The organism is Tsukamurella sp. NPDC003166, from assembly GCF_040611135.1.
Lineage (GTDB): Bacteria > Actinomycetota > Actinomycetes > Mycobacteriales > Mycobacteriaceae > Tsukamurella.
The window spans coordinates 226,669-417,653 of record NZ_JBEXNL010000002.1 but is presented as its reverse complement, the minus strand read 5'-3'; the positions used below and the strand labels follow the sequence as shown (position 1 = coordinate 417,653).

The 190,985-nt window shown below is 71.1% G+C and carries 184 protein-coding genes, 1 pseudogene and 1 riboswitch (1 of these 186 running past the window's edge); of the genes and pseudogenes, 56 read left to right on the top strand and 129 right to left on the bottom strand.

From position 1 onward, the window contains the following. From ABZX10_RS04225 to ABZX10_RS04215, 3 genes are all read right to left on the bottom strand, one after another. A partial coding sequence (locus tag ABZX10_RS04225; protein WP_355534824.1) for a DUF222 domain-containing protein occupies window positions 1-791 on the bottom strand: 791 nt, incomplete at its 3' end. A gap of 496 nt (window positions 792-1,287) precedes the next feature. Then, window positions 1,288-3,102 (bottom strand): protein kinase, encoded by a 1,815-nt coding sequence (locus ABZX10_RS04220; protein ID WP_355534867.1) that lies wholly within the window; start codon window positions 3,100-3,102, stop codon window positions 1,288-1,290. 111 nt (window positions 3,103-3,213) lie between these two features. Next, complete coding sequence (locus ABZX10_RS04215) at window positions 3,214-4,104, bottom strand: SDR family NAD(P)-dependent oxidoreductase (protein WP_355534821.1); 891 nt, start codon at window positions 4,102-4,104, stop codon at window positions 3,214-3,216. A 424-nt stretch (window positions 4,105-4,528) separates the two neighbouring features. On the opposite strand from ABZX10_RS04215, the gene ABZX10_RS04210 reads away from it, so the two are divergent. The 4 genes from ABZX10_RS04210 to ABZX10_RS04195 are packed head-to-tail and all read left to right on the top strand — an operon-like array spanning window position 4,529 to window position 8,465. Next, window positions 4,529-7,114, top strand: a complete 2,586-nt coding sequence (locus tag ABZX10_RS04210) for an ATP-binding protein (RefSeq protein ID WP_355534819.1) — start codon at window positions 4,529-4,531, stop codon at window positions 7,112-7,114. Continuing rightward, window positions 7,111-7,524 (top strand): roadblock/LC7 domain-containing protein, encoded by a 414-nt coding sequence (locus ABZX10_RS04205; protein WP_355534817.1) that lies wholly within the window; start codon window positions 7,111-7,113, stop codon window positions 7,522-7,524. The genes ABZX10_RS04210 and ABZX10_RS04205 overlap by 4 nt, the downstream gene beginning before the upstream one ends. Before the next feature lie 7 nt (window positions 7,525-7,531). Further along, the gene (locus tag ABZX10_RS04200) at window positions 7,532-7,894 is read left to right on the top strand and encodes a DUF742 domain-containing protein (RefSeq protein WP_355534815.1); all 363 of its coding nucleotides are present in this window, start codon (window positions 7,532-7,534) and stop codon (window positions 7,892-7,894) included. Next, the gene (locus tag ABZX10_RS04195) at window positions 7,875-8,465 is read left to right on the top strand and encodes an ATP/GTP-binding protein (RefSeq protein WP_355534813.1); all 591 of its coding nucleotides are present in this window, start codon (window positions 7,875-7,877) and stop codon (window positions 8,463-8,465) included. The genes ABZX10_RS04200 and ABZX10_RS04195 overlap by 20 nt, the downstream gene beginning before the upstream one ends. Window positions 8,466-8,491: 26 nt before the next feature. Here ABZX10_RS04195 and ABZX10_RS04190 read toward each other — a convergent pair whose 3' ends face one another. Genes ABZX10_RS04190 through dapB form a run of 3 tightly spaced genes read right to left on the bottom strand, consistent with a single transcriptional unit; the run spans window position 8,492 to window position 10,166 of the window. After that, window positions 8,492-8,947 carry a flavodoxin family protein gene (locus ABZX10_RS04190; protein ID WP_355534811.1) on the bottom strand — a complete coding sequence of 152 codons (456 nt, stop codon included), beginning with the start codon at window positions 8,945-8,947 and terminating at the stop codon, window positions 8,492-8,494. Further along, the gene (locus ABZX10_RS04185) at window positions 8,947-9,417 is read right to left on the bottom strand and encodes a hypothetical protein (protein ID WP_355534809.1); all 471 of its coding nucleotides are present in this window, start codon (window positions 9,415-9,417) and stop codon (window positions 8,947-8,949) included. Before ABZX10_RS04185 ends, ABZX10_RS04190 begins: the two co-directional genes overlap by 1 nt. Window positions 9,418-9,422: 5 nt before the next feature. Next, entirely contained in the window at window positions 9,423-10,166 is a 744-nt protein-coding gene (gene dapB, locus ABZX10_RS04180) for a 4-hydroxy-tetrahydrodipicolinate reductase (protein ID WP_355534807.1), read from the bottom strand. A gap of 23 nt (window positions 10,167-10,189) precedes the next feature. Here dapB and ABZX10_RS04175 point away from each other — a divergent pair, with 23 nt between their 5' ends. Genes ABZX10_RS04175 through ABZX10_RS04165 form a run of 3 tightly spaced genes read left to right on the top strand, consistent with a single transcriptional unit; the run spans window position 10,190 to window position 12,101 of the window. Beyond that, on the top strand, window positions 10,190-10,570 hold the full coding sequence (locus ABZX10_RS04175) for an MmcQ/YjbR family DNA-binding protein (protein ID WP_355534805.1): 381 nt from the start codon (window positions 10,190-10,192) through the stop codon (window positions 10,568-10,570). 10 nt (window positions 10,571-10,580) lie between these two features. Further along, window positions 10,581-11,558 (top strand): magnesium transporter CorA family protein, encoded by a 978-nt coding sequence (locus tag ABZX10_RS04170; RefSeq protein WP_355534803.1) that lies wholly within the window; start codon window positions 10,581-10,583, stop codon window positions 11,556-11,558. A gap of 51 nt (window positions 11,559-11,609) precedes the next feature. Next, on the top strand, window positions 11,610-12,101 hold the full coding sequence (locus ABZX10_RS04165) for a TspO/MBR family protein (protein ID WP_355534801.1): 492 nt from the start codon (window positions 11,610-11,612) through the stop codon (window positions 12,099-12,101). On the opposite strand, the gene ABZX10_RS04160 is transcribed toward ABZX10_RS04165, so the two are convergent. The 8 genes from ABZX10_RS04160 to ABZX10_RS04125 form a co-directional block, all read right to left on the bottom strand. After that, window positions 12,027-13,892, bottom strand: coding sequence for an MMPL family transporter (locus tag ABZX10_RS04160; RefSeq protein ID WP_355534798.1), 1,866 nt, complete (start codon window positions 13,890-13,892; stop codon window positions 12,027-12,029). The two genes, ABZX10_RS04165 and ABZX10_RS04160, sit on opposite strands and share 75 nt — an antisense overlap. Further along, the gene (locus ABZX10_RS04155; RefSeq protein ID WP_355534796.1) at window positions 13,862-14,209 is read right to left on the bottom strand and encodes a hypothetical protein; all 348 of its coding nucleotides are present in this window, start codon (window positions 14,207-14,209) and stop codon (window positions 13,862-13,864) included. Before ABZX10_RS04155 ends, ABZX10_RS04160 begins: the two co-directional genes overlap by 31 nt. Then, a complete protein-coding gene (locus ABZX10_RS04150) occupies window positions 14,206-15,048 on the bottom strand; it encodes a GNAT family N-acyltransferase (protein ID WP_355534794.1) in 843 nt (280 codons plus the stop codon). Before ABZX10_RS04150 ends, ABZX10_RS04155 begins: the two co-directional genes overlap by 4 nt. Then, a complete protein-coding gene (locus tag ABZX10_RS04145; protein ID WP_355534792.1) occupies window positions 15,045-16,328 on the bottom strand; it encodes a SidA/IucD/PvdA family monooxygenase in 1,284 nt (427 codons plus the stop codon). The genes ABZX10_RS04150 and ABZX10_RS04145 overlap by 4 nt, the downstream gene beginning before the upstream one ends. A gap of 118 nt (window positions 16,329-16,446) precedes the next feature. Further along, window positions 16,447-19,140, bottom strand: a complete 2,694-nt coding sequence (locus ABZX10_RS04140) for a glucosidase (protein ID WP_355534790.1) — start codon at window positions 19,138-19,140, stop codon at window positions 16,447-16,449. A 12-nt stretch (window positions 19,141-19,152) separates the two neighbouring features. Then, on the bottom strand, window positions 19,153-19,890 hold the full coding sequence (locus ABZX10_RS04135; protein ID WP_355534788.1) for a pirin family protein: 738 nt from the start codon (window positions 19,888-19,890) through the stop codon (window positions 19,153-19,155). Between the two features lie 27 nt (window positions 19,891-19,917). Next, the gene (locus ABZX10_RS04130) at window positions 19,918-21,006 is read right to left on the bottom strand and encodes a 2,3-butanediol dehydrogenase (RefSeq protein WP_355534786.1); all 1,089 of its coding nucleotides are present in this window, start codon (window positions 21,004-21,006) and stop codon (window positions 19,918-19,920) included. A gap of 108 nt (window positions 21,007-21,114) precedes the next feature. Further along, window positions 21,115-21,624 carry an Lrp/AsnC family transcriptional regulator gene (locus ABZX10_RS04125; protein ID WP_355534784.1) on the bottom strand — a complete coding sequence of 170 codons (510 nt, stop codon included), beginning with the start codon at window positions 21,622-21,624 and terminating at the stop codon, window positions 21,115-21,117. A gap of 96 nt (window positions 21,625-21,720) precedes the next feature. Here ABZX10_RS04125 and ald point away from each other — a divergent pair, with 96 nt between their 5' ends. Then, entirely contained in the window at window positions 21,721-22,836 is a 1,116-nt protein-coding gene (gene ald / locus ABZX10_RS04120) for an alanine dehydrogenase (protein ID WP_355534782.1), read from the top strand. Window positions 22,837-22,839: 3 nt separating this feature from the next. Here the strand turns inward: ald and ABZX10_RS04115 are convergent, their stop codons facing one another. Continuing rightward, window positions 22,840-24,720, bottom strand: a complete 1,881-nt coding sequence (locus ABZX10_RS04115; protein WP_355534780.1) for a putative nucleotidyltransferase substrate binding domain-containing protein — start codon at window positions 24,718-24,720, stop codon at window positions 22,840-22,842. 143 nt (window positions 24,721-24,863) lie between these two features. Between ABZX10_RS04115 and ABZX10_RS04110 the strand changes: the two genes are divergently transcribed. Further along, window positions 24,864-26,420 carry an amino acid permease gene (locus ABZX10_RS04110; protein WP_355534778.1) on the top strand — a complete coding sequence of 519 codons (1,557 nt, stop codon included), beginning with the start codon at window positions 24,864-24,866 and terminating at the stop codon, window positions 26,418-26,420. 87 nt (window positions 26,421-26,507) lie between these two features. Further along, entirely contained in the window at window positions 26,508-27,512 is a 1,005-nt protein-coding gene (locus ABZX10_RS04105; protein ID WP_355534776.1) for a glycerophosphodiester phosphodiesterase, read from the top strand. Between the two features lie 58 nt (window positions 27,513-27,570). Here the strand turns inward: ABZX10_RS04105 and ABZX10_RS04100 are convergent, their stop codons facing one another. The 3 genes from ABZX10_RS04100 to ABZX10_RS04090 all read right to left on the bottom strand — a co-directional run bounded on the left by ABZX10_RS04100 (window position 27,571) and on the right by ABZX10_RS04090 (window position 31,706). After that, the gene (locus ABZX10_RS04100; RefSeq protein WP_355534774.1) at window positions 27,571-28,032 is read right to left on the bottom strand and encodes a hypothetical protein; all 462 of its coding nucleotides are present in this window, start codon (window positions 28,030-28,032) and stop codon (window positions 27,571-27,573) included. A 98-nt stretch (window positions 28,033-28,130) separates the two neighbouring features. After that, window positions 28,131-29,462 (bottom strand): pitrilysin family protein, encoded by a 1,332-nt coding sequence (locus tag ABZX10_RS04095; protein ID WP_355534865.1) that lies wholly within the window; start codon window positions 29,460-29,462, stop codon window positions 28,131-28,133. 3 nt (window positions 29,463-29,465) lie between these two features. After that, window positions 29,466-31,706, bottom strand: a complete 2,241-nt coding sequence (locus tag ABZX10_RS04090; RefSeq protein ID WP_355534772.1) for a polyribonucleotide nucleotidyltransferase — start codon at window positions 31,704-31,706, stop codon at window positions 29,466-29,468. Window positions 31,707-31,919: 213 nt separating this feature from the next. Between ABZX10_RS04090 and lysX the strand changes: the two genes are divergently transcribed. Beyond that, entirely contained in the window at window positions 31,920-35,402 is a 3,483-nt protein-coding gene (lysX, locus tag ABZX10_RS04085) for a bifunctional lysylphosphatidylglycerol synthetase/lysine--tRNA ligase LysX (RefSeq protein ID WP_355534770.1), read from the top strand. 91 nt (window positions 35,403-35,493) lie between these two features. Here the strand turns inward: lysX and ABZX10_RS04080 are convergent, their stop codons facing one another. The 3 genes from ABZX10_RS04080 to ABZX10_RS04070 form a co-directional block, all read right to left on the bottom strand. Then, on the bottom strand, window positions 35,494-35,616 hold the full coding sequence (locus ABZX10_RS04080; RefSeq protein WP_355534768.1) for a hypothetical protein: 123 nt from the start codon (window positions 35,614-35,616) through the stop codon (window positions 35,494-35,496). 336 nt (window positions 35,617-35,952) lie between these two features. After that, window positions 35,953-36,222: a 30S ribosomal protein S15 gene (gene rpsO, locus ABZX10_RS04075; protein WP_068535417.1), complete on the bottom strand. Its 270-nt coding sequence runs from the start codon at window positions 36,220-36,222 to the stop codon at window positions 35,953-35,955. Window positions 36,223-36,310: 88 nt separating this feature from the next. Further along, window positions 36,311-37,273: a bifunctional riboflavin kinase/FAD synthetase gene (locus ABZX10_RS04070; RefSeq protein ID WP_355534765.1), complete on the bottom strand. Its 963-nt coding sequence runs from the start codon at window positions 37,271-37,273 to the stop codon at window positions 36,311-36,313. Between the two features lie 70 nt (window positions 37,274-37,343). Here ABZX10_RS04070 and ABZX10_RS04065 point away from each other — a divergent pair, with 70 nt between their 5' ends. After that, window positions 37,344-38,006, top strand: coding sequence for a metal-dependent transcriptional regulator (locus tag ABZX10_RS04065; RefSeq protein WP_355534863.1), 663 nt, complete (start codon window positions 37,344-37,346; stop codon window positions 38,004-38,006). A gap of 79 nt (window positions 38,007-38,085) precedes the next feature. On the opposite strand, the gene ABZX10_RS04060 is transcribed toward ABZX10_RS04065, so the two are convergent. Continuing rightward, complete coding sequence (locus ABZX10_RS04060) at window positions 38,086-38,757, bottom strand: DNA alkylation repair protein (RefSeq protein ID WP_355534763.1); 672 nt, start codon at window positions 38,755-38,757, stop codon at window positions 38,086-38,088. After that, window positions 38,754-39,827 (bottom strand): citrate synthase, encoded by a 1,074-nt coding sequence (locus ABZX10_RS04055; RefSeq protein WP_355534761.1) that lies wholly within the window; start codon window positions 39,825-39,827, stop codon window positions 38,754-38,756. The genes ABZX10_RS04060 and ABZX10_RS04055 overlap by 4 nt, the downstream gene beginning before the upstream one ends. Window positions 39,828-39,883: 56 nt before the next feature. Between ABZX10_RS04055 and ABZX10_RS04050 the strand changes: the two genes are divergently transcribed. Then, window positions 39,884-40,990: a citrate/2-methylcitrate synthase gene (locus ABZX10_RS04050; RefSeq protein ID WP_355534759.1), complete on the top strand. Its 1,107-nt coding sequence runs from the start codon at window positions 39,884-39,886 to the stop codon at window positions 40,988-40,990. A 9-nt stretch (window positions 40,991-40,999) separates the two neighbouring features. Then, on the top strand, window positions 41,000-42,127 hold the full coding sequence (locus tag ABZX10_RS04045) for a GNAT family N-acetyltransferase (protein ID WP_355534757.1): 1,128 nt from the start codon (window positions 41,000-41,002) through the stop codon (window positions 42,125-42,127). A 7-nt stretch (window positions 42,128-42,134) separates the two neighbouring features. On the opposite strand, the gene truB is transcribed toward ABZX10_RS04045, so the two are convergent. From truB to ABZX10_RS04025, 4 genes are read right to left on the bottom strand one after another with little or no spacing between them, the layout of a single operon-like run. Further along, window positions 42,135-43,043 (bottom strand): tRNA pseudouridine(55) synthase TruB, encoded by a 909-nt coding sequence (gene truB / locus ABZX10_RS04040; RefSeq protein WP_355534755.1) that lies wholly within the window; start codon window positions 43,041-43,043, stop codon window positions 42,135-42,137. Window position 43,044: 1 nt separating this feature from the next. Continuing rightward, window positions 43,045-43,713 (bottom strand): 4'-phosphopantetheinyl transferase superfamily protein, encoded by a 669-nt coding sequence (locus ABZX10_RS04035; protein WP_355534861.1) that lies wholly within the window; start codon window positions 43,711-43,713, stop codon window positions 43,045-43,047. Further along, entirely contained in the window at window positions 43,713-44,789 is a 1,077-nt protein-coding gene (locus ABZX10_RS04030; RefSeq protein WP_355534753.1) for a metallophosphoesterase, read from the bottom strand. The genes ABZX10_RS04035 and ABZX10_RS04030 overlap by 1 nt, the downstream gene beginning before the upstream one ends. A 24-nt stretch (window positions 44,790-44,813) precedes the next feature. Next, window positions 44,814-46,100 (bottom strand): hypothetical protein, encoded by a 1,287-nt coding sequence (locus ABZX10_RS04025; RefSeq protein WP_355534751.1) that lies wholly within the window; start codon window positions 46,098-46,100, stop codon window positions 44,814-44,816. 141 nt (window positions 46,101-46,241) lie between these two features. Here ABZX10_RS04025 and ABZX10_RS04020 point away from each other — a divergent pair, with 141 nt between their 5' ends. From ABZX10_RS04020 to ABZX10_RS04010, 3 genes are all read left to right on the top strand, one after another. After that, window positions 46,242-47,171 (top strand): iron-siderophore ABC transporter substrate-binding protein, encoded by a 930-nt coding sequence (locus ABZX10_RS04020; RefSeq protein WP_355534749.1) that lies wholly within the window; start codon window positions 46,242-46,244, stop codon window positions 47,169-47,171. 41 nt (window positions 47,172-47,212) lie between these two features. Next, window positions 47,213-48,028 carry an ion transporter gene (locus ABZX10_RS04015; protein ID WP_355534747.1) on the top strand — a complete coding sequence of 272 codons (816 nt, stop codon included), beginning with the start codon at window positions 47,213-47,215 and terminating at the stop codon, window positions 48,026-48,028. Window positions 48,029-48,132: 104 nt separating this feature from the next. Next, window positions 48,133-49,821, top strand: a complete 1,689-nt coding sequence (locus tag ABZX10_RS04010; RefSeq protein WP_355534859.1) for a hypothetical protein — start codon at window positions 48,133-48,135, stop codon at window positions 49,819-49,821. Between the two features lie 9 nt (window positions 49,822-49,830). Here the strand turns inward: ABZX10_RS04010 and ABZX10_RS04005 are convergent, their stop codons facing one another. Next, entirely contained in the window at window positions 49,831-50,253 is a 423-nt protein-coding gene (locus ABZX10_RS04005; RefSeq protein WP_355534745.1) for an HNH endonuclease signature motif containing protein, read from the bottom strand. Window positions 50,254-50,333: 80 nt separating this feature from the next. Between ABZX10_RS04005 and ABZX10_RS04000 the strand changes: the two genes are divergently transcribed. Together ABZX10_RS04000 and fmdA are read left to right on the top strand one after the other, a co-directional pair. Then, a complete protein-coding gene (locus tag ABZX10_RS04000; protein WP_355534743.1) occupies window positions 50,334-50,618 on the top strand; it encodes an FmdB family zinc ribbon protein in 285 nt (94 codons plus the stop codon). Between the two features lie 42 nt (window positions 50,619-50,660). After that, complete coding sequence (fmdA, locus tag ABZX10_RS03995) at window positions 50,661-51,917, top strand: formamidase (protein ID WP_355534740.1); 1,257 nt, start codon at window positions 50,661-50,663, stop codon at window positions 51,915-51,917. Window positions 51,918-51,929: 12 nt separating this feature from the next. Here the strand turns inward: fmdA and ABZX10_RS03990 are convergent, their stop codons facing one another. The 9 genes from ABZX10_RS03990 to rimP all read right to left on the bottom strand — a co-directional run bounded on the left by ABZX10_RS03990 (window position 51,930) and on the right by rimP (window position 60,544). Further along, a complete protein-coding gene (locus ABZX10_RS03990) occupies window positions 51,930-52,379 on the bottom strand; it encodes a hypothetical protein (protein ID WP_355534738.1) in 450 nt (149 codons plus the stop codon). Between the two features lie 70 nt (window positions 52,380-52,449). After that, window positions 52,450-53,790, bottom strand: a complete 1,341-nt coding sequence (locus tag ABZX10_RS03985) for an MATE family efflux transporter (protein WP_355534736.1) — start codon at window positions 53,788-53,790, stop codon at window positions 52,450-52,452. Then, window positions 53,787-54,728 carry a bifunctional oligoribonuclease/PAP phosphatase NrnA gene (locus tag ABZX10_RS03980; protein ID WP_355534734.1) on the bottom strand — a complete coding sequence of 314 codons (942 nt, stop codon included), beginning with the start codon at window positions 54,726-54,728 and terminating at the stop codon, window positions 53,787-53,789. Before ABZX10_RS03980 ends, ABZX10_RS03985 begins: the two co-directional genes overlap by 4 nt. Beyond that, window positions 54,725-55,177 (bottom strand): 30S ribosome-binding factor RbfA, encoded by a 453-nt coding sequence (gene rbfA / locus ABZX10_RS03975; RefSeq protein WP_355534732.1) that lies wholly within the window; start codon window positions 55,175-55,177, stop codon window positions 54,725-54,727. Before rbfA ends, ABZX10_RS03980 begins: the two co-directional genes overlap by 4 nt. Window positions 55,178-55,311: 134 nt before the next feature. After that, the gene (locus tag ABZX10_RS03970; protein WP_068746486.1) at window positions 55,312-55,602 is read right to left on the bottom strand and encodes a DUF503 domain-containing protein; all 291 of its coding nucleotides are present in this window, start codon (window positions 55,600-55,602) and stop codon (window positions 55,312-55,314) included. Between the two features lie 74 nt (window positions 55,603-55,676). After that, window positions 55,677-58,514 carry a translation initiation factor IF-2 gene (infB, locus tag ABZX10_RS03965; RefSeq protein ID WP_355534729.1) on the bottom strand — a complete coding sequence of 946 codons (2,838 nt, stop codon included), beginning with the start codon at window positions 58,512-58,514 and terminating at the stop codon, window positions 55,677-55,679. Between the two features lie 200 nt (window positions 58,515-58,714). Continuing rightward, window positions 58,715-58,960, bottom strand: a complete 246-nt coding sequence (locus tag ABZX10_RS03960; RefSeq protein WP_355534727.1) for a YlxR family protein — start codon at window positions 58,958-58,960, stop codon at window positions 58,715-58,717. Next, entirely contained in the window at window positions 58,957-59,958 is a 1,002-nt protein-coding gene (nusA, locus tag ABZX10_RS03955) for a transcription termination factor NusA (RefSeq protein WP_355534725.1), read from the bottom strand. Before nusA ends, ABZX10_RS03960 begins: the two co-directional genes overlap by 4 nt. A 7-nt stretch (window positions 59,959-59,965) precedes the next feature. Beyond that, window positions 59,966-60,544 carry a ribosome maturation factor RimP gene (gene rimP / locus ABZX10_RS03950; protein ID WP_355534723.1) on the bottom strand — a complete coding sequence of 193 codons (579 nt, stop codon included), beginning with the start codon at window positions 60,542-60,544 and terminating at the stop codon, window positions 59,966-59,968. Between the two features lie 129 nt (window positions 60,545-60,673). Here rimP and ABZX10_RS03945 point away from each other — a divergent pair, with 129 nt between their 5' ends. The 3 genes from ABZX10_RS03945 (at window position 60,674) to ABZX10_RS03935 (ending at window position 62,379) form a co-directional block, all read left to right on the top strand. Next, entirely contained in the window at window positions 60,674-61,183 is a 510-nt protein-coding gene (locus ABZX10_RS03945) for a hypothetical protein (RefSeq protein ID WP_355534721.1), read from the top strand. Continuing rightward, entirely contained in the window at window positions 61,180-61,614 is a 435-nt protein-coding gene (locus ABZX10_RS03940) for a ferritin-like domain-containing protein (protein ID WP_355534719.1), read from the top strand. The genes ABZX10_RS03945 and ABZX10_RS03940 overlap by 4 nt, the downstream gene beginning before the upstream one ends. 63 nt (window positions 61,615-61,677) lie before the next feature. Next, a complete protein-coding gene (locus tag ABZX10_RS03935) occupies window positions 61,678-62,379 on the top strand; it encodes a DUF4190 domain-containing protein (RefSeq protein WP_355534717.1) in 702 nt (233 codons plus the stop codon). Window positions 62,380-62,445: 66 nt separating this feature from the next. Here the strand turns inward: ABZX10_RS03935 and ABZX10_RS03930 are convergent, their stop codons facing one another. Continuing rightward, complete coding sequence (locus tag ABZX10_RS03930; protein WP_355534715.1) at window positions 62,446-64,203, bottom strand: proline--tRNA ligase; 1,758 nt, start codon at window positions 64,201-64,203, stop codon at window positions 62,446-62,448. A gap of 25 nt (window positions 64,204-64,228) precedes the next feature. On the opposite strand from ABZX10_RS03930, the gene yaaA reads away from it, so the two are divergent. Then, entirely contained in the window at window positions 64,229-64,975 is a 747-nt protein-coding gene (gene yaaA, locus ABZX10_RS03925) for a peroxide stress protein YaaA (RefSeq protein ID WP_355534713.1), read from the top strand. Window positions 64,976-65,064: 89 nt separating this feature from the next. Here the strand turns inward: yaaA and ABZX10_RS03920 are convergent, their stop codons facing one another. The 9 genes from ABZX10_RS03920 to mqo form a co-directional block, all read right to left on the bottom strand. Beyond that, window positions 65,065-67,341 (bottom strand): MFS transporter, encoded by a 2,277-nt coding sequence (locus ABZX10_RS03920; protein ID WP_355534711.1) that lies wholly within the window; start codon window positions 67,339-67,341, stop codon window positions 65,065-65,067. Between the two features lie 246 nt (window positions 67,342-67,587). Continuing rightward, complete coding sequence (locus ABZX10_RS03915) at window positions 67,588-69,969, bottom strand: MFS transporter (RefSeq protein WP_355534709.1); 2,382 nt, start codon at window positions 69,967-69,969, stop codon at window positions 67,588-67,590. Window positions 69,970-70,055: 86 nt separating this feature from the next. Continuing rightward, complete coding sequence (gene cobA, locus ABZX10_RS03910; RefSeq protein WP_355534707.1) at window positions 70,056-71,294, bottom strand: uroporphyrinogen-III C-methyltransferase; 1,239 nt, start codon at window positions 71,292-71,294, stop codon at window positions 70,056-70,058. 30 nt (window positions 71,295-71,324) lie between these two features. Then, window positions 71,325-71,927, bottom strand: a complete 603-nt coding sequence (locus ABZX10_RS03905) for a DUF4822 domain-containing protein (RefSeq protein WP_355534705.1) — start codon at window positions 71,925-71,927, stop codon at window positions 71,325-71,327. 63 nt (window positions 71,928-71,990) lie between these two features. Next, window positions 71,991-73,406 (bottom strand): cobyrinate a,c-diamide synthase, encoded by a 1,416-nt coding sequence (locus ABZX10_RS03900; RefSeq protein ID WP_355534703.1) that lies wholly within the window; start codon window positions 73,404-73,406, stop codon window positions 71,991-71,993. A gap of 55 nt (window positions 73,407-73,461) precedes the next feature. Next, window positions 73,462-74,079, bottom strand: a complete 618-nt coding sequence (cobO, locus tag ABZX10_RS03895; protein WP_355534701.1) for a cob(I)yrinic acid a,c-diamide adenosyltransferase — start codon at window positions 74,077-74,079, stop codon at window positions 73,462-73,464. Window positions 74,080-74,092: 13 nt separating this feature from the next. Beyond that, window positions 74,093-75,952 carry a VWA domain-containing protein gene (locus ABZX10_RS03890; protein WP_355534699.1) on the bottom strand — a complete coding sequence of 620 codons (1,860 nt, stop codon included), beginning with the start codon at window positions 75,950-75,952 and terminating at the stop codon, window positions 74,093-74,095. Further along, window positions 75,945-76,397 carry a GNAT family N-acetyltransferase gene (locus ABZX10_RS03885; RefSeq protein WP_355534697.1) on the bottom strand — a complete coding sequence of 151 codons (453 nt, stop codon included), beginning with the start codon at window positions 76,395-76,397 and terminating at the stop codon, window positions 75,945-75,947. The genes ABZX10_RS03890 and ABZX10_RS03885 overlap by 8 nt, the downstream gene beginning before the upstream one ends. Before the next feature lie 4 nt (window positions 76,398-76,401). Then, window positions 76,402-77,898 (bottom strand): malate dehydrogenase (quinone), encoded by a 1,497-nt coding sequence (mqo, locus tag ABZX10_RS03880; protein WP_355534695.1) that lies wholly within the window; start codon window positions 77,896-77,898, stop codon window positions 76,402-76,404. A gap of 324 nt (window positions 77,899-78,222) precedes the next feature. On the opposite strand from mqo, the gene ABZX10_RS03875 reads away from it, so the two are divergent. Genes ABZX10_RS03875 through ABZX10_RS03860 form a run of 4 tightly spaced genes read left to right on the top strand, consistent with a single transcriptional unit; the run spans window position 78,223 to window position 82,126 of the window. Further along, window positions 78,223-78,636 carry an ImmA/IrrE family metallo-endopeptidase gene (locus tag ABZX10_RS03875; protein WP_355534693.1) on the top strand — a complete coding sequence of 138 codons (414 nt, stop codon included), beginning with the start codon at window positions 78,223-78,225 and terminating at the stop codon, window positions 78,634-78,636. 26 nt (window positions 78,637-78,662) lie between these two features. After that, window positions 78,663-79,718, top strand: coding sequence for a hypothetical protein (locus tag ABZX10_RS03870; protein WP_355534692.1), 1,056 nt, complete (start codon window positions 78,663-78,665; stop codon window positions 79,716-79,718). Between the two features lie 4 nt (window positions 79,719-79,722). Continuing rightward, window positions 79,723-80,715 (top strand): alpha/beta hydrolase, encoded by a 993-nt coding sequence (locus tag ABZX10_RS03865; RefSeq protein WP_355534690.1) that lies wholly within the window; start codon window positions 79,723-79,725, stop codon window positions 80,713-80,715. Window positions 80,716-80,728: 13 nt separating this feature from the next. Continuing rightward, complete coding sequence (locus tag ABZX10_RS03860; protein ID WP_355534857.1) at window positions 80,729-82,126, top strand: mycothione reductase; 1,398 nt, start codon at window positions 80,729-80,731, stop codon at window positions 82,124-82,126. 5 nt (window positions 82,127-82,131) lie between these two features. On the opposite strand, the gene ABZX10_RS03855 is transcribed toward ABZX10_RS03860, so the two are convergent. The 5 genes from ABZX10_RS03855 to ABZX10_RS03835 all read right to left on the bottom strand — a co-directional run bounded on the left by ABZX10_RS03855 (window position 82,132) and on the right by ABZX10_RS03835 (window position 88,141). Further along, window positions 82,132-82,965 (bottom strand): alpha/beta hydrolase, encoded by an 834-nt coding sequence (locus ABZX10_RS03855; protein WP_355534688.1) that lies wholly within the window; start codon window positions 82,963-82,965, stop codon window positions 82,132-82,134. 11 nt (window positions 82,966-82,976) lie between these two features. After that, window positions 82,977-84,515: a cobyric acid synthase gene (locus ABZX10_RS03850; RefSeq protein ID WP_355534686.1), complete on the bottom strand. Its 1,539-nt coding sequence runs from the start codon at window positions 84,513-84,515 to the stop codon at window positions 82,977-82,979. Between the two features lie 3 nt (window positions 84,516-84,518). Beyond that, window positions 84,519-85,391: a type I methionyl aminopeptidase gene (map, locus tag ABZX10_RS03845; RefSeq protein WP_355534684.1), complete on the bottom strand. Its 873-nt coding sequence runs from the start codon at window positions 85,389-85,391 to the stop codon at window positions 84,519-84,521. 102 nt (window positions 85,392-85,493) lie between these two features. Next, window positions 85,494-87,335, bottom strand: a complete 1,842-nt coding sequence (locus tag ABZX10_RS03840) for a penicillin-binding transpeptidase domain-containing protein (protein ID WP_355534682.1) — start codon at window positions 87,333-87,335, stop codon at window positions 85,494-85,496. Window positions 87,336-87,400: 65 nt separating this feature from the next. Continuing rightward, window positions 87,401-88,141, bottom strand: coding sequence for an SDR family oxidoreductase (locus ABZX10_RS03835; RefSeq protein WP_355534680.1), 741 nt, complete (start codon window positions 88,139-88,141; stop codon window positions 87,401-87,403). Between the two features lie 76 nt (window positions 88,142-88,217). Here ABZX10_RS03835 and ABZX10_RS03830 point away from each other — a divergent pair, with 76 nt between their 5' ends. After that, entirely contained in the window at window positions 88,218-89,186 is a 969-nt protein-coding gene (locus ABZX10_RS03830; RefSeq protein ID WP_355534678.1) for a hypothetical protein, read from the top strand. Window positions 89,187-89,255: 69 nt separating this feature from the next. On the opposite strand, the gene ABZX10_RS03825 is transcribed toward ABZX10_RS03830, so the two are convergent. From ABZX10_RS03825 to ABZX10_RS03795, 7 genes are all read right to left on the bottom strand, one after another. Next, entirely contained in the window at window positions 89,256-89,732 is a 477-nt protein-coding gene (locus ABZX10_RS03825; protein ID WP_355534676.1) for a DUF456 domain-containing protein, read from the bottom strand. A gap of 6 nt (window positions 89,733-89,738) precedes the next feature. Beyond that, on the bottom strand, window positions 89,739-90,572 hold the full coding sequence (locus ABZX10_RS03820) for a GNAT family N-acetyltransferase (protein WP_355534674.1): 834 nt from the start codon (window positions 90,570-90,572) through the stop codon (window positions 89,739-89,741). A 74-nt stretch (window positions 90,573-90,646) separates the two neighbouring features. Beyond that, on the bottom strand, window positions 90,647-91,795 hold the full coding sequence (gene ispG, locus ABZX10_RS03815; RefSeq protein ID WP_355534672.1) for a flavodoxin-dependent (E)-4-hydroxy-3-methylbut-2-enyl-diphosphate synthase: 1,149 nt from the start codon (window positions 91,793-91,795) through the stop codon (window positions 90,647-90,649). A 16-nt stretch (window positions 91,796-91,811) separates the two neighbouring features. After that, window positions 91,812-93,047 carry a M50 family metallopeptidase gene (locus ABZX10_RS03810; RefSeq protein ID WP_355534670.1) on the bottom strand — a complete coding sequence of 412 codons (1,236 nt, stop codon included), beginning with the start codon at window positions 93,045-93,047 and terminating at the stop codon, window positions 91,812-91,814. A 22-nt stretch (window positions 93,048-93,069) separates the two neighbouring features. Then, window positions 93,070-94,212, bottom strand: coding sequence for a 1-deoxy-D-xylulose-5-phosphate reductoisomerase (gene dxr / locus ABZX10_RS03805; RefSeq protein WP_355534668.1), 1,143 nt, complete (start codon window positions 94,210-94,212; stop codon window positions 93,070-93,072). 19 nt (window positions 94,213-94,231) lie between these two features. Next, window positions 94,232-94,777: a Uma2 family endonuclease gene (locus ABZX10_RS03800; protein ID WP_355534666.1), complete on the bottom strand. Its 546-nt coding sequence runs from the start codon at window positions 94,775-94,777 to the stop codon at window positions 94,232-94,234. An 83-nt stretch (window positions 94,778-94,860) separates the two neighbouring features. After that, window positions 94,861-95,175 (bottom strand): DUF952 domain-containing protein, encoded by a 315-nt coding sequence (locus ABZX10_RS03795; RefSeq protein WP_355534664.1) that lies wholly within the window; start codon window positions 95,173-95,175, stop codon window positions 94,861-94,863. Window positions 95,176-95,321: 146 nt separating this feature from the next. Here ABZX10_RS03795 and ABZX10_RS03790 point away from each other — a divergent pair, with 146 nt between their 5' ends. Next, window positions 95,322-95,585, top strand: a complete 264-nt coding sequence (locus ABZX10_RS03790; RefSeq protein WP_068570674.1) for a DUF2631 domain-containing protein — start codon at window positions 95,322-95,324, stop codon at window positions 95,583-95,585. Between the two features lies 1 nt (window position 95,586). Here the strand turns inward: ABZX10_RS03790 and rlmN are convergent, their stop codons facing one another. Continuing rightward, entirely contained in the window at window positions 95,587-96,699 is a 1,113-nt protein-coding gene (rlmN, locus tag ABZX10_RS03785; RefSeq protein ID WP_355534662.1) for a 23S rRNA (adenine(2503)-C(2))-methyltransferase RlmN, read from the bottom strand. Window positions 96,700-96,814: 115 nt separating this feature from the next. On the opposite strand from rlmN, the gene ABZX10_RS03780 reads away from it, so the two are divergent. Both ABZX10_RS03780 and ABZX10_RS03775 read left to right on the top strand, forming a co-directional pair. Then, window positions 96,815-97,246, top strand: a complete 432-nt coding sequence (locus ABZX10_RS03780; protein WP_355534660.1) for a lipopolysaccharide assembly protein LapA domain-containing protein — start codon at window positions 96,815-96,817, stop codon at window positions 97,244-97,246. 69 nt (window positions 97,247-97,315) lie between these two features. Continuing rightward, a complete protein-coding gene (locus ABZX10_RS03775; protein WP_355534658.1) occupies window positions 97,316-98,575 on the top strand; it encodes an MFS transporter in 1,260 nt (419 codons plus the stop codon). 71 nt (window positions 98,576-98,646) lie between these two features. Here ABZX10_RS03775 and ABZX10_RS03770 read toward each other — a convergent pair whose 3' ends face one another. From ABZX10_RS03770 to ABZX10_RS03730, 9 genes are all read right to left on the bottom strand, one after another. Continuing rightward, complete coding sequence (locus tag ABZX10_RS03770; protein WP_355534855.1) at window positions 98,647-99,471, bottom strand: phosphatidate cytidylyltransferase; 825 nt, start codon at window positions 99,469-99,471, stop codon at window positions 98,647-98,649. An 86-nt stretch (window positions 99,472-99,557) separates the two neighbouring features. Then, entirely contained in the window at window positions 99,558-100,115 is a 558-nt protein-coding gene (gene frr / locus ABZX10_RS03765) for a ribosome recycling factor (protein WP_068570628.1), read from the bottom strand. 50 nt (window positions 100,116-100,165) lie between these two features. Then, on the bottom strand, window positions 100,166-100,939 hold the full coding sequence (pyrH, locus tag ABZX10_RS03760) for a UMP kinase (RefSeq protein ID WP_355534655.1): 774 nt from the start codon (window positions 100,937-100,939) through the stop codon (window positions 100,166-100,168). Window position 100,940: 1 nt separating this feature from the next. Next, window positions 100,941-101,864 (bottom strand): SGNH/GDSL hydrolase family protein, encoded by a 924-nt coding sequence (locus tag ABZX10_RS03755; RefSeq protein ID WP_355534653.1) that lies wholly within the window; start codon window positions 101,862-101,864, stop codon window positions 100,941-100,943. Window positions 101,865-101,874: 10 nt separating this feature from the next. After that, complete coding sequence (locus ABZX10_RS03750; RefSeq protein ID WP_355534651.1) at window positions 101,875-102,636, bottom strand: helix-turn-helix domain-containing protein; 762 nt, start codon at window positions 102,634-102,636, stop codon at window positions 101,875-101,877. After that, window positions 102,633-103,028: a VOC family protein gene (locus ABZX10_RS03745; protein WP_355534649.1), complete on the bottom strand. Its 396-nt coding sequence runs from the start codon at window positions 103,026-103,028 to the stop codon at window positions 102,633-102,635. Before ABZX10_RS03745 ends, ABZX10_RS03750 begins: the two co-directional genes overlap by 4 nt. Window positions 103,029-103,221: 193 nt before the next feature. Beyond that, window positions 103,222-104,046: a translation elongation factor Ts gene (gene tsf, locus ABZX10_RS03740; RefSeq protein ID WP_355534647.1), complete on the bottom strand. Its 825-nt coding sequence runs from the start codon at window positions 104,044-104,046 to the stop codon at window positions 103,222-103,224. A 45-nt stretch (window positions 104,047-104,091) separates the two neighbouring features. Then, complete coding sequence (gene rpsB / locus ABZX10_RS03735; protein WP_168545867.1) at window positions 104,092-104,946, bottom strand: 30S ribosomal protein S2; 855 nt, start codon at window positions 104,944-104,946, stop codon at window positions 104,092-104,094. A gap of 285 nt (window positions 104,947-105,231) precedes the next feature. Further along, entirely contained in the window at window positions 105,232-105,828 is a 597-nt protein-coding gene (locus ABZX10_RS03730; RefSeq protein WP_355534644.1) for a TetR/AcrR family transcriptional regulator, read from the bottom strand. A 93-nt stretch (window positions 105,829-105,921) separates the two neighbouring features. Between ABZX10_RS03730 and ABZX10_RS03725 the strand changes: the two genes are divergently transcribed. Then, window positions 105,922-107,406 (top strand): carboxylesterase family protein, encoded by a 1,485-nt coding sequence (locus ABZX10_RS03725; RefSeq protein ID WP_355534642.1) that lies wholly within the window; start codon window positions 105,922-105,924, stop codon window positions 107,404-107,406. Between the two features lie 20 nt (window positions 107,407-107,426). Next, window positions 107,427-108,233 (top strand): alpha/beta fold hydrolase, encoded by an 807-nt coding sequence (locus tag ABZX10_RS03720; protein WP_355534640.1) that lies wholly within the window; start codon window positions 107,427-107,429, stop codon window positions 108,231-108,233. Here the strand turns inward: ABZX10_RS03720 and ABZX10_RS03715 are convergent. Continuing rightward, window positions 108,222-108,851 carry a TetR/AcrR family transcriptional regulator C-terminal domain-containing protein gene (locus ABZX10_RS03715; protein ID WP_355534638.1) on the bottom strand — a complete coding sequence of 210 codons (630 nt, stop codon included), beginning with the start codon at window positions 108,849-108,851 and terminating at the stop codon, window positions 108,222-108,224. The two genes, ABZX10_RS03720 and ABZX10_RS03715, sit on opposite strands and share 12 nt — an antisense overlap. A 58-nt stretch (window positions 108,852-108,909) precedes the next feature. Between ABZX10_RS03715 and ABZX10_RS03710 the strand changes: the two genes are divergently transcribed. After that, the gene (locus ABZX10_RS03710; protein WP_355534636.1) at window positions 108,910-109,887 is read left to right on the top strand and encodes a zinc-binding alcohol dehydrogenase family protein; all 978 of its coding nucleotides are present in this window, start codon (window positions 108,910-108,912) and stop codon (window positions 109,885-109,887) included. On the opposite strand, the gene ABZX10_RS03705 is transcribed toward ABZX10_RS03710, so the two are convergent. Together ABZX10_RS03705 and grpE are read right to left on the bottom strand one after the other, a co-directional pair. Beyond that, window positions 109,806-111,176, bottom strand: a complete 1,371-nt coding sequence (locus tag ABZX10_RS03705; protein ID WP_355534634.1) for a dicarboxylate/amino acid:cation symporter — start codon at window positions 111,174-111,176, stop codon at window positions 109,806-109,808. The genes ABZX10_RS03710 and ABZX10_RS03705 overlap by 82 nt on opposite strands. Before the next feature lie 43 nt (window positions 111,177-111,219). Further along, on the bottom strand, window positions 111,220-111,738 hold the full coding sequence (gene grpE / locus ABZX10_RS03700; RefSeq protein ID WP_355534632.1) for a nucleotide exchange factor GrpE: 519 nt from the start codon (window positions 111,736-111,738) through the stop codon (window positions 111,220-111,222). A 43-nt stretch (window positions 111,739-111,781) separates the two neighbouring features. On the opposite strand from grpE, the gene ABZX10_RS03695 reads away from it, so the two are divergent. The 6 genes from ABZX10_RS03695 to zwf all read left to right on the top strand — a co-directional run bounded on the left by ABZX10_RS03695 (window position 111,782) and on the right by zwf (window position 120,209). Next, a complete protein-coding gene (locus ABZX10_RS03695; RefSeq protein WP_355534630.1) occupies window positions 111,782-113,461 on the top strand; it encodes an Hsp70 family protein in 1,680 nt (559 codons plus the stop codon). A gap of 12 nt (window positions 113,462-113,473) precedes the next feature. Next, window positions 113,474-115,582, top strand: coding sequence for a hypothetical protein (locus ABZX10_RS03690; protein ID WP_355534628.1), 2,109 nt, complete (start codon window positions 113,474-113,476; stop codon window positions 115,580-115,582). 3 nt (window positions 115,583-115,585) lie between these two features. Further along, complete coding sequence (locus ABZX10_RS03685) at window positions 115,586-116,785, top strand: multidrug effflux MFS transporter (RefSeq protein ID WP_355534626.1); 1,200 nt, start codon at window positions 115,586-115,588, stop codon at window positions 116,783-116,785. Between the two features lie 10 nt (window positions 116,786-116,795). Further along, complete coding sequence (locus ABZX10_RS03680) at window positions 116,796-117,869, top strand: M48 family metallopeptidase (RefSeq protein WP_355534624.1); 1,074 nt, start codon at window positions 116,796-116,798, stop codon at window positions 117,867-117,869. 176 nt (window positions 117,870-118,045) lie between these two features. After that, window positions 118,046-118,558, top strand: coding sequence for a M23 family metallopeptidase (locus ABZX10_RS03675; RefSeq protein ID WP_355534622.1), 513 nt, complete (start codon window positions 118,046-118,048; stop codon window positions 118,556-118,558). Between the two features lie 145 nt (window positions 118,559-118,703). Next, a complete protein-coding gene (gene zwf, locus ABZX10_RS03670) occupies window positions 118,704-120,209 on the top strand; it encodes a glucose-6-phosphate dehydrogenase (protein WP_355534853.1) in 1,506 nt (501 codons plus the stop codon). Between the two features lie 4 nt (window positions 120,210-120,213). Here zwf and ABZX10_RS03665 read toward each other — a convergent pair whose 3' ends face one another. From ABZX10_RS03665 to rpsP, 23 genes are all read right to left on the bottom strand, one after another. Continuing rightward, window positions 120,214-121,110, bottom strand: a complete 897-nt coding sequence (locus tag ABZX10_RS03665; RefSeq protein ID WP_355534620.1) for a tyrosine recombinase XerC — start codon at window positions 121,108-121,110, stop codon at window positions 120,214-120,216. 89 nt (window positions 121,111-121,199) lie between these two features. Further along, the gene (locus tag ABZX10_RS03660) at window positions 121,200-122,486 is read right to left on the bottom strand and encodes an MFS transporter (protein WP_355534618.1); all 1,287 of its coding nucleotides are present in this window, start codon (window positions 122,484-122,486) and stop codon (window positions 121,200-121,202) included. Between the two features lie 130 nt (window positions 122,487-122,616). Beyond that, complete coding sequence (gene dprA / locus ABZX10_RS03655) at window positions 122,617-123,765, bottom strand: DNA-processing protein DprA (RefSeq protein WP_355534616.1); 1,149 nt, start codon at window positions 123,763-123,765, stop codon at window positions 122,617-122,619. Beyond that, entirely contained in the window at window positions 123,762-125,282 is a 1,521-nt protein-coding gene (locus ABZX10_RS03650; RefSeq protein WP_355534614.1) for a YifB family Mg chelatase-like AAA ATPase, read from the bottom strand. Before ABZX10_RS03650 ends, dprA begins: the two co-directional genes overlap by 4 nt. Continuing rightward, on the bottom strand, window positions 125,282-125,650 hold the full coding sequence (locus ABZX10_RS03645; protein WP_355534612.1) for a YraN family protein: 369 nt from the start codon (window positions 125,648-125,650) through the stop codon (window positions 125,282-125,284). Before ABZX10_RS03645 ends, ABZX10_RS03650 begins: the two co-directional genes overlap by 1 nt. Before the next feature lie 105 nt (window positions 125,651-125,755). Continuing rightward, window positions 125,756-126,331: a TetR/AcrR family transcriptional regulator gene (locus tag ABZX10_RS03640; RefSeq protein WP_355534610.1), complete on the bottom strand. Its 576-nt coding sequence runs from the start codon at window positions 126,329-126,331 to the stop codon at window positions 125,756-125,758. 39 nt (window positions 126,332-126,370) lie between these two features. Further along, a complete protein-coding gene (locus tag ABZX10_RS03635) occupies window positions 126,371-127,597 on the bottom strand; it encodes an MFS transporter (RefSeq protein ID WP_355534608.1) in 1,227 nt (408 codons plus the stop codon). A gap of 144 nt (window positions 127,598-127,741) precedes the next feature. Next, window positions 127,742-128,047 carry a DUF2469 domain-containing protein gene (locus ABZX10_RS03630; RefSeq protein WP_068570439.1) on the bottom strand — a complete coding sequence of 102 codons (306 nt, stop codon included), beginning with the start codon at window positions 128,045-128,047 and terminating at the stop codon, window positions 127,742-127,744. Between the two features lie 43 nt (window positions 128,048-128,090). Then, on the bottom strand, window positions 128,091-128,774 hold the full coding sequence (locus tag ABZX10_RS03625; protein ID WP_355534605.1) for a ribonuclease HII: 684 nt from the start codon (window positions 128,772-128,774) through the stop codon (window positions 128,091-128,093). A 6-nt stretch (window positions 128,775-128,780) separates the two neighbouring features. Continuing rightward, window positions 128,781-129,626 (bottom strand): signal peptidase I, encoded by an 846-nt coding sequence (gene lepB / locus ABZX10_RS03620; protein WP_355534603.1) that lies wholly within the window; start codon window positions 129,624-129,626, stop codon window positions 128,781-128,783. 140 nt (window positions 129,627-129,766) lie between these two features. Continuing rightward, on the bottom strand, window positions 129,767-130,108 hold the full coding sequence (gene rplS / locus ABZX10_RS03615) for a 50S ribosomal protein L19 (protein WP_019203499.1): 342 nt from the start codon (window positions 130,106-130,108) through the stop codon (window positions 129,767-129,769). Window positions 130,109-130,169: 61 nt separating this feature from the next. Next, a complete protein-coding gene (locus tag ABZX10_RS03610; RefSeq protein ID WP_355534600.1) occupies window positions 130,170-131,147 on the bottom strand; it encodes a hypothetical protein in 978 nt (325 codons plus the stop codon). A 52-nt stretch (window positions 131,148-131,199) separates the two neighbouring features. Beyond that, window positions 131,200-133,635, bottom strand: coding sequence for a Tex family protein (locus ABZX10_RS03605; protein ID WP_355534598.1), 2,436 nt, complete (start codon window positions 133,633-133,635; stop codon window positions 131,200-131,202). 9 nt (window positions 133,636-133,644) lie between these two features. Then, window positions 133,645-134,064: a hypothetical protein gene (locus ABZX10_RS03600; RefSeq protein ID WP_355534596.1), complete on the bottom strand. Its 420-nt coding sequence runs from the start codon at window positions 134,062-134,064 to the stop codon at window positions 133,645-133,647. After that, the gene (locus ABZX10_RS03595) at window positions 134,048-134,932 is read right to left on the bottom strand and encodes a hypothetical protein (protein WP_355534594.1); all 885 of its coding nucleotides are present in this window, start codon (window positions 134,930-134,932) and stop codon (window positions 134,048-134,050) included. Before ABZX10_RS03595 ends, ABZX10_RS03600 begins: the two co-directional genes overlap by 17 nt. After that, a complete protein-coding gene (locus ABZX10_RS03590; protein WP_068570414.1) occupies window positions 134,929-135,207 on the bottom strand; it encodes a hypothetical protein in 279 nt (92 codons plus the stop codon). The genes ABZX10_RS03595 and ABZX10_RS03590 overlap by 4 nt, the downstream gene beginning before the upstream one ends. Then, complete coding sequence (locus ABZX10_RS03585; RefSeq protein ID WP_355534592.1) at window positions 135,204-135,515, bottom strand: YbaB/EbfC family nucleoid-associated protein; 312 nt, start codon at window positions 135,513-135,515, stop codon at window positions 135,204-135,206. The genes ABZX10_RS03590 and ABZX10_RS03585 overlap by 4 nt, the downstream gene beginning before the upstream one ends. A 76-nt stretch (window positions 135,516-135,591) precedes the next feature. Beyond that, the gene (locus ABZX10_RS03580) at window positions 135,592-136,542 is read right to left on the bottom strand and encodes a HAMP domain-containing sensor histidine kinase (RefSeq protein WP_355534590.1); all 951 of its coding nucleotides are present in this window, start codon (window positions 136,540-136,542) and stop codon (window positions 135,592-135,594) included. Then, window positions 136,539-136,682, bottom strand: coding sequence for a hypothetical protein (locus tag ABZX10_RS03575; RefSeq protein ID WP_355534588.1), 144 nt, complete (start codon window positions 136,680-136,682; stop codon window positions 136,539-136,541). The genes ABZX10_RS03580 and ABZX10_RS03575 overlap by 4 nt, the downstream gene beginning before the upstream one ends. Window positions 136,683-136,843: 161 nt before the next feature. After that, the gene (trmD, locus tag ABZX10_RS03570) at window positions 136,844-137,545 is read right to left on the bottom strand and encodes a tRNA (guanosine(37)-N1)-methyltransferase TrmD (RefSeq protein ID WP_355534851.1); all 702 of its coding nucleotides are present in this window, start codon (window positions 137,543-137,545) and stop codon (window positions 136,844-136,846) included. Continuing rightward, entirely contained in the window at window positions 137,545-138,066 is a 522-nt protein-coding gene (gene rimM / locus ABZX10_RS03565) for a ribosome maturation factor RimM (protein ID WP_355534586.1), read from the bottom strand. The genes trmD and rimM overlap by 1 nt, the downstream gene beginning before the upstream one ends. A gap of 4 nt (window positions 138,067-138,070) precedes the next feature. Next, complete coding sequence (locus ABZX10_RS03560; RefSeq protein ID WP_013126270.1) at window positions 138,071-138,319, bottom strand: RNA-binding protein; 249 nt, start codon at window positions 138,317-138,319, stop codon at window positions 138,071-138,073. Continuing rightward, the gene (gene rpsP, locus ABZX10_RS03555) at window positions 138,320-138,775 is read right to left on the bottom strand and encodes a 30S ribosomal protein S16 (protein ID WP_068570418.1); all 456 of its coding nucleotides are present in this window, start codon (window positions 138,773-138,775) and stop codon (window positions 138,320-138,322) included. It lies immediately after the preceding gene. Between the two features lie 203 nt (window positions 138,776-138,978). On the opposite strand from rpsP, the gene ABZX10_RS03550 reads away from it, so the two are divergent. Together ABZX10_RS03550 and ABZX10_RS03545 are read left to right on the top strand one after the other, a co-directional pair. Then, entirely contained in the window at window positions 138,979-140,361 is a 1,383-nt protein-coding gene (locus ABZX10_RS03550; protein ID WP_355534582.1) for a glutamate decarboxylase, read from the top strand. A 249-nt stretch (window positions 140,362-140,610) separates the two neighbouring features. Further along, entirely contained in the window at window positions 140,611-141,909 is a 1,299-nt protein-coding gene (locus ABZX10_RS03545; RefSeq protein ID WP_355534580.1) for an acyltransferase, read from the top strand. On the opposite strand, the gene ABZX10_RS03540 is transcribed toward ABZX10_RS03545, so the two are convergent. The 6 genes and pseudogenes from ABZX10_RS03540 to ABZX10_RS03515 all read right to left on the bottom strand — a co-directional run. Beyond that, a complete protein-coding gene (locus tag ABZX10_RS03540; RefSeq protein ID WP_355534578.1) occupies window positions 141,825-142,901 on the bottom strand; it encodes an amidohydrolase family protein in 1,077 nt (358 codons plus the stop codon). The genes ABZX10_RS03545 and ABZX10_RS03540 overlap by 85 nt on opposite strands. A gap of 18 nt (window positions 142,902-142,919) precedes the next feature. Then, entirely contained in the window at window positions 142,920-144,491 is a 1,572-nt protein-coding gene (gene ffh / locus ABZX10_RS03535; RefSeq protein ID WP_355534576.1) for a signal recognition particle protein, read from the bottom strand. A 9-nt stretch (window positions 144,492-144,500) separates the two neighbouring features. Continuing rightward, window positions 144,501-146,981, bottom strand: a complete 2,481-nt coding sequence (locus ABZX10_RS03530; protein WP_355534574.1) for a [protein-PII] uridylyltransferase — start codon at window positions 146,979-146,981, stop codon at window positions 144,501-144,503. An 8-nt stretch (window positions 146,982-146,989) separates the two neighbouring features. After that, window positions 146,990-147,328, bottom strand: coding sequence for a P-II family nitrogen regulator (locus tag ABZX10_RS03525; protein ID WP_068524879.1), 339 nt, complete (start codon window positions 147,326-147,328; stop codon window positions 146,990-146,992). 51 nt (window positions 147,329-147,379) lie between these two features. Beyond that, on the bottom strand, window positions 147,380-148,681 hold the full coding sequence (locus tag ABZX10_RS03520) for an ammonium transporter (protein ID WP_068570423.1): 1,302 nt from the start codon (window positions 148,679-148,681) through the stop codon (window positions 147,380-147,382). 186 nt (window positions 148,682-148,867) lie between these two features. Then, window positions 148,868-149,677 (bottom strand): annotated as a pseudogene (locus ABZX10_RS03515) (alpha/beta hydrolase); the annotation flags it as partial. Between ABZX10_RS03515 and ABZX10_RS03510 the strand changes: the two are divergent. Further along, window positions 149,655-150,011 carry a hypothetical protein gene (locus tag ABZX10_RS03510; RefSeq protein WP_355534571.1) on the top strand — a complete coding sequence of 119 codons (357 nt, stop codon included), beginning with the start codon at window positions 149,655-149,657 and terminating at the stop codon, window positions 150,009-150,011. The pseudogene ABZX10_RS03515 and the gene ABZX10_RS03510 overlap by 23 nt on opposite strands. Window positions 150,012-150,069: 58 nt before the next feature. Here ABZX10_RS03510 and ftsY read toward each other — a convergent pair whose 3' ends face one another. After that, window positions 150,070-151,563: a signal recognition particle-docking protein FtsY gene (gene ftsY, locus ABZX10_RS03505; protein ID WP_355534569.1), complete on the bottom strand. Its 1,494-nt coding sequence runs from the start codon at window positions 151,561-151,563 to the stop codon at window positions 150,070-150,072. Between the two features lie 188 nt (window positions 151,564-151,751). Between ftsY and ABZX10_RS03500 the strand changes: the two genes are divergently transcribed. From ABZX10_RS03500 to ABZX10_RS03460, 9 genes are all read left to right on the top strand, one after another. Next, window positions 151,752-152,348, top strand: coding sequence for a hypothetical protein (locus tag ABZX10_RS03500; protein ID WP_355534567.1), 597 nt, complete (start codon window positions 151,752-151,754; stop codon window positions 152,346-152,348). Continuing rightward, on the top strand, window positions 152,318-153,316 hold the full coding sequence (locus tag ABZX10_RS03495; protein ID WP_355534565.1) for a hypothetical protein: 999 nt from the start codon (window positions 152,318-152,320) through the stop codon (window positions 153,314-153,316). The genes ABZX10_RS03500 and ABZX10_RS03495 overlap by 31 nt, the downstream gene beginning before the upstream one ends. Beyond that, the gene (locus ABZX10_RS03490; RefSeq protein WP_355534563.1) at window positions 153,313-154,161 is read left to right on the top strand and encodes a hypothetical protein; all 849 of its coding nucleotides are present in this window, start codon (window positions 153,313-153,315) and stop codon (window positions 154,159-154,161) included. Before ABZX10_RS03495 ends, ABZX10_RS03490 begins: the two co-directional genes overlap by 4 nt. Beyond that, on the top strand, window positions 154,158-155,009 hold the full coding sequence (locus ABZX10_RS03485; RefSeq protein ID WP_355534561.1) for a hypothetical protein: 852 nt from the start codon (window positions 154,158-154,160) through the stop codon (window positions 155,007-155,009). Before ABZX10_RS03490 ends, ABZX10_RS03485 begins: the two co-directional genes overlap by 4 nt. Continuing rightward, window positions 155,006-156,481, top strand: coding sequence for an ATP-binding cassette domain-containing protein (locus ABZX10_RS03480; protein ID WP_355534559.1), 1,476 nt, complete (start codon window positions 155,006-155,008; stop codon window positions 156,479-156,481). Before ABZX10_RS03485 ends, ABZX10_RS03480 begins: the two co-directional genes overlap by 4 nt. 99 nt (window positions 156,482-156,580) lie before the next feature. Further along, window positions 156,581-156,859, top strand: coding sequence for a hypothetical protein (locus ABZX10_RS03475; RefSeq protein WP_355534557.1), 279 nt, complete (start codon window positions 156,581-156,583; stop codon window positions 156,857-156,859). Continuing rightward, window positions 156,857-156,991, top strand: a riboswitch (cobalamin riboswitch). (Overlaps the previous gene by 3 nt.) Window positions 156,992-157,034: 43 nt before the next feature. Next, window positions 157,035-158,015, top strand: a complete 981-nt coding sequence (locus ABZX10_RS03470; protein ID WP_355534555.1) for an ABC transporter substrate-binding protein — start codon at window positions 157,035-157,037, stop codon at window positions 158,013-158,015. Continuing rightward, the gene (locus ABZX10_RS03465) at window positions 158,012-158,740 is read left to right on the top strand and encodes an NAD(P)H-dependent oxidoreductase subunit E (RefSeq protein ID WP_355534553.1); all 729 of its coding nucleotides are present in this window, start codon (window positions 158,012-158,014) and stop codon (window positions 158,738-158,740) included. Before ABZX10_RS03470 ends, ABZX10_RS03465 begins: the two co-directional genes overlap by 4 nt. Window positions 158,741-158,745: 5 nt before the next feature. Then, window positions 158,746-159,765 carry an LLM class flavin-dependent oxidoreductase gene (locus tag ABZX10_RS03460; RefSeq protein WP_355534551.1) on the top strand — a complete coding sequence of 340 codons (1,020 nt, stop codon included), beginning with the start codon at window positions 158,746-158,748 and terminating at the stop codon, window positions 159,763-159,765. A 182-nt stretch (window positions 159,766-159,947) separates the two neighbouring features. On the opposite strand, the gene ABZX10_RS03455 is transcribed toward ABZX10_RS03460, so the two are convergent. The 16 genes from ABZX10_RS03455 to ABZX10_RS03380 form a co-directional block, all read right to left on the bottom strand. Next, window positions 159,948-160,523 (bottom strand): GNAT family N-acetyltransferase, encoded by a 576-nt coding sequence (locus ABZX10_RS03455; RefSeq protein ID WP_355534549.1) that lies wholly within the window; start codon window positions 160,521-160,523, stop codon window positions 159,948-159,950. Between the two features lie 194 nt (window positions 160,524-160,717). Next, on the bottom strand, window positions 160,718-161,821 hold the full coding sequence (locus tag ABZX10_RS03450; protein WP_355534848.1) for a HoxN/HupN/NixA family nickel/cobalt transporter: 1,104 nt from the start codon (window positions 161,819-161,821) through the stop codon (window positions 160,718-160,720). A 38-nt stretch (window positions 161,822-161,859) separates the two neighbouring features. Then, on the bottom strand, window positions 161,860-162,696 hold the full coding sequence (locus ABZX10_RS03445; protein ID WP_355534547.1) for an urease accessory protein UreD: 837 nt from the start codon (window positions 162,694-162,696) through the stop codon (window positions 161,860-161,862). Continuing rightward, window positions 162,693-163,304 (bottom strand): urease accessory protein UreG, encoded by a 612-nt coding sequence (gene ureG / locus ABZX10_RS03440; protein WP_168547755.1) that lies wholly within the window; start codon window positions 163,302-163,304, stop codon window positions 162,693-162,695. The genes ABZX10_RS03445 and ureG overlap by 4 nt, the downstream gene beginning before the upstream one ends. Before the next feature lie 13 nt (window positions 163,305-163,317). Then, window positions 163,318-164,067, bottom strand: a complete 750-nt coding sequence (locus ABZX10_RS03435; protein ID WP_355534544.1) for an urease accessory protein UreF — start codon at window positions 164,065-164,067, stop codon at window positions 163,318-163,320. Beyond that, a complete protein-coding gene (gene ureE / locus ABZX10_RS03430; RefSeq protein ID WP_355534542.1) occupies window positions 164,064-164,549 on the bottom strand; it encodes an urease accessory protein UreE in 486 nt (161 codons plus the stop codon). Before ureE ends, ABZX10_RS03435 begins: the two co-directional genes overlap by 4 nt. Before the next feature lie 10 nt (window positions 164,550-164,559). Beyond that, window positions 164,560-166,299: an urease subunit alpha gene (ureC, locus tag ABZX10_RS03425; RefSeq protein WP_355534540.1), complete on the bottom strand. Its 1,740-nt coding sequence runs from the start codon at window positions 166,297-166,299 to the stop codon at window positions 164,560-164,562. Then, the gene (locus ABZX10_RS03420; RefSeq protein ID WP_355534538.1) at window positions 166,296-166,649 is read right to left on the bottom strand and encodes an urease subunit beta; all 354 of its coding nucleotides are present in this window, start codon (window positions 166,647-166,649) and stop codon (window positions 166,296-166,298) included. Before ABZX10_RS03420 ends, ureC begins: the two co-directional genes overlap by 4 nt. 6 nt (window positions 166,650-166,655) lie before the next feature. Then, window positions 166,656-166,958 (bottom strand): urease subunit gamma, encoded by a 303-nt coding sequence (locus ABZX10_RS03415; protein ID WP_355534536.1) that lies wholly within the window; start codon window positions 166,956-166,958, stop codon window positions 166,656-166,658. A 75-nt stretch (window positions 166,959-167,033) separates the two neighbouring features. Beyond that, complete coding sequence (locus ABZX10_RS03410; RefSeq protein WP_355534534.1) at window positions 167,034-169,235, bottom strand: cation-translocating P-type ATPase; 2,202 nt, start codon at window positions 169,233-169,235, stop codon at window positions 167,034-167,036. Next, on the bottom strand, window positions 169,235-169,516 hold the full coding sequence (locus tag ABZX10_RS03405) for a DUF1490 family protein (protein WP_355534532.1): 282 nt from the start codon (window positions 169,514-169,516) through the stop codon (window positions 169,235-169,237). Before ABZX10_RS03405 ends, ABZX10_RS03410 begins: the two co-directional genes overlap by 1 nt. A gap of 82 nt (window positions 169,517-169,598) precedes the next feature. Then, window positions 169,599-171,245 carry an allophanate hydrolase gene (gene atzF, locus ABZX10_RS03400; protein WP_355534530.1) on the bottom strand — a complete coding sequence of 549 codons (1,647 nt, stop codon included), beginning with the start codon at window positions 171,243-171,245 and terminating at the stop codon, window positions 169,599-169,601. Further along, complete coding sequence (locus tag ABZX10_RS03395; protein ID WP_355534528.1) at window positions 171,242-173,236, bottom strand: 5-oxoprolinase/urea amidolyase family protein; 1,995 nt, start codon at window positions 173,234-173,236, stop codon at window positions 171,242-171,244. The genes atzF and ABZX10_RS03395 overlap by 4 nt, the downstream gene beginning before the upstream one ends. After that, window positions 173,233-173,832 (bottom strand): urea amidolyase associated protein UAAP2, encoded by a 600-nt coding sequence (locus ABZX10_RS03390; protein WP_355534526.1) that lies wholly within the window; start codon window positions 173,830-173,832, stop codon window positions 173,233-173,235. The genes ABZX10_RS03395 and ABZX10_RS03390 overlap by 4 nt, the downstream gene beginning before the upstream one ends. Window positions 173,833-173,860: 28 nt before the next feature. After that, window positions 173,861-174,703, bottom strand: coding sequence for an urea amidolyase associated protein UAAP1 (locus ABZX10_RS03385; RefSeq protein WP_355534523.1), 843 nt, complete (start codon window positions 174,701-174,703; stop codon window positions 173,861-173,863). A gap of 1 nt (window position 174,704) precedes the next feature. Continuing rightward, on the bottom strand, window positions 174,705-176,249 hold the full coding sequence (locus ABZX10_RS03380) for an amino acid permease (RefSeq protein ID WP_355534521.1): 1,545 nt from the start codon (window positions 176,247-176,249) through the stop codon (window positions 174,705-174,707). Window positions 176,250-176,383: 134 nt separating this feature from the next. Between ABZX10_RS03380 and ABZX10_RS03375 the strand changes: the two genes are divergently transcribed. Together ABZX10_RS03375 and ABZX10_RS03370 are read left to right on the top strand one after the other, a co-directional pair. Beyond that, window positions 176,384-177,013, top strand: coding sequence for a helix-turn-helix domain-containing protein (locus tag ABZX10_RS03375; RefSeq protein ID WP_355534519.1), 630 nt, complete (start codon window positions 176,384-176,386; stop codon window positions 177,011-177,013). Continuing rightward, window positions 177,010-177,678, top strand: a complete 669-nt coding sequence (locus ABZX10_RS03370) for a hypothetical protein (RefSeq protein WP_355534517.1) — start codon at window positions 177,010-177,012, stop codon at window positions 177,676-177,678. Before ABZX10_RS03375 ends, ABZX10_RS03370 begins: the two co-directional genes overlap by 4 nt. Window positions 177,679-177,685: 7 nt before the next feature. Here the strand turns inward: ABZX10_RS03370 and ABZX10_RS03365 are convergent, their stop codons facing one another. Further along, the gene (locus ABZX10_RS03365) at window positions 177,686-178,363 is read right to left on the bottom strand and encodes a class I SAM-dependent methyltransferase (protein WP_355534515.1); all 678 of its coding nucleotides are present in this window, start codon (window positions 178,361-178,363) and stop codon (window positions 177,686-177,688) included. 45 nt (window positions 178,364-178,408) lie between these two features. Continuing rightward, window positions 178,409-179,851, bottom strand: a complete 1,443-nt coding sequence (gene gndA, locus ABZX10_RS03360; protein ID WP_355534513.1) for an NADP-dependent phosphogluconate dehydrogenase — start codon at window positions 179,849-179,851, stop codon at window positions 178,409-178,411. Between the two features lie 156 nt (window positions 179,852-180,007). Here gndA and ABZX10_RS03355 point away from each other — a divergent pair, with 156 nt between their 5' ends. Then, window positions 180,008-180,925, top strand: a complete 918-nt coding sequence (locus ABZX10_RS03355) for an HNH endonuclease (protein ID WP_355534511.1) — start codon at window positions 180,008-180,010, stop codon at window positions 180,923-180,925. A 17-nt stretch (window positions 180,926-180,942) separates the two neighbouring features. Here the strand turns inward: ABZX10_RS03355 and ABZX10_RS03350 are convergent, their stop codons facing one another. Together ABZX10_RS03350 and ABZX10_RS03345 are read right to left on the bottom strand one after the other, a co-directional pair. After that, complete coding sequence (locus ABZX10_RS03350; RefSeq protein ID WP_355534509.1) at window positions 180,943-182,568, bottom strand: hypothetical protein; 1,626 nt, start codon at window positions 182,566-182,568, stop codon at window positions 180,943-180,945. Beyond that, window positions 182,565-183,071, bottom strand: coding sequence for a hypothetical protein (locus tag ABZX10_RS03345; RefSeq protein WP_355534507.1), 507 nt, complete (start codon window positions 183,069-183,071; stop codon window positions 182,565-182,567). Before ABZX10_RS03345 ends, ABZX10_RS03350 begins: the two co-directional genes overlap by 4 nt. Window positions 183,072-183,508: 437 nt before the next feature. Between ABZX10_RS03345 and ABZX10_RS03340 the strand changes: the two genes are divergently transcribed. After that, the gene (locus ABZX10_RS03340; RefSeq protein WP_355534505.1) at window positions 183,509-183,913 is read left to right on the top strand and encodes a (deoxy)nucleoside triphosphate pyrophosphohydrolase; all 405 of its coding nucleotides are present in this window, start codon (window positions 183,509-183,511) and stop codon (window positions 183,911-183,913) included. Here the strand turns inward: ABZX10_RS03340 and ABZX10_RS03335 are convergent. The 7 genes from ABZX10_RS03335 to ABZX10_RS03305 form a co-directional block, all read right to left on the bottom strand. Next, window positions 183,910-184,245, bottom strand: coding sequence for a hypothetical protein (locus ABZX10_RS03335; RefSeq protein WP_355534503.1), 336 nt, complete (start codon window positions 184,243-184,245; stop codon window positions 183,910-183,912). The two genes, ABZX10_RS03340 and ABZX10_RS03335, sit on opposite strands and share 4 nt — an antisense overlap. Window positions 184,246-184,340: 95 nt before the next feature. Continuing rightward, window positions 184,341-187,925, bottom strand: a complete 3,585-nt coding sequence (gene smc, locus ABZX10_RS03330; RefSeq protein WP_355534501.1) for a chromosome segregation protein SMC — start codon at window positions 187,923-187,925, stop codon at window positions 184,341-184,343. Window positions 187,926-187,950: 25 nt separating this feature from the next. Continuing rightward, complete coding sequence (locus ABZX10_RS03325; RefSeq protein WP_355534499.1) at window positions 187,951-188,400, bottom strand: DUF350 domain-containing protein; 450 nt, start codon at window positions 188,398-188,400, stop codon at window positions 187,951-187,953. Next, window positions 188,397-189,602 carry a glutathionylspermidine synthase family protein gene (locus ABZX10_RS03320; protein WP_355534497.1) on the bottom strand — a complete coding sequence of 402 codons (1,206 nt, stop codon included), beginning with the start codon at window positions 189,600-189,602 and terminating at the stop codon, window positions 188,397-188,399. Before ABZX10_RS03320 ends, ABZX10_RS03325 begins: the two co-directional genes overlap by 4 nt. Next, on the bottom strand, window positions 189,603-190,430 hold the full coding sequence (locus ABZX10_RS03315) for a hypothetical protein (RefSeq protein WP_355534495.1): 828 nt from the start codon (window positions 190,428-190,430) through the stop codon (window positions 189,603-189,605). Window positions 190,431-190,433: 3 nt separating this feature from the next. After that, window positions 190,434-190,715: an acylphosphatase gene (locus ABZX10_RS03310; protein WP_355534493.1), complete on the bottom strand. Its 282-nt coding sequence runs from the start codon at window positions 190,713-190,715 to the stop codon at window positions 190,434-190,436. 4 nt (window positions 190,716-190,719) lie between these two features. Then, on the bottom strand, window positions 190,720-190,985 hold the 3' portion of the coding sequence (locus ABZX10_RS03305) for an OsmC family protein (RefSeq protein ID WP_355534491.1). The gene runs 172 nt beyond the window's last position; only the last 266 of its 438 coding nucleotides appear in the window; its start codon lies beyond the right edge, outside the window — the gene reads right to left on this strand; the stop codon is at window positions 190,720-190,722.

Here is a 190,985-nt window from a genome sequence, read left to right as displayed (position 1 = left end):
ACGAACAGGCGTTTGACCCATGCCACACCGTTGGCGGTGGCCCTGCCGATGAGATTGCGGGCGATCTCCGCCGGCATGCTGCCGCCACCGTCGAGATGCACGGTGCCCGGCCGGTCGCCGAGGAGCACCTCCGCGGGAACGGTGACGTTCACGGTAACCGGCTGTCCGGCGGCGGCATCGCGGCCGGTCAACCGGGCGAACGCGGTGTCGGCCATGAGCTGCGGCCGGGTCCGCAACTCCTCATCGTGCCCGACCTGGGTGTCGGCGTGCTTACGGAGCGCGGCGTACGCGCCGACCCCTTGCGCCATCGGCAGCAGCAGCGACAACCGGGCCATCCCCTCCGGCAGGGGCCGCAAGGTGACGGTGCGGTCCTTCTCCGCCGCCGCGATCCGATCCACCGTCGCCTGCGCATCCAATCGGTAGGCGACCTGCTGCACCTTCCCCGCCAACTGCTTGAGCCCCAACCCCGCCAACACCGCCGGATCCGCACAGAGCTCCTCGTCGGCGCGTTGCCGGTCCGCGATGTCCAAGTGACTCAGGCCCGCGAGCAGAGTCGGGATCGCCTCCGGGGACAGGTCACCGTCGTAGAGCCGGGCCCGGGTGTGCGGCATGTACCGCTCCAACTCCACCGCCCGGCCCAGGAACCGGGCGGCGGTGTTCGGCGAGATGTGCAACGCGAGCGCGACCTCGGCGGCGACGCCCTGCTGCCACCGATCCTGCGGCACCCCCGCCGCCACCCGCTCACACACGCGTTGCCGCAGCAGATCCGCCGCCAGCGCGTACTGCTCCACCGCCAACCGGCACCGCCGGACTTCACTCGAACGCAACCGGTCCACAACGTCTACACCCGACGCCGCTTCGGGAGGCGGATCTTCTTCTACGACAGTGTTTTCATCCATACCAGGACGCTACCCGGACCCACCGACAAGTTTTCGAGGCAGCATATTCACATCGAACAACGAGACTGCCGGAGACGATGTCAGGCGCGCTGTGCCCGACGCAGTCGTCAGCTCGGCCAGCTGACGGCCCGGGCTTCGAGGATTCCGTACGGACGTCCTGGTACCTGTTTGCCCCAACACGTGAGTTGCTCGTCCGCTCCAGTGAGCGCGCAGCCGAAGAACTGTCCGACGGCCACCTTCGACGCCGCACTGACACCTACGACCTTTACTGTATCGAAGGTGCTCTGTGTGTTCCCGACGCCGAGTTGCCCCATCGCGTTAGCCCCTCGACACACGACCGATCCACTCGCGAGACCGCACACCAGCGGACTCGTCACCATCGGGTTCGTCATGACGTCACCGACGTTCGCCGCCGCGATGCCGAGATCCCGGACATTCCGTACACATTCTCCGCCGCCTTGTTCGATCCGGGATTCGCCAGCCGCAGCCAGTTCGCCGAGCCCCAACACGCAGGCTGTCGATCAGCGAGAGCGCAGGTCAGTTGATGACTGGTGACGATCGCGGTCACAGACGTTCCGAGGTTCTGCAGCTTGACCGGGGACTCGTTGGGAATCGAGTTCGTATTTCCCGTACCCGCCTCGCCCCCGCGGTTGTCTCCCCAACACCAGGCGGCCTTATCAGCAACTGCACACGATGTCCCCTCGGACGTCGTCACACTCGTGGCACCGGTGATTGTGCCCACCTTCTCCGGGCGGGTCACCTTTCCGCGCCCACTGTCGGATGTCCCCAACTTGCCCCAGCAGTAGACGCTCCCTGCACTGACAGCACACGCCGTGTGGTCCCCGACAGCGACATCCGTGACGTCGGATATCCCCTGAACACGTTGCGGCGTCGTCGACGAAAGCTGCGCACCGTCGATTCCTAGTTGACCGTTCGTGTTGTCACCCCAGCACCACAGGTCTCCACTCGCGACCGCGCAGGTGTTGACCCCGTCCGTCGCCACGTCGGTGACTCCGGACAGCCCCGGCACTAACTTAAGGCTCTCCCCACTCGTACCGGTCGTGCAGGCCAGAACTCCTTGTCGCGCCGCGCAATAGCCGAAATCGCTTGCCGCGAGCACTCCGGCTGAGGCGGAGTCCGCCGAATTCGTGGGGCGCATCACGTAGAACGCGGCTGCACCGGCGATCAGAACCACCACCGTGATGACCGCAGCGACGACGACCACAGTTCGATAGCGCCTTCTGCCGCGCTTCTCCGGACTCGGCGACGGTGCCGGCGGGGCAAGGTGGGCCTGCGCGAGATCGGGCCCTAAGGCTGGGACCGACGGCGTCGTGGTAGCTCCCCGAACGAGCGTGGGCGCGGAGGACGCGGCTCCGGCCTCGCCTTCCGCGAGCGCGGTCCTCAGCTCCGCGGCGAACGCCTCGCTCGACGCGAACCGATCCGCCGGCGACTTGGCCATCGCACGGGCAATGGCCGCATCCACCCGCGGGCTCAGCTCAGGGCGCGACACACGCACGCTCGGCACCGGCGCGGTCACCTGCGCCACGATCACGGCACCGGCATTCGTATTCGCGAACGGCACGGCCCCTGTCAGCAGGTGGAACGCAGTCGCCGCCAGAGAGTACTGATCCGACCGCGCATCCACCGGCAATCCCTGCAACTGCTCCGGCGAGGCGTAGCTGATCGTCCCCAGCGTCATCCCGGTGCCCGTCAGGTCCGAATTCTCCGCGCCCAGCCGCGCAATCCCGAAGTCCGTCAGCAACACCCGACCGGTCGAGCTCACCATGATGTTCGCGGGCTTCACGTCGCGATGGATCAAGCCCCGCGCACCGGCGAAATCCAACGCCGCCGCCACGTCGCCCACCACCCGCGCCACCTCGTCGACCGGAATCGGCGCGCGCCGCACCACCTCGCCGAGGTCCACGCCGTCGACGAGGTCCAGCGCGATCCACAGCCGACCGTCCGCTTCACCCCGGTCGTGTACGGCCACGATGTTCTGATGACTGAGCGACGCGGCGAGATCGGCCTCTCGCTCGAACCGGGCCCGGAACTGGGCATCGTCGGCAAGATTCGCGGCAAGTACCTTGAGCGCCTCGCGTCGCGGCAGTCGCGGATGCCGGGCCACGTAGACCTCGCCCATGCCACCCGCGCCGAGCCGACGCTCGATCACATATCCGGCGAATACTTCCCCTGGCTGCAGCATCGACACCCTCCCCGGACGAACGATAGCAGCGAGGTGTCCGCCCCCCATGAGCTGCGCGGCCACGGCGGCCCCCAGATACCCGTGGGCGGGCCCGCCGTGGCCGGCAGTGGATCACTTCCCGACGGCGCTGAGATCCTGCTGGTCGATCGTCGCGAAGGGCACGTGCGTGGACGCGTCGAGGATCTCCGCGATGTGCTCGCCCACCAGGTCGGCGGTCAGCTCCGTGTTCGCGTAGCCGCCGTTGAGTCCCAGCACGAAGCGCTTCACCGCGCCGCCCTGGGTCTCGAGTACCTCGCCGTTGATGGCACAGCCCGCGGAGGCGAGGTATGCGACGACCGGGCTGACCAGCGACGCCGGCAGGTTGTCGCGCATGAACTGCTTGAAGTCCTCGGGCAGGTCGGCCTCATCCGACATGCGCGACGCGGCGGTCGGTGCGATGGCGTTGATCTTGATCCCCAGCGGGGCGCCCTCGAAGGCCAGCGTGCGGGTGAACGCGAGGATGGCCCCCTTCGCCGAGACGTACGGGGTCTGCTCGGGGAAGCCGACGAGGGTCGGCGAGGTCGTGTTCACCACGCGGCCCTCGCCGCTGGCGATCAGGTGCGGCCACGCCGCGGCGGTGACTCCCGCGGTGCCGTAGAAGTGCACCTCCATGTGCTTGCGGATGGACGCCATAATGTCGCCCTCAAACGCGTGGGCCTGGTTGATGCCCGCGTTGTTGACGACGACGTCGAGCTTGCCGAACGCGTCGATCGCCGACGCGACGATGCCCTCCGGATTCTCGGACACGGAGTCGAAGTTCGCGACTGCCCTGCCACCGGCGGCGATGATCTCCGCCACCACTTCCTCCGCGGGAGCGGTGCTGGCGCCGGTTCCGGTCGCCGAGCCGCCGAGGTCGTTGACGACCACCGACGCGCCGAGCGAGGCGAGCAGCTTCGCGTGCGACGCGCCCAGCCCACGGCCCGCCCCGGTGACGATCGCGACCTTGCCCTCGAATGACACCATGTCCACTCCTTCATGCGAACGCGTCCACCGAAGGTGGAAGCAGCCTAGAATACTTTCTATATTCGTCACGAGCCTACGCGTCGAGTGCGCGCCTCGGACGGAAACGAGTCCACCCCGGCCGGTCCCGCTCCACGACCCGCGAACGCGCATAGACACCGCTCCATTATCGCCAACCGACGGAACTGATATCAATGTTGATAAACAATCGTCATACAGGACTGAATGGTATTTTTCGTCTGGGTTCGGCTGGGTTGCCGACGTTCGACCTGGAAGATTGCGTTAATCTCGGCCATCGTGGCCGGTCGATCGGCGACCAGCGACACGTGATAGTGAATCAGCGACTGCCGTGGCGGGCCCTGCGGGACCCGGCCGCGGCGGTCGAGTCGGACCAGGCGCATGGCGCCGCGGCGATGGGGTCAACCAGATGACTGGCAAGGCAGAACCTCGACGACGGAGCTGGAGTCTCAGCGGCTGGCCGATCGCGTGGCGCGTCGCCGCGGTCCTCGCGGTGCCCCTCCTACTCGCGACCATCCTGGGTGGATCGCGGATCTGGAGCGCGGTCGACGAGTCCGGCGCTGCCCGCGCGGAGGTGACCCGGGCGTCTGGGCTGCCCGACATCCTCGAGGCGTACGGCGCCACGGCGGTGCTCGGTGCCGCCCAGATCCCGCGCGCCGTGACACCCGACATCCTCGCGCGCACGGACCGCGCCGTCACGACCGTCCAGGGGCTGGTCGACGGCGGTTCGCTCCCGGAGGACGTGCAGCGTTCGGCGTCGGAGGTGCTCACCACGGTCAAGGAGATCCGGTCGGGCGGCACGTCGCCCACCCAATCGCCGCAGCACGTGGTGACCCTCCTGCATCAGCTGGAGGAGGCCGTCGTCGGCGTTCTCGGCGCGGCGATCGGACCGATCGACGACGCGGCGGTGCGGACCGAGAACGACCGCCTCGCGGCCATCCTCGCCGCCCGCACCCTCCTGCTCGACGAGTCCGTCTCGTTCCTCCAGACCCAGGCGTCCCCCACCTACCCGCGCACCGAGTACCTCGGATACCAGGGGGCGGAGCGCTCGGCCCTACAGCGGCTCGCGGGCCGCTACCCGGCGAACGACGCGCGCATCGCCGAGCTGAACTCCCTTGAGCAGCAGCGCGCGCAGTGGAACCCGGCCACCACCAAAGCCACCACCGTGCGAGAGCAGGGCGTTCGCTCCTCCGAACTGTTCCAGACTCTGTCGACCGACGCCGCGAACGCCATCCGGACCGCCGTCGACGAACGGGCATCCGCGGCCCGCACCAGCGCGATCCGCGACACCGCGATCGTGCTGCTGGCCCTCGCGCTGGCCCTCGCGGTCGCGGTCGTCGTGGCGCGCTCGATCACGCGGCCGCTGCGCACCCTCGAGGATGCGGCCCGCCGCATCGCTCACGAGGACCTGCCGGCCGAGATCGACCGGATCAAGCACGGGGAGGCCGTCGACGGTGCCCTGGCCGGCGTGCCGATCGACACGCAGGACGAGATCGGCGAGGTCGCGCGCGCCGTAGACGCCCTGCACGGCGAGGCGGTCCGGCTCGCGGGCGAGCAGGTCGCGCTGCGGACGCAGGTCGATGACATGCTGGAGACGCTCGCGCGGCGCAGCCGCGGGTTGGTGGACCGGCAGCTCGAGGTGATCGAGTCGATGGAGTACGACGAGAAGGACCCCCGGGTCCTGGACCGCCTGTTCGCCCTCGACCACCTCGCCGCCCGCATGCGCCGGTCCAGCGACAATCTCCTCATCATCGCCGACAAGCGCACCCGCGGCGGTGCCGCGCCCGCCGTGCCGATCTGCGAGGTCCTGCACGCCGCCACGTCCGAGGTCGAGGAGTACCGCCGCGTGCGGCTCGCGATCAGTCCGCCGGGCTCGCTCGCCGAGCCGGCCGCGACCGACGTCGCCCACCTCGTCGCCGAGCTGCTCGACAACGCACTTCGCGCCTCGCCCCCGGACTCGGACGTCCAGTTCGTCGTCGCCGAGGCGGAGGACCGCGGCATGCTCGTCGAGATCGTGGACCGCGGCATCGGCATCCCGCGGGAGCGGCTCGCCGCTATCAACGAGGGCCTCGAGCAGGGGCGCGAGCTCACGCCGGAGGCGACCCGCCAGATGGGACTGCTGGTGGTCTCGCGGCTCGCGAAGCGCCACGGCGTCCGCGTCCGGCTGCACCCCACGATCGACGCCGCCCGCAATCCCGGGATCACGGCCACCGTGCACATCCCGGCGCACTTGATCGTGCCCGCATCGTTCGACCCGCAGAAGCCCTCGGACGCCGACGACGCGAAGTTCGCGAGCAGCGATGACGCGCCCCTTCCGGTCCGGGTGCCGCAGGGCGAGCTCGCCGCCCAGGAGGAGCCGGTCACGGAGCCGGCGGCGAAGCCGGTCACGGAACCGGCTGTCACCAAGGCGATCCGAACGCCGTACGTCACGCCCGGTCCCAACGGCTCGTCGTTCGTCACGCTCGACTTCGAAACGCGGCCCGTCCGCACCGCGGGTCCCGGGTTGCCGCAGCGCACGCCCGGCGGCTCGCTCCCGGCCGCGCAGCCGCAACCCGAACGGGCCCGGCCCGCGCAGGCCCAGCCCGTGGAGCCGCAGGCCCTGCATCCCGCGCACGCCGCGGCTCCGGTTCCGGCTCCGCCCCAGGAACCGGCGCCGGAGCCGGCGGCCGTCGGCACTCCGATCTTCGACGGCATGGTGTCGGCGTGGCTGACGGATCCGAACGAGGCGGTGTGGGGCCCGCCCCCGGCATTCGATTCGATAGCCGACATGGGCTGGACCGCCGCACGCGACGCATCGCAGTCGGCGGCGGATCGCACCGCGAACGGCCTTCCGCATCGCCGTCCCGGGCACCGGTTGGTCCCGGGCGCGGTCACGACCGCGGCCGCCCGGACTGGCACTCGCGACCCCGAGTCGATCCGCGCCTCGCTCAACCTGCACCAGCAGGGCGTGCGCCGGGGCCGGGCGCACGCCGGCAACGACGGGACGCAGCGATGACGGCCGCGACGCCGCCCGGCGAGCGCCGCCTCGACTGGCTGGTGTCCAAGTTCGCCGACGAGGTCTCCGGGGTGGCGCACGCGGTCCTGGTCTCGGCCGACGGCCTGTTGATGGCGGCCAGCCGGCAGCTGCCGCTGGACCGCGCCGAGCAGCTGTCCGCCGTTTCCTCGGGCCTGGCGAGTCTCTCGGTCGGGGTGTCGACGCTGTTCGACGGTGGCGTCGTCCACCAGTCGGTCGTCGAGATGGAGAAGGGCTTCCTGCTACTGATGGCGGTCGGCCAGGGCTCCTACCTGTCGGTGCTGACTACCGCGACCTGCGACATCGGCCAGGTGGGCTACGAGATGGCGCTGCTCGTCGATCGAGTCGGCGAGGTCGTCGCGGCCACGCCGCGGTCGGCGACCGGGCGCTGACGCCGTCATGACCGATCCAGACCGACGGATCCCGCGCCTGGTCCGGCCCTACGCCCTGACCACCGGCCGCACTCAGCCGAATCTGAGGTTCGGGTGGGAGGCGACCGTCAAGCGCCTGCCGCGGGCCGACGACCTGCCCCGACCGACGAGCGCGGTCGGCAACGTGATCGTGGAGATGACCCGTGAGCTGATCTCCATCGCGGAGATCTCCGCCCGAGTGGGCACTCCGCTCGGCGTGATCCACGTCCTGGTCGCGGATCTCGTCGCGACCGGCCACGTCCGTGTGATGGCAACCCTCGAGGCGGATTCCAGCGACGCAGTCCGCCGCGACCTGATCGAAAGGGTCCTCAGTGGACTACAGCGAGCCTGATTCGACTGCTGTCACCTCGGCGAAGATCGTCATCGCCGGCGGGTTCGGTGTCGGCAAGACCACGCTGGTCGGATCGGTCTCCGACATCGAGCCGCTACGCACGGAGGCGTTGGTCACCGACGAGAGCTCGTTGGTCGACGACCTGAGCGCCCTCCCGCGCAAGGACACCACCACGGTGGCCATGGATTTCGGCCGGATCAACCTGGCCGAGGACCTGGTGCTGTACGTGTTCGGCACGCCGGGCCAGAACCGGTTCTGGTTCATGTGGGACGACCTGGTGCGCGGCGCGATCGGCGCGATCATCCTGATCGACACCCGCCGGCTCGACGACAGCTTCGCGGCCGTGGACTACTTCGAGTCGAAGGGGCTGCCGTTCGTGGTCGCGATCAACGAGTTCGACGGTGCCGCCCGCTACCCGGTGACCGACATCCGGCAGGCGATGGCGCTGCCCCCGGAGGTGCCGATCATCGCGATCGACGCCCGGGACCGCGACTCGGCAAGGGGGGCGCTGATCACGCTCTCGCAGTACGCGCTCGCCTCGCTGCCCCCGCTCCAGCCCGCCACGGGCTGACACCCGCCATGCCCCTGGGACTGCGATCAGCACACCATCAGCTGCGCGGCGACAGTGGCGCCGAGGTTCCAGCACGCCTCCAGGTCGGCCTTCGTGGGCTTGCCCGAGACGACGACGTGAGGCGTGACCCGCTCCCAGCCGAGCCCGGCCGTGATCGAGTCCACCGCCCGCTCGGCCCCCTCGGTGCCCTCGTTGCCGTGGACGTAGAAGCCCCACGGCCTCCCCCGCGTCGAGTCCAGGCAGGGGTAGTACACGGTGTCGAGCCCGTGCTTGAGGGCACCGCTGATATAGCCGAGGTTCGCCGGAGTCCCCAGCACGTAGCCGTCGGCCGCCAGCACGTCGGCCGGTGACAGAGTGAGCGCCGCCCGGCGCACGACCTCCACGCCCTCGATCTCAGGATCGGTGGCCCCGGCGATCACCGCCTCGAACATCTCCTGGCAGTGCGGAGACGGGGTGTGGTGAATCACCAGGAGCACGGCCATCAGCGGGACTTCTTCTCCAGCGCGACGGCTTTGGTCATCCAGTTCCGCGCCCGAGAGCGGTCGCCGGCGTAGTCGTAGGCGCGGGCGAGCCGGTAGGTGGTCACCCAGGAATCGGGATCGGCCTCGTACTCCGCTTTGACCTCGGCGAACAGCGCGTCCGCGGCGTCCCGTTGGACGCGCCCGGACGGCATCGTCGGCAGGTCCGAGACGTCCAGGTCGCGCCCCAAAGCCTTCGCAGACGCGGCCAGCCTCTGGTGCGCGTAGCCGTTGCGCAGCACCGACCACAGGATCCACAGCCCCATCACGCCGACGAGGACCATGCCCACCGCGAGGCCGATGTTCGCCGCCCCACCACGGCCGGCGATCATCGACGCCCACACGCCGATCAGGCCGATGTACAGGAGCATCGCGACGGCGAGGAACCCGATGACCAGGAGCTGCCCCAGGTTGCCGCGTTCGCGCTGCGTCATGCCACTCACAGATCCATGAACGGCTCGATGCCCACCGTCAGGCCGGGCCGCGACGAGATGCCGCGCACCCCCAGCAGCACACCGGGGACGAACGAGCTGCGGTCGAGCGAGTCGTGCCGGATGGTCAGCGTCTCGCCCTGGGTGCCCAGCAGGACCTCCTGGTGGGCGACGAGGCCGGCGACGCGGACGGAGTGCACCCGGACACCGTCGACCCGGGCGCCGCGCGCGCGGTCGAACTCGGCGGAGGTGGCGTCGGGCATGGGGCCGCGACCGGCCTCCTCGCGGGCCTCCGCGATCAGCTCAGCGGTGCGGCTGGCGGTGCCGGACGGCGCATCGGCCTTGTGCGGGTGGTGCAGCTCGATGATCTCGACGGAGTCGAAGTACTTGGCGGCCTGCGCGGCGAAGCGCATGCACAGGACGGCGCCGATGGCGAAGTTCGGCGCGATCAGCACGCCGACCTCGGGCTTCTCGGCGAGCCACTCGCGCACGGTGTCGAGACGGTCGTCCGTGAAACCGGTGGTGCCGACCACGGCGTGGATCCCGTTGTCGATGAGGAACTTCAAGTTGTCCATCACCGCGTCGGGGTGGGTGAAATCGATCACGACCTGCGTGTTCGAGTCGAGGAGGCCGGTGAGCATGTCACCCGCGTCCACCGCCGCACTCAGCGACAGATCGTCGGCCGCCTCCACTGCGTCGACCATCGCGCGGCCGACCTTGCCACCGGACCCCAACACACCCACGTTCAGCATGCGCCCGACGATACCCTGGCCGAGTGACCGCCCGACCAGACGTTCCCGACGCGTGGCTCGACCGCCTCGCCGGCATCCTCGAGGCCTTCCCCGAGTGCGTCGCCGACCGTGCCTGGGTGGGCACGCGCTGGCGCGTCCGCGGTTCGACGGTGGCCCACGTCTTCGGCGGGGAGGACCAGCGGTTCCGGCTGATCTTCCGCGCGGAACCGGGCGAGGTCCCGGCGTTCGAGAATCTCGGGGATCCGTACTTCCGGGTGAACTGGGGCGAGAGCACCGTCGGGATCCTCGTCGACGAGGCCACCGACTGGGACGAGGTCGCCGAGCTCCTCACCGACTCCTACTGCGTGCAGGCGCCCGCGGCCCTCGCGGAACTCGTCGAGCGCCCGCCGGTGGCCGGGCCCTAGGGTTGCCCGCATGGACGTGACCATCCGCACGTGGAACGAGGGCGCCAGCGGTGCGCCGTGCTTCGATCGCTCCGACCACGCGGAGGTCGTCACCGCGGAGAACGCGCTGGCGCGAACGTCCGGCCTGACCTGGGTGGACGTGCTGGACCCGACGGAGGCGCAGTTCGCGCCGCTGGCCTCGGCGCTGCACCTGGACAAGCTGGCGGTGGAGGACGCGCTCACCGTGCACGAGCGCCCGAAGTCGCTGCGCTACGGCGAGATCCTGTTCGTGACCGCCTACACGGTCACGGAGGACGGCTCGACGAGCCGCATCTCGATGTTCCTGTTCGCGCACGGCGTGCTCACCGTCCGACTGGGGCTCGGCTTCGACGTCGAGGGCGTCGCCGACGCCATCGCGGAGAACGCCGACCTGCTGCGCTTCGGCCCGCACGCCCTCGAGCTCATGCTGCTCGACGCCGTGGTCGACGGGTACACCGCGCGCATCACGGCGGTCGACGAGAAGCTCGACGACGTGGAGTCGATCCTCTTCGACAACCGCTCCAGTGACCGCGTCTCGCAGATCGCCTTCGAGTTGCACAAGAACGTGGGTGAGCTGCGCCGGATCGTTCTCCCCATGCGGGACGTGGTGGGCTCGCTGCTGCGCCGCGTCTCCGCGGCGACGGAGAAGCACGACCTGCTCCCCTACGCCGAGGACGTCTACGACCACACGATGCGCGCCGCCGACTGGACCGAGGGCCTGCGCGACGCGGTGGAATCGGTCCGCTCGACCAATCTCGCGCTCGTCGACAACCAGCTCAACACGGTGATGAAGAAGCTCACCAGCTGGGCGGCGATCATCGCCGTGCCCACGGCGATCACCGGCTACTTCGGCCAGAACGTCCCGTACCCGGGGTTCGGCAAGGAGTGGGGCTACTGGCTGAGCCTGGTCATGATGCTGGCGATCGCAGGCGCCTTGTACACCGCGTTCAAGCGCCGTGGCTGGCTCTGAGCACTGCTCGCTCGCCGAGCGCGACGGCGGTGACGCGCCTACTCTCGGAGGATGACCGGATCGTCCGATTCGCACCCGCGATGGCACCCGCTCGCTCTGCTGATCTCACTCGCCGCGGTCGCGGTGGTCGCACTGCTGGGCGGCCTGGCGTCCGCGGACGCTGCCGGCGAGTACGCCCGACTGGCCCAGCCGCCGTGGGCCCCGCCCAGCAAGCTCTTCGGTCCCGCGTGGGGCCTGCTGTACCTGCTGATGGCGATCGCCGCGTGGCTGGTCTGGCGACGGACCCCGTCCTGGCGCAGCCGGGCGATCCGGCTCTACGCCGTGCAGTTGCTGGTGAATCTCGCGTGGACGCCGCTGTTCTTCGCGCTGGAGCTGCGCGCCGTCGCGCTCGGGGTGATCGTCCTGCTCGACCTGCTGGTGATCGCGACCATCGCCGCGTTCAGCGCGGTCACGCGCACCGCCGCGGCGCTACTGGTCCCCTACCTGGGCTGGATCCTGTTCGCCACGGCGCTCAACTACTCGATCGTCATGCTCAACTCCTGACCCGCCGCGGGGCCACCAGTTCGCGGTGCCCGCGATCCGCATGAAGGCCGGCAGCAGCACGAGCCGCACGAGCGTCGCGTCCAGCAGCACCGCGATCGCCAGCCCCACGCCGAGCATCCGCATGAACGAGACCTCCGACAGGCCGATCGCCGCGAACACCACGGCCATCAGCAGCGCCGCCGCGGTCACCACCCGGGCGGTGCTCGCGATGCCGCGGGCCACGGCCTCGTCGTTCGCCTCGCGGTCCCGGCCGGGCGCCGCCCGCCACTGTTCGCGGATCCGCGAGAGCAGGAAGACCTCGTAGTCCATCGACAGCCCGAAGGCGATGCAGAACATCAGCACCGGCATGTCCGCGACGAGGTGCCCGGTCACCGTCGTACCGAGCCCGCCCAGATGACCCTCCTGGAAGATCCACACCATCGCCCCGAAGGTCGCCGACAGCGACAACACGTTGAGTACCAACGCCTTCAACGGCAGCAGCACGCTCCCGGTGAGCAGGAACAGCAGGATGAGGGTGGTGACCGCGATCGCCCCCAGCACCCGCGGCGCCGCGCCGAGGATCGAGTCCACGGCGTCCCGGTCCGCCTGCGCCGCACCGGCGAACAGCGTCGCCCCCGGCGCGGGCACGGCGCGCAGCGCGTCGAGCTGCGCGCTCCCCTCCCCCGACCGCGGGTCGTGCTCCCCCGCCACCGTCAGCAGCGCCCGCCCGCCGGATCGGGAGGTCGGGTCACCGTCGGCGATGCGTTCGCCGCGCAGCCACGTCCCGTCCGGACCGACGACGGGGCCGGTGATCCGGGACAGTTCCCGGGCGTAGTCCTCGAGGCCCGACGGTGCGCCCTCCACCACCACGAGCACATCGGCGGTCGGGTTGGGGCGGAAAGCCGTTCGCAGGTCGTCACCCACCCGGTGCGACGATGCCGCGGTCGGCAACGCGCGGTCGTCCGGGTAGCCGAGCTTCGCGCCGAGGAAGGGCGCGCCGAGCGCGAGCAGCGCCACCATGACGGCGATCGCGAGCGGGACGGCGCGGCGCTGCACGGCGCGAACCATGCCGTACCAGCGGGATTCGTCGGCGCGCCGCGGTCCGCCACCCACCCGGAGGCGGTCGATCCGGTCCCCCAGCAGAGTCAGGATCGCCGGTGTCACCAGCACGGTGGCGCCGGCGGTGAACGCGACGACGACGATGCCGGCGTACGCGAAGGACCGCAGGAAGTACATGGGGAAGAGCACCATCGCGGCCAGGCTCAGCCCGACCGTCACGGCGGAGAAGACGACGGTGCGCCCCGCCGTCGCCATCGCGGCGACGACCGCCTCCTCGCGGCCCCGCTCGGGCACCTCCTCGCGGTAGCGGCTCACCACGAGCAGCGTGTAGTCGATGGCCAGCGCGAGGCTCATAGCGGTGATGAGGTTGAGCGCGAACACGGAGACGTCGGTGGCCTCGGCCACGAGCCGCAGGAGCCCGGAGGTGGCGATGATCGCCGCGATCCCGATCACCACCGGCACGGCCGCGGCGACGAGACCGCCGAAGGCCCAGACCAGGACGAGGAAGGTGAGCGGGAGCGCGATGAGCTCGGCGCGCACCAGATCCCGCCCCGACCGGTCGTTGATCTGCAGGTAGGTCATCGCCTCGCCGCCGGCGTCGACCCGCACCCCGTCGGGTGGGCGCGGCAGGGAGTCGACGATCGCCCGCGCATGGTTCGGCGCCTCACCGGTGCCGCCGGCGATGCTCGCCACGACCAGGCCGGTGCGCCGGTCGCCGGAGGTCACCGCGCCGCCGCGGCGGGGTCGGACCACGCGGAAACGGCGGACTGGACCGCGGGTGTCCGCCGTAGCCGTTCGGTCACGGCGCGCCCGTACTCGGCGGCCGCGGCATCGGAGGCCTCCGCGTCGCTGCGTACGGAGAGGACCAGTGCGGACCCGCCGCGGTGGAAGTCGTCCGACAGGATCTGCTGCGCGCGAGCGGATTCGGCGCGCGGGTCGGTGCTGCCACCGCTCTTGAGCGCCCCGCCGACGCCGGCCCCGAGAACGCCCAGGACGACGAGCAGCAGCACCGCCGCGCCGAGCACGGTGCGGGGCCGCGCGATGACCCACCGACTCAGGCGCGCGATCACAGCGCCGCGAGGAACGAGCGGACCTCGTCGAGGCACCCCGCCCGCCGCATCCGTTCGTCCTCGAAGAGCACGAGGAAGTCGGCCATCTCGAAGTCCGGATCGTACGAGGGCATCCCGCACACGACGCCGCCGTAGCGGACGGCGATCCGGATGGTGGGCGGCACGAGGTCCTCGTCGGCGCCCTCGGGCCGCGGCAGTGCGGCGAGCGGTACCCCGTCGACGGCGACCGGACGGATCGGAGTGGCGCGGACGTCGCCGTCGGCGAGTGCGTGGTTGTCGGCGAGGAAGCCGAGCGCAGCGCGGACGAGCGCGGCGCGGGGGTGCACCCCGTCCTCCATCCGGACGGACATGCAGCCCATGGCGAACCGGAACCCTGCGCGCTCGTAGAACGCCAGCAGTGCGATCCGCAGCAGCACGGAGACCACGCCGCCGCGGTGGTCCGCGGCGATGGTCGCCCGGCCCCACTCGGCCACGTCGTCGGCCATCGCCGCGAACGCCGGGCTCAGGTCGAACATGCTGGTGGTGAAGACCTCCCGCTCACCGCGCGGCGCCGGCAGGATGATCCGGTAGCAACCGACGATCTCGTCCGTTGCGTCGTGCCGTACGAGCAGATGTGCGCTGTAGTCGTCGAAGCGGTCCACGTCGATCAGCCGGCCGAGGCGCTCGCTGAACACCGCGCCGGGCAGCGGCGCGCCCAGCTCGGTGGAGAAGGCGTCGTACCGCAGGGCCTGCGCGCGTTCGACGTCGCGCGGATCCTGCGCCACGAACACGGTGAAGGGGGTCCGTTCGGTGGCGCGGAACAACACGGTGCCCGCGAGCGAGGTCTTCCGAGACGTCATGGCGCTTCTTCCTGATCCAGCACGCGGGCGATCTCGCCCGCGCGGACGGCGACAGTGGACAGCAGCGTGGTTCCCAGGCCGTGGCCCGGGAGGTCGGCGCCCTGCACGTAGAGCCCGGGGACCTCGCGGCCGTCGATCACCGCGCGGTGCGAGCGCGCCACGCGGACCTCGGCGCCGGGCGGTGCGATCCCGCCCAACCCGCTGAGGCCGCCTGGCTCGAACCCGGTGGCGCACACCACGGCGTCGAACACCGTGGTGCAGGTCTCCCCGGTGGTGAGGCGCCGCAGCGTGACCTCGACGCCTCCCGGGCCGGACCGGACGGCGCTCACCTCAGTGGTCCGGTGTACGCGCAGGCGCCGGGGCCCGGTGACCGCCTCGCGGTACCAGCGGTCGTACAGCTCGTGCGTCAGCGCGTGCTCGACGGCCGCGTAGTTGGTATTGCCGTGCCGGCGCAGCAGCTCGGTGCGGACCTCGGGCGCCGCGGCGTCGAACTCGTCGACCACGTCGGGATCGAAGACCTGGTTCACGAACGGGCTCTCGTCCACGGCGGCCAGCCCGAAGCCGTGGAAGGCGAGGTCGACCGCCGCGCCGGCGTCGTGCAGGTGGATCGCCACCTCGGCCGCGGACTGGCCGCCTCCGACCACGAGGATCCGCGCGGCGGGCAGCCCGCCGGGGAGTTCACGGGCGAGGTCGTCGAGCCGCGGCACCAGCTCGATGTTGTGCAGGATCCGGTCCGTGTCCGCCTGCGCCCGAGCCCATTCGGGCAACACCGGGCGCAAGCCGCGCGCGACGACCACTGACCGGGCACGCGTGGTGCGCTCCACGCCGTCGGGGCCGCGGTGCCGGACGGCGAACCGCGCACCGTCGGCGCTCTCGGACAGGTCGGTCACCTCCTGCCCGTAGGCCACCACGTCGGTGAACGACGATGCCGCCCAGGCGAGGTAGTCGGCGAACTCGGCCCGCTCGGGGGTCAGGACGGCGCGGTTGACGAAGTCCACGAGCCGGCCACGGGCGCCGAGGTAGGCGACGAAGGAGAACGGGCTCGTCTGGTTCCGCAGCGTCACGAGGTCCTTGAGGAACGCGATCTGCATCGAGGTGCCGGGCAGCAGCATGCCCGGGTGCCACGCGAACTCGGGCCGTCGCTCGAGGAACCGGACCGTGCGCCCGGGGACCGCGATCTCGCCGAGCGCTATCGCCAGGGCGAGGTTCGCCGGGCCGAACCCGACGCCGAGCACGTCGACGCGATCCCCATCGACATCCGCCCCTGGACTGGAACGCATCGTGATCTCTCATCGCCGGTGCGGACGCGTGAGTCGCCGACCGCCTGGACGGATAGTACTCCCGGAAAGATCACGTACACCGCTTTAAATAACCCCTGTTACAACAGGTGTTGCCGATTCACCCCGGCGGTTCCAGCGGCAGGCGCGGGTTGTGCAGGTGCGCCACGAGGCCGGTCCACCCGGTCTGGTGGGTCGCACCCAGGCCCTCGCCGGTGTCACCGTCGAAGTACTCGTAGAAGGTCGGGTGCTGCGACCACAGCGGGTTGTCGCTGCCCTCGATCCGTGCGGCGTCGGCCGGGCGGCGCGCCCCGGCACCGTCGGGCCGGGCGACCGGGCGGAACAGCCCGACGAGGCCCTCGTCGATGACGTCCGCGGCCTCCGCCAGCGTGCACAGGTTCTCGGAGCCGGTGGGAATGGCGATGGTGAAATCGTCGCCGAAGTGGCGGCCGTAGGTGCGGAGTTTGTCGGCGAGCAGCACGTTCACCGGGAACCACACGGGGCCACGCCAATTGGAGTTCCCGCCGAACATGCCCGTCGTGGACTCGCCGGGCTCGTACTGGATCGAGACGGTGTTGCCCTCGACGTCCTCCGTCACCTGCTGCTCCGCCTTCGACAGCGACCGGATGCCGTAGGGCGCCAGGAACTCCGCGGGGTCGAACATCCGCTCCAGGACGCGGCGCAGCCGCTCGGGGCCGACCAGGGAGAGCAGCATGCGACCCCCGCCGTCGGCGTCGCTGCCGGAGAGCACGGGCTCGACCAACTCGGGGCGACGCGAGCGCAGCCAGTTCAGTCGGGCGGTCACATCGGGGCACTTCTCGGCGACCCATGCGGGCACGTCGGTGGCGCCGAGCAGCGGCAGCAGACCCACCATCGACCGCACCCGCATCGGCTGGGCGCTGCCGTCGGGCCGCACCAGGACGTCGTAGAAGAAGCCGTCCCGCTCGTCCCACAGCGACAGGCTGTGCGAGCCGAAGTTGTAGGTGGCCTTGGAGATCTGGAGGAAGTGCTCGAGGAACTTGGTCGCGCAGTCCTGCCACACCGGGTCGTGCCGGCTCAGCTCGATGGCGATCTTGAACATCTGCTGGCAGTAGAAGGCCATCCAGCTGGTGGCGTCGGACTGCTCGAGCCGGTAGCCGGGCGGCAGCGGCGCCGAGCGGTTGAAGAAGCCGATGTTGTCCATCCCGAGGAAGCCGCCCTCGAAGACCCCGGCGTCGTCGGAGCCCTTGCGGTTGACCCACCATGAGAAGTTGAGCAGCAGCTTGGTGAACACACGGATCAGGAAGTCCTGGTCCCGCCACCCGTCCAGCCGGTAGACGTGCCACGCCGCCCATGCGTGCACCGGCGGGTTGACATCGCCGAACTCCCACTCGTAGGCGGGGAGCTGCCCGTTCGGGTGCATCGCCCACTCGCGGCACATGAGCACGAGCTGCTCCTTGGCGAACTCCGGGTCCACCCGGGCCAGGGGGATGCAGTGGAAGGCCAGGTCCCACGCCGCGAACCAGGGGTACTCCCACTCGTCGGGCATGGAGATCACGTCGGCCAGGGAGAAGTGCTTCCACGTGGTGTTCCGGCGGCCCGGATCCGCGCGCTCGCGAGGAGCGGGGTCCACGTCGGGGTCGCCCTCGAGCCAGGACTCCACGTCGTAGCGGTAGAGCTGCTTGTTCCACAGCATCCCCGCGTAGGCGCGCCGCGCCACCGTCCGGTCCGCGTCCGGCACGTCCTCGTGGATGACGGCGCCGTAGAACTCGTCCGCCTCCTCGCGGCGGTCGCGGAGCACCGCGTCGAAGCCCGGTCCGAAGGTGTCGAGCGACGGGGCGGGGCGCGAGAGCCGTAGCCGGACGGTGACGCTCTCGCCCGCCGGCACCGACGCGAACCGGTACCAGAACGCGGCCTTGGTGCCGCGTCCCTCGGGATTGACCGCCGACTCGTCGCCGTTCACCACGCGCCGGCCGATCCCGTCCTTCGGGTAGGGCGAGGCGTTCGCGGCGCTGCCGAACAGCGCGACCGCATCGGTCTCGTTGTCGCAGAACAGGACTTCGGGAGCTCCCTCCGCGGCCAGGTGGTACTCGCCGAGCCACTCGTGGCAGACCCGCACGGCCTGCAGGCCGCCCGCGCCGAGCTCGGGCCCGTCGAGCCGGGTGATCGCGCCGCGGCGGCCGTCGTGGCCCCACGTCCAGGTGTTCCGGAGCCACACCTGCGGCAGCAGGTCCAGCGGCGCGGGCGAGGGCCCGTTGTTCACCGCCTCGATCTCCACACAGACATCGTCCGGCGCGGCCTTGGCGTAGCGCACGTGCACGTCGAAGAACCGGTTGTCGGCGAGCACGCCGGTGTCGGCCAGCTCGAACTCGCGCTCGGTACGGCCGCGGGCGGCGTTCGCGTCGCGCAGCTGCTGGTAGGGGTACTCCGCCTGCGGATACCGGTACATCCAGTGCATCCAGCTGTGGGTCGGCGTCCCGTCCACGGGCCACCAGTACTCCTTGACGTCCTCGCCGTGGTTGCCCTGCTCGTTGGTCAGCCCGAACAGGCGCTCCTTGAGGATCGGGTCGTTGTGGTTCCACAGCGCCACCGAGAGATTGAGGAATCCGTAGCGGTCGCAGATGCCGCCGAGGCCGTCCTCGCCCCAACGGTAGGCCCGACGGTGCGCCTGCTCGAACCCGAAGCTCCCCCAGGCGTCCCCGTTCCCGCTGTAATCCTCGCGGACGGTGCCCCACTGCCGGCCGGACAGGTACGGGCCCCACAGGCGCCACGCGCCGTCGGGCCCGGGGCTCTCGGCGAGGCGGCGGTGTTCGGCGGTCGTCTCGGTGTGCTGCACCCGAGAATCTTCCTACACGGGCCGCCGGAGCGCGGAGACCGCCTGCGCCCGCATCTCCCAGTAGAGGATCTCCGTGGCGTCCTCCTCAGCCCGCACCTGCAGTTCCCCGTGCCCGACGGTGCGCAGCGCGTCCCCCTCGGCCAGCCGATCGCCGTCGACGCCGACCGCTCCGGTGACGACGAACAGGTGTCCGTAGGGCGCCGCCGGGAGGGTGACGGCTTCGCCCGCGCCGAGGCGGGCGGCGTAGAGGGCCGCGGCGTCGTTGCGGATCGCCACCGCCGGTTCGTCGCCCGGAACGCCGGAGGCCACGAGCACGGCCCCGCGGCCCTCGAGGGGCACGTCGGCGGTGCGGTACTCGGGCTCGCCGCCGAGCTCGTCCGGCGGGAGCCACATCTGGATCACCCGCGCGACCGTGCGGGTGGCACGCGGGTTCTGCTCCCGGTGGTTCACCCCGGTCCCGGCGCTCATGGCCTGCACCTGGCCCGCGCGCACCAGGCCGGTCGATCCGGACGAGTCGTCGTGGTGCACCTCGCCCGCGATCACCCAGGTCACGATCTCGGCGTCGCGGTGGAAATGCCGGTCGACGCCCGACCCGGGGTCGATGAGGTCGTCGTTGTGCACCAGCAGCTGGCCGTGCGCGTTCTCGCCCAGGTCGAAGTTCCCGGTGAAGGGCATCGACTGGCGCGTGTACAGCCCCTCGCCCTGCCAGTGGGTCCGATCCGCGGCCCGGATGATCCTGCTCTCGCTCACGGGCTCAGCGTAGGCGGGGGCGCACCGTCAGACTCCCGTGGGCAGCCCCGCCCCGGACGGCGAGACGAGGATCTTCACCGCGGTCTCGTTGTGGTGCAGCAGTGTGTCGTAGCCGACCGGGACCAGCTCGTCCAGGCCGATCCTCCCGGTGATGAACGGCGCCAGGTCGACGGTGCCGCTCTCGACCAGGGCGATCGTCTCGGCGTGGTTGTTGACGTACGCGATGGTGCCGCGCATGTCGATCTCCTTGAGCACCAGCTTCTGCATGTCGACGGTGCCCGGGTGCCCCCAGATCGAGACGACGACCAACACGGCTTGCGGGCGCAACGCGTCGAACAGGGTGTCCAGCGCGGGCTGCACCGAGGTGCACTCGAATCCCACGTCCGCGCCGCGACCGCCGGTCAGCTCCCGGACCTGCTCCACCACGTCGACCTGCGTCGGATCGAAGACGTGGTCCGCCACCCCGGTCTCCGCAGCGCGCTCGCGGCGCAGGGAGCTGGGCTCGCTGATCGCGACCGTGAGGCCACGGGCCTTGCACACCGCGGCGGTGAGGAGCCCGATGGGACCCGCGCCGGTGATGAGCGCGAAGGCCCCCGCGTCGGCGCCGGAGCGCTGCAGCGCGTGATAGCCGACGGCCAGGGGCTCGATGAGCGCCGCCTGGTCGAGGGGTACGTCGCTCGAGATCCGGTGCACCCACCGCCGCTGCACGACGATCTTCTCCGAGAGTCCGCCGCCGCGGCCGCCGAGGCCGATGAAGTTCATTTTCGGCGAGAGGTGGTAGTCGCGGCTCTCCGGGCCGGTGTCGACGCCGTCGGCGATGATGTACGGCTCGACCACGACGTGATCGCCCACGGCCAGGTCGTCGACGCCCGCACCGACCGCGGCGACGACGCCGGACATCTCGTGCCCGATCGTCAGCGGCGCGGCCTCCCCGCTCACCGGGTTCGGATGGCCGTGCGGCGGCACGAAGATCGGCCCGTCGACGTACTCGTGCAGGTCGGTGCCGCAGATGCCGCACCAGGCGACGTCGATCGCGACGGTGCCGGGCGTGAGTTCGGGTTCGGGCACGTCCTCGATCCGAACGTCGTTGCGGTCGTAGTAGCGCGCTGCTCGCATGGGACACCTCCGGGTCGGGATCTGTGATCCGCCCCACAGTCGCCCGCACGGGTCCACCCCGTCGATCGTTGCAGCGGGTTGCACCGCTCCGGCGATGGAGGACCCCGGTTACAGCGGCGCCGAGCCGCGGACGTGCTCGAACACGAGCGAGGTGTTGGTACCCGCGACCTCCTCGCGGGCGCTGAGGTACTCGACGAGGCGCCGCAGGTCCTCGGTGTCGATCGCCGCGATGTGCAGCAGGTAGTCGTCACCACCGGCCAGGAAGTACGCGTCGATCACGGGCGGCAGGTCGATCACCGACTCGACGAACTGGCGGATCCGGTGCCGCGCGGTGGACCGCAGGGTGACCGCGATCATCGCGCGCAGGGGCCGGCCGACCGCTGCGGGATCCACGTCGGCGAAGAACCCGCGGATGACGCCGGCGTCCGTCAGGCGCCGCACGCGGGTGTGCACGGTCGACGGCGCGAGCCCCACCTCCTCCGCGAGCGCGGCGTTCGAGACGCGGCCGTCGCGCTGAAGCACCAGGAGGATGCGCCGGTCGGCGTCGTCGAGCAGCGGGCGATGATCGTTCGTCGGAGCGGGGCGATACGCCGACTTCGCAGAACCTCCAGCAGTCATGTCTGGATTCTACAGAATCTTCTTCCGACGCCTTGATCGATTATCGCCGTTTCTTCACACTATGTGACACAAGCCACCGCCGAACAGGAGCACACGATGCGCGTCGGAATCCCCACCGAGATCAAGAACAACGAGTACCGCGTCGCGATGACGCCCGGCGGCGTCGCCGAGCTCACCCGCCGCGGCCACGACGTCCTCATCGAGGACGGTGCCGGTGTCGGTTCCGCGATCAGCAACGACGACTTCGTCGCCGCCGGCGCCCGCATCGTCCCCACGGCCGACGCGGTGTGGGCCGAGGCCGACCTGCTGCTCAAGGTGAAGGAGCCGATCGAGGCCGAATACTCCCGCATGCGCGCCGACCAGACGATCTTCACCTACCTCCACCTCGCCGCCTCGCGGCCGTGCACCGACGCCCTGCTCGCGTCGAAGACCACGTCGATCGCCTACGAGACGGTCCAGCTCGAGGACGGCTCGCTCCCCCTCCTCGCCCCGATGTCCGAGGTCGCGGGCCGCCTCGCCCCGCAGGTCGGCAGCTACCACCTCATGCGTTCCAAGGGCGGCCGCGGCGTGCTCATGGGCGGCGTCCCCGGAACCGCACCCGCGAAGGTCACGGTGATCGGCGGCGGCGTGTCCGGCATCAACGCCGCGCAGATCGCCGCGGGCATGGGCGCGGACGTCACCGTCTTCGACCTCGACGTGCGCAAGATGCGGGCCGTCAACGCGCAGTTCGGCGGCCGCGTGCACACCAGCTACTCGACCTCCCTCGCGCTGGAGGAGGCGATCGTCGAGTCCGACCTGGTGATCGGCGCCGTCCTCATCCCCGGCGCCGCCGCGCCGAAGCTCGTCTCGACCGAGCTCGTGCACCGCATGCGCCCCGGCGCCGTGCTGGTGGACATCGCCATCGACCAGGGCGGCTGCTTCGCCGACTCGCGCCCCACCACGCACGACGATCCGACCTTCGCCGTGGGCGAGACCGTCTTCTACTGCGTGGCGAACATGCCCGGCGCCGTGCCCCGCACGTCGACCTTCGCGCTCACCGGCGCGACCCTGCCGTACGTCCTGCGCATCGCCGACCTCGGCTGGCAGGGCGCCTGCGCCGCCGATCCCGCGCTCGCCGCGGGCCTGTCCACGCACGACGGCGTGCTGCTCAACGCCAGCGTCGGTGCCGCCCTCGACATCCCGTCGAAGACGCCGGAGTCCGTCCTGGCCTGACCGTCACCACTCGCCCGCGTCGAGGTACTGGGCGAGGTTGGCCATGCGCCGCTGCACCGCGGCCACCTCGCGCACGCACTGCTCGAGGAGGCCGCGGTCCAGCGACGACAGCCGCCGGATGGACACGACATCGCTCGGCGGGCGGTCCGCAGCCATCTGCCCGACCTGATGCTCCATCCGGATCCGCTCCAGGACGGAGAAGGCCTCCCGCAGCACCTCGGCCGAATCATCCGGCAGGACGGGCGAATCCGCGCCCGCGGCGAGCCGGTTGCGGGTCTGCAGCTTCGTCGACCCCCGGCTCAGCGCCGCCCACCGGGCGATATTGACCACCGGGACCAACGCGTGCGCCTTGATGTCGAAGGTGCCGCCCCGCAGGGAGATCACGTCACGCACCGAGCGCAGCCGCGCCTTCGCCGTGAGCGCCTCCCGCAGCATCAGGATGAAGGCCCGAGGATGCTCCGAGAGATGCTGGTACACACCGGCCACCGGCTGCAGCGTCAGGTCGCCCCAGACGGGGCGGCCGTCGACCAGCAGCGACGCCATCATCATGGCGTTGTTCGACAGCGGGGCGTCGATCCACTCGCTCGCCGCGTACAGCCACTCGGACTCGGTCCGGCAGAACCGCGGCTTGGCGGCCGTCGCTCCGTTGGTGTCCGACGGTATGCCGCACTCCTCCAGGCGCGCATGGACCGCGGCCGCGAGGGCGAGGGCGGCGGACCGTCGGACCTCGATCTCCTCCGCCGAGGCACCGGGCAGATCCTTGAGGATGATCGCGCTGTCGACGTCCGAGCTGGGCACCACCTCGCGGCGCGAGACGCTGCCCAGCGACAGCCACGTGAAATCGCCCTCCTGCAGTGCCGGATGGACGGGCAGCTCGAGCTCGATGCAGCGGCGCACCATGCCCTCGATCGCGACGGCGGCGACGCCCGAGATGTGCCGCACCGGCGCCTGCTGTCCCCACAGCACGGGGAAGATCGAGCGGATCGTCGCGCCGATCTCCGGCAGCTCGGACGCCGCCGCGCGCTCGATCCGGCGCTGGAGCGCGAAGGTGGACGTGGTGGGCACGGTGAGGAAGTCGACGTCCTGCACCACGCCCATGACGGCGGCCTGCTCGTCGAGCACGGCCATGTAGTGCATCTTGCGGTCGAGCATCTCGATGAGCACGTCGGACGACAACGCGGCCTCCGGCACGGCCGCCAACGGGGCGGTCATCACGGCCGAGACGGGGTCCGTCACCGGCCGCCCCATCGAGATCACCCGGGCCCGCAGGTCGTGGTCGGTGAGGATGCCCAGCGGCTCCCGCGCGGCGTTCTCGACCACGATGTAGCCGGACCGCGCCTCCGTCATCGTGGTGGCGGCCTCCTGGATCGTGACCGTGGGCGGACACGTGATCGGCGCGCGCCGCACGATCTGCCCCGCCGTGCGCTCGCGGACCTCGTCGGCCGCGAGCGGCATGACCGGTCTCGCCAGCTCCGTCGCGAGGAACGCGGCGCCCGCGGGCGTGGAGAACATGTCGGCCACCGCCCACGCCGGGAGGCGCAACAGCGTCACGTCGGTCAGCGCCACCGCGCGCGGCCCGCCCTTCGCGCCCACCAGGATCACCACGTACCCGAACACGCCTCCGGGACCGACCACCTCGTCGACGTCACCGGGTTCGGTCGCGGCCTTGGCCGGGAAGTTCCACACGCCGACCCGGCCGGCCAGGACGACGAAGGCGTGCTCGGGCGAGGCGGAGAGACCGTCCAGGATCGTGGTGCCCTCGCCGAACTCCCGAACCGACGATTCCGCAGCCAGACGGGCGCGGACATCGTCGGGCAGGCCGTCGAAGGGCGGGTGGCCGGACAGGAAGGTGAACAGCTCCCCCAGGTCCGAGAAGTCGGTCATGGACCTATGTTTACACGCCCGCACCGATCGACATCCGCAAGTCATCTCTCAGTAACGCGTCCACGGAAGCGTTGCGAGGTCTACATTCCCATCCAGCGCACAACCCACACGCGCCCCAGCACGTTGAGGAGAACGATTCACCCATGACTCAACCCGCCAGTAAGTTCGCGGCCGAGCAGGAGGGCTACAAGCAGACCCTCGGCAGGCGACACGTGCAGATGATCGCCATCGGTGGCGCCATCGGCACGGGCCTGTTCCTCGGCTCGGCCAGCCGCCTGCACAGCACCGGCCCCGCCCTGCTGTTCAGCTACGCCTTCGTCGGCGTCATCGCCTTCTTCCTCATGCGCGCCCTGGGCGAACTGGTGCTGTACCGCCAGAGCTCGGGCGCCTTCGTCTCCTACGCCCGCGAGTTCTTCGGCGAGGCCGCCGCGTTCGCCGCCGGATGGCTGTACTGGGTGTTCTGGGCGCTCACCGGCGTCGCCGAGCTCTCGGCCGTGGCCGTGTACGTCAAGAAGTGGTGGGAGCTGCCCAACTGGGTGTCGGTGATCATCGCGCTGGCGGTGGTCCTGGTGATCAATCTGCTCTCGGCGCGCGCCTTCGGCGAGTTCGAGTTCTGGGCGTCCGTGCTCAAGGTCGGTGCCATCGTGATCTTCCTGGTCGTGGGACTCGTCCTGGTGATCGGCCAGGTGACCATCAAGGGCAAGGCCGCGGATCCGTCGAAGGGCCTCGACGCGGTGGCCGACCACAAGGCCGGCATCTCCACGCTGTGGGACCAGCCCGGTGGATTCTGGCCGCACAGCGACACCTTCGGGTGGATCGCCCCGATCGTCGTGATGTCGGGCGTCGTGTTCGCGTACGCCGCCATCGAGATGGTCGGCATCGCCGCCGGCGAGATGCAGAACCCGCAGCGCGAGGTCCCCAAGGCCGTCAACTCGGTCATCCTGCGGATCGCGGTGTTCTACTGCGGCTCGATCTTCCTGCTCGTCTGCATCCTGCCCACCAGCCAGTACGGCGTGGCCGACAAGGACGGCAACATCGAGTCGCCGTTCGTCACCGTCTTCGAGCGCATGGGCATCGGCTGGATGGCCACTCTGATCAACGGTGTGCTTATCGTCGCCGCCATGAGCTCGCTCAACGCCGGCCTGTACACGACCGGTCGCATGCTGCGCAGCCTCTCGGCCAGCCGCGAGGCGCCGAAGATGTTCATGCAGATGAGCAAGTCGGGCGTGCCCGCCAACGGCATCCTCGTGACGTCCGTCTTCTACGTCTTCGGCGCCGTGCTCAACGCCCTCGTCCCGGGCAAGGCCTTCGACATCGCGCTGGAGGCGTCCGCCATCGCCGTGGTCGGCGTGTGGTCGCTGATCTTCCTGTGCCACGTTCGCTACCGCAGGCTCTCCGACGCGGGCATCGTCACCAAGAGCCCGTTCCGCGCGCCGCTCGCCCCGCTCATGAGCTACGTCGGCCTCGCGTTCCTGCTGCTCGTCCTGATCGGCATGGCGTACTCGGGTTGGAAGGGTGCGGACGCCTTCTGGGACAAGACCAACTTCATCGTGGTCGTCGTCGGCATCCCGGTCTTCATCGTCGTCCTCGTGGCCGGCTGGTTCGCGGTCAAACCGGCGGTCAGCGCGCACACCGGCGGCGACCTCGCCGCATCATGGTCGCTCGACGACGCGCCGAACGTGGACCTCGACAAGAAGTAACCACCCACCATCCGCAGATGCCCGCCGGTCCCCCGGCGGGCATCTCGCATTCACCGACGGTTCACGGGCCAGCGCTACGGTGCCGCCATGACCATCGGCTCCCGTCTCCTCCCCCGGCTCTGCGCGCTCGCGGCGGCCACCGTCGTCGCCCTGGGCGGGGGCGCCCTCGCCGCTCCCGTCCAGGCGGCACCGTCGACCTCCTTCGACCTGCAGGCGCACCGGGGCGGGCGGGGCGAGCACACCGAGGAGTCCCTCTACGGCTTCGCACGGTCCATCGAGCTGGGCGTCACCACGCTGGAGCTGGACATCGTGCTCACCAAGGACGAGGTGCCGCTGATTCAGCACGACCCCACGCTGCAGGCCGACAAGTGCGTCGACACCCGGCCCGCCACGCCGGGCGACAAGCAATTCCCCTACGTCGGCAAGACGATCCACGACCTGACCTACGCCCAGGTGCAGACGGTGGTGTGCAACACGAAGCTGGCGACCTTCCCCGACGCGAAGGTGGTGCCCGACAACCGGATCGCGACCCTGCCGCAGCTCTTCGACCTCGCCGCCCGATACCGGGGCAATGCGGTGCGGTTCAACATCGAGACCAAGATCGAGGCCGAGGACCGGTCGAAGTCCGCCGAGCCCGCCGCGTTCGTCACGCAGATCCTCGGCGCCGCGCGCCGCGCCGGTGTTCTCGACCGCATCGAGGTCCAGAGCTTCGACTGGCGCTCCCTGCCGCTGGTCCGGGCACAAGCACCGTCGGTTCCGCTGGTGGCGCTCTACGACGCCACGACGTGGAAGCCCCGCTCGGCCTGGCTGGGCCCGGTCACCTTCGAGCGGTTCGACGGTGACGTGGTCCGGGCCGCGACGTCGGCCGGGTTCGACATCCTCTCGCCCGACGCCGCCCTGTCCGACGCGAAGACGGTGACCGCGGCCCACGCCGCGGGCCTGAAGGTGATCCCCTGGACGGTCAACGAGCCCACCGCGATGCGGACACAGCTCGCTCTCGGCGTGGACGGCATCATCACCGACTACCCGACGCGCCTGCGGGGCGTCCTGGCCGCGGAGGGCAAGCCGCTGCCCCGCGCGTACACGCGGTAGTCACGACGAACGGCGGCCCACCGGGGGATCCGGTGGGCCGCCGTTCTCGTGGGACGCGTCAGGCGACGTAGGTCGCGACCGCGGTGCCGACGATGCCGGTGATCGCGACGTTGACGCTGCCCTTGCCGGGCTTGACGATGAAGGTGCCGTCGTACTCCGAGCGGGCGGTGCCGCTGGCGCCGGTGGTGGCGTTCTCCCACACCAGGAGGCGGTCGGACAGGTCGATGCCCTTGATCGACTCGCACCGCTCCTTGGGCAGCGGCGACGGCGGGATGCCGATCACCCCGAGCTCGTGGCGCGCGATGACGCAGTTGGTGCGGATCACCAGGTTGCCGGCATCGTCGTAGTCGCCGACCCACGTGACCGTGGCGTTCGGGGCGTCGGTCCGGATGGACGTGCCACCGGTCACGGTGCCGCGGAAGACGACCGAACCGGAGGCGTTGGCCGCCGCCGGGACAAGGGTGATCGCGGCGCCGGCAACGGCGGCAGCGGCGATCGCGCGACGGGCGAACGAGTTCATGGGGCAGTCCTCTGGTCGTGACGAGTCGATTTTGACTTCGCAAAGTCTATAACGATGTCAAAACGAGGCAAAACCGCGTCCGCATCCGCGCGTCCGGCTCAGCCCAGCCAGTTCCGCACCGAGGCCGGGACGCCCCGCTTGCCGCGGTGCGGGCCGAGGACGGCACCGCCGAAGGGCTGCGACAGCAGATCCCGCGCGACCCGGTTCACGTCGGCCGCCGAGACCCGGTCGATCGCCGCGAGCGTGCGCGTGATCGTCCGCTGGTTCTGGTAATTGACCTCGCTCCGCCCGATCCGGTGCATGCGGGACTGCGCGTCCTCGAGTCCGAGCACCAGCCCGCCCCGGAGGGAGCCCTTCGCCCGCGCCAGTTCCTCGGCCGTGAGACCGTCGTCCCGAACGCCCTCGAGAACCTTCCGCGCCACCGTCGCGACCTCGCCCAGCCGCTCCGGCGAGCACCCCGCGTAGACGGAGAACAGCCCCGTATCGGCGTAGGTGTCCACCGCGGAGTACACGGTGTAGGCCAGTCCGCGCTGCTCCCGGATCTCCTGGAACAGCCGCGAACTCAGGCCGCCGCCGATCGCGGTGTTGAGCACCGACAGCGCCCAGCGATCCGGGTGGAACCGGCCGTACGCCCGGGTACCCGCAACGAGGTGCGACTGCTCACCGTCGCGGTTCACGACCTCGAGCGCCGGCGCACCGGGCCGGCGCCGGATCCCCGTCCGGATCGGAGCCGACTCGGCGGCACCGTCGAGCCTGCCGGCGAAGGCCCTGCGGGCCAGCTTGACCACCTGTGCGTGCGTGACGTTCCCGGCGACGGCGAGGACCATCCGCTCCGGCGTGTACCGCCGGCGGTGGAAGCCCCGCAGCCGCGCCGCCGTCATGGCGGAGACGGACTCCTCGGTACCGAGCACGGGCCGCGCGAGTGGATGATCGCCGAGCAGGGCCGTGGTGGCCGCCTCGTTGACGAGGTCCTCGGGATCGTCGTCGCGCATGGCGAGCTCCTCGAGCACCACCTCGCGCTCGACGTCGACGTCCTCGGGCCGGCACAGGCCGCCCAGGACCACGTCCGTCACCACGTCGACGGCGAGCTCCAGATCGACGTCGAGCACGTGCGCGTAGTAGCACGTGTGCTCCTTGCTGGTGAACGCGTTGATCTCACCGCCCACGGCGTCCACCTCGGCGGCCAGCGAGGCCGCGTCGCGGTGGGGTGTCGCCTTGAACAGCAGGTGCTCGAGGAAGTGCGCGGATCCCGCCGAGGCGGGGTGCTCGTCGCGCGAGCCGACCGCGACCCAGAGGCCGACGGCGGCGGACCGGGAACCGGGCACCGTCTCCGTGACGACCCGCAGGCCGCTGGGGAGCACGCTACGACGAACGGGGGCACCCGATCCGGATGCCCCCGCCCGCGCAGCCCGGGATGTCAGGCTGCTCAGTTCCTACTCCTCGCCAGCGGGAGCGGCCTCGGCGGCCTGCTCCTCGACGACGGGGATCAGGCTGATCTTGCCGCGCTCGTCGATGTCGGCGATCTCGACCTGCAGCTTGCTGCCGACGTTCACCACGTCCTCGACCTTGTTCACGCGCTTGCCGTTGCCCAGCTTGCTGATGTGGACCAGGCCGTCGCGGCCGGGCACCAGCGAGACGAAGGCGCCGAACGCCGTGGTCTTGACCACGGTGCCCAGGAAGCGCTCGCCCACCTTGGGCAGCTGCGGGTTCGCGATCGCGTTGATGCGATCGATCGCCGCCTGCGCCGACGGGCCGTCGGCGGCACCGACGAACACCGTGCCGTCATCCTCGATCGAGATGTTGGCGCCGGTCTCCTCGGTGATGGAGTTGATCGTCTTGCCCTTGGGTCCGATGACCTCGCCGATCTTGTCCACCGGCACCTTGATGGTGGTGATCCGCGGGGCGTACGGGCTCATCTCATCGGGGGCGTCGATCGCCTCGGCCATGACCTCGAGGATCGTGGTGCGGGCGTCCTTCGCCTGGCCCAGCGCGCCGGCCAGGACCTGCGACGGGATGCCGTCGAGCTTCGTGTCCAGCTGCAGGGCGGTGACGAAGTCGGACGTGCCGGCGACCTTGAAGTCCATATCGCCGAAGGCGTCCTCGGCACCGAGGATGTCGGTCAGGGCCACGTAGCGGGCCTGACCGTCGACCTCGTCGGACACCAGGCCCATGGCGATGCCCGCGACGGGCGCCTTGAGCGGCACGCCGGCGTTGAGCAGCGACATCGTCGAGGCGCAGACCGAGCCCATCGACGTGGAGCCGTTCGAGCTCAGCGCCTCCGAGACCTGGCGGATGGCGTAGGGGAACTCCTCCACCGAGGGCAGCACCGGCACGAGGGCACGCTCGGCGAGCGCGCCGTGGCCGATCTCGCGGCGCTTCGGCGAGCCGACGCGGCCGGTCTCACCGGTCGAGTACGGCGGGAAGTTGTAGTGGTGCATGTAGCGCTTGCTGGTCTCGGGGCCCAGCGAGTCGATCTGCTGCGCCATCTTGACCATGTCCAGCGTGGTGACGCCCAGGATCTGGGTCTCGCCGCGCTCGAACAGCGCGCTGCCGTGGGCGCGCGGGATCACGGCGATCTCGGCGCTCAGCGAGCGGATGTCGGTGATGCCGCGGCCGTCGATGCGGAAGTGGTCGGTGAGGATGCGCTGGCGCACGAGCTTCTTGGTCAGCGAGCGGAACGCCGCGCCGATCTCACCCTCGCGGCCCTCGAACTGCGGGCCCACGGCCTCGAGCACCTGCGCCTTGACGACGTCGGTGGCGGAGTCGCGCTCCTGCTTGCCGGCGATCGACAGCGCATCGTTCAGGCCCGCGGCACCCGCGGCCTCGACGGCGGCGAAGACGTCGTCCTGGTAGGCGGGGAACAGCGGGAACTCGCCGGTCGGCTTGGCGGCGCCGGCGGCCAGCTGCTTCTGCGCCTCGCAGAGCACGGCGATGAAGGGCTTGGCGGCCTCGAGGCCCTCGGCCACGACGGCCTCGGTGGGCGCGGTGGCGCCGCCCGCGATGAGCTCGATGACGTTCTCGGTGGCCTCGGCCTCGACCATCATGATCGCGACATCGGCGTCCTTGCCGGAGCCCGAGACGATGCGGCCGGCGACGACCATGTCGAAGACGGCACGCTCGAGCTGCTCGACGGTCGGGAAGGCGACCCACTGGCCGTCGATCAGCGCGACGCGCACGCCGCCCACCGGGCCCGAGAAGGGCAGGCCGGCGATCTGCGTCGACGCCGAGGCGGCGTTGATCGCGACCACGTCGTACAGATCCTTGGGATCGAGCGACATGACGGTCACGACGACCTGGATCTCGTTGCGGAGGCCGTCGACGAACGACGGGCGCAGCGGCCGGTCGATGAGGCGGCAGGTGAGGATCGCGTCGGTCGACGGGCGACCCTCGCGGCGGAAGAACGAGCCGGGGATGCGACCCGCGGCGTACATGCGCTCCTCGACGTCCACCGTGAGGGGGAAGAAGTCGAAGTGCTCCTTGGGGTGCTTGCTGTGCGACGTGGCCGACAGCAGCATGGTCTCGTCGTCGAGGTACGCGGCGACGGAGCCCGCGGCCTGCTGCGCGAACCGGCCGGTCTCGAACCGGATGGTGCGCGTGCCGAAGGAACCGTTGTCGATGACGGCGACGGCTTCGGTGATGTCGTCGTCGAACTCGACCTGGTTGGTATCAGTCATGAAGTGTGCAGTGACCTTCTCTTGTCGTGCGGCTCGTCCACGCCGGGCGGCGCGCATGCTGCGCGTGGCCCCGTCGTTCGACGGTGGCGGCGGGCGCTCTGGCGCGGTCATCGATCGAAGCCGCCGGACTCGCGCCTGCCTGATGCAGGCCGTTCCGGCGACCACTACCGAGGACCACCCCGCGGGGAGTGACACCGAGAAGGCGCACCGCAGATGCCGGCGACCGGATCATCCGGCGCCGACGTCGGACGGACCGCCATCAAGGCTATCATCGGGAGTCTTTTCCAGGTGATTGGCACACGCCGTACGCAAGCGGAGAGGAATCGGATGTCGCAGACCGCTCGGGCGCGGACGCAGGAGTACACCGCGGTCTGGATCGCGCGGATGATGCTGGTCGCGGCCGTCGTGTCGCTGCTGATGGCCGTGATCCGCGGTGACCGCGTGCTACCGCTCGTCTCCGACGCGCTCGGCATCCTCGGCATCCCGTCGCACCCCAGCCTGCTGCTGGTCGCGGCGCTGACGGTGCTCAGCGGCGCCCTGCGCCGCCGGCTGCGCGCCGCCCACACCGTGGCGGTGATCGTGATGTCGCTGCAGGTGCTGGTGAACGCCGCCACGCTGGTGATCGTCGCCACCGACCAACTCGATCCCGACGAGGCGCGGCACCTCCCGTCGTTCCTCGAGGCGTACGTCTCGATCCGCTACTCGCTGCCCGGCGCGGCACTCGCGACCGCCATCAGCCTCGTGGTGCTCGCGCTCGTCGTCACCGCCCGTCCGCGGTTCCCGGCGCGGCTCGCCCACGGTTCGCGCCGGGCCGCGATCGGTGTCCTCGTCGGCGGCTTCCTCGCCGTCTACGTGATCGTGGTGGGCCTCGCGTCGACCTTCCCGGGGCGGGGCGCCTCGCGGCTGAACGGCACCGTCGAGATCCTGCTGTGGTCGTTGCGCTCGACCTTCGGCGTCGCGGTGCCGCGCCAGATCGACGTGGCGCTCGGCGGCCACTCCGGGCCGATGTGGGTCTACTCGCTCGCCGGCGTGATGTCCGCGTCGGTGCTGATCCTGGCGCTCATGGCGTTCTGGCGGGCCGGCCGCGGCGACGAGCTGATGACCGAGCCGGAGGAGCTCGAGGTTCGCCGCCTGCTGCTGGAGTACGGCGAGGACGACTCGCTCGGCTACTTCGCCACCCGCCGCGACAAGGCGGTGATCTCCGCGCCCGACCGCAAGGCGGTGGTGACCTGCCGCGCCGTCGGCCCGGTGTCGATGGCCAGCGCCGATCCCATCGGCCACCGCGACTCCTGGCCCGCCGCGGTCGGCGCGTGGATCGAGGACTGTCGCCGGCACAGCCTCTACCCCGCCGTGCTGGCCGCGAGCGCCGACGGAGCGCAGGTCTACGAGGCCGCGGGCCTGCGCACGCTGACGATCGGCGACGAGGCGATCATCCACGTCGACCGGTTCACCCTCAAGGGCCGCGACATGCGCGCGGTCCGGCAGGCGGTCACCCGCGTCAGCGGGGCCGGGTACACGCTGCGGGTGCGGCGCCACGGCGATCTCAGCGCCGAGGAGCTGAAGCAGGTCGAGGAGCTCGCCGAGAAGTGGCGCGGCGAGGAGACCGAACGCGGCTTCTCGATGGCGCTCAACCGCATCGGCGATCCCGTGGACGGCCGCTGCGTGCTCGTCTCGGCGCACGACGCGGAGGGCGCGGTGCGCGGCCTGCTCAGCTTCGTGCCGTGGGGCACGCGCGGCCTCTCGCTCGATCTCATGCGGCGCGACCGCGACGCCGAGAACGGCCTCAACGAGTTCATGGTCGCCAAGCTCATCGAGCAGTGCGGCGAGGTCGGGATCCGTCGGATCTCGTTGAACTTCGCGGTCTTCCGCTCGGTGTTCTCCGAGGCCGACCGCGTGGGCGCCGGCCCGATCACCCGGCTCGTCGACTCCGTGCTCAGCTTCGCGTCGAGGTTCTACCAGCTCGAGACGCTGTACCGGTCCAACGACAAGTACCGCCCCGAGTGGGTGCCGCGGATCCTCTGCTACGACCCCGTGCTCACCGCGGTGCGGGCCGGCATCGCGGTCGGCACCGCCGAGGGCTTCCTGCCGCAGATCGGGCCGAAGTTCCTGGCGGGACCGTCGATCCCCGAACAGACGCCCCGCGACCCCGAGTTCGTCGACCGCCTCCTGGCGGACGAGGAACGGCTGCTCCGGCGCGAGGCGCCGCGCGTGCGCCTGTCGGAGCAGCAGCGCGTCCGCCGCCGCAAGCTCGAGGCGCTCGAGGCCTCGGGCATGCCGGGCTATCCCCCGTCGGTGCCGCGCACCTGCAGCCTGGCCGCCGCCCGGGAGCAGTGCTCCGTTCTCCCGCCCGACGGTGCGTCGGGCACCGTCGTCTCCGTGACCGGCCGGGTGCGCGCGATGCGCGACTACGGCGGCGTCACCTTCGTCGAACTGCACGAGGACGGGACCACGCTGCAGGTGGTCGCGGAGCGCTCGCGCACACCCGACGACGCCCGGGCCCTGTGGCGTACGTCGATCGACATGGGCGATCTGGTGTCGGTCACGGGCGAGCCGATCCGGTCGCGCACGGGCGAGCCCTCGGTGCTCCTCGCGTCCTGGGCGATGGCCGGCAAGTGCCTGTCCCCCGTCCCGAAGCCCGGGGTGCGCCTCGGCGACGAGACGCGGGCCCGCAACCGCGTCCTCGAGCTCATCACCGACGACGGGGCCGTCGACCTGCTGTACCGGCGCTCCCGCGCGGTCGCGGCGATGCGCGAGGCGTTCGTGGGCCGCGGCTACACCGAGGTCGAGACACCGATGCTGCAGTCGGTGCACGGCGGCGCCGCCGCGCGGCCCTTCACCACGCACATCAACGCCTACGACATGGGCCTCTACCTGCGCATCGCGCCCGAGCTGTACCTCAAGCGGCTGGCCGTGGGGGGTATGGGACGCGTCTTCGAGATCAACCGGAACTTCCGCAACGAGGGCGCCGACGCCACGCACAACCCCGAGTTCACCGCGCTCGAGGCCTACGAGGCCTACGGCGACTACACCACCATGCGGACCCTCACACGGGAGGTGATCCTCGCCGCCGCGGTCGCCGTGAACGGTCGGCCGGTGGCCGTCCGGCCCGACGGTGCCGGCGGCACCCGGGAGGTCGACCTCACGGCCGAGTGGCCGGTGGTCACCGTGCACTCCGCGGTGTCTCGCGCGGCGGGGACGACGCTGAGCTCGGCGTCGACGCTCGAGGAGGTCGCGAAGGTCTGCGAACGGTGGCACGTCGCGATCCCGCGCGGTGCGACGGCGGGCAAGCTGGTGATGGAGCTGTACGAGGCGCTCGTCGAGAAGCAGACCGAGTTCCCCACGTTCTACTGCGATTTCCCGGTCGAGGTCTCGCCGCTGGCCCGCCGGCACCGGTCGGATCCGCGGCTGACGGAGCAATGGGATCTGGTCGGCTTCGGCGCCGAGCTGGGGACCGCGTACACCGAGCTGACCGACCCGATCGATCAGCGCGAGCGGCTCACGAAGCAGTCCATGGCCGCTGCCGCGGGCGATCCGGAGGCGATGGAGCTCGACGAATCCTTCCTCGACGCGCTGTCCTACGCCATGCCGCCCACCGGCGGCCTGGGAATCGGCGTGGACCGGATCATCATGCTGCTCGCGGGCGTGAACATCCGCGCCACCCTCGCCTTCCCCTTCGTCAAGCCCCAGGACCGCTGACGCCCGTCGGCGAGCTCAGGGCTGCCTGTGAATCCACGCCTCAGCGTCGACGGGAGGCCGAATCCGGCCTCCTGTTCATCTCAGCCGCGGATCACAGACGGCCGCGCGTGCGCGCGAGTGTCTCGCGCAGGACGAGTAGCGCGCCGATGACCGCCAGTCGCGCGGCGAGCACGATCAGCATCAGCCCGACGTCGAGTGCCCACCGCCGGATCACCTGGTGTCCTCCGGATCTGCGGAACGCGCTTCCCGCTATCGGTCCTGGTTCTGCATAACGTTGCAACGCTATGCAGAGTCAGACATGGTCGCTGGACCGCGGTCCGATTGAGGAGGCCCGCTCGCCCCGTCTGTCGAACCGTCTGGGTGTGCACGGGATGCAGAACCCACCATCATCGTCGCAGGTCACAGGGGATGCGGCGCACGCATCACCTGTAGATCCGACTCACCCGCGCGCCCCAGCCACCGCCCCCGGGCGGGCGGCGCACCGTCGAACCCGGGAAACGCGAGCGGCCCGCCCCCGGAAATCCGGGAACGGGCCGCTGGCGGAAGGCTCTCAGCGACGCAGGCCGAGGCGCTCGATGAGCGAACGGTAGCGGTTGATGTCGACCGACGCGACGTACTTCAGCAGACGGCGACGACGGCCGACCAGCAGCAGCAGGCCGCGGCGGCTGTGGTGATCGTGCTTGTGCTGCTTGAGGTGCTCGGTGAGATCGGTGATGCGCTTGGTCAGCATCGCGACCTGCGCCTCGGGCGAACCCGTGTCGGTCTCGTGGAGGCCGTACTCGGCGAGGATGGACTTCTTCTGCTCGGTGGTGAGCGACATGGATGAGCTCCTTCTCAGTATCGCGTCGTCATGGATCCGTGCCGCCGCCGCGAACCGCAGCAGGCACGAGAGGCCACGCTACCAGGAGTCAGGCGATTCCCAGAATCGCGCGGGTCTTGTCGACGTCGCCGCCCATGGCCTTGAGCAGGTCCTCGATCGACTCGAACCGCTCCATCCCGCGCACCCGGTCGACGAAGTCCACGGCCACGTGCTGGCCGTACAGATCGGCGGAGGTGTCGAGCACGAAGGCCTCGACGGTGCGCGTGCGTCCCGAGAAGGTCGGGTTGCTGCCGACCGAGACCGCGGCCGGGTACCGCTCCCCCGGCGTGACCTGCCCGACCACCGGGCCGGGACCGAGGACGGTGAACCACGCGGCGTACACGCCGTCGGCGGGAATGGCCGCGAACATCGGCGGCGCGACGTTCGCCGTCGGGAAACCCAGCTCGCGACCGCGGCCGTCGCCGCGGACGACGACGCCCTCGACCCGGTGGGGCCGGCCGAGCGCCTCGGCGGCCGCGCTCACGTCGCCCGCGTCCACGCAGGAGCGGATGTACGTCGACGAGTAGGTGACCGAGTGCTCCGTGAGCAGCGGGACCGCGTCGACGGAGAAGCCGAACTTCTGGCCGAGCTGCGCCAGCATCTCGACATTGCCGAGGGCGCGGTAGCCGAAGGTGAAGTTGTCGCCGACGACGACGGCGGCGGCGTGCAGGCGTTCCACCAGCACGGAGTGCACGAAGTCCTCGGCCGGCTGCGCCATCACGGTCGCGGTGAAGGGCATCACGCAGAAGACGTCGATGCCCAGCTCCTCGGCGAGCTCGGCGCGCCGGGTCAGCGTCGTGAGCTGCGGCGGATGCGAACCCGGGCGCACCACCTCGGCGGGATGCGGATCGAACGTCATCAGGACCGCGGGGAGCCCACGTTCATGGGCCTCCGCGGTCGCGCGTGCGATCAATTGGGCGTGTCCACGGTGTACACCGTCGAACACGCCGATCGTCACCACACAGCGTCCCCAGTCCGCGGGAACGTCATCGAGCCCTCGCCAGCGAAGCACGCACTCACCCTATCGGACGGCCTATGGTGGGTGCGTGAGTAAGCCTCCCCTGCCCGATTCGCCGCGCCCCGTGAGCGAGCTGTCCGCGGTCACGCAGGACTACCTCAAGCAGATCTGGACCGCGCAGGAGTGGTCCGATGTGAAGGTCACCACGAAGTCGCTCGCCGATGCGCTCGGCGTCTCCGCGTCCACCGCGTCCGAGGCCATCCGCAAGCTCGCCGACCAGGGACTTGTCGACCACGAGAAGTACGGCGCGGTCACACTCACCGACGACGGCCGCTCCGCCGCCACGGCGATGGTCCGCCGGCACCGGCTCCTCGAGACCTTCCTCGTCTCCGAGCTCGGCTACGGCTGGGACGAGGTGCACGACGAGGCCGAGGTCCTCGAGCACGCCGTCTCCGAACGCTTCCTCGCGCGCCTCGACGAACGGCTCGGCTACCCCGACCGCGATCCGCACGGCGACCCGATCCCCCAGCCCGACGGCACCGTCCCCACCCCGGACGCGTGCCTGCTGTCCGAGCTCGAGGCCGGGCAGTCCGGCACCGTCGCCCGGATCTCCGACTCCGACCCCGAGATGCTGCGCTACTTCCAGGAGGTCGGCATCGCCCCCGACGCCCGGATCGAGGTCGTGGAGCTGCGCAAGTTCCTGGGAACCGTCGCCGTCACGGTGGACGACGGTGCGCCGCTCGACCTGGGGGACATCGCCGCACAGGCGATCTGGGTCAGGAGCTGACGGGCCAGCGTTCAGCGCGACGCGACCCACCGTTCGCCGGAGGCGGATCCTTCCGGGCCGATGGTCGAGCGGGCGTGCGTCACAGGTGCTTGAGGGCCTCGCGCCGCGAGAGGCCGCTCAATCGATCCTCGTGCGCCGTGACGTAGGCGCGCACCCACTCCGGATCGGTCTTCGCGTGCTCACGCAGGGCCCAACCGATCGCCTTGCGCAGGAAGAACTCCGACTCCGGAAGGGCCGGCTCGATCACGTCCGTCAGGAGGTCCGTGTCGAGCCGGTCCTTGCGGCCGAGCTGGGAGATGATCGCGAGCCGGCGCAGCCACAGGTTCCCGCCCCGGCTCCACGCCCGCACCACCGCGGCGGTGTCCGCGGGGTGCGCGTCGTGCAGGTCGGCGATGCGGTGCGCGGTCTCGTCGACGTGGTCCCACCAGGCGCCGGTCACGGCGATGTGCTCGTGCAGCGGCAGGAGGGCGGGATCCCCCGTGCCGAGCCGATACCGCAGCAGGTTCTGCGCCGCGTACCGCTCCTCGCGGTACGTGGCGGCGTCCCACAGGTCCAGCACGGCCGCCCGGAGCTCATCGAGGTCGGCGGGCGGGTGCTCGCGCCGGACGGCGCCGGTGATGCTGCGCACGGCGGGCGAGGGCACACCGAGGAAGGGCATCGCGGATTTCATGTACGCCTGCATCCTCGGAGCCCGCTCGGGATCGGCGGCGGCGCGCAGGCCGGCCCGGATCCCGTCGACCAGTTCCGTCATCGCACCCCTCCGCTGTTCGCGCCGCGCCAGCGCAGCGGCGCCTCGTCGTACTCCTCGGCGATGTGCGCCGCCATCCCGACGGTACGCCCGTACTGGAACAGCACCTCCGTCGCGCGCGCCGGCAGGCCCAGCTCGTGCGCGACCGCGGCGCCGGCGAGGTCGATGTTCACCGCACGCCCGACCCGATCCGCGAGTTCCGAGACCGCGTGCAGGGCGGGTGCGTCCGGCCGGTCGGCGCGCAGGAGGTCGAGCACGACGGTGGCCCGCGGGTCCTCGCCGGTGTAGACGATGTGCCCGAAGCCCGCGAGGTACCCGCCCGACGACGCGTCGGCGATCGCTCGATCGAGGTCGACGCCGTCGAGTACGCGACCCAGCAGCTCGTAGGCGCCCGCGGGCGCGCCACCGTGCAGCGGCCCGGCGAGGGCGCCGTACCCGGCGAGCAGCGCGTCGTACAGACCCGCCCGCGCCGACGCCGCGACGCGCGCCGCCGTGGTCGAGGCGGCGAGCCCGTTGTCGATGAGACACGTCGCCTGGGCCTGCATCCACGGGTGCTCCAGCCGCACCTCCGGCACCAACTCGGCGAGGACGGGCAGCAGCCCCAACGTTCGCTCGCCGATATGGGATCGGTCCGCGCGCAGCGGATCCTGCGCCGCGAGCAGCGCCACGGCGAGCGGGATCCGGCGCTCCAGCGCCACGCCGCGCACCGCGCCGAGATCGGCCCGCGGCGGCGGCACGGCACCGTCGACCTCGAGGGCGAAGCGTGCCGCCGCGGCGAAGTCCAGCTCCGCGCACAGGTCGGCGATCGGCCGGCCGCGCAGGAAGAGCGAGTCGCCGCGGAGCACCGAAACCCGGGTGGTGACGGCCCGGAACCGCAGGAGGCGGTCGGCCTCGCGCCGGCCGTCGTGCTTGGCGGCGGCCAGCGAGTCCACCTGGGTGCGGTCGAAGAGCGACTCGGCCTGCCCCGGCATGCGCCGCGAGTGCAGCACGCCGCGGCTCACGTAGGAGTACAGCGTCCCGCGCTTGACGCCGAGGCGCTCGGCCGCCTCCGACGTGGTGATCCATCTGTCCACGGCTCTTGATTCAATCAACATTGCGAGGGTTGATCAACATCGCCCACACTCGGCTCATGACCACACCGATCGTCGCCCCCGCGGGGCTCAAGAACGTCATCGTGACCGACACCGAACTCGGCGATGTCCGAGGCGAGGAGGGCTACTACCACTACCGGGGCCACGACGCCGCGCGCCTGGCGGCCACCGTCGACTTCGAGGACGCGTGGCACCTCATGCTCTTCGGATCCCTCCCCGGGCCCGACGGTGCCTTCCGCGCGCGGGTGGGCGCGCTCCGCGCGCTCGACGGGCGCACCGTCGACCTGCTGCGCGCGACCGTTCGGCCCGGGACCGAGCCCATGCACGCGCTGCGCGTGGCCCTCGCCGCACTGGGCCTCGGCGACCGGCCCCTCATGGACCTGCCGGAGGAGGAGCGGACCGCTGCGGCGCTGCGATCCGCGACGGTGACGCCGACCATCCTCGCGGCGGCGCACCGTCTGGCCCTGGGCGAGGAGCCCGTCGAGGCCGACCCGGACGCCGGCCACGCCGCCGACTACCTCCGGATGGCCACGGGGAACACCGATCCCGGCGACGCGGCGGCGCTGCAGACCTACCTCGTGGCCACCATCGATCACGGCTTCAACGCCTCGACCTTCGCGGGCCGGGTGATCGCGTCCACCGGATCGGACATGGCCTCGTGCCTACTCGGCGCCCTGGGCGCCTTCCTCGGGCCACTGCACGGTGGCGCGCCCAGCCGGGCGCTGGCCGCCCTCGACGAGATCGGCGACCCGTCGAACACCCGGGAGTGGGTGCGCGGCAAGATCTCCCGCGACGAGAAGATCATGGGCTTCGGACACGCCGTCTACCGCACCCACGACCCCCGGTCGGAGCTGCTCAAGGGCGTCGCGCGGCGGTACGACTCGCCGCTGGTCCGGCAGGCGCTCGCGGTGGAGTCGGAGATCGAGGCCGCGATCAACGAGCTCAAGCCGGGCCGCCGGCTGTACGCGAACGTCGAGTACTACGCGGGCGTGGTGATGAGCGAGGTGGGACTGCCGCCGTCGATGTTCACGCCGACCTTCGGGGTCGCCCGCGTCGTCGGGTGGACGGCGAACGTCCTCGAGCAGGTCCGGCAGGGCAAGATCATCCGGCCGTCGGCCCGCTACGTCGGAGATCTTTTGCAGTAGCATCACATGGTGACCACCCAGTCGAACGCCGGCCGCTACCGCATCGGCGAGCACGTCGTCGAGCTGCGCGCCCCGCGCCTCTCGGACGGACGATCGTGGCGCCGCACGAACCTCGAGCACGAGAAGCGCCTGCGGCCGGCGTTCGGCAGCCCGGACACCGATTGGGATGCGGCGCACTCCCCCGCCTCCTGGGCGGAGAGCTGGTGGACGGCGACCCACGACCCCGACGTACGCATCGCGCGCGTGCTCACCGTCGAGGACGGCGCCGAGGACCGGGTGGTCGGCTACCAGGTGTGGGCGGGCCGGGATCCGCGCACAGGACACGCCGAGGCGTCCACATGGATCGCCGGCCTCCCCCGCTCGGCGGAGGTCGCCGTCTTCGTCACCGCCGCCTGCCTCCTCGATGCGTTCACCGCGCACCCCGACCTGCCCTTCATCGTGGGGCCGATGGCCGTGCACAACCGGCCGGCGATCGCCCTCGCCGAATCGGTCGGCTTCACCTACCTGCAGACACTCCGCGGGCTCCGCGAGTACGACGGCCGACCGACCGATCACGTGATCCACGTCCACCGCAATGTCGCGGCGGCGCGGGCGGAACTGGCTGCGGTCATCGCCTCGATCGGCGCCGAGCCGCTGCCGCCTCGCCCCGCGGGCCGGCCGTCACCCGGCGCGGCCCTCGGGGTGGCCCGGTACGGGGTCCGCCGGCTGCGCGCCCGGGCACGCGCCGCCCGCGCCACCCCGACGGCCGACGCCGCGTTCGCCGCCACCAGCGCCGTCGAAGGCCACGACATCGGCTTCCTCCCCACCCGCGCCGGCGAGCACACCGCGACCGTCGACGGTCGACCCATCGGGGCGATCAGCACCCACGTCGACGGCGGTACCTCGACGACCGAGATCATCGATCGCCTGAACCGTGATGCGGAACGCGACGGCGCGACTGCGGCCGTCGTCGCCGCCTGCCGGGTCGCCGCGGAGGATCAGCGGACCCGGCGACTGACGATCGCGCTGGCGGACCGCCATGCGGGCGCCACCGCGGACCTGGCCGCGCTGGGCTTCGTCTCCGAGGGCACGACCCTGCCGACGCTCGGTGACGAATCCACGCCCCGCGAGAGCTGGACCCGCTTCCTCGAGTGGTGACCGCCGCTCAGGCCGACGGACGCACCACGAAGACCGAGCTCGCGCGCTTGCCGTTCTCCTGCAGGAGGGCGACGACGCGGCCGTCCGGGGTGGCCGCGGCGTAGACGCCCGGGATCCCCACCGGATCCAGCCAGCGACCGAGCGACAGGTCGACTGCCTGCTCCGCGGTCACCTCGCGGCTGGTGAACCCCGCGGCGATCGCCTCGTCGATGCCGTACGACAGGCGCGGAGTCGAGGCGAGGTCGTCGAGCGTGATCGCGTGGTCGAGGCCGTAGGGTCCGACCCGCGTGCGACGCAGGGCGGTGAGGTGCCCGCCCACGCCGAGCGCCGCGCCGAGGTCGCGGGCGAGCGCCCGGACGTACGTTCCCGACGAGCACTCCACGGTCACGTCGAGGTCGAGGTACTCGCCCTCGCGCCGGAAGGCGTGCGCCGCGAACTCGTCGACGGTGACCGGTCGCGGCTTGAGCTGGACCTCGGCACCCTCACGGACCAACTGGTGGGCGCGCTTACCGTCGACCTTGATCGCGCTCACCGTCGACGGGACCTGCTCGATCTCACCCGTCAACGGGAGCATGGCGGCGCGGACGGCATCCTCGGAAAGCCCTGCGGCGCAGGCGCCGCCGGTGATCCCGCCCTCGGCGTCGTCGGTCGTCGTCGAGGCGCCGAGCCGGACGGTGGCCGCGTAGGCCTTCGTCGTCAGGGCGAGGTGGCCGAGCAGCTTCGTGGCGCGCTCGATGCCGATGACGAGGACGCCGGTGGCCATCGGGTCGAGGGTGCCGGCGTGGCCGACCTTGCGGGTACTCATGGCGCGGCGGCAGCGAGCGACTACGTCGTGGCTGGTCAGTCCGGCGGGCTTGTCCACGATGACGAGCCCGGCGCCGTCGGGCTCGAGGAAGCCCCGGTGGGGAGTGGTCATCTCACACCTCCGCGATCGAGGTCACGATGAGGCCGTCGGTGATCCGCCACCGGCCCTCGAAGGACGCGACCGGCGGGCCGCCGTCGGTGGCCCTACCGTCGATGAGGATCCGGGACCGGAACGTGCCCTCGGCCGAATCGTCCCTGCGCGAGTCGAGGCCGAAGGTGATCTCCGCGTCCTCGAAGCCGAGCCAGCGGCCCGTGATCGGGTTCCACGCCTTGTACGTGGCCTCCTTGGCACAGAACAGGAGCCGGTCCCAGTGCAGGCCGTCCTGGTCGCGGGCGGCGAGCACCTCCCGCTCGGAGTCGAGGGAGACGGTGGGCAGCACCTTGTCCGGCAGCGGCAGGTGCGGCTCGGCGTCGATCCCGACGGTGCGCACCCCCATCCGGTAGCCCACCACCGCGCCGCGGTAGCCGTCGCAGTGCGTGAGCGCGCCCACCACGTTGCGCGGCCAGTCCACCCCGCCGCCCTCGCCCTTGACGAGCACGGCGTCGTCGATGCCCAACTCCCCCAGCGCCTCCCGCGCCAACTGGCGCACCGTCGCGTACTCCGCCTGCCGCTTGGGCACGGCCCGCGCGATCTGCGCCGCCTCGCGCGGGTGCAATGGCGCGTCCACATCGCCGTGGGCCTCCCGCGCGACGAGCCCGCGCGGGAGCATGGACTGCAGGATCATTTCTCCGACTCCTTCGCCCGCGCCGAGCGGCCGGAATCCCCGGGGCCACCGCCCCGTCCGGCGCCGGACTCCCGTGCCGCGCGACGCTCCGCGATCCGCTCCCGTGCCGCCACCCGGCGGTCACTGAGGCGCTCCTGCGCGGCAGCGCGTTCCGCGGCGAACCGCTCCGGATCGTCCCGGTACTTCGGGTCCACCTCGAAATGGACGCCGTAGTGCCCCAGTGATTCCTCCGTGTACGCCGGCGCCGGGAGGATCCGCCGCAGCAGCGGCTCGGGCAGGCCCCGCTCCTGCCACTCCCGCGGGTAACCCACCGACACCTCCTCGAACCGAACGCCGTCGTACCAGGTGGTGCGGGGAATGTGCAGGTGCCCGTAGACGGCCGCCTCGGCGTTGTAGGTGCGGTGCCAGTCCGCGGTTTCGACGGTGCCGCACCACAGCGCGAAGTCCGGGTAGAACAGCACCTCGGTGGGCTCGCGGCGCAGCGGCCAGTGGTTCACCAGCACGGTCCGGGTGCCGGCCGGCAGCGCGGCGAGCCGGCGGCGCGTGTACTCCAGGCGCGCCCGGCACCACGCGTCCCGGGTCGCGTAGGGCTCGGGCGAGAGCAGGAACTCGTCGGTCGCGACGACGCTCTTCTCCTTCGCGCGCGCCAGTGCCTGCAGCGTCGTGAGGCCCTCGTCGCGGAAGCTGTAGTCGTAGAGCAGGAACATGGGGACGATCGCGACCGGCGCTGTTTCGGGGTCGTCCGGGTCGTCGAACACCGGGAACGGGTCCTCGGGCGTGAGCACGCCGTGGTGCCGGCAGATCTCCACCAGGTGGTCGTAGCGGGCCTCGCCGAAGACCTGCATCGGGTCCTTGGACGTGGTGTACAGCTCGTGGTTGCCCGGGACCCAGATGACCTTCTCGAACCGGGGCGCCAGGGCGGTGAGCACCTCATCGAGCTGGTCGGTGCGCTCACAGACATCGCCGGCCAGGATCAGCCAGTCGTCCGGGGACGTGGGCCACACCTCGTCGACGATGCCCTCGTTCCCCCGGTGCCCCACGTGCAGGTCACTGATCGCCCAGAGGTTCGCCACCCCTCCACGCTACCGGGCGCGCGCTCAGTACCAGGGTCCCGGATACCTGCCGTCCACGTTCCGCACCAGCACAGCCGCACAGCCCTTGCCCGACGTGCTGCCCACCGTCTCGCACATCGACGTCCCCTTCGACTCCGACACCCAGGTCCAGCCGAGCTGTGTCGCCGCGGGCCGCCGTAGCCAGCTGGTGGCGATCTCCTTCCGGTCGGCGATGGTGGTAACGGAGTACGCGCCACTGCCGTCGTTTCGATTGATCAGGTAGAGGTGACCGTCGAAGTACCACGACTCGTAGATCCGCGCGGCGGACACCTCGGCCGCCGTCATCGAGAACACCGTCCGTCCCGAGTCCACGTCGACGACCGCGATCGCCGGCCCGTTGAGGAAGATCTGCCTTCCAACCACCGCTGAGACGGTTGCGCCGTCCGAGATCAGCCGCTTGTCGAAGGGCCGGTACACCCCCGCCTTGACATCGAAGAACCCGTCGGGCGTCGTGAACACGTCGCCCGTGACACCGTCGGACCAGCCCACAGGACCTTTGCCGTCCGCCGACTGGTCCGGCGACGACGCGACCTGCTGGCCCGTCGGGGAGAACAGCGTCCACACCCGGTTGGTGTTGCTCTTGTCCACCTTCGCGACCAGCCCGTTCGGGCCGATGGACCGGTACTCGGACGGTCCCGTCCAGCCCTGCTTCAGCGTCGCGAGGTCCACTCCGACGAGTTTGCTGCCGTACGTCAGCAGAATGGTGGACCGCGTCGCCGCGGGTGATCCGGTCCAACCGTCCACCGCGACCGTCGCGGTCCGGGCGACGGTGTCCGTCCCGACCTTCTGGACCGACACCCTGACGGTCTTGCGTTCGGGCGAGAGCCCCTGTGCGGGAACCGTGACCTGCTGCACCCACACGAGGTCCGGGTCGGTGGGCACGCCCGCCAGGGTGCAGTGTGTCTTGTTCTCCACCTCACCCGGTTGCACGCTCGGCTTGGTGGGGTGCCAGAACTCGCCGGACTCCGGCCGAAAGACCTGCACCGCTTCGGCGCTGTGAACAGCGGAGTAGTACGCTCCGCCACACCCGGTGTAGGGCACGCCGCCGTAGCTCGACCAGCCGTCCTTGAACGGGGTGTCCGACGGGTTGACGTCCGGCACCGGGACACGGTCCACGCGCGCCGGCGTCGCCGTGACCGACGCGGACGACGAGGCGGAAGCTGTCGTGGTCTGCGCCGTCGGCGTCCGCGTAGCGCCGTCACCGCTACTTGTGCCGCAGCCCGCCACCAGGATCGACGCCACCAACGCCGGCACCAGAACAGAGATTCGCATGCGCAGAAACTGTAGCGGCGGGCTCGTCCTGCTGACGTCGTCCGAACAGATGAATTTCTCCCCCGAACAACTCGCTGCGGCCAGCTCAGTGACGATCTACCGATTGGCAAGGCAAGGCTAAGCAACTGCTAGGGTCGCTTCATGGCCACCCCGAACCGCCGCAGATTCCTCTCCGCCATGCTCGCCGTGGCCACCGCCGCCACGGTCGCGGCGTGCGGATCCGGCGGAGGCGACGCCGACCGCGAGCACACGCGCACCGTCGTCCACGCAATGGGTGAGACGAAGGTCCCCGTCGCCCCGAAGCGGATCGTGGTGATCGACTCACCCCAGCTGGACGCTCTTGTCTCGCTCGGCATCACGCCCGTCGGGGCGACGGTGTCCGCCGCCAACGAGGGCTTCCCGGGCTATCTCCGCGACAGGCTGGGCGGTACCACCTCCGTGGGCGCCACCACCGCCCCGAACGTCGAGGAGATCGCGGCGCTCAAGCCCGACCTGATCATCGGGTCCAAGGTGCGCCACGAGAAGCTCTACGCCCAGCTCTCCCGGATCGCGCCGACCGTCTTCTCCGTGGACTCCGGCACCAACTGGAAGGAGCAGGCGCACATCACCGCGGACGCCGTCAATCGCACCGAGGCGATGAACACGAAGCTGACCGAGCTCGACGCCCGAGCCGCCGCGGTCGGAAAGCAGGTGGGCGCGCCGGGCACCACGCTGTCCATCGTGCGCTTCCGCGCCAACGGCTTCCGCCTCTACGGTCCCGACACCTTCTCCGGCACCGTGATCCGCGCGATGGGCTTCACCATCCCGCAGAAAGCGTGGAACGAGTATTCGATGGTCGAGACCTCGCTGGAGAACTTCGCCGAGATCACCGGCGAGACCGTCTTCCACACCGAGGGCGCGAACGCCACCGCCACCGCGAAGTCCGTCACCGAGCGCTGGGGTGCGCTGCCCGCCGTCGCCGCCGGGCGCGCCTTCGCCGTCGAGGACGAGACCTGGATGGTGGGCATCGGCGTGATCGGCGCGGGCCGGATCATCGACGACGTGCAGCGCCTGGTGAAGCCGAAGGGCTGAATCCGGGGCGATACCGGCGCGGCTCAGTAGTCTCAAGGGCGATGACTGAGCCCACTGCCCCCGCGGCCGCGGCCACCACCGGCCGCCGCCGCCCCGTCGACTGGATGGACTGGGCGATGATCGCGCTGGCGATCGTCTCGCTCGTCCTGATCACGGTGATGACCTTCGTGCACCTGCCGCGCGGGCTCTACATCACCGTGCTGTGGATCGACGCCGCGATCTGTCTGATCTTCTTCCTGGAGTTCCTGGCCCGCTGGCGCGCGGCGCACTGGTCGCGCAGGTTCCTGCTGCTCAACTGGTACGAGCTGCTCGGCATGGTGCCCGCGTTCGTGGTCACGATGGCGTTGCCGTCGGCCTTCAAGTTCCTCCGGCTCGTCCTGGTGATCGCACGGCTCGCCACCGCGATCGACCGCGCCTACGGCGACCGGATCACCGCCGTCGTCGTGGGTCGCGCCACCGACGCCGTGGTCGACGCGGTGAAGCGGCCGATCACGGTCGCCGTCCTCGACGAGGTGACCGAGGTGCTCAAGACCGGCCACTACACCAAGAACATCGCCCTGGCGCTCGAGGAGAACCGGCCCGAGATGAGCGGGATGATCCAGGAGATGGTGAAGAACGACCCGCAGACCAAGGCGGTCAAGTACATCCCGTTCCACGACGAGATCATCCAGCTGATCGTGGACACCTCGTTCCGGATGGTGCTCCAGGTCCTCGCCGACGAGCGGACCGACGAGTTGGTCTCCGACATGCTGCGCGAGAACATCGACCAGATACGGGATTCCGTCAAGCGCAAGGAGGACGCGGCGGCGCGGACGACACCGGGCAACGCCGCTGTCACAGTGCGCCCGGTCCCGTAACCGACCCGTTACGGCGCGGACACCGCGGCCCAACGCCTCCCCAGCACGATTCCTTCCAACCCCGCGCCGCACGGCCGGGCCGGAAGGGATCTTTCGTGACCGCACTGCAACCCCCGGAGGCGACGACCGCACCGTCGACCCCGCTCAGCGACAGCGCCTCCCGCGAGACGCTCGAGGACTACACCCTGCGCTTCGCACCGCGCAGCTACCGCAAGTGGGGCCCCGCCGTGGTCGCCACCTCGGCGCTCGGGGGCATCGCCTACCTCGCCGACTTCGCGATCGGCGCGAACATCGGCATCGCGAACGGCACCGGCAACGCGCTCTGGGGCATCGGTTTCTTCGCCCTGGTCATCGTGCTGACCGGGTACCCGCTGGCCTACTACGCCGCGCGGTACAACATCGACCTGGACCTCATCACCCGCGGCAGCGGCTTCGGCTACTACGGCTCGGTGCTGACGAACGTGATCTTCGCGTCGTTCACGTTCATCTTCTTCGCGCTCGAGGGATCGATCATGGCGCAGGGCCTCAAACTCGGCCTGGGCGTCCCGCTGTGGCTGGGATATCTGCTCTCGTCGGTGCTCATCATCCCGCTCGTGATCTACGGCATGAACACGCTCGCGAAGCTGCAGGTGTGGACCACGCCGCTGTGGCTCGTGATGATGGTGCTGCCCTTCGGCTACCTGCTGCTCAAGCACCCCGAGGCGATCGGCGACTTCTTCGCCTTCGGCGGCATCGACACCGCCACCGGTGCACCCCTGCACAAGGGCGTCAGCTTCGCCGGCACGATGCTGGCCGCGGGCGTGTGCCTGTCGCTCATCGCGCAGATCGCCGAGCAGATCGACTACCTGCGGTTCATGCCGCCCAAGACGCCCGAGAACTCGCGCCGCTGGTGGACCGCCGTGATCACCGCCGGCCCCGGCTGGGTCTTCTTCGGCGCCGTCAAGCAGATCGTCGGTCTCTTCCTGGCCGTCTACCTGATCGGGATCACGATCGACAACGCCGGCATCGCCAATCAGCCGGTGCACCAGTTCGTGGAGATCTATCAGGACTTCCTGCCGCACTGGCTCGCCCTGACCCTCGCGGTGATCCTCGTGGTGATCAGCCAGATCAAGATCAACGTGACCAATGCGTACTCGGGCTCGCTGGCGTGGACCAACAGCTTCACCCGCGTCACCAAGACCTACCCGGGCCGCCTGGTGTTCCTGGTGTTCAACGTGGTCATCGCGATCGTGCTCATGGAGGCCGACATGTTCAGCTTCCTCAACAACCTGCTGAACTTCTACGCCAACTGCGGCATCGCCTGGATCGTCGCCGTCGCCAGCGACATCGCGATCAACAAGTACCTCCTGAAGATCTCGCCGAAGGTCCCGGAGTTCCGCCGCGGCATGCTCTACGACGTCAACCCGGTCGGCTTCGTCTCGGTGATCGTGGCGGCGGGCCTGTCCATCGCCGCGTTCTTCGGGCTCCTCGGCTCGGGCCTGCAGCCCTACTCGCCGCTGGTCGCACTGGTCCTCGCGCTGGTGCTGCCGCCGGTCCTCGCCGTCGCCACGCGGGGCAAGTACTACCTGCGCCGCAGCGACGACGGCATCGACCTGCCGATGTTCGACGAGTACGGCAACCCGTCGGGCGAGAAGCTCCTGTGCTGCGTGACCGGCGTCGAGTTCGAGCGGCCCGACATGGTGGCCTCCGCGGTGCCCGGCCCCGACGGCGAGAAGCAGTACATCAGCTCGCTGGCACTGTCGACGGACAGGTCCGGTGCGCACGTCCTGCCCGCCGACCCGCCGGTGCGCTAGGCGCTCGCCTCACTCCACCTGATCCGACGGTGCGCCGGCCTCCTCCGCGGGGGCCGGCGCGCCGTCGTCCGAGGTTCGCCCCCGCAGGTGCATCAGGATCTCGGCGTGCCCCTGCAGGAAGGCCCGCTCGTCGAGCTTCTTGCGGCGCATCCACCCCGTGACCTCGGAGTTGCACTTGCTGGCGTTGCACGAGCGGCACGCGGGCACCACGTTCGTCTGCGTGTAGCGGCCACCCCTGGAGATCGGCAGGACACAGTCCTTCTGGAACGGCCCCGCCCCGCCGCAGTACGCGCACACGCCCCACAGGGCGACCAGTTCGTTCCACTCGGGCACGGTGAGGTCGTTGTCGGCGGCGGCCACCCGGCGCGCGCGGCGGCGGGCGACCCGGGCCTTGCGGGTCTGCGCGCGCGGCGCAGTCGACTTCGGGGGCACGGGCACACGTTACCCATCGAAAACGATACCGATTCGGTAGTTTCCGCCCGGGAACCCGACGAAGGGAATACGGTCCACTCATGCCCACCTACGAATTCCGCTGCAGCAGTTGCGGACCCTTCGACGCCGTCTACAGCATGCGCGAGGTCCCCGAGGCGACGGCCTGTCGCTGCGGGGCCCCGGCACGTCGCGGGATCACCGCGCCCCGGTTGGGCAGCGGGGCGTCGCGGGCGATGAAGCTGCTGGACGCCACCAAGGCCACGGCCGAGAAGCCGGCCGTCGTCTCCGCCCCGACCGGGCGGACGCGCGGAGGCGGGGGCGGCGCACCGTCGAACCCCCGGCACGCGGGACTCCCCCGCCCCTGAATCCCCCCCCCGATCGTCCACCGCAGAAGAAAGGCCAGTTCCATGCCCGAAGTCGTCTTTCCGCTCGACTCCAGCAAGAAGTTCACCGATCAGGAGAAGGTCGGCCACAATCGGTGGCACTACGCCATCCCGCCGGCCGTCACCGTCAAGCCGGGCGACACCTTCCGGGTCCACTGCCGGGAATGGTTCGACGGTGCCATCCACAACGACGACTCGGCGGAGGACATCCTCAACGCGCCGCTGACCTCCGTGCACACGCTATCGGGACCGATCGCGGTCGAGGGCGCGAAGCCCGGTGACCTGCTCATCGTCGACATCGTGGACGTGGGGCCGATCCCGCAGGAGGACAGCGGCCCGCTGGCCGGCCAGGGCTGGGGCTACACGGGCATCTTCGCCAAGGAGAACGGCGGCGGCTTCCTCACCGAGCAGTTCCCCGACGCCTACAAGGCGGTCTGGGACTTCACCGGGCACACCGCCACGTCGCGGCACGTGCCCCACGTGAGCTTCACCGGCATCATCCACCCGGGCCTGATGGGGACGGCACCGTCGAAGGACCTGCTGGCGCGGTGGAACACCCGCGAGGCAGCGCTCATCGCGACCGATCCGGACCGGGTCCCGCCGCTGGCGCTCCCGCCGGAGCCGAACGACGCGATCCTCGGCACCCTCACCGGCGACGCCTTCACCGCGGCCGCCGCGGAAGCCGCCCGCACCGCCCCGCCGCGCGAGAACGGCGGCAACCAGGACATCAAGAACCTCACCCGCGGCACCCGCGTCTTCTACCCCGTGTTCGTGGACGGGGCGAACCTGTCGGTGGGCGATCTGCACTTCAGCCAGGGCGACGGCGAGATCACCTTCTGCGGCGCCATCGAGATGGGCGGCTTCATCGACCTGCACGTCGACATCATCGCCGGCGGCATGGAGACCTACGGCGTCAGCGAGAACGCGATCTTCCTGCCCGGCGGCGACGTGGGCCCGCGGTACGAGCAGTTCCTCGCCTTCTCGGGCACGTCGGTGACCCTCGACGACGAACAGCGCTACCTGGACAGCCACCTCGCCTATCAGCGGGCGTGCCTGCACGCGATCGACTACCTCACGAAGTTCGGCTACAGCCCGGAGCAGGCGTACCTGCTCCTCGGCGCGGCGCCGATCGAGGGCCGCCTCTCGGGCGTCGTCGACATCCCGAACTCCTGTGCCACCGTGTACATCCCGACGTCGATCTTCGACTTCGACGTGACGCCGGGCAAGGACGGACCGGTGCAGATCGATCCGGGCCAGGGCGCGCCGCGCGCGTCGCGCTGACCGGGGCTCGGGTCAGCGCGGGAAGGGCAGGTTCGGCGGGATGGTGATGGTGCGCGGCACGCCCGGCGGCACGTCGATGCCCGGCGGGATCACGACGGTGGTCGGGTAGGGCTGCGTCGTCTGCTGCTGCGTCCCGGTCGGGTACGTCGTCGTGGTCGTGGTCGTCGGGTACGCGGCGGTGGTGTCCGGCGGGTACGGGGCGACGTAGGGCTGCTCGGGCGTGCCCACCTGGGCCGGCGCGGCGGACGTGGTCGCGGCGGCCGAGGACGAGGCGCTCGCGGACGCTGCGGACGAGGGCGCCGACGACGGGCCCGAGCCCGCGCTCGGGTTCACGGTGAACGAGGGCACCGACCCCGAATCGGATGGTGCACATGCCACCATCGCTCCGAGTCCGGCGACGACGGCCGTACCGGCCAGAATCCGGCGGAACGCGGGCGTGCGCGCAATCACAGTGAATGCCATATGCAACATAGGATCGCATTCACGGCCGCATTGCAAGCCGGATCGCCGAGGCTCCGCCGGACCCGCCCGATCAGCCGGGCGCGGTGCCCACCTGCTCCCACCGATGGCCCAGGAAGCGGGACACCACGGCCACGCAGCGCAGCACCATGAACGCCGCCAGACCCGACCAGATGCCCGTGAGCCCCCAGCCGAAGGCGTACGAGAGCCAGATCAGCGGCAGGAACCCGACGAGCGCCGACACCATCGTCGCCGTACGCAGGTACGCGGCGTCCGAGGCGCCGAGCAGCACACCGTCGAGCGCGAAGACCACCCCGGCGACCGGCACCATCCCCACGAGGAACCACCACGGCACCGTCAGCGCGTCGAGCACCTGGGCGTCGGCGGTGAACGCGTGCGGCAGGGTGCCGGCCAGGGCCGCCAGCGCCGCGGCGATGGCGACCGCGAAGGCCGTGGACCACGCCGTGACCCGGTGCCCCAGCGACCGCGCGGCCTCCGTGTTCCCGGCGCCGAGCGCGGCGCCCACCAGCGTCTGCGCGGCGATCGCGAGCGAATCGAGGACGAGGGCCACGAAGTTCCACAGCTGCATCGCGATCTGGTGCGCGCCCACGAACTGCGCTCCCGCGCGGGCCGCGACCGCCCCGGCGAAGATGAAGCAGATCTGGAAGGACAGGCTGCGCACGATCAGGTCGCGGCCCAACACGAGCTGGGCCCGAACCACGGCGGGCCGGAACCGGAGTCCGCCCGCCGGTGCCGCGCGGACCACCGCACCGAGGAACAGCAGACCGCTGACGACCTGCCCGGCGAGGTTCGCCCACGCCGAACCGACCAGGCCCAGCTCGGGCGCGCCGAGCCAGCCGTGGACGAGGACGGGGCACAGCACCGTCGACAGGCCCAGGCCCGCCAGCACGAACACGAGCGGGGCCCGGGGCCGCTGCACGCCGCGCAACCAGCCGTTCCCGGCCATCGTGACCAGGATGAGCGGGATGCCGAACGCCGCCACCCGCAGCCACGACTCCGCCGCGACGGCGATCTCGTCGCGACCGGCGAGCGCGCGCGTCACCGGCCCCGCGAAGATCTGCACCAGGGTCAGCAGGACACCGCCGACCGCGAGCGCGAGCCACGTGGCCTGCACGCCCTCGGTGACGGCACCGTCGGGATCCCCCGCGCCGTAGCGGCGCGCCGAGCGCGAGGTGGTGCCGTAGGAGAGGAAGGTCAGCTGCGTCGAGACCGTCGCCAGGATGAGCCCGCCCACGGCGAGGCCCGCCAGCGGCAGCGCGCCCAGCCGGCCGATGATCGCCGTGTCCCACAGCAGGTAGAGGGGTTCGGCGGCGAGCACCCCGAGCGCGGGCAGCGCCTGTCCGACGATCCGCCTGCCGAGACCGGACGGGACGGCGGCCACCGCCTCGGTCATGCGCGGGCGAGGAACGCCGTCACCACGTCCTCCGCCGTGCCGGTGGCCGAGTAGCCCGCCGCCAGCCGGTGCCCGCCGCCGCCGAAGACGCGCGCCACCGCCGAGACATCGACATCGGTGCGCGCCCGCAGCGACGCGGACCACTCGCCGTTGTCGGCCTCCTTGAACAACGCGGCGACCTCGCAGTCGTCCGCCGTCCGGAGCAGGTCGATGAGGGATTCGGCGGCGTCCCAGCCGAGCGGGCCGCGGTCGACGGCGCGACAGACGGCGTAGACCGCGCCGCGGCCGCCGAAGGCCTCCGGCACGGCCGTCGCAGAGCCGAGCACCGCCGCGACCATGGGGAACCAGGCACGCGGATGGCTGTCGAGCAGTTCCCGCGTGAGCTCGCGCCCGTGCGCGCCCGCCTCGAGCAGCCGGGCCGCCGTCCGATGCCCCGCGGGCGAGGCCCAGCGGAACGAGCCGGTGTCGGTGACCAGGCCCGCGTACAGGCAGTCCGCGGTCTCCGCGTCGAGCTCGGCGCCGAGCGCATCGACCACCGCCAGCACCAGTTCCGTGGTGCTGTTCGCCGACGGGTCGATCAGGTCGACGGTGCCGAACCCGCCGTTCGTGGCGTGATGGTCGATCACGACCCGCACCGGGTGCTCCCCGAACGAGGCCTCCAGTCCGGCGAGCCGCTCCGCGCTGGCGCAGTCGACGGCGACCGCGACCTCGGCGTCGATCGGGGCCGAGAAGCCGTCGGCGCCGGCCAGGCCGCCGATGCCCGACGGCAGGTCCGGACCGGGGTGGCTCACCGAGACCTCGGCACCGCGGGCACGGAGCACCCGCGCCAGCGCCAGCCCCGAACCCAGCGTGTCGGCGTCGGGCCGCACGTGGCAGTACACCGCCACGCGGGACGCCCCGTCGAGCGCTGCCGCGACGGCCGCGAGGGCGTCGGTCACCGCGGATCCTCGTCCGGGTCCTCGTCGTGCTTGTACGGATCCGCGTCGCCCGCCGGCTGCGCGGTGGCCGCCACAGCGGCGACCCGCTCGTCCTGCTCGCGGGCCTTGGCCAGCAGCGCCTCCATGTTCGCGACCGCGGCGGGCACCCCGTCGAGCTCGAACCGGAGCGTGGGCGTGAATCGCACGCCCGTACCCGCGCCGACCTTGCTGCGGAGCTGGCCCCGGGCTTTCTCCAAGCCCGCCGCGGCGGCCTCGTAGTCCGGCTCGACGTCGAGCGTGGGCCCCATGACGGTGTAGAACACCGTCGCGTCGTGCAGGTCGTTCGTCACCCGCGTATCGGTGACGGTCACGTGGTCCAGACGCGGATCCTTGATGTCGTGCTCGATCGCCGTCGCGACGATCGTGCCGATCCGCTTGGCGAGCCGAGCTGCCCGTGCCGGGTCAGCCATGACTACTCCCTCCCTTGAAACCTCTGACGATCGACCCACGGCGCCGAGCGCGCCGCGAACGATCGGTGGACAGCGAGCATATCCCGGTGGGCGGCGAAGGACATGTGTCCCGCACCGACCCCGATCACGTCGCGCTAATCCTCGGGGCCGAACAGCCTGCGGCGCACCGAGAGCAGCTGGGTCTCGGGATGCGCGGCGACGGTGCGCTCGCACCGATCGAGGATCTCGACGACGTGCGCGTGGTCGGGGCCGACCACGCCGACGCCGAGCGTCGCCCGGCGATGCAGGTCCTGTTCGCCCACCTCGGCCGCGCTGACGGAGAATCTCCGCAGCTCGGCGAGGACGGGCCTGATGACGGATCGCTTCTGCTTGAGCGAATGGACATCACCCAGCAGGAGATCGAACTCCAGAGCTCCTATGAACATCGTGCGGGCCACCCGGCCCAGGGGCTCGGGGAGCCACCGCCCGGGCGCATCGACACCCGGGCGGTGACCCCTGACTAATCGCGGGCCTTCTCGACCAGCTCGTAGGTCTCGATCACGTCGCCGATCTTGATGTCGGAGTACGAGAGCGTGAGACCGCATTCGTAGCCCTCGCGGACCTCGGTCGCGTCGTCCTTCTCGCGCTTGAGCGAGGTGACCGTGATGTTCTCGGCCACGACCGTCGAGTCGCGCAGCAGGCGCGCCTTCGCATTGCGGCGCATGATGCCCGACTGGACCATGCAACCCGCGATGTTGCCCACCTTGGACGACTTGAAGATCGCGCGGATCTCGGCCTGGCCGAGCTCCTTCTCCTCGTAGACCGGCTTGAGCATGCCCTTGAGCGCGGCCTCGACCTCGTCGATGGCCTGGTAGATCACCGAGTAGTACCGGATCTCCACGCCCTCGCGGTTGGCGAGCTCCGTGGCCTTGCCCTCGGCCCGCACGTTGAAGGCGATGATGATCGCATTCGATGCGGACGCCAGGTTGACGTTGGTCTCGGTGACGCCACCGACACCGCGGTCGATGACCCGCAGCTGCACCTCGTCGTCGATCTCGATCCCGAGCAGCGCCTCCTCGAGCGCCTCGACGGTGCCCGAGTTGTCGCCCTTGAGGATGAGGTTGAGCTGGCTCGTCTCCTTGAGCGCGGCGTCCAGATCCTCCAGCGAGACACGCTTGCGCGACCGCGCCGCGAGGGCGTTGCGCTTGCGCGCCGCGCGCCGGTCGGCGATCTGCCGGGCGATGCGGTCCTCGTCCACGACGAGGAGGTTGTCGCCCGCACCGGGCACCGACGTGAAGCCGATGACCTGCACCGGGCGCGACGGGAACGCCTCGGCGATGTCGTCGCCGTTCTCGTCCACCATCCGGCGGACGCGACCGTACGCATCGCCGGCCACGATCGAGTCACCGACCCGCAGGGTGCCGCGCTGGATGAGCACGGTGGCCACGGGGCCGCGACCGCGGTCGAGGTGCGCCTCGATGGCCACGCCCTGCGCGTCCATGTCGGGGTTCGCCCGCAGGTCGAGCGAGGCGTCGGCCGTCAGCAGCACCGCTTCGAGCAGCGTGTCGACGTTCGTGCCCTGCTTCGCGGAGATGTCGACGAACATCGTGTCGCCGCCGTACTCCTCGGGGACCAGGCCGTACTCGGTGAGCTGGCCGCGGATCTTCTCCGGCTGCGCGCCCTCCTTGTCGATCTTGTTCACCGCCACGACGATCGGCACGTCGGCCGCCTGCGCGTGATTGATGGCCTCCACCGTCTGCGGCATGACGCCGTCGTCGGCCGCGACCACGAGGATCGCGAGGTCGGTGGCCTTGGCACCCCGGGCACGCATGGCGGTGAACGCCTCGTGACCCGGCGTGTCGATGAACGTGATCAGGCGCTCATTGCCCTCGAGCTCCGTGAGCACCTGGTAGGCACCGATGTGCTGCGTGATGCCGCCGGCCTCGCCCTCTCGGACGTTGGCCTTGCGGATCGTGTCGAGCAGTCGGGTCTTACCGTGATCGACGTGGCCCATGACGGTGACCACCGGCGGCCGCTGCTCGAGGTCGTCCTCGTCGCCCTCGTCCTCGCCGTAGGTGAGGTCGAAGCTGTCGAGCAGCTCGCGGTCCTCGTCCTCGGGGCTGACGACCTGGACGACGTAGTTCATCTCCTCGCCCAGCAGGACGAGGGTCTCCTCGTTCACCGACTGGGTCGCGGTGACCATCTCGCCCAGGTTGAACAGCGCCTGGACCAGCGATGCCGGGTTGGCGTCGATCTTCTCGGCGAAGTCGCTCAGCGACGCGCCCCGGGCCAGACGGATCGTCTCGCCCTGGCCGCGGGGCAACCGCACGCCACCGGCGATCGGCGCCTGCATGCTCTCGTACTCGGCGCGTTTCGCCCGCTTCGACTTGCGGCCACGACGCGGAGCGCCACCGGGACGACCGAAGGCACCCGCGGTGCCGCCGGGACGACCCCGACCTCCGCCGCCGGGACGACCGCGGAAACCACCCGCTGCGGGTGCACCGGCGCCACCACCGGCACCGCCGCCGGGCCCACCGCGGTAGCCGCCACCGCCGCCGGGACGACCGCCGGGCCCGCCACGACCACCGGGGCCGGGACGGCCCTGTGCGGCCGGACGCGCGGCGCGTGCGGGCATCGCACCCGGGTTCGGGCGCGGAGGCATGCTGCCGGGAGTGGGACGCGGGCCGCCGGGACCAGCGGCCGGACGCGCACCGCCCTGCGGACGGGGACCGCCCTGGCCGGGAGCGGGACGACCACCCTGCGGGCGCGGGCCCCCCTGGCCGGGAGCCGGGCGACCGCCCTGCGGGCGCGGGCCACCGGGGCCCGGCTGCGGGCGGGGCGCACGCTCGACGGGAGCCTGCGAGGAGAACGGGTTGTTGCCGACCTTCGGGGTGCGCGGGCCGGGCTTGGGTCCGGCCGGACGCGGGCCCGGGCGGGCCGACGGTGCCGCCGGTGCGGCGGTCTCGGGGGCCGACGGTGCGGCGCTCGCCGCGGGCGCGGCCGGAGCCGGGGTCGGCTCGGGCGCCGCGGGCGCGGCCGGGCGGGGGCCCGGACGTGCGCCGGAAGCCGCCGGACGGGCCGCGGGCGCCGACGCTGCGGGGGTGCTCGCCGCGGGGGTCGCGGGGGCGGCCGGTGCGGCCGGCTTGCGCGCCGGACCGGGCTTCGCGCCGCCGGCCGGCTTCGCGCCGCCGTCGGACTTGGGTCCGTACGACTCGCGCAGGCGCCGCGCGACGGGGGCTTCCACCGTCGACGACGCGGACTTCACGAACTCGCCCTGCTCACTGAGCCGTGCGAGAACTTCCTTGCTGGTGACACCGAGTTCCTTAGCCAACTCGTGCACGCGGGCCTTGCCTGCCACTCTTCTCCTCAAATGTGAGGTCAGAGGGCGTCACTGGTCCCGCCGACCTCGGTTAGTTACTCCGATTGCCGTTCATCGCTGGTGCTTCACGGTGTGCTCATGTCTTCAGCTCGATTCCTTCGTCTCCGAGTGGGTGGGCCTTGGAAAAGACCAACCGCCTTCAGACCGCTCACAATAGTAGCGCGTCGGGGCAAGTGGTTTCACCCCAGGGACTCCTCCAGTGCACCCGAAACCCGTAGCGCCCGGCGGAACGCGTTCTTCTTCCGCGCCAGTTCGCGGCACCGCGCATCGTCGTGGAGCCACGCTCCGCGCCCCGGGAGCCGGCGCCGGTCGTCCACGACGACGCGCGGCGGACCGTCGGCCCGGGGAACCGCGACGACCCGGATCAGCTCCCCCGCGGCGGCCCGGCCCCGGCACCCGATGCAGGTGCGGACCGGTTCGCTCACTGCGGCCCACTGCCCTCCGCGTCGGAGCGGATGTCGATCCGCCAGCCGGTCAGGCGGGCGGCGAGACGGGCGTTCTGCCCCTCCTTGCCGATCGCGAGGCTCAGCTTGAAGTCGGGGACGACGACGCGGGCGGCCTTCTCCTTCGCGTCGACCACTGTGACCGATACCACGGACGACGGCGAGAGCGCGTTGCCGACGAACACGGCCGGATCGTCGTCGTAGGAGATGATGTCGATCTTCTCGCCCTCCAGATCGCTCATCACGTTGCGCACGCGCTGGCCCATCGGGCCGATGCACGCGCCCTTCGCGTTGAGGCCCTGCACCGAGGTGCGGACGGCGATCTTGGACCGGTGGCCGGCCTCCCGCGCGACCGAGGTGATCTCGACGCTGCCGTCGGCGATCTCCGGGACCTCGAGCGCGAACAGTTTCTTCACGAGGTTCGGGTGCGTGCGCGAGAGGGTGATCTGCGTGCCGCGCTGGCCGCGGCTGACGCCGACGACGTAGAACTTCATCCGGTCGCCGTGCTCGTAGCTCTCCCCCGGCACCTGCTCGGCCGGCGGCAGCAGACCCTCGCGGCCCTCGCGCTCGCTGCCGATCCGGACCACGACGAAACCGCGCGCGGCGGCGCGGGCGTCCGCCTGCACGACACCCGAGACGACCTCGCCCTCGTAGACGGCGAACTCGCCGAAGGTGCGGTCGTTCTCCGCGTCCCGCAGCCGCTGCATGATCAGCTGGCGCGCCGAGTCCGCGGCGATGCGGCCGAAGCCCTCGGGGGTGTCGTCCCACTCGGTGATGACATTGCCGTCGGCGTCGAGCTCCTGCGCCAGCACCTTGACCTGGCCGGTGCGCCGGTCGACGTCGATCCGGGCGTGCGGCTCGTGCCCCTCGCTGTGCTTGTACGCGGTGAGGAGCGCGACCTGGATGGCCTCGATCACCGTGTCGACGGAGATGTCCTTCTCCGCCTCGATGGCCCGCAGGGTCGCCATGTCGATGTTCATCTCGTCCTCATTCCTCGTCGGCGTCGTCGCCGGTCAGATCCTCGGGCTCGGCGCCCGACTCCACGCGCCCGGGCGTGATGCCCGAGAGCTCCATCTCTTGGGGGTCGGGCCTGCGGAACTCGACCCGGGCGGCGGCCGCGGCCACATCGTCCAGGGCGAGCTCGCGGGTCGTCGGGGCGGCGCCCTTCGCCCCGGGTAGCACGACGGTGACCGTGCTCCCGTCGTCCGCGAGAGCTCCGACGCGGGCCAGCAGGTTCGAGCCGTCGCGCAGCTCGATCGCGGCTCGACGGCCGCGGGCGCGGCGCCAGTGACGGGGCTCGGCGAGCGGGCGCTCCGCGCCCGGCGTGGTGACCTCGAGGGTGAACGCCTGGCCACCGAAGACCTCGTCGGCGTCGTCGACCGCCGCGGACAGCGCCCGGGCCAGGACGGCCAGGCCGTCGAGCGTGGGGCCGGCGTCGCTGTCGACCACCACCGTGATCGATGACTTCGGGCCGGCGTTGTTGATCTTCAGCTGCTCGAGATCGAGGCCCGCCGCTTCCAGGTGGGGCGTGATGACGGCTCTCACCGCCGCTTCGTCGTATGCCATACGCGCCTCCCTGTGAAATTGTCCCGGGGCACCTCGCCCACGGTGTCGAACGCTGCGACCAGTGTACTCATGGCGCGCGAGCCGACCGCCACGCCGTCGGCCGTACGCCGGACCCATAGACTCGTGCCCGTGATCGACCAACCCCCTCGCGCGCGCCGCGGCATCGACCGGCGCACCGCCCTGACATCCGCGCTGGTCACCGGTGGCGCCCTCGTGGGCGGCGCCGCCCTCGCCGGGTGCACCACCCCGGAGGACCGCGCCGACGATCCGCAGGCCGTGCGCCTGCAGGCGGCGGCCTCCCGGGCCCAGGCCGACGCCGACCTCGCGCGCGGACTCGCCGTGCTCGACGGTGCCGCCGGCCCCCAGCTGAGCCTCATCGCCGACCAGCGCGGCCAGCACGCGAACGCCCTCACCGACGAGCTCTCCCGCTACGTGCAGCGACCCACGTCGGTGACCGCCGCACCGTCGTCGACCGCGGCGGCACCCGCCCCGGCGACCCGGCAGTCGCTGCGCGCGCAGCTGGCCCGGTCGGCCCGGGAGGCGGGCGACGCCGCCGTCGCGGCGTCCGGCTATCAGGCCGCGCTGCTCGGCTCCGTCGCCGCGGCCACCCGCGTGCACGCCGAGGTGGTGCTCGGATGACGCCCGCGCAGGAGGCGGTCGCCGCGGCACTGACGTCGGAGCACGCGGCGGTGTACCTGTACGGCTTGGTCGAGGCCTTCGCCGCACCCACCCGCCGCGCCGAGATCGCCACGTACGCGGCGGAACACCGCGCCCAGCGCGACGCCCTGGCCCGGGTCCTCGCCGCCGCCGGCGTCGACGTGCCCGTCGCCGCGGCCGCCTACAACCCGCCCGAGCCCGTGACCGACCCGGTGAGCGCCGCGAAGGTGGCGGTCGCCGCCGAGGACGACAGCGCCGCCGCCCACCGCGGCGTGCTCACCCACGGCGACGGCGACGGCGTGCGCCACCTGGGCGTGACCGGTCTCGGGGGCGCCGCCGTGCGCGGCGCACGATGGCGGGCCGCGCTCGGCGTCACGCCCGTGACCGGCCCCTTCCCGGGGATCCGTACGTAACGCTCCTACCGGCGGTGTCCTCGGCCACGGCGCTGCGCGTTGCGATGCCTTTACACTCGCAGGATGACGTCCAGTGATCCGCACCAGCCCGGCGACGGGACCTACGATCCGACGGTGATCCGTCCCGCCGAGCCGGCTCCGTCCGGCCCGGACCTGACCAAGCGCGACACCGCGTCGGACGTCGGCGGCGACCCCGACGCGGCGACCACGGTGCACCCGACGGCTCAGCCGGACCCGTACGCGGCACCGTCGAACCCGTACGCCCCGCCCGCCGATCCCTACGCGGCCCCGAACCCCTACGCCGCGCCGAACGCGGACCCGTACGCCGCCCCGCCGGTGTACCCCGGCCAGCAACAGTTCGGGCAGAACGACTACGGCCAGCAGCAGTTCGGGCAGCAGCCCGGGTTCCCCGCGTACCCCGGCCAGAACCTGCCCGGCTATCCCGCGCCCGGCTACGGCCAGCAGCCCACCGGGACCAACGGCCTCGCGATCGCCGCCATGATCTGCGGCATCATCTCCATCCCCGCGAACTGCTTCTACGGGGGCATCGTCTTCGGGCTCGTCGGCGTGATCATGGGCATCATCGCCATGAAGCAGACCAAGCAGACGGGCCAGGGCGGTCACGGCATGGCGCTGGCCGGCGTGATCACCGGCGCGATCGGCCTCGTGATCTTCGTGGTGGTGGTGATCATCGTGATCGTCGCGATCGCGACCTCACCGTCGTCGTCGAGCTCCGTGCTCGACCTGGCGAGCCTGCTCGTCTGAGCTCCGCGGCCGAACGCCGCGAGGCCCGCGCCCGATGAGGGGTGCGGGCCTCGCGGCGTCTTCGGGTCAGCGGGCGGCGGCGGTGATCTCCGCGGCGGCGTCGGCGACGGGGATCTCGCGGGACTCGCCGGTGAGGCGGTCGCGGAGCTCGACGACCCCGTCGGCCCAGCCGCGTCCGACCACGACCACGGTCGGGACGCCCACCAGCTCCGAATCCTTGAACTTGATGCCGGGCGAGGCCTTGCGGTCGTCGAGGAGCACCTGCAGGCCCGCGGCGTCGAGCGCGCCGGCCAGCTCCTCCGCGCCCGACCAGGCGCCCTCGTCCTTGTTCGCGATCACGACGTGCACGTCGAACGGGGCGATGCCCTTGGGCCAGCGCAGCCCCTTGTCGTCGTGCTGCTGCTCGGCGATGACGGCGACGAGCCGCGAGACACCGACGCCGTAGGAACCCTGGGTGAGCCGCACGGGCTTGCCGTTCTCGCCGAGCACGTCCACCTCGAAGGCGTCGGTGTACTTGCGGCCCAGCTGGAAGATGTGGCCGATCTCGATGCCGCGCGCGGACCGCAGCACACCCCGGCCATCGGGCGAGGCGTCGCCGTCGCGGACCTCGGCGGCCTCGATGGTGCCGTCGGGGGTGAAGTCGCGGCCCGCGGTGAGGTTCACCACGTGCTGGCCGGGCGCGTCGGCGCCGGTGATCCAGGCGGTGCCGGTCACCACGCGCGGGTCGACCAGGTAGCGGACCTCGTTCTCCAACAGCGCCTTCGGGCCGATGTAACCCTTGACGAGGAACGGGTACTTCGCGAAGTCCTCCGCCTCGATCAGCGCGACCTCGGTGGGCTCCAGCGACGCCTCGAGCCGCTTGAAGTCCACCTCGCGGTCGCCGGGCACGCCGATGCCGAGCAGCTCCCACTCGCCGCCGGGGGCGCGGGTCTTGACCATGACGTTCTTGAGCGTGTCCCCCGCGACGACCTCGCGGCCGAGGACGGAGGCACCGTCGGCCCCCGCGTTGGCCCAGGCGACGAGCGTGTCGATGGTGGGCGTGTCCGCGGTGTCGAAGACCTGCGCGGCGGGCAGCCCGTCGAGTTCGATCGCGGGCGGCGCGGGCGTGATGACGGCCTCGACGTTCGCGGCGTAGTCCGACTCGGTCGAGTGGACGTAGGTGTCCTCGCCGACGGGGCTCACCGCGAGGAACTCCTCGGACGCGCTGCCGCCCATGGCGCCGGACGTGGCGGAGACGATGACGTGCTCCACATTCAGGCGCGCGAAGATCTTCTGGTATGCGGCGCGGTGCTTGGCGTAGGCCTCGGAGAGGCCCTCGTCGGTGGTGTCGAAGCTGTAGCTGTCCTTCATGACGAACTCGCGGCCGCGGAGGATGCCCGCGCGGGGCCGCTCCTCGTCGCGGTACTTGGTCTGGATCTGGTACAGGATGACCGGCAGATCCTTGTACGAGTTGTACTCGCCCTTCACGGTGAGGGCGAAGATCTCCTCGTGGGTGGGACCGAGCATCATGTCGGCGCCCTTGCGGTCCTGCAGGCGGAACAGGCCGTCGCCGTACTCGGTCCACCGGTTGGTGGTCTCGTAGGGCTCGCGCGGCAGCAGCGCGGGCAGCAGGATCTCCTGGCCGCCGATCGCGTTCATCTCCTCGCGGACGACCTGCTCGACGTTGCGCAGCACCCGCAGGCCCAGCGGCAGCCAGGAGTAGACGCCGGGCGCGATGCGGCGCACGTATCCGGCGCGGACGAGCAGCTTGTGGCTGGGAACCTCCGCGTCCGCGGGGTCGTCGCGGAGCGTGCGCAGGAACAGCTGGGAGAATCGGGTGATCACGACGCCACAGCTTAGTGTGTCCGGTGTGCTGATCCTGCTTCCCCCGTCCGAAACCAAGGCCGGTGGCGGTTCCGGTGCGCCCCTCGACCTCGAGACGCTCACCTTCCCGTCGCTGACGCCCACCCGCAGGCGCCTCCTCGACGCCCTCATCGCGCTCTCGGAGGACGACGGTGCCGCCCGCGCCGCGCTGGGCCTGTCGGAGGGCCAGACCGATGAGCTGGAGCGCAACCGCGCCCTGCGCACCGCGTCCACCCGGCCCGCGATCGAGCAGTACACGGGCGTGCTCTACGACGCCCTCGACGTCCGCGGGCTGACGAAGGCGCAGCGCGCGAAGGCGGACGCCCGCCTAGCCGTGGGCTCGGCGCTGTTCGGCGTGGTCGGCGCCGAGGACGCGATCCCCGCGTACCGGCTCTCGTCGGGATCGAAGCTGCCGGGGCTGGGCACGCTGGCGGCTGCCTGGAAGCCCGCGCTGGCCGATGCACTCGCTGCGGCCGACCGCGGCCTCGTCGTCGACCTGCGCTCGGGCGGCTACGCGGCGCTCGGGAAGGTGCCGGGGGCGGTCACGGCCACCGTCGTCACCGAGAAGCCCGACGGCTCACGCGCCGTGGTCTCGCACTTCAACAAGCACCACAAGGGGCTGCTGGCCCGGGCGCTGGTGGTCACCCGCGCCGAGCCCGGTGACGCACGGGCCGTGGTGCGGGTCGCGGAGAAGGCCGGCCTGCAGGCGGAGCTGTCCTCCCCCACCGAGGTCACGATCGTCACCACAGCCTGACGGGGCCTTCGGCTCCCCCACCCTCGCCGCGGCGCCACACCTCGCGTGCGGGGTGCGGCCGCGCGCACGGGGTGGGAGACGGCAGGGGATCAGGTCTCGTCGAGGCGGTGGCGGCGGGCGCGAACGCGGTCGGCCTGCGGCGAGGCCGCGTGGTGCATACCGTCCGGCTCCGGCAGCGCGTGCCGGCCACCGGTCTGCGGCGCGAACTCGCGCTGCGCCGGCGGCGGCGGGACGGGCTGCGGACCCGTGGGCCGCGGCATCGGGCGCGCGGCGTGCGGGATCGGGCGGCTCGGCGGGTAGTGCGGGTCCGCGGCGGGCCGGCGCGGCGGCTGCGGTGCCGGCCTGCGGTGCGCGGGCTCCCGCGGCGGCACCGGCGGACGCTCCAGGTCGGCGCTCTCGCGCTGGATCGGGCCCGACGGCCGGGCCAGGCCGGCGAGGTCGGCGCCGGGCTGCGAGGCCGGACGGGGCAGCGGGTCGCTCGGGTGCGAGTAGGCCTGCTGCGGCGCCGACGGTGCCGGGCGCGGCTGCGCGGGGCGCGGCCGGGCGGGGCCCTGGGCCGCCGGGCGCTGCGGACGGGCCGCGGGGAAGTTCTGGGTGGGCGGCTGCGGACCCTGCGGCGCGGCACCGTCGGCCTGCCCGCGCTTGATCGCCCGGAAACGGTCCGTGAAGTACACGGGCTCCGGGTCGCCCGGTTTCTCGTTGTAGGCGCGGTCGAAGTCCTCGCGGCGGATCGCGGCGAACGAGCCTGAGGTGACATCGCCCTCGATGGGCTCCCAGTCGTCGTCGACGTCGTCGTCCTCCTCGAAGGCCTGCGCCGGGAAGGACGTGGACGGGATCGCGCCGCCGGACTTGCTGGACTCCTGGGCCGCCTGCCCCTCGGCGACCTCCTCGGGCGTGAACCGCATGAACGGGACCACGACCAGCCCGGCGACGATGAGGATCACCGCGCACGCGATGAACGCGAGGCCGTAGCCGGAGGCCAGCGCCGTGAGCTGTTCCGCGTGCACGGCCGGATCGGTACTGAGCTCGCCGCTGGTGGGACCGCCGCCCGCCATGATCCGCGAGGTCACGGCGACCTGGACCGACGCCAGGCCGATGATGCCGCCCAGGTTCTGGCACACCTCGACCAGCGCCGACATCGGGCCGATCTCGGTGGGCCGCACGCCCGCGAGCGCGCAGAGCGGCAGCGGGATGATCGCGAAGCCCACTCCGATGCCGATGAGGAACACCGGCACGCCGATGTACGGGAAGTAGGTCACCGTCGACGGGTCGCGGGTCATCAGGGTGGGCACGTAGAGGCACGGCAGGAAGACGATGACGCCGCCCAGCAGCACGAGCCAGCGCGCCTGGTACTTGAGCACGAGCTTCGAGGCGACCAGCGTCGAGATGCCCATGCCCACCGCGAACGGAACGAGCGCGAGGCCGGACTGCAGCGGCGTGTATCCGAGCACCTGCTGGAAGGTCAGGGCGACGTAGAAGCCGAGCGTCGGGATCAGGGCGCCGCACACGAGGATCGCGACCATCGCGGCCACACGGTTGCGGTTGTGGAACAGCGAGAACGGCAGGATCGGGTTCTTCGCGGTCCGCTCGACGTAGAGGAAGGCCACTAGGCACACGGCGCTGAAGACCGCCGCGACGTAGACCGCAGGGCTCTGCCAGTGCGATTCCGGTCCCGCGGTCAGCGCGAACACACCCGTGACGCAGCCCGCGACCGCGAGGACCGCGCCCTTGACGTCCAGCGCGTGCCGGCGCTCGGACATCGACTCCTCGAGCGCGAACCACCCGCCGATCACGCACGCGATGCCGACCGGGACGTTGATCCAGAAGACGAGGCGCCAGTCCCAGGTGGCCAGCAGGCCGCCGGCGATGAGGCCCGCTACGGAGCCCAGCCCGCCCATCGCGGCGAAGATGGCGAAGGCCTGGTTGCGCGCTCTGCCCGGCGCGAAGGTGGTCGCGATGAGCGCCAGCGCCGTGGGGCAGGCGATCGCGGCGAAGAAGCCCTGCCCGGCGCGCGCCGCGAGCAGCCACACCTCGTTCGTGGCGAAGCCGGTGAGCAGGGAGGCGAAGGTGAAGCCGCCCACGCCGAGCATGAACATCCGTTTGCGGCCGAAGGTGTCGCCGAGCCGGCCGCCGAGCAGCATGAAGCCGCCGAACGTGACCGCGTAGGCGCCGAACACCCACACCTTCGCAGCGTCGGACAGGTGCATGGCCTCCTGGATGCGCGGCATCGCCACGAACACCACGGTGCCGTCGAGCACGGCGAGGAACATCATCCCGGACAGCACGACGATGGCGATGCCGAGAGCGCTGCCCTTGACGCGGTAGGTCTGCGCCGGGCCGCCGGGGGCCATCGTCGTGGAAGTCATGAGGTCCGAGGCTACCGGCTGATAGAAGCTGCCCGGAAATCGTTCATGCCGGTTTTCGTAACCCGAGTTACTGGAGTGACGAAATATCCGTGCGGTCGGAACCCATCTCCGGTGGCTGTTTCCGCAGACCACGGTGCTGATCCGGGGATCGAGCATCGGCCGGGTCACCGGAAGGTCACAATTCGGACGACACGCCCTTCGCGCCTCGGCGCTCGGCCGGGGGCGGCCGCGATCTCGACCGGAGCTTCAGTCCTCCCGACGGTGCCGACGGGCTCGGCTCACGCGGTCCGCCTGCTCCGACGATTCCGGGCGATGCATGCCGTCCGGCGCGGGCGCGGCGTGCCGGCCGCCGTCGCTCGGCGCCGGCCTGGGCAGGGGTCGCTCATCCTGCGGCTGCTGTTCCGGTCCGCGGTACTGCGGGGGCTGGTGCTGCGCGGGGCGCGGCATCGAGCCGCTCGGGCGTTCCACCGGCGCGCTCGGGCGGTTCGGCCCGCCGCTCGGGCGCTGGATCGGCTGGCTGGGACGGTGGATCGGCGCGCTCGGCCGCTGCGCGGTCCCGCCGGGCCGGTACGGCTGCTGCGGTCGCTGCTGTCGACCCGGTTGCTGCTGTCGACCCGATTGCTGCGGGGGCGCGGGTGGGCGCGGCAGGTCCGCGCTCTCGCGCTGGATCGGTCCGGATGGGCGGGCCACGCCGGCCAGGTCGTCGCCGGGGGCACCGGTACGGCGCGGCAGCGGGTCACTCGGGTGCGAATAGGCCCGGTGGGTATCCGACGGTGCCGCCCCGGACGGTACCGGACGCTGCGGCCGCGCCGCCGGGATCGCCTGCGTCGGCGGCTGCGGGGCCCGCGCGGGCGGCCGCTGCGGGGCCTGCGGGCGCTGCGCGCCGGGCGCCTCGACGGCGGAGCGCTTGATCGCGCGGAACCGGTCGGTGAAGTACACCGGCTCCGGGTCGCCCGGCTTCTCGTTGTAGGCGCGTTCCAGATCCTCGCGGCGGACCACCGGGATCGGGCCCGAGGTCACGTCGCCCTCGATCGGCTCCCAGTCGTCGGCGACATCGTCGTCGTCCGCCTCGAAGGCCTGCGCCGGGAAGGAGGTCGACGGGATCGCGCCACCGGACTCGCTGGACTCCTTGGCCGCCTGGCCCTCGGCGATCTCGTCCGGGGTGAACCGCATGAACGGGACCACCACGAGCCCGGCGATGATCAGGATCGCCGCGCACGCCAGGAACGCGAGGCCGTAGCCGGAGGCGAGCGCGTGGATCGCCTCGCCCGTGAGTTCTTTGTGCTTGAGGTGCCCGGTGGTGGGCCCCTGCTCCGCCATGATCCGGGAGGTCACCACGACCTGCACGGACGCCAGGCCGACGATGCCGCCGAGGTTCTGGGCGACCTCGATGAGCGCGGTCAGCGGGCCGATCTCCGACGGTCGCACGCCGGCGACCGCGCCCAGCGGCAGCGGCACGACCGCCAGGCCGACGCCGATGCCGATGAAGAACACGGGCAGCGCGATCTGCGGGAAGTAGCCGATGGTCGCGGGCGCCTTGCTCATCAGGGTCGGCACGTAGACGCAGGGCAGGAAGACGACGACCCCGCCCGCGGCGACCAGCCAGCGCGCCTGGAACCGCCGGACCAGCGAGGCGCTGACGGCGACCGAGATGCCGAAGCCGACCGCGAAGGGCAGCAGCGCCAGCCCCGACTGGAAGGGCGTGTACCCGAGCACCAGCTGGAAGGTCAGCGCCACGTAGAAGCCGAGCGTCGGGATCAGGGCGCCGCACACCAGGATCGCGACCATGGCCGCGACCCGGTTGCGGTTGTTGAACAGGGAGAAGGGCAGGATCGGGTTCTTCGCCGATCGCTCGACCCAGAGGAACAGAGCCAGGCACACGATGCTGACCGCCGCGGCGACGTAGACGGTGACGCTCTTCCAGTGCGCCTCGGGGCCCGCGGTCAGGGCGTAGACGCCGGTGACGCAGCCTGCGACGGCGAGCACGGCGCCCTTGACGTCGAGGGCGTGCCGCCGCTCGGACATCGCCTCGTCCAGGGTGAACCAGCCGCCGATCGCGCAGGCGAGGCCGACCGGGACGTTGATCCAGAAGATGAGGCGCCACTCGATGGTGGCGAGCAGGCCGCCGGCGATGAGGCCGGCGATGGAGCCGAGCCCGGCCATCGCGCCGAACACCGCGAACGCCTGATTGCGGGCCTTACCCGGCGCGAAGGTGGTCGCGATCAGCGCGAGCGCGGTCGGTCCGGCGATGGCGGCGAAGAAGCCCTGGCCGACGCGGGCGGCGAGCAGCCATGCCTCATTGGTCGCGAATCCCGCGAGCAGCGAGGCGATCGTGAATCCGACGACGCCGAGCAGGAACATCTTCTTCCGGCCGAAGGTGTCGCCGAGGCGGCCGCCGAGCAGGAGGAATCCGCCGAAGGTCAACGCGTACGCACCGAACACCCAGACCTTCGAGGCGTCCGAAAGCCCCAGGGCGTCCTGGATCTCGGGCATCGCGACGAAGACGACGGTGCCGTCGAGCACCGAGAGGAAGATCATCCCGCACAGCACGAGGATGGGGATGCCGACGGCGCTGCCCTTGACGCGATAGGTCTGCGCCGGGCTGCCGGGCGCGATCGTAGAGGTCATGATGCCCTGAGGCTACCGAGTGATCAGCCGGATCCGGAAGTCGATCCGGGTAACGAGTGGGGTACAAGTTACTGAAGTGACAGGAATCAAGACTGATCGGCGGCGATGGTGAACCCCGCGGTGGCCCCGACGACGAGCACCGCGGGCGGCTTCACCTCGGCGGCGGCGGCATCGGCCGCGATGGTGGCGAGCGTGCCGCGCACCGTGCGCTGTCCCCCGGTCGTGGCGTTCTCGACCACGGCCGCAGGCGTCTGCGCGGGGCGGCCGCCCGCGATCAGGGCGGCCGCGATCGCCGCGAGCCGCTCCACGGCCATGAGCACGACGACGGTGCCGCGCAGCCGCCCGAGGGCGTCCCAATCGACCAGGCTGTCGGGGTGGCCGGGGGCGACGTGCCCGGACACGACGACGAACTCGTGGGTGACGCCGCGGTGCGTCACCGGGATCCCCGCCGCGGACGGCGCCGCGATCGACGACGTGATGCCGGGGACCACCGTGACCGGGATGCCCTCGGCGGCGAGCGCCTCGAGCTCCTCGAAGCCGCGGCCGAAGACGTACGGGTCGCCGCCCTTGAGCCGGACCACGAACTTCCCCTCGCGCGCGCGGTCGATGAGCACCTGATTGATGGCCTGCTGCGCCATCGCGCGACCGTACGGCACCTTCGCCGCGTCGATCACCTCGACGTGCGGCGCGAGCTCGGCCAGCAGCCGCGGCGGCGCGAGCCGGTCGGCGACGACCACGTCCGCGAGGGCGAGCAGCGACCGTCCGCGCACCGTGATCAGGTCCGGGTCGCCCGGACCGCCGCCGACGAGCGCGACACTCCCCGCCAGCCCCGCCTTCCGGCCCTCGTTCGACGGCGCACCGTCGGACTCCCCCGTGAGGACCGCACGCAGGCCGTCCCGGACGGCGGCGGACCGGCGGTGATCCCCCGACGCCAGCACGCCCACCTGCAGCCCGTCGGCGGCGACGGTGGCGGGGGTGACCGCGGTGCCCTCGCGGGCCAGGTCGGCCCGGACGCAGAAGGTGCGCTGCACCTCGGCCTCCGCGACGACGGCCGCGTTGACCACGGGGTCGTTCGTGGCGGCCAGAACGTACCAGGCGCCCAGGAGGTCGCCGGAGGCGTACTCCCGACGGTGCCAGACGATGCCGGGCGTCGACTCGACGGCGGGCGTGGCCTCGGGGGCGATGACGTGCACGTCGGCGCCCGCGGCGAGGAGCACGGGCAGGCGGCGCTGGACGACGGTGCCGGCCCCCACGACGACGACACGGCGCCCTCGCAGGTCCAGACCGACGAGGTAGGGATCCTGCGGGGCGCCGTGGCTGTTCATTCCGCTCAGCTTAGTGAGCGGCCACTGCGACTACGCGCGCGGCTCTGCGTGCTTGGTGGCGGTGTGCACGATGTCGTAGTACACGGCCTTGTTCGAGGCCTCGGGGTACACCCGGTAGGTGAACTCCTTCTCGGTCAGCGTGACGATCTCGACGGTGCGCTTGTACTGCACGCTGCCGTCCGCATTGAGGGCCGTGATGTCGCGGGTCTTGCCATCGGCGGAGACGGTCCACAGGCCCTTGCCCTTGGCGCTGTCGTCCAGGTTGTAGAGGGTGAAGGTGCCGTCCTTCTTGAAGTACGCCCAACCCACGTAGTTCTTGACGTTCTTGTCGGTCAGCGCGACCTTGGCGCCCTTGGCGTCCTTGGCCGAGGTGGTCTCCCACGCGGTCGAGGCGAGGACCGCGCTCGGAGTGCCGGCCTTGACCGGGACGGCCTTCGGAGCGACGGCCTTGGCCGACGACGGTGCGGCCTTGGCCGAGGACGGGGCGGCGTGGCTGGGCTTGGCCGAGGCGCTGGGCTTGGCGGAGGCGGAGGGCGAGCCGGGGGCGGCGTAGGAGCCGGCGGCGCAGGCGGAGGTGGCGACCACGGCGGCGGCGGCGAAGGTGACGGAGACGAGCTTGATCGAGGTGTGCATGAGGCTTTTGTACAGGAACCTCTCAGCCCGCGCGAGGCCCCCGCTCAGGGTGAGACGAACTCCTCACGCGACCGCTCTGACCAGGCGTTCCGCCACCTCGGGGTATCCGGCAGGGTGCACGTGGAGATACGAGGAGTGCACAGCGGACGAGACGTGACCGTCGGTCGACGCGACCCCGTCGCCGTCGCGCCATCCCCACGCCGGCGAGCCCCCCGGGGCGCCGCCGCCGACGAACGTCGTGCGGTGGAACTCGTGCCCCGTGACCCGCTGCCCCGCGTCGAACAACGGGCTCGGCGCGAGCGCCACCGCGTCCCGGTAGCCGAGCCGCAGGCGCCGGGTGAAGGTCGCCGCGCCCGGCACCACCCCGCACATCGGGACACCGTCGAGCGACTCGGCGAGGTAGAGCAGTCCCGCGCATTCCGCGTGCACCACTCCCCCTCCTGCGACGAGGTCCCGGACCTGCGCGCGCAGCGCCTCGTTCGCGGACAGCTTCTCCGCATAGACCTCGGGGAACCCGCCGGGGAACACTGCGGCGGCGGCGCCCTCGGGCAGCTCGTCCGCGAGCGGGTCGAAGCGGCGCACCCGTGCCCCCGCCGCGCGCAGCAGCTCCTCGTGCTCGGCGTAACCGAAGCTGAACGCGGGGCCCCCCGCGAGGGCCACCGTCGGCGAGCCGACAGTCGACTCCTTCGTGCGGCCGACGCGCGCCACGTCCCCCGGCCGCGACGAGTGTCCGACTTCGTCGAACGGTGACCACACCGGCCCGTCCGCGACGGGGCGCGCGAGCTCGCGGATCCGCTCGACGTCCACGTGCCGCGCCACCAGCTCCGTCATCGCGGCGACGGCGTCGACCGCCTCGGCACCGCGCTCGGCGGCAGGGATCAGTCCGAGGTGCCGCGCGGGAACCTCCAGCGCGGCGGCGCCGGGCACCGCGCCGACCGCCTCGAGGCCGGCGTGCGCGCACGCATCGCGCAAGACCCGCTCGTGCCGGGCGCTCGAGACGCGGTTGAGGATCACCCCGGCCAGCGCGACGCCGGGCCGGTACGTGGTGAATCCGGCGAGCAGCGCGGCGAGGGACTGCGAGTGGCCGCGGGCGTCCACGACGAGCATGACCGGGGCTCCGAGCTTCTCCGCCACGTCGGCCGTGGAGCCGATCCCCTCGACGGCCGCGCCGCCCGGGCCGTCCACGATCCGGCCGTCGAAGAGGCCCATCACGCCCTCGACGACCGCGATGTCCGTGCCACGCGCGCCGTGCCGGTACAGCGGCGCGATGCGGTGCTCCCCGCACAGCACGGGGTCCAGGTTGCGGCCGGGCCGGCCGGTGGCGAGGGCGTGGTAGCCGGGGTCGATGTAGTCGGGGCCCACCTTGAACGGGGCGACGGTGCTCGTCCGGGCCAGGGCCCCCATCAGCCCCGTCGCGATCGTGGTCTTGCCGCTCCCCGACGACGGTGCCGCGATCACGACCGCAGGCGTGGTCACCATTCGATGCCCCTACTCTCCCCGGCCACCGCGCCTCCCGGGACCCCGGAGCCGTTCGTCACCACTCGATCCCCCTCTGCCCCTTCCTCCCCGCATCCATCGGGTGCTTGACCTTGGTCATCTCGGTGACCAGGTCGGCGGCGTCCATGAGGGCCTGCGGGGCGTCGCGGCCGGTGATGATCACGTGCTGGTTCCCGGGACGGTTCACCAGGGTCTGGACCACCTCGTCGACGTCGATCCAGCCCCACTTGAGCGGGTAGGTGAACTCGTCGAGCACGTAGAAGCGGTGCTGCTCGACGCTGAGGCGCCGCGCGATCTCCCGCCACCCGTCGCGGGCGGCCTCGGCGTGGTCCTGTTCGGCGTCGCCGGTGCGGCGAAGCCACGACCAGCCCTGCCCCATCTTGTGCCACTCGACGGGCCCGCCCGCGCCGGTGCGCTCGTGCACCTCGTTCAGGGCGAGCATCGTGGCCTCCTCACCGACCTTCCACTTCGCGCTCTTGACGAACTGGAAGACGCCGATGGGAAAGCCCTGGTTCCAGGCCCGCATGGCCATGCCGAACGCGGCCGTCGACTTCCCTTTGCCCGGACCGGTGTGCACCGCGAGCACCGGCTGGTTGCGGCGCTGCCGGGTGGTGAGCCCGTCCTGCGGTACCGTCTCGACCTTGCCCTGCGGCATGGCTTCTCCTTCGTCAGGCCGCGCGGGCCAGGTCGGTGGGGCTCAATCCGTCGAGTGGGAGCATCGTGGCCCCGAGGGCCGCCGCCACCTTCGCGGCCAGCCCCAGCCGAACCATGGACGTCTCGCAGTCCACGACCACGCACGCACGGGCGTCCGCGTGCAGGCCGGCGGCGGCGGCCAGCGCCCGCGGGAGCGGGTCACGGCCGGCGGTCGCGCGGCCGTCGGTGAGCAGCACGACGAGCGGCCGCCGGGCGTCGGGCCGCAGATCCTCACGGCGCAACAGCTTCCGCGTCTCGATCAGCCCCTCGGCGAGCGGGGTGCGGCCGCCCGTGCGGGCGCGGGACAACCGCGCGACGGCCACGTCGACCGACCGGGTCGGCGGGACCAGCAACGTCGCTTCGGCGCCGCGGAAGCCGATCACGGCCACCTTGTCGCGCCGCTGGTAGGCGTCGCGGAGCAACGAGACCGCGGCCTCGCCGACCAGCGCCAGCCGCTCGCGTGCCGCCATCGACCCGGAGAGGTCCACGACGAAGACGACGAGGTTGCCCTCGGTCGCCTCGCGCACCGGGGACCGCAGGTCGGACGGCGCGAGGCGCAGCGGCCCGGCGGCCCGGCCACGCGCGGCCTGTTCGGGCGCGGCCGCCCGCAACGTCGCGGCGAGGTGGAGGCCGGAACCGGTGCCCGCCGGCGCGGCGCGGACGACGCCACCGCGATCCGAGCGCGTCTTGGAGCGGCGTCCCGTCGCTCCGCCGGTCCCGGTGCCGGGCACCGTCAGCTTCCCGACGGTGCGGTGCCGCGCGGTCGAGAGCGGGGCGCCGCCGGCCGCCGGTTCCGGTTGCTGTTCCTGCGATCCCGCCGAGTCGGGCCCGGACAGCGGCGGCTCCGGGGCGTCGCCGCCTCCCGGGCCGTCGGGATCGGGATCCGGTTCGGGCTCCGGGTCGTCGTCGGCGCGGGCGTCGTCGAAGGCGCGGTCGAGCTCGGTGTCGTCGAGGCCGGGCTCGTCGAAGGGGTCGCGGCGCTTGCGGTGCGGCAGTGCCAGTTCCGCGGCGACGCGGACGTCGGCCTCGGTGACCTCGGCGGCGCCGCGCCACGCGGCATGCGCCAGCGCGGCACGCGCGATCACCAGGTCGGCGCGCATGCCGTCGACGTCGAAGGCGGCACACACCGCGGCGATGCGGCGCAGCTCGGCGTCGGGCAACGCGACCCGTGGAAGCCGGTCGCGGGCATCGGTGATACGGCGGGCCAGGTCGGCGTCGGCGTCGGCGTACTCGGCGGCGAACGCCGCGGGGTCGGATTCGAAGGCGAGGCGTCGGCGCATCACCTCGACGCGCACGTCCACGTCCCGGCTCGCGTGCACGTCCACGGCGAGCCCGAAGCGGTCGAGCAGCTGCGGGCGCAGCTCGCCCTCCTCCGGGTTCATGGTGCCCACCAACACGAACCGGGCGGGGTAGGCGCGGGAGATCCCGTCGCGCTCGACGGTGACGCGCCCCATCGCGGCGGCGTCGAGCAGCACGTCGACCAGGTGGTCGGAGAGCAGGTTGACCTCGTCGACGTAGAGGATGCCGCCGTCGGCGTCCGCGAGCAGGCCGGGCGTGAAGTCGACCGCGCCCTCACCTAGCGCGCGGTGCAGGTCCAGCGAGCCGACGACGCGGTCCTCGGTGGCGCCGATGGGCAGCTCCACGAGGCGGGCGCGGGCACCGTCGGGCCGGGCGGGCAGCAGCGGAGCGAGCGCTCGCGCGGCGGTGGACTTCGCGGTGCCCTTCTCGCCGCGCACGAGCACGCCGCCCACGGCGGGCGCGATGGCGCACAGTGTCAGCGCGAGCCGCAGCTCGTCATGGCCCACGACCGCGCTGAACGGGTAGCGGTCAGTCACGTGCCGGCCTCCTCATCGGGACGTGCGGGATCCCGTCCTCGACGAATTCGTCTCCCTCGCGGGCGAATCCGTACTTCGCGTACATCGGTTCCAGGTGGGACTGCGCCTCCAGCAGGCACGCCCGGTCGCCGAGCTCATCGAGCGCGGCCGCCATCAGCAGGCCGATCAGCCCCTGCCCACGGGCCGACGGTGCCGCGCACACCCGGCCGATCCGGGCCAGGCCCGGACCCTCGTCGGTGAGCCGGACCGTCGCCACGACGTCACCATCCGGGCCGGTCCGGGGGGCACCGTCGGGCAGCCAGAAGTGCACGGTCGACGGGTCGAGGTCCCGCCCGTCGACGTCCAGCCAGGGGCTCTGCTGCTCGGCGATGAACACCTCCGCGCGCAGCTTCAGCAGCGCGTACAGGGTGCTCGCGTCGAGTGCGTCGCCGGTGGCGCGGCGCACGGGCTCAGCCCTGCGCGTCGGCCCCGACGCCCGGGGCCAGCTGCAGGGTGCGGTTGGTCCAGTCCCAGACCTGGGTGAACAGCTGCTGGTTGTCGTTGAGGGTGGTGCCGTACGACGGGATCATCTCCTGCAGCAGCGGCTTCCACGCCTGCATGTGCTTGGGGAAGCACTTGCCGAGCACGTCGAGCATCGCCGGAACGGCGGTGGAAGCGCCCGGCGAGGCGCCGAGCAGACCGGCGATCGACTCGTCGTCGGCGGCGATGACCGCGGTGCCGAACTCGAGGTTGCCGCCGCCCGGGCCCTTACGAATGACCTGGACGCGCTGACCGGCGGTGATGAGCTCCCAGTCGCCGCCGGTCGCGCGGGGCACGAACTCGGACAGGGTCTTGACGCGGTCCGCCGGCGACTGCAACAGCTCGCCGATGAGGTACTTGGTCAGGCCCATCTCCTTGAGGCCCACGGCCATCATCGGCAGGAGGTTGTTGGGCTTCACCGACAGGGGCAGGTCGGTGTACTGGCCCGCCTTGAGGAACTTCGGCGAGAACCCGGCGTACGGGCCGAACAGCAGACCCTTGTTGCCCTCGATGACGCGGGTGTCCAAGTGCGGCACCGACATCGGGGGCGCGCCCACGGCCGCCTTGCCGTAGACCTTGGCGGCGTGATGGTCGATGAGCTCCGGGTTGCTGCAGCGGAAGAACTGGCCCGAGACGGGGAACCCGCCGAAGCCCTTGGCCTCCTTGATGCCCGACTTCTGCAGCAGCGGCAGCGCGCCGCCGCCGGCGCCGACGAAGACGAAGCGGGCGTCGACGTACGACACCTCGTGGGTGCGCAGGTTCTTGATCGTCAGGCGCCAGCCGTCCTTGGTGCGCCCCAGGTTCGTGACCTTGGTCCCGAAGTGGACGGCGCCGCCCTTGCCGACGTAGTTGATCAGCTTCTTGGTCAGCGAGCCGAAGTCGACGTCGGTGCCGCCCTCGTACCAGTTCACGGCTACCGGGTCACCGAAGTTGCGGCCCGCGGCCATGATCGGCAGTCGCTCGCTGAAGGTGGCCGGGTCGGTGAAGAACTCCATGCCCTCGAACAGGGTCTGCCCGGAGAGCGCGTCGTAGCGCTTGCGCAGGTATTCGACGTTGTCCGCGCCGTGCACGAAGCTGGCGTGCGGGATGGGGTTGATGAAGTCCGACGGGTCGTCGAGGACACCGGCGTCGACCGCGTACGACCAGAACTGGCGCGAGACCTGGAACTGCTCGTTGATCGTGATGGCCTTGGAGATGTCGACGGAGCCGTCGGCGGCCTGCGGGGTGTAGTTCAGCTCGCAGAGCGCGGAGTGTCCGGTACCCGCGTTGTTCCACGGATCGGACGACTCGGCGGCGGCGGCATCGAGCGCCTCGAACACGCTGACCGACCAGCTGGGCTCCAGCTTCCGGATCAGGGTGCCGAGCGTGGCGCTCATGATTCCCGCTCCGACGAGCGCGACGTCCGTGCTGATCACGTTACGGGCCATCTGGTAGTTCACTCCTCGACGTGGGGCGGGGCCCGCAGCGCGGGTCCCCCTTCTGGGCGAGAACCTTACTCCGGGGCCTTCGACCGGGACGGGTGAGGTTGCACCAGGTGCGAGGACCGCCAGACGCGGCGCACAAAACTTGTCAGTCCGACGCGACATGATCGGGCCATGACGAACAGCGCGGTGTGCATCCCCCAGTGAGCCTGCGAGCTAAGCTGGGGGACCATCGAGCAGGGAAGGAACATCATGACGACGACTGAGGCGGCACGGTTGTCGAATGCCGACATCTCGGACTACGCGGAACGCGTCGGCCGGGATAACGACGTGTACGACGACGGCAAGGTCGACCTCGACCGTCTCGTGACGATGTTCGGTGGCCGGATCGAGTACCGCGACAGCGTCGAAGCACTGCACGTTCGGGATGCCGGAGACTTCACCATCTTCGTCCCGCAGTTCACCTCGTCCGCGCGCGACCGATTCACTATCGCCCATGAGTTGGGGCACTACTTCCTGCACTATCGATTTGCCGGCCACTCTGACGAGCGGACGTTCGGAAGGGGGCAGCGAAATCGCGCGGAGACGGAGGCAAATGTCTTCGCTTCGGCTCTACTCATGCCCAAAGACGAGTTCCGTCGACAGTGGCGGGCGAGCGCGCAGGACGAGTGGAAGGTCGCGAACTACTTCGACGTCTCTCCCGCTGCGGCGAAGGTGCGTGCGCAGGTACTCGACCTGTCGTGAGTGCTCCCCCGAAGGCGCCCGGACCGGTGTCGAAACTGTTCTTGTCGTGCGACCTCACCGGCTCCACCGCGTTCAAACAGCGTCCCCGTAGCTCTGGCGACACACCGTGGCAGAAGGTCTTCCTCCAGTTCTATCGTGAGTTTCCGCAGCGCCTGTACGCGCAACAGAGACAGCTCGATGCCGACAACCTCCAGTTCGATCTGTGGAAGGCGGTCGGCGACGAGCTGATCTTCACCTGCGACGTGCAATCCGAGACCGATATCTGTGTGGCGGTCGACGTGTGGATCGCCACACTGCGCGCGTACAAGGCGAGCAACCTTCAGGCGGAGGACCGATCCGGTCTCGGCGTGAAGGGCGGGATCTTCCTCGGCACGTTTCCGGGACCTGACTCTGAATCGACAATCCCGCTCAAACCCGGCACCGAGTCGTCGGGGATGGACGTCGTCACCCTGAACTCACTGGCGTTGACGGCCGGCGATCGGGACACCTCGCTGTATTTGTTCGACTACTTCGGTCCGAGCATCGACACCGGGTTCCGTGTCACCAGCAAGTGCACCGCGCGGTACCTCACTCTGTCGGTGGAAGTCGCCTATGCACTCGCGCTGATGCACCCCGTCCCGCACTCCGACGGCAAATACTGCTACCCGGATCTCAAACTGATGGACAGCATCGAGCTGAAGGGGGTGTGGGGTGGACGTGACTATCCGGTGTTCGCGATTGATCTGGATCATGACGACGCCGTGCACCTCGCGATGTCCAAATTTCTGCCGACCACCGCATCGCCCGAGGATGTACAGAAGCTCTGCGAAGCGTGTTACACGAGCGACGGCTGGCCGTTCCTGATGTACCTACCCGACTCGGCGCTCGGAAGGTTCGCGATTCCCCCTGTTGATCCGCTCGAAGGGCTGACAGAACGCGCCCCGGACCCACTCTCGGGTGGCGAAACCGTGCCAGACGAGGCGAGTGACACCGTGAAGTACGTCCCCAGCCAGGTGCCCACGCGACCTGTTGATGGAAGCGGACGGACCGATGAGCGACGGACCGTGCGAATGCTGACGTCGCCCAGCACCGCACTACAGTGAACCCGTGGCGACCACTGAGCTGACCTACTCCCCCGACATCCTCGGCGACGACTACGCCGCCCACACCTTCGAGCTGGGCCCGGACCCGGACGGCGAGCCGGGCGGCGACATCGTGGCGACGCTGGTCAAGCACGTCTCCGGTCCGAAGGATCCGCACCACGCCGTGCTGTGGGTGCACGGCTTCTCGGACTACTTCTTCCAGACGGCGGTCGCGGAGTTCTTCGCCGACCGCGGCTACGCCTTCTACGCGCTGGACCTGCGCAAGTGCGGGCGCTCGCTACGGGAGGGCCAATCGGCGCACTACGCGACCGACTTCACGGTCTACGACCGCGAGCTGGACCTCGCGGTCGCGGCGATCGAGCAGGAACATCCGGGCCTGGGCCTCGTGGTGGCGGCGCACTCCACCGGCGGCCTGATCACCCCGTTGTGGCTGGATCGGCGCCGCAAGGCCGGCCGGACCGCCCCGATCGTGGGCCTCGTTCTCGACAGTCCCTGGTTCGATCTGCAGGGCTCGGTGGTGCTGCGCGAGGTGGCGACGCCGGTGGTCAAGCTCATCGGCAAGGCCGTCGGCACCCGCCCCGTCCCGGTCGAGGCGGTCGGCGTCTACGGCCAGACCATCCACGTGAGCGAGCACGGCGAGTTCGATTTCGACGTCCGCATCAAGCCGGTCGAGGGCTTCCCGGTCCGCTTCGGCTGGCTGCGCGCGGTCCGCGTGGCGCACAGCCTGCTGCACCGCGGCCTCGACATCGGCGTCCCGTCGTTGGTCCTGCGCTCGACGAAGAGCTTCGCCCCGAAGGAGTGGAGCGAGGAGGCGGGCCGCGCTGACGTCGTGCTCGACACCCGGCAGATCGCCAAGTGGTCGGGCGCGCTCGGCGGCCGCCTCTCCGTGGTCCCCGTCGAGGACGCCAAGCACGACGTCTTCCTCTCCGTGCAGCCGGCGCGCGAGCGCGCGTACGCCGAGCTGGGCGCCTGGCTCGCCCGGGAGATCGAGGCCTGACATGGACGAGCAGGTGTTCGACCTCGTCATCATCGGGTCGGGAGCCGGAAACACCATCCCCGACCACCGCTTCGACGACCGGACCATCGCGATCGTCGACCGGGGCATGGCGGACACCGGCGCGTTCGGCGGCACGTGTCTCAACGTGGGCTGCATCCCCACCAAGATGTTCGTGTACCCCGCAGATGTCGCCGACGAGGCCCGCACGGCCGCCCCGCTGGGCGTCGACGCCGAGGTCACCGGGACCCGCTGGTCGGACATCCGGGACCGCGTGTTCGGGCGGGTCGACAGGTACGCCGCCGGCGGCCTGCGGTACCGGGTCGACACGTGCCCCAACATCACCGTCTTCCAGCAGGAGGCGCGGTTCCTGCCGGATTCCGGTGACGGGCTGCACCGCCTGGAGCTCGGTGACGGGACGGTCGTGGCCGGACGCGATGTCGTCATCGCCGCCGGCTCGCGGCCCGTGATCCCGCCCGTGTTCACCGCCGGCTCGGCGCCGATCCACACCAACGACACGATCATGCGGCTCGACGCACTGCCGGGTCACGTCATCATCGTGGGCGGCGGCTACATCGCCGCGGAGTTCGCGCACGTCTTCGCCGGGCTCGGGGCACGGGTCACCGTCGTCGCGCGGGGCGAGCGCCTCCTGCGCTCGCAGGACGAGACGATCTCCGAGCTGTTCACCGAGCTGGTCTCCGAGAAGTGGGACGTACGGCTGGGCACCGAGGTGACGGCCACGCGCGCCGTCGGCGACGGCGTCGAGGTCGACCTCACGGACGGCTCGACGGTGGCCGGTGACGCCCTTCTCGTCGCGACGGGACGCACCCCCAACGGCGACACGCTGGCCACGTCGGCCATCGGGATCGAGCTCGACGGTGCCGGGCGCATCCCCGTCGACGCGCACCAACGCACGCCGGTGCGCGGCGTCTGGGCGCTGGGAGACGTGAGCACGCGGTTCCCGCTGCGGCACGTCGCCAACCACGAGGCCCGGGTCACCGCGGAGAACGTGCTGTCCGGCTGGGACACTCCGACCGCGACCTCGGACCACCGGTTCGTTCCCGGCGCGGTGTTCTCACACCCCCAGGTCGCGTCGGTCGGACTGAACGAGGCGGTCGCCCGCGCCGAGGGCATCGACGTGGCCGTGGCCGTGCAGAAGTACGCCGATGTCGCCTACGGGTGGGCGATGGGCGATGTCGCGGGCGTGTGCAAGCTCGTCGCGGACCGCTCGACGGGACTGCTCGTGGGCGCGCACATCGTGGGGCCGCAGGCGTCCACACTGATCCAGTCGGCGATCACGGCGATGTCCTTCTCGATCCCGGCGCTCGAGTTCGCACGGGGACAGTACTGGATCCACCCGGCGCTGCCGGAGCTCGTGGAGAACGCACTGCTGGGGCTGTCGAAGGACGGCTAGCCGGATCAGTTCCGGAGCGTGCGCAGCGCGATCTCGGAGGCCAGGGCCGCAGGGGCGCGCAGCGGGAGCCAGTGGTCACCGTCGGGCACCTCGGACAGGCGGTAGTCGGCCCGGAGGTAATGGGCGGTGCCCTTGGCCTGCGCGGCCCCGGCGATCGCGTCGCGATTGCCCCACACCAGCGTCGTCGGGACCTCGATGACGGGGCAGTCCAAGCCCTCCCCGCCGGGGATGAGGTTGGCGCGGTACCAATTCAAGGCGGCGGTGAGCGCCGGCTCGTCGGCCAGCGCCTCGATGCCGCCGCCCGGTGCGGTGGCCAACAGCGTGCGCGCGTTGTTGTCGAGCAGCGCCTTCTCCGCGACGCCGGCCTGCAGGAACAGCTCGAGGTACCGGGAGCGCTGCCGCTGATCCTGATCGGTGGCCATCGCCGCGCCGAACGCCGACGGATGACCGAAGGAGACGGCGGTCAGGCTCATCGCGCGCAGCGGGTAGGCGGCGGCGAAGTGCCACGCGACGGTCGCACCCAGACCGTGCCCGACGACGTGCGCGTACGGCACCTCCAGCGCGTCGAGGATGCGGGCGGCGTCCTCCGAGAGGTGTTTCATCGTGTACTGATCGGCGCCCAGCGGCCGGGCCCCGGCACTGTAGCCGCGCTGGCGCGGCGCGATCGTCCGCAGGCCCGCCTCGTGCAGACGTTCGCGGACCTGGTCGAAGCACTCCTCGGTCTGCGGGAACCCGTGCAGCAGCAGAACGGGTACGCCGTGCTCAGACCCCCCGAGCGACACGTCGAAGGTCCACGAGCCCGCGGGCACCTGCACCGTCTGCGCTGAATCGATCCCCATGACCGGTAACGCTAGTCACTGATGATCCGGATGGACGGCAGGATCGCCGAAAACGCACCCCCGGAACGCAGTGGATGCAGAACCGCATCGACATCGCAGTGCTCCTCGATCGCGTCCGCGATCACGTCGAGCTGGGCGAGCCGGGCACCGTCGTAGCTCGCCCCGGGCCCCGGCGGAGCGGTGTACCGGGCCCCGAAGGTCCGGGTGAGGTAGGCGCGACGGAACTCGTCGGAGCCGAACAGGCCGTGCCAGTGCGTCCCGAGGACGGCCTCGCGCAACGCCCCCTCCGGCCCCTCGGGGCCCTGCAGCGCAGGACTTTCCGTGGTCCGGACGACGGTGCCGTGATGGATCTCGTAGCCCGCTGCGGGCACACCGAGGCCGGTCCCCACGACGTTCCGAACGGTCTTCCCGGTCGCGAACTCGACATCGAGGTCGAGGATGCCCAGGCCCTGAACTCGGGTTCCCGCGGGCGCCTCGACGCCGTGCGGATCCACAATGGTGCGGCCCAACATCTGGTAACCACCGCAAACCGCGGCCAACGGGGCCCGCGTGTCCGCGCGGCGTCGCACCGCGTCGGCGAGGCCGGTGTCCCGGAGCCAGGCCAGGTCGCCGACGGTGCTCTTCGTGCCGGGGAGCACGACCAGGTCGGCGGCGAGCACGTCGGCGGGGCGGGTGGTCCAGCGGACCGTCAGGCCCGGCTCGACGGCCAGCGCCTCGACGTCGGTGGTGTTGGAGACGCGGGGCAGGGCGATCGCGGCGACGGTGATCGGGTCCGCGGCGGTCGAGCCACGGCCGACCAGGTCGGTGCCCAGGGCGGCGAGCGAGTCCTCGGCGTCGAGCCAGAGATCGGTGAGGTACGGGAGCACGCCGAACGTGGAGCGGTTCGTCAGGTTCTTCAGCTGCCTGAGGCCGGGTTCGAGGAGCGAGACATCGCCGCGGAACCGGTTGACGACGAAGCCGTACACGAGGCGCTGATCCTCGGGCGGCATCACCGCGACGGTGCCCGCGAGGTGGGCCAGCACTCCCCCGCGGTCGATGTCGCCGACGATCAGCGTCGGCAGGTCCGCGGCGCGGGCGAGGCCCATGTTCGCGATGTCGGTGGCGCGCAGGTTGATCTCGGCGGGGCTGCCGGCACCCTCGCAGAGCACGACGTCGAAGTCCTCGCGGAGTTCCTTCAGGGTGGTCGTGACCTCGTCGAGGAGCCACTGCCGGCGGGTGATGTAGTCGCGCGCGCCCACGTCGCCCGCCGGCCTGCCGTGCAGGATCAGTTGGCTGCGCCGGTCGCTGCCGGGCTTGAGCAGGACCGGATTGAACCGGGTCGACGGTGCCAGACCGCACGCGAGGGCCTGGGTCGCCTGGGCGCGGCCGATCTCGCCGCTCGTGCCGTCGGGCTCGACCGTGGCGACGGAGTTGTTGGACATGTTCTGCGCCTTGAACGGGGCGACCCGCACGCCCCGTCGGGCGAGCAGACGGCACAGTCCGGCCGTGACGGTGGACTTCCCGGCGTCGGACGTGGCGCCGGCGATGAGAAGGGCGCCGTGCAGCTCCATCGGCTAGGCAGCGACGGAATCGCTCGGCAGGGTGAGGATCTCGGCGCCGTCGTCGGTGACGACGAGGGTGTGCTCGAACTGGGCCGTCCACTTCTTGTCGGTGGTGGCCACCGTCCAGCCGTCGGACCAGATCTCGTAGTCGAGGCCGCCGAGGTTGATCATGGGCTCGATGGTGAAGACCATGCCGGGCTCGAGCACCGTCTCGACGTTGGGCTCGTCGTAGTGCAGCACGACCAGCCCGTTGTGGAAGGTCTCGCCGATGCCGTGCCCGGTGAAGTCGCGGACCACGGTGTAGCCGAAGCGGTTCGCGTAGGACTCGATGACGCGGCCCACCACGTTGAGCTCGCGGCCGGGCCTGACCGCCTTGATCGCCCGCATCGTCGCGGTGTGCGTCCGCTCGACGAGCAGGCGGTGCTCCTCGGAGACGTCACCGGCGAGGAACGTGGCGTTGGTGTCGCCGTGCACGCCGTCGATGTACGCGGTGACGTCGATGTTGACGATGTCGCCGTCCTCGATCACCGTCGAGTCCGGGATGCCGTGGCAGATCACCTCGTTGAGGCTGGTGCAGCAGCTCTTGGGGAATCCGCGGTAGCCCAGCGTCGAGGGATACGCGCCATGGTCGAGCATGTACTCGTGCGCCACCCGGTCCAGGTGATCGGTGGTGACGCCGGGCGCCACCTCGGCGCCCGCGGCCTGCAGCGCGTCGGCGGCGATCCGCGAGGCCACGCGCATCTTCTCGATCGTCTCCGGCGTCTGCACCCACGGCTCGTTGCCCTCGTCGGCGCGGGGCTTGTCGACGTACTCGGGCCGCACGATCTTCGCCGGGACGGCCAGACGGGGTGAGACGGTGCCGGGAACCAGTGCAGCGCGGGTCATCGCACCAGCGTATCGGGCGCCCGACGGTGCCCGGCGCGGGGAGCGGGCCCATGCTCGCCGCGGCGGCGCACTCCCGGGCGTCGGCGGTGTTCGCGCGGGCGCTCAGTTCGGGACGGCGGCGACCGGCGCGTCGAACCGGTCGAAGAACTCCTTCGTGACCGCGACCGCGTTGTCGGAGCTGCCGCCGAGCACGAGGAGGGTGGCGAAGGCCAGGTCGCCGCGGTAGCCGACGAACCAGGCGTGGGAGCCCCCGTCGACCTCCGCCTCGCCGGTCTTGCCGAGCACGTCGCCGGCGCCGCGGATGAGCTCGGCGGTGCCGGAGGCGACGACCTCGCGCATCATGGCCCGCACCCCGTCGACGGCCTTCGGATCCAGCGGGGGCCGCTCCCCGTCGACCTTCGTGGGCTTGCCGAGCATCAGCTGCGGGGTCACGGCGCCGCCGTGCGCGACGGACGCGGCCGCGAGGGCCATCGAGAACGGGCTGACCAGGACCTCGCCCTGACCGAAGCTGTCTTCCACCTGGTTCACCATGGCCTTCGGCAGCGGGTACTGGCCGGACGAGACAGGGAGCGCGGCGATCGTGTACTCGGGCCCGATGCCGAGCTCGGCGGCCGCGGTGTGCAGCGCGTCGGGCTTCATCTTGGCACCGAGGAACGCGAAGCTGGTGTTGCACGAGCGGGCGAAGGCGCGCTGCATCGTGACGTCACCGAGGGAGAACTCGTTGTAGTTCGGCACGGACCGCTCGCCGATCGTGATGGTGCCGGGGCACGGGACGATCGTGTCGGGGGTCGCGAGGCCCGTGGAGATCGCCGCGGTGGCCGTCACGATCTTGCCGGTGGAGCCGGGCGGATACAGACCGGAGGTGGCGAGCGAGCCCAGCTTGTCCGCTTCGGGGTTCTGCGCGACGGCCAGCACGTTGCCCGTGGACGGCTGGATCACGACCATCATCGCCTGCCGGTCGCGCCGCGTATCGACTGCGGCCTGCGCCGCCGCCTGGGCCAGCGGCGAGATGCTCACGGTGGCCGCGGACGCCGTCTGCGGCGCCGTCGAGGCGAGGGTCGTGACGCGTGCGCCGGTGTCTGCCTGCGCGATCACCTCCCAGCCGTCCTTGCCCGCGAGGTCGCCCGTGACGTTCTTCTTGATCGACGACATCAGCGCGGGCGCGAAGGTGCGGTCGGTGGGCACGAGGTCGGCCTGCTCGACCAGCGTGACGCCGGGAAGCGCGGTCACGTCTCCGGCGAGCTTGCGCAGGTCGGCCTGATTCACCGAGGCCACCACGTAGGGCGCACGCAACGAGGTGGCCTGCTCGGTGATCTGCACCGGGTCCAGACCGGGAACGATCGGCTGCAGCGCGCGCACCAGCTGCCCCGCGACGTCGAGCACGGTCGTCGGCGCGGGGACCTTCGACGCGTCGAGCCGGATGCGATTGATCACGCCCGGCACGAGCACCGCCCCGCCGGACGCGGAGTTCACCGGCGCCTTGGTCGCGGCGAGCGAACGCAGCACCATGGTCTGATTGGCGCCGAGGCGCGGGTGCAGCACCGTCGGCGCCCAGCGCACCTTCCACTGCCCGTTCTCCTGGATGCTCGTGAGCGATCCGCGGTAGTCCCAGGTGCGGCTGGACCGACCCGCGTCGGCGGGTAGGTCCCACACGTACTCGTACTCGACCTCGCTGGTGGCGCCGGTGGTGCGCACCTGACCGACCTTGATCTGCACACCCCGGGCCTGCAGGCCGTCGAACGCCGCGCGGAGCGCCGCCTTCGCGGCGTCCGGGGAGGTCGTGAGCGCCGCGGCACCGTCGAAGTCCTTGTCCGCGAGCGCGGCACCGAACCGGACCGCGACGGGGCCCGGGCCGTTCGTGTTCGCGGGGGCGCACGCCGAGGGCGCGATCATCGCCACGACGACCGCGACGATCACCACCAGACGGGCGCGTAGCTTCTCCACGCCGCAAGGCTACGACGGGGCACCGACAGTTCCGGTGCGCCGCGCGGGGCTGTGACCATTGGGGCTCAGGTGACCGAGAGGCCACCGTCGACGCAGAGGTTCTGCCCGGTCACGAACGCCGAGCCCGGGCCCGCCAGGAACACCGCCGCGGCCGCGAAGTCCGACGGTGCGCCGAGCGTCCCGGTGTGCGCGCGGCGCCGGAAGTACTCGGCACGTTCGGGATCGGCGAGCACGGCGGTGGTCATGGGCGTCGCGACGAGGCCCGGTGTGAGCGAGTTCGCCGTCACCCCGCGCGGCGCCCAGGCCTCGGACTGCGAGCGGGTCAGGCCCGCGATCCCGGCCTTGGCGACGCCGTAGGCGCCGCTGTTGCCGAAGGCGCGGTGCGCCTGCGTCGACGCGACGTTGATGATCCGGCCCCAGCCGCGCTCCGCCATCCGCGGCCCGTAGTGCTGGCCGAGTTGGAAGGGCGCGTCGAGGTTCACGGCGAGGATCTCGCGGTAGAGCGCGTCGTCGATGGCGGCGAGGGGCGGGCGGGGATTGCTGCCCGCGCAGTTGACGAGCACGTCGACGGTGCCGCCCTCCCCCAGCCGCGCGTCGACCTGCTCGATGAGTTCCGTTGCGCCACGCGTGAGATCCGCGCTGATCCCGTCCGGACCGAGCCGGGCCCGGTCCCGCCCGGCGCGCAGGACGCGGGCGCCGGCACCGTCGAGCGCGTCCGCGATCGCCGCCCCGATCCCCGAGCTGGCGCCCGTGACCAGCGCCGTACGGCCGGTGAGGGCGAACAGCGCAGCAGTCTGAGGATTCATGTCCGTCACCCTACGGAACCGATCGAGTGGCCGGTGCGTCCAATGAGTAAGGGGAAAGAGACGATCGGGGGAACCCATGATCAACGAGGCATCATTCGAGGGCGAGTTCGCAGTGGAGCCGCCCCTCACGACCGAGGAGCGAGAGGCGATCCTCACGCGGAGTCTGCCGGTGCCGGAGCGGGCGAAGATTCCGCGCGGCGCATGCCACTGGGTATCCAACCGGGACGGAACGGCGATCGTCTGGGATCGGGATCCCGACTTCGATCGCTCGGCGGAGTGGCTGCGATTCCTCGTTCGCCACTACCTCAAGCCGATGGGCCACGTCATCAAGGGCAAGGTCGTGGCGCAGGGGCCCGACGGTTCGCGGTCGGAGATCCGCGCGACGAAGGCCAGCGTGACGACGCGGTTCCTCAACGGCCCGATCGCGGAGGAGTACGCGTTCGTCATCGGGCCCCGCGGAAGGCGCGAGGGATACGGCTACGACTCCTACGAGCGCAGCTACGAATGTCACCACTGCGGGAGCCGTGATCCACTGAGCTACAACTATCACAACGGTTTCAGTCGTTCCGACGACCGCGACTACGGCCGCGAGTACGACGCCGCCTTCGATCGGGACCCGGACACCGAGTCCCTGTTCAACGGCCACGGTGACTCGGATCGCGAGGAGCAGCTCATGGCCGTCCGGAGCTTCTGCGCCGGCTATGCGGGTGGCTTGCACCTCGTCCAGAACATGGAAGTCCGCTGGGGCCGGTTGGATACCGAGATCTTCGCCGACGCCGACAGGGGCGTCGTACTGGAGGTCCGCAAGGGCGGGATCATGGTGATCTCATTCCCGATCGCACCGAACGCGCACCGCATCACCGATGCCTTCGACGAGGTACTGGCGTTCGCCAACGCGCTCGCCACCGAACTGCACTGGGTGGTCTGGGACCCCGCGCAGCACCTCGCCGCGCGTCCGGGAACCCGTTTCCGGGACCGAGCGATAGCCTTCCTCGAGCACGGTCGGCGACCTGAATACCCGTTTCGGTCCCGCCGAGCGGCGTAGGTCGTCGGGTCGGCAGTTGCGCGGCACCGCCATGTCGCACGAAGGGAACCGGCGTTGGCGCGAAGTGAGTCAGCTCATCACGGCTGCAAGCCAGATCCCCACCGCACAGAGCGCACCGGCGAGCTCGATGAGGATGAGCAGGCCGGCGGCCTTCGTGGCGGCCAGCGCCGCGGACCACCCCGCACGGGCGTCCCGCAGCCGCACGGCCTCGGCTGCGAACGTGCCGCCGACGAATCCGATCACCAGCCCCACGACGGGGATCACGAAGAACAGCACGATCCCGGCGACGCCGCCGACCACGAGCGACCACTTCCCGACGCCCGCCCTCGCCATCGTCCGACCGCCCACGAGGTACTTCACGCCCCAGGCGAGCACCATCACCGCGAGTGCGCCGGCGAAGACCCACCACGCGGACCCGCCGGTGACGATCGCCCAGATCAGTACTCCGAGTGCCACCAGCGTCGAGCCCGGCAGGACCGGAATCAGGATCCCCAGCAGGCCGATCGCCATCACGACGACGACGGCCACGTACCCCCAGGTGTTCACGAGGTACTAGGTAAGCAGAACGGTGGCGAAGGTCGCTACTTGGCGGAAGCCGACGCGCTCGTAGGCGCGCCGCGCTGCGATGTTGAAGCTGTTGACGTACAGGCTGGGGATCCGTCCGGAGCGTCGCACCGACTCCGCGACCGCGGCGGTCCCGGCGCCGCCGAGGCCCTGCCCACGCAGGTCGGGCCGCACCCACACGCCCTGGATCTGCCCGACGGTGCGCGAGACGGCCCCGACCTCGGCCTTGAAGGCGACCTCGGCACCGTCGAACAGGACGTACGCGCGCCCGCCGAGAATGGTGTTGGCGACGCGGCGCCGATAGGAGCGTCCCCCGTCGGTGCCGCGCGGATCGATGCCGACCTCGGCGGTGAACATGGCGATGGAGGCGTCGAGGTAGCGATCGATCTCCGCCATCCTGGCCGGCCGCACCCCGGGGTGCGGGAATCGCGAGGGCTCGGTCATCGTCATCAGTGGTTGCTCCGGACGGACCTCCCGGGCGGGACCCCAGGCCGGCTCGAGCTCCTCCCACAGCGGCATCGCGTACTCCGCGCGACCCACGATCGACGCAGCGGTCCGCGCGCCCCGAGCGGCCCTGGCGGCGAAGTACCGCATGTCGTCGAGGTCTCCCCGGAGCGGCATGAGGTTCGCACCCGAGAAGCACAGCGAGGTGCCCGCGTCGCGGTGCGTCCAGAGCTCACCGCCGAGACTGCCGGGATCGGTGCCGCACTCCTGGACGCGGCCGGCGACCATGCACGAGGCGACGGGATCGGCGTCGAGGACGGCCACCACCTTCGGCAGATCCCGCGCGGAGACCGGCCGCTCGTGCAGCATCCTCAGCACCGGCAGCTCCTCACACCTCGGGCGCATCCACTCGTTCGGCTGCGCGCACTCTCATGGCGACGGGCGGGACGTCCCTACGTGACCGTCACGACCGGCGCACCGGTCTCACTATCCCCCGACTCCTCGGCGATGCGCAGGGCTTCCTCGATGAGCGTCTCGACGATCTTGGACTCGGGCACGGTCTTGATGACCTCGCCCTTGACGAAGATCTGCCCCTTGCCATTGCCGGACGCGACACCCAGATCGGCCTCGCGCGCCTCGCCGGGGCCGTTGACGACGCAGCCCATGACGGCGACGCGCAGCGGGACCTCCATGCCCTCCAGTCCCGCGCTCACCTCGTTGGCGAGCTTGTAGACGTCCACCTGCGCGCGGCCGCACGACGGGCACGAGACGATCTCGAGCTTGCGCGGGCGCAGGTTCAGCGACTGCAGGATCGCGTCTCCGACCTTGATCTCCTCGGCCGGCGGCGCCGACAGGGAGACGCGGATGGTGTCGCCGATGCCCTCGGCGAGCAGCGCACCGAACGCGACGGCGCTCTTGATGGTGCCCTGGAACGCGGGGCCGGCTTCGGTCACGCCGAGGTGCAGCGGGTAGTCGCACTGCGCGGCGAGCTGGCGGTAGGCCTCGACCATGATCACCGGGTCGTTGTGCTTGACGGAGATCTTGATGTCGCCGAAGCCGTGCTCCTCGAACAGCGACGCCTCCCACAGCGCGGACTCGACCAGCGCCTCGGGGGTGGCCTTGCCGTACTTCTCCATCAACCGTTTGTCGAGCGAACCCGCGTTGACGCCGATGCGGATCGGGATGCCCGCAGCGCCGGCAGCCTTCGCGACCTCACCCACGCGGCCGTCGAACTCCTTGATGTTGCCGGGGTTCACGCGCACCGCGGCGCAGCCCGCGTCGATCGCGGCGAAGATGTACTTCGGCTGGAAGTGGATGTCGGCGATCACCGGGATGTTCGCCTTCTTGGCGATGATCGGCAGCGCGTCGGCGTCCTCCTGCCGGGGGCAGGCGACGCGCACGATGTCGCAGCCCGACGCCGTCAGCTCGGCGATCTGCTGCAGCGTGGCGTTCACGTCGTGCGTCTTGGTGGTGCACATGGACTGCACCGAGATCGGGCTGTCGCTGCCGACGCCGACGCCGCCTACGTTGAGCTGGCGGGTCTTGCGGCGCGGGGCCAGAACGGGGACCGGGGCTGCCGGCATTCCCAAACCTACGGACATTTCCTGCTACTCCAGTTCAGTTGAAGAGCTTGATCGGGTTGACGATGTCGGCTGTGAGGACGAGCAGCATGTACCCGCCTGCGAGCGCCAGGACCACGTAGGTCAGCGGCGCGAGCTTCATGTAGTCGACGGGGCCGCCCTTGCGCCCGGTGACCAGGTCGCGGAGCTTCTCGAAGATGATCACCGCCATGTGGCCCCCGTCGAACGGCGGCACCGGCAGGAGGTTGATCAGGCCGAGCATGAGGTTCAGCCCCGCCAGGAGCAGGAAGAACACGCTCCACATGTCGCGCTCGGCCACCTCGCCGCCGATCATCGACGCGCCGAGCAGCGACTGCGGCGTGTCGAGCCCGCGCTGTTCGCCCTTGATCGCGTCGACGAGGGCGGGGATCTTCTGCGGCAGTTGCCCGATCGCGACGACCGTGCGCTTGCCAAGATCCACGGTGAACGCCGCGGTGCCGCCGAACGCGGTGATCGGGTTGTAATGATCGATCACGCCGATCGTGCCGACACTGATACCGATGGTGGGCCCGGAGACCTCGGTGAGGTCCTTGCCGTCCGCCGTCGGGCGCCACTTCTTACTGGTCAGGGGGTCGACGGTGACGGCGCGCTCCTGCCCGTCCCGCTCGATCCCGAGCGCGATCGGGCCCGACGCGGCCTGGAGCGCGTCGAACACCGAGTCCGCGTCGACGGCCTTGCCGTTCACGGACGTGATGACGTCACCGCGCTGCAAACCGGCCTGTGCGGCGGGGCTCGGGCGACACTCGCCGAGGGGCTTGCTCGGCTGCTCCTTGGTGGGCTTGGTCGTCGCGTCGGCGACGCAGCCGGTGGCCGCGATCGCCGCCCGCGGGGTCGTGTTCATCGCCGGCAGGCCGGCGGTGACCGCCACGCCGTAGATGAGCAGCGCGCCCAGGATGAAGTTCATCCCCGGCCCGGCGAACATCACGAACAGGCGCTTCCACGCGGCCTGCTTGTACATCGCCCTCTCCTGCTCGACGGGCGTCTTGAGCTCGTCGAGCAGCGTCATGCCGGCGATGTCGCAGAATCCGCCCAGCGGCAGGGCCTTGACGCCGTACTCGATGCCGTCCTCGGTCTTGGGACGCCGCACCGACCACAGCGTGGGCCCGAAGCCGATGAAATAGCGCCGGACCTTCATGCCGGTGGCCTGCGCCGCCCACATGTGCCCGCACTCGTGCCAGGCGATCGACGCGAGGATGCACAGCGCGAACGCCGCGATACCCAGTGCGTACATCATGGGTTCCAGAATAGCTGGCTGATCAGACCAGCCCGACCAGCTGCGATGCCCGCGCCCGGGCCCACTCCTCGGCAGCGAGCACATCCGCGATGTCGCGCGGCTCGGCCTGCCACTGGGCACCGTCGGACACGACCCGCGCGACGGTATCGACGATGGCGAGGAACGACGATCGGCCGTCCAGGAAGGCCTGGGCGACCACCTCGTTGGCCGCGTTGAAGACGGCGGTGAGGCTGCCGCCGCGGGTGCCGGCGTCACGGGCGACGGCGATCGCGGGGAAGGTCGCCTCGTCGACCGGCTCGAAGGTCCAGGTGTGCGCCTGCGTGAAATCGCACGGCGTGCTCGCACCCGGCACCCGGTCCGGCCAGCCGAGGGCCAGCGCGATCGGCAGCTTCATCGACGGCGGCGAGGCCTTCGCGATGGTCGCCCCGTCCACGAACGTGACCATCGAATGCACCACCGACTGCCTGTGCACGCTCACGTCGATGCGGTCGTAGGGCACCCCGAACAGCAGGTGCGCCTCGATCACCTCCAGCGCCTTGTTGACCAGGGTCGCCGAGTTGAGCGTGTTCATCTGCCCCATCGACCAGGTGGGGTGCTGCGCGGCCTGCTCGGGCGTCACGTCGGCGAGCTCGCCGCGGGTGCGACCGAAGAAGGGCCCACCGGAGGCGGTGACGATCAGCCGGTCCACCTCCGACGGCGTCCCCGCGCGCAGGCACTGCGCGATCGCGGAGTGCTCCGAATCGACCGGCACGATCTGCCCCGGCGCGGCCCGGCGCATGGCGAGTGCTCCGCCCGCGACCAGGGACTCCTTGTTGGCGAGCGCGAGCCGCGCGCCGCTGTCGAGCGCCGCGAGGGTCGGGCCGAGCCCGAGACTCCCGACGACGCCGTTGAGCACCACGTCGGCCTCGACCGTCTCCACCAGCCGGGTCATCGCTTCGGGGCCGGTGAGGGCACCGTCGAAGCCCGCGGCGCGGGACGGATCGGCGATGCCGATGCGGGCACCGTCGAGGCCCGCGGCGCGCGCCTGCTGCGCGAGGAGGTCGACGTTGCCGCCGCCCGCGCCGAGCCCGACGACCTCGAACCGGTCCGGGTTCTCCGCGATCACCTCCATCGCCTGAGTGCCGATGGAGCCGGTGCTGCCGAGGATGAGGACGCGGGTGGTCACCACTTCAGACTAGGAGGCGTCAATCGACGAGCGACGCGGGATCCAGGTCCACCGGGAACGGAGCGTCGACGCGCAACCGCTCGCCGGGCCGGACGACCTGCGAGCGCGTGTACTCGAAGCCGTCCGGATCCGTGTGGATCGTGACGGTCCCGTCCTCGTCGACGCGCCAGTACGACGGGATCATCGCCTCCGCGCACTTCGCTGCCTTGAGCGTGCGATCGGTGACCCGTGTGGAGCGCGACGCCATCTCGACAACGAGCGCGACATCGCAGGATTCGCTCCACACGGCAACTCGGGGGGCTCCGGGTTTCAGGACCACGATGTCGGGGATGAAGTTACCGCCGGGCACCCGCACGCCGACCTCGTACAGCCCGCGGAAGCCCCGCGGCATGGCGAGGCGAAGAGCAATGAAGAGATTCCCACCAATACTCTGATGCCCCTGTGACGGCGGTGGCGTCATGAGCAGGCTCCCGTCCACGATCTCGTAGCGGTGCCCGTCGTCCGGCAACACGTCCAGATCGGACTCGCCCCAATAGTCGGGAAATGAGTAGGTCGGCTGAGCCATCTCGGCACCTCCTCTCGTGGCCGTGACGGTGGGTCGTCGGTATAACACGTTTCGTGCCGCGATCTCAGTGTAAGTGGAATCGACTACGGCGACACGGCCTCGACGGCCACCACCGCGGACACCGGGATCGGGCCGTAGACGTGCGGGAACAGCTCCTCCACGCCGGGCGCGGGCGGCTCGTACCGCACGTCGAGCCCCGTCGGGTCGATGGACAGCAGGACGAGGTCCGCGACCGGCACATCGGCGTAGAACCGCTCCCGTACGCCGCGCCACTGCTCCGCCGTCGAACAGTGCACGAATCCGACGTCCGCGAGCGACGCGCCGCGGGTCGAGACGGCGTACGCGCCGGCCGCGCGGGCGGCGTTCCAGTCGGCGAGGAGGGCCAGGTGGAAGATCACACCGCCACGCTACCCAGGATTTGTGCGCCCCTCGTACGACGCACGGTCGTAGCGGGATAGGATTCTCCCGTATCCCGGGCCCGCGCCCGGTGTGCGTCGCGGGTCGCCCCGATGCACAGCTGACGGAAGCGACGAAGGAGAACGCAGTGGCAACCACCGACCTGGAGCGTCAGAGCACTTCGAAGGTCGACGTCGCGGACGTCCCGTCGCGCGATTGGGGCTGGAGCGGCAACGCCCCCACCTCGGCGCGGATCGCCGGCGTGCTGTTCGCGGCCCTGCTGCTGTTCATGATGCACGGCAACCACCAGGGCAAGACCGAGGACATCTTCCTCGTCGGCTTCGCCGTGGCGATCCTCGGCACGATCCTCGTCCAGTGGCTGGTCACCCGCCGCCGCAAGTGGAAGTACTGAGCTACTTCTCCTCGGCGGCCAGCTGACCGCAGGCCGCCGCGATCTCCTGGCCCCGGGTGTCGCGCACAGTGCACGACACGCCCTGCGCGATCACCCGGCGCACGAACTCGTCCTGCCGGTCCTTCGGCGACGCGTCCCACTCGCTGCCCGGCGTCGGGTTCAGCGGGATCAGGTTGACGTGCGCGAACTGGCCCAGCTTCTTGCGCAGCTTCTCCCCCAGCATGTCCGCCCGCCACGGCTGATCGTTCACGTCCCGGATCAACGCGTACTCGATGGACACGCGCCGGCCCGTCTGATCGGCGTAGTAGCGCGCCGCGTCCAGCACCTCGGCCACGCTCCACCGGTTGTTGACGGGAACCAGCGTGTCCCGCAGCTCGTCGTCGGGCGTGTGCAGCGACACCGCCAGCGTGACGGACAGGCCCTCGTCGGCCAGCTTCCGGATGGCGGGCGCGAGTCCCACGGTGCTGACGGTGACGTGCCGCTGCGAGATTCCCAGCCCCTCGGGCGCCGGCGCGGTGATGCGCCGCACGGCCTGGACCACCCGCTTGTAGTTCGCGAGCGGCTCCCCCATGCCCATGAACACGACGTTCGACAGGCGTCCCGGGCCGCCGGCCACGTCACCGTCGGCCATGGCACGGGCGGCGCTGCGCACCTGGTCCACGATCTCCGCGGTCGAGAGGTTGCGGTCGAGCCCGCCCTGCCCGGTCGCGCAGAACGGGCAGGCCATGCCGCAGCCGGCCTGGCTCGAGATGCACAGCGTGGCTCGGTCGGTGTACCGCATGAGCACGGACTCGAGCAGCGTTCCGTCGTGCAGGCGCCACAGTGTCTTGCGGGTGGTGCCGCTGTCGGTGGCGATGTGCCGCACGGGCGTCATCAGCTCGGGTAGCAGCGCCTCCCCGACGGTGCCCCGCGCGCCGGCCGGCAGGTCGGTCATCGTCGACGCGTCGGCCTCGAGCCGGCCGTAGTAGTGCCGGGCGAGCTGGTTCGCGCGGAAGGCGGGCAGACCGAGGTCCTTGACCGCGGTCTTGAGCTCGTCGTCGGTGAGGTCGGCGAGGTGGCGCGGCGGCTTGCCGCGCTTGGGGGCGTCGAATACGAGGGGCAGAGAAGTGCTCATAACTCCCCCATCCTCCCACGTCAGCACCGAACCGCCGACCACGCCGATCCGCGGGTGATCCGCGCCACCGCACGTCCCCCGGCCGGGTACGTCCGGAGGTGGCAGGATGGCCGCCATGGCGAAGGACGAAGACGGCGTTCGGGACGGTGAAGAGTCGCTCGGACCGCCCGTTCCGGACGATGCGGCGGGCGGCGCGCGGCTCCCCGCCGCGCGCGAGGAATTCGACGGTGCGGGCCCGGACCCGGGCGTGTCGCCCGCATCGCAGCGCGGCGTCGACACCCGCAACGCCTACGAGCAGGTCAAGCACACGCGGTCGGCCGCACTCTGGTCCGGACTCCTCGGCGGCGCGGTGGTCCTCCTGCTCCTGCTGGTGTTCATCGTGCAGAACCAGCAGAACACCGAGATCAGCCTGATCTTCTGGAAGACCACGCTGCCGCTGGGTGTCTCGCTGCTCATCGCCGCGATCGGCGGAGCGCTGCTCGTGGGCCTCGCCGGGGCGCTGCGCATCATCCAGCTCCGGCGGGCGGCGAAGAAGCTGCAGGACTGACCCGGCGACGCCCGGAGCCAGCACGCACCCGCGACCGGGAGTCGGGGCCCGCGATGGAACGATGGTCCCATGCGCGCATGGATCGTCTGGTCGGTGGCGACTCTCGCCTATGTGATCGGCGTCCTGCAACGGACCTCCTTCGGCGTCTCCGGCACCGATGCCGCCGCACGGTACGGCGCGGCGCCCGCGACGCTCTCCGCGTTCGTCGTCCTGCAGCTCGTGGTGTACGCGGGCATGCAGATCCCGGCGGGCCTCCTGCTCGACCGATTCGGCTCTCGGCGCCTCGTGTTCACCGGGGCACTGATCATGGCCGCCGGGCAGATGACCCTCGCGCTCACCGAGTCGCTGCCGCTGGCCATCGCCGGCCGCGTCGCCGTGGGCATCGGCGACTCGCTCACCTTCGTGTCGGTACTGCGCCTGGTCCCGGCCTGGTTCCCGGTCCGCCGGATCCCCCTGGTGACGCAGCTGACCGGGATGACGGGCCAGCTCGGCCAGATCCTGTCGGCCGTGCCCTTCCTCGCGCTGCTGCACGCCGACGGCTGGACTCCCGCGTATCTCGGCGCCGCGAGCCTGGGCCTGATCGCCGCAGTCGCCGTGCTGGCGTTCGTGCGCGACGCTCCGCCCGAGAAGGTGGCGCCGAAGGTCACCGTCCGCGCTCGCGACATTCCGGGGATCCTCCGCTCCACGTGGATGCATCCGGGTACCCGGCTCGGCTTCTTCACCCACATGGGCGCGATGTTCTCGGTGACGGCCTTCATGCTCATGTGGGGCGTCCCGTACCTGACCACCGCGCAGGGCCTGTCGTCCGGCGAGGCGGGGGCGATCGTGACCTTCGGCGTGGTCGCGACGCTCGCGTCGGGCCCCGTCATCGGCTACCTCACCGGGCGGTTCCCGACCCGCCGTTCGTGGATGGTGATCGCCATCATCGTCGGCAGCGCCGCGGCGTGGACCGCAGTCCTGGTCCGCGACGAGCCCGCACCGGTGTGGTTGCTCACGGTGCTCGTCCTGGTGATCTCCGTCGGTGGTCCCAGCAGCGCGATCGGCTTCGACTACGCCCGATCCTTCAACACCTCACGGGTGCTGGGCACCGCACAGGGCATGGTGAACATCGGCGGCTTCCTCGCGAGCCTCGTCCTGATCCAGGCGATGGGCTCGATCATGGGCGCCGGCGGGGGCCTGACCTTCGACGGCTTCCGCACCGCCTGGCTCGCGCAGTACCCGCTCTGGACGATCGCGCTGATCGGCGTCGTCGTCACGCGCCGCAAGGCCCGGCGCCGCGAGGGCGTCGTGCCGCGACCCCTGCGCGAGTCCCTCCGCCGGGCGCGCTGACGCGGACCGTCCGGCCACGCGGTGTCGGGCCACGCGGTGTCGGGCCACGCGCCGGGCGGGACCGTGGACCGTCAGCTGCCCATGAGGGCGGTCAATGCCGCCCAGACCACGACCGCACTCGGCAGCAGCGAGTCCAGGCGGTCCATCAGGCCACCGTGGCCGGGCAGCAGGGTGCCCATGTCCTTGATGCCCAGGTCGCGCTTGACCTGGGACTCGAGCAGGTCGCCAAGCGTCGCGGTGATGACGACGACGGGCCCCAGCAGCAGGCCCCACAGCGGGTTCACGTCGAGCAGGAACTTCAGCACCAGCACCGCGCCGACCGCGCCCGCGACCATGGACCCGGCGAAGCCCTCCCAGGACTTCTTCGGGCTGATGGCCGGCACCATCGGGTGCTTGCCGAAGAGCACGCCCGCCGCGTAGCCGCCCACGTCCGAGCACACCACGAGCAGCACCAAGGCGACCACGCGCTGCGGGCCGCGGTCCTCCGGGAGCACCAGCATCGTGCCGAACGCCGCGAACAGCGGGATCCAGGCGAGCACGAACACCGTCGTCGAGATGTCGCGGGTGAAGGAGTTGGGCGCGGCCGTGCTCTGGTGCCCCAGCAGCCGCCAGATCATCGCGACGAGGACGGTCGCCACGAACGCCGCCAGTACCCCCTCGGGGCCGAGCGGCCAACTGAGCCAGATGATCGCCTGGCCGCCGATCAGCATCGGCCACAGCTCGAGATTCGTGCCCGCGGCGCGGAACCGTTTGACGACCTCCCAGGTGGCGAGCGCGACCGCGGCCGCGACGAGCGGCACCCACAGGTGCGGTGCGAAGACCAGGATCGCCACGATCATCGCACCCAGGCTCACGCCCACGCCGATCGCCGCCGGGAGGTTGCGCCCGGCGCTGATCTTGCGCTTCCCGGGGTCCGACGGTGCCTCGGGCGCGCCCGGAGCGGGGCTGTCGGCGCCGACCGAGTCGGGGGATTCCGGCACGGCTAGACCTCCATCAGATCGGCTTCCTTGCGCGCCACGAGGTCCTCGATCTGGGCGACGTACTTCGCCGTCGTCTTGTCGAGTTCCTTCTCGGCGCGGGCCACCTCGTCCTCGCCGGCGTCGCCGTCCTTGACGATCTTGGCCAGCTGGTCGTTGGCCTTGCGCCGAACGTTGCGGATGGACACCTTGGCGTCCTCGCCCTTGCCCTTGACCTGCTTGACCAGGTCCTTGCGGCGCTCCTCGGTGAGCTGCGGGATGCTCACGCGGAGCAGCTGGCCGTCGTTGGTGGGGTTGACGCCCAGGTCCGAGTTGCGGATCGCCGTCTCGATGTTGCCGAGCTGGTTCGCCTCGTAGGGCTTGATCACGACGAGCCGTGCCTCGGGCGTGGTGATCGAGCTGATCTGCGTGATGGGGGTGGGCGAGCCGTAGTAGTCCACGACCACCTTCGAGAACATCCCCGGGTTGGCGCGGCCGGTGCGGATCGACTGGAAGTCCTCCCGGGCCACCGAGACGGCCTTCTCCATCTTCTCCTCGGCGTCGAAGAGCGTTTCGTCGATCACTTGCCTCACACGTCCTTTTCGTCTGTCCAGTGGTGGTCTTCGGTCCGGCGTCAGGGCCGGACGAGGGTGCCGATCTTCTCCCCCGCGACGGCGCGGGCGATGTTGCCCTCCTCCAGGAGATTGAACACCAGCATCGGCATCTTGTTGTCCATGCAGAGGCTGAACGCGGTCGCGTCGGCCACCTTGAGGCCCTTCTCCAGCGCAGCGCGGTGGGTGATCTCGGCGAACAGCTTCGCGTCGGGATTGGTGCGGGGGTCGCTGTCGTACACGCCGTCCACCGCCTTGGCCATGAGCACGACCTCGGCGCCGATCTCGAGCGCGCGCTGCGCGGCGGTGGTATCGGTGGAGAAGTAGGGCATGCCCATGCCGGCGCCGAAGATCACGACGCGGCCCTTCTCGAGGTGGCGCTTGGCACGCAGGGGCAGGTAGGGTTCGGCGACCTGTCCCATGGTGATGGCGGTCTGCACGCGGGTGTCGACACCCTCCTTCTGCAGGAAGTCCTGCAGCGCGAGGCAGTTCATCACCGTGCCGAGCATGCCCATGTAGTCCGACCGCGCGCGGTCCATGCCGCGGTTCTGCAGCTCGGCGCCGCGGAAGAAGTTGCCACCGCCGATGACCACCGCGATCTCGTGGCCGCTGCGCGAGACCTCGGCGATCTGCTGCGCCACCGTGGTCACCACATCGGGGTCGAGGCCCACCTCGCCGCCGCCGAACATCTCCCCGCCCAGCTTGAGCAGCACCCGCTTGTAGCCGTGCCGTGCCTGATCCTGCGTCGCGTCCTGATCCGTCTGAAGTCCCTGGGCCGTGTCCGTCACGCGGACCATCCTATGCGGGCGGCGCAGTTCCTCGGAGCCGGTCCTCGATCAGGTTGCCCAGGGCTCGCTGACCGGCGGCCGTCGGGTGCAATCCATTGGCCTCGGGCTCCTGCGCCTTGAGCTTCGGGCCGCCCAGTCGGGCGTAGGGATCCGGGTCGCACGCGGTGTGGTCGAGCGGCGGCTGCACGTACATGACCCCGCGGTCCGCTGCCACCTCACGGATCAGCCGGTCGACGCTGCGGTACCAGGTGCGCCAGTGCTCCACGTTCCGCTCCGGGATGCCGGCCCGGTCGAGGCAGGCGCGGTCCGGCGGACCGTCGACCGAGAACAGCGGGAGGTACCCGACCAGGACGATCCGCACGTCGGGCGCCGCCGCCTTCTTGATCGCGTCGACGGTGGCCGCGTACTGCGCGCGGACGAAGTTCCACCCCTGCGAGCCCGGGAGGTCCTGCGTGGCGACGGCGCCGCAGCGATCGTCGGGGTCGCCGAAACAGTGCACGACGATGTTGCCGAAGCCGATCGAATTCGCGCCGATGAGGATCGTCACGAGCCGGGTGAACGGCCCCACCCCGTAGATCTGCGGCGAGGTGTTCGGCTTCGGCGAGGGCTGCGTCAGGTCGTCGAGCGTGGCGCCGGAGCAGGCGCGGTCGGTGAACGAGTAGGGCTGCAGTCGCTGCGCGAGGACGTGGCCGAGGTCGTCGCCGTTGCGGGCGCAGAGGTCCATCGGCTGCATCTTGGCCTGCGTGCCCGATGCGGCGTAGCTGTCCCCCATCGCGACGTACTGCGCGCCGCCCGGGAGGTCGGGGATGTAGCTCACGGCGTTGCTCTGGTAGTGCGTGTACCCGCTGCCGCCCCCGATCGCGGTGGACCCGGCGACGGCGAGCACGAGGCAGGCCACGAGGGGCATTGCGATCGCACGCCGGATCCAGGACACCCCGGCGAGACTACACAGGCGTGAACTCGGTCCGTCGACGCACGAGGTAGGCCGACGGTGACAGGCCCAGGAAGGAGCGCACGTCGCGACTCAGGTGCGCCTGGTCGGCGTAGCCGCGGCGCACCGCGACGTCCGCCGCGGGGATTCCCGCCTCGAGCTCGCGCCGCGCGGCGTCGAAGCGCATCAGCCGCGCCGCCTGCTTGATCCCCATGCCAAACTCGGCGGTGAACTTCATCGCCAGGTAGCGGGCGGACCAGCCGGACCGCTCGGTCAGCTCGGCGACGGTGACCGCGCCGCTGCGGGCCGCGAGGTACGACCACGCCGCGGCGGCGTCCGGCTGCACCTCGCGGTCCGAGACCGCGTGGCCGGCGAGCACCGTCGCCGCGACGGCCTCACGCTGCGCGTCCGCCGCCGCCGCGACGCGGCCGTACAGCTCCGCTGCGAGGCCCGGGCGGAGGTCGTCGAGTTCGACGGCCTCTCCCCCGAGTTCGGCCGCCGGGGCGCCGGTGAGGGCCCGGACGAGGCTGGGCCGCACGTCCACCTGCACGCCGCGCTGCAGGCCGTCGTGGTGGACCAGGTACGGCGTCGGGTGCATGCCCGAGAGGCACAGGCGGAAGGTCGTGCGCCCGGGCAGGCCCGGCCCCGTCAGGTCCAGGCCGTGCCCGAGGTCGATGATCATCGTGAGCGTCGGCGAGGGCACGGCGAGGTGGGTGCCCGGGACGACGCCGCTGATGTCGTACGCGGCGGCCCGGGCGATCCCGGGGCCGCTCACCCCGCGTAGGTACCGAAACTCCACGTGTTGCCCTCCGGGTCGGCGATGGAGAAGCCTCGCGACCCATAGTCCTCCTCGCGCATCTCCCGCACCAGGCGGGCGCCGAGCTCCTGTGCCCGAGCGAAGACGGCGTCGGGGTCGGTGACGACCACGTAGACGCTGCCGCTGCCGCGCGGAGTGGAGAAGGTGGTGTCCTGTTTGGCGGCGGAGTGGACCATGACGCGGCCGCCGTCGGGCCACAGCATCTCGGAGTGGACGACCTCACCGTCGGCGTCCCCTTCGACGAGGACCCCTTCCTCGAAGCCGAGGCGGCGCAACCACTCCCGCGCCGCGAGCGCGTCGTCGTAGGTGAGTCCGGGCCAGATGTTCGTGTCCTTGCGTGTCGTGTTCATGCCTTCAAGACTGGCAGCCGACGGCACCGTCGGGCTTGAAGATTTCCGCACACCGCCCCAATTGAACACTGTTACCAACGGCGAACGTGCAGGTCGCGGCGGGCAGTAACGGTGTTCAATCGCAAGGGCCGACAAACGGCGAGGCCCGCACCGACTGCATCGGTGCGGGCCTCGTACGCGGGGACTACCGGAGTTACTCCTGGCCGACCTCGAAGCGGGTGAAGGCGAGGACCTTCGCACCGGCCTCGTCCAGCACCTGCTGGACCGACTTCTTGCTGTCGGTCACCGACGGCTGGTCGGGAAGAACGGTGTCCTTGTAGTAGGCCACGGTCTTGCCCTCGACGATCTTCGACAGCGCCTGCTCCGGCTTGCCCTCGGCACGCGCGGTCTCCTCGGCGATGCGACGCTCGTTCTCGATGACGTCGGCGGGAACCTCGTCCCGGCTGGCGTACTTCGCCTTGAGCGCAGCGACCTGCATGCCGGCGCCGCGAGCGGCCTCAGCAGCGGTGTCACCCTCGCCCGCGAACGAGACCAGCACGCCCACGGCGGGCGGCAGGTCCGAGCTGCGCTTGTGCAGGTAGACGGCGACGGGGCCGTCGTAGCGCGCGATGCGACGCAGCACGAGCTTCTCGCCCAGCTTGGCCGACGCGGCCTCGATGCGCGACGCGACGGTCTCGCCCTCGAGCGGCAGCTCGAGAACGGCCTCGACGGTGGCGGCGTCCGACGCGGCGGCGGCCGCGACGATCGCATCGGCCAGCTCCTGGAACTCCGCGTTCTTCGCCACGAAGTCGGTCTCGGAGTTGAGCTCGATGAGCACGCCGCCCTTGGCGGCCACGAGGCCCTCGGCGGTGGAACGACCGGCGCGCTTGCCGACGTCCTTCGCGCCCTTGATGCGCAGCACCTCGACGGCCTTGTCGAAATCGCCGTCGGTCTCGGTGAGCGCGTTCTTGCAGTCCATCATCCCCGACCCGGTGAGGTCGCGGAGACGCTTGACGTCAGCGGCGGTGTAGTTCGCCATTAATGCGGCTCCTTAGCGTTGTAGGGAAGAGCGACCGGAGGCCGATCAGGCTTCCGGGGTCTCGGTGGGCGCCTCGGCCGGAGCCTCGGTCGCCGCGGCCTCGGCAGCGGGGGCCTCGGCGGCGACGGTGGCCGACTCGAGCAGCTCCTGCTCCCACTCGGCGAGGGGCTCGCCGGCGCCGGCCTCGGGCTTGGCATCGCCGGTGGCGACACCGGCGCGGGCCTGCACGCCCTCGGCCACGGCCGAAGCCACGACCTTCGTGAGCAGCGCAGCAGACCGAATGGCGTCGTCGTTACCCGGGATCGGGTAGTCGACGAGGTCGGGATCGCAGTTGGTGTCGAGGATCGCGATGACCGGGATGCCCAGCTTGCGGGCCTCGCCGACGGCGATGTGCTCCTTGTTGGTGTCCACGACCCAGATGGCCGACGGGACCTTGGCCATGTCGCGGATGCCGCCGAGGGTGCGCTCGAGCTTGTTCTTCTCGCGCGTGAGCATGAGGATTTCCTTCTTGGTGCGACCCTCGAAGCCACCGGTCTGCTCCATGGTCTCCAGCTCCTTCATCCGCTGAAGGCGCTTGTGGACCGTCTGGAAGTTGGTGAGCATGCCGCCCAGCCAGCGCTGGTTCACGTAGGGCATGCCGACGCGGGTGGCCTCTTCGGCGATCGACTCCTGGGCCTGCTTCTTGGTGCCGACGAAGAGGACGGTGCCACCGTGGGCGACGGTCTCCTTGACGAACTCGTAGGCCTTGTCGATGTAGGTCAGCGTCTGCTGCAGATCGATGATGTAGATGCCGTTGCGGTCGGTGAAGATGAAGCGCTTCATCTTCGGGTTCCACCGACGGGTCTGATGACCGAAGTGCGCGCCGCTGTCCAGCAGCTGCTTCATGGTTACGACAGCCATGATGCCTCTTTCTCACGTTGCAGTTGTCCACGCCGCGACGACCGGTTCCCGCAGTTCAGCGGGCCGGACGGTGCGCGGTGTCCTGGTGTTCCGCCGCGCTGCACTCCTTCGAGAAGGAGACCGCGCTGCACGGCGCGCCGCGAGCGGCGCCTGGGGAACACGCGTAGTCACTCCGCCATCTGGACGGAGTGCAGAAGCAAGTGTACGCCGGTCCGGACGACCAGCGAAATCGTCACGGAACCGCAGGTCGACGGTGCCGTCCGGACCCGCCCGGAAGCCGACCCGTCAGGTCGTGAACAGGTCCTCGAGGTGCCGGTCGATCGCGGCGAGGGCGTCCCCCGACTCGATGACCCGCAGCTCCAGCAGGGGCGTCAGGCCGGTCAGCGCCAGCAGCCGGTCCGTCTCCGTCGACGGTGCACGGTCCGCCGCGATGCGACCGTCGGCGATCGCGGCCCGGACGAGCTGCTCGACCTGCGCGCGACCCCGCGACAAGCCGTCGCGGGTCCGGGCGCGGATCGCCTCGTCGTGCAGCGCCTCGAGGACGTAGGCGGCGTTCATCCGACTGGTCGCCCGCGAATCCGGGTGCAGCGGCAGCATCTCGACGAGCACCAGGCGCAGCACGTCGCGCGGATGAGGGTCCGCGCCGAGGCGTTCCAGGCCCTGCGCGACCCGCGCTGCGCTCCGCTCCGCGGCGAAATCCATGGCGAAGCCGAGCATCTCCTGCCGGGAGCCGAAGTAGTGCTGCAGCTGACCGTGCGACATCCCGGCCTCCTTCGCCACCTCCCGCAGGCTCAGACGCTGCACGCCCGCGGTGCCCACCACGCGCCACAACGCGCGGGCGATCGCCTCGCGACGCTCCCGGTGATCGACCTGTTTCGGCACCTCAGCCCCCCTTGACGGTTCTCATACACTTGAAATAATACAACTGGCTGAAGACGGCGGCCGGGCACCGCGCCACGACAAGAGGTGACGAAGATGCGCGAACATCCCCGCGTCCGTACGGCGGAGGGCGTCGTCGAGGGCCGGTACCGCGGCAGCGGTACAGCGACCTTCCGCGGCATTCCGTACGCACAGCCGCCCGTCGGGGCGTTGCGCTTCGCCGCCCCGGCTCCGGTCCCCCACTGGGACGGCGTGCGGTCGGCGGTCGACTTCGGCCCTCCGCCGCCACAGTCCGGCCCCACACAGGCGGAGACCTCGGACGACGCGAACTGGCTCACCGTCAACGTGTGCGCCCCGGATCCCGGACGATCGCGACTGCCCGTCCTGGTGTGGATCTGCTGCGGCGGCTACATGGCGGGGACGGCGGCGGATCCCATGTTCGATCCGTCCGCGCTCGCGGCCGAGGGCCTGGTCGTCGTGAGCGTCCAGTGTCGGATGGGCGCCGAGGGCTTCGCGCTGCTCGACGGCGCACCGTCGAACCGGGGCCTGCTGGACCAGATCGCCGCTCTCGAGTGGGTCCGGCGGAACATCGCCGCCTTCGGCGGCGACCCCGACACGATCACGATCGCGGGCACATCGGGCGGCGCGGGCTCGGTCGCCGCACTGCTCGCGATCCCCCGCGCCCGTCCGCTGTTCCGCAGGGCCATCACGCATTCGGTCCCCGGCCTGCACATCACGCCGGAGTTGGCGCAGGAGGTCACCGCCGCGCTCGCGGAGCGCCTGGGCGTCGCACCGACTGCGGCCGGGTTCGCCGAGGTCGCACCGCAGCACCTGGCCGACGAGGTGACGGCCCTCTGCCTCGACGCGCCGGCGCATCGCGATCGATGGGGCCGCCTCTCGCAGCTGGGGATCGTCGTCTGCCCGGTCATCGGCGAGGATCTGCTGCCACAGACCCCGTGGGAGTCCTTGGCCGACGGGAATGCCGCGGGCATCCACCTGCTCACCGGGCACATGCGCGACGAGTTCCGCCTGTTCAGCGTCATGATGGGAGTGCGCGACACCTTCACCGAGGCGGATGCGGCCCGGGCGCTGGCGGCCTTCGCTCCCGGCGACCCCGTCGACTACCGCGCGGCGTACCCGGACGCGACTACGGAGCAGATAATGGAGATCGTCTCCTCCGACGCCACCTTCCGCATGCCGTCCGTGCTGCTCGCGGAGGCGAACGCGGCGGCCGGCGGCACCACGTTCCTGTTCGAGATCCGCTGGGAGACCGAGGTGTACGGCGCTTGCCACAGCATCGACGTCCCGCTCGCCTTCGGGACGCTGGACTGCCCGACGGGCCGCATGTTCTTCGGCGACGATCCCGCGCCCGCGGTCCGTGCGCTGTCGAACGAGCTGCTCGGAGCGTGGGCGCGGTTCTGCGCCACCGGCGATCCGGGTTGGCGGCGCTTCGACGCCGAACGCCGGAGCACCCGCCTCCTCGACGACCCGTCGACGACGGCGCCCTATCCCGAGGAGCCGTCGCGCCGGCTGTGGCACGGCCGCCCGCCCGCGCCCTTCGCGCCGATCCCGTCGCACTGACCGGCCCGAGGAGACGCCGCATGCGCGAGCCCGTCCACGTCACCGTGTGGTCGCCCGCCGATCCCGGCCGCCGGGACGCCGTGCCCGCGCTCTTCGTGCACGGCGTCTTCACCTGGGGCGACGACGACGCCTACGGTTTCGTCGCGCAGCGCTCCCTGGCCGACGACAGGCCCCTGCTCCTGATGGACCGGCGCGGCTACGGACGCTCGCCCGACACCGCCCGCAGTGATGTCGAGGTCGACGCCGAGGACCTCGTCGAGCTCCTCGACGCGCAGCCGGCCGGGGCGCACCTCGTCGGGCACTCGAACGGCGGACTCGCCGCCATGCTGGCCGCGGCACTGCGGCCGGACGCCGTCCGCTCGCTCGCGCTGATCCAGCCGTCGGCACTGCGGGCCGCCGCGGACCATCCGGCGGTACGCACCCTGCTGACCCGAGTCGACGCGGCCACCGCCCCGCGTCCGGAGATCGACCCCGCCGAGTTCCTCCGCGTCTCGACGGAGGGGATGGGGATGACGATGCCCGCGCCCACGCCGGAGCGGCTCCGAGCGGTCCGGACGTCGATGCGCGAGCGGCCGGTGTGGGAATCGGACCCACCGCTGGCACCTCTGGCCGCCGCGCCATGGCCCTCGCTCGTCATCACCGGGACCTGGGACGACGCGCCCGAGGAGTACCGGATGTACGCGGGCGAACCGCTGCTGGCCTGCGCAGAAGCGGTGGCGGCGCGGATCGGCGCCCGGCGACTGCGCGTCCCCGGGTACTACCCGCACACCCAGCACCCGGGCGCGGTGAACGTCGCACTGCGCGCGCTGTGGGCCTCAGCCGGGTAGCCGCGCGGCGAGGCCGTCGAGGAGGAATCGGACGGCGTCGTCGAACCGCTCGTCGGGCGGACCCCACGCCGTCGGTCCAGCCTGCGCCGCGAGCGGGTACTCCTGTGCGCCGACGGCCGCGGCCCGAGCATCCGGGTCGTAGCCCGGCAGGGGCGCACCGTCGGGCCCGAAGACCTCCTGCTCCTCGATGACGAAACCGACGACGAGGTCGCGCAGCGTGGACATCGCGAGCGCGGCGTCGCGCACCGCGAATCCGGCGTCGACCAGCACGCGCAGGGGCCGCTCGCGGGCGCGGACGACATCGACGTCGGTGAACTTCGACCCGCTGAACACCCGGGCACCGTCGGTGTGGGCGCGCAGGACGGACCGCAGCCGCCGGGCACCGTCGAGCAGCTCGGCGCGCCAGTCTGCGGCGGGCGGCCCGACGGGCAGTGCGCGCCGCATGAGCTCGGTGGCCATCTCGTCGATCAGGTCGCCCTTGGACGCGACGTGCCAGTAGAGGGCGGGCGCCTTGACCTCGAGCCGGTCGGCGATCCGGCGCAGCGTGAGACCCTCGACGCCCACCTCGTCGAGGACGGCCAGCGCCGCGGTGACCACATCCGCCCGATTCAATCCCACGCGCACAGCTTAACAATGTTAAGCTCAATGTCGATTTAACGCAGTTAAGGAGATTGCTATGAAGGCCGCCATCGCCACCTACGCCGACACCCCGATCTGGGTGGACGCCCCCGAGCCGGCCGGCGGGCCCGGCCTCGTCACCGTCGCCATGCGGGCCGTCCCGCTGCACAACCTGGCGCGGGCCGTCGCGGACGGCCGGCACTACGTCTCCCCCGCGAGCCCGGGTTTCGTCATCGGGGTCGACGGGGTGGGGGTCACCGAGGACGGTCGGCGCGTCTACCTCTCGGTGCCCGGCACCGCGGCGCAGACGGTGACGGTGCCCGAGGAAGCCCTCGTCGAGGTTCCGGACGCGCTCGACGACCTGCAGGCGGCCGCCGCGATGAACGCGGTCATGTCGTCGTGGATGGCGATGACGGTCCGCGCTCGGGTCCGGCCCGGACGGACGGTGCTGGTCCTGGGCGCGACGGGCGGCTCCGGGCGCCCCGCGGTCGCCGTCGCCCGGCACCTGGGCGCCCGCGTGATCGCGGCGGGCCGCAACACCGCGGTGCTGGCGACCGTGGGCGCCGACGCCGTGATCGACCTCGGCGCACCGGAGGCGGAGATCGCGGAGGCGCTGCGCGCGGAGAAGATCGACGTGGTGGTCGACTACCTGTGGGGCCGCCCCGCGGAGCTGACGCTGGCGGCGCTGGAGAAGCGCGGGCCGGCCGAGTTCGTCCAGATCGGCACGATGGCGGGCGCGGAGATCGCGCTACCCGGGGCACTGCTGCGCTCGACCGACATCCGGCTGCTCGGCAGCGGCTTCGGCTCGTTCACTGCCGACGAGGTGATCGCGGCGCGACCGAACATCCTCGAGGCGATCGTGGAGTTGGGGATCGAGATCGACGTCACCGCCGTGCCCGCGGAGTCCGTCGCCGAGATCTGGCGAAAAGGACACCGCGGGCCGACGGGTCGTTCTCACGCTGTAGCGGGAACCCGCTCCGCCGCATCGGAATCGGCGGACTCGTCCGCGTACACGTCCGTACGCTGCGCGTTGTAGGCGTCGAGGTCGAGGATGCCCTCCTGCTTCGCGACGATGGTCGGGATCAGCGCCTGGCCGGTCACGTTGAGCGCGGTGCGGCCCATGTCCACGATCGGCTCGACGGCCAGCAGCAGGCCCACGCCCGCGAGCGGCAGCCCGAGCGTGGACAGCGTGAGGGTGAGCATGACGGTCGCGCCGGTGGTGCCCGCGGTCGCGGCGGAACCGATCACCGAGACGATGACGATGAGCAGGTAGTCGGTGAACCCGAGCGGCACGTGGAAGAACTGCGCCACGAAGATCGCCGCGATCGCGGGGTAGATCGCCGCGCAGCCGTCCATCTTCGTGGTGGCGCCGAGCGGCACCGCGAACGACGCGTACTCCCGGGGGACGCCCAGGTTGCGCTCCGTGACCCGCTCCGTGACGGGCAGGGTGCCGATCGAGCTGCGCGAGACGAAGCCCAGCTGCGCGGCCGGCCAGACGCCGCTGAAGAACTGCTTCACCGAAAGCCCGTGCGCCTTGATGATCAGCGGGTACACAACGAAGCCGACGAGGAACAGGCCCAGGTAGATCGCCCCGGTGAACACGCCGAGCGAGCCGATCGCGTCCCAGCCGTAGGTCGCGACCGCGGTGCCGATGAGCGCGGCGGTGCCGATCGGCGCGAGCCGGATGATCCACCACAGCACCTTCTGGACGATCGCCAGCAGCGAGGCGTTGAAGGTGATGAAGGGTGCGGCCTTGTCCCCCACCTTGAGCGCGGCGATGCCGATCGCGGCGGCAACGACGAGCACCTGCAGCACGTTGAAGCTGAGCGAGACGGCACCGTCGGACGCCTTGGCCTGCAGGCCGAGGAAATTCGACGGGACCAGGCCGGTCAGGAAGGCCCACCAGGACCCGGTGCTCGACGGTGCCTTGCCCGCGCCGGTCACGGTGGTGTGCGCGCCGGGCTGCAGCACGAGGCCGAGGATGATGCCGATGATCACGGAGATGAAGGCGGTGATGGCGAACCACAGCAGCGTCTTGCCCGCGAGCCGCGCCGCGTTGGTCACGTTGCGCAGGTTCGCGATCGACGCGATGACCGCGGTCACGACGAGCGGCACGACGGCGACGGTGAGCAGCTTGACGTAGCTGGAACCGATGGTCTTGAGAGTGCCGATCAGCCAGTTGACGTTGCCGTCCGCAGCGGGCGCCATGGCGCGGGCGAGCAGGCCCAGGAGCACGCCGGCGATCAGGCCGACGACGATCTGGAAGCCGAAGTTCTTCAGCAGTGCGGGGACCCGCGAGGGTGCCGCGATGGTCGAGGAGGACATGAACAGCGGCAACGCCGCGCGACGGCGCCGCGTTCCCCTGGAATCATCGTGAGCGCAATACTCGCACCACCACCCGGGCCGGGCGTACGGAGCGGCCGGGCACGCCGAGCCCGGGCGCGATGACCTCGGCGACGGTGCGGTCCTCGTCCGGCTCGGCGGTCTCCACCGTGTCCGAGGCCTCCATGGTCGCGGCGTCGAAGGCCTCGCCCGCGCGCGGGAGGACGACGGTGCCGCCCCTCCCGACGAGCAACCGCTCGACCCGGCCGGCGACGGCCTCGAAGGCCTCACGTTCGCGGTCCGACTCGGCGGTCCGCGCGCACGCCGCCACGTCGCCGAGGAGCGCGAACAGGTCGACCACGAGCGGCAGGTCCGCGCCGAGCCGGTCCCGGGTCGCGCGGGCCTGCTCGGCGTCCGCGAGCCGTTCGACGGTCCCCGCCTGCCGGGCGAGGATGCGGGCCAGGTCCTCGACCCGCTCCTCGAGGCGGCGCTCCGTCGCGCGGGCGGTCTCGGCCCCGTCGACTGCGTGCTCGACGGCCTCGGTCGCGGCGTCCTCTGGGCTCATGCTCGCCCACCCTACGCGCCCTCTGCGCTGCTAATATGCCGCCATGGGGGTGTACGGAATCGACCTGGGCACGACCAATTCCGCGATCGCGCGCATCGGCGTCGACGGTCGCCCGGAGATCATGAGGGGGCTCGGGGGCGAGACGACGGTGCCGTCGGTGGTGCTGTTCGCATCCGCCTACGACCACCTCGTCGGCGAGGGCGCGCGGCGGCAGGCTCGGCTCGACCCCGAACACGTGTGCAGCCTGGTCAAGCGCCGGATGGGCGACTCGCAGTGGCGGTTCCGCGCCCACGGCGACACCTGGTCGGCGCCGGCGGTCTCGGCGCTGATCCTGAAGAGCCTCGCGGGCGATGTCGAGTTCAGCGGCGGCGAGCCCGTGCGCCGGGTCGTCATCACCGTGCCGGCGTACTTCGGCGACGAGGAGCGCCGGGCCACCGTGCAGGCGGGGGCGTACGCCGGCTTCGACGTGGCGGGCGTCCTCTCCGAGCCCATCGCCGCGGCGCTGTCCTACGGTTTCGGCCGCCTCGACGGGGGCCTCGACCTGGGCAAGGGCGCGCCGCGGGAGACGGTGCTCGTGTACGACCTCGGCGGCGGCACCTTCGACGCCACCGTCATCGAGCTCGCGGACCGCCGCATCTCCGTGCTGGCCGTGGAGGGCGATCACCAACTCGGGGGCGCCGACTGGGATGAGCGGATCGCGCTGCACCTGTCGCAGCGGTTCTGCGAGGCGAACCCCGACGCGGAGGACCCGCTCGACGACTCGGCGGGCTCGCAGTCGCTGCTGCTGGCCGCGGAGCAGGCCAAGCACGAGCTGACGTTCGCCGACCGCACGGAGGTCGTGGTCTCGCACGACGGTTCCCGCGCCGTCGTCCCGCTGACCCGCGTCGAGGTGGAGGAGATGACGGCGCCGCTGCTGCGGCGCACCGTCGGCCTGGCCCGCGACTGCCTCGCGGTGGCGCGCAAGCGCGGGGTGCAGAAGGTGGACCGCCTGCTGCTGGTGGGCGGGTCCTCGCGGATGCCCGCGGTGGCCGGCGCGCTGCGGGCGGAGCTCGGTCTCGACGGCGAGCTGCACGACCCCGACCTCGCGGTGGCCCGCGGCGCCGCCCTGTACGGCGAGAAGCTCGAGATGGAGCGGCTGGTCGCGGCCGACCTCGTGACCCGCGGGCTGCTGCCCGACGGTGCTCCCCCGCTGCACGCCTCGGCGGTCGAGCTGGAGAACTCGATCGCGCGCGTCGCGGCGTCCTTCGCGCAGCCCGTCTCGCTGGTGCGCCGGATGCTGGAGATCCAGGTGGACACCGTCGTCTCCCGCGGCTTCGGTGTTCTGGCGGTGCGCGACGGCGGCGACCTGGGCGTCACCTGGCTCGTGGAGCGCAACCAGATGCTGCCGGTGCGCGTGCGGCGCTCCTTCGGCACGATGCGCGAGGACCAGCGGCAGATCGAGGTCACCGTCGTCGAGCAGCAGGGCCAGGTCGCCTCCCCGCGCCTGTCCGACGCGAAACTGCTGGTGGAGGGCACGATCCGCGACATCCCGCCCGGTTACCCCGCGGGGAGCGAGGTGCGCATCACCTTCGAGATGGGCTTCGACGGGGTGCTGCACGTGACGGCACACCATGTGGACGCGGACATGCCGCTCACGCTGTCCGCGCAGACGGGCGCGATGCTCTCGCAGGCCGACGTGGAGCGCGAGCTCGGCCAGGTCCAGCGGTCGCGCCGCCGGGACTGACCGGAGCACGCCATGACCTCGCTGCCGCCCTTCGACCCCAACGGCTACCGCAAGCGCGTCCTCGCGCAGGTCGCCAAGCGCGGCGGTCCCGACCATTCGGACGCCTTCGAGCTCTACGACCTCCCGCTCGACGGGGCCGCCGACCTCCCCGACGCCGCGGTCGCCGTCCGGATCGAGGACGTGTGGGGCTTCTGGCAGCGCCAGCGCGACCACCCCAAGTACCGTACCCTCGTCGCGCAGTTGGTCGACGAACACGACCGGCGCAGCGCACCGCTGCGGAGCGCGGCGGACCGTCGGGCCGAGGCCGAGCGGGTGCGGACGACGCGGGAACAGCGCGACGCCGGCCGGTACGAGATCCTCGACACCGCGATCTCCCGGCTCGTCGAGCGCTACGGCGGCGTGCCCGCCGAGAAGGTGCCCGGGCTGGAGGAGATCGGCGCCCTCGGCGGGCTGAGCGCGGCCGAGGTCGCCGAGCGCCTGCGGCGGCACCGGCTGCTCCCCGACACCGCAGCGCCGGCCCCGACACCACCGGTGCCATCCGGCCTGACCGCGCAGCGCCGCGCGCAGATCAGCGCGCTGCTCGCGGAGTGGAGCGGCCTGCGCGACGAGTTCGTCCCGACCCTGTTCGCCCTCCTCGGCCTCGGTCCGGCCGACGCCCACGACGTGGTGGAGATCCGGGAACGCGCCGACGTCCTGCACGGGCGGGCGCGAGAACTGCCCCCCGGCCGCCTACGGGCCGTGCTCGACGAGCTGGTGGTGCACGTGCGCGACGTGCTCGCCGCCGGCGGGCCCCTCGCCGACGCCTACGCGCGCGCCGTTGTCGAGGACGTGACCGAGGCGCTGCGCCCGAAGGTGCGCGCGGCGATCCTCATCGAGGACAGGCTGGTCGGCCCCGACTACGAGTTCCTCGCCGACGAGGGCGTGCGCCTGGGCATCGACCGCGCCGTGGCCGAGCAGGTGCTCGCCGACCTGGCCGCCGAGTACGGCGGCGGCGTCGGGCACGCGCCGCCCGCACCCGCGCCGGCACAGGCGCACCCCACTCCGGCACCGCCGGCACCGCCGAATCCGGTTCCGGCGGGCGGGGATCGGGCGTGGGAGGCGCCACTGCGGGCGGCCCGCGCCGCGCTGCGCCGGGGTCGGCCCGCCGAGGCGGCCCGGCTCGCCGCGCAGGCCCGGGACCTCGACGACGGCACGGCGGCCACGCAGGTCCGTGCGGTCGCGGACGAGGCGCAGCGCGTGCTCGACGAGGCCGCGGACCTCTGGCGCGAGGTCGTCGCGGCGCGGGCGGACCGACGGTACGCCGACGCCGCCCGCGTGCTCGCGCAGCTGCAGCGTCGCGCCGTGGACGCGCCCGCGCCGGCCGGCCAGCCCGACCTCCCGACCGCGATCGACGAGGCGCAGCGCGCGCTCGGCGGCCCCGCGCCGGCCCCCGTCGCCCCTCCGCCTCCCGTTCCCGCCACCACGCCGGCACCGTCGGCCCGGCCCGCGGCGCCGACGGCGGTCACGGCCCGCCAGGTCGACGGTGCCGTGCTCGTCACCTGGGCCTCGCCGCACCCGGCCGCCGACTACCGGGTGAGCCGGCAGCAGCCCGACGGCGCGTGGAAGGTGGTGGGGCGCACCCGCGCCACCGAGCTCGAGGACGGTGGCGCGCCGCGCCGCACGGTCCCGACCTACGCCGTGATCGCGGTCGTCGACGGCGTCGCCTCCGACGAGGCCCGATCGAGCGCCGCACCCCGCGCCGAGGCGGCGCCGCCCGTCCCCGTCACCCCGGCACCGGCGCGACGGGCACCGTCGGGACCGCCGGCGGCGCCCCCGAACGACTTCCCCGCCGTGACCAACGTGGCGCTGGCGGGGGGACGCCTGACCTTCGACTGGCCGCCCGAGATCACGGAGGTGTACATCGCCGCGCGGGTCGCGGGACCGCCGCGCTCCCCCACCGACCCGACGGCACGGTCCTGGAAGGTCACCAACACGCGCTATCAGATCGACGGTGGCGCGGCGCTGCCCGCGGACCTGGCGCGGCCCGCGCACCTCGCGGTCGCCGCCTGCCGGCGCGGGCCGGACGGAACCCTCGTGCTCGCCCCGGATTTCGCGGAGAGCGCGCACCTGCGGTTGGATTGACGGGTGTCAGAATCCGCCTCCCGCGCACAGAAGGGGAACGTGCGGCTCGCCCTCATCCTGGGCTCGCTGTCGGCGTTCGGTCCCATCACGACCGACCTCTACCTCCCCGCTCTCCCGGCCGCCGCCGCCGACCTGGGCGCCTCGCAGCCCGCGATCCAGGCCACGCTCACCGCGTGCCTCATCGGCCTCGCCCTCGGGCAGGTGTTCGTGGGGCCGCTGTCGGACTCCATCGGACGACGCCGGCCGATGGTCGTCGGGATGGCGCTGTTCGTCGTCAGCTCGCTGCTGTGCGCCGTGGCACCGTCGGTGTACCTGCTGGACGCCGCGCGCCTGCTCCAGGGCTTGGCGGGCGCCGCGGGGATCGTGCTCAGCCTGGCGATCGTCCGGGACATGTTCGACGGTGTCGCCGCCGCCCGGATGATCGCGGCCCTGATGGCGGTGGGCGGCGTGGCGCCGATCATCGCGCCGCTCGCCGGTTCGCAGCTGCTCCGGTTCACCGACTGGCGCGGCCTGTTCGTGGTGCTCGCGGTGCTCGGCGTGGCGCTGCTCGCGATCGCCGCGGCGAAGGTGCCGGAGACCCTCCCGGAGGCGGACCGTCGACCGGTGGGCTGGGCGTCCGTGGCCAACGGCTTCGCATCGCTGGCGCGCGATCGTCGGTTCGTCGCGTTGACGCTGACGGGCGGACTCGCCTTCGCGGCGATGTTCGCCTACATCTCCACCTCGGCGTTCGTGTTCCAGAGCCACTACGGCTACTCGGAGTCGGCGTTCAGCGTGGTGTTCGCGGTCAATGCGCTGGGCCTGCTCGCCACCAACCTGATCGGCGGCCGGCTGGTCGGGCGGGTACCGGTGGCGAGCCTCGTGCGGATCGGCCTCGCGGGCATGGTCGTGGGCGCCGTCTCCTCGCTCATCACCCTCTCGCTCGGGCATCCGCCGCTGGTGATCGCGTCACTGTTCGTCACGGTGTCGAGCCTCGGCCTGGTGATGCCGACGGTGGCCGCGCTCGCCCTCGACGACCATGGCTCGCTCGCCGGCACGGCGTCGGCGGCGCTCGGCGCGGCGCGCATGGTGCTCGGCGGCGTCGCGGCGCTGTTCGCCGGGATCGGCGGGAACCCCGTGGTCCTGGGCGCGGTGATGGTCTTGTGCGCGGTGGGCGCCGCGGTGTCCTTCGTCGTGGCCAAGCGAGCGCCAACCGCCCGACGGTAGCGTGGGACACATGACCGATTCAGTGTCTCGAAGCTATCGCTCACTACCGGGAATCAGCACACGCGCATGGGAGCACCCGGCCGACCGCGCGGCGCTCGTCGCACTGCGCAACCTCAAGGGCTTCGACACGGTGCTCAAGGCGATCTCCTCGCTGCTGCGCGAGCGCCAGCACCGGCTGCTGTTCCTCGCCTCCGGCGTCCGCGTGGACGACCGCCAGTTCCCGCACCTCAACGACCTGCTCACCGACTGCGTGCGCGTGCTGGACGCCTCGTCGACGCCCGAGCTGTACGTCGTCCAGGACCCGACGGTCAACGCGATGACCATCGGGATGGACCGGCCCTTCATCGTGATCAACACGGGCCTGCTCGAACTGCTCGACGAGGAGGAGCAGCGGTTCGTCGTGGGCCACGAGCTCGGGCACGCGCTGTCCGGGCACGCGGTGTACCGCACGATGCTGATGCACCTGCTGCGGCTGGCGGGCAGCTTCGGCTGGGTCCCGATCGGCGGCTGGGCGCTGCGCGCGATCGTCGCGGCGCTCATGGAGTGGCAGCGCAAGTCCGAGCTCTCCGGCGACCGGGCGGGCCTGCTCTGCGTCCAGGACCCCGATGTCGCGATGCGCGTGCACATGAAGACCGCGGGCGGCACCCGGTTGTCCGACATGGACACCCAGCGCTTCCTGGCCCAGGCGGCCGAGTACGAGCGCACCGGCGACCTGCGCGACGGCGTGCTCAAGCTGCTCAATCTGGAGCTGCAGTCGCACCCGTTCTCGGTGTTGCGCGCCGCAGACCTGAACCGGTGGGTCGAGCGCGGCGACTACGGGCGTATCGTGGGCGGCGCGTACCCGCAGCGGGCCGACGACGACAAGGCCAGCGCCGCAGACGAATTCCGCACCGCGGCGCGCGGTTACAAGGAGGGCTTCGACGCCTCGGCGGACCCGCTGATCACCACGCTCCGCGACTTCGGCTCGTCCGCCGTGAACACCGTCGGGCAGGGCGTCACGGACGTCGCCACCGGCATGAGCCGCAAGATCGACGAGTGGCGCCGCAACTCCCAGAGCAAGCAGGACGGCACCGGCTCGGAGTAGAGCTCAGGCCGGCGGGGCGAGCACGCTCAGGGGCATGGGTCGCATGGTACTCCCCGAGGCCTGCGGACCACGGTCCGAAAGACCTGTACACCGTGCGCCTGTGGATAACCGGCTTTCCTCCACAGGCAGGCACGTCCCGCCCGATTCCCGACGGTGCCGTGCGGCATCGTCGGGGCATGCGCACCGTCACCCGAACGTCCTCGGCCGCCCTTGCCGTGCTGCTCGCCGGCGCGGGCGCACCGTCGGCGATGGCGCGCGACTACGACTGGCCCCTGGACCCGAGGCCCGCGGTGGCGCGGCCGTTCGCGAATCCCCAGAAGCGGTGGCAGCCCGGGCACCGCGGGGCCGACCTCGCCGCGGCCCCGGGGCAGGTGGTGTACGCCGCAGGCGCGGGCAGGGTGAACCACGTCGGACGCGTCGACGACCGGGTCGTCGTCTCGGTACTGCACCCGAACGGTCTGCTCACCACCTACGAGCCGATCGACGGTCCGCTCGTGCGCGAGGGCGAGGAGGTCGGCACGGGCACCGCGCTCGGCCGCATCGCCGCGGGGCACGAGGGCTGTCCGGTCAGTGCCTGCCTGCATTGGGGCCTGCGACGGGGCGCGGGTCACGCCGCGGAGTACTTCAACCCGCTGCTGCTCGTCGGCGCGGCGCCGGTGCGGCTGCTCCCGGACGCCGGCCGTGCATGACGACACGGGCGGCGCGGCCCCGCCGAGAGGACCGCCGAACACGGCGCACGCGGGGTGGGAGTGCGACGATGGTCCCGTGACGGACGAACAGACCCCGGACAGCGCACCGTCGGACGCGGGCGACGGTGAGACGAACGCGGAACGCCTGGCGGAGGCGCAGACCATCGCCTACCCGAGCGGATCGGCGCGCCGCTCCCGGAGGGCCTCGCAGGACGACCCGACCCTCGTGGTTCTGTTCGGCGCCACCGGCGACCTGTCGCGGCGCAAGCTGCTGTGCGGCCTGGGCTATCTCGCGGTGTCCGGGCTCGCGCCGGACATGCGGGTGATCGGGACCAGTCTCGACGACATGACGGACGAGGAGTTCCGCGCCTTCGCGAAGAAGGCGATCGACGAACTCGGCAACCGCAAGCTCACGGACGCGCAGTGGGAGTTGTTCGCGCCCAAGCTGTCCTACGTGAACACCTCCGCCGGACCCGAGGCGCTGGCCGCGAAGGTGGCGGCGGAGGAGAAGGTGCTCGCCGACACCGACGAGCACGGCGATCCCGCGCGGGTGCGTCGCCTCTACTACCTCAGTGTGCCGCCCAAGGCCGCCACGAAGGTGATCGCGACCCTGAACGAGGCCGGCCTCGTCGACCGTTCGCGCGTGGTCATGGAGAAGCCCTTCGGCGAGGACCTGGAATCCGCGCTGGCCCTCAACGACGAGGTGCACAGGACCTTCAAGGAGAAGCAGATCTTCCGGATCGACCACTTCCTCGGCAAGGAGGCGGCGCAGAACATCCTCGCGTTCCGGTTCGCCAACGGCCTGTTCGAGCCGATCTGGAACCGCAACTTCATCGATCATGTCCAGATCGACATCCCCGAGTCGCTGGGCCTCGACGCGCGCGCCGCGTTCTACGAGCCCACCGGCGCGTACAAGGACATGGTGGTCACGCACCTGTTCCAGGTCATGGCCTTCGTCGCGATGGAGCCGCCGACGGCGCTGGAGCCGCGCGCGATCTCCGAGGAGAAGAACAAGGTCTTCCGCTCGCTGGAGCCGATCCGGCCCGAGGACGTGATCCGCGGCCAGTACGCCGGGTACCGCCAGGAGGAGGGCGTCGACCCGGAGTCCGACACCGAGACCTTCATCGCGCTCAAGGCGCGGATCGACAACTGGCGCTGGGCCGGCGTGCCCTTCTACCTGCGCACCGGCAAGAAGTTGGCGCAGGGCATGCGGATCATCTCCATCGCCTTCAAAGAGGCGCCCAAGTCGATGTTCCCGGCCGGCTCGGGCATCGGCCAGCAGGGCCCGGACCACCTGACCTTCGACCTCGCCGACGAGTCCAAGGTGTCGCTGTCGTTCTACGGCAAGCGCCCCGGACCGGGCATGCGCCTGTCGAAGCTGTCGATGCAGTTCTCCACCGAGGACACCGAGCAGGCCGACGACGTGCTCGAGGCCTACGAGCGGCTCATCCTCGACGCGATCAACGGCGACCACACCCTCTTCACCACCGCCGAGGGCATCGAATCCCTGTGGGAGCGGTCGATCCCGCTGCTCGACGACCCGCCGCCCGTGCGCCAGTACGAGCCCGGTTCGTGGGGCCCGAACTCGATCCACCAGCTCATCGCCCCGAACGCCTGGCGCCTGCCCTTCGAGCGCAGCTGGCGCGACTAGGGCCTCACGCGCGCGGGTGGGCCTGCTCGTGCGCCGCCCGGAGCCGGGCCACGCTCACGTGCGTGTACAGCTGCGTGGTGGCGAGCGACGAGTGGCCCAGCAGTTCCTGCACGACGCGCAGGTCCGCGCCACCGTCGAGCAGGTGGGTGGCGGCGGTGTGCCGGAGCCCGTGCGGTGCCACCTCGCGCCCGCCCGGCACGGACGCCGTGATCTCGTGCACGACGGTGCGCGCCTGCCGCGGGTCGAGCCGTCCGCCGCGCGCCCCGAGGAACAGTGCGTCGCCCGAGCGCGCGCCGACCAGGCCGGGCCGGGCCTCGTCGAGCCACCTGCACAGGGCCGCGGCGGCGGGCGCGCCGAAGGGCACCGTCCGCTCCTTGTCGCCCTTGCCGATCACGCTGAGCACGCGCCGCCCGTGGTCGACCGAGCCGAGGTCGAGCCCGCACAGCTCGCTGACGCGGATCCCAGTGGCGTACAACAGCTCCGCGATCGCGAGGTCCCGCACCGCGATCGGGTCGCCCTCGGCCGCACCCGAGGCCGCGTTGCGCAGCGCCCGGGCGGCATCGTCGGAGGAGAGGACCGCGGGCAGCGTGCGGTGCGCGCGCGGGGCCTTGAGCCGGGTTCCCGGGTCCTCCGGTAGCAGCCCGCGGCGGGCGGCCCAGGCGGTGTAGGTCCGCGCCGAGGACGCCTGCCGGGCCAGCGTGGTGCGGGCGGCACCGGACGCCGCCCGCTCCCCCAGCCAGGCGCGCAGGGTCGCCAGGTCCAGACGGTCCGCCGTCACCCCCCGCTCGCCGGCGAACGACAGGAGCGCGGTGAGGTCGGCGAGGTACGCGCGCACGGTGTTCGCACTGCGCCCGCGCTCGAGACGCAGATACGTCTCGTACTCCGCCAGCGCATCACTCATGGCACCAGCGTAGGACCCCTCCGCCCCCGTCCCCGATTGAACACTGTTACGAACATTCTGACCTGCGGTTTCACCGTCGGTAACAGTGTTCAATCGGGCAGGGGCGCGTGGGCGGTCTCCCCACACCGTCGGACCACCGGGAGGGCGACGAGTTGCAGAACGACGAGGTAGATCGGAAAGGCGAGGTCGAGGCCCTTGCCGTGCAGCGCCGTGCCGATCGCCGGGACCGTGCCGCCGAAGACCGCGGTCGCCAGCGCGAACGCCGTTCCGGTGCCGAGGACGCGGATGTGGGCGGGGAACATCTCCGCGAGCGCCGTGCCGAGGCACGCCATCATCAGCGCCGTGATCGCCATCCCCGTGCTCTGCACCGCGAGAACGACCGCGGGCTCGGCGCTGATCGTGAGGAACAGGGGGACGGTGCAGACCGCGCCGGCCACCAGGAAGGCGTACATCAACGGCTTTCGCCCGATCCGGTCGGACAGCCGGCCGAGCGGGATCTGGACCAGGCCGTAGACCACGAACGCGATCGCCGAGATCGTCACCGCGTCGGCCTTGTCCAGGCCGGCGGTGAGGATCGCCCAGGTGGGCACGTACGTACTCCACGTGTAGAACACCGCCGCGGTGACGGATGCCAGGACGAGGGCCCGCCAGAACGCGCCCCGATGGTCGGTCAGGATCTCCCGGTACGGGTTCGCCGCGGGCCGCTCGCGAGCCGGTTCGAGGGTCTCGTCCGCGCTGCGCCGGATCCACCACGCGACGACGGCGAGCACCGCGCCGATGAGGAAGGGCACCCGCCACGCCCAGTCCGCCATCGCTCCGGCACCGACGGAACGGACGAGCAGGGTGATCGCGAGCAGGCACAGGACCTTGCCCAGGCTGGAGCTGACGTTCGTGATGCTGCCGTAGGTGCCGCGACGGTCCGCGGGGGCGGACTCGACGAGGAACGCCGTGGCCGTCGACAGCTCGCCCCCGGTCGACAGGCCCTGGATCAAGCGCGCCACCGTCAGGATGACCGGCGCCAGGAGGCCCACCTGCTGGTACGTCGGCGCGAGCCCGATGAGGAGGCTGCCCAGCCCCATCAGCGCGACACCGCCGGCGAGCACCGGTCTACGCCCGAAGCGATCGGCGAGCCGGCCCATCAGCACGCCACCCACGGGACGCACGAGGAAGCCCACCGCGAACACGCCGAAGGTCGCCAGCAGCGGCACGACCGAGTCCGCGCCGCCGGGGAAGAACTGCCGGGAGAAGTAGATCGCCAGGAACGAGTACGCGCTCCAGTCGAAGTACTCGACGAGGTGCCCCACCGCGCCGGTGAGGATCTGGGTCCGTCGCTGCGGGCGCTCGTCGCGCGATGCGCTCACCAGGGGCTCGGTCACGGAAGAACGATACCGAGTCGGCGGCACCGTTCGCCCGAGGCGGCCGACTCGGCATCGGTCACGAATCGACAAGCCGCCCGCCCGTGGCCCCTTCCTCATGGCACGGCCGCGCCTTCCGTCCGGCGCCTACCTAGTTCGCCAGCCGCCAGAGCGCTCCATCGCGGCGGATGAGGCCCTTCGTCTCGAGCACGGCCAGCTGCATCATCACCGCCCGTGCGGGAAGCCCTGCGATGGAGGCGATCTCGGACACCGGCAGTCCGGACTTCGCGGGCAGCGCGTCGTGCACCCGCAGCGCGGGCCCGTCGAGGCCGTCCGTCGGTCGCTCGGGGACCTCGAGTTCGAGGGCGAGTTCGCCGATCCGGCCGACCTCCTCGATCACCTCGCTAGACCTGCTGACCAATGTCGCGCCGTCCCGGATCAACTGGTGGCAGGTCACCGAGGTGGCCGCTGTGACCGGTCCCGGGACGGCGCAGACCGGGATGCCCCGCCGCCCCGCCCACGTAGCGGTGTTGCGCGTCCCCGACCGGAAGCCGGCCTCCACCACCACGACTCCCCCGGTCGCGGTGCCGACGATCCGGTTCCGGTTCAGGAACCGATGCCGGCCGGGCACCGTTCCCGGCGGGTACTCGGACACCACGACGCCCGCCTCGGCTATCCGCCGGAACAACCCGGCGTGGCCCGCCGGATACGGCCGGTCGAGGCCGCCGGCGACGAAGGCGATCGTGCGCCCCTCCGCCGCGAGCGCGGCGCGGTGGGCGGCACCGTCGATCCCGTAGGCGCCGCCGGAGACGATCGTGAAACCCTCCGCCGACAGGTCACCGGCGAACTCGTCGGTCACCCGCTCCCCGTAGGTCGACGGTGCGCGCGTGCCCACCATCGCCACCGATCGCTCCAGCAACTCGTCGAGCCGGCCGCGACCCACCGCCCACAGCGCGACCGGACGCAGCTCGCGGACCTCATCCTCGTGCTCGGTGTCCTCCGACGGGTGGCGCTCGGCGAGCCGCCGCAGGGACTGCTCGGGCCACTCCTCGTCGTCGGGGGTCACCAGCCGGCCGCCGAGGTGCGCGACGTGTTCGAGATCGGCGGCGGCTCGATCGGCTGCAGCGCGCCCCGCTGTCGCGTCGGCGACCGCCTCGAAGCCCTCGGGGAACTCCCGCCGCCGCACCATCTGCGCGGCCTCCGCGGCACCCACGAGATCGATCAGCGCGACCAGCGGACCGCACGGCGGCTCCGCCACCCGGCTCAGGTACGCCCACGCGCGTCGGACGTCGTCGTTCATGTCCACCCCTTCTCCCGGAACTGCAGTGCCAGCCCCACTTCGCTCTCACCGGGCCGGTCCAGGCCCTGCAGGTCCGCGAGCGTCCACGCCAGCCGCAGCGAACGGTCCGCGCCCCTCGCGGTGACCTTCCCCTGCCGCAGATAGGTCTCCAATGGGCGCAGCGCCTTCGCGGGCAGCCGGAATCGCCGGCGCAGCACCACTCCCGGCACCTCGGAATTGGTCAACCAGCCCTCGCCGGCCCACCGTGACGCAGCCGCCTCGCGCGCCGTGCGTACGCGCTCGCGCACCACGGCGCTGGGCTCCTCCGCGGTGTCCTCCGCGTGGAGCGCACCGGTGGTGGGCGGTTCCATCCGCACCCATAGGTCCACCCGATCCAGTAGCGGTCCGGACAGCCTGCCCAGGTAGCGCCGGCGGACCGTCGCCGTGCACGTGCAGTCGTTGTCCCGCGCGGGAGCACACGGGCAGGGATTGGCCGCCATCACCAGTAGGAACCGGGACGGGTACTTCACCACGCCGTCGCGCCGAGCGAGGCGGATCTGCCCCTCCTCCAGCGGCGTGCGCAGTGCCTCCAGGGATTTGGGCCCCATCTCGGCGCACTCGTCGAGGAACAGCACGCCACGATGAGCGAGCGAGACCGCACCGGGCCGGGCCAGCCCGCTGCCGCCGCCGACGAGCGCGCTCACCGTCGAGGTCTGGTGCGGCGCGACGAAGGGCGGCACGGTGATCAGCGGCCGATCGGCCGGAAGGTCGCCGGCGATCGAGTGGATCGCGCTCACCTCCAGTGCCTCTCTGCGCCCGAGCGGGGGCAGGATGCCCGGCAGTCGGGACGCGAGCATCGTCTTCCCGATCCCGGGCGGCCCCGTCATCATGATGTGATGCGCGCCCGCAGCGGCGACCTCGAGCGCGAACTTCGCCTCCGGCTGCGCCACCACATCGGCCAGGTCCGCCACCGTCGGATCCACATCGTCGACGACGAGTGGACCGGGCTCGGCGAGTACACCCTCCCCCTCGAGCCACGCGACGACGTCCGCGAGGTGCGCGGCGCCGAGCACCTCGATGCCGTCCACGAGCCCCGCCTCGTCGAGATTCGACAGCGGCACGACCGCACGGGAGAAGCCCGACTCCTTGGCCGCCAGCACCGCGGGCAGCACCCCGCGGACCGGCCGGACCCGGCCGTCGAGCGCCAGCTCCCCGAGTAGAACGGCACCGTCGAGCCGACCGATGGGCACGCGCTCCGCGGCGAGCAGGATCGCGACGGCCAACGGAAGGTCGTACACAGAGCCCACTTTCGGCAGAGTCGCCGGCGAAAGTGCCACCGTGACCCGGGTGTCCGGGAACCGGATGCCGATGTTGACCACGGCCGCCCGGATCCGGTCGCGGGACTCCTTGAGCACCGTGTCGGGCAGGCCCACCAGGTGCACGGCGGGCAGACCCGGCCCGATGCAGCCCTCGATCTCGACCACGGCACCGTCCACCCCCGTGATGGCGACGGAATGCACCTTGCTCAGCGCGGACATCACGCGACCCCGGCGCGGTACTCGAGTGTCACCGGTCCGCCCGGCGGCGTGAAGACGGCGGCCACGTCGATGCGGACCTGCGCGAACGCACCCTCCGTCTCGGCGAGCCACCGCGAGGTCAGGGCGCGCAGTTGCGCGACCTTGCGCGGCGTCACCGCGTCGAAACCCGTGCCGAACGCCGTCCCCGTCCGCGTCTTCACCTCCACGATCGCCAGCAGGCCGTCGGGCGCGCGGGCGATCACGTCCAGCTCGCCGCGCAGCCCTCCGCCCGAGTACCGCCAGTTCCGGGCCAGTACCGTCCAGCCGCGGTCCGTCAGGAATCGACAGACCACGTCCTCACCGGCGCGCCCCACCTCGTTGTTCCCCATGCGCCGATCATGCGCCGCGCACACCACAGGCACCGCCCGGGAAGGCGGCGCCTGTGGAGAGAAAAGGTTATGTACGCATAGTTGTGGACAGCGCGCGCCGTGGACTCATTCCTGTCGGACGAATCGTCCCGCCATCGCGACGATCTCCGCCCGGCCGACGGACGCCCCCTGCACGAGGACCCGGAACACGACCGGACCCACGAGTTCAGCCGCGGCCGCCGACGGATCCAGCTCGGCAGGCAGCCGTCCGGCCTGCTGATTGCGCACGACGACGGTGCGCGCGGCGCCGCCGAGCGGGTCGGCGCCCGCCATCAGCCGGGCGACCTTGGCGTCGTGCTGGGCCTCCCCGATCAGCGCCCGATAGGCCAGGCCCGCATCGGATTGCGTGAGGAACCGCACGACCGCCTCGAGGAAACGCTCGACGTCCTCGCGCACCGTCGAACAGGATTCGACGGCGAGCTCGCCGGCGGCGTCCGTGGCGCTCGCCTCGAGCAGGATCTCGGCCTTGGTCGACCACCATCGGTAGACCGTCTGCCGGCCGACCCCTGCCCGCTCAGCGATGCCCTTCATCGTCATGGCGGCGTAACCCTGTTCGACGAGCATGTCGTCGACGGCCCGCAGCACGGCGGCGCGCGCCTCCGCACTGCGCGGCCGCCCGGCCTGCCGCTCGGTCTGCGTCATCGCGTCACCGTAACAACCGTCTCGGCACGCGCCGCGCCGTCACGCGCGCGCCACCACCGCTCGGGCGCGGGCCGCGGACCGCGCCTCGACGCCGCAGACGATCGCGGCCAGCGCCGCGACGACCGCGCAGAAGACCAGGCCGGCGGTACGCAGCCCGACGGCCGCGGAGAGCGCGCCGACGCCGATCGCCGGGAAGGCGAGCATCACGTACAGGCCCGCGAAGAAGGACGACGAGACCTCGGCGCGGTGCGCGGGCTCGACCTGCTCGACGGTGGTGGCGATGCCGGCGTTCATGCAGAGACCGCCGAACAGGCCGAGCACGGCGGCCGAGAGCAGCAGGGCGACCAGGGACTGCGCCGCGAGGGCCGTCGCGAGCAGCGCCGCGGCCACGACCAGCCCGCCGCAGCCGACCACGAGCGCCGTGCGCGGCGCCAGCGTGCGAGCGACGAGCTGGCCGATCGCCATGCCGGCGAAAGCCAGGAAGACCACGAAGCCGGCGAGGGTATGGCCCGGCAGGTGCAGGAAGCGGGCCAGGAAGATGGCCGAGACCGCGGTGAGAACTCCGGTCACGGCGAACGCGGAGCCGGCGGCGAGCACCGCCCGCACGAAGGCGCCGTGGATCTCGCCGGGCACACGCGGGCGCCGCGGACGCAGCCGCACGCTGCCGGCGATCGCGGTCCTGGGCGCGAACGCCCACAGTCCGGCGAACGCGATCACCGAGAGCACGAGGTGGACCACGAAGGGCACGACGAGCGGCGACCCCGCGAGGTCGGCGACCGTACCGGCGAGCAAGGTGCCGAGAGCCAGGCCGCCCGTGTTGACGGCGACGGCGAGCGTGCCGGCGGCCGCCCGCTTCTCGGGTGCGACGAGGTCGATCACGGCGGCCGTGCCGGTGCCGCTCATGAGACCGGCGCCGAGGCCGGAGACGATGCGGGCCACGATGAGCAGCGGCAGCGACGGGGGCAGCAGGAAGAGGAGGGCGCTGACGACCGCCAGGGTCACGGCGATGAGGAGCACCGGGCGGCGCCCGATCTCGTCGGAGAGCCGCCCGAAGACGGTGAGTGCGGCGACGACGCCGAGCGCGTACACCGCGAAGAGCACGGTGACCGTGAGCGAGCTGAATCCGAGCTGCGCGGAGTAGATCGAGTAGAGGGGCGTGGGGAGGGTGGTACCCATCATGACCACCAGGAACGCGAAGGCGGTGGACACGACGGCCGGCGCTGTGCGGTGGACACCCCTGGAACTATCAGTCCGATCAAGCAACATGAGCTATTCCTTCTATATCGAGACAATGTGACTCGTTATAGAACGATAACAGATATTCGAGACACTGTGTACCGTTAATCTTCGCCGACAACGCCGCAGGCACCGCCCCCAACGGGAACGGTGCCTGCAGAAGGTCCGGCCGGCTCAGTCCGGAAGCCGCAGCTCGGGCTTGTCGAGCTCCTCGATGTTGACGTCCTTGAAGGTCACCACGCGGGCCTGCTTGAGGAACCGCGCCGGGCGGTACATGTCCCACACCCACGCGTCGGTCATCCGCACCTCGAAGTAGACCTCGCCGTCCGCGTTGCGCGGGATCAGGTCGACCCCGTTGGCCAGGTAGAACCGACGCTCCGTCTCCACCACGTAGGTGAACTGACTCAGCACGTCCTTGTACTCGCGGTACATGGACAGCTCCATCGCGGTCTCGTACTTCTCGAGATCCTCTGCGCTCACGTCGCCCTCCTCACCTCAGGTCATCGTTCGTAACCGCTCCAGGTTACCGCGCCGCCGCGGCGCCGGCCGCCGACGCGGCCAGTGCCGCCCGCACGTTCTGATAGCGCAGGCGATGCTGGCTGCTCGGGCCGAGCTCCCCCAACGCCGTCATGTGGACCGCCGTCGAGTAGCCCTTGTGCACCGCGAAGCCGTAACCCGGGAAGTCACCGTCGAGCTCCGTCATCACCCGGTCGCGCGTCACCTTGGCCAACACGCTGGCCGCGGCGATGCACGACGCGGAGGCGTCGCCGCCGATCACCGGCAGCGACGGAATGCCGAGCCCGGGCACGGTGAAACCGTCGATGAGCACGTACCCGGGACGCACCTGCAGGCCGGCCACCGCGCGCCGCATCCCCATGATGTTCGCCACGTGCACCCCGATCCGGTCGATCTCCGGCGCCGGGATCGACACCACTGACCAGCTCACGGCCAGTTCGAGGATCTTCGGATACAGCTGCTCGCGCGCGTTCTCGGTCAGCTTCTTCGAGTCGTCGAGGCGCGCCAGCGACGGCGGGATCCGCGCCGGCAGGATGCAGGCGGCCACCGTCATCGGGCCCGCGCACGCGCCGCGCCCGGCCTCGTCGATCCCCGCGACGGGGCCGAGCCCCGCCCGACCCAGCACCGTCTCCAACGTGCTCAGGCCCGACGATGCCCTTACCACGGGCCGCGGGGGCCATCGGTCCCGCACGGCCGATCAGCCCTGCTGCGGGTTGATCGCCTTGACCGTCTGCCAGCGGCTGAACGGGTAGATGATCGCGACGACCTTGCCGCGGATGTCGGCCTTGGGGATCGTTCCCTGCAGCTCGTCCTCGAGGTGGTAGCGCGAGTCCGCCGATGCCATCCGGTTGTCACCCATGACGAAGACATTGCCCTCGGGGACCGTGATCGGCCCGAAGGGCTTGCCCCAGCACGCGTCCTGGTCCTTGGCGAAGGCCTTGGCGTTCTCCGCGATGTAGGGCTCCACGAGCTTGCGTCCGTTCACCGTGACACCGGTCTCGGGGCGGCACTCGATCTTCTGGCCGCCGACGGCGATCACGCGCTTGACCAGATCGTTCTCGTTCGGCGGCTGCAGGCCCACGTACGACAGCGCCTCCTGGACGCCGCGGATGATGGTGTTGTCCGAGCGCACCTTCTGCACGGGATCCAGCCCCCACGACGAGGTCGGGCCCTTGAACACGATCACGTCGCCCGGCTTCGGGTCACCCGTGAAGTAGCTGATCTTCTGCGTCACGATGCGGTCCCCGGTGCAGCCTGCGCAGCCGATCAGGGTGGGCTCCATCGACTCCGACGGCACGTACCACTGCCGGCCGACGAAGGTCTGCAGGCAGAAGCTCAGCACCAGCGCGACCAGGACGATCGCTCCGACCTCGAGCGGCCAGTTGGTCTTCTTCTCGCGCTTCGCCTTCTTCTCCCCCGCACCGTCCGACGGTGCCGGGTCCGTTTCGGGTGCCGCGTGCCGTCCGCCCGTCCGACGGTCGGCCGTCGGCTCGCCGCCGTCGGCCTGGTCGGGGTTGTCCGGGGAATTCGTCTGCTCGGGCACGGGTACACACTACCGAGCGGGCATCACGCCCGGAGAAACAGCCGCTCCCCGCAGATGTCCTCGCGCGCCACGGGTATTCGCGGGGCGACGGAGCACTTCTGCGGGGAGCGGTGAGGTCTGCTGCCGGGCCGGAGCCTAGATCAGCGCTTCTCCTTGATCTTGGCGGCCTTACCACGCAGGTCGCGCAGGTAGTACAGCTTCGCGCGACGGACGTCACCACGCGTGAGGACGTCGATCTTGGCGATGTTCGGGGAGTGCACGGGGAAGGTGCGCTCCACACCGACGCCGAAGGAAACCTTGCGCACGGTGAAGGTCTCGCGCACGCCGCCGCCCTGGCGGCGGATCACGACGCCCTTGAACACCTGGACGCGCTCCTTGCTGCCCTCGATGACCTTGACGTGCACGTCAAGGGTGTCGCCGGGGCGGAAGTCGGGCACATCGCTGCGCAGGGACTGCTGGTCAATGAAGTCGAGCGTGTTCATCGCTGGATCATCCGTTTCTTACATGTCTTCGCGAGCAGAGGACCCTGGCGGCCCGTCGCGACTACTGCCGCGGGGGTTCGACCGGTTCGTACTCCTGTCCTGCCGACTGCGCCGCAGTCGGATACACCCGGGCAGCACGCAGCCCGGGCAACCTGTTGATTGTGCCAGATCGGCGCCGGTTCTTCGAAATCGTCAGGCGGCGGGCCATGGACCTCGGTCGACGGGGCGGCGCCGGCGCGGGCACGACGGTGCGATCCAGCTCGCGTTCCGCGTCCTCCCGCAGGTGCGGCAGCAGGTCAGGGCGGCCGGCCATGAGCTCCTGCACCGCGATCTTCGCGCGGATCAACGGTCGGCGGACCCGGCGCTCGCGGCGCAGCGCGCGCAGCATCCGCCGGGAGCTCGTCTCGTACCGCCAGCGCGCCCACGGCGAGCCCGGCCGCGCCAGCCGTATCGCGCCGATGAGCAGCAGTGGGAAGAAGAACAGGCCGACGAGCCCGGTCCAGATCTTGCCTTTGAGCAGCACGATCGCGGCCGTCCCGAGACTGATCACGCCGAACAGGATCTGCGCCGCCCGCTCGGGCGAGTCGCGGAACCCCGCGATGTCCACGAGGTCCAGGGGCCGCAGCCCGAGCAGGAGCAGCCCGGTCACCGCGACCGCGACGAACACGGCGTCGACGGAGGCGCGCCCCTCCTCCTGCCAGTACACGTCGCGCAGGTACAGGATCAGCGCGAACTCGTCGAGGATCAGCGCCGCGCCCAGCCCGAAGACTCCGGCCAGTACCGCGGCCGTCGTCTGGGTGGCCTTGTCGAAGTTCGCGATGAGGCCGATCGCCGAGCCCATGCAGAGCACCACGCCGAACACCATGTGGTGCACGTGCAGGCCGCCGGGCGTGACATTGCCGAACCACCACCGCACGTTCGCCCGGATCAGCCGCACGCTGATCCGGATGCAGACGAAGCCCACGATCAGCCCGACGAAGAAGGCGAACAGCGGCAGCCGTCCCGCCTCCACGATGTCGTGCCGGAACCAGGTGGACATGCCTCCAACCTACGGCGCGGACCGTCACCGCAGGTCGGAACGCCGCGCGGCGCTACTTGCCGAAGCCGGCCTGGCGCAGGGCGTCGGCCATCGAGCCCGACGGTGCCTGCTCCCGCCCTCCGCGCTGCCCGCGGCCGCCCTGCTGGCCGCCACGGTTCTGCCCGCCGTGGCCTCCCCGGCCCTGCCCACCGCGCGGCTGTCCACCACGATCGCCGCGCTGGCCGCCGCGATCGCCGCGGTCACCGCCTCGCTGCCCGCCGTCGCGCGGGCCGCGCTGCTTGGGGGCGGCATCGTCGTTCAGGCGGAGCGAGAGGCCGATGCGCTGCCGCTCAACGTCCACGTCGACCACCTTGACCTTGACCACCTGGCCGGACTTGACCACCTCGTGCGGGTCGGAGACGTACCGGTCGGACATCGCGGAGACGTGGACGAGGCCGTCCTGGTGCACGCCCACGTCGATGAACGCGCCGAAGGCGGCCACGTTGGTCACCACGCCCTCGAGCACCATGCCCGGCTTCAGGTCGGACACCTTCTCCACCCCCGCGGCGAAGGTCGCGGTGGCGAACGCCGGACGCGGATCCCGGCCGGGCTTGTCGAGCTCGGCGAGGATGTCGGTCACCGTCGGCACACCGAACCGCTCCGACCCGAACTCGAGGGCGAGCTCGGCGACCAGATCGGCCGGGCGCAGCTTCGCCAGCGCCGCACTGTTGCCGATGAGCTCGGCCAGCTGCAGACCCGAGCGGTCCAGGATCTTCCGCACCACCGGGTACGCCTCGGGGTGCACGCCGGACGCGTCCAGCGGGTCGTCGCCGCCGCGGATACGGAGGAAGCCTGCGCACTGCTCGAAGGCCTTCGGGCCGAGCCGCGGGACGTCCAGCAGGCCGGACCGGCTGCGGAAGGCGCCGGACCGGTCGCGGTACGCGACGATCGCCGCGGCCAGCGACTCGGAGACGCCCGACACGCGCGCGAGCAGCGGCACCGACGCGGTGTTCAGGTCCACCCCGACGGCGTTCACCGCGTCTTCGACCACCGCGTCCAGCGATTTCGCGAGGCTGGCCTGCGACACGTCGTGCTGGTACTGGCCCACGCCGATCGACTTGGGGTCGATCTTCACCAGCTCGGCGAGCGGGTCCTGCAGCCGGCGGGCGATGGACACGGCGCCGCGGAGCGAGACGTCCATGTCCGGCAGTTCCTGCGAGGCGTACTCCGACGCGGAGTAGATCGACGCGCCGGCCTCGCTGACGACGGCCTTCGCGGGGACGCGCGCGCCGGCCTTCTTGATCTCCCCGAGCAGCTCGGTGGTCAACGCGTCGGTCTCCCGCGAGGCAGTGCCGTTGCCGATCGCCACGAGCTCCACGTCGTGCCGGGCGATGAGGGCCGCCAGCAGCGCCTTGCTCTTGTCCCACTGGTTCTGCGGCTGGTGCGGGTAGATGATGAGCGTGTCCAGCACCTTGCCCGTGCCGTCGACCACGGCGGTCTTCACGCCGTTGCGGAAGCCCGGGTCGAGCCCCAGCGTGGGCCGGGTGCCCGCCGGCGCGGCCAGCAGCAGGTCCTTGAGGTTGGTCGCGAACACGTTCACCGCGTCCTCCTCGGCGCGCTGCCGGAGCCGGGTGCGGGCGTCGACGGTCGCGGAGACCATCAGCTTGGTGCGCCACGCCCACCGCGCGACGGTGCCCAGCCACTTGTCGGCCGGCCGGCCCTGGTTCGAGATCCCCAGCACGGCCGCGACCATCGCCTCGTAATCGGCGTCCTCACCGCCGTCGAACTGCAGGGAGAGCACCTCCTCCTTCTCCCCGCGCAGCACGGCGAGCACCCGGTGCGAGGGCATCTGATCGAGCGGCTCGGAGAACTCGAAGTAGTCGCGGAACTTCTGCGCCTTCTGCGGGTCCGCGCCCTCCCGGACGCCGGTGCGCAGGGTCGAGTCGCCCCAGAACTTCTCGCGGACCGTGCCGACGAGCTCCGCGTCCTCGGACGCCCGCTCGACGAGGATGTGCCGCGCGCCCTCGAGCGCCGCCGCCGCGTCCGCGACGTTCTCGCCGAGGAACTCCCCCGCCAGCTCCTCGGGAACCAGCGTGGGATCGGCCAGCAGCCGTTCGGCCAGCGGGGCGAGGCCGTTCTCCCGCGCGATCTGCGCCTTGGTGCGCCGCTTGACCTTGTACGGCAGGTAGATGTCCTCGACACGGGCCTTGGTGTCGGCGGCGAGCAACGCCGCCCGGAGCTCGGGCGTGAGCTTGCCCTGCTCCTCGATCGAGGCGATGACGGCGGCCCGGCGGTCGTCGAGTTCCCGCAGGTAGCCGAGCCGCTCCTCGAGGGCACGCAACTGCGCATCGTCGAGGCTGCCCGTGACCTCCTTGCGGTACCGGGCGATGAACGGCACCGTCGACCCCTCGTCCAGCAGCTGGATCGCTGCGGCCACCTGGTTCTCCCCCACCGAGAGCTCCTCGGCGATGCGGGCGGATACGGACTTGCTCGGCGCGCTCGAATTCACGCGGCCACCCTACCGGCGGCCACCGACGAGTTCGGCGATCACCGGCTCCGTGGCGCCGCACACCATCACCGCCTCGTACGCGACATCGGCCAACGCCTCCCCGCCGTCGCGGACGAGGAAGTGCAACGCCGACAGCGCCCGCGCCGCCTGAAAGCCCAGGACGTAGCCGGTGTGGTCACCGTCGCGACGGCACCGGTGGGCGGCCCGGTCGAGACGCTCGACCGCCGCGGCCAGACGGTGCGCCTCCCCGCGCCGGGACCCCGGCGCCCGTCGTTCGTCGAGGAGTACCTCGCCGGCGTCGTCGAGCCGCGGATCCGCCGCGCGATCCAGCGCGCCGGCCACGAGGGTCACGCCCGCGGCGTGCCGACGATCCGCGGCCACGGCGGCGACCGCATCCGCCAGGTCCGGCAGGCTAGTCGACCTGTGCATCGGCGTCCCCTCCTCCCGTGGCCCACGCGTCGCCCGACCAGCTCGGCGCGAAGCCCGACGCGCGCAGGTGGTCGCACACCTCGTCGGGCGGCGGGATCGCGCCGACCACCGGGCCGGGCGCGAAGCCGCGGGCGGCGCAGAAGGTGGCGATGGACAGCTCCGGCCATTCCTCGTTGCCCGCGGCGAGCTCGCCGTCGCGCAGCACCACGCCGGGCCGCAGGTAGCCGTCGAGTTCGGTGGTGCCGATGAGCCGCCAGGGCCGGCCCGCCTCGTCCACGACCTCCGCGACCGCGATCCGCACCCAGGTCCGCGCCGCGCCGCCGATCGCCCCGCACAGCTCCCGCAGCCGCAGGTCCAGGTCCGCGGGGGCCGCGGCCGGCACGGCGTAGTGCGCCGCGCGGTGGGCACCGTCGGACCCGAGCGACCGGCCGAGCATGCCCAGGCCGGCCAGGGGCGCCATCGTGCCGACGGCGGAACCGTGCCCCGCGGCGAGGGACGCGGACCGTCGCTCGGCCTCCTCCGCCGCATCCTCCGTCTCGGCCCGGCCCCGCAGTTCGGCCAGGTCCGCGGCCTCGTCCGCCGCCGGATCTCCGGGCGGCCGGCCGCCGCGGGCCTCGAGACGCGCGAGCCCGGTCCGGGCGGCGATGCCGGTCATCCGCGAGCGTGTCTCGTCGACGAGGACCGCGTAGTCGCCGACGAGGGCCGCTCTGGCGTTGTCGAGCTCGCCGGCCCGGACCAACACGTCCGACGGTGCCCGCACGCCCAGCCGGGCGGCGATCCGCCGTGCCTCGGCGTGCGCGGCGCGGTACTGCTCGGCGGCGCCGGTGAACTCGCCGGGCGAGCGGGGCCAGAACTCGGGGTCGGTCATCCCGCGGCCTCGATCGCCTCCGCGGCGGCCTGATCCGCAGCCATCGCGGTCCGGGCGCCGGTGCGGATCCGCTCGGCGAGCGCCCGGAGCTCCGCGACGGACGACGCATGCAGCTCGCGCGCCGCTGCGTCGGAGACGACGGGGGCCGCGCCGAGTGCGCGCGCATACCTGTCCTCGGGGAACGGAAGGGCGGCCGGCGCGGGGATCGCCTCGGCGAGAGCGTCGACGGTGCGCGCGAGCCGCTCCCACGCCGCCGGTTCCAGGTCGAAGATCATGCGGGCGTCCGGGCGATCTGGGCGCGCCGCGCGTAGTGCTCGCGCAGCGAATCGGCCGCGCGCTCCGCGAGCTCGACGATCAAGGGCCCCAGCCGTTCCGGCGGGTGCGCCCGGGCCGACGCCGGCGCGAGTTCGACGTCGACCAGGTGCCCGCGCACGTCGACGGTGACCGCCACCGTGCGATCCTTCGAGCGCGCGGTGACCCGTGCGGTGCGGAACTCCTCGTCGAGGCGTGCCAACTCGGCCTCGCGCCGCTCGACCTCCGCCAGGAGGGCAGCGGCACCGCGAGCACCGTCGACGACAGCCATGATTCCCCGCCCATCCCGGGCGCCCCCACGCCCGCTCCGGCCATCATGCCGCGCCGCGCGACGCGCCGGGGCCGATCTACGGAATCGGCGCCGGTGCGGGCAGTTCCACGCGCAGCCGCGCCCCGCCCGACGGCGACTCCCCGACCCGGATCGCTCCCTCGTGGGCCCGCACGATCTCGGCGGCGATGGCCAGCCCGAGGCCGGAGCCGTCGTCGTCCCGGGACCGACCCTCGTCGAGACGCAGGAACGGGCTGAAGACCTGCTCGCGATGCTCCGGCGCGATGCCGGGCCCGTCGTCGTCGACGTCGAGGACGACGGCACCGTCGACCTCCCGGACGGTGAGCGACACGGCCGACCGGGCGTGCCGCGCCGCGTTGTCGACGAGGTTCTGCAGGAGCCGCGTCACCTGCTGCCGGGAGCCCACCACGAGGGTCGCGGGATCGACGTCGACGGTGTACTCGACGTCCGTCGGGGGCCGCACGGGCCCGAGCACCTCGAACAGCGGCAGGATCTCCCGTTTGGGTTTCTCCCCCGCCTCGAGCCGGGCGAGCGTCAGCAGGTCGGTGGCCACCGACTGCAGCCGGTCCACGTCGATCAGTGCTTCGCGGACCGCGACGACGGGGTCCACCTGATCCGGATACGCCGCCGCCACCTCGAGGTCGGCGCGGACGGCGCCGATCGGTCCGCGCAGCTCGTGCGCCGCGTCGGCGACGAACCGCAGCTGCCGGTCGGACGATTCCTGCAGCAGCTCCAGCGTGTCGTTCATGGTCCGGGCCAGACGGGCCACCTCGTCGTCACCCGCGGGCTCGGGGACCCGCAGGCTCAGGTCACCGGAGGAGAGCTCACGGAGGCGCCGCTCGATGGCGCCGACGGGCCGCAGCACCCGGCCCGCGACGAACCACGCGATCAGTCCGGAGATCGCACCACCGAGCGGCGCCGTCGCCGGCGCGACGACGGCGTAACCGCTGAACACGACGACGCACGTCAACAGCGCGAGCTGCATCCGGACGGACCCGAGGCGCCTCACGGGCGGATCCGGTGGTCGTGGCCGCGCCGCGCCTCGACGGACGCGGCACCCAAGGGCGCGTCCACCGTGCGCCTCAGCGCGCTGATGTGGACCTCGTGCGGCGGGCGCCGGCCGTCGTCGGCGATCAGGATCCGGGTCAACGCCCCTCCCTCCACTCGAGCGCGGGCGGCACCCACCGCCCCGTCGGACTCGACGGTACCGCCCGCAACCGCTCTGCCTTTGCAGTACTACACGCGTCGGGGTGCGACGGCGCGCCACCCACCACTCGCGGCGGCGGTGGGTCCGGTTACCACGCCGATCCTCAGGAGCTCTGCGCAGGTGGGAGCAGGTCCGGTCGACGGTCCGCGGTCCGCGCGCGGGACTGTTCGCGGCGCCACTGCGCGACCTTGGCGTGGTCGCCGGACAGCAGTACGGGTGGCACCGTCAGGTCGCGCCAGGTCTCGGGGCGCGTGTACGACGGGCCCTCGAGGAGGCCGCCGGCACCGTCGGAGAAGGAGTCGTCCTGGTGGCTGAGCTTGTTGCCGAGCACCCCGGGGATGAGCCGGCCGAAGGCCTCGACCATGACGAGTACGGCGACCTCGCCGCCGATCAGCACGTAGTCGCCGATGGACACCTCGACCACGCGGACCCGCCGGGCGGCGTCGTCGAAGACGCGCTGGTCGATGCCCTCGTAGCGGCCGCAGGCGAACACGATGTGGTCCTCGTTCGCCCATTCGTGCGCCATGGCCTGGGTGAAGGGGACGCCCGCGGGCGTGGGGACGACGAGCAGCGCGTCGTCGGGGCAGACGTCGTCGAGCGCGGGGCCCCAGACGGTGGGCTTCATGACCATGCCGGGCCCGCCACCGTAGGGCGAGTCGTCGACGGCCTTGTGCACATCGTGGGTCCAGTCCCGCAGGTCGTGCACGCCGAACTCGAGGATGCCCTTGTCGACGGCCTTGCCGAGCAGCGCCTGTCGCAGCGGCGCGAGGTACTCGGGGAAGATCGTGATGACGTCGATGCGCATCATTCGGGGTCCAGGAGCCCCTCGGGCGGGTCGACGGTGACGACGCCACCGGCGATGTCGATCTCGGGGACGATCGCGGTGACGAACGGGATGAGGATCTCGCGGCCGTCGGGCGCCTTCACCGACAGCAGCTCCCCACCGGGCGCGTGCAGGACTTCGGCGATGACGCCCACGTCCTCACCGCCGACGGTGCGCACCGCGAGGCCCTCGAGTTCGTGGTCGTAGAACTCGTCCGGATCGTCGCTCGGCTCGACGTCGGCGGAGTCGATGAGGAACAGGGTGCCGCGCAGCTCGTCGGCCGCAGTGCGATCGTTCACACCCTGCAGACGCACGAGCAGCCTCCCGGAATGGTTCCGGGAGGCTGCCACCGTGTACGTCCGGGTGTTCTTCTCGCGGGGGCGCCGTCCGGTGAGGACGGCGCCGTCCGCGAAGCGGAGCTCGGGCGAATCGGTGCGCACCTCGACGACGAGTTCGCCGCGGATGCCGTGTGACTTGGCCACGCGGCCGATCACGAGCTCCATCGGGTCAGCGGACCCGATCGGTGTCGACGACGTCGATCCGGATTCCCTTGCCACCGATGCCGGTGACGAGGGTGCGCAGGGCGGTGGCGGTACGGCCGCTGCGGCCGATCACCTTGCCCAGGTCGTCCGGGTTCACGTGCACCTCGATCACACGACCGCGACGGCCGGTGATGAGGTCGACGCGGACGTCGTCCGGGTTCGACACGATGCCGCGCACGAGGTGCTCGACGGCATCAGCGACGACGGCACTCATTTACTCGCCCTCGGCCGGAGCCTCGGCGGCGGCCTCGGCCGGAGCCTCAGCGGCGTCGTCGGCCTTCTTCTCGGCCTTCTTCTTCGGCGTGGTGGCGGCCACGGCGGGCTCGTTGTCGGCCGCGGCGAGGGCGGCGTTGAAGAGGTCCAGCTTGGACGGCTTCTCGGCGGCGGTGCGCAGGGTGCCCTCGGCGCCGGGGAGGCCCTTGAACTTCTGCCAGTCACCGGTGATCTTCAGGAGGGCGAGCACGGGCTCGGTCGGCTGCGCGCCGACGCCCAGCCAGTACTGCACGCGCTCGGAGTCGATCGCGATGAGCGACGGCTCCTCCTTGGGGTGGTACTTGCCGATCGACTCGATCGCGCGGCCGTTACGGCGGGTGCGCGCGTCGGCGATGACGACCCGGTACTGCGGGTTGCGGATCTTGCCGAGCCGCGTGAGCTTGATCTTGACAGCCATGTGTCGTGTTCCTTCGTGTGTCGTCACGTGTGCAATTCAGCGATGCGTCAGGATGAGCGCACCCGGTTTTGCCGTCTTCATGCGTGACCGCCGGGCGGTATCTCAGCCGCTGCCGGTCAGCAGCGGTCCATTGTGCCATGTCGCGCGAGCTGCGCGAAATCGCCCGCGCTGCCGCTCCCGGCCCGCGGCGGTAGCGTTCGGTCATGTCCACCAACCCGCTCGACGACGACGCCGTCCTCATCCCCGCCTACGCCGGACGGCTCGGCACCGACCCCCTCCCCCGCGCCCGGCTCGCGGACGGTGAGACGACATCGGCCGAGGCCTACCGGTTCATCCACGACGAGCTGATGCTGGACGGGCAGTCGCGGATGAACCTCGCGACCTTCGTGACGACCTGGATGGAACCGCAAGGGCAGACCCTCATGGCCGAGTCCTTCGACAAGAACGCCATCGACCACGACGAGTACCCGGCCACCTCGGCGATCGACGCGCGCACGGTGGCGATCGTCGCGGACCTGTTCCACGCCCCCGGCCTCGACCCGGCGGACCCGGCGTCGGCGACCGGGACGACCACCATCGGCTCCTCCGAGGCGGTCATGCTCGCCGGCCTCGCCCTCAAGTGGCGGTGGCGCAAGGCCCGGCAGGCGCAGGGCCTCGACACGACTCGGCCGAAACTGGTCCTGGGCTCGAACGTGCAAGTGGTGTGGGAGAAGTTCTGCCGCTACTTCGACGTCGAGCCCGTGTACCTCCCGATCGAGCCCGGCCGCTATGTCATCACACCCGAGCAGGTGCGCGCCGCCGTCGACGAGCACACGATCGGCGCCGTCACGATCCTGGGCACCACCTTCACGGGCGAGTACGAGGACGTCGCAGGCGTGTGCGCGGCGCTGGACGAGCTCGCCGCGCAGGGCGGGCCGGACGTCCCGGTGCACGTCGACGCCGCCAGCGGCGGCTTCGTCGCCCCGTTCCTGGACCCGGACCTGCAGTGGGACTTCCGGGTGCCGCGGGTGGCGTCGATCAACGCCTCGGGCCACAAGTTCGGCCTCACCTACCCGGGCATCGGCTTCGTCGTCTTCCGCGACCGCGCGGCGCTCGACGACGATCTCGTGTTCCGGGTGAACTACCTCGGCGGCGACATGCCGACCTTCACCCTCAACTTCTCCCGTCCCGGCGCACAGATCATCGGCCAGTACTACAACTTCGTCCGTCTCGGACGCGACGGCTACACCAAGGTGATGCGGGCCCTACGCGGGACCGCCACCTGGCTGGCGAGGGAGCTCGGCGCCCTGCCGCACCTGCACGTCGTCACCGACGGCTCGGCCCTGCCCGTCGTCACCCTGACGATCGACGACGGTGCGCCGTTCACGGCCTTCGACGTCTCGCACGAACTGCGCGCGTACGGATGGCAGGTCCCGGCGTACACGATGCCGGCGGACGCGGAGGCTGTCACCGTCCTCCGGATCGTCGTGCGCGAGGGCTTCTCGGGCGATCTGGCGGGCCGGCTCCGCGACGATCTCGCCGCCGCGCTCACCCGGCTCGGCCGGACCGACGGGCCCGCCGATCGGCGCACCGTCTTCCACTACTGAGCGCCACTCGGGCGGGACACCGACACGCGGCTCGCGGCCCCGGCCTCCGCTCGCGGCTAGACTGGCGCACGAACACGGTCACCTCCGCGTGACGCGCGCCACTTCCGGTGAGTTGCACTCGGCCGGAAGGTTACCGGCGGGTAAATTCGGGGCTGGTCGTTGCAGCCTGCGCCCGCACCTCAGCGCGGTGTAGCCCACTGCCAGGCCGCATACAGCCACCTCGCAGGATCGGATCACAGACTCTTCACCATGGCCACGCACCTGGACCGCACCTCCCCGTCACCGGTGATCACCGGCGACGCCGCGGTGTCGCGTCCCCGCGGCGGCTACCTGCACCAGCTCGACTTCGTCCGGACGATCACCTTCCTGCTGGTGGTGTTCATCCACACGCTGACGAACACCAACGACGAGGTCAACGGCACCGTCACCAACGCGATCGCGATGAACCTGCACTTCACGCGGAACGCCTTCTTCGCGCTGACCGGCCTGGTACTGGCGTACGGGATCGTCGAGCGCGGCGCGCAGTTGAGCCCGGTCCGGTTCTGGCGCAAGCGCCTGAAGCTGGTGGTGATCCCGTTCGTGATCTGGGCCTTCGCCTACTGGGCCTACGACATGGCGGTCCGCGGTGACGGCGCGGCGATCCCCCGGAGCCTCGGCGACTTCTGGAACAACCTCAAGTGGGGTGGTCTCAACGGCTACCAGCTGTACTTCATCTTCGTCACGATCCAGATCTACCTGCTGTTCCCGCTGATCTTCGGGTTCGTGCGCCGCACCCGCCGCTTCCACGGTCGGATCCTGCTCGCGAGCGCCGCACTCCAGGTCGGGATCTACGTCGCTGCCACCTACTGGAACCCGACCACCGGCTGGTGGGGCGAGAACTTCTGGCACCTCTACGCCACGTTCGTCCCGTACCAGTTCTTCATCCTGCTCGGCGTGATCACGGCGTTCCACCGGGAACGGGTGGAGGCGGCGCTGTTGCGGCACGCGCCGCTCGTCTTCGGGCTCGCGGTCGGCACGGCGGTCGCGGCGCAGGTGCTCTACCGGGTCCGCCTCAGCGACGAGACCGCCCCGATCGTGGCCTCGGCCGTGTTCCAGCCGGCGAACTTCGTGCTCTACGTCGCGCTGGTCGCGGCGGTGTACACCACGGGCCTGCTGCTCGCCCGCAACCGGCACCGCCTGCCGCGGCTGACGCGGTTCGCCTCGTACGGCGCGAAGCGCTCGTTCGGCGTCTTCCTCGTGCACGTCATGGTGCTCTCGGTGCTGCTCCTGCCCAAGTCGGGCGACGGTGCGCCGTGGCTCACCACAGTGCTCCCCTCCCCGTTCGGCACGGCCGTCGCCTACCTGGTGACCATCACGCTGACGCTCGGCATCGTCGAGCTGCTCAGCCGGGCACCGATGGCGCAGTGGTGGGTCGGCCGCCCGCGGCCGGCGAAGCGGAGCCGCCCCCACCGAGAGCAGTCGGCTCAGGCCAGCGCGCCCCGCACCACCACGGCCGACGGTGCCGGCAACCCGCCGTGCGCCAGCGCGACCCGCGGGTCCTCGTCGTAGATCACGAGGTCGGCGGGGGCACCGTCGTCGATGCCGGCGAAGCCGAGCCACTGCCGGGCGCGCCACGACGCGGCGGCGATCGCGTCTTCGGGCGGCATCACGGCGGCGAGGGCGGTGATCTCCCGCGGCAGGGCGCCGTGCACGTTGAAGCCCCCGGCGTCGGTGCCGGCGTACATCGCGACGCCCGCCTCCCATGCGGCCCGGAAGGTCGCCCTGCGGCGGTCGTGCAGCGCCATCATGTGCCGGTAGTAGGTGGGGAACTTCTCGCGGGCGGGCTCGGCGATCGACGGGAAGTTCTCGATCTGGATCATGGTCGGCACCAGGCCGATCCCCTTCTCCACCATCACCTCGATCGTGTCGGGCCCCAGCCCGGAGCCGTGCTCGATCGCGTCCACGCCCGCGGCGAGCAGGCCGGGCAGGGCGTCCTCGCCGAAGACGTGAGCCGTCACACGGGCGCCCGCGTCGTGGGCGACGGCGACGGCCTCCGCGAGCACGTCGTCGGGCCACAGCGGCGCGAGATCGCCCACGGACCGGTCGATCCAGTCCCCCACCAGCTTGATCCACGGATGTCCCTCGGCGGCGCGGCGACGCACCGCCGCGACCAGCCCGGAGGGGTCCTCGAGCTGCTCCCCGAGGCCGCGGGTGTACCGCTTGACCAGCGCGATGTGCCGGCCCATCCGGACGAATCGCGGTAGGCCGGGCTGCCCGTCGAGGGGCGAGGTGTCGAGGTCGGAGCCCGGTTCACGGATGACGGTGACCCCGACCGCGACGTCCTCGAGCGCGAGGGCGCGGCCGCGGACGAGGTCCGGCTCGCCGTCGGAGACGATGCCGACGTGGCAGTGCGCGTCGACGTAGCCGGGCACGGCGAAGCCGGTCAGCTCGGTCCACGGACCGGTCGTGCCCGGGTGGGACAGGTGCACGGCACCGTCGGACACCCAGAACTCGCCCTCGCCGCCGGGCAGTACGACGCCGGAGAAGTGCAGATCGCTCACCCGGGAACTGTAACCCCGCTACCGCTTCTTGCGGAGCTGCTCCTCGAGCGCGGCCATGTCGATGCCCTCGAGGCCCGGGGGCAGCTGGTCGAGGCCCTTGGGCATGCCGGAGAGGTCCATGCCGGCGGGCATCCCGGGCATGCCGGGGAAGCCGCCGCCCATCCGGGGCGCCGCGGGGCCGGTCTGCCGGGCGCGGTTGTTCTTCTTGCCCTGCTTGCCCTTCTGCTTGCGCTTGGACAGCCGCTTGGGGGCGCCGCCGCCGAAGCCGGCCATCTGCGACATCATCTTTCGGGCCTCGAAGAACCGGTCGACCAGCTGGTTGACGTCGGTGACGGTGACACCGGAGCCCTTGGCGATGCGCAGGCGACGGGAGGCGTTGATGATCTTCGGATCGTTGCGCTCGGCGGGCGTCATGCCGCGGATGATCGCCTGGATCCGGTCGAGCTGACTGTCGTCGACGGCCGCGAGGGCGTCCTTCATCTGGCCCGCGCCGGGCAGCATGCCCAGCAGGTTCCCGATGGGGCCCATCTTGCGGATCATCAGCATCTGGTCGAGGAAGTCCTCGAGGGTCAGCTCGCCGGAGGTGATCTTGGCGGCCGCCGCCTCCGCCTTCTGCTGGTCCATGTGCTGCTCGGCCTGCTCGATGAGCGAGAGCACATCACCCATGCCGAGGATCCGGGAGCTCATCCGGTCCGGGTGGAAGACGTCGAAGTCGTCGAGCTTCTCGCCGGTGGACGCGAACAGGATCGGCTTGCCGGTGATCTCGCGGACCGAGAGCGCGGCGCCGCCGCGGGCGTCGCCGTCGAGCTTGGTGAGCACGACACCGGTGAAGTCCACGCCGTCGGCGAAGGCCTGCGCAGTGGTCACCGCGTCCTGGCCGATCATGGCGTCGAGGACGAAGAGCACCTCGTCAGGGTCCACGGCGTCGCGGATGCCCCGGGCCTGGCCCATGAGCTCCTCGTCGATGCCGAGGCGGCCGGCGGTGTCGACGATCACCACGTCGTGCTGCTTGGCCTTCGCCTCGGCGATGCCCCCGCGCGCCACCTCGACCGGGTCCGCGGCGCTCACGCCGAGCGTGCCCTCACCGCCGACCGACGTGCCGGGGTGCGGCGCGTAGGTGGGCACGCCCGCCCGCTCGCCGACGATCTTGAGCTGATCGACCGCGCCCGGACGCTGCAGGTCGCAGGCCACGAGCATGGGCGTGTGGCCCTGCTTCTTGAGGAAGTGCGCGAGCTTGCCGGCGAGCGTGGTCTTACCCGCGCCCTGCAGGCCCGCGAGCATGATCACCGTGGGCGGGGTCTTGGCGAGGTTGAGCCGCCGGGTCTCGCCGCCGAGGATGCCGACGAGCTCCTCGTTGACGATCTTGACGATCTGCTGCGCGGGATTGAGCGCCGCAGAGACCTCGTGGCCCTTGGCCCGCTCCTTGACCCGCGCGACGAAGGCGCGCACCACGGGCAGCGCGACATCGGCCTCGAGCAGCGCGAGGCGGATCTCGCGCGCCGTCGAGTCGATGTCGGCGTCGGTGAGCCGGCCCTTGCCGCGCAGGTCCTTGAGCGCGCCTGTGAGCCGATCGGAGAGGGATTCGAACATTGCTTCAGCCTACCGAAAGCCCTGCGTCTGCCCGCCCTCCGGTGGTGCGGGCGGCTCGGCCTCGGGCAGGACGGCGAGGACGGCACCCTCCGCGCGGGCCCGGAGACTCGGCTCGTCGGCCGGGACCGCGAGGCAGAAGGCGTCCACGACGGTGGCACCGAGCGTCGCGACCCGGGCCCAGCGCACGTCGAGTCCGGCGTCGTCGAGGGCGCCCGCGATCCGCGCGAGCAGGCCCGGGGTGTCCCCCGCCCGGACCTCGAGGACGACGGTGCCGGGCGCACCGTCGAACCAGCGCAGCCGGGGCGGCGCGGCCACCCGCAGCGGCGGCGCGGCGGCGGATCGGTCGACGGGGGCCGCGGCCGAGTGTTCGCGTTCGCGCAGCTCGGCGAGCACGTCGGCACCGTCGAGCGCGGCCAGCACGCGCTGCCGGACGACCGCGGGATCGGGCGGATCGCCGAAGGTCGGGACCACGACGAAGGTGTTCACCGCGGAGTCCTCGACGCCGGCGACGGTCGCGCTGTGCACGCGCAGTCCGGCGAGGGCCAGGACGGCGGCCATGCGGGCGAGCACGCCGCGCCGGTCGGGACCGACGACCACGACGGTGAAGGTGTGCGGACCGAGCGCCGGCGCGGGCGTGATCCGCACGTGCGTGCCGCCCGCGGCGGCGAGCGCGACGACCTCGTCGGGCACCGGCGCGGGCTGCGGCGCGGGCTCCCCCGCCAGCACGCGGCCCGTGCGGCGGACCAGTTCGCCGATGAGCCGGGACTTCCAGTCGCCCCATACGCCGGGCCCCGTCGCCAGCGAGTCCGCCTCGGCGAGCGCGTACAGCAGTTCGAGCAGCACCGGGTCGCGGCCGATCTTGTCCGCGACCGTCTCGATGGTCGCGGGATCGTCGAGATCGCGCCGGGTCGCGACCGCGGGCAGCAGCAGGTGGTGCCGCACCATGGCGGCGAGCAGCCCCGTGTCGCGCTGGTCGAGGCCGAGGCGGGTCGCGATCGCCTCGGCGAGCTCCGCGCCGATCAGGCTGTGGTCGCCACCACGGCCCTTGCCGAGGTCGTGCAGGAGCGCGCCGAGCGCGAGCAGATCCGGCCGGGCGACGTCGGTGGCGCGGCTCGCGGCGTATGCGGCGGTCTCCACGAGGTGCCGGTCGACGGTCCACGTATGCACGGCGTCGCGCGGCGGGAGGTCGCGCACGGCGCCCCATTCGGGGAGCAGGCGACCCCACAGCCCGGTCCGGTCGAGGGCCTCGATGACGGGCACGGCGCTGCGCCCGGCGCCGAGCAGGGCGAGGAATTCGGAGACCGTCTCCGCGGGCCAGGGACTCCGGGGCGCGGGGGCCACCTCGGCGAGGCGGCTCAGCGTGGAGGCGGACATCGGCAGGCCCGACGCGGCGGCCGCGGCGGCGACCCGCACGGTCAGTCCGAGGTCCCGGTCGGGCCGGGCGTCGCGGGCGAGGGTGACCTCGCCGGCGTGCTCGACCACGCCCTCCGCGAGGGGGCGCCGCACCGGTGCACGGCGCAGGCGCGAGAGGCCGCGCCGGGGCAGCGCGTTCTGCGCGGTCCGGATGCCGACGTCGACGGCGTAGGCGACGGTGCGGCCGCTGTCACTGATCGTGCGGGCCAGGTCGAACCGGTCGCCGAGGCGCAACGCCGCACCGATCTCGTCGGCCTCCTGGGCGCGCACCTGGTCGCGGGCGCGCCCGGAGATGCGGTGCAGTTCGGTGCGCACGTCCAGGAGTCGGCCGTACGCGGTGGCCAGGTCGTTGCCCGTCGAGCCGCCCGGGGAGCCCGACGGTGTCGGGATCCCGTCCGTCAGCTGGGCGAGCGAGAGCGCCTGCAGCAGCTGCACGTCGCGCATGCCGCCGCGGCCGTTCTTGAGGTCGGGTTCGGCGCGGTGGGCGATCTCGCCGGAGCGGCGCCACCGCTCGCGGGCCTGCTCGACGAGGTCGTCGACGCGGGTGCGGATGTCGGTGCGCCACTGCTTGCGGACCCCGCTGATCAGCAGGTGGGTGATCTCCTGGTCGCCCACGATGTGGCGGGCGTCGAGGAGGCCGAGCGCGGCGGTCAGGTCGGACTGGGCGACGCGGACGGCCTCGGGCACCGTCCGGACGCTGTGGTCGAGCTTGATGTGCGCGTCCCAGAGCGGATACCAGATGCTCTCGGCGACGGCGGTGACGCGCGCCGGATCGAGCCCGTCGTCGTGCACGAGCAGCAAGTCGAAATCGCTGTGCGGCAGGAGTTCCCGTCGGCCCAGCCCGCCGACGGCGACCAGCGCCAGCCCGCTGTCCGGGCCGATCCCGGCGGCGGTGCCGTGGGTGGTGAGCCACACCTCGGCGAGGTCCGCGAGCGCGCCGCGCAGCGCGGCGGGGTCCAGCCCGTGGGGGCCCGCCGCCCGGTCCAGCAGGCGGGCCCGGGCGGCGACCAGTTCCTTCGCCCCGCCCGGCCCGCCGCCGGCCGCGCCCTCCGCGCTCCCGATGTCCGGCACCGTCATCGGCGTTCCTACAGGGCCTCGTTGCCGCGCTCGCCGGTGCGTACGCGCACGACGGACTCGACGGGGGTGACCCACACCTTGCCGTCACCGATCTTGCCGGTGCGCGCGCCCTCGACGATCACGTCGACCACGCTGTCGACGACGGCGTCGTCGACGACCACCTCGATGCGCACCTTCGGCACGAAGTCCACGGAGTACTCGGCGCCGCGGTACACCTCGGTGTGCCCCTTCTGGCGGCCGTAGCCCTGGACCTCGCTGACGGTCATGCCGAGGATCCCGGCCTGCTCGAGTCCCGCCTTCACGTCCTCGAGCGTGAAGGGCTTGACGATGGCGGTGACCAGCTTCATATGAGTTTCCTTCTTGGGTCGATGGAGGGTTTCAGCTTAGTTCCGGTCGCCTCAGACCAGGTCGTAAGCCGTTTCCGCGTGCTCCGAGTTGTCGATGCCGTCGGCCTCGGACTCCTTGTCGATCCGCCAGCCGAGCGGCTTGAGCAGCAGGGCGATGATCACGGTCAGCACGCCGGTGAACAGCAGAGCCACGCCGGCGATGACGATCTGGACCACCAGCTGGCGGTAGTCGCCACCGTAGAACAGGCCGGTGTCCTTGGCCAGCAGGCCCAGCGACACGGTGCCGATGAGCCCCGCCACCAGGTGCACGCCCACCACGTCGAGCGAGTCGTCGAAGCCGAAGCGGTGCTTGAGGCCGACGCCGTACGCGGCGGCGACGCCGGCCACCACGCCCAACCCGATCGCGCCGGCGGGGCTGATGTTCGCGCAGGCCGGGGTGACGGCGACCAGCCCGGCGACGACGCCGGACGCCGCGCCCACGGTGGTGGCGTGGCCGTCGCGGAACTTCTCCACCGCGAGCCAGCCGAGCATGGCGGCGGCGGTCGCGACGGTGGTGTTCACCCAGGCCAGACCCGCCGTCATGTTCGCGGTGCCGGCGGAGCCGGCGTTGAACCCGAACCACCCGAACCACAGCAGAGCGGCGCCGAGCATGACGAAGGGGATGTTGTGCGGCCGGTACGCGGCCTTGCCGAAGCCGAGTCGCTTGCCCACGAAGATGGCCAGGATGCCGCCGGCGATGCCCGCGTTGATGTGCACGACGGTGCCGCCGGCGAAGTCGATCGGCGCCACGGTGGCCTTGCCGTCGGTGGTGCCGAACAACCAGGCCGCGATCCCGTGCTCCGAGTTCGACAGCAGTCCCCCGCCCCAGACCATGTGGGCCAGCGGCAGGTACACGATCGTGGTCCAGACCGCGGTGAACGCGAGCCAGGTGCCGAACTTCACGCGCTCGGCGACCGCTCCGGAGATCAGCGCGACCGTGATCACGGCGAAGGTCAGCTGGAACCCCGCGAACACGATGGCCGGGAGGCCGGCGCCGGTGGGGCTGAGGACGTACAGGGTGTCGGCGCCCGCCGTCTTGGTCTGGGTCAGCGCGTCGAGGCCGAAGAACCGGAACGGGTTGTCGAAGAGCCCCAGGTAGTTCCCCTCGCCGGAGAACGAGGTCGAGTAGCCCCACAGCACGTAGACCACGGAGACCACGCCCAACGAGCTGATCGACATCATCATCATGTTGAGCACGGACTTCTGGCGGGATAGCCCGCCGTAGAAGAACGCCAGCGCGGGTGTCATCAGCAGCACGAGCGCGGCCGACATCAACATCCACGCGGTGGTGCCGGTGTCCACTTTCCCGAACATGTCGTCGGGTACTGAAGCCAAGAGCACGGGGAAACCTCCTCGGGCGCGCCGCCGGTGCGACGCGAGTGAGAAAAGCTTCTTCCGCCGCGGTTTCCCGGTGGTCGCGCCCGTGTTGCCCGTGTGTAACCGGTTCGGGCCCCGTCGGGCCCCCGGGTTACGTCCGTGTTTCCGACGGTGCGCCGCCCCCTACCGGGCGCCGCTCCCGATTCCCCGCGCGCCCAGCCACGTCTCGATCTCGATCCCGGCCAGCGCCGCGGCCGTCGGCTCGCCGTCCACGAGGGCGGCGCCGAAGTGCTTGCCGCGCACCCGCACGTGCACGACATCGGACGTCCCGAACGCCGCGACCATGGCGCGGGCGTCGTCGGGGAAGCACGCCTGGTCCCCGGTGATCTCGATGAACAGGGTCGGCATCGTCACCGCGGGCGCGCAACGGAGGAATCCTGCGCGGCTGCTCAGCGCCGACCAGGTCGACAACCACGCCTCGGGCGTGGTCAGCCGCCCGAAGCCCACGACCCCGTAGTCGGTGAGGTCCGGGCGGGCGCCGAACAGCGAGCCGTAGGGCCGGTCGTTGGGGTCCAGCGACGGGTCCATGCAGCGCAGGTCGGCGTCGGTGCGCTGCACCGTGAGGAACTCGGTGGCCAGCGCGGCCCGGCGGTCGGCCGGATCGCCGCTCGCCTTGAACCGCCGCTGCGCCTCCCGCGCCGTCGCCACGCGCGCCCGGGCCAGGGCGTCGAGCCGCTCCACCCGCTCGCGCTGCGCCGCGCGGTACCGCTCCACGAACTCCGGCGAGTACGACGACGCCTGCGGTGCCGGCCGGTAACCGTTGGCGGGGTTGAACGGGTCCAGGTCCGGCACCACGGACAGCGGGTCGGCCTCGTCCGCCACGGACGGATCGATCATCCGCAGCAGCAGCTCCCCCTGGCCGGGGTGCGGCGCCAGGAACACCGCGTGGTCGGGCAGCGGCATCGTCGCCGTGCGCAGCGGCACGGGCTTGCCGCCGGACGGCAGCTACCCGGCGTCCGCGATCGCTCGCGATGCGGAACTGCTGCGGCCCATGCCGATGCCCGAGCTCCGCGACGTCGTGGACTGGGCCGACCGGCTGCCCGCCGTCGGCGCCGCCGTCACCGCGCCGGTCCGCCTGACCTTCGCGGCGCACGACAAGATCTGGCGCTCGGACGACGAGGCCGTCGCCGCAGTCTCCCGGCACTTCACCGCCGCACCCTTCACCACCGCGCTACTGGCCGGCGTCGGCCACTCCATCGAGCTGCACCACCTGGCCCGCGCCTACGTGCTGAGCCAGCTGTCCTTCGTCGAGCAGGCCCTCGCCTGATCGATACTCGCGCTGTGCACCGAACACCGCGTCACGGGTGGTGTTCGGAGCGCACGAGTCAGCCCAGCAGGGCGTCGACGAACGCGGTGGGCTCGAACGGGGCCAGGTCGTCGGCGCCCTCGCCGAGGCCTACGAGCTTCACCGGCACGCCGAGTTCGTGCTGCACGGCGTAGACGATGCCGCCCTTGGCGGTGCCGTCCAGCTTCGTGAGCACCACGCCGGTGATGTCCACGACCTCGGCGAACACCTTCGCCTGGACGAGGCCGTTCTGCCCGATGGTGGCGTCGAGGACCAGCAGCACCTCGTCGACCTTGGCCTTCTTCTCGACGACGCGCTTGACCTTGTCCAGCTCGTCCATGAGCCCGGTCTTGGTGTGCAGGCGGCCGGCGGTGTCGATCATGACGACGTCGACGCCCTCCTCCGTACCCTTCGCGACCGCGTCGAAGGCGACCGCCGCGGGGTCGGCGCCGTCCTTGCCACGGACGATGCCGGCGCCCACCCGCTCGCCCCAGGTCTGCAGCTGGTCGGCGGCGGCGGCGCGGAAGGTGTCAGCCGCGCCCAGCAGCACGCGCCGGCCATCGGCGACGAGTACGCGCGCCAGCTTGCCGGTGGTGGTGGTCTTGCCCGTGCCGTTGACGCCCACCACCAGCAGCACCGACGGTGCGCCGGCGTGCGGCAGCGCCCGAATGCTCCGGTCGTACTCGGGGTGCAGTTCCTCGACGAGCACCTGCCGCAGGAGCGCGCGGGCCTCGGCGGCGCTGCCGACCCCCTGCGTGGCGATCCGGTCGCGCAGCTTCTCCACGACGGCCATCGTGGTGGGGGTGCCGAGGTCGGCGAGCAGCAGCGTGTCCTCGATCTCCTCCCACGAGTCCTCGTCGAGGTCGCCCGCGCCGAGCAGGCCCAGCAGCGACGCGCCGACCGTCGACTGCGAACGCGCGAGCCGGCCCTTGAGCCGGTCCAGGCGCCCCGCCGTCGGGGCGATCTCGTCCAGCTGCGGGGCCGACGGTGCCGCCTCCGCGGGGGCCTCCACCTCGGCCGGCGCCGCGGGCTCCACCGGCGCCGCGGGCGCGGTCGTCTCGGCGGGAGCAGCGGGTGCGGCGGGAGTCCCAGTCTCGGCGGGCGCGTCGGGCGCCGCTTCCTCGATCAGCTCGATCTCGGTGGGCGCCTCGGGCGCGACGTTCGCGATGCCGAGGTCGATCTCCTCTGCCTCGGCGAGGCGCGCGTCGGCCTGCGCCTGTGCGGCCTCGGCCGCCTCCTGCTCGCGGCTCTCCTGCAGGTCCTTGAGCGAGACCTGCGGCGCGGCTTCGACCTTCGGGGCGGGCGACGCCTTCGGCACCAGCGGCACCGGCTCCGCCTCGCGGGTCCCCTCGCTGAAGGTGAAACCACCGCCGGCTTTGTATCCACCCGACTTGTCGAGGCTCTTCGGTTCCGGAGTCTCGTCCTTCAGCGATACCCGCCGGCGCTTGTTCAGGTAGAAGCCCGTGGCCAGCGCCACCAGGACCACGAGGATGACGGCGACGGCGATGAGGATCGCGATGGTGGAAGTGCTCACGCCTCGACTGTAGTCAACGCCCGGTGCGCCGCCCGCGCCGCGCGTGGCCGTGAGCACCCACTCCCCCGTGCGATCGAGATCACGTATCCCGGATCGCGGTGATCGGAACTCTTCGCGGACCGTATGACCGCAACTAGCGTTCAGCTTCCATCGGGCTCCTCACCTCCTGAAGAAAGCGAGTTCGCCCCATGCGCACCACCTTCTCCCGCCGCGCCGTCATCGCCGCCGTGGCCACGACCGCCGCAGCGGCGGCCACCGTCGTCGCCACTCCGGCGGCGAACGCCGAGACCCTCACCGGCACGTTCTCGATCGACTCCGGCTCGTACTTCCGGATGATCCTGCCGAGTGGCAGCACGTCGGGGCCGTTCCTCGCGAACGGCAACTCGACCAACTCGGACAAGACGATCACGCCGCTGTCCGGCTCACTCACGTCCGGCTCCTACCAGGGCCAGGTCACCGCGGCGCGCACCTTCTTCGGCTCCGACTTCGTGACCTCGACGAAGGCGACCGACCCGCAGACCGGGTCCGCCACCGCGGTCCCGACCATCACGCGCAACGGCTCCTCGCTGTCCGGCGACCTCTCGGCCTTCGGCGTCGCCTGGAACGGCCAGGTCTTCAACCAGGGCGCCCCGAAGCCCGGCGGCGGCCTCCCCGGCAAGACCAGCCGCGTGACCGGCACGATCAACGGCTCCAGCTACTCGATCACGTGGACCAGCCAGATCGTGGGCGGGCCGTTCAACAACTTCACCGGCCTGTGGCATCTCACCGGTACGTACAGGAAGTAGCGGCACCCGGCGCGGCGGCGCTCCTCGGGGGCGTCCCCAGGCTGCGCGCCGTCGCGCCCCCGCGCACCGCGGCGCTCCCCACCGCCCGACGGTGGCCGGCCTGGTTCCTGCTGATCGCGGGCATCGCCCTCGCCCTCGGCTCCGTCGCCGGTGGCCTGCCCACCACGACGGCGGGCGCGACGAAGATGCTCGACGCCTTCGCACCGCACCTGACCGACGAGTCCTTCGCACGCCTCGACGGGGACGTCGACGCGATCGCCCGGTTCGGCGCGGCCACCCGCACGGAGGCCGCGGCCGGCCGGCTCGCGGCGGCACCGCGGACCGTCGACTACGCGAACCGCTCCGCGGACGTCGAGGCGAACGCACGGGAGTTGCTCTCCTCTGCCCGGGCCGCGAAGCCCGATGTCGACGCGCTCGCCCGGATCCGCGGCCTGAGCACGCTCCCCCAACTGCTCCTGCTCGTCGGGATCGCGCTCGCCGTCGCAGGGGCGGTCCTCCTCCGCGCCCGGTCCGGGCCGCCGCGCCGGTGGGCGACCGCCGCCGCGGCCCTGTGCGCCGTGGTGCTCCTGGTGCACCCGTTCGCCTCCGGCCTGGTCGACGGTGCCGGGTCCGCGGGCCGGGTGGTGGACCGGTTCGCGCCGATCATGACCGAGCAGCAGGTGGTGCGGTTGCAGCACGACTTCCTCGCACTCGTGGGCGCCGTCGGCGAGATCGACCGCGGTACGACGGTTCGCCGCACCCCGGAGATCCGCGCCTTCACCGCGTCCTGGCAGACGATCTCCTCCGACCTCGCCTCGCTCACCGGCGCGATCAACGACAACCTCCCCGACTACCGGCGGCTGGCCTCCACCAACGCCGCCCTGCCGGTCCCCGGCGGCACCTTCGCGGCCCTGCCCTGGGCGGAGCTCGTCCTGGGCCTCGCCGTCGGGGGCGCCGTGCTCGGGACCCGACGAAAGGCCCTGCCGTGACATCCCGTCCGATCTTCCGACGATCCCTCGCCCTCGCACTGGTGGCCGTCGCGACGGCTGCATCCGCCGCCTGCAGCACCGCGCCGCCGGCGCAGCCCGAGGCCGCCGAGCAGCTCGTCGGGCTGTTCCGGTTCACGCCGGGCGGTTTCACCGACGGGAAGCCGACCGGCACGTACTTCAAGATGGCGATCGTGGGCGGCACGGCCGACGGGCCGTTCGTGAACAACGCCAATTCGCCGATCGACGAGGGCCGCGTGACGGCCCTGAAGCCGGGCACCGCGGGCGGGCTCCGCACCGGCGCCTACCAGTCCGAGGCGAAACCCGGTTTCGCGGGCGGTGATTCGCTGTCCGGCTCGGTGATCACGCCGACGAAGTTCTTCGACGTGCTCTTCGGGATCTCCACGAACGCCGTCGATCCGCAGACGCGCGCCGCGCTGCCCGCGCCCTCGGTGACGCGCACCGGGACGAAGCTGACCGCGGACGTCTCCGCGTGGGCGGCGTCGTGGAACAACCAGGAGTTCAACCAGGGCGCTCCGAAGCCGGTGCCCCGCACCGACGCCGCCGCGGCCGGGCAGGAGCAGGTGACGAAGGCGTGGGACGTCGTCTCGCAGCGCTGGCTCGCGCAGCCCGCGGCGGCGAAGGCCACCGGCCCCACCGCGACCGGCACCTTCGACCCCGCGACGCGGCGCTTCACCCTCGACTGGACCAGCCACATCCAGGGCGGCCCGTTCAACGACTTCACCGGCGTCTGGCACCTCGAAGGCGTCTTCGAACCCGGACCGCCGCCCACCGCCGCCGGCGCGACCGCCCCCGCCCACTCCTCCGCACCGAAGAAGGCCCCATGACCCGTATCCCGCCCGCGCTCGCGCGCACCGCCGTCGCCGCCGCGCTCGCGGTGACCGTCCCCGTCGCGGGCGCCGCGACAGCGGCCCCGACGCCGAAGCCCACCCCGTCGACGAGCAGTGCCCCCACGTCGCAGAGCACCGCCAGGCCCTCGGGACCGACGACGCCCGCGGCGCCGAAGCCCTCCGGGTCGACGAAGCCGTCCGCAGCGACGAAGCCGTCCGGCGCGGCGGCACCGTCGAGCTCGGTCTCGACCGTTGTCCCGGGGGTGAATCCGGCGGACATCGCGTGCCCGCTCGGCTGGCCCAAGCCCCGGGAGAAGGGCGGCCTCGCGTCACTGATCCTGCTGGCCCCCGCCGCGGGTGCCTTCACCGACGAGGCCTTCGCCGCGGGGCAGGCCTACGACCCGATCCTCAGCCTGTTCGGGCCCTTTCTCGCCGCGATCAAGCCCGTGATCGAGCAGTCGCAGCCCGCGCTCGCGGGCCCGGTCGGCGCACTCAACGCGGCGGAGCAGGCGGTCTACGACGCCATCAAGCCGCTCTACGCGCAGTACCGGCCCAAGGTGATCGAGGCGTTGACCAAGGCCGGCGACGATCTCGCGCCCGCGCTGCAGGAGCTCGCGTCCACCCCGGCCGCGGCGTGCCTCGTCGCGTGGGAGGACCAGGTGCTCATCGGGCTGCAGACCGGGAAGTGGTCGCCCATCGCCACGGGCGGCCTGGCCGCGCTCGGCGAGCTCGCGGCGAGCGGCAAGGGCGGCGGTCCCGCCACCGCCAAGCCGGCCGCGAAACCGGCCTCGAAGCCAGCCGTGTCGAAGCCCGTCCGCACCGCCGTCGCCGCGAAGCCCCGGTGATCGCACTCTCCGGCGTCACCGTGCGTTATGGCGGAGTCGTGGCCGTCGAGGACGTGACGTTCACGGCCCCGTCGGGCGAGGTCACGGGACTGATCGGGCCGAACGGTGCGGGGAAGTCGACCACCCTGCGACTCATCGCGGGGCTGGAACGACCCTCGTCGGGCACGGTCACGATCGATGGACTGAGCTACACGGACCTCCCCAACCCCGGCGCGACCATCGGCGTCCTGCTCGACGCCGAGTGGGTCGCGCCGGCGCGGACGGCGCGCGAGCACCTGCGCTGGATGGCCGCCGCGATCGGCCTGCCCGACGCGCGGGTCGACGCGGCGCTCGAACTCGTCGGCCTCGGGCTGGTCACTGACCGGCCCGTGGGCGATTTCTCGCTCGGCATGCGCCAGCGGCTCGCGATCGCGGGGGCCGTCCTCGGGGATCCGCCGGTGATCGTGCTCGACGAGCCGGTGAACGGCCTCGATCCCGAAGCGATCGCCTGGATCCGGCGCACCCTGCGCGCCCTCGCCGATGAGGGCCGCACCGTCCTGTTGTCCTCGCACCTGCTCAGCGAGCTGGAGCAGACGGCCGACCGGATCGTCGCCCTGCACGAGGGTCGCGTGGTCGCCGACGCGCCCCTGGCCGAGCTGGTCGAGCCCGCCCCGCCGGGCCGGTCCGGGCTCGAGGCGCTGTACTTCTCACTCACGGGCGACGAGGAGGCGCCCGCCCCCGCGCCCACGCCGTCCACCGCCCTCTCGCGGGGCGCCGCACGACGGTCCGTGACGACGGAGGCCCGGAAGGCCCTGACCTCCCGCGGCTTCCGCGCCGCGCTCGGCGGCGCGGCGGCGGTGGCCCTGGCGGTGGCCGTGATCGTCGGCGTATTCGCGCCGGTCTTCCACGGCGCCACGGTGACGACGGCGGCGTACGGCTTCGGGCTCGTGGGCGGGGCTCTCGTCGCCGTGGGTGGAGCGCTGCTCATCGGCCTCGACCGGGAGCACGGAACGCTCGCGCTCACCCGCATCCTGATCCCGCGACCACTGCTCGGATACGGCGCGAAGACGCTGATCGCCGGGGTCGCGGGGTCAGCGACCGGGCTGGTGAGCGCGGTGCTCGTCATCGTCATCGCGGTCGTCACGGGGCTGCGTTCCCCCGGCCCCGACGTGATGCATCTCCTGGCCGGGGTTCCGCTCGCGGCCGGTCTCCTGGCGGTGCTCGGACTCGCGGTGGGGCACCTCGTTCCGTCCACGACCGCCGCCGTCGGTGTCGTGCTCGGCTGGTGGTTCCTGGTGGAGGCGATCGCGGTTCCGGCCCTCCCGTTCGGGCGGTCGGTCGCGGCGTGGCTCCCCGTCACCAGTTCCCAGCTCGCGACCATCGGCGTGCCCGCCAACACCGCGACCTGGTCGCCATGGGTCTCGCTCGCGATCCTCGCCGGGTGGACCGCCGTCACAACCGGGATAGCGGTGGTCCTCCAGCGGCCACGGTAGACAACCGTCTGTGCACGCGATTTCATGCACAATGGGACGATCTTCCTTGTCGCTGCCTGTTCCTCAACCTATGCTCTGTTTCACAAGCATAGGAGCGACATGGCAGCACCACGCCGGATGTGCAGCCAGCCGTACCTGCGCTGGCAGGACCCGATGGCGCTCAACTTCTACGGGCGCGATGATCGCCTGACCCGGCAGCTCTTCCTCGACGGAGGCGAACGCCTGGGGCTCCGCCCGCGGGCGACGGCGCGCATGCTGGACGACCTCGTCGACGCCGCGCCCGGCTACATCGACCGGTGCGACGAGATCGGGTTCGACGACGCCACTACCGCGCGCCTGACCGACTTCCTGCGCAAGCGCCTGACGACTCTCACGTAGCCGGACCGGCCTGACAGCGTCACGCTCGAGTCGGACACAGGGAACCCGGTGGGAATCCGGGACTGGCGCGCAACGGTGTGAGGCGATTTCGTCGCCTCGAGTCCGATACCGGCCGACTCGCACCTGTCCACCGCCGCCCCCGCGCACGGAGCGGCCGACGAATCGAGTCCGACCCATGCGGCCCAGCGCCCTCGCTTCCACCCTCGTCCTCCCCGTCGCGGCGGGTCTCCTCGCCGCCTGCGGCACGGCACCGTCGGAACCGTCCGCGGCGAGTCCGTCCCCCCGGTTCCCCGTCACCGTCACCACCTGCGACTTCACCTCGTTGGTGAAGGCGGAGCCGCGGCGGATCGTGACGATGAACCAGGCCGCGACGGAGGTAGCGCTCGCGCTGGGCGTCGCAGACCGGATGGTGGGCACGGCGTATCTCGACGACGCCGTCGCCCCGCGGTTCCAGGCCGACTACGCCAAGATCCCCGTGCTCGCGGCGAAGTACCCGACGCAGGAGAAGTTGTTGTCGGTGCGTCCGGACCTGATCTACGGCTCGTACAACTCCGCGTTCAGCGACAAGAACGCCGGCGACCGGGCGCGGCTGCAGGGGCAGGGGATCGCCACGCTGCTCGCCCCGGCGGGCTGCGCCAAGAAGCCCGAGCGGGCGTCGTGGGACCTGATCTGGGACGAGCTCACCGCCGCCGGCAAGGCGTTCGGGACCGAGGCCGCGGCGCAGAGGGTGATCGACGAGCAGAAGGCGGAGCTGGGCACGCCGGCACTCAAGGACGCCGCTCGGGGGCAACGGATCCTGTGGTGGGACTTCGGCGCGCAGTCCGGGCTCAACGTGGGCGCCGGGAAGGGGACGCCGCAGCTGCTCATCGACTCCGTCGGTGGCGTGAACGTCTTCGCGGACCAGCCGGGGAACTGGGCCGAGATCTCGCTGGAGAACGTCGTGGGCACGAATCCCGACGTGATCGTCATTGCGGACGCGTCCGGCCATCCGGCGCAGGAGCGGATCGACCAGGCGCGCAAGGATCCGGCGATGAGCCAGCTCCGCGCGGTCCGCGAGAACCGCTTCGTCATCGTCCCGTTCTCGGAGACCACCTCGGGCCTCCGCCTGCTCGACGGTGCGCGGCGCGTCGCCGACGGCATCCGGGCGCTGCCGTGACCGCGATCCTCGTCGGCATGTCCGCCGGCGTCGACCCCGACGGCCTCACCGCCCTCGCCCGCAGCGCCGCCGCGGAACCCGCCTTCCTCCAGGTCCACGATCCCGCGCTGGTCGACGTGCTCACCGCGGTCGCCGACCGCGGCGCCTCCGACGTCCTACTCATCGGCGCGGGCTGGGCGCAGCCCGGCCCCAAGCGGTCGTGGTTGCGCCGGGTGGCCGCGCACTGGCTCCGGGGCTACGACGGTGCACCGACCCTCCGCCTCGCGCCGCAACTGCTGGCCGAGCCCGACCGCGACCTGCTCGCGGCCGCGATCGCCGCGGGCGGCACCCCGATGACGTCCGACGCCGCGCCGCTGCACTCGCCCGCGTGGGAGGACGTGCCCCGGCACCGTCATCAGGTCCTCGTGTGCCGCGGCCCGCGCTGCTCGGCCCTCGGGGCGTCGGGATTGGCCTCGGCGTTCGGCGACGAGTTGCGCCGCGCGGGCCTGGGCGACGACGACGCGCTGGTCACCGTGACCGGCTGCCAGTTCCCCTGCAACCACGCCCCCGTGGTCACCGTGCAGCCCGACGACGCCTGGTACGGGCGGGTCACCGTCGCCGACGTGCCGGAGCTGGTCGGCGCGCACCTCGTCCGCGACGAACGCGTCGGCCGCCTCGCGCTGCCCCGGCAGCGTTCCGCCGCCCGACGGTGCGCGGAATATTCGGACCGCAGTCCGGGGTTGTAGCGGCCATGAAGAAGATCGGCTTCCTGTCCTTCGGTCACTGGACCGACTCACCCGGTTCGCGGACCCGGTCCGCGGCCGACGTCCTGCATCAGTCGATCGATCTCGCGGTGGCGGCCGAGGAGGTGGGAGCCGACGGCGCGTACTTCCGCGTCCACCACTTCGCGCGGCAGCTCGGCTCGCCGTTCCCGCTGCTGGCGGCCGTGGGGGCGCGGACCTCGCGGATCGAGATCGGCACCGGCGTGATCGACATGCGCTACGAGAACCCGCTGTACATGGCCGAGGACGCGGGAGCCGCCGACCTCATCGCGGGCGAGCGACTGCAGCTCGGCGTGAGCCGCGGATCGCCGGAGCAGGTGATCGAGGGCTACAAGTACTTCGGCTACCAGCCCGGCGAGGGTAAGACGGACGCCGACATGGGGCGCGAACACACCGAGGTGCTGCTCAAGGTGCTCGAGGGCAGCGGCTTCGCGCAGCCGAACCCGCGGCCGATGTTCCCGAACCCGCCCGGGCTGCTGCGCGTCGAGCCGCATTCGCCGACGCTGCGGGACCGGATCTGGTGGGGCGCCGCGTCGGACGCCACCGCCGAGTGGGCGGCGAAGCTGGGCATGAACCTCATGAGCTCGACGCTGAAGACCGACGAGTCGGGCGAGCCCTTTCACGTGCAACAGGCGAAGCAGATCCGGAGGTTCCGCGAGGCCTGGGCGGAGGCCGGGCATGATCACGAGCCGCGCGTCTCGGTGAGCCGCAGCATCATGCCGATCATCGACGACGAGAGTCGCGCATACTTCGGACACGAGCGCTCCAGCGACGACCAGTTCGGCGTGATCGACGACTTCCGTGCCGTCTTCGGCCGCACCTACGCCGGCGAGCCGGACGAGCTCGTCGAGCAGCTCCGCGACGACGAGGCCATCGCCGAGTCAGACACCGTGCTGGTGACGGTGCCGAATCAGCTGGGCGTCGAGTACAACACCCGCCTGCTGCAGTCCCTGGTCAAGGACGTGGCCCCGGCCCTCGGCTGGAAGTGACGCCACGCGCCGAGCCCGCTGAGGCCGATCGTCACGGCGAACGGCGTAGCTGTGACGAATCGGCCGGGTTGCTCCTCCCGCGGGAACTTTTCACCGAACATCCGGTTGCAACCACCGCCTGAGTGAGAACTCCCCGCGGGACGCCGGATGCCGGCGGTAGTCACGCGCAGTCGGCGGCCGGCTCAGGTCGTATACCGCATCAGGACCCTGGTGAAGCCGTTCAGCACCGATTTCGTGTCCATGACGTACTCGAAACCGGCGCGCTCGAACAGCGCGCGGGTGCCGACGTAGGCCATCGTGAGGTCGACCTTCGCGCCCTGATTGTCGACGGGGTACGCCTCGACCACGCTCGCCCCGTTCGCGCGGGCGAACCGGACGGCGCCGGCGACGAGATGGTGGCTGATCCCCTGCTTGCGATGACCGGGCCGCACCCGCACGCACCACAGCGACCAGGGCTCCACGTGATCGTCGACGTGTGGGATCCGGCGGTTCGTCGCGAAGCTGGTGTCCGCCCGCGGGTGGATGGCGGCCCAGCCGACGGGTTCGGCACCGTCGTAAGCGAGGACGCCGGGGGGCGGGTCCTCCGCACAGAGGCCCCGCACCCGCTCGAATCGGGCCGGACCGCGCAGCGCCTGGTTCTCCTTCGAACCGATCCGATAGCTGAGGCAGAAGCAGTTACTGGACGTCTCCTGCTTCGGCCCCAGGACCGCCCGCACGTCCTCGAACACGTCGGCGGCCCGCACGTCGATTCCACTCACGGACTCACGCTAGCGCACCTGCACATCCGAATGGTCGGGTTCATCTCCGCGTCATCACCCCGTGCGCGCGCCGCATCGCCTCGGCGTCAGAAACAATGCTTGACCTGCAAATTCGAAGCCATGCGCGCCGCGCATGGCTGCTCGATGCGACCACATCCCCTCATCCGGGTGCGCCCCCACCCGCCCGCACGCACTCAGCGCGCGGCCCACCGGTCCTCGATCCGCCCGTAGCGCCAGATCAGCAGCGCGACGGCCCACACCGCGACGAACAGCCCCACGATCACGAAACCCGCGTAGTCCAGGTCGATCGACGCCACCCAGGCGAGCGGTCCCGAGTCCACATGCGTCCGCTCGGCGAGCACGCCGAGCAGTTCGACGGTGCCGATCGCCAGCGCCACGGCGACGGACAGCGAGGTGATCGTGATGTTGTAGTAGACCTTCCGCACCGGCTTGGCGAAGGCCCAGCCATAGGCGACGTTCATGAAGACGCCGTCCACGGAGTCCAGCAGCGACATCCCGGCCGCGAAGAGCACCGGCAGCACGAGGATGCAGTAGAAGGGCAGGGTGAACGCGGCCATGCCGCCCGCGAGGACGAGCAGGCCCACCTCGGTCGCGGTGTCGAAGCCGAGGCCGAACAGCACCCCGATCGGGTAGATGTGCCAGGGTTTGCGGACCGAACCGGACACGCCGCGCAGCAGGCGGCTCATGAGGCCGCGCTGGTTCAGCCGGTCCTCGAGCTCGGCCTCGTCGTAGCGGCCGGTACGCATGTCCCGGAACACCCGCACGATACCGACGAGCACCACCAGGTTGATGATGCCGAGGATCCAGAGGAAGACCCCGGACACCGACGTGCCGATGAGGCCGAGCACCGTCTGCATCGTGGAGTTGGCATCCTCCACCGGGCCGACGAGTGCGCGCACGCCGAGCGCCAGCAGCGCGGACAGCCCGAAGACGACGGTCGAGTGCCCCAGCGAGAACCAGAAGCCCACCGACAGCGGCCGTCTCGGGTTCCGCTCCCCCGCGGAGATGCGCGTCTCCCGGTCGGCGAGGAGCTTGCGGGTAGTGTTGTCGATCGCGGCGATGTGGTCGGCGTCGAAGGCGTGCCGGAGGCCGAAGGTGTAGGCCAACAGGCCGATTCCGACGGTGAACTCGCCGCCGCCGCCGATCCGGTAGTGCCCGGGCTCGATCAGCAGCACCAGGGCTCCGAAGCCCACGATATGGAGGGCCACCACCGTGGCGGTCATGCCGAACAGGGACCGCCGATCGCCGGCGCCGAGGGCGGCCCACGCCGGGCGCAGACGGTGCGCGATGCTCGCGTTGGTCACGGATTCCACCTTCAGTACTTTCGCAGGTTCAGGGGCGCCTGTCCGGTCCATCGCGACCGGAGCAGCGCGATGACGGCGTCGAACAGGCCGGCCAGCTCGGCGGTGTCGTCCCCGAAGCAGCGCAGCACGAACCCCGGTCCGGCGAGCGCGGTGAGGCCGCTGCGCACCGCACCGGCGGCCTCGGTGAGCGCGTGCACCTCGTCGAGCAGGGCCTCGTCGACCCGCGGATCCACCGCGGTGAGCGAGCCGACATGGGTCCACCCGTCGAGGAAGCCGGTCCCGAACGGGTCCGCGCAGCCCGGCTCGATGAGCAGGTTGTCCACCGCGAGCAGCGCTCCCCCGCGGTGGATCTCGGTGCGCATGCGCAGCTCGTCGTAGCGGAACCGCGCACCGTCGGGCGACCAACCGGGCGTGACGACCTCGGCCAGTACCAGCGACGCGGACTCGTCGAGCTCGACGGTGCAGGTCTGCCGGTAGGTGGCCTCGCGGTAGAGGATCAGCGCGTCGGGCACGTACTCGAGGACGGCACCGGGGCCGAGCCGGATCCGCATTTGCTGGGCCGCGGCACCGTCGGGCGTGCGGTAGACCTTGGTCGCCGACTGTGTGGTGACCACGGCGCGGGCACCGGCCTCGAGGTCGATGTCGATCGCGTAGGTGTCGCCGCGCAGGCAACCGCCGCCGGGGTTCACCACGTGGTAGGTGACCTGCCCGGAGTCGTCGAGGTACAGGGGTCGCAGGGTCTGCAGGGTGCCCGCGTGCCGTTGCGCCACGGCGACGGTGCGCGGCCCTCGCGGCGCGAGGGTCAGGGCCAGTTCGCCGGTGCGGGCCTGCGCGGGAGCACCGTTCATGCGAGGTCGAGCATGAGGACGTCGCGGCGGATCCATTCCAGGACGCCGTCCAGCCCCTCGTCGGTCTTGAGGTTGGTCATGCAGAACGGACGCTCGCCGCGGAACACCTTGGAGTCGGCGGCCATGACGGACAGGTCCGCGCCGACATAGGGCGCCAGGTCGGTCTTGTTGATCACGAACAGGTCCGACTTGATCATGCCCTGCCCGGCCTTGCGCGGGATCTCCTCGCCCTGCGCCACGTCGATGAGGTAGATCGAGAAGTCCACCAGCTCGGGGCTGAAGGTCGCGGAGAGGTTGTCGCCGCCGCTCTCGATGAAGACGATCTGCAGATCGGGGTGGGCGGCCACGAGCCGCGACACCGCGGCCTCGTTCATCGACGTGTCCTCGCGGATCGCGGTGTGCGGGCAGCCGCCCGTCTCGATGCCGACGATGCGGTCGCCGGGCAGAACGCTGTTGCGCGCCAGGATCTTCGCGTCCTCGGTGGTGTAGATGTCGTTGGTGATCGCCGCCATCGACACCTCGCCGTCGAGGTGGCGGGTGATCCGTTCCACCAACTGCGTCTTGCCCGCCCCGACGGGGCCGCCGACACCGATCCGGATCGTCGTCATGAAAGAGTTCCTCCTAGCTCATGAACATCCGCGCCCGCTGGCGCCGATGCCGCATCTGGGCGATCTCGAGCCCGGGCGGTGTCGCGCCCAGGTCGTCTTCGGTCAGGGTCATGGCGGTGGCGACCGCGGCGGCCACCACGTCATGCATCCCGCGCTGCACCCGCTGGCCCGCCGTCTGACCGATCGGGATGGCGCGCACCGCGTTCTGGGTCAGCGACGTGACGGCGGCGAACAGGTGCGCCTCGATCGCGGTCGTCACGGGCGTTCCCACCGCGTGCGCGAGCAGCGCGAACGCCACGGCCGGATGCCCGTGGCAGCGGCCGGCATCCAGCTCGACGAGGTAGTCGCCGAGGAACGACGCGGGCGCCACCACGGTGCCGACCTCGGCGGTGCGCCGGCCGATCGTGCCCGCCGCGGCGCGGACCTGCTCCGGCAGCGTCAGCGCCGCGAGGAGCCGGTCGATCCGCCACACCCCGTCGAGATCACCGAGGTGCAGCGCCTCGTACCCGAACCGGATCGCGGCACCGTCGGCGTACGCGAGCTGCCGGGAGACGTACGCGCGCAACCACACCGCGAAACTCGCCTCGTCGACGATCGTTCCGTCCGCGAGGTACGCCTCCATCCCGAAGGAGTGGCTGAACGCGCCGGTCGGCAGGGCGGAGTCGCTCAGTTGCAGCAGCGGCAGCAGGTACCCCGCCTCCCCGATTGAACACCGTTCATGCCCACCGTGACCTGCGGTTTCTCCGTTCGTAACAGTGTTCAATGCGTGTGCTCCGCGTGCCGGAACGGTGTGGGAAGCACCCGGTGCTGGCGGGTGAACGGCACGCCGTGATGCGCGAGGTAGTCCTCGACGGTGTGGTCGTACTGGACCACCATCACCTCTGCTCTGTACTCGGAGTCCGCGTCGAAGAACTGGGCCTGCAGATGGCGGTTGCCGAGTCCGTGTGCGGTGCGCCCCATCTCGGTGACGGTGCGCGGCGCGATCACCAGCACGTCGGTGGAGAGCACCCGCACCGCGATGATGTTCGCGGCGTCGCGGTGCAGGATGTCGCCGTCGCGCAGGTCGCCGTCGGGGCCGGCGGGCGCGGCCAGGCGCAGTCCGATCTCCCGGTCGTGGTCGGTGCGCACGCGCTGGATCCGCTTGACCAGGTCCGCGCCGGCGAGCGGCACGCGTTCGACGTGCACGCCGTCGAGGTCGGACGGTGCCAGGTCGGCGAGGTTGCCGGTGATGGTCTCGATGATCACGTTCCGCCTCTCAGAACAAGAAGTAGCGCTGCGTCATGGGCAGGGACGACGAGGGCTCGGACCGGACGGGGGCACCGTCGACGGTGACGACGTAGGTCTCGGGATCGACGGTGATGTCGGGCGTCGCACCGTTGTGCGGCAGGTCCTGCTTGCGCAACGTGCGGATCCCGCGGACCGGTAGGGTGCGCTTGCGCAGCCCGAGTTCCGCCGCCACTCCGGATTCCGCCGCGGCGGTGGAGAGGAAGGTGATCGCGGCGTCGTGCACCGCGGACCCCATCGATCCGAACTGCGGCCGCATGGTGCGCGGCTGCGGCGTGGGGATCGAGGCATTGGCGTCGCCCATGAGCGCCGTGGCGATCTGACCGCCCTTGAGCACCAGATCGGGTTTGACCCCGAAGAAGGCGGGATTCCACAGCACGAGGTCGGCGAACTTGCCCTCCTCCACACTGCCCACGTACTCGGCGATACCCTGCGCGAGAGCCGGATTGATCGTGTACTTCGCGACGTACCGCTTGATCCGCGCGTTATCGCCGGCGCCCGAGAACCGCTCCGCATCGTCGCCGAGCGGGCCGCGCTGGCGCTTCATCGAGTCGGCGAGCTGCCAGGTGCGGGTGATCACCTCGCCCACTCGGCCCATCGCCTGCGAGTCGGACGAGGTGATGGAGATGACGCCCATGTCGTGCAGCACGCCCTCGGCCGCAATGGTTTCGGGCCGGATGCGGGAGTCCGCGAACGCCAGGTCCTCGGGGATGTCGGGGTTGAGGTGATGGCACACCATGAGCATGTCGAGGTGCTCGACGATGGTGTTCTGCGTGAACGGGAGCGTCGGATTGGTCGACGCGGGAAGCACGTTCGGGTGGCCCGCGATGGCGATGATGTCGGGCGCGTGGCCGCCGCCCGCGCCCTCGGTGTGGAAGGTGTGGATCACGCGGCCGTCGATCGCGGCGACGGTGTCCTCGAGGAAGCCGCACTCGTTGAGGGTGTCCGTGTGGATCGCGACCTGCACGTCGTACTCGTCGGCGACCGTCAGCGAGTTGTCGATCGAGGCGGTCGTCGAGCCCCAGTCCTCGTGCACCTTGAGACCGATCGCGCCGGCCCGGATCTGTTCGGCGAGCGGCTCGGTCGCGCCCGCGTGCCCCTTGCCGAGCAGCCCGATGTTCATGGGCACGTCGTCGAGGGCCTGCAGCATGCGCGCGATGTGCCAGGGCCCGGGTGTCACGGTGGTGGCATTGGTGCCGGCGGCGGGGCCGGTGCCGCCGCCGATCATGGTGGTGATGCCGGAGTTGAGGGCGGTGTCGATCTGCTGGGCGCTGATGAAGTGGATGTGCGTGTCGATGCCGCCGGCGGTGAGGATGCGCCCCTCCCCCGCGATGATCTCGGTCGCGGCGCCGATGGTGATGCTCACCCCGTCGGAGATCTGCGGGTTGCCGGCCTTCCCGATGGTGAGGATGTGCCCGTCCCGCAGCGCGACATCGGCTTTGACGATGCCCGTGTGGTCGATGATCAGGGCGTTGGTGATGACGGTGTCGGGGATCGGCCCGGTGGTCGACGAGCCCTCCCGGGTGAGCACGCCGTTCTCGCCCATGCCGTCGCGGATCACCTTGCCGCCGCCGAAGACGACCTCCTCCCCGTACACGGTGAGATCGCGCTCGACGACCGCGAACAGGTCGGTGTCGGCGAGGCGGACGGCATCGCCGACCGTCGGGCCGTAGAGGTCGGAGTACTCCCGCCGACTCAGTTCGAAGCTCATCGTGCTCCCCCGTTCCCGGGCGCGGCGGGCACACCGTCGGACGTCTCGAGCGGGCCGTTGACGCGATTGGCGAGCCCGTGGACCTCGCGGGTTCCCGCGAGGGCGACCAGACCCACCGTCTTGCCGTCGCCGGGCTCGAACCGCACGGCGGTCCCGGACGGGATGTCCAGACGGTGGCCGTACGCCGCAGCACGGTCGAAGTCCAGGGCCGCGTTGGCCTCGGCGAAGTGGAAGTGCGAGCCGACCTGGATCGGACGGTCGCCGGTGTTGACGACGCGGACGGTGCGCGTGGGCCGGCCGGCGTTGCCGGTGATCGGCGCGGCGGCGAGGCGGAGTTCTCCGGGGATCATGCGCGCCTACCGGATCGGGTGGTGGACGGTGACGAGCTTGGTGCCGTCGGGGAACGTGGCCTCGACCTGGACGTCGTGGATCATCTCGGGCACGCCCTCCATGACGTCGTCGCGGGACAGGACGGTGGCGCCGTAGGCCATGAGGTCGGCCACGCTCCGGCCGTCGCGGGCGCCCTCGACGAGCTCGTACGTGATGATCGCGACGGCCTCGGGATAATTCAGCTTGAGCCCGCGGGCCTGGCGCCGGCGCGCGAGGTCCGCGGCGACCACTATGAGCAGTTTGTCCTGCTCTCGAGGCAAGAGGTGCATGAGAATTCACTCAAATCCTTTGCACCCGTGGCAGTCAAGCCAGATCACCAGGCGCAACAACGTCGAAACACGAAGTTAACGAACGCCTTCGTCGGACCGACGCGAGGACGCCGCGACCGCATCCTCCGCGAGCCGGTAGCGGATCAGCCGAGAACTGTTCACCACCACCGCGACGGACGAGGCGTTGTGCAGGATCGCGGCCAGAACGGGCGAGAGGGCGCCGCCCGCGCCGACGAGGAGGCCGACCGAGTTGACCGCGATCGACATGCCGTAGTTCTGGCGGATCACGTCGACGGCCCTGCGGCCCAGGTCGACCACGTCGAGCACGTTGCGGAGGTCGTCGCCGGCCAGCGCCACATCGGCGGTCTCCACCGCCACGTCGGTCCCCGCGAGACCCATCGCGATTCCCACGTCCGCCGCAGCGAGCGCGGGCGCGTCGTTGACGCCGTCCCCCACCATCGCAACGACGTGGCCCTGGTCCTGCAGTGCGCGGACTTCGGCGAGCTTGTCCTCGGGCATCACCTCCGCGCGCCAGCGGGTGATGCCCAGCTCCGCGGCGATCGCGGCGGCCGTCGCCGGGTGATCGCCCGTCAACATGACGACGGTGCCGATGCCTGCGGCCGCGACGGCGGCGAGGGTCTCCGCCGCCTCGGGTCGCACCTCGTCGCGCAGGCTGACGAGGCCGGTCAGGGCACCGTCCACCGCGAGGAGCAGCGGTGTCTCGCACTCGGCGCGGAGCCGGTCGACCCACCGCGCGGCGTCGGCGCCCACAGCCACGCCGTGCTGCTCCAGCAGCGCCGGACTGCCGAGGAGGAGCACCCGGCCGTCCTCGGCCTGGGTCCGCATTCCGAGCCCCACGAGCACCTCGCACTCCGCGTGGCTCGGGATCTCGATGTGCCGCTCCTCCGTGGAGCGGATGACGGCCTCCGCCAGCGGGTGCCGGGAGTGGATCTCGGAGCTGGCCGCGTGCGCGAGCACCTGTTCCGGCGTCCAGTCGTCGCGGAACGAGACCACGTTGGTCACCACCGGGCGTCCCGTGGTCAGTGTGCCGGTCTTATCGAAGACCACGGCCGTGACCGAGCCCGCCGCCTCGAGGTGCGAGCCGCCCTTGATGAGGATGCCGCGTCGCGCACCGTTGCCGATCGCGCCACTGATCGCCGTGGGCGTCGACAGGCCCACGGCGCAGGGGCACGCGATGAGCAGCATCGTCATCGCACGACGCAGATCCCGGGTCACGAGCAGGGTGAGGCCGGACAGGAGGAACGAACCGGGGACGAAGCGGCGGGAGAAGTTGTCCCCGACGGTCTGGATCGGCGCCCGGTCCCGCTCGGCTTCCTCGACCCGCTCGATGATGCGCCCGATCGCGGTGTCGGCGCCCACGGCCGTGGCGCGCACGACGAGGCGCCCCGAGACGACCACCGCTCCCGCGTGCACGCTCGCACCCGGCTCGATCGTGACGGGGAGCGTCTCCCCGGTGAGCGCCGCCTGGTCCACAACGGCGAGCCCGTCGATCACGACGCCGTCCACGGGGACCGCCACGTGGTCGTGCACGATGACGACGTCGCCGACGTCGAGCGCGTCGATCGGGACCTGTACCTCCGCCCCGTCGGCGAGCCGCAGCCACGCCGAATCGGTGTTCCCGCGGAGCAGGTCCGAGATGGCCCGGCGGGTCCGGCGCAGCGTGAGATCCTGGAGGAACTCGCCGATGTTGAGGAGCCACAGCACCGTGAGCGCGACGACGTTCTCGCGCAGTAGCAGGCTCGCGATCGTGGCGGCCGAGACGAGAGCGTCCGTGCCGGCGCGCCCACCGCGCAACGACCGCAGGGCGCCGCGCAGGAACGGGTAGCCGGTGAACACGGTGATCGCGGTCGCCGCGGTCCGCGTACCGGGCCCGAGCAATGGCGGTCGGCGGAAGCCGTAGCGGCGGAGTCCGAGGAGCACCAGGGCCGCGGCGCCGAGACCCATCCGGAGCAGATCCGCGTTGGTCACGTCCGCCGAGTGCGGAGCGTGCCGGACGACGAGGGAGGCGTCGGCGGCGAGCCCCTCCGCGGCGGCCACGGCGATGCTCGCCGGATCGACGTCGCTGCGATGCCAGACCACGAGGGACCCGGTGTGGCTGTACGCATGCGCCGCACGCACCCCGGGGATCGCCAGCACCGCGTCCTCGACCGCGATACGGCGTTGCGGCGTCGCTCCGACGAGATCATCGAGCACCCACCGCAGCCGACCGGCGGCCTGCGAGACGACGCGCCCTGCCGGCTCGGACAGCGCGGTCATCAGTGGTCGTGGTCGTGCGCGGTGCCGGTCGTCGGTGGGGTCGACTCCTCACCGACCCGCTCCTTGGCCTCGGCCAGGATGTCCGCGGCGTTCAGTCGCACGTTCTCGGCGACCTCCTCGGCCTTCCGGCTGCCCTTGAGCCCCAGTGCCGTCGCGGCGACCGCACCCTCGCGCAGGGGCGCCTTGGCGAGAGCCTTCTTCGTCGCCTCGTACGCCGCGGCGCCGACGAGACCGGTCACGAGCGCTGAGCCCGCCTTGAGGAGTACCGCCTGTACCACCATCGGATCGTCCCTTCGTCGGGCGGCTCTCGCCACCTATCGAATATCGTTTCCAACAGCGTACCGCGGGACGGCGGGATCCCGGTCACCGATCGAGCCAATGGTCCACGTCGAGTTCGCGGGCGTCGCTCAGTGCGGAGGCGTGGCAGCTGAAACCCACCACGGCGCGGCCGTCGGCGAGCACCACCGAACCGAGGGTCATGGGTGCGGGTAGTCGAGTGAGGAACGTCCCGAGCGCCGCGGGTGCGAGTCGCCAGAGCTCGCCGCGAATGCCGCGGCCGTGCTCGGCGTCGTGGACGAGGCCGGGCTTGGGCGGCGTCGTCGCCAGTTCGACCAGCCGGTACTCGTCGGCGGTCCGGATCCGGCCCGCCCACTGCGCCCCGAGCGAGGTCAGCTCGTACTCGAGCGGTTGGCCGCGCAGGTGCGCGCCGAAGACGGCCAGCTCGACCGCGCCGGCGAGTCCCAGGTTCCACGGCGCCACGGGCGCCGCGCCGGTGATCCGGGCGGCGAGGTCGAGCGCGACCCCGTCGTGCCCGGCGGGCGCGAGCACCGTGATGCCGAACTGCGCGCCGTCCGCGGTCTCCCCCGCCGGGACGGCGACGCCGCACAGATCGAGGAGGTTGCAGAAGTTGGTGTACGTCCCCATCGCCGAGTTCACGCCGACCGGGTCGGCGGCCACCTCGGCGAGGGTCGGGTGCCGCGGGACCGTCGGCACCATGAGGCCGGCGAAGTCGTCGAAGAGTGCAGCGGCCCGCACGGCGATGGCGCGCAGGTCCGCTTGGTCGGCGGCCAGACGGTGCGCGGGAACCTCGCCCGCGGCGCGCACGATGCCGGCCACCGTCGGATCCAGTCCAGCGTCGTCGCCCGCCGACGTGACGAACTCCCCCACCGCGCTGTACCGCTCGGCGACGAGTGCGCCGTCGTAGAGGAGCTTCGCGGCGGCGAGCAGCTCGGAGACGTCGACGGGCTTGACCCGCAGCCCGGCCGCCTCGGCGCGGGCGACGGCACCGTCGAAGGCCTCGCGCCAGACGGCGGACAGGCCTGGGAGTTCGGCGGGGATCGCGAGCGCCGCGTCGGGCGCGGCGGCGAAGCGGGTGTCGGCGGCCCAGCGGCGGGTGCCGGTGGTGCCCATGACCGCCATCGCGCGGTTCGCCGTGGCGAGGTCGCGCGCGAAGACCGTGACGCAGTCGTACGACGCGCACGCGGGCACGACCCCGTCGGTGCTGACGGTGCCGATCGTCGACTTGATGCCGACGATGCCCTGCAGCCCGGCGGGCACGCGGCCCGAGCCCGCGGTGTCGGTGCCGATCGCGATGTCGGCGTAGTCGAGGGCCACGGCGACGGCGGAACCGGAGCTCGAGCCGCCGGAGATGCGGTCGGGCCGCCGGGAATCCCGCACGGCACCGTACGGGCTGCGAGTGCCGACGAGGCCGGTGGCGAACTGGTCGAGATTCGTCTTGCCGATCACCACGGCGCCGGCGGCGCGCAGGGCGGCGACGGCCGCGACGTCCGCCTCGGGGCGGTAGGCGTAGCCGGGGCAGGCCGCGGTGGTCGGGAGGCCGGCCACGTCGACGTTGTCCTTCACGGCGAGGACGACGCCCGCGAGCGGCCCGCCCGCGGCGAGCGACGCGGCGTAGTCGGCGGCGACGTCGGCCTCCGGCCGCAGCGCGAGGAACACCTCGGGGCGGTCGTCCGCGGCGATGCGCCGGTAGATGTCGGCGATGCGGGTCATGCTGCGCTCCTCGTGAATTCACCGGCGGCGGCCCAGCGGCCGCGTTCCTCGTCGCGGGCGATCTCCATCGCCGACTGCACGCGGGCGATGTCATCGGCCTCGCGGGCCAGGAAGGCTCGATGGGAGGAGAGGGAGAAGGATCCGGGGGTGATGTCCACCGTGCCGCGGCCGGCGGCGGTATCGGCGCGCAGATCCGCGAGCTCCTCGGTGCTCACGGGGTACCAGCTGATCCGGTCGAAGTGCCGCAGCAACCACGGGTGTTCGGGCTCGAAGCCGCCGGCGGCGTGCGGGTGCCGGTGGTTCCACACCTGCGTGGTGCGGCCCACGAACTGGTAGCCGCCGGGGCCCTCCATGCCGTAAATGCACAGGTACGCGCCGCCGATCCCGACGGCGTTCTCGGGCGTCCAGGTGCGGGCGGGGTTGTACTTGGTGGTCACCAGGCGGTGGCGCGGGTCGAGCGGGACGGCCACGGGCGCACCGAGGTACACGTCGCCGAGGCCCAGCACGAGGTAGGAGGCGTCGAAGACGATCCGCTGCACGTCCTCGACCGAGCCGAGGCCGTTCATGCGGCGGATGAACTCGATGTTCCACGGGCACCACGGCGCATCGCCGCGGACGCCGAGGACGTACCGCTCGATCGCCTCGCGGGTGCTCGGGTCGTCCCAGGACAGCGGTAGGGAGACGGTGCGGCTCGGCACGATCATGTCGTCCGCGGCGGGGAGCTGCGATTCCGCCTCGCGGATCCAGTCGAGGGCCGCGGGCTGGCTCAGCGCGGTCGGGTCGAACTTCACCTGCAGGCTGCGCACTCCGGCGGTGAGTTCGATCAGCCCGTGCGGCGACTCGGCGCGCAGCCGCTGCTCGAGGGCGTACACCCGGGCCCGCGATTCCAGGTCCAGCGTCATGGCTCCGTACTCGACGAGGATGTTGTCGTCGCCCGAGCGGCGGTAGGTGATGGTGGTCTCGCCGTCGGCGGTCATCGAGCGGGCCAGGATCCCGTCGTCGGGATCGCCGCCCGCCGACAGCACGACGGGCAGGTTCGCGCGGCGCGCGGTGCCGACGACACCGGGCGATGCCGCCTCGGCGGCGCGGACGGGGACGAAGCGCACCGCGTCGCCGGGGCGCAGCTGTCCCAGCTTCCAGCGGTCGGCGGAGGTCACCGTGACGGGGCAGACGAAGCCGCCCAGGCTGGGTCCGTCGGGGCCGAGCAGGATCGGGGTGTCGCCGGTGAAGTCGAGTGCGCCCACGGAGTAGGCGTTGTCGTGGATGTTCGACGGGTGCAGGCCGGCCTCGCCGCCGTCGGGGCGGGCCCACTCCGGCTTGGGACCGATGAGCCGGACGCCGGTGCGGTCGGAGTTGAAATGCACCTCGTAGGCCGTGTCGTAGAGCGTCGCGATGTCGGCCTCCGTGAAGTACTCGGGGGCGGAGTGGGGCCCGACGGTGACGGCGAGCTGCCACTGGGTGGTGAACGCGGGCACCTCGTCGTCGAGGATGCGACGCGGAGCGGTGGCGGTGGAGGTGGTGCCGAGGGGCAGTTCGTCGCCGTCCGTGAGGATCCGGCCGTCGTGGCCGCCGAACTTCCCCAGCGTGAACGTCGAGGCGCTGCCGAGGTAGTCGGGCACCGTCACGCCGCCGCGGACGGCGAGGTAGACGCGCATGCCGAGCGATCCGGTGGCGCCGACGGCGAGCTGCTGCCCGGGCAAGAGTTCGACGGGCGCCCAGGTGGGGACGGGCGTCCCGTCGACCGTGACCGTCACGGGCGCGCCCGTGACCGCGACCGTGGTGGGTTCGTCGACGGTGACGGCGAGGCCGCCGAGGGTGCACTCGAATCCCGGTGCGCCCCCGTCGTTGCCGACGGCGAGGTTGGCGAGGCGGAAGGAGAGGTCGTCCATCGGGCCGGACGGCGGGACGCCGATCGACCAGTAGCCGGCGCGGCCGGGCCAGTCCTGCACGGTGGTCATCGGGCCGGGGCGGACGACGGTGAGGGTAGTCATGCGGCGGCCTCCGAGATCTCGAGTTCGACGGCGGTGGGGTCGAAGCCGTTGCAGGGGTTGTTGATCTGCGGGCAGTTGGAGATCAGCACCAGCGTGTCGATCTCGGCGCGCAGCACCACCTTCTTCCCCGGGGCGGAGAGGCCGTCGACGATGCCGAGCGTGCCGTCGGGGTCGACGGGGACGTACATGTAGAAGTTGACGTTGCCCACCAGGTCGCGCTTGCCGAGGCCGTGCCGGCTGCCCTCGATGAGGAAGTTCTCGACGCAGGCGTGCTGGTGCTTGGTGTGGTGGCCGTAGCGCAGCGTGTTGGACTCCTGCGAGCAGGCGCCGCCGAGGGTGTCGTGGTGACCGACCTCGTCGTCGACGATGGTCATCATCGGGCGCGACTCCTGGTCGCGGATCACGGTTCCGGCGCCGAGGAAGATGGTGCCCCGGCCGAGGATCGTCTGCTGGGCGCTGTAGCGCACGGTGTGGTCGTGGGCGCCGTAGAAGAGGGTGTCGACGGCCTGGTTGCCGTGCAGGTCGGTCATGGTGAGGGTGTGGCCGGCGGGGACGATGCCCGACCAGGGCGCCCGCGGGGTGACGGTGGCGATCATGGGTGGTCCTTCGGTCGGTGGTCGGCGGTCAGTGCGCGGCGCGGTGGGCGTCTTCGGAGTTCGCCACGGCGCGCTGGTATTCGGGGTCGGTATCGGGGGCGGCGACGAGCGCGGCCAGGTCGTCGGCGGCGCGCCAGGCCAGCACCTCGAGCAGGCCGGTGTCGAAGGTCGGCGACGGGTCGAGCGGGTGGGCGGTGTTCGCCACGGCGACGATGCACGGCAGGTGCAGCACGAGCTCCACCGCCTTCCCCGCCCCCGCGCTGCCGGTGGAGGCGAGGGCACCGTCGGGCTGCACAGTGACGCCGTGGAAGAAGGAGACGGACGGGGCGACGTCGGTGGGCGTGAGGCCGTGCTTGGCGGCGGCGAGCACGAGCAGCTCGCGTCCGGCGGGGCTACCCGAATGCGCCTCCCCCGCACCGTACTTGGCGGTGTTGGTGACGAGCGTGGTGGTGCCGCAGAGGGCGTCGTGGTGGCCGGATTGGTCGGCGACGACGGTGGCGAGTACGCGCCCCTGGTCGGAGAGCAGCGGGTGGCCCGCGCCGAGGTAGGCCTGCCACGGCACCTTGACGGTGTCGGCCACGTTGAGCCGCTCCCAGGGGGCGTCGGTGCGCCAGAGCAGGACGTTCGCGCAGGCGGTGCCGACGGTGTCGGTCAGGCGGATTCGGGTGCCGCGCGCCAGCACCTTCGACGTGTAGCGACCGCCGGGGACGGTCTCCGCCCACGTGAGCGCATCGGCGGGCACGCCCGCGGGCGGGTCGGGCCAGGCGGTGGCGGGCACCGTCGGCATGCCTTCGACGCGGGTGTCGGCCTGGGAGCGGGCGTGGTCGCGGGCGCCCTGGGTGGTGGCGGTGGTCTCGGCGATGACGGTCACGTCAGATGCCTTTCGTGGCGGGGAGGTTCGGGAGGAGGGAGGTGACGGGGCGCGGGTGTGCGCGGCGCGGGAAGCAGGCGATGCCCGCGATCACGACGACCGCGACGGTGATCGGGCCGGCCCACTGCAGGAGCGGGGATTGGCCTGTGGGGTCGTAGATCTCGGCGCGGGGCCAGGCGAGGTTGATCACCATCGCCCCGCCGTAGAGGACGGCGGCGGCGTTGATCGGCACGCCCCAGCGGCCCAGGCTGAACACCGGCGTCCCCTCGGAGTCGCGGACGGTGGCGCCGTGCGGCCATCCGCGCAGCCGCTGGTAGAGCATCGGCACCGTCACCGACAGGTAGGCGAGATAGATGAGCACGATGCACACGCTGGCAAGGGTCGCGAAGATCGCGGGGTTGCCCACGTTGACCAGCAGGACGGCGACGCAGAGGACGCCGATGAGCACGGCCGGGGCGACGGGCGCCTGAGTGCGCGGGTTCACGCGGGACAGCTGCTCCGAGAACGGGAGCCGATGGTCGCGGGCCATGGAGAAGATGAGGCGGCTGCACGCGGTCTGGATGGCGAGCGTGCAGATGAAGACGGCCACGGCCACGTCGACCAGGAGGACCTTGCCCCAGAACGAGCCGAGCACGGACTGGAGCACGTACGGCAGGCCGCCGGCGGCGAGCTCCTCCCCCAGTGTGGGCGCGGCCATCAGGGCGGTGATCAGCATGAGGCCGCCGCCGATCGCCGAGGCGGTGAGGGCGAACCGGATGGTGCGCGGCGCAACCCGACGGGGGTTGACGGTCTCCTCGGCGAGCTCGCCCGCCGAGCCGAAGCCGACCATGACGTACGCGGCCATGAGGCCGGAGACGATGAAGGCGCCGAGGTAGCCGCCCGAGCCGGTCGTGGTCGCGTGAGAGGTGTCGAAGACGACCTGCGGGCCGCGCCTGGCGTGCATCGCCAGCGCCCCGATGACGGCGACCACGCCGACGAGTTCGCACGTGACGCCGATGGCGTTGATGCGGCCCATCCAGTGCACGCCGATGCAGTTGATGGCGGTGGTGACGATCAGGAGGACCGTGCCGAGCAGGACGGCGTTGGCCGCGCCGCTGGAGCTGGTGAGAGACGGGTCGTCGCCGATGATCTGGAAGCCCGACCAGACGGTGGGCAGCACGACCTGCAGCGCGATCGCGGCCGCCGCGGCGGTGACGATCTGCGCGAGGATCATGAACCAGCCGCCGAACCACCCGACCACCTCGCCGCCGAGGCGCCGCGACCACTGATATATCGCGCCGGAGATCGGGTAGCGGGCCGCCATCTCGGCGAAGCACAGCGCCACGAGGAACTGGCCGAGGTAGACCAGCGGCCAGGTCCAGAAGAAGGCGGCCCCACCGAGCGAGTAGCCGAGGCCGAACAGCTGGAAGATGGTGGTGAGGATGGACACGAAGGAGAACCCGGCGGCGAACGAGGCGAAGGTGCCCAGCGAGCGGCGCAGCTGCGGCTGGTAACCGAGGCCGGCGAGGTCGTCGGAATCGTGGTGCCGTGCCTGTGTATCGGTCATGTGCGGCGACTTCCGGTCGTTGTTATCTGTCAAGTGATAGAAAACAGCGCGGGGAAGACGCCGGCGTATCGCTCGTGTTGCCAGCTGGAAAACCGATGCTACGGGCATGTTTCGCGCCGGGTATCGTTGCAAGCGTGAGCAATCGGGACTCGGAGCGGTCGTCGGGCAAACGCGGAAGGCCACGCGCGGCGGATGCTCGCCGCGCCGGCGACACCGCGGCGGAGGAGATCCTCGACGCGGCAGCGGAGCTGTTCAGCTCACGCGGCTACGCAGCGACGTCCACGCGCGCCATCGCCGAGGCCGTGGGAATCCGGCAGGCGTCGCTCTACCACTACTTCGCCACGAAGGACCTCATCCTCAGCGCTCTGCTCGAGTCCACCGTGCAGGGGCCGCTGGCGATGGCGCGCGAGATCGCCGCGTCGGGCCGCGATCCGCTGGACGCGCTCCTCACCCTCGCCCGGTCCGACGCGGGTCAACTGCTCTCGAGCACCTTCAACGTGGGGGCGCTGTACCACCTGCCCGAGGTTTCGGGCGAGGCGTTCGCAGCGTTTCGCGCCGACCGCACCGAGCTCGCGCAGCACTACCACCGTCTGGCCGCCGGGGTGATCGGTGACGCCACGGATCCTCGCGCGCACCTTCCGCTCCGCCTCGTCGAGGCGGTCATCGGCCTGCGTTCGGACGGCACCGTCGGGCCCGAGGATCCGCAGCGGAACTCCCAGATGGTGGACGCGATCTGCGCGGGCATCGCGAAGGTCGTGCGGTGATGGACGTGCGCGTGCGGGTGGCGGCGGGCGAGAACAGCGCCATGACGTACCGGCGCCTGCGAGCACTGATCGGCTGGATCGGGCTGAGCCTGCCGATCGTACTGTTCACCGCGGGCGTCCTCGGCCGGCACGTCCAGCAATCGCTGAGCGGGTACTACTACACGGGCGTCGGACCGTACCTCACCGGCGCGGTGTGCGTGATCGGCGTGTTCCTCCTGGCGTACCGGTTCGGCGACAAGGGCGTGGAGAACTTCCTCACCACCATCGCCGGGCTCGCCGCGCTCGGCGTCGCGTTCGTGCACGCCGCTCCCCCGGATCCGACGCCGGTCGACCTGCGCTGGGCGGCCGTGCACCTGACCTGCGCCGGGATCCTGTTCGTGCTGCTCGGCGCGATCGCCGTGTTCCTGTTCCCCAGCGACGTGCCCGCGGATCGGGCGTGGCAGGCGCGCCTGTACCGCGGGCTCGGCGCCGTGATCTGGGTGGCGATCGTCGCGATGGTCGCGCTGAACGCCCTGGTGCCGGAGTTCTACCGGCGCACCCATCTGTTCTTCTGGCTCGAATCGGTGTGCGTGATCGCCTTCTCGGTCAGCTTCATCCTCAAGGGGTACCTGCGCTGCGGCGGCACCGCACCGTCGACCGCGGGGAGCGACGCCGGACCGGCGTAGCTCCGCGTCAACCGAGATGCGCGAGCAACAGGAACGCCTGGACCACCGCGCGTCCCTTCTCGTCGACCTCACCGGTCCCCATCCGGAATCCCGGAGCGGCGGGCGGCAGGTTCGCGTGGATGCGGGCGGGCCGGATCTCGTCGATCTCCCAGTACGTCGAGACCACGCTGCGCAGCTCGTCCTCGGTCACCGCGGCCGGCCCGGGGCCGCCGCGGGGTACGCCGGCGACGTCGAAGACGAGCGCGAAGTACGACGCTCCCGGGGCCGCGGCGCGGACGATCGACCGCTGGTAGTCGTCCCGGGCCTCGACCGGGAGCGAGTGGTACAGCGTGCTGTCGATGACGGTGCCGAACCGGCCGTCGTACCCGGTGAACGAGGTGATGTCGGCGACCTCGAACGTGGCGTTCGCGACGCCCCGCCGCGCAGCCTCGGCCCGCGCCAGGTCGATCGCGGTCGGCGAGTTGTCGAGGCCGACGGTGGTGAATCCCTGCTGCGCGAGCTCCAGCGAGACCGCACCCTCGCCGCAGCCCGCGTCCAGGACCTCGCCGTGGACGCGGCCCTCGCGGATCAGCGCGGCCAGCTCGGGCTGCGTCTCGCCGATGCTCCACGGGGGCTTACCGCCGCCGAACATCTCGGCCTCGCCTCGGTACGCGTTCTCGAACATCGAGCCATCCGGTGCGGTCATGACTCAGGCTTACCAACGCCCGGTGGGCGCGTCAATGCTGCGAGGTCAGTCCGTCTGGACCTCGCTGCGGTCGCCGGACCACAGGGTGTGGAAGACGCCCGGCTTGTCGACGCGCTTGTAGGTGTGCGCGCCGAAGAAGTCGCGCTGCCCCTGCACAAGGGCGGCGGGCAGGCGGTCGACGTTGAGCGAGTCGAAGTAGCTCAGCGCCGTCGCGAAGCCCGGGACCGGCACGGCGGCCTGCGTGGCAGTGATGACGACCCGTCGCCACGCCTCCTCGCCATCGCGAATGGCCTGCGCGAAGTACGGGGCCTCGAGCAGGGTGTTGAGGTTCGGGTTCTCGGCGTAGGCGTCGGCGAGGACGTTGAGGAACTGGGCGCGGATGATGCAGCCGCCGCGCCAGATCTTGGCGACGGCGCCCTTGTCGATGTTCCAGCCGTACTTCTCCGCGCCGGCGATGATCGCGTCGAAGCCCTGGGCGTAGGCGACGATCTTGGAGGCGTACAGAGCCTTCGCGACGTCGTCGACGAAGGAATCGTCGACCCGCGGCGCCGTGGGGCGCTCGATGCCCAGCGCGCGGACCGCGTCGCGCTGCGCCCGCTTGGACGAGACAGCGCGGCCGAAGACGGCCTCGGCGACGCCGCCGACCGGCACGCCCAAGTCGAGGGCGGTCTGCACCGTCCAGACGCCGGTGCCCTTGCTGCCGGCCTGGTCGGTGACGATGTCGACGAAGGGCTTGCCCGTCTCCGCGTCGACGTGCTTGAGGATGTCGATCGTGATCTCGATGAGGTAGCTGTTGAGCGGCCCCTCGTTCCACGTGGCGAACAAGTCCGAGATCTGGGCGGGCGTGTAGCCGGCGACGTTGCGCAGCAGGTCGTAGGCCTCGCCGATGAGCTCCATATCGGCGTATTCGATGCCGTTGTGGATCATCTTGACGAAGTGGCCGGCGCCGTCGGTACCGACGTGGGTCACGCAGGCCTCCCCCTCGGCGACCGCGGCGATCGACGCGAGGATCGGGCCGAGGGTCTCGTACGACTCGGCGGTGCCGCCGGGCATGATCGACGGGCCCTTGAGCGCGCCCTCCTCGCCGCCGGAGATACCGGCGCCGACGAAGTGGATGCCCGTCGGCGCGATCTTCGCCTCGCGGGCGATGGTGTCGTGGAAGTTGGCGTTGCCGCCGTCGACGATGATGTCGCCCGGCTCGAACCGCTCCTTGAGCTGCTCGATCACCGCGTCTGTGCCCGCGCCGGCCTGGACCATGATGATCGCGGTGCGCGGCTTCGCGAGGCTGGCGACGAACTCATCGATGGTGTCGCTCGCAACGAAGTTCGCCTCGGGGTGGTTCTTCGCGACCTCGTGCGTCTTCTCCGGCGAGCGGTTGTAGATCGCGACGGTGTTGCCCTCACGGGACGCCAGGTTGCGGGCCAGGTTGGAGCCCATCACCGCCATCCCCACCACTCCGATGTTCGCCTTGGCGTCGTTGCTGCTCATCGCTTGTTCGTCCCTCTTCCTCGTGGTGGTTCACACTCGGCCCCTACGTTACGTCCCCATGCCCGACGGTGACTGTTGAACCTATCGGCCGCAACCTCGCGGTACCTGTCAGTCGTATCGACTAGATTTTATGTCAACCAATCGACAGGAGCCGAAGTGTTCGATGACGCAACAGATCTCCGCCTGCGACTTGAGGCGATGGACTTCTTGCGGCGAGTGACGAACGACCAGGAGCACCCTGTTACCCGCGAGATGCTCCTCCACGACTTCACCTTTGACGGTGAGCCTTTCAAGCTCATCGATCCTACGCGGGGCATACGCAAGCCCCGCCAGCTTCAGCACGCGCTCACCATCATGACCAGCTACAAGACGAAAAGCGCCTTCAACTACTCCGACGAGATCGGCGAGGACGGGTTTCTCCGCTACAGCTGGAAGGGCGTCAACCCGAATGACGCCGACAACGTGGGGCTCCGTAGCCTAATCGGAACACACAAGCCGCTAACCTGGTTCTTTGGCGTCGCGCCTGGCGAGCTACAGGCGATATTCCCCGTCTACGTCGTCGGCGAAGAACCTGCCGACCGGCGATTCGTCGTCGCATTTGCCGACACCGCAGAGATGTACAGACCCGACTCTCCTGTCGAAGCCGCAATTCGCAGGTATGTAACCCGGGAGGTCAAAACTCGTGTTCACCAGCCGGTATTTCGGTCGCGCGTTCTCCGGGCATACGAAAACCACTGCGCAGTCTGCAATCTTAATCATCGCGAACTTCTTGACGCCTCGCACATAATTCCGGATAGTGAGGCCGGGAAACCGATTGTGTCGAACGGACTCAGCCTATGCAAGATCCACCACCGGGCGTACGATGTCAAGATCCTCGGAATCACCCCTGACTATCAAGTCAAGATTCGAGGGGACATTCTCGATGAGATTGATGGACCTATGCTGGAATATGGACTGAAGAAGCTTCACGACGGAAAGTTGATGTTTCTTCCATCAAGAAGAACCCAGCGCCCCTCTCCCGAACTACTGTCGGTCCAGTACAAGAGATTTCTTTGCGAACGACGGACCGGATAACCCATGACGTTGCGCACCTAGAGCGAATCAAGATTCACCACGGGCGCCGATCGCAATCGGTCTCGAAGCTGAGTCCCCTTTAGAGACTTCGGCGCACCGGCCACACCGGTCGTTTTCGCAACCCACTCACCACCAACTATATCAAGAACATTGAGATTTCTCTGGACACGCACGTCCGAGTACTCGCTGAGCGCAAGCAGATAGGCTTCATACTTCACTCCTGCGCGATGCTGGTCGGACACCATTGATTGAATAAGATGACAAAACCGAAAGTCAACCAATCTTGCGAGGTATTCATAATTCGAGTGCTCCTTCTGCGAGTAGTCCACACGGAAATACGTGTAGTGCGCGCCTTTAACCTCCGACAGAAGGTTCTCGAGAAATTCAAGCATCCGCTCAGACTCGACAGCTCCCACATCCTGCTCTAGGTCGCGCTTTTTGCTCTGTGAGTATTCGCCAGCGGCTTTAGCGACGTCCTGGGATCCAATTTCTGCTGCCGATTCGCGACTTTTCCTTGCAACGAGAATGGAATTCGAGAACAGATTCAGGTAGTCACGAGGAACACCGCCCGAACTCAGGACCAGTCTCCCCGACGCTTCAGGTTTCGCTAGGGCACGCGTCGACGAAATACCAACCGAAGCGACATAAGACTGAGTTATCGACTCGAGAAATTCCTGAGTATCACGCGGGTTCTCGAGCGTAACATCCAGATTAATTACTATTGCATCGTGAGGAACTTCCAAACCTGTACGAGTGGAGCTTTCAAACGCTCTTGTGAGGCGTTCGATGCTGGCCACCTTGATCCAAGCATTACAGTCTCGAAATGACGCCGCAAGCAGATCTAGTAGTTTCGGCTGACTCTCAGCGGGGTACAGATAGAAGTCGTCTATCAGAAGATAGAACGCAAGAGTACCGGGTACCAGTATCTCGCGCAGCACACTATTAACTCGCGGCAAGTCGCGAGCGTCATTCTCGCCGTCCCTGTGCTTTCGGGACAATTCCCTAATTTGCTCAGCCTTAGGGCTCGCATCCGAAAGATGAGATGCAATCTCGCCGAGAACATCACTCATTATGCTCGCAAAGGCATCCTCTGGAGACAATTCTCGAAGAACATGCATATTGACCCACCGCTGCGCTTCCCCGCGCTGTTCAACCGTTCGCTTTACCTCTAGCAACAGAGCGGTCTTCCCAACTCCACGCCGGCCAAATATCAGATGGTTCCGGGCCTCGGCTGCAGCAGATACGCTCGTCCTCGGATCTTCCTTGTACTGGAAACTGGGCACAGAAATCGATGTACGAGACCGGGCACCCATCAACTTCACCAACTGCTCAACCTTCGGGCCGGAAAGTCTACCGACTCTGGCATTTTCTCCAGGGAGGTCAGGGTCAAGGCTTCCAGATGATTCGACGCGAACGAGTACAGTGATGGCCGCCCCATCCAGACCTGATTCGCTGGAAACGGCGTCTTCCATCGCGCCAGTAAGGGTACCCACCGTGGCCGCATAGTCTTGCTCAACTGACACAATAACAAACAACTCGTCAGGAAAATCTCGGATCTGAACATCTGATTTTCGAATACCGGCATCGCCGAGAACCGATTTCACCCGCTCAGCAGCATTAGACCTGATAGCCTCGTCTGTCATACCAATCCTTCCGATACCGCATACTCTTCACAGACCGCCACAAACTCGGCCGCTTGCACCGACAATGAGACTGCCTGCGATTGCCAACTGGATGCTGCCCGCGGATAGAGATCGTAATCCGCCCGATTACGGGTGAATCGTGCATTGTCAAGGTGCATTGTCCACGAAGCGGAGTCGATCATGCTGGGAGGCAAGTGATTGGGCAACACTGAGTGCTTTTGATAGTTGTCACCTCGATGAAACCCAAACACGACCGATCTTCCGGCATGATACATGGCGTAGTAGAATCGACTGATTGCTTCGCGATATTTCTCCCCGAGAAGCATCGAATCACCGATTCTCAAATGCTCGCTCGCGAGGTCGAGGCGATCAGACACGATTTGCCTGATTAACACCTCGGTTTCGATTAGTCGCCCAATCTTAGCCGGTAGCGCCGCGAGCTCGGCGATAGTTCCGGTCGCGATACTCTGAAGTAGTGCGTCTCCGTTGAGAACGTTGGTCATCATCCTCCTCAGCAAACCCGATACTTGGCAACAAGCCGACACAGTGACGTCGACGTTAGCATTGGACACCGACGAGAGATGACGATAGCCACAATTTCATTTTTGGGATCCGTGATTCCACAGAGCAATGCTGACCGTTCTTCAATCCCAATGGATGGCCGCGCTATCGAATCATATGCCTAATACAGAACGCATAGTTGCGTACATACCGACTTCTTGCTCACCGTATGCGACGGCACATCATATGTGGCAGAAAGAAAGTATGCGCATCCACCTCAGCGCCGACACGGCATAGGTTCGCTTTGGCCGATTGTGGCTAATCCGGGGCTTGCGGCGTACTGCATCCTGGTGTACTTCCGCCTCGCCTGGGCTCGCGCCGCCTCAGCGCTCGGTGCGAGAATGTGAGAGTGCAAGGTGACTGTGCTCGACGACTGGTGGTGGCCGCGATCATCGTGGACGACCTGGGACAGCCAACCAGAGTGTTCGCTGCGAGGCGGACGCGCCCTGCGGCGCTCGCTGGCCTCTGGGAGTTCCCCGGTGGCAAGACCGAAGACAATGAGACGCCGGAGGCTGCGCTCGTCCGCGAGATCCGCGAGGAGCTCGGTGCGACCATCTCTGTCGGTCTGGAAGTACCCCATGTATCGGGCGCATGGCCAATCTCGGAGAGGTACGAGATGCGGCTCTACTTCGCTGCCGTCGCGCGCGGAGAGCTCACAGCGGGCGACTCCCACGACGAGTTGTGTTGGATGGCACCCGGCGATCTAGCATCCGTCGCATGGTTGCCCTCAGACGCAGGCGCGATAGAGACTATCCAGGAACGCCTTTCGACGTGGACTGCTTAGACTTGCAGGACAAACGGGCCGTGGATACCGCGGACGGCGGTGAGCCGCGGCGCGTACCGCGTGTCGCGGATATTGCTCGCGTAGATCGAGAGGCACTCGTCGACCTCATCAGGCTGGATGCATGATTCGCCCCGCCCATCGCGAATCTCCGTGATGCGCAATCCGTCTTGGCTCCAGTCGAACCAGATCTCGCGGGCACCGGGCGACGCATCTCTCACCAACCCGGCAATCAGATCCACAACGAGCCGGTTGATCTCGCGTTCCTTCGCTGGGCCAGAGGCAAGGCGGAATGCGCGATTCAGGTCTCGGTCGAGAACTGCTCGTGAAACCACGATTACCTCCGCACGTTCATTCAGCCGCGACCCGATGTGTCCGAATTGGCACCCGTGGTCAGGATTTCATAGCTCGCAGGCAGCAGTGCCGTCACCTACACTGGCAGGGCGCCCAGCTCCTGCCCACGGATCCGCTGACTGATGACCTGGGTGATGCCATCGCCCCGCATCGAGACGCCGTAGAGCGCGTCGGCGACCTCCATCGTCGGCTTCTGGTGGGTGATCACGATGAGCTGCGACTTGTCGCGCAGCTGCTCGAACAGGGAGATCAGGCGGCGGAGGTTCGTGTCGTCCAGAGCCGCCTCGACCTCGTCCATCACGTAGAAGGGTGAGGGACGGGCGCGGAAGATGGCGACCAGCATGGCGACGGCGGTCAGGGACTTCTCGCCGCCGGACAGCAGCGACAGCCGCTTGACCTTCTTGCCCGGCGGCCGGGCCTCGACGTCGATGCCCGTCGTCAGCATGTCTCCCGGCTCGGTGAGGATCAGCTTGCCCTCGCCGCCCGGGAACAGGGTCTTGAACACCTCGACGAACTCGCGCTCCACGTCCACCCAGGCCTCGGTGAACACTTGCAGGATCTTGGCGTCCACCTCCTCGACCACGCTCAGCAGGTCCTCGCGGGCCGACTTCACGTCCTCGAGCTGCGTCGAGAGGAAGTTGTAGCGCTCCTCCAGCGCCGCGAACTCCTCTAACGCCAGCGGGTTCACGCGCCCCAGCGTCGCTAGATCCTTCTCCGCGAGCTTGAGGCGGCGTTCCTGCACCGCCCGGTCGAACGGGAGCCCCTGCGGCTTCACCACCGTCTCGCCGCGCTCCCGCGCAGCCTCGTACTCCTCCAGCTCCAGCGGCGACGCGGGCAACAAAACATCCGGCCCGTACTCGGCGACCAGGTCGTCCGGCGACATCGCGAACGACGCCACCACCTGCTCCTCGAGCTGCTCGATCCGCAACGCCGCCTGCGCCCGCGCCACCTCGTCGCGGTGCACCGCATCGGTGAGCTGGGCCAACCGCGCGGTCAGTGACGTCGCCTCCTGCCGCGCGACGTCCAGGGCGCCGGCGCGCTGGGCGCGTGATGCCTCCAGCGCATCACGGTGCGCAGCAGCCCTCGTCACCGCGCGCCCCAAGCGCGAGGTCACCAGCGCAGCGCCCTCCGCCACCGACGCGGCAACCGCAGCTGCCGACAGACGCGCAGCAGCCGCCGCCTCCGCCCGCTCCCGCGCGGCCCGCTCGGCAGCGGCGGCCCGTCGAAGCCCCTCGGCCTTGCCCCGCACGCCGGCCGCGCGCTCCTCGGCCGTCCGCCGAGCGAGCCGGGCCTCCATTTCGACCGACCGCGCAGAAGCCAAAGCCGCAGCCGCGGCGTCCCGCTCCTCGGTCCCCACCGACACCGACTCGGACGGCAGCGCCTCGGCCAACCGCAGCCGCTCCTCGTGCTCCACCAGCGCCGCCCGCGTCTCGTCCCGGGAGCCCTCGATCCGCGTTCGCTGCGCCACCAGCCGCTCGGCCTCGTCCCGCGCGCTCCGCGCCGCCTGCCCGAGCCGCGCCAGCTGCTCGTAGATCGCACCCAACTGCGCGTCCGACTCGTGCAGGGCGGCCAGCGCCGCCTCCGTCACCTCGCGCCGCGCGGTCAGCTCCTCCCGAGCACCCGCCAGCGCCGCCGACAACGACTCCACCGACCGCCGGGTCTCCCCCAGCGTCGCCTCGGCGGCGCCGATCGACTTCTGGACTTCCAGCGTCGACTGCCGCGCCGCGGAGCCGCCGGTCAGCACCCCGTGAGAGATGACGTCACCGTCGGACGTGACGGCCCGCAGCTCGCGCCGCTCGGCGACCACCGCCACGGCCTCGTCCACAGACCCGACCAGCACGTACCCTGCCAGCGCCGCCGTCACCGCCCCCGCCAGCGACGACGGTGCCTCCACGCAGTCCGCGGCCCAGACGGCACCGTCGGGCAGGGGGCCGCCCGGCAACGAGCTCGACGCGAGCCCCTCGACGACGACCGTCGCCCGTCCGCTGTCCGCGTCGCGCAGCGCGGAGATGGCCGAAACGGCCAGATTCCGAGAGTCCGCCGCCACGGCCTCGGCCACCGGGCCCAGCGCCACCGCGACTGCCTTCTCGTACCCGGCCCGGATCGCGAGCCGCGAGGCGACGGCGGCGGTCACGCCGTCCACGTGCTCGACGACCCACGCGGCGCCGTCGCCCCGGTCCAGGTTCATCGACAGCGCCTCGATGCGGGCGACCAACGAGGCGACCTTCTGCTCCGCCTCCCGCTCCGAGGCCTGGAGCTCCTCGACCCGCGCGGTCGCGGCGTTGAAGGCCGCGACGCTGCGCTCGTGGTGCTCGTCGAGCGACGCCTCCGAGGCGTCGAGCTCGGCGATCTGCCCCTGGACCTGCTCGAACTCGGCCTCGGCGGCCTCGGCGCGCTCCACCGCCTCGGCGATGGCCGCCGTCAGCCGTCCGGACTCCGCCTCGACGGACTCCGCCCGGGTCCGGAGGGTCTCCACCTGGCCGGCGAGTCGCGCCAACCCTTCCCGACGGTCCGCGATCGCCGCGACCGCGGCCATGTGCGCCTTCTCAGCGTCCCGGGCAGTCTCCTCGCGCGACGCGAGCTCCTCCGTCGCCTCCTCAAGGATCATGGCGGCCTCCTCGAGGGCCTCCATGAGCTCGGCCTCCTCCTCGGCGACGCGCTCGGCCTCGGCCTCCAGCTCGTCGGGGTCGCGGCCGGGGGCGTGCTGGACGGGCTCGGAGAGCAGGCGGGCGCGTTCGGAGGCGATGCGCTCGGTCGACGAGACGCGCTCGGCGAGCGCGGACAGCGAGAACCAGCCCTCGCCCGCGGCCTTCACCGCCGGATCCAGCGCGGCCACGGCCTCGGAGTGCTCCGCGACCAGGGCATTCGCCTCGTCCAACTGCTCCGCGACGAGATTCTGCTCCTCCCGCACCGCAGCCTCGTTGCCGCTCTGGTCGGCCAGCTCGGCACGCCGCCGCACCAGGTCGTCCGCGGCCAGGCGGAGCCGTGAGTCGCGGAGGTCGGCCTGGATGGTCTGTGCCCGCCGCGCGACCTCCGCCTGCCGCCCCAGGGGCTTGAGCTGGCGGCGCAGCTCCGTCGTGAGGTCGGTGAGCCGGGCCAGGTTGGCCTGCATCGAGTCGAGCTTGCGGACCGCCTTCTCCTTGCGGCGGCGATGCTTGAGCACCCCGGCCGCCTCCTCGATGAAGGCGCGACGCTCCTCGGGCTTGGACTCGAGGATCGCGGCGAGCTGGCCCTGCCCCACGATGACGTGCATCTCCCGGCCGATGCCGCTGTCGGAGAGCAGTTCCTGCACGTCCATGAGCCGACACTTGGTGCCGTTGATCTCGTACTCCCCGGCGCCGTCGCGGAACATGCGCCGCGTGATGGAGACCTCGGAGTAGTCGATGGGCAGCGCACCGTCGGAGTTGTCGATCGTGAGCGTGACCTCCGCGCGCCCCAGCGGCGCCCGGCCGGAGGTGCCGGCGAAGATGACGTCCTCCATCTTGCCGCCGCGCAGCCCCTTGGCGCCCTGCTCCCCCATCACCCAGCGCAGCGCGTCCAAGATGTTCGACTTGCCCGAGCCGTTGGGCCCGACGACGCAGGTGATCCCCGGTTCGAGGCGCAGAGTCGTCGCCGAAGCGAAGGACTTGAAGCCCTTCAACGTCAGCGACTTGAGATACACGAAACGCCAGTTTAGGCGGTGGCGTCTACAGGACCGCCATCGCCACGATCAGACCGAGGGCGATGTGACACGCGCCGATCACCCGGGCCTGCGGGAGGAACACCTCGGAGTACATGAGCTCCTCCATGTCGACGCCCGTGACCAGGTCCAACACGCGCACGGACACGATCTGGGCGATGATGCCGACGAGGCCGTAGACGACCGCGTAGGTCACGCCCTCCGCCAGTCGGCCGCCCGCGGCGTAGATCGCGACCACGATGATGAAGGCCATCGACAGCATGCCCGCCGCGGTCACGTAGGTGGCGTTCGGCTTGCCCGCCTTGACGAGCTCGCGGAGCTTGCCGGGCGTGGACAGGTCGACGGCGTAGAAGCCGGCGACCATCAGCACGAGGCCCACGAGGGCGTACAGGCAGATCGCGCCGACGCCCTTGCCCAGGGTGCCCATGTCCGCGGCGGCGAGGAGGGTCGTGTTCATGATGCGGTCGTACCTTTCGGAGTGATGCGGTGCGGGATGAAGGCGGCACCGTCGTCGGTGATGAGCCCGGAGGTCTCGCGGATGCCGATACCCGCGGACTCGTCGCCGACGACCCACGCCCCGATCACGGGTCGGTAGCCGTCGAACTCGGGCAGCGGGTCGAACATCTGGTAGACGTAGCCCTCCGCGCCGTAGACGCCGCCGGTGGCGGTCTCCCGGCCGCTGTCCACGATCGTGAGGTTCGCGCCCTCGCGCCCGAGCTTGGGCTTCTTGACGTACTCGGTGAGGAAGCCGGGGCTGTCGATGAAGGCGGGCAGCAGGTTCGGGTGGTCGGGGTACATCTCCCACAGCACCGCGAGGATCGCCTTGTTGGAGAGGATCGTCTTCCACAGCGGCTCGATCCACGTGGTGGCGGGGATCGATTCGACGACCCGCTTGCCGAAGTCGTCCTCGAGGATCCACTCCCACGGGTACAGCTTGAACACCGAATGGATCGGCGCGTCCTCGAGGTCGACGAAGGTCTTCAGGTCGTGGTCCCAGCCGATGTCCTCGATGGGCAGCCCGACGGTGTCGAAGCCCGCCTCGGCTGCCGTCTCCTGGAGGTAGCCCGTGGTCACGTGGTCCTCGCCCGTCGCGTCGGCGCCGGACCAGGTGAAGTGCAGCTCCGACGGTGGGATGACGTTGCGGATCTCGCCCCAGCGCGCGACGAGCGCCTCGTGCAGAGAGTTCCACTGGTCGTAGCCGCCCTCGTCCCAGGAGCGCTTGTCCGGCGCGGTGTCCTGGAACCAGTACCACTGCACCACAGCGGCTTCCAGCAGCGAGGTGGGTGTATCGGCGTTGTACTCCAGCAGTTTCGCGGGGCGCCGGCCGTCGTACCGCAGGTCGAACCGACCGTAGACGTGCGGGTCCTGCCGCTTCCACGACTCCTCGATCGGGCCCCACGCCCACTCGGGGATGCCGAAGTCGGCGTACCGCTCGGTGAGGATCACGTTCTCGACGGCCTTGAGGCACATCGAGTGCAGCACCTCCACCTGCGCCTCGAGGGAGAGCACCTCGTCCATGTCGAACTCGTAGAACACGGATTCGTCCCAGTAGTTCCGGCTGTCGCCGGCCCCGTCGCGCGCGGGGGTGCCGAACACCAGGCCCTGCGATTCGACGGTCCGCTGCCAGCCCGCGCGGGGCGTTCCTCGCATGCGCCGCATCTACGATCCGCTCGATCCGGAGCCGCCCTTGGAGCTCCCGCCCTTGCTGGAGGTGCCCAGGCCGCCGCGATCGATGTTCTTGCCGCTGGAGCCGCTGTTGCTGCCCGCGTTGGTGTTTCCGGACCCGCCCTTGTTGCTCGTGCCCTTCGACCCGGCGGCGGGCGGCGCGGGCTTGCTCGCCGCGTTGGTCTGGCCGTTGGAGCCGAAGGAGGTGGTCTTGGCGGGGTCGATCGCCGACCCTGACGAGGTCCGGAAGGCGGTGTTGGCGGGCCGGTCGTAGCTGCCGCCGGTGATGCGGCCGTTGTTGACGGTGCCGCCGTAGTTGTACCGATAGCTCAGGCCGTTGAGCAGGATGAATCCGGTCACCGGGTTGTACGTCCCACGGGAGCAGTAGTCGTCGGAGACCACCTGCTGCCCGTCCACGGTGCAGTACGCCGTCTGCGTGCTGACGTTCCGCGTACCGTCGTTGTCCGGAATAGCGACGTACAGCAGGGCGATCGCACCGACCACACCCACGCCGACGCCCGCACCGATCATCTGCTTGCGGCGCCGGCTCTTCTTCGCGGCCGCAGCGGCGGCCTCCGCGGCCTCGCGCTCCTGGTCCTCGGCGCGCTGGCGCTGCGCGCGCTGCCGGGCGCGGGCCTCGGCCACCGTCTCCGGGCGCGGCTTCGTGTTCTCGTCCTGCTCCCGCATCCGGCCCGGGCGCCGCGGAGCGTCGCCGGTGTCCGGCAGGTGCAGCTCGGGCGGCATGCCCGGCACGGGAAGGTGGTTCGACTCCGGCCCGGGGATGAACCCCGCGGGACGGTTCTCAGGAACGGGCGGCTGCATGCCTCACCTCTCCTCGAACGACGGGAGCCCGCCGCGTGCGGGCCCGAACAGTTCCACGACCAGGTCGACCCTGCCCGGAGTGTGCCCCGACCAGAGGCGCTGCAGCAGAGTGTCGCACGCCGAGCGGGCGCCCTCGACCACGACCCGCACACGACCGTCCGGCTGGTTCGCGGCGTAGCCGAGCAGGCGGAGTTCCAGCGCCTGGGTCTTCGTCCAGTAGCGGAAGCCGACGCCCTGCACGCTGCCGTGGACCCACGCCGTCATCCGCACCTGCTCGACGGTCACCGGGTCAGTCCGTGGTGATGTCGAGGTTGACGACGGTGCCGGCCTTGAGCGTGCGGCCCACGGTGCAGACCTGATCGATCGCGCGGCGTGCGATCGTGACCAGGCGCTCCCGCGCGGCCTCGTCGAGCTCGGACAGGTCCAGCTCCAGGATCTCGTTGAGCTCCGGGTAGACCTCGTTCTCCCGGTCCGCATCACCGGAGACGCGGACCAGCGCGTCGTAGTCCTCGCCGAGCCGGCGGGCGAGCACGTGGTCCGTGGACATGCCGCTGC

Excerpts from the sequence above, each read along its gene's own strand:
- ABZX10_RS04220 (WP_355534867.1), bottom strand. The coding sequence starts at position 3,102 with ATGCTGCAGCCAGGGGAAGTATTCGCCGGATATGTGATCGAGCGTCGG.
- ABZX10_RS04215 (WP_355534821.1), bottom strand. The coding sequence starts at position 4,104 with ATGGTGTCATTCGAGGGCAAGGTCGCGATCGTCACCGGGGCGGGCCGT.
- ABZX10_RS04210 (WP_355534819.1), top strand. The coding sequence starts at position 4,529 with ATGACTGGCAAGGCAGAACCTCGACGACGGAGCTGGAGTCTCAGCGGC.
- ABZX10_RS04205 (WP_355534817.1), top strand. The coding sequence starts at position 7,111 with ATGACGGCCGCGACGCCGCCCGGCGAGCGCCGCCTCGACTGGCTGGTG.
- ABZX10_RS04200 (WP_355534815.1), top strand. The coding sequence starts at position 7,532 with ATGACCGATCCAGACCGACGGATCCCGCGCCTGGTCCGGCCCTACGCC.
- ABZX10_RS04190 (WP_355534811.1), bottom strand. The coding sequence starts at position 8,947 with ATGGCCGTGCTCCTGGTGATTCACCACACCCCGTCTCCGCACTGCCAG.
- ABZX10_RS04185 (WP_355534809.1), bottom strand. The coding sequence starts at position 9,417 with ATGACGCAGCGCGAACGCGGCAACCTGGGGCAGCTCCTGGTCATCGGG.
- dapB (WP_355534807.1), bottom strand. The coding sequence starts at position 10,166 with ATGCTGAACGTGGGTGTGTTGGGGTCCGGTGGCAAGGTCGGCCGCGCG.
- ABZX10_RS04170 (WP_355534803.1), top strand. The coding sequence starts at position 10,581 with ATGGACGTGACCATCCGCACGTGGAACGAGGGCGCCAGCGGTGCGCCG.
- ABZX10_RS04165 (WP_355534801.1), top strand. The coding sequence starts at position 11,610 with ATGACCGGATCGTCCGATTCGCACCCGCGATGGCACCCGCTCGCTCTG.
- ABZX10_RS04150 (WP_355534794.1), bottom strand. The coding sequence starts at position 15,048 with ATGACGTCTCGGAAGACCTCGCTCGCGGGCACCGTGTTGTTCCGCGCC.
- ABZX10_RS04145 (WP_355534792.1), bottom strand. The coding sequence starts at position 16,328 with ATGCGTTCCAGTCCAGGGGCGGATGTCGATGGGGATCGCGTCGACGTG.
- ABZX10_RS04130 (WP_355534786.1), bottom strand. The coding sequence starts at position 21,006 with ATGCGAGCAGCGCGCTACTACGACCGCAACGACGTTCGGATCGAGGAC.
- ABZX10_RS04125 (WP_355534784.1), bottom strand. The coding sequence starts at position 21,624 with ATGACTGCTGGAGGTTCTGCGAAGTCGGCGTATCGCCCCGCTCCGACG.
- ald (WP_355534782.1), top strand. The coding sequence starts at position 21,721 with ATGCGCGTCGGAATCCCCACCGAGATCAAGAACAACGAGTACCGCGTC.
- ABZX10_RS04115 (WP_355534780.1), bottom strand. The coding sequence starts at position 24,720 with ATGACCGACTTCTCGGACCTGGGGGAGCTGTTCACCTTCCTGTCCGGC.
- ABZX10_RS04110 (WP_355534778.1), top strand. The coding sequence starts at position 24,864 with ATGACTCAACCCGCCAGTAAGTTCGCGGCCGAGCAGGAGGGCTACAAG.
- ABZX10_RS04105 (WP_355534776.1), top strand. The coding sequence starts at position 26,508 with ATGACCATCGGCTCCCGTCTCCTCCCCCGGCTCTGCGCGCTCGCGGCG.
- ABZX10_RS04100 (WP_355534774.1), bottom strand. The coding sequence starts at position 28,032 with ATGAACTCGTTCGCCCGTCGCGCGATCGCCGCTGCCGCCGTTGCCGGC.
- ABZX10_RS04090 (WP_355534772.1), bottom strand. The coding sequence starts at position 31,706 with ATGACTGATACCAACCAGGTCGAGTTCGACGACGACATCACCGAAGCC.
- lysX (WP_355534770.1), top strand. The coding sequence starts at position 31,920 with ATGCCGGCGACCGGATCATCCGGCGCCGACGTCGGACGGACCGCCATC.
- rpsO (WP_068535417.1), bottom strand. The coding sequence starts at position 36,222 with ATGTCGCTCACCACCGAGCAGAAGAAGTCCATCCTCGCCGAGTACGGC.
- ABZX10_RS04060 (WP_355534763.1), bottom strand. The coding sequence starts at position 38,757 with ATGACGGAACTGGTCGACGGGATCCGGGCCGGCCTGCGCGCCGCCGCC.
- ABZX10_RS04050 (WP_355534759.1), top strand. The coding sequence starts at position 39,884 with ATGACCACACCGATCGTCGCCCCCGCGGGGCTCAAGAACGTCATCGTG.
- truB (WP_355534755.1), bottom strand. The coding sequence starts at position 43,043 with ATGACCACTCCCCACCGGGGCTTCCTCGAGCCCGACGGCGCCGGGCTC.
- ABZX10_RS04025 (WP_355534751.1), bottom strand. The coding sequence starts at position 46,100 with ATGCGAATCTCTGTTCTGGTGCCGGCGTTGGTGGCGTCGATCCTGGTG.
- ABZX10_RS04020 (WP_355534749.1), top strand. The coding sequence starts at position 46,242 with ATGGCCACCCCGAACCGCCGCAGATTCCTCTCCGCCATGCTCGCCGTG.
- ABZX10_RS04015 (WP_355534747.1), top strand. The coding sequence starts at position 47,213 with ATGACTGAGCCCACTGCCCCCGCGGCCGCGGCCACCACCGGCCGCCGC.
- ABZX10_RS04000 (WP_355534743.1), top strand. The coding sequence starts at position 50,334 with ATGCCCACCTACGAATTCCGCTGCAGCAGTTGCGGACCCTTCGACGCC.
- fmdA (WP_355534740.1), top strand. The coding sequence starts at position 50,661 with ATGCCCGAAGTCGTCTTTCCGCTCGACTCCAGCAAGAAGTTCACCGAT.
- ABZX10_RS03990 (WP_355534738.1), bottom strand. The coding sequence starts at position 52,379 with ATGGCATTCACTGTGATTGCGCGCACGCCCGCGTTCCGCCGGATTCTG.
- ABZX10_RS03985 (WP_355534736.1), bottom strand. The coding sequence starts at position 53,790 with ATGACCGAGGCGGTGGCCGCCGTCCCGTCCGGTCTCGGCAGGCGGATC.
- rbfA (WP_355534732.1), bottom strand. The coding sequence starts at position 55,177 with ATGGCTGACCCGGCACGGGCAGCTCGGCTCGCCAAGCGGATCGGCACG.
- ABZX10_RS03970 (WP_068746486.1), bottom strand. The coding sequence starts at position 55,602 with ATGTTCATAGGAGCTCTGGAGTTCGATCTCCTGCTGGGTGATGTCCAT.
- nusA (WP_355534725.1), bottom strand. The coding sequence starts at position 59,958 with ATGAACATCGACATGGCGACCCTGCGGGCCATCGAGGCGGAGAAGGAC.
- rimP (WP_355534723.1), bottom strand. The coding sequence starts at position 60,544 with ATGGCATACGACGAAGCGGCGGTGAGAGCCGTCATCACGCCCCACCTG.
- ABZX10_RS03940 (WP_355534719.1), top strand. The coding sequence starts at position 61,180 with ATGACGCCCGCGCAGGAGGCGGTCGCCGCGGCACTGACGTCGGAGCAC.
- ABZX10_RS03935 (WP_355534717.1), top strand. The coding sequence starts at position 61,678 with ATGACGTCCAGTGATCCGCACCAGCCCGGCGACGGGACCTACGATCCG.
- ABZX10_RS03920 (WP_355534711.1), bottom strand. The coding sequence starts at position 67,341 with ATGACTTCCACGACGATGGCCCCCGGCGGCCCGGCGCAGACCTACCGC.
- ABZX10_RS03915 (WP_355534709.1), bottom strand. The coding sequence starts at position 69,969 with ATGACCTCTACGATCGCGCCCGGCAGCCCGGCGCAGACCTATCGCGTC.
- cobA (WP_355534707.1), bottom strand. The coding sequence starts at position 71,294 with ATGAACAGCCACGGCGCCCCGCAGGATCCCTACCTCGTCGGTCTGGAC.
- ABZX10_RS03905 (WP_355534705.1), bottom strand. The coding sequence starts at position 71,927 with ATGCACACCTCGATCAAGCTCGTCTCCGTCACCTTCGCCGCCGCCGCC.
- ABZX10_RS03900 (WP_355534703.1), bottom strand. The coding sequence starts at position 73,406 with ATGGTGACCACGCCTGCGGTCGTGATCGCGGCACCGTCGTCGGGGAGC.
- cobO (WP_355534701.1), bottom strand. The coding sequence starts at position 74,079 with ATGCCGCAGGGCAAGGTCGAGACGGTACCGCAGGACGGGCTCACCACC.
- mqo (WP_355534695.1), bottom strand. The coding sequence starts at position 77,898 with ATGGCCCGTAACGTGATCAGCACGGACGTCGCGCTCGTCGGAGCGGGA.
- ABZX10_RS03855 (WP_355534688.1), bottom strand. The coding sequence starts at position 82,965 with ATGGGGATCGATTCAGCGCAGACGGTGCAGGTGCCCGCGGGCTCGTGG.
- ABZX10_RS03850 (WP_355534686.1), bottom strand. The coding sequence starts at position 84,515 with ATGGAGCTGCACGGCGCCCTTCTCATCGCCGGCGCCACGTCCGACGCC.
- map (WP_355534684.1), bottom strand. The coding sequence starts at position 85,391 with ATGACCCGCGCTGCACTGGTTCCCGGCACCGTCTCACCCCGTCTGGCC.
- ABZX10_RS03835 (WP_355534680.1), bottom strand. The coding sequence starts at position 88,141 with ATGAATCCTCAGACTGCTGCGCTGTTCGCCCTCACCGGCCGTACGGCG.
- ABZX10_RS03830 (WP_355534678.1), top strand. The coding sequence starts at position 88,218 with ATGATCAACGAGGCATCATTCGAGGGCGAGTTCGCAGTGGAGCCGCCC.
- ispG (WP_355534672.1), bottom strand. The coding sequence starts at position 91,795 with ATGTCCGTAGGTTTGGGAATGCCGGCAGCCCCGGTCCCCGTTCTGGCC.
- ABZX10_RS03810 (WP_355534670.1), bottom strand. The coding sequence starts at position 93,047 with ATGATGTACGCACTGGGTATCGCGGCGTTCGCGCTGTGCATCCTCGCG.
- ABZX10_RS03800 (WP_355534666.1), bottom strand. The coding sequence starts at position 94,777 with ATGGCTCAGCCGACCTACTCATTTCCCGACTATTGGGGCGAGTCCGAT.
- rlmN (WP_355534662.1), bottom strand. The coding sequence starts at position 96,699 with ATGAGCACTTCTCTGCCCCTCGTATTCGACGCCCCCAAGCGCGGCAAG.
- ABZX10_RS03780 (WP_355534660.1), top strand. The coding sequence starts at position 96,815 with ATGGCGAAGGACGAAGACGGCGTTCGGGACGGTGAAGAGTCGCTCGGA.
- ABZX10_RS03775 (WP_355534658.1), top strand. The coding sequence starts at position 97,316 with ATGCGCGCATGGATCGTCTGGTCGGTGGCGACTCTCGCCTATGTGATC.
- pyrH (WP_355534655.1), bottom strand. The coding sequence starts at position 100,939 with ATGGTCCGCGTGACGGACACGGCCCAGGGACTTCAGACGGATCAGGAC.
- ABZX10_RS03745 (WP_355534649.1), bottom strand. The coding sequence starts at position 103,028 with ATGAACACGACACGCAAGGACACGAACATCTGGCCCGGACTCACCTAC.
- tsf (WP_355534647.1), bottom strand. The coding sequence starts at position 104,046 with ATGGCGAACTACACCGCCGCTGACGTCAAGCGTCTCCGCGACCTCACC.
- rpsB (WP_168545867.1), bottom strand. The coding sequence starts at position 104,946 with ATGGCTGTCGTAACCATGAAGCAGCTGCTGGACAGCGGCGCGCACTTC.
- ABZX10_RS03725 (WP_355534642.1), top strand. The coding sequence starts at position 105,922 with ATGCGCGAACATCCCCGCGTCCGTACGGCGGAGGGCGTCGTCGAGGGC.
- ABZX10_RS03720 (WP_355534640.1), top strand. The coding sequence starts at position 107,427 with ATGCGCGAGCCCGTCCACGTCACCGTGTGGTCGCCCGCCGATCCCGGC.
- ABZX10_RS03710 (WP_355534636.1), top strand. The coding sequence starts at position 108,910 with ATGAAGGCCGCCATCGCCACCTACGCCGACACCCCGATCTGGGTGGAC.
- ABZX10_RS03705 (WP_355534634.1), bottom strand. The coding sequence starts at position 111,176 with ATGTCCTCCTCGACCATCGCGGCACCCTCGCGGGTCCCCGCACTGCTG.
- grpE (WP_355534632.1), bottom strand. The coding sequence starts at position 111,738 with ATGAGCCCAGAGGACGCCGCGACCGAGGCCGTCGAGCACGCAGTCGAC.
- ABZX10_RS03695 (WP_355534630.1), top strand. The coding sequence starts at position 111,782 with ATGGGGGTGTACGGAATCGACCTGGGCACGACCAATTCCGCGATCGCG.
- ABZX10_RS03690 (WP_355534628.1), top strand. The coding sequence starts at position 113,474 with ATGACCTCGCTGCCGCCCTTCGACCCCAACGGCTACCGCAAGCGCGTC.
- ABZX10_RS03680 (WP_355534624.1), top strand. The coding sequence starts at position 116,796 with ATGACCGATTCAGTGTCTCGAAGCTATCGCTCACTACCGGGAATCAGC.
- ABZX10_RS03675 (WP_355534622.1), top strand. The coding sequence starts at position 118,046 with ATGCGCACCGTCACCCGAACGTCCTCGGCCGCCCTTGCCGTGCTGCTC.
- ABZX10_RS03665 (WP_355534620.1), bottom strand. The coding sequence starts at position 121,110 with ATGAGTGATGCGCTGGCGGAGTACGAGACGTATCTGCGTCTCGAGCGC.
- dprA (WP_355534616.1), bottom strand. The coding sequence starts at position 123,765 with ATGAACGACGACGTCCGACGCGCGTGGGCGTACCTGAGCCGGGTGGCG.
- ABZX10_RS03650 (WP_355534614.1), bottom strand. The coding sequence starts at position 125,282 with ATGTCCGCGCTGAGCAAGGTGCATTCCGTCGCCATCACGGGGGTGGAC.
- ABZX10_RS03645 (WP_355534612.1), bottom strand. The coding sequence starts at position 125,650 with ATGGGGAACAACGAGGTGGGGCGCGCCGGTGAGGACGTGGTCTGTCGA.
- ABZX10_RS03640 (WP_355534610.1), bottom strand. The coding sequence starts at position 126,331 with ATGACGCAGACCGAGCGGCAGGCCGGGCGGCCGCGCAGTGCGGAGGCG.
- ABZX10_RS03635 (WP_355534608.1), bottom strand. The coding sequence starts at position 127,597 with ATGTTGCTTGATCGGACTGATAGTTCCAGGGGTGTCCACCGCACAGCG.
- rplS (WP_019203499.1), bottom strand. The coding sequence starts at position 130,108 with ATGAACACGCTCGACTTCATTGACCAGCAGTCCCTGCGCAGCGATGTG.
- ABZX10_RS03610 (WP_355534600.1), bottom strand. The coding sequence starts at position 131,147 with ATGTCCACCTGGTTCCGGCACGACATCGTGGAGGCGGGACGGCTGCCG.
- ABZX10_RS03600 (WP_355534596.1), bottom strand. The coding sequence starts at position 134,064 with ATGCACAGGTCGACTAGCCTGCCGGACCTGGCGGATGCGGTCGCCGCC.
- ABZX10_RS03595 (WP_355534594.1), bottom strand. The coding sequence starts at position 134,932 with ATGACCGACCCCGAGTTCTGGCCCCGCTCGCCCGGCGAGTTCACCGGC.
- ABZX10_RS03590 (WP_068570414.1), bottom strand. The coding sequence starts at position 135,207 with ATGATCTTCGACCTGGAACCGGCGGCGTGGGAGCGGCTCGCGCGCACC.
- ABZX10_RS03585 (WP_355534592.1), bottom strand. The coding sequence starts at position 135,515 with ATGGCTGTCGTCGACGGTGCTCGCGGTGCCGCTGCCCTCCTGGCGGAG.
- trmD (WP_355534851.1), bottom strand. The coding sequence starts at position 137,545 with ATGCGCATCGACGTCATCACGATCTTCCCCGAGTACCTCGCGCCGCTG.
- rimM (WP_355534586.1), bottom strand. The coding sequence starts at position 138,066 with ATGGAGCTCGTGATCGGCCGCGTGGCCAAGTCACACGGCATCCGCGGC.
- ABZX10_RS03560 (WP_013126270.1), bottom strand. The coding sequence starts at position 138,319 with ATGAGTGCCGTCGTCGCTGATGCCGTCGAGCACCTCGTGCGCGGCATC.
- rpsP (WP_068570418.1), bottom strand. The coding sequence starts at position 138,775 with ATGGCTGTCAAGATCAAGCTCACGCGGCTCGGCAAGATCCGCAACCCG.
- ABZX10_RS03550 (WP_355534582.1), top strand. The coding sequence starts at position 138,979 with ATGTCCACCAACCCGCTCGACGACGACGCCGTCCTCATCCCCGCCTAC.
- ABZX10_RS03545 (WP_355534580.1), top strand. The coding sequence starts at position 140,611 with ATGGCCACGCACCTGGACCGCACCTCCCCGTCACCGGTGATCACCGGC.
- ffh (WP_355534576.1), bottom strand. The coding sequence starts at position 144,491 with ATGTTCGAATCCCTCTCCGATCGGCTCACAGGCGCGCTCAAGGACCTG.
- ABZX10_RS03530 (WP_355534574.1), bottom strand. The coding sequence starts at position 146,981 with ATGACGGTGCCGGACATCGGGAGCGCGGAGGGCGCGGCCGGCGGCGGG.
- ABZX10_RS03525 (WP_068524879.1), bottom strand. The coding sequence starts at position 147,328 with ATGAAGCTGGTCACCGCCATCGTCAAGCCCTTCACGCTCGAGGACGTG.
- ABZX10_RS03520 (WP_068570423.1), bottom strand. The coding sequence starts at position 148,681 with ATGTTCGGGAAAGTGGACACCGGCACCACCGCGTGGATGTTGATGTCG.
- ABZX10_RS03500 (WP_355534567.1), top strand. The coding sequence starts at position 151,752 with ATGCGCACCACCTTCTCCCGCCGCGCCGTCATCGCCGCCGTGGCCACG.
- ABZX10_RS03485 (WP_355534561.1), top strand. The coding sequence starts at position 154,158 with ATGACCCGTATCCCGCCCGCGCTCGCGCGCACCGCCGTCGCCGCCGCG.
- ABZX10_RS03475 (WP_355534557.1), top strand. The coding sequence starts at position 156,581 with ATGGCAGCACCACGCCGGATGTGCAGCCAGCCGTACCTGCGCTGGCAG.
- ABZX10_RS03470 (WP_355534555.1), top strand. The coding sequence starts at position 157,035 with ATGCGGCCCAGCGCCCTCGCTTCCACCCTCGTCCTCCCCGTCGCGGCG.
- ABZX10_RS03460 (WP_355534551.1), top strand. The coding sequence starts at position 158,746 with ATGAAGAAGATCGGCTTCCTGTCCTTCGGTCACTGGACCGACTCACCC.
- ABZX10_RS03445 (WP_355534547.1), bottom strand. The coding sequence starts at position 162,696 with ATGAACGGTGCTCCCGCGCAGGCCCGCACCGGCGAACTGGCCCTGACC.
- ureG (WP_168547755.1), bottom strand. The coding sequence starts at position 163,304 with ATGACGACGATCCGGATCGGTGTCGGCGGCCCCGTCGGGGCGGGCAAG.
- ureC (WP_355534540.1), bottom strand. The coding sequence starts at position 166,299 with ATGAGCTTCGAACTGAGTCGGCGGGAGTACTCCGACCTCTACGGCCCG.
- ABZX10_RS03420 (WP_355534538.1), bottom strand. The coding sequence starts at position 166,649 with ATGATCCCCGGAGAACTCCGCCTCGCCGCCGCGCCGATCACCGGCAAC.
- ABZX10_RS03415 (WP_355534536.1), bottom strand. The coding sequence starts at position 166,958 with ATGCACCTCTTGCCTCGAGAGCAGGACAAACTGCTCATAGTGGTCGCC.
- ABZX10_RS03410 (WP_355534534.1), bottom strand. The coding sequence starts at position 169,235 with ATGACCGCGCTGTCCGAGCCGGCAGGGCGCGTCGTCTCGCAGGCCGCC.
- ABZX10_RS03405 (WP_355534532.1), bottom strand. The coding sequence starts at position 169,516 with ATGGTGGTACAGGCGGTACTCCTCAAGGCGGGCTCAGCGCTCGTGACC.
- atzF (WP_355534530.1), bottom strand. The coding sequence starts at position 171,245 with ATGACCCGCATCGCCGACATCTACCGGCGCATCGCCGCGGACGACCGC.
- ABZX10_RS03395 (WP_355534528.1), bottom strand. The coding sequence starts at position 173,236 with ATGACTACCCTCACCGTCGTCCGCCCCGGCCCGATGACCACCGTGCAG.
- ABZX10_RS03390 (WP_355534526.1), bottom strand. The coding sequence starts at position 173,832 with ATGATCGCCACCGTCACCCCGCGGGCGCCCTGGTCGGGCATCGTCCCC.
- ABZX10_RS03380 (WP_355534521.1), bottom strand. The coding sequence starts at position 176,249 with ATGACCGATACACAGGCACGGCACCACGATTCCGACGACCTCGCCGGC.
- ABZX10_RS03365 (WP_355534515.1), bottom strand. The coding sequence starts at position 178,363 with ATGACCGCACCGGATGGCTCGATGTTCGAGAACGCGTACCGAGGCGAG.
- gndA (WP_355534513.1), bottom strand. The coding sequence starts at position 179,851 with ATGAGCAGCAACGACGCCAAGGCGAACATCGGAGTGGTGGGGATGGCG.
- ABZX10_RS03350 (WP_355534509.1), bottom strand. The coding sequence starts at position 182,568 with ATGACAGACGAGGCTATCAGGTCTAATGCTGCTGAGCGGGTGAAATCG.
- ABZX10_RS03345 (WP_355534507.1), bottom strand. The coding sequence starts at position 183,071 with ATGACCAACGTTCTCAACGGAGACGCACTACTTCAGAGTATCGCGACC.
- ABZX10_RS03325 (WP_355534499.1), bottom strand. The coding sequence starts at position 188,400 with ATGAACACGACCCTCCTCGCCGCCGCGGACATGGGCACCCTGGGCAAG.
- ABZX10_RS03320 (WP_355534497.1), bottom strand. The coding sequence starts at position 189,602 with ATGCGGCGCATGCGAGGAACGCCCCGCGCGGGCTGGCAGCGGACCGTC.
- ABZX10_RS03315 (WP_355534495.1), bottom strand. The coding sequence starts at position 190,430 with ATGCAGCCGCCCGTTCCTGAGAACCGTCCCGCGGGGTTCATCCCCGGG.